203 protein-coding genes, 5 tRNA genes, 2 rRNA genes, 4 pseudogenes and 5 riboswitches (1 of these 219 running past the window's edge) are annotated in these 202,095 nt (G+C 36.3%); of the genes and pseudogenes, 142 read left to right on the top strand and 72 right to left on the bottom strand.

Features of this window, described 5'->3' with window-relative positions:
• The 6 genes from PGC35_RS05860 to PGC35_RS05835 form a co-directional block, all read left to right on the top strand.
• Positions 1-110, top strand: a 23S ribosomal RNA gene (locus tag PGC35_RS05860); the annotation flags it as partial.
• 56 nt (positions 111-166) lie between these two features.
• A 5S ribosomal RNA gene (rrf, locus tag PGC35_RS05855) occupies positions 167-282 on the top strand.
• Between the two features lie 496 nt (positions 283-778).
• Positions 779-1,456: a response regulator transcription factor gene (locus tag PGC35_RS05850; protein WP_375218485.1), complete on the top strand. Its 678-nt coding sequence runs from the start codon at positions 779-781 to the stop codon at positions 1,454-1,456.
• Entirely contained in the window at positions 1,453-2,832 is a 1,380-nt protein-coding gene (locus tag PGC35_RS05845; RefSeq protein WP_375218484.1) for a sensor histidine kinase, read from the top strand. Before PGC35_RS05850 ends, PGC35_RS05845 begins: the two co-directional genes overlap by 4 nt.
• Before the next feature lie 62 nt (positions 2,833-2,894).
• Positions 2,895-4,853 carry an MMPL family transporter gene (locus tag PGC35_RS05840; RefSeq protein ID WP_375218483.1) on the top strand — a complete coding sequence of 653 codons (1,959 nt, stop codon included), beginning with the start codon at positions 2,895-2,897 and terminating at the stop codon, positions 4,851-4,853.
• A gap of 12 nt (positions 4,854-4,865) precedes the next feature.
• The gene (locus PGC35_RS05835) at positions 4,866-5,255 is read left to right on the top strand and encodes a hypothetical protein (RefSeq protein WP_375218482.1); all 390 of its coding nucleotides are present in this window, start codon (positions 4,866-4,868) and stop codon (positions 5,253-5,255) included.
• 47 nt (positions 5,256-5,302) lie between these two features.
• Here PGC35_RS05835 and PGC35_RS05830 read toward each other — a convergent pair whose 3' ends face one another.
• Complete coding sequence (locus tag PGC35_RS05830) at positions 5,303-6,202, bottom strand: EamA family transporter (protein WP_053591055.1); 900 nt, start codon at positions 6,200-6,202, stop codon at positions 5,303-5,305.
• 12 nt (positions 6,203-6,214) lie between these two features.
• Positions 6,215-6,787: a GNAT family N-acetyltransferase gene (locus PGC35_RS05825; RefSeq protein WP_375218481.1), complete on the bottom strand. Its 573-nt coding sequence runs from the start codon at positions 6,785-6,787 to the stop codon at positions 6,215-6,217.
• Positions 6,788-6,945: 158 nt separating this feature from the next.
• Between PGC35_RS05825 and PGC35_RS05820 the strand changes: the two genes are divergently transcribed.
• From PGC35_RS05820 to PGC35_RS05795, 6 genes are all read left to right on the top strand, one after another.
• On the top strand, positions 6,946-7,143 hold the full coding sequence (locus PGC35_RS05820) for a PLDc N-terminal domain-containing protein (protein ID WP_375218480.1): 198 nt from the start codon (positions 6,946-6,948) through the stop codon (positions 7,141-7,143).
• Entirely contained in the window at positions 7,140-8,045 is a 906-nt protein-coding gene (locus PGC35_RS05815; RefSeq protein WP_375218479.1) for an ABC transporter ATP-binding protein, read from the top strand. Before PGC35_RS05820 ends, PGC35_RS05815 begins: the two co-directional genes overlap by 4 nt.
• Positions 8,042-8,824, top strand: a complete 783-nt coding sequence (locus tag PGC35_RS05810; protein WP_375218478.1) for an ABC transporter permease — start codon at positions 8,042-8,044, stop codon at positions 8,822-8,824. The genes PGC35_RS05815 and PGC35_RS05810 overlap by 4 nt, the downstream gene beginning before the upstream one ends.
• A gap of 390 nt (positions 8,825-9,214) precedes the next feature.
• Positions 9,215-9,496 (top strand): hypothetical protein, encoded by a 282-nt coding sequence (locus PGC35_RS05805; RefSeq protein WP_231687479.1) that lies wholly within the window; start codon positions 9,215-9,217, stop codon positions 9,494-9,496.
• A gap of 310 nt (positions 9,497-9,806) precedes the next feature.
• A complete protein-coding gene (locus PGC35_RS05800) occupies positions 9,807-10,430 on the top strand; it encodes an NAD(P)-dependent oxidoreductase (RefSeq protein WP_056829033.1) in 624 nt (207 codons plus the stop codon).
• Positions 10,431-10,454: 24 nt separating this feature from the next.
• The gene (locus PGC35_RS05795) at positions 10,455-11,252 is read left to right on the top strand and encodes a metallophosphoesterase (RefSeq protein ID WP_375218477.1); all 798 of its coding nucleotides are present in this window, start codon (positions 10,455-10,457) and stop codon (positions 11,250-11,252) included.
• Between the two features lie 349 nt (positions 11,253-11,601).
• Here the strand turns inward: PGC35_RS05795 and PGC35_RS05790 are convergent, their stop codons facing one another.
• The 7 genes from PGC35_RS05790 to putP form a co-directional block, all read right to left on the bottom strand.
• On the bottom strand, positions 11,602-11,787 hold the full coding sequence (locus tag PGC35_RS05790; protein ID WP_053591048.1) for a CsbD family protein: 186 nt from the start codon (positions 11,785-11,787) through the stop codon (positions 11,602-11,604).
• A gap of 62 nt (positions 11,788-11,849) precedes the next feature.
• A complete protein-coding gene (locus PGC35_RS05785; protein ID WP_375218476.1) occupies positions 11,850-12,593 on the bottom strand; it encodes a hypothetical protein in 744 nt (247 codons plus the stop codon).
• A complete protein-coding gene (locus PGC35_RS05780) occupies positions 12,594-13,121 on the bottom strand; it encodes an RNA polymerase sigma factor (protein WP_056829027.1) in 528 nt (175 codons plus the stop codon). It abuts the gene before it with no gap.
• A 118-nt stretch (positions 13,122-13,239) separates the two neighbouring features.
• Positions 13,240-13,839, bottom strand: coding sequence for a response regulator transcription factor (locus tag PGC35_RS05775; RefSeq protein ID WP_056829025.1), 600 nt, complete (start codon positions 13,837-13,839; stop codon positions 13,240-13,242).
• Between the two features lie 3 nt (positions 13,840-13,842).
• Positions 13,843-14,973, bottom strand: a complete 1,131-nt coding sequence (locus tag PGC35_RS05770; RefSeq protein ID WP_056829021.1) for a sensor histidine kinase — start codon at positions 14,971-14,973, stop codon at positions 13,843-13,845.
• An 85-nt stretch (positions 14,974-15,058) separates the two neighbouring features.
• Complete coding sequence (desA, locus tag PGC35_RS05765; protein ID WP_056829019.1) at positions 15,059-16,111, bottom strand: Delta(5) desaturase DesA; 1,053 nt, start codon at positions 16,109-16,111, stop codon at positions 15,059-15,061.
• Between the two features lie 172 nt (positions 16,112-16,283).
• On the bottom strand, positions 16,284-17,768 hold the full coding sequence (putP, locus tag PGC35_RS05760; protein ID WP_275790154.1) for a sodium/proline symporter PutP: 1,485 nt from the start codon (positions 17,766-17,768) through the stop codon (positions 16,284-16,286).
• Between the two features lie 122 nt (positions 17,769-17,890).
• On the opposite strand from putP, the gene PGC35_RS05755 reads away from it, so the two are divergent.
• Together PGC35_RS05755 and PGC35_RS05750 are read left to right on the top strand one after the other, a co-directional pair.
• The gene (locus PGC35_RS05755; protein WP_375218475.1) at positions 17,891-19,054 is read left to right on the top strand and encodes an exonuclease SbcCD subunit D; all 1,164 of its coding nucleotides are present in this window, start codon (positions 17,891-17,893) and stop codon (positions 19,052-19,054) included.
• A complete protein-coding gene (locus PGC35_RS05750) occupies positions 19,051-22,131 on the top strand; it encodes an AAA family ATPase (protein WP_375218474.1) in 3,081 nt (1,026 codons plus the stop codon). The genes PGC35_RS05755 and PGC35_RS05750 overlap by 4 nt, the downstream gene beginning before the upstream one ends.
• Before the next feature lie 806 nt (positions 22,132-22,937).
• On the opposite strand, the gene PGC35_RS05745 is transcribed toward PGC35_RS05750, so the two are convergent.
• Positions 22,938-24,239 (bottom strand): M48 family metallopeptidase, encoded by a 1,302-nt coding sequence (locus tag PGC35_RS05745; protein ID WP_375218473.1) that lies wholly within the window; start codon positions 24,237-24,239, stop codon positions 22,938-22,940.
• A 124-nt stretch (positions 24,240-24,363) separates the two neighbouring features.
• Between PGC35_RS05745 and PGC35_RS05740 the strand changes: the two genes are divergently transcribed.
• From PGC35_RS05740 to PGC35_RS05725, 4 genes are all read left to right on the top strand, one after another.
• Positions 24,364-25,185, top strand: coding sequence for an ABC transporter permease (locus PGC35_RS05740; protein ID WP_053591038.1), 822 nt, complete (start codon positions 24,364-24,366; stop codon positions 25,183-25,185).
• 4 nt (positions 25,186-25,189) lie between these two features.
• Complete coding sequence (locus tag PGC35_RS05735; protein WP_375218472.1) at positions 25,190-25,969, top strand: ABC transporter ATP-binding protein; 780 nt, start codon at positions 25,190-25,192, stop codon at positions 25,967-25,969.
• A 12-nt stretch (positions 25,970-25,981) separates the two neighbouring features.
• Positions 25,982-27,067 (top strand): ABC transporter substrate-binding protein, encoded by a 1,086-nt coding sequence (locus tag PGC35_RS05730; protein WP_375218471.1) that lies wholly within the window; start codon positions 25,982-25,984, stop codon positions 27,065-27,067.
• A gap of 80 nt (positions 27,068-27,147) precedes the next feature.
• On the top strand, positions 27,148-27,594 hold the full coding sequence (locus PGC35_RS05725) for a YaiI/YqxD family protein (RefSeq protein ID WP_053591035.1): 447 nt from the start codon (positions 27,148-27,150) through the stop codon (positions 27,592-27,594).
• A gap of 3 nt (positions 27,595-27,597) precedes the next feature.
• On the opposite strand, the gene PGC35_RS05720 is transcribed toward PGC35_RS05725, so the two are convergent.
• A complete protein-coding gene (locus tag PGC35_RS05720) occupies positions 27,598-28,467 on the bottom strand; it encodes a glycerophosphodiester phosphodiesterase family protein (RefSeq protein WP_375218470.1) in 870 nt (289 codons plus the stop codon).
• A gap of 204 nt (positions 28,468-28,671) precedes the next feature.
• Here PGC35_RS05720 and trhO point away from each other — a divergent pair, with 204 nt between their 5' ends.
• From trhO to PGC35_RS05695, 5 genes are all read left to right on the top strand, one after another.
• Complete coding sequence (gene trhO / locus PGC35_RS05715) at positions 28,672-29,628, top strand: oxygen-dependent tRNA uridine(34) hydroxylase TrhO (protein ID WP_056829002.1); 957 nt, start codon at positions 28,672-28,674, stop codon at positions 29,626-29,628.
• A gap of 240 nt (positions 29,629-29,868) precedes the next feature.
• Positions 29,869-30,315, top strand: a complete 447-nt coding sequence (locus PGC35_RS05710) for a GNAT family N-acetyltransferase (RefSeq protein WP_056829000.1) — start codon at positions 29,869-29,871, stop codon at positions 30,313-30,315.
• A 15-nt stretch (positions 30,316-30,330) separates the two neighbouring features.
• On the top strand, positions 30,331-31,635 hold the full coding sequence (locus PGC35_RS05705; protein WP_375218469.1) for a D-serine ammonia-lyase: 1,305 nt from the start codon (positions 30,331-30,333) through the stop codon (positions 31,633-31,635).
• 154 nt (positions 31,636-31,789) lie between these two features.
• The gene (locus PGC35_RS05700) at positions 31,790-32,179 is read left to right on the top strand and encodes a GntR family transcriptional regulator (RefSeq protein ID WP_053591030.1); all 390 of its coding nucleotides are present in this window, start codon (positions 31,790-31,792) and stop codon (positions 32,177-32,179) included.
• A complete protein-coding gene (locus PGC35_RS05695) occupies positions 32,176-33,285 on the top strand; it encodes a DUF1648 domain-containing protein (RefSeq protein WP_056828996.1) in 1,110 nt (369 codons plus the stop codon). The genes PGC35_RS05700 and PGC35_RS05695 overlap by 4 nt, the downstream gene beginning before the upstream one ends.
• 165 nt (positions 33,286-33,450) lie before the next feature.
• On the opposite strand, the gene PGC35_RS05690 is transcribed toward PGC35_RS05695, so the two are convergent.
• Entirely contained in the window at positions 33,451-33,891 is a 441-nt protein-coding gene (locus PGC35_RS05690; RefSeq protein WP_053591028.1) for a peptidylprolyl isomerase, read from the bottom strand.
• Between the two features lie 450 nt (positions 33,892-34,341).
• Between PGC35_RS05690 and PGC35_RS05685 the strand changes: the two genes are divergently transcribed.
• The 4 genes from PGC35_RS05685 (at position 34,342) to nhaC (ending at position 38,383) form a co-directional block, all read left to right on the top strand.
• Positions 34,342-35,346, top strand: coding sequence for an NAD(P)-dependent alcohol dehydrogenase (locus PGC35_RS05685; RefSeq protein WP_375218468.1), 1,005 nt, complete (start codon positions 34,342-34,344; stop codon positions 35,344-35,346).
• Between the two features lie 163 nt (positions 35,347-35,509).
• Positions 35,510-35,704, top strand: a complete 195-nt coding sequence (locus PGC35_RS05680; protein WP_056828989.1) for a YwbE family protein — start codon at positions 35,510-35,512, stop codon at positions 35,702-35,704.
• Between the two features lie 30 nt (positions 35,705-35,734).
• Positions 35,735-36,838 carry a M20 peptidase aminoacylase family protein gene (locus PGC35_RS05675; protein WP_375218467.1) on the top strand — a complete coding sequence of 368 codons (1,104 nt, stop codon included), beginning with the start codon at positions 35,735-35,737 and terminating at the stop codon, positions 36,836-36,838.
• 102 nt (positions 36,839-36,940) lie between these two features.
• Positions 36,941-38,383: a Na+/H+ antiporter NhaC gene (gene nhaC, locus PGC35_RS05670; RefSeq protein WP_375218466.1), complete on the top strand. Its 1,443-nt coding sequence runs from the start codon at positions 36,941-36,943 to the stop codon at positions 38,381-38,383.
• A 59-nt stretch (positions 38,384-38,442) separates the two neighbouring features.
• On the opposite strand, the gene PGC35_RS05665 is transcribed toward nhaC, so the two are convergent.
• Positions 38,443-39,687 (bottom strand): transcriptional regulator, encoded by a 1,245-nt coding sequence (locus PGC35_RS05665; RefSeq protein WP_375218465.1) that lies wholly within the window; start codon positions 39,685-39,687, stop codon positions 38,443-38,445.
• Positions 39,688-39,779: 92 nt separating this feature from the next.
• Here PGC35_RS05665 and PGC35_RS05660 point away from each other — a divergent pair, with 92 nt between their 5' ends.
• From PGC35_RS05660 to PGC35_RS05630, 7 genes are all read left to right on the top strand, one after another.
• Positions 39,780-40,892: a mandelate racemase/muconate lactonizing enzyme family protein gene (locus PGC35_RS05660; RefSeq protein WP_375218464.1), complete on the top strand. Its 1,113-nt coding sequence runs from the start codon at positions 39,780-39,782 to the stop codon at positions 40,890-40,892.
• A gap of 14 nt (positions 40,893-40,906) precedes the next feature.
• A complete protein-coding gene (locus tag PGC35_RS05655) occupies positions 40,907-41,596 on the top strand; it encodes a GNAT family N-acetyltransferase (RefSeq protein ID WP_375218463.1) in 690 nt (229 codons plus the stop codon).
• 552 nt (positions 41,597-42,148) lie between these two features.
• The gene (locus tag PGC35_RS05650; protein ID WP_375218462.1) at positions 42,149-43,405 is read left to right on the top strand and encodes an MFS transporter; all 1,257 of its coding nucleotides are present in this window, start codon (positions 42,149-42,151) and stop codon (positions 43,403-43,405) included.
• Positions 43,406-43,516: 111 nt separating this feature from the next.
• Positions 43,517-45,181, top strand: coding sequence for a hypothetical protein (locus tag PGC35_RS05645; RefSeq protein WP_375218461.1), 1,665 nt, complete (start codon positions 43,517-43,519; stop codon positions 45,179-45,181).
• Positions 45,182-45,422: 241 nt separating this feature from the next.
• Positions 45,423-45,974, top strand: a complete 552-nt coding sequence (locus PGC35_RS05640; RefSeq protein ID WP_375218460.1) for a TetR/AcrR family transcriptional regulator — start codon at positions 45,423-45,425, stop codon at positions 45,972-45,974.
• A 44-nt stretch (positions 45,975-46,018) separates the two neighbouring features.
• Positions 46,019-47,383, top strand: coding sequence for a DHA2 family efflux MFS transporter permease subunit (locus tag PGC35_RS05635; RefSeq protein WP_375218495.1), 1,365 nt, complete (start codon positions 46,019-46,021; stop codon positions 47,381-47,383).
• Between the two features lie 47 nt (positions 47,384-47,430).
• Entirely contained in the window at positions 47,431-47,865 is a 435-nt protein-coding gene (locus PGC35_RS05630) for a universal stress protein (RefSeq protein ID WP_375218459.1), read from the top strand.
• A 445-nt stretch (positions 47,866-48,310) separates the two neighbouring features.
• Here the strand turns inward: PGC35_RS05630 and PGC35_RS05625 are convergent, their stop codons facing one another.
• Positions 48,311-49,195 (bottom strand): LysR family transcriptional regulator, encoded by an 885-nt coding sequence (locus tag PGC35_RS05625; RefSeq protein ID WP_056828977.1) that lies wholly within the window; start codon positions 49,193-49,195, stop codon positions 48,311-48,313.
• A 264-nt stretch (positions 49,196-49,459) separates the two neighbouring features.
• On the opposite strand from PGC35_RS05625, the gene PGC35_RS05620 reads away from it, so the two are divergent.
• The 7 genes and pseudogenes from PGC35_RS05620 to PGC35_RS05590 all read left to right on the top strand — a co-directional run bounded on the left by PGC35_RS05620 (position 49,460) and on the right by PGC35_RS05590 (position 55,505).
• Entirely contained in the window at positions 49,460-50,119 is a 660-nt protein-coding gene (locus PGC35_RS05620; protein ID WP_053591015.1) for a GntR family transcriptional regulator, read from the top strand.
• Positions 50,120-51,321 (top strand): annotated as a pseudogene (locus PGC35_RS05615) (trans-sulfuration enzyme family protein).
• Positions 51,322-51,344: 23 nt separating this feature from the next.
• Positions 51,345-52,115, top strand: a complete 771-nt coding sequence (locus PGC35_RS05610) for an amino acid ABC transporter ATP-binding protein (RefSeq protein WP_053591013.1) — start codon at positions 51,345-51,347, stop codon at positions 52,113-52,115.
• Positions 52,108-52,941, top strand: a complete 834-nt coding sequence (locus PGC35_RS05605; RefSeq protein WP_231687476.1) for a transporter substrate-binding domain-containing protein — start codon at positions 52,108-52,110, stop codon at positions 52,939-52,941. Before PGC35_RS05610 ends, PGC35_RS05605 begins: the two co-directional genes overlap by 8 nt.
• Positions 52,942-52,977: 36 nt before the next feature.
• The gene (locus tag PGC35_RS05600; RefSeq protein ID WP_375218458.1) at positions 52,978-53,715 is read left to right on the top strand and encodes an amino acid ABC transporter permease; all 738 of its coding nucleotides are present in this window, start codon (positions 52,978-52,980) and stop codon (positions 53,713-53,715) included.
• A gap of 45 nt (positions 53,716-53,760) precedes the next feature.
• The gene (locus PGC35_RS05595) at positions 53,761-54,456 is read left to right on the top strand and encodes an amino acid ABC transporter permease (protein ID WP_056828968.1); all 696 of its coding nucleotides are present in this window, start codon (positions 53,761-53,763) and stop codon (positions 54,454-54,456) included.
• A gap of 14 nt (positions 54,457-54,470) precedes the next feature.
• Positions 54,471-55,505 carry a uroporphyrinogen decarboxylase family protein gene (locus tag PGC35_RS05590; protein ID WP_375218457.1) on the top strand — a complete coding sequence of 345 codons (1,035 nt, stop codon included), beginning with the start codon at positions 54,471-54,473 and terminating at the stop codon, positions 55,503-55,505.
• Positions 55,506-55,727: 222 nt separating this feature from the next.
• On the opposite strand, the gene PGC35_RS05585 is transcribed toward PGC35_RS05590, so the two are convergent.
• Both PGC35_RS05585 and PGC35_RS05580 read right to left on the bottom strand, forming a co-directional pair.
• Positions 55,728-56,732 carry a nucleoid-associated protein gene (locus tag PGC35_RS05585; protein WP_053591010.1) on the bottom strand — a complete coding sequence of 335 codons (1,005 nt, stop codon included), beginning with the start codon at positions 56,730-56,732 and terminating at the stop codon, positions 55,728-55,730.
• 232 nt (positions 56,733-56,964) lie between these two features.
• Positions 56,965-57,708: an alpha/beta fold hydrolase gene (locus PGC35_RS05580; RefSeq protein WP_375218456.1), complete on the bottom strand. Its 744-nt coding sequence runs from the start codon at positions 57,706-57,708 to the stop codon at positions 56,965-56,967.
• Positions 57,709-57,908: 200 nt separating this feature from the next.
• Here PGC35_RS05580 and PGC35_RS05575 point away from each other — a divergent pair, with 200 nt between their 5' ends.
• A complete protein-coding gene (locus tag PGC35_RS05575) occupies positions 57,909-58,733 on the top strand; it encodes a squalene/phytoene synthase family protein (RefSeq protein WP_375218455.1) in 825 nt (274 codons plus the stop codon).
• A gap of 81 nt (positions 58,734-58,814) precedes the next feature.
• Here PGC35_RS05575 and PGC35_RS05570 read toward each other — a convergent pair whose 3' ends face one another.
• Both PGC35_RS05570 and PGC35_RS05565 read right to left on the bottom strand, forming a co-directional pair.
• Entirely contained in the window at positions 58,815-59,384 is a 570-nt protein-coding gene (locus tag PGC35_RS05570) for an urease accessory protein UreF (RefSeq protein WP_375218454.1), read from the bottom strand.
• A 452-nt stretch (positions 59,385-59,836) separates the two neighbouring features.
• Positions 59,837-61,027, bottom strand: coding sequence for a class I SAM-dependent rRNA methyltransferase (locus PGC35_RS05565; RefSeq protein ID WP_375218453.1), 1,191 nt, complete (start codon positions 61,025-61,027; stop codon positions 59,837-59,839).
• A 406-nt stretch (positions 61,028-61,433) separates the two neighbouring features.
• On the opposite strand from PGC35_RS05565, the gene PGC35_RS05560 reads away from it, so the two are divergent.
• From PGC35_RS05560 to recQ, 3 genes are all read left to right on the top strand, one after another.
• Positions 61,434-62,006 (top strand): GNAT family N-acetyltransferase, encoded by a 573-nt coding sequence (locus PGC35_RS05560; protein WP_053591006.1) that lies wholly within the window; start codon positions 61,434-61,436, stop codon positions 62,004-62,006.
• 179 nt (positions 62,007-62,185) lie between these two features.
• Positions 62,186-62,422: a hypothetical protein gene (locus PGC35_RS05555; RefSeq protein WP_053591005.1), complete on the top strand. Its 237-nt coding sequence runs from the start codon at positions 62,186-62,188 to the stop codon at positions 62,420-62,422.
• An 82-nt stretch (positions 62,423-62,504) separates the two neighbouring features.
• A complete protein-coding gene (gene recQ, locus PGC35_RS05550) occupies positions 62,505-64,271 on the top strand; it encodes a DNA helicase RecQ (RefSeq protein ID WP_275782692.1) in 1,767 nt (588 codons plus the stop codon).
• Here the strand turns inward: recQ and PGC35_RS05545 are convergent.
• On the bottom strand, positions 64,256-64,477 hold the full coding sequence (locus PGC35_RS05545; RefSeq protein WP_053591003.1) for a DUF2187 family protein: 222 nt from the start codon (positions 64,475-64,477) through the stop codon (positions 64,256-64,258). The genes recQ and PGC35_RS05545 overlap by 16 nt on opposite strands.
• Positions 64,478-64,803: 326 nt before the next feature.
• Between PGC35_RS05545 and PGC35_RS05540 the strand changes: the two genes are divergently transcribed.
• The 3 genes from PGC35_RS05540 to PGC35_RS05530 all read left to right on the top strand — a co-directional run bounded on the left by PGC35_RS05540 (position 64,804) and on the right by PGC35_RS05530 (position 67,850).
• Positions 64,804-66,240: a DEAD/DEAH box helicase gene (locus tag PGC35_RS05540; RefSeq protein WP_375218452.1), complete on the top strand. Its 1,437-nt coding sequence runs from the start codon at positions 64,804-64,806 to the stop codon at positions 66,238-66,240.
• Between the two features lie 154 nt (positions 66,241-66,394).
• On the top strand, positions 66,395-67,264 hold the full coding sequence (locus PGC35_RS05535) for an AraC family transcriptional regulator (RefSeq protein WP_375218451.1): 870 nt from the start codon (positions 66,395-66,397) through the stop codon (positions 67,262-67,264).
• A gap of 16 nt (positions 67,265-67,280) precedes the next feature.
• Positions 67,281-67,850, top strand: a complete 570-nt coding sequence (locus PGC35_RS05530) for a GNAT family N-acetyltransferase (protein WP_375218450.1) — start codon at positions 67,281-67,283, stop codon at positions 67,848-67,850.
• Between the two features lie 38 nt (positions 67,851-67,888).
• Here PGC35_RS05530 and PGC35_RS05525 read toward each other — a convergent pair whose 3' ends face one another.
• Entirely contained in the window at positions 67,889-68,329 is a 441-nt protein-coding gene (locus PGC35_RS05525; protein WP_375218449.1) for an NUDIX hydrolase, read from the bottom strand.
• A 139-nt stretch (positions 68,330-68,468) separates the two neighbouring features.
• Between PGC35_RS05525 and PGC35_RS05520 the strand changes: the two genes are divergently transcribed.
• The 4 genes from PGC35_RS05520 to PGC35_RS05505 all read left to right on the top strand — a co-directional run bounded on the left by PGC35_RS05520 (position 68,469) and on the right by PGC35_RS05505 (position 71,671).
• A complete protein-coding gene (locus tag PGC35_RS05520) occupies positions 68,469-69,557 on the top strand; it encodes an AI-2E family transporter (protein ID WP_053590998.1) in 1,089 nt (362 codons plus the stop codon).
• Between the two features lie 14 nt (positions 69,558-69,571).
• Positions 69,572-70,024 carry a PH domain-containing protein gene (locus PGC35_RS05515; protein ID WP_275782678.1) on the top strand — a complete coding sequence of 151 codons (453 nt, stop codon included), beginning with the start codon at positions 69,572-69,574 and terminating at the stop codon, positions 70,022-70,024.
• Positions 70,025-70,033: 9 nt separating this feature from the next.
• Entirely contained in the window at positions 70,034-70,414 is a 381-nt protein-coding gene (locus PGC35_RS05510) for a DnaJ family domain-containing protein (protein WP_053590996.1), read from the top strand.
• A gap of 717 nt (positions 70,415-71,131) precedes the next feature.
• Positions 71,132-71,671, top strand: a complete 540-nt coding sequence (locus PGC35_RS05505) for a biotin transporter BioY (RefSeq protein WP_053590994.1) — start codon at positions 71,132-71,134, stop codon at positions 71,669-71,671.
• A gap of 36 nt (positions 71,672-71,707) precedes the next feature.
• Here the strand turns inward: PGC35_RS05505 and PGC35_RS05500 are convergent, their stop codons facing one another.
• The 3 genes from PGC35_RS05500 to PGC35_RS05490 form a co-directional block, all read right to left on the bottom strand.
• Positions 71,708-71,923: a hypothetical protein gene (locus PGC35_RS05500; protein ID WP_056828936.1), complete on the bottom strand. Its 216-nt coding sequence runs from the start codon at positions 71,921-71,923 to the stop codon at positions 71,708-71,710.
• Complete coding sequence (locus tag PGC35_RS05495) at positions 71,913-72,227, bottom strand: DUF3243 domain-containing protein (protein WP_053590992.1); 315 nt, start codon at positions 72,225-72,227, stop codon at positions 71,913-71,915. Before PGC35_RS05495 ends, PGC35_RS05500 begins: the two co-directional genes overlap by 11 nt.
• A 145-nt stretch (positions 72,228-72,372) precedes the next feature.
• Positions 72,373-73,059 (bottom strand): hypothetical protein, encoded by a 687-nt coding sequence (locus PGC35_RS05490; RefSeq protein WP_056828934.1) that lies wholly within the window; start codon positions 73,057-73,059, stop codon positions 72,373-72,375.
• A gap of 483 nt (positions 73,060-73,542) precedes the next feature.
• On the opposite strand from PGC35_RS05490, the gene PGC35_RS05485 reads away from it, so the two are divergent.
• Positions 73,543-74,742, top strand: coding sequence for an NAD(P)-dependent malic enzyme (locus PGC35_RS05485; protein ID WP_375218448.1), 1,200 nt, complete (start codon positions 73,543-73,545; stop codon positions 74,740-74,742).
• Between the two features lie 281 nt (positions 74,743-75,023).
• On the opposite strand, the gene PGC35_RS05480 is transcribed toward PGC35_RS05485, so the two are convergent.
• The 5 genes from PGC35_RS05480 to PGC35_RS05460 form a co-directional block, all read right to left on the bottom strand.
• Positions 75,024-75,980, bottom strand: coding sequence for a DMT family transporter (locus tag PGC35_RS05480; RefSeq protein WP_375218447.1), 957 nt, complete (start codon positions 75,978-75,980; stop codon positions 75,024-75,026).
• Between the two features lie 13 nt (positions 75,981-75,993).
• Entirely contained in the window at positions 75,994-77,220 is a 1,227-nt protein-coding gene (gene pepT, locus PGC35_RS05475) for a peptidase T (RefSeq protein WP_375218446.1), read from the bottom strand.
• Between the two features lie 36 nt (positions 77,221-77,256).
• A complete protein-coding gene (locus tag PGC35_RS05470; protein WP_275782662.1) occupies positions 77,257-77,910 on the bottom strand; it encodes a lysoplasmalogenase in 654 nt (217 codons plus the stop codon).
• A 118-nt stretch (positions 77,911-78,028) separates the two neighbouring features.
• Positions 78,029-78,436 carry an RDD family protein gene (locus tag PGC35_RS05465; RefSeq protein WP_375218445.1) on the bottom strand — a complete coding sequence of 136 codons (408 nt, stop codon included), beginning with the start codon at positions 78,434-78,436 and terminating at the stop codon, positions 78,029-78,031.
• A 33-nt stretch (positions 78,437-78,469) separates the two neighbouring features.
• Positions 78,470-80,167, bottom strand: coding sequence for a M3 family oligoendopeptidase (locus PGC35_RS05460; RefSeq protein ID WP_053590983.1), 1,698 nt, complete (start codon positions 80,165-80,167; stop codon positions 78,470-78,472).
• Between the two features lie 161 nt (positions 80,168-80,328).
• Here PGC35_RS05460 and PGC35_RS05455 point away from each other — a divergent pair, with 161 nt between their 5' ends.
• Together PGC35_RS05455 and PGC35_RS05450 are read left to right on the top strand one after the other, a co-directional pair.
• Entirely contained in the window at positions 80,329-81,084 is a 756-nt protein-coding gene (locus PGC35_RS05455) for a DUF2087 domain-containing protein (RefSeq protein WP_053590982.1), read from the top strand.
• Between the two features lie 9 nt (positions 81,085-81,093).
• Complete coding sequence (locus tag PGC35_RS05450; RefSeq protein WP_375218444.1) at positions 81,094-81,456, top strand: GIY-YIG nuclease family protein; 363 nt, start codon at positions 81,094-81,096, stop codon at positions 81,454-81,456.
• A 359-nt stretch (positions 81,457-81,815) separates the two neighbouring features.
• Here PGC35_RS05450 and PGC35_RS05445 read toward each other — a convergent pair whose 3' ends face one another.
• Both PGC35_RS05445 and PGC35_RS05440 read right to left on the bottom strand, forming a co-directional pair.
• Positions 81,816-82,403 carry a YdcF family protein gene (locus PGC35_RS05445; protein ID WP_231687475.1) on the bottom strand — a complete coding sequence of 196 codons (588 nt, stop codon included), beginning with the start codon at positions 82,401-82,403 and terminating at the stop codon, positions 81,816-81,818.
• A gap of 18 nt (positions 82,404-82,421) precedes the next feature.
• Positions 82,422-83,063, bottom strand: a complete 642-nt coding sequence (locus PGC35_RS05440) for a glycerol-3-phosphate acyltransferase (protein WP_375218443.1) — start codon at positions 83,061-83,063, stop codon at positions 82,422-82,424.
• A gap of 137 nt (positions 83,064-83,200) precedes the next feature.
• Positions 83,201-83,313, top strand: a riboswitch (SAM riboswitch).
• A gap of 167 nt (positions 83,314-83,480) precedes the next feature.
• Here PGC35_RS05440 and PGC35_RS05435 point away from each other — a divergent pair.
• Both PGC35_RS05435 and PGC35_RS05430 read left to right on the top strand, forming a co-directional pair.
• Positions 83,481-84,773, top strand: coding sequence for an O-acetylhomoserine aminocarboxypropyltransferase/cysteine synthase family protein (locus tag PGC35_RS05435; protein WP_375218442.1), 1,293 nt, complete (start codon positions 83,481-83,483; stop codon positions 84,771-84,773).
• A gap of 128 nt (positions 84,774-84,901) precedes the next feature.
• Positions 84,902-85,888, top strand: a complete 987-nt coding sequence (locus PGC35_RS05430; RefSeq protein ID WP_056828922.1) for a homoserine dehydrogenase — start codon at positions 84,902-84,904, stop codon at positions 85,886-85,888.
• A 94-nt stretch (positions 85,889-85,982) separates the two neighbouring features.
• On the opposite strand, the gene PGC35_RS05425 is transcribed toward PGC35_RS05430, so the two are convergent.
• Positions 85,983-86,213 carry an excisionase family DNA-binding protein gene (locus tag PGC35_RS05425; protein ID WP_053590977.1) on the bottom strand — a complete coding sequence of 77 codons (231 nt, stop codon included), beginning with the start codon at positions 86,211-86,213 and terminating at the stop codon, positions 85,983-85,985.
• 101 nt (positions 86,214-86,314) lie between these two features.
• Between PGC35_RS05425 and PGC35_RS05420 the strand changes: the two genes are divergently transcribed.
• Positions 86,315-87,181, top strand: coding sequence for an EamA family transporter (locus PGC35_RS05420; RefSeq protein ID WP_275782639.1), 867 nt, complete (start codon positions 86,315-86,317; stop codon positions 87,179-87,181).
• A gap of 206 nt (positions 87,182-87,387) precedes the next feature.
• Here PGC35_RS05420 and PGC35_RS05415 read toward each other — a convergent pair whose 3' ends face one another.
• Complete coding sequence (locus tag PGC35_RS05415; RefSeq protein WP_375218441.1) at positions 87,388-88,035, bottom strand: LytR/AlgR family response regulator transcription factor; 648 nt, start codon at positions 88,033-88,035, stop codon at positions 87,388-87,390.
• 205 nt (positions 88,036-88,240) lie between these two features.
• Here PGC35_RS05415 and aceA point away from each other — a divergent pair, with 205 nt between their 5' ends.
• The 3 genes from aceA to PGC35_RS05400 are packed head-to-tail and all read left to right on the top strand — an operon-like array spanning position 88,241 to position 91,304.
• On the top strand, positions 88,241-89,524 hold the full coding sequence (gene aceA / locus PGC35_RS05410; RefSeq protein ID WP_056828917.1) for an isocitrate lyase: 1,284 nt from the start codon (positions 88,241-88,243) through the stop codon (positions 89,522-89,524).
• A gap of 31 nt (positions 89,525-89,555) precedes the next feature.
• Positions 89,556-91,151 (top strand): malate synthase A, encoded by a 1,596-nt coding sequence (gene aceB, locus PGC35_RS05405; RefSeq protein WP_375218440.1) that lies wholly within the window; start codon positions 89,556-89,558, stop codon positions 91,149-91,151.
• A gap of 30 nt (positions 91,152-91,181) precedes the next feature.
• Positions 91,182-91,304, top strand: coding sequence for a YhfH family protein (locus tag PGC35_RS05400; protein ID WP_375218439.1), 123 nt, complete (start codon positions 91,182-91,184; stop codon positions 91,302-91,304).
• Between the two features lie 80 nt (positions 91,305-91,384).
• Here the strand turns inward: PGC35_RS05400 and PGC35_RS05395 are convergent, their stop codons facing one another.
• Complete coding sequence (locus PGC35_RS05395) at positions 91,385-92,077, bottom strand: BsuPI-related putative proteinase inhibitor (protein WP_375218438.1); 693 nt, start codon at positions 92,075-92,077, stop codon at positions 91,385-91,387.
• 179 nt (positions 92,078-92,256) lie between these two features.
• Between PGC35_RS05395 and PGC35_RS05390 the strand changes: the two genes are divergently transcribed.
• The 4 genes from PGC35_RS05390 to PGC35_RS05375 all read left to right on the top strand — a co-directional run bounded on the left by PGC35_RS05390 (position 92,257) and on the right by PGC35_RS05375 (position 96,243).
• Entirely contained in the window at positions 92,257-92,607 is a 351-nt protein-coding gene (locus PGC35_RS05390) for a VOC family protein (RefSeq protein WP_375218437.1), read from the top strand.
• A gap of 48 nt (positions 92,608-92,655) precedes the next feature.
• The gene (locus tag PGC35_RS05385) at positions 92,656-93,024 is read left to right on the top strand and encodes a VOC family protein (RefSeq protein WP_375218436.1); all 369 of its coding nucleotides are present in this window, start codon (positions 92,656-92,658) and stop codon (positions 93,022-93,024) included.
• Positions 93,025-93,297: 273 nt separating this feature from the next.
• On the top strand, positions 93,298-93,990 hold the full coding sequence (locus tag PGC35_RS05380) for a response regulator transcription factor (protein ID WP_053590968.1): 693 nt from the start codon (positions 93,298-93,300) through the stop codon (positions 93,988-93,990).
• 141 nt (positions 93,991-94,131) lie between these two features.
• The gene (locus PGC35_RS05375; protein WP_375218435.1) at positions 94,132-96,243 is read left to right on the top strand and encodes a sensor histidine kinase; all 2,112 of its coding nucleotides are present in this window, start codon (positions 94,132-94,134) and stop codon (positions 96,241-96,243) included.
• 730 nt (positions 96,244-96,973) lie between these two features.
• On the opposite strand, the gene PGC35_RS05370 is transcribed toward PGC35_RS05375, so the two are convergent.
• A complete protein-coding gene (locus tag PGC35_RS05370; protein WP_253278872.1) occupies positions 96,974-97,255 on the bottom strand; it encodes a nuclease-related domain-containing protein in 282 nt (93 codons plus the stop codon).
• A 152-nt stretch (positions 97,256-97,407) separates the two neighbouring features.
• Between PGC35_RS05370 and PGC35_RS05365 the strand changes: the two genes are divergently transcribed.
• Together PGC35_RS05365 and PGC35_RS05360 are read left to right on the top strand one after the other, a co-directional pair.
• Positions 97,408-97,872 (top strand): DinB family protein, encoded by a 465-nt coding sequence (locus PGC35_RS05365; protein ID WP_375218434.1) that lies wholly within the window; start codon positions 97,408-97,410, stop codon positions 97,870-97,872.
• A gap of 3 nt (positions 97,873-97,875) precedes the next feature.
• Positions 97,876-98,385, top strand: a complete 510-nt coding sequence (locus PGC35_RS05360; protein WP_375218433.1) for a P-loop NTPase family protein — start codon at positions 97,876-97,878, stop codon at positions 98,383-98,385.
• Positions 98,386-98,433: 48 nt separating this feature from the next.
• Here PGC35_RS05360 and PGC35_RS05355 read toward each other — a convergent pair whose 3' ends face one another.
• The 6 genes from PGC35_RS05355 to PGC35_RS05330 form a co-directional block, all read right to left on the bottom strand.
• Positions 98,434-98,709, bottom strand: a complete 276-nt coding sequence (locus PGC35_RS05355; RefSeq protein ID WP_375218432.1) for a hypothetical protein — start codon at positions 98,707-98,709, stop codon at positions 98,434-98,436.
• Positions 98,710-98,764: 55 nt separating this feature from the next.
• Positions 98,765-99,406, bottom strand: a complete 642-nt coding sequence (locus tag PGC35_RS05350) for a response regulator (protein WP_375218431.1) — start codon at positions 99,404-99,406, stop codon at positions 98,765-98,767.
• Entirely contained in the window at positions 99,381-100,469 is a 1,089-nt protein-coding gene (locus PGC35_RS05345) for a sensor histidine kinase (RefSeq protein WP_056828893.1), read from the bottom strand. Before PGC35_RS05345 ends, PGC35_RS05350 begins: the two co-directional genes overlap by 26 nt.
• Entirely contained in the window at positions 100,466-101,167 is a 702-nt protein-coding gene (gene liaF, locus PGC35_RS05340; RefSeq protein ID WP_053590960.1) for a cell wall-active antibiotics response protein LiaF, read from the bottom strand. Before liaF ends, PGC35_RS05345 begins: the two co-directional genes overlap by 4 nt.
• Before the next feature lie 260 nt (positions 101,168-101,427).
• A complete protein-coding gene (locus tag PGC35_RS05335) occupies positions 101,428-102,066 on the bottom strand; it encodes a PspA/IM30 family protein (protein ID WP_275782602.1) in 639 nt (212 codons plus the stop codon).
• A gap of 13 nt (positions 102,067-102,079) precedes the next feature.
• The gene (locus tag PGC35_RS05330; protein ID WP_053590958.1) at positions 102,080-102,433 is read right to left on the bottom strand and encodes a lmo0954 family membrane protein; all 354 of its coding nucleotides are present in this window, start codon (positions 102,431-102,433) and stop codon (positions 102,080-102,082) included.
• Between the two features lie 157 nt (positions 102,434-102,590).
• Here PGC35_RS05330 and PGC35_RS05325 point away from each other — a divergent pair, with 157 nt between their 5' ends.
• From PGC35_RS05325 to PGC35_RS05305, 5 genes and pseudogenes are all read left to right on the top strand, one after another.
• Positions 102,591-103,679 (top strand): metallophosphoesterase, encoded by a 1,089-nt coding sequence (locus PGC35_RS05325; protein WP_053590957.1) that lies wholly within the window; start codon positions 102,591-102,593, stop codon positions 103,677-103,679.
• On the top strand, positions 103,679-104,281 hold the full coding sequence (locus PGC35_RS05320) for a DedA family protein (protein ID WP_053590956.1): 603 nt from the start codon (positions 103,679-103,681) through the stop codon (positions 104,279-104,281). Before PGC35_RS05325 ends, PGC35_RS05320 begins: the two co-directional genes overlap by 1 nt.
• 9 nt (positions 104,282-104,290) lie before the next feature.
• Positions 104,291-105,118, top strand: coding sequence for an undecaprenyl-diphosphate phosphatase (locus PGC35_RS05315; protein WP_053590955.1), 828 nt, complete (start codon positions 104,291-104,293; stop codon positions 105,116-105,118).
• Positions 105,119-105,245: 127 nt separating this feature from the next.
• Positions 105,246-105,424, top strand: a riboswitch (cobalamin riboswitch).
• 172 nt (positions 105,425-105,596) lie between these two features.
• Positions 105,597-107,840, top strand: a pseudogene (locus tag PGC35_RS05310) (ribonucleoside-diphosphate reductase subunit alpha); the annotation flags it as partial.
• 15 nt (positions 107,841-107,855) lie between these two features.
• Positions 107,856-108,893, top strand: a complete 1,038-nt coding sequence (locus tag PGC35_RS05305) for a ribonucleotide-diphosphate reductase subunit beta (protein ID WP_375218430.1) — start codon at positions 107,856-107,858, stop codon at positions 108,891-108,893.
• A 71-nt stretch (positions 108,894-108,964) separates the two neighbouring features.
• Here the strand turns inward: PGC35_RS05305 and PGC35_RS05300 are convergent, their stop codons facing one another.
• The gene (locus PGC35_RS05300) at positions 108,965-110,638 is read right to left on the bottom strand and encodes a sensor histidine kinase (protein WP_375218429.1); all 1,674 of its coding nucleotides are present in this window, start codon (positions 110,636-110,638) and stop codon (positions 108,965-108,967) included.
• 1 nt (position 110,639) lies between these two features.
• Positions 110,640-111,344 carry a response regulator transcription factor gene (locus PGC35_RS05295; RefSeq protein WP_375218428.1) on the bottom strand — a complete coding sequence of 235 codons (705 nt, stop codon included), beginning with the start codon at positions 111,342-111,344 and terminating at the stop codon, positions 110,640-110,642.
• Positions 111,345-111,458: 114 nt separating this feature from the next.
• Between PGC35_RS05295 and PGC35_RS05290 the strand changes: the two genes are divergently transcribed.
• On the top strand, positions 111,459-112,655 hold the full coding sequence (locus PGC35_RS05290) for a DUF418 domain-containing protein (RefSeq protein ID WP_375218427.1): 1,197 nt from the start codon (positions 111,459-111,461) through the stop codon (positions 112,653-112,655).
• 35 nt (positions 112,656-112,690) lie between these two features.
• Here PGC35_RS05290 and PGC35_RS05285 read toward each other — a convergent pair whose 3' ends face one another.
• The 6 genes from PGC35_RS05285 to PGC35_RS05260 all read right to left on the bottom strand — a co-directional run bounded on the left by PGC35_RS05285 (position 112,691) and on the right by PGC35_RS05260 (position 117,141).
• A complete protein-coding gene (locus tag PGC35_RS05285; protein WP_053590949.1) occupies positions 112,691-113,059 on the bottom strand; it encodes a VOC family protein in 369 nt (122 codons plus the stop codon).
• Between the two features lie 237 nt (positions 113,060-113,296).
• Complete coding sequence (locus PGC35_RS05280; protein ID WP_375218426.1) at positions 113,297-113,797, bottom strand: DUF1697 domain-containing protein; 501 nt, start codon at positions 113,795-113,797, stop codon at positions 113,297-113,299.
• 80 nt (positions 113,798-113,877) lie between these two features.
• On the bottom strand, positions 113,878-114,633 hold the full coding sequence (locus tag PGC35_RS05275) for an energy-coupling factor transporter transmembrane component T family protein (protein ID WP_375218425.1): 756 nt from the start codon (positions 114,631-114,633) through the stop codon (positions 113,878-113,880).
• Positions 114,614-115,990 carry an ABC transporter ATP-binding protein gene (locus PGC35_RS05270; protein WP_375218494.1) on the bottom strand — a complete coding sequence of 459 codons (1,377 nt, stop codon included), beginning with the start codon at positions 115,988-115,990 and terminating at the stop codon, positions 114,614-114,616. The genes PGC35_RS05275 and PGC35_RS05270 overlap by 20 nt, the downstream gene beginning before the upstream one ends.
• Positions 115,977-116,558 (bottom strand): ECF transporter S component, encoded by a 582-nt coding sequence (locus tag PGC35_RS05265; protein ID WP_053590945.1) that lies wholly within the window; start codon positions 116,556-116,558, stop codon positions 115,977-115,979. The genes PGC35_RS05270 and PGC35_RS05265 overlap by 14 nt, the downstream gene beginning before the upstream one ends.
• The gene (locus PGC35_RS05260; RefSeq protein ID WP_375218424.1) at positions 116,551-117,141 is read right to left on the bottom strand and encodes a YkoF family thiamine/hydroxymethylpyrimidine-binding protein; all 591 of its coding nucleotides are present in this window, start codon (positions 117,139-117,141) and stop codon (positions 116,551-116,553) included. The genes PGC35_RS05265 and PGC35_RS05260 overlap by 8 nt, the downstream gene beginning before the upstream one ends.
• 79 nt (positions 117,142-117,220) lie before the next feature.
• Positions 117,221-117,327: riboswitch (TPP riboswitch) on the bottom strand.
• A gap of 153 nt (positions 117,328-117,480) precedes the next feature.
• Between PGC35_RS05260 and PGC35_RS05255 the strand changes: the two genes are divergently transcribed.
• Positions 117,481-118,440, top strand: coding sequence for a 2-hydroxyacid dehydrogenase (locus PGC35_RS05255; protein WP_375218423.1), 960 nt, complete (start codon positions 117,481-117,483; stop codon positions 118,438-118,440).
• Positions 118,441-118,489: 49 nt separating this feature from the next.
• Here PGC35_RS05255 and PGC35_RS05250 read toward each other — a convergent pair whose 3' ends face one another.
• The 4 genes from PGC35_RS05250 to PGC35_RS05235 form a co-directional block, all read right to left on the bottom strand.
• Positions 118,490-119,572 (bottom strand): hypothetical protein, encoded by a 1,083-nt coding sequence (locus tag PGC35_RS05250; protein ID WP_375218422.1) that lies wholly within the window; start codon positions 119,570-119,572, stop codon positions 118,490-118,492.
• A 24-nt stretch (positions 119,573-119,596) separates the two neighbouring features.
• Entirely contained in the window at positions 119,597-120,331 is a 735-nt protein-coding gene (locus PGC35_RS05245; protein WP_483880162.1) for an ankyrin repeat domain-containing protein, read from the bottom strand.
• Between the two features lie 168 nt (positions 120,332-120,499).
• Positions 120,500-121,186 (bottom strand): response regulator transcription factor, encoded by a 687-nt coding sequence (locus PGC35_RS05240; RefSeq protein WP_053590941.1) that lies wholly within the window; start codon positions 121,184-121,186, stop codon positions 120,500-120,502.
• A 1-nt stretch (position 121,187) separates the two neighbouring features.
• Positions 121,188-122,633, bottom strand: a complete 1,446-nt coding sequence (locus PGC35_RS05235) for a sensor histidine kinase (RefSeq protein ID WP_275782565.1) — start codon at positions 122,631-122,633, stop codon at positions 121,188-121,190.
• A gap of 477 nt (positions 122,634-123,110) precedes the next feature.
• Here PGC35_RS05235 and PGC35_RS05230 point away from each other — a divergent pair, with 477 nt between their 5' ends.
• From PGC35_RS05230 to PGC35_RS05180, 11 genes are all read left to right on the top strand, one after another.
• Positions 123,111-124,109 (top strand): ABC transporter substrate-binding protein, encoded by a 999-nt coding sequence (locus tag PGC35_RS05230; RefSeq protein ID WP_056828870.1) that lies wholly within the window; start codon positions 123,111-123,113, stop codon positions 124,107-124,109.
• A gap of 65 nt (positions 124,110-124,174) precedes the next feature.
• Complete coding sequence (locus PGC35_RS05225) at positions 124,175-125,035, top strand: ABC transporter permease (RefSeq protein WP_053590938.1); 861 nt, start codon at positions 124,175-124,177, stop codon at positions 125,033-125,035.
• On the top strand, positions 125,032-126,225 hold the full coding sequence (locus PGC35_RS05220) for a quaternary amine ABC transporter ATP-binding protein (RefSeq protein WP_053590937.1): 1,194 nt from the start codon (positions 125,032-125,034) through the stop codon (positions 126,223-126,225). The genes PGC35_RS05225 and PGC35_RS05220 overlap by 4 nt, the downstream gene beginning before the upstream one ends.
• A 109-nt stretch (positions 126,226-126,334) precedes the next feature.
• Positions 126,335-127,243 carry a DUF2971 domain-containing protein gene (locus tag PGC35_RS05215; RefSeq protein WP_053590936.1) on the top strand — a complete coding sequence of 303 codons (909 nt, stop codon included), beginning with the start codon at positions 126,335-126,337 and terminating at the stop codon, positions 127,241-127,243.
• Between the two features lie 205 nt (positions 127,244-127,448).
• Positions 127,449-128,900 (top strand): putative bifunctional diguanylate cyclase/phosphodiesterase, encoded by a 1,452-nt coding sequence (locus PGC35_RS05210; RefSeq protein WP_056828866.1) that lies wholly within the window; start codon positions 127,449-127,451, stop codon positions 128,898-128,900.
• Between the two features lie 346 nt (positions 128,901-129,246).
• Positions 129,247-130,017 (top strand): sporulation protein, encoded by a 771-nt coding sequence (locus tag PGC35_RS05205; RefSeq protein ID WP_053590934.1) that lies wholly within the window; start codon positions 129,247-129,249, stop codon positions 130,015-130,017.
• A 119-nt stretch (positions 130,018-130,136) separates the two neighbouring features.
• Positions 130,137-130,754, top strand: a complete 618-nt coding sequence (locus tag PGC35_RS05200; RefSeq protein WP_375218421.1) for a TetR/AcrR family transcriptional regulator — start codon at positions 130,137-130,139, stop codon at positions 130,752-130,754.
• Positions 130,755-130,763: 9 nt separating this feature from the next.
• Positions 130,764-131,456, top strand: a complete 693-nt coding sequence (locus PGC35_RS05195) for an MBL fold metallo-hydrolase (protein WP_375218420.1) — start codon at positions 130,764-130,766, stop codon at positions 131,454-131,456.
• On the top strand, positions 131,453-131,791 hold the full coding sequence (locus PGC35_RS05190) for a YrdB family protein (protein ID WP_375218419.1): 339 nt from the start codon (positions 131,453-131,455) through the stop codon (positions 131,789-131,791). The genes PGC35_RS05195 and PGC35_RS05190 overlap by 4 nt, the downstream gene beginning before the upstream one ends.
• Before the next feature lies 1 nt (position 131,792).
• A complete protein-coding gene (locus tag PGC35_RS05185; RefSeq protein WP_375218418.1) occupies positions 131,793-132,359 on the top strand; it encodes a permease in 567 nt (188 codons plus the stop codon).
• A 127-nt stretch (positions 132,360-132,486) separates the two neighbouring features.
• Positions 132,487-133,212, top strand: a complete 726-nt coding sequence (locus PGC35_RS05180) for a GntR family transcriptional regulator (RefSeq protein ID WP_375218417.1) — start codon at positions 132,487-132,489, stop codon at positions 133,210-133,212.
• 20 nt (positions 133,213-133,232) lie between these two features.
• Here the strand turns inward: PGC35_RS05180 and PGC35_RS05175 are convergent, their stop codons facing one another.
• Positions 133,233-133,424 carry a hypothetical protein gene (locus tag PGC35_RS05175; RefSeq protein ID WP_375218416.1) on the bottom strand — a complete coding sequence of 64 codons (192 nt, stop codon included), beginning with the start codon at positions 133,422-133,424 and terminating at the stop codon, positions 133,233-133,235.
• A gap of 338 nt (positions 133,425-133,762) precedes the next feature.
• On the opposite strand from PGC35_RS05175, the gene phnG reads away from it, so the two are divergent.
• The 26 genes from phnG (at position 133,763) to gvpU (ending at position 152,208) form a co-directional block, all read left to right on the top strand.
• On the top strand, positions 133,763-134,185 hold the full coding sequence (gene phnG, locus PGC35_RS05170) for a phosphonate C-P lyase system protein PhnG (RefSeq protein ID WP_375218415.1): 423 nt from the start codon (positions 133,763-133,765) through the stop codon (positions 134,183-134,185).
• Positions 134,186-134,206: 21 nt separating this feature from the next.
• Positions 134,207-134,803, top strand: coding sequence for a phosphonate C-P lyase system protein PhnH (gene phnH / locus PGC35_RS05165; protein ID WP_275782538.1), 597 nt, complete (start codon positions 134,207-134,209; stop codon positions 134,801-134,803).
• Positions 134,803-135,918, top strand: a complete 1,116-nt coding sequence (locus PGC35_RS05160; protein ID WP_375218414.1) for a carbon-phosphorus lyase complex subunit PhnI — start codon at positions 134,803-134,805, stop codon at positions 135,916-135,918. Before phnH ends, PGC35_RS05160 begins: the two co-directional genes overlap by 1 nt.
• Entirely contained in the window at positions 135,908-136,774 is an 867-nt protein-coding gene (locus PGC35_RS05155; protein ID WP_375218413.1) for an alpha-D-ribose 1-methylphosphonate 5-phosphate C-P-lyase PhnJ, read from the top strand. Before PGC35_RS05160 ends, PGC35_RS05155 begins: the two co-directional genes overlap by 11 nt.
• The gene (locus PGC35_RS05150; RefSeq protein WP_275782532.1) at positions 136,767-137,606 is read left to right on the top strand and encodes an ATP-binding cassette domain-containing protein; all 840 of its coding nucleotides are present in this window, start codon (positions 136,767-136,769) and stop codon (positions 137,604-137,606) included. Before PGC35_RS05155 ends, PGC35_RS05150 begins: the two co-directional genes overlap by 8 nt.
• Before the next feature lie 14 nt (positions 137,607-137,620).
• Positions 137,621-138,802, top strand: a complete 1,182-nt coding sequence (gene phnM, locus PGC35_RS05145; RefSeq protein ID WP_375218412.1) for a phosphonate metabolism protein PhnM — start codon at positions 137,621-137,623, stop codon at positions 138,800-138,802.
• A gap of 20 nt (positions 138,803-138,822) precedes the next feature.
• Positions 138,823-139,545 carry a phosphonate C-P lyase system protein PhnL gene (phnL, locus tag PGC35_RS05140; protein WP_053590921.1) on the top strand — a complete coding sequence of 241 codons (723 nt, stop codon included), beginning with the start codon at positions 138,823-138,825 and terminating at the stop codon, positions 139,543-139,545.
• A complete protein-coding gene (locus tag PGC35_RS05135) occupies positions 139,535-140,338 on the top strand; it encodes a PHP domain-containing protein (protein WP_375218411.1) in 804 nt (267 codons plus the stop codon). The genes phnL and PGC35_RS05135 overlap by 11 nt, the downstream gene beginning before the upstream one ends.
• A 129-nt stretch (positions 140,339-140,467) precedes the next feature.
• A complete protein-coding gene (locus tag PGC35_RS05130) occupies positions 140,468-141,508 on the top strand; it encodes a PhnD/SsuA/transferrin family substrate-binding protein (RefSeq protein ID WP_375218410.1) in 1,041 nt (346 codons plus the stop codon).
• A 276-nt stretch (positions 141,509-141,784) separates the two neighbouring features.
• Entirely contained in the window at positions 141,785-142,564 is a 780-nt protein-coding gene (gene phnC / locus PGC35_RS05125) for a phosphonate ABC transporter ATP-binding protein (RefSeq protein WP_056828834.1), read from the top strand.
• A 27-nt stretch (positions 142,565-142,591) separates the two neighbouring features.
• Complete coding sequence (phnE, locus tag PGC35_RS05120) at positions 142,592-143,365, top strand: phosphonate ABC transporter, permease protein PhnE (RefSeq protein ID WP_375218492.1); 774 nt, start codon at positions 142,592-142,594, stop codon at positions 143,363-143,365.
• Positions 143,365-144,213: an ABC transporter permease subunit gene (locus PGC35_RS05115; protein ID WP_053590917.1), complete on the top strand. Its 849-nt coding sequence runs from the start codon at positions 143,365-143,367 to the stop codon at positions 144,211-144,213. The genes phnE and PGC35_RS05115 overlap by 1 nt, the downstream gene beginning before the upstream one ends.
• A 468-nt stretch (positions 144,214-144,681) precedes the next feature.
• Positions 144,682-144,936, top strand: a complete 255-nt coding sequence (gvpA, locus tag PGC35_RS05110; protein ID WP_056828831.1) for a gas vesicle structural protein GvpA — start codon at positions 144,682-144,684, stop codon at positions 144,934-144,936.
• A gap of 17 nt (positions 144,937-144,953) precedes the next feature.
• The gene (locus PGC35_RS05105; protein ID WP_375218409.1) at positions 144,954-145,427 is read left to right on the top strand and encodes a gas vesicle protein GvpP; all 474 of its coding nucleotides are present in this window, start codon (positions 144,954-144,956) and stop codon (positions 145,425-145,427) included.
• A gap of 30 nt (positions 145,428-145,457) precedes the next feature.
• On the top strand, positions 145,458-145,907 hold the full coding sequence (gvpQ, locus tag PGC35_RS05100; RefSeq protein ID WP_375218408.1) for a gas vesicle protein GvpQ: 450 nt from the start codon (positions 145,458-145,460) through the stop codon (positions 145,905-145,907).
• 27 nt (positions 145,908-145,934) lie between these two features.
• Positions 145,935-146,195: a gas vesicle structural protein GvpA gene (gene gvpA / locus PGC35_RS05095; RefSeq protein ID WP_375218407.1), complete on the top strand. Its 261-nt coding sequence runs from the start codon at positions 145,935-145,937 to the stop codon at positions 146,193-146,195.
• 63 nt (positions 146,196-146,258) lie between these two features.
• Positions 146,259-146,525, top strand: coding sequence for a gas vesicle protein GvpO (gene gvpO / locus PGC35_RS05090; RefSeq protein ID WP_053590912.1), 267 nt, complete (start codon positions 146,259-146,261; stop codon positions 146,523-146,525).
• A 24-nt stretch (positions 146,526-146,549) separates the two neighbouring features.
• Positions 146,550-147,470, top strand: a complete 921-nt coding sequence (gene gvpN, locus PGC35_RS05085) for a gas vesicle protein GvpN (protein WP_375218406.1) — start codon at positions 146,550-146,552, stop codon at positions 147,468-147,470.
• A gap of 15 nt (positions 147,471-147,485) precedes the next feature.
• Positions 147,486-148,253, top strand: a complete 768-nt coding sequence (locus PGC35_RS05080; protein WP_375218405.1) for a GvpL/GvpF family gas vesicle protein — start codon at positions 147,486-147,488, stop codon at positions 148,251-148,253.
• Positions 148,253-148,507 carry a gas vesicle protein GvpG gene (locus PGC35_RS05075; protein WP_053590909.1) on the top strand — a complete coding sequence of 85 codons (255 nt, stop codon included), beginning with the start codon at positions 148,253-148,255 and terminating at the stop codon, positions 148,505-148,507. The genes PGC35_RS05080 and PGC35_RS05075 overlap by 1 nt, the downstream gene beginning before the upstream one ends.
• Positions 148,508-148,519: 12 nt before the next feature.
• Positions 148,520-149,326, top strand: a complete 807-nt coding sequence (locus tag PGC35_RS05070) for a GvpL/GvpF family gas vesicle protein (protein ID WP_375218404.1) — start codon at positions 148,520-148,522, stop codon at positions 149,324-149,326.
• Positions 149,327-149,345: 19 nt separating this feature from the next.
• Positions 149,346-149,621 (top strand): gas vesicle protein, encoded by a 276-nt coding sequence (locus tag PGC35_RS05065; protein WP_053590907.1) that lies wholly within the window; start codon positions 149,346-149,348, stop codon positions 149,619-149,621.
• Positions 149,587-149,871, top strand: coding sequence for a gas vesicle protein K (locus PGC35_RS05060; RefSeq protein ID WP_053590906.1), 285 nt, complete (start codon positions 149,587-149,589; stop codon positions 149,869-149,871). The genes PGC35_RS05065 and PGC35_RS05060 overlap by 35 nt, the downstream gene beginning before the upstream one ends.
• A gap of 25 nt (positions 149,872-149,896) precedes the next feature.
• A complete protein-coding gene (locus PGC35_RS05055; RefSeq protein WP_056828821.1) occupies positions 149,897-150,223 on the top strand; it encodes a gas vesicle protein in 327 nt (108 codons plus the stop codon).
• 243 nt (positions 150,224-150,466) lie between these two features.
• Positions 150,467-151,798: a hypothetical protein gene (locus PGC35_RS05050; protein WP_375218403.1), complete on the top strand. Its 1,332-nt coding sequence runs from the start codon at positions 150,467-150,469 to the stop codon at positions 151,796-151,798.
• A 5-nt stretch (positions 151,799-151,803) separates the two neighbouring features.
• Positions 151,804-152,208: a gas vesicle accessory protein GvpU gene (gene gvpU / locus PGC35_RS05045; RefSeq protein WP_375218402.1), complete on the top strand. Its 405-nt coding sequence runs from the start codon at positions 151,804-151,806 to the stop codon at positions 152,206-152,208.
• A gap of 189 nt (positions 152,209-152,397) precedes the next feature.
• Here gvpU and PGC35_RS05040 read toward each other — a convergent pair whose 3' ends face one another.
• Positions 152,398-152,955, bottom strand: a complete 558-nt coding sequence (locus tag PGC35_RS05040) for a GbsR/MarR family transcriptional regulator (protein ID WP_375218401.1) — start codon at positions 152,953-152,955, stop codon at positions 152,398-152,400.
• 214 nt (positions 152,956-153,169) lie between these two features.
• Here PGC35_RS05040 and PGC35_RS05035 point away from each other — a divergent pair, with 214 nt between their 5' ends.
• The 3 genes from PGC35_RS05035 to PGC35_RS05025 are packed head-to-tail and all read left to right on the top strand — an operon-like array spanning position 153,170 to position 156,190.
• Entirely contained in the window at positions 153,170-154,423 is a 1,254-nt protein-coding gene (locus PGC35_RS05035) for a quaternary amine ABC transporter ATP-binding protein (protein ID WP_375218400.1), read from the top strand.
• A gap of 1 nt (position 154,424) precedes the next feature.
• A complete protein-coding gene (locus PGC35_RS05030) occupies positions 154,425-155,279 on the top strand; it encodes an ABC transporter permease (RefSeq protein WP_056828813.1) in 855 nt (284 codons plus the stop codon).
• Positions 155,276-156,190, top strand: a complete 915-nt coding sequence (locus tag PGC35_RS05025) for a glycine betaine ABC transporter substrate-binding protein (RefSeq protein ID WP_375218399.1) — start codon at positions 155,276-155,278, stop codon at positions 156,188-156,190. The genes PGC35_RS05030 and PGC35_RS05025 overlap by 4 nt, the downstream gene beginning before the upstream one ends.
• Before the next feature lie 78 nt (positions 156,191-156,268).
• Here the strand turns inward: PGC35_RS05025 and PGC35_RS05020 are convergent, their stop codons facing one another.
• The 6 genes from PGC35_RS05020 to PGC35_RS04995 all read right to left on the bottom strand — a co-directional run bounded on the left by PGC35_RS05020 (position 156,269) and on the right by PGC35_RS04995 (position 161,699).
• Positions 156,269-156,661 (bottom strand): putative periplasmic lipoprotein, encoded by a 393-nt coding sequence (locus tag PGC35_RS05020; protein WP_375218398.1) that lies wholly within the window; start codon positions 156,659-156,661, stop codon positions 156,269-156,271.
• 268 nt (positions 156,662-156,929) lie between these two features.
• Entirely contained in the window at positions 156,930-158,153 is a 1,224-nt protein-coding gene (locus PGC35_RS05015) for a substrate-binding domain-containing protein (protein ID WP_375218397.1), read from the bottom strand.
• Positions 158,154-158,164: 11 nt separating this feature from the next.
• Positions 158,165-159,166 carry a 3-oxoacyl-ACP synthase gene (locus tag PGC35_RS05010; RefSeq protein WP_375218396.1) on the bottom strand — a complete coding sequence of 334 codons (1,002 nt, stop codon included), beginning with the start codon at positions 159,164-159,166 and terminating at the stop codon, positions 158,165-158,167.
• Positions 159,163-159,579, bottom strand: coding sequence for a MaoC family dehydratase (locus PGC35_RS05005; protein ID WP_053590896.1), 417 nt, complete (start codon positions 159,577-159,579; stop codon positions 159,163-159,165). The genes PGC35_RS05010 and PGC35_RS05005 overlap by 4 nt, the downstream gene beginning before the upstream one ends.
• Positions 159,576-161,072 (bottom strand): o-succinylbenzoate--CoA ligase, encoded by a 1,497-nt coding sequence (gene menE, locus PGC35_RS05000; protein WP_375218395.1) that lies wholly within the window; start codon positions 161,070-161,072, stop codon positions 159,576-159,578. Before menE ends, PGC35_RS05005 begins: the two co-directional genes overlap by 4 nt.
• Positions 161,073-161,090: 18 nt before the next feature.
• Positions 161,091-161,699, bottom strand: coding sequence for a TetR/AcrR family transcriptional regulator (locus PGC35_RS04995; protein WP_375218394.1), 609 nt, complete (start codon positions 161,697-161,699; stop codon positions 161,091-161,093).
• Between the two features lie 349 nt (positions 161,700-162,048).
• On the opposite strand from PGC35_RS04995, the gene PGC35_RS04990 reads away from it, so the two are divergent.
• The 11 genes from PGC35_RS04990 to PGC35_RS04940 all read left to right on the top strand — a co-directional run bounded on the left by PGC35_RS04990 (position 162,049) and on the right by PGC35_RS04940 (position 174,411).
• The gene (locus tag PGC35_RS04990) at positions 162,049-163,071 is read left to right on the top strand and encodes a serine hydrolase domain-containing protein (protein ID WP_375218393.1); all 1,023 of its coding nucleotides are present in this window, start codon (positions 162,049-162,051) and stop codon (positions 163,069-163,071) included.
• A 16-nt stretch (positions 163,072-163,087) separates the two neighbouring features.
• Positions 163,088-164,404: an ABC transporter substrate-binding protein gene (locus PGC35_RS04985; protein WP_375218392.1), complete on the top strand. Its 1,317-nt coding sequence runs from the start codon at positions 163,088-163,090 to the stop codon at positions 164,402-164,404.
• A gap of 283 nt (positions 164,405-164,687) precedes the next feature.
• A complete protein-coding gene (locus PGC35_RS04980) occupies positions 164,688-165,632 on the top strand; it encodes a carbohydrate ABC transporter permease (protein WP_053592231.1) in 945 nt (314 codons plus the stop codon).
• Between the two features lie 11 nt (positions 165,633-165,643).
• Positions 165,644-166,471, top strand: a complete 828-nt coding sequence (locus tag PGC35_RS04975; RefSeq protein WP_053590893.1) for a carbohydrate ABC transporter permease — start codon at positions 165,644-165,646, stop codon at positions 166,469-166,471.
• Positions 166,458-167,450 carry an N-acetylglucosamine kinase gene (locus tag PGC35_RS04970; RefSeq protein ID WP_375218391.1) on the top strand — a complete coding sequence of 331 codons (993 nt, stop codon included), beginning with the start codon at positions 166,458-166,460 and terminating at the stop codon, positions 167,448-167,450. The genes PGC35_RS04975 and PGC35_RS04970 overlap by 14 nt, the downstream gene beginning before the upstream one ends.
• A gap of 29 nt (positions 167,451-167,479) precedes the next feature.
• The gene (gene murQ, locus PGC35_RS04965; RefSeq protein ID WP_375218390.1) at positions 167,480-168,385 is read left to right on the top strand and encodes an N-acetylmuramic acid 6-phosphate etherase; all 906 of its coding nucleotides are present in this window, start codon (positions 167,480-167,482) and stop codon (positions 168,383-168,385) included.
• Between the two features lie 67 nt (positions 168,386-168,452).
• On the top strand, positions 168,453-169,352 hold the full coding sequence (locus PGC35_RS04960; protein ID WP_056828798.1) for a MurR/RpiR family transcriptional regulator: 900 nt from the start codon (positions 168,453-168,455) through the stop codon (positions 169,350-169,352).
• A 409-nt stretch (positions 169,353-169,761) separates the two neighbouring features.
• Positions 169,762-171,183 carry a sigma-54 interaction domain-containing protein gene (locus PGC35_RS04955; RefSeq protein ID WP_375218389.1) on the top strand — a complete coding sequence of 474 codons (1,422 nt, stop codon included), beginning with the start codon at positions 169,762-169,764 and terminating at the stop codon, positions 171,181-171,183.
• Between the two features lie 224 nt (positions 171,184-171,407).
• Positions 171,408-172,115 carry an acetoacetate decarboxylase family protein gene (locus PGC35_RS04950; protein WP_375218388.1) on the top strand — a complete coding sequence of 236 codons (708 nt, stop codon included), beginning with the start codon at positions 171,408-171,410 and terminating at the stop codon, positions 172,113-172,115.
• Between the two features lie 132 nt (positions 172,116-172,247).
• Positions 172,248-173,666, top strand: coding sequence for a sodium/proline symporter (locus PGC35_RS04945; protein ID WP_375218387.1), 1,419 nt, complete (start codon positions 172,248-172,250; stop codon positions 173,664-173,666).
• A 13-nt stretch (positions 173,667-173,679) separates the two neighbouring features.
• On the top strand, positions 173,680-174,411 hold the full coding sequence (locus PGC35_RS04940; protein WP_375218386.1) for an acetoacetate decarboxylase family protein: 732 nt from the start codon (positions 173,680-173,682) through the stop codon (positions 174,409-174,411).
• A 111-nt stretch (positions 174,412-174,522) separates the two neighbouring features.
• Here the strand turns inward: PGC35_RS04940 and PGC35_RS04935 are convergent, their stop codons facing one another.
• Entirely contained in the window at positions 174,523-175,419 is an 897-nt protein-coding gene (locus PGC35_RS04935; RefSeq protein WP_375218385.1) for a YsnF/AvaK domain-containing protein, read from the bottom strand.
• A gap of 275 nt (positions 175,420-175,694) precedes the next feature.
• On the opposite strand from PGC35_RS04935, the gene PGC35_RS04930 reads away from it, so the two are divergent.
• The 3 genes from PGC35_RS04930 (at position 175,695) to PGC35_RS04920 (ending at position 179,267) form a co-directional block, all read left to right on the top strand.
• Complete coding sequence (locus tag PGC35_RS04930; protein ID WP_056828788.1) at positions 175,695-176,321, top strand: hypothetical protein; 627 nt, start codon at positions 175,695-175,697, stop codon at positions 176,319-176,321.
• A gap of 17 nt (positions 176,322-176,338) precedes the next feature.
• Positions 176,339-176,971, top strand: a complete 633-nt coding sequence (locus PGC35_RS04925) for a hypothetical protein (protein ID WP_056828786.1) — start codon at positions 176,339-176,341, stop codon at positions 176,969-176,971.
• A 244-nt stretch (positions 176,972-177,215) separates the two neighbouring features.
• A complete protein-coding gene (locus PGC35_RS04920; protein WP_375218384.1) occupies positions 177,216-179,267 on the top strand; it encodes an ATP-binding protein in 2,052 nt (683 codons plus the stop codon).
• 597 nt (positions 179,268-179,864) lie between these two features.
• Here the strand turns inward: PGC35_RS04920 and PGC35_RS04915 are convergent.
• Positions 179,865-180,569 (bottom strand): LuxR C-terminal-related transcriptional regulator, encoded by a 705-nt coding sequence (locus PGC35_RS04915; protein ID WP_056828782.1) that lies wholly within the window; start codon positions 180,567-180,569, stop codon positions 179,865-179,867.
• Positions 180,570-180,750: 181 nt separating this feature from the next.
• Between PGC35_RS04915 and PGC35_RS04910 the strand changes: the two genes are divergently transcribed.
• Positions 180,751-183,912 (top strand): DEAD/DEAH box helicase, encoded by a 3,162-nt coding sequence (locus PGC35_RS04910; RefSeq protein WP_375218383.1) that lies wholly within the window; start codon positions 180,751-180,753, stop codon positions 183,910-183,912.
• A gap of 220 nt (positions 183,913-184,132) precedes the next feature.
• Entirely contained in the window at positions 184,133-187,282 is a 3,150-nt protein-coding gene (locus PGC35_RS04905) for a DEAD/DEAH box helicase (RefSeq protein ID WP_375218382.1), read from the top strand.
• 136 nt (positions 187,283-187,418) lie between these two features.
• Here PGC35_RS04905 and PGC35_RS04900 read toward each other — a convergent pair whose 3' ends face one another.
• Together PGC35_RS04900 and PGC35_RS04895 are read right to left on the bottom strand one after the other, a co-directional pair.
• Positions 187,419-187,739 (bottom strand): hypothetical protein, encoded by a 321-nt coding sequence (locus tag PGC35_RS04900; RefSeq protein ID WP_375218381.1) that lies wholly within the window; start codon positions 187,737-187,739, stop codon positions 187,419-187,421.
• 111 nt (positions 187,740-187,850) lie between these two features.
• Positions 187,851-188,261 carry a MarR family winged helix-turn-helix transcriptional regulator gene (locus PGC35_RS04895; RefSeq protein WP_375218380.1) on the bottom strand — a complete coding sequence of 137 codons (411 nt, stop codon included), beginning with the start codon at positions 188,259-188,261 and terminating at the stop codon, positions 187,851-187,853.
• Positions 188,262-188,379: 118 nt separating this feature from the next.
• On the opposite strand from PGC35_RS04895, the pseudogene PGC35_RS04890 reads away from it, so the two are divergent.
• Positions 188,380-188,941 (top strand): annotated as a pseudogene (locus PGC35_RS04890) (NAD(P)H-dependent oxidoreductase).
• Between the two features lie 156 nt (positions 188,942-189,097).
• Here PGC35_RS04890 and PGC35_RS04885 read toward each other — a convergent pair.
• Complete coding sequence (locus PGC35_RS04885) at positions 189,098-189,973, bottom strand: radical SAM/SPASM domain-containing protein (RefSeq protein WP_056828776.1); 876 nt, start codon at positions 189,971-189,973, stop codon at positions 189,098-189,100.
• Positions 189,974-190,215: 242 nt separating this feature from the next.
• Here PGC35_RS04885 and PGC35_RS04880 point away from each other — a divergent pair, with 242 nt between their 5' ends.
• The gene (locus PGC35_RS04880) at positions 190,216-191,565 is read left to right on the top strand and encodes a trypsin-like peptidase domain-containing protein (protein WP_375218379.1); all 1,350 of its coding nucleotides are present in this window, start codon (positions 190,216-190,218) and stop codon (positions 191,563-191,565) included.
• 351 nt (positions 191,566-191,916) lie between these two features.
• Here the strand turns inward: PGC35_RS04880 and PGC35_RS04875 are convergent, their stop codons facing one another.
• Positions 191,917-192,735 carry a purine-nucleoside phosphorylase gene (locus tag PGC35_RS04875; protein ID WP_056828774.1) on the bottom strand — a complete coding sequence of 273 codons (819 nt, stop codon included), beginning with the start codon at positions 192,733-192,735 and terminating at the stop codon, positions 191,917-191,919.
• 626 nt (positions 192,736-193,361) lie between these two features.
• Positions 193,362-193,408: riboswitch (PreQ1 riboswitch) on the top strand.
• A 114-nt stretch (positions 193,409-193,522) separates the two neighbouring features.
• Between PGC35_RS04875 and queF the strand changes: the two genes are divergently transcribed.
• The 5 genes from queF to PGC35_RS04850 all read left to right on the top strand — a co-directional run bounded on the left by queF (position 193,523) and on the right by PGC35_RS04850 (position 196,592).
• A complete protein-coding gene (gene queF / locus PGC35_RS04870; RefSeq protein WP_375218378.1) occupies positions 193,523-194,023 on the top strand; it encodes a preQ(1) synthase in 501 nt (166 codons plus the stop codon).
• Positions 194,024-194,050: 27 nt separating this feature from the next.
• Positions 194,051-194,094, top strand: a riboswitch (PreQ1 riboswitch).
• Between the two features lie 54 nt (positions 194,095-194,148).
• Positions 194,149-194,808, top strand: coding sequence for a 7-cyano-7-deazaguanine synthase QueC (queC, locus tag PGC35_RS04865; RefSeq protein WP_375218377.1), 660 nt, complete (start codon positions 194,149-194,151; stop codon positions 194,806-194,808).
• A gap of 3 nt (positions 194,809-194,811) precedes the next feature.
• Complete coding sequence (gene queD, locus PGC35_RS04860) at positions 194,812-195,285, top strand: 6-carboxytetrahydropterin synthase QueD (protein WP_056828768.1); 474 nt, start codon at positions 194,812-194,814, stop codon at positions 195,283-195,285.
• On the top strand, positions 195,278-196,006 hold the full coding sequence (gene queE, locus PGC35_RS04855) for a 7-carboxy-7-deazaguanine synthase QueE (protein WP_375218376.1): 729 nt from the start codon (positions 195,278-195,280) through the stop codon (positions 196,004-196,006). Before queD ends, queE begins: the two co-directional genes overlap by 8 nt.
• Before the next feature lie 46 nt (positions 196,007-196,052).
• On the top strand, positions 196,053-196,592 hold the full coding sequence (locus tag PGC35_RS04850; protein ID WP_275788808.1) for a VUT family protein: 540 nt from the start codon (positions 196,053-196,055) through the stop codon (positions 196,590-196,592).
• Between the two features lie 248 nt (positions 196,593-196,840).
• Here the strand turns inward: PGC35_RS04850 and PGC35_RS04845 are convergent.
• The 5 genes from PGC35_RS04845 to PGC35_RS04825 form a co-directional block, all read right to left on the bottom strand.
• Positions 196,841-196,914: transfer RNA gene (locus PGC35_RS04845), tRNA-Gly, on the bottom strand.
• Positions 196,915-196,921: 7 nt separating this feature from the next.
• A tRNA-Phe gene (locus PGC35_RS04840) sits at positions 196,922-196,997 on the bottom strand.
• Positions 196,998-197,331: 334 nt separating this feature from the next.
• Positions 197,332-197,407 (bottom strand) — tRNA-Asp (locus PGC35_RS04835).
• A gap of 3 nt (positions 197,408-197,410) precedes the next feature.
• A tRNA-Met gene (locus PGC35_RS04830) sits at positions 197,411-197,487 on the bottom strand.
• Between the two features lie 176 nt (positions 197,488-197,663).
• Positions 197,664-197,756 (bottom strand) — tRNA-Ser (locus PGC35_RS04825).
• Between the two features lie 116 nt (positions 197,757-197,872).
• Between PGC35_RS04825 and PGC35_RS04820 the strand changes: the two are divergent.
• Positions 197,873-197,996, top strand: a pseudogene (locus PGC35_RS04820) (transposase); the annotation flags it as partial.
• Between the two features lie 311 nt (positions 197,997-198,307).
• Here the strand turns inward: PGC35_RS04820 and PGC35_RS04815 are convergent.
• Complete coding sequence (locus PGC35_RS04815) at positions 198,308-198,961, bottom strand: hypothetical protein (RefSeq protein ID WP_056828760.1); 654 nt, start codon at positions 198,959-198,961, stop codon at positions 198,308-198,310.
• Between the two features lie 174 nt (positions 198,962-199,135).
• On the opposite strand from PGC35_RS04815, the gene tlp reads away from it, so the two are divergent.
• From tlp to PGC35_RS04795, 4 genes are all read left to right on the top strand, one after another.
• Positions 199,136-199,369, top strand: a complete 234-nt coding sequence (gene tlp / locus PGC35_RS04810; protein WP_056828758.1) for a small acid-soluble spore protein Tlp — start codon at positions 199,136-199,138, stop codon at positions 199,367-199,369.
• A 129-nt stretch (positions 199,370-199,498) separates the two neighbouring features.
• Complete coding sequence (locus PGC35_RS04805) at positions 199,499-201,031, top strand: DEAD/DEAH box helicase (protein WP_275788805.1); 1,533 nt, start codon at positions 199,499-199,501, stop codon at positions 201,029-201,031.
• Between the two features lie 35 nt (positions 201,032-201,066).
• Positions 201,067-201,846 carry a YqhG family protein gene (locus tag PGC35_RS04800; protein ID WP_375218375.1) on the top strand — a complete coding sequence of 260 codons (780 nt, stop codon included), beginning with the start codon at positions 201,067-201,069 and terminating at the stop codon, positions 201,844-201,846.
• Positions 201,847-202,020: 174 nt separating this feature from the next.
• Positions 202,021-202,095, top strand: partial view of a histidine phosphatase family protein gene (locus PGC35_RS04795; protein WP_375218374.1) — the start only. 525 nt of this gene lie beyond the right edge of the window; the window shows 75 of its 600 coding nt (coding positions 1-75); it begins with the start codon at positions 202,021-202,023; its stop codon lies beyond the right edge, outside the window.

Below are 202,095 nucleotides of genomic sequence, written 5' to 3'. Positions count from 1 at the left end.
ATTACGCAAGTAAGTAAGATCCCTCAAAGACGATGAGGTAGATAGGTTCGGGGTGGAAGCGTGGCGACACGTGCAGCTGACGAATACTAATCGATCGAGGACTTAACCAAATATGAATTTGCGAGCATCAATGTCTTTTATCCAGTTTTGAGTGAACAACTCAAGGTCTAGTGATGATGGCGAAGAGGTCACACCCGTTCCCATACCGAACACGGAAGTTAAGCTCTTCAGCGCCGATGGTAGTTGGGGGTCTCCCCCTGTGAGAGTAGGACGTCGCTGGGCATTAGAAAAGTCGTTACCGAGCAATCGGTGGCGGCTTTTTTCTTTTGTACTAGAAAAAAAGCCGAAGGCAAAGAATTGAAGGTAAAGAATTGTAGATACTTGCAAAAAAGAGAGTCTCATAACGTAGGACAAAGAAAAAATGTGTCATCTCAGAGAAAGTTAACTCTTTATTTTGAGAAATGGTCGCTTTCACGGGCTAATTGATTGCTTTTGGAGTCTCCTTAGTCGCTTATACAACTCATTTGGTTGCTCTAACAGACAAACTAGTCTCCCTTATCCATATTTTTACTAAAATTCTCAATAAAAAATTGGTCACCGAGTAATCGGTGACCAATTTTTTGTGTATTATGTTGCTTAAGAGTAAGAAATGGTTATGTAATTGGCTGCTATGTTATTCAGCGAGATAATATTTTCCCTCTATTGTGTTCTTAAGTGGGCTTATACTTGCCGAATCGGCTAGAAACAGACACAATAAAAACTAATAGGGGGGTTCAGTTTGGTAGTAATACTAGCAGTAGATGATGATGTGCATACGTTAGATTTAATATCTATTTATTTGTCTCAAACGGGATACCAAGTAATCAAAGCAACTAACGGGAAAGAAGGATTAGCATTAATAGAAAATATAACTCCTGATCTTGCAATTGTAGATGTTATGATGCCCATTATGGATGGATTAACTTTAACGAAGCAAATACGTGATCAATATGATATTCCTGTATTACTTTTAACTGCAAAAGGAAGATTAGAGGATAAAGAAAAAGGATATTTGGCTGGTTCTGATGACTATTTAGTAAAACCTTTTGAACCAAAAGAATTACTATTTCGTATACGAGCAATTTTGAGAAGATACGATAAAACGAGTGATGCCAATATTCAAGTAGGAAATTTATGTATCAATCGAAAGCGATTTGAAGTGCATGTTGGTGAAGATATATTAGTATTGCCGTTAAAGGAGTTTGAGTTGCTTTCTAAGCTTGCTACTAAACCAAACCAAGTGTTTACGCGTGATCAACTAATAGAATCAGTATGGGGAATGGATTTTGAGGGCGACGAACAGACTTTAAGTGTACATATTAAACGAATTCGGGAACGTTTAAGTAAATTGCAAACTGATATTCATATCACTACAGTACGTGGCATCGGATATAAATTAGAGGGCAAGCGTTTATGAGAACCTTATATAGTAAGTTTGTATGGATGACACTTCTCATTATGTTTCTCAGTGGGTCTTTAGGATTTATCATTGTGAATACGTATTACCATCAAAATTTAAAAGTGAAAAATGATTCGAAGAATGTGCTTGTTGCAAAATCTATGGTGAAGCTGATTGAGACAACTGAGCAAAACGATTTAGAGCCTATTCTAAATGCTTTTGGAGATAGTGGGTATCAAATATATATTATAAGTGAAGAAGGCCATATAAAGAGCTTTGGTGGTGATTTCAGAGAAAATGATATAAGTACTACTGTAGTGAAAAGCGTTATAGGGGGAGATATATATCATGGAATGAAGGAGTTTCCTAGAGAAACCTTTATTACGGGGTATTTTTCAAATGAATTAACAAATACAGTTGGAGTTCCATTTACATATGACAATAAAAAATATGCATTATTTCAGAGACCTAATATAAAATTTCTATTTAATGAAATCCATATATTATTAGGTGGTCTTGCAGCAGCAATGATTGTCATCAGTGTAATTGCTATGTTAATAGTAGCGAAAAAAATGATTAATCCTTTATCGAAATTGACCATTGCTACTAGAAAAATTGCGAACGAAGATTTTCAAGTACCGATACCAGTTTATCAAAAAGATGAAATTGGACAACTAGCAGAAAGTTTTCGATATATGGTGAAGCAGTTGGAAGCAAGTGACCGATATAAGAAAGAATTTATATCAAGAGTATCACATGATTTTCAAACACCATTATTAAATATTCAAGGCTATGCTACATTACTTGAGAACGAAAAGCTGAACGAAAAGGATTTATTAACATACACATCCATTATTCAAAAAGAAGCAAAGCGTTTATCAAGCGTAATGAAGCAATTATTGATACTTACTTCATTTGATCAAATGAATCACCGAAGAAAAAAAGAAAGTTTTCGACTTGATAACCAGTTAAAACAAGTCGTACAAAAGTTTAGATGGATGATGGATGAAAAAGATATATTTCTGAAACTACAACTGAAAGAGGTAGAAATATCAGGAGATATAGAAATGTTGGAGTATGTTTGGGAGAATCTTATCTCGAATGCAATAAAATATAATCGCTCACCTGGAGAAATTCACGTTAAAGTTACTGAATCAATAAATCATATACTTGTTACTATACAAGATACTGGAGTTGGCAATAAAGATTCTAATTATGATCAATGGACAGACCGTTTTTACCGCGATGATATAGCAAGATCTACACAAATTGAGGGTAGTGGACTTGGCCTTGCCATTGTAAAAGAAGTGATTCAGTCTCATAATGGACGCTTATTATTTGATAGTGTAGAGCCATTTGGAACGAAGGTAACCGTTCAATTAAATAAGCTGTAATTTTCTGTTCATCTTCCGTTCATTTTCACCATGTATAGTACCCCTTATAAGGGGGAAGCAAAATGAAAAATAAAAGTCACTGGCTTATCATTATAGCTACCTGGCTATCAATAGTAATATTACTTTCTTTTCTTGCTCCATCAGGAAAAGAAGTGGCGAGTTCATCCAAAAATGCTGGACTTCCAGAGACAGCTTTGTCTATACAAGCGGATAAAATGCTAAAAGAGAAGTTCTCTACTAGTGATGGATTACCTTTAATCATCGTTTTTGAAAATAAAAAAGGAGCTTCTGATGAAGAAATTCAAGAAGTTCTACAATTAATGGAAAAAAATTATTCAAATATGCCGAGGTTCTCTCAAATTCCTTTGGAACAACGGGCTTCTTTTGTATCGGAGGATCAGAAGACATTTTTCATTCCATTAATTTTACAAGGAAATTTAGAAAGTAAAGAGGTTCATGAAGAGGTTAAAGAGATTAAAAATAATGTATCTCAAATTGTTCCTTCCGAGTTCAAGATTTACTACACAGGACCAGCGGGAATAGCAAGTGATACAATAGAACTTTTCTCACAGGCTGATTTGATATTACTTTTAGCGACAGTTGGTATTATTTTTATCCTACTTATCCTAATTTACCGTTCATTCTTACTTGCGATTATTCCTCTTATTGGGGCTAGTATTGTGTATGGGGTCGTGGACAGATTGATTGGTCTCACAGGAAAGTTCACATCAATTACGATTGAAAACCAAGCCCTTTCCATTATGACGATTTTATTATTCGCTGTAATAACGGATTATTCCCTTCTGCTGTACGCACGGTATAAAGAAGAACAGGATATGAAAGTGGCACTTGCTCGAACAAGAGAAACCATTCTATTTAGTGGTGGAACTATTTTAGCGGGAGTAGCAACACTTTCGTTTGCCATATATGAACCATATCGTAATTTTGCACCGGTGTTTGTTATTGCGGTAATTACCATGCTAATAGCAGGTCTTACTCTTTTGCCAGCATTGTTTGCTGTTGTAAAAATGCCGAAACAGAAAAACAAGAAATCGAAGCTTTGGATTTTAGCCGGTAACATAAGCACTCAAAAGCCATGGAGAGTTGCACTCCCTATCCTCTTGCTTGTAGGAATAGGGACTTGGCATGCTACAACCACTGTCTATTCCTATGATTTATTGGAATCCTTTCCAAAGGAATTATCTTCGCGAGAAGGTTTTAAAAAACTAGGTGAAGCATTTTCAGAAGGTGAAATTGCACCTACAACAATTTTAATTAAATCAACAGATGATAATACCATTTCGAGTATTATAGAAAAGATAGAAGATAGACCATTAGTCGATCAAGTACGACCTTCTTCAGAGGCTGATGGTCATACACAGTTTTCTGTTATATTAAAAGCCAATCCTTATAGTAAAGAGGCTTTAGATGAAATAGAAAATATAAGAGATCAGTTCAAAGAACAAAATGTTCAGGTTAGTGGAGAAACAGCAAAACAAGTCGATATTCGTAACATTAATGGAAGAGACACCAGTTTGGTAATGATATTAACGACTGTTTTAATAGGTGCAATGCTAGCATTTCAAACAAAATCTATCCGAGTATCTCTATTAATAATAGTTTCTATATTATTATCTTTTGGAGCATCGTTAGGATTCTCCACATGGATCTTTAACCTATTATTTAATTACTCGTCGTTTAGTTATCGTATACCTTTGTATTCTTTCGTTTTTTTAGTAGCTTTAGGAGTAGACTATTCTATTATGTTGATGAGTAGATTAAAAGAAGAGAGAAAACAACTCAGCGAGCAGGAGGCAATTGCAAAATCTGTTGAATTAACAGGAGGCGTTATTTCTGCAGCAGGTTTAATTTTGGCAGCTACGTTTGCAGTATTGATTACACAGCCTGTAATGGAACTGAAAGTATTTGGTTTTGTAGTAGCGTTTGGCGTTCTAATCGATACTTTTATCGTAAGACCGCTATTATTACCTGCATTGTTAACAATTACAAGAAAAAAATAGGAGGAAATTGAGATGCAACAAAAATGGAGTCTACGTTTAATACGAGCTGGTGCATTATTTGGATTACTAGGAGCTTATCTTGGATCTCATATGGCTGGAGCAGGATCCTATGCACTTCGCCCAATCCACGCCCATATTTTATTAGTTGGGTGGCTATCGTTATTTGTTTATGGATTGTTTTACAAGTTATATAAAATTAAATCGCCAAAGCTTGTAGCGGTGCATGGATGGACAGCAATTATAGGAGCAATCGGGTTACCATTAGGTATGTATTTACAGTTCATGCAACCATTTAATATAAACGAGACATTTGCGTTAATTGCATATATTGTAGGTGGAACTTTGCTACTAATAAGTTTTGCAATATTTGTCTTGGTTACATTTAGAATTGAAAAAGAATAGAACTAAAAAAGCTGGAGCCTATAGTAAAATGGGCTTCAGCTTTTATATTAAACAGACTTTCGTTTTTTATTTCTACTAATTCCGGCAAGTGTCGGAATGCACATACCAACTAAAATAATTGCTATGCCGAGAACTTGTATCCAGGATAATGCCTCACTTAATACTATTACTGAAACAGTCACAGCAACCGGCAATTCCATTGCGCTTAAAATAGAAGAAACTGCTCCTCCTACTTTTGGAACCGCAATAACAAATAAATAAATTGGAATAATAATACCGAGCAAACCAAGGGCCAGTCCATAGAAAATAAGTGGTTCTGTAAACAGCTTTCCATTCCATATAATTTCAGGACTTTGGAATAAGGTAATCATGATCATTGCAAAAAAAGAAACGAACAATAGACGAGTAGTTGTATTCATACCTACCACTTGCTTTGTATTGACGTTCATATTAAGGGAAAATGATAGTGCAGCGGCAAATCCAAATACCCAGCCTTTCCAGTCAATACCACTTAAATCGACATCAATTACACCAGCAGCTAAAATGGTTCCGACAAATAATATGATAAGGGAAATAACTTCTGGCCTAGATGGTAACCGTCTTCTTAGAATACAATCAATAAGTGTTCCAATCCAAGTGAATTGAAAAAGCATAACTACTGCAAGAGAAGCTGGTAAATAGATAAGTGCCTGTCCATAAACAATTCCTGTAAGTCCAGTAAAAATACCAGCTAACAAAACGATTTTAAAGCCACCATTGAAACGGGGAAGCTTTCGTTGTGTCACCATATATATAATGAATGCTAAAAGAAAACCAATAATATATTGACTTGATGTTGCTTCAGAGGCAGTGTAACCATCCCCAATTGCCAGTTTGATCATTGTTGATAATGTCCCATAACAGCTTGCTGCAAAAACAACCATTAAGGGGTAAATCCATAATTTCATAAAACTTCTCCTTTAATCGACGTCGACCGTTTTCACCATATGATGAAAAGGTTCGCCAATAATTGTCCAAGGACATACAGTAACAAATCCAAGACGATTATACAAGCGGATTGCAGCTTCTTTTTCCGTTTCTACATTCAAGGAGAGTTTTCCACCACTAGCATTTTTCACTAATTGTTCTGCATGTGTTAAAAGTTTTGTTCCAATTCCATGACCGCGATATGTTGGGTCAACTACAACCGTATCTATATACCACTCACCAGGTAGTGTTTCACGATCTATTTTGATAGAGGTACCTTTCTTATTGGAAAGATATTTCTCTAAATTTGCATCGAGTGTAACTGCTTGCTCTGATGTATAAAAGACAAGTGCGCCAGCAACTTTCCCTTCCATTTCTGCGACATACGTATGCAAATAGGAATGTCGATTGTCTGTCCGAGAAAATAAATGGACAAATTCCTTTGTGATAGCTCTTTCTTCCGTTTCTCCAGTCATTTGCATGGAGATATCACCTATTGCTTCCATAATCAGTGGAACGGTTGCCTGTGCATCTTCTTTCCGTGCTTTTCTAATTTTTAATTCCATTATTAAATTCACCTTCCAACTTTCTATTATAACATAATCATGTAAACACTTTGCCTCTAGAAGAAATGGAAATACATTTAAAAATATTTTTAAATTTATGAAACTTTTCTGTTCTATATGTAGTAGAATAGATGTAATGAGACAAAGGAGGAATAGGAATGGATTTCGAATCAATACCGTGGGTGCTAGTATTACCACTAATAATTCTCCAGTTTATTTTAATGATAGTAGCTATTATTGACTTAATACGAGTAACCCATACGAACGGTCCTAAATGGTTATGGGGAATTATTATTGTTTTTGGAAATATCATTGGATCAATTATCTACTTTATCGTTGGGAGAAGAAATGAATGAATACACTACTTCATATGCAGGGTTTAACAAAAGAATATGGTAAAGAAAAGGCAGTAGACAATGTCACTTTTTCATTGAATAAAAATACGTCAACTGCTCTAATTGGACCGAATGGGGCAGGGAAAACAACTACTTTATCGATGCTTGCTGGTCTGCTTAAACAAACAACTGGATCCATTGAATTGGACGTAGAAATAAAGGGAGATATAAGACGTGAAATAGGATTTCTTCCTCAATATCCCCAGTTTTATTCATGGTTAACAGCACTTGAATTTATAGAGATGGCTGCAAAGTTAAGTGGAGTGGACACAAAGATTGCAAAAGCAGAAGCAGAAAAAACGTTGGAATTCGTCGGTCTAGGTGAGGCTAAAAAGAAAAAGACCGGAACGTTTTCTGGTGGGATGAAACAGCGTCTAGGTCTAGCGCAAGCAATCGTTCACAAACCTGCATTGCTTTTACTAGATGAACCAGTTTCTGCATTAGATCCCATAGGAAGACGAGAAATTATGAATCTATTAAAAGAATTACAAGCAAAAACGACTATTTTATATTCCACTCATATTTTAAATGATGCGGAGGAAATGACCGATCAATTATTATTTTTACGAAAAGGTAAATTAGTGGAGCAAGGTTCTATGGAAGAAGTTCGTCAAAAGTATGCAAATCCTCAGTACAAAATTTATTTCACAAACGCTGAAGAGGCAGCAAAATTTATTGATACTTCACCTTATCCTGTAAGACAGGATGGTCCAACTGCTTTTATTGAAATAGGAGAGGATACTAAACTACAAATGAATGAGATATTACGTGTACTTGGAAATAGTCATTATAGTTTGACGAAGGTTGAACGAGCTACTGCTAGTTTAGAAGAAATCTTTTTACAGGTGGTGAATAAAGGATGAGTAACTTTTCGGTTTTATTCCAAAAAGAGTGGCGTGAAAATGTACGGAACTTTAAAATCCTTTGGATACCGCTAGTGTTTATATTGTTTGGCATATCTGAGCCACTAATGAATTATTATTTACCTCAAATCTTAAATACAGTAGGGAATATGCCAGAAGGAGCAGTTTTTCAGTTACCTCAATTATCTCCAGAGCAAATTGTTATGTCTACTGTAAGCCAGTATCAATTTATTGGAATGCTAGTTTTGACACTTGGTTTTGCAGGTATTATAGCAAGGGAGCGAAAAAATGGGTCTGCAACGCTTTTATATGTTCGTCCGATTACTTACTCTAGTTATGTGTTTAGTAAATTAGTAATGATGAGCATACTTGTTATTAGTAGTGTGATTCTTGGATTGTTAACGAACTTATATTATACGTATGTCCTGTTTGGAGCGGTCGATATGGGTTCATTTTTAGGGTTTCTTGGGACTTATATTGTATGGATTTTGTTCGTAATTAGTATTGTTTTATTTTCAAGTGCAACTTTTTCCACAGGGATTGCTTCTACTGTTTCACTTGTACTTGTATTAATTGTTCAATTAATCGATTCTTTACTTGGAGCTTATTGGACGATTTCACCATGGAAGCTGCCGATGTATGCTGGGATGATATTAAATGGCGATGTGGATAACACCCCATTTATATGGAGTTTAATTGTTACTTTTATAGCTATCATTTTTCTTTTAGCCGGAGCAATCTATTTTGCGAAAAAGAATGCTTCTAAGTCGAAGATATAATTATTTATAGATATAGAGGAGCATTTGTCACTTTTTCGCCTCATCGATTTTGCTATGCAATTATTAGAAGGTATTAACCTGACCTGCGTGAATATATAGTGGAAGTGGTTGGCAATTACAGTAGAATCAGCACCCTTTTCGAGAAAGAATAACATTAGAGGGAAATCTTACGCTTGAAAATAATAATGAAAATTATCAATTTATAGGGTAAGATGCATCTGGTTAAGAGGCTTTAGAAATATTCAAAGCTGATAGGAATTGTTACGTCTATGAGTATGTATTAAAATAAATGTAAAAATTTTTACAAAAAAGAGGACTTTTCTTATGAGTATTCAAGTAAAATAAAGATGTACATGAATGGTACATATTATTTGAAAAGGAGGACTTATTTTGAATCCAGTTGAAACAGAACAAACTGAAGGGTATTCCAATACTGTTACCCCAAAAACAGCGGCTAATATGTCCGTAGGAGAATGGCTGCTTACGATGCTAATTATGATTATTCCTATTGTAAACATCGTCATGCTATTTATATGGGGGTTTGGTAATCCAGATCCACGTCGTAACTACGCACGCGCCTCTCTAATTTGGATGGCTATTAGCATCGGACTTATTATTATTTTTTATGGCGTTATATTTGCATTAATTTTTTCTACCGCTAATTCTTATTAAATTCTATTTCCCGGGAAATAACAATTCTCGACATTTAAAAGTATCCCAACACAAAACGTGGGATACTTTTTTATTTGTTAGACCCTGTTGTTTATTGGTCCTGATGTGGTACAAAAAAGATGAATACATGCCGTATTTTACGTTTGTGCCTTAGGATGAGTCAGCTCAGCTCCAATGTGGGGACATTTTCGCATTCTTGCGATGTGTAAATGGGGCTAGAGTGATTCCTAAAGAATAGTGCAGTTTTCTTTGTATCTTTACATAGTTTAATGATGCTTTTTGTTATAATAAAAAAAAGGAGCTGTTTCTTATGAAAATAGCATTATTCGGAGCTACTGGGCGTGTAGGGGGAGAACTTCTTTCTTTGTTGCTAGAGAATAATCATCACGTGACAGTTCTTGTAAGAAAACCAGAGATGCTCCAGGTTCATGCTAATTTAACTGTAATAAAAGGCGATGCAAGAGTAAAATCAGATATAGAAAAAACTTTAGATAGCGTTGATTCAGTTGTAAGTGCATTAGGTACTGATCAAACAACTGTATTAACAGAAGCAGTAGCACATATCATTTCTATTATGGAGAAACAAAATATAAATCGAATCGTCACTATTGGTACAGGGGGGATATTATCAAGTCGGGTGAACCCTGAATTGTTAAGGTATCAATCTTCAGAATCAAAGAGAAAATCAACTATAGCTGCGAAAGAGCATCATAAAGTGTATGACATGTTAAAAGAAACCTTGTTAGATTGGACGATAGTTTGTCCAACATATTTACCAACTGGTGCAGCTACAAATGCTTATATTATTGAAAGAGATCGATTGCCGGTTGGAGCAGTTCAAACTACAACAGGGGACACAGCTTTATTTACATATAAGGAATTGATGGAAACAAACCATATTGGTCATCGAGTAGGAATTATGAGCCCAGAGTAAGATATATATTTTAGGAGAAGTTAAATGAAAAAGTGGTTAGTTTTGTTACTAGTATTAGTAGCTATATTATATTTTGGAAATAAAAACATAAAAACTACAGAGATAGTAGTAGAATCAGATAAATTACCTACTTCCTTTAATGGATTAAAGATTGTACAGATTTCGGATCTGCACGATGCAACATTTGGTGAAAATCAAACAAAACTTGTAAAAAAGGTGAAGGACGCCAAACCAGATTTAATCTTTATAACCGGTGATTTAATAGATAGTAATCGATATGATTTAGAAAATAGTCTTGATTTAGTAGAGCAAATAGCATCAATTGCACCTATTTATTATGTTACTGGTAATCATGAAATCGCAACGAATGACATGGAGAATATTAAAACCTCTTTGACGGAGCTAGGAGTAAATGTATTAACGAATGAAGAGGAAACAATTGAAAAAGACGGTGAACAGGTTCGAATAATTGGTATTGAAGACCCGTTAAATGGAGTTCTTGTTAAGGAAGCGCTCAGTAAATTTAAAAAATCGGATACCTTTACATTAGTTCTTTCTCATCGACCTGAAACGTTTGAAGATTATGTAGATCATAACATGGATATAGTTTTCTCGGGACATGCGCATGGAGGTCAGTTTCGAATTCCTTGGATAGGTGGTTTAGCAGCACCGGGACAAGGATTGTTCCCACATTTTACAGCCGGAGTATATGAAGAAAATAATACGAGGATGATTGTAAGTAGAGGCCTTGGAAACAGTGTTTTTCCAGTGAGGGTATTTAATACACCAGAGATTATTAGTGTCACATTAATATCGAAATAAGAAAAGCTTAATTTTAAGCATACAATAGTAGACTGAAGTGGAAGGCGGCGACTCCAGCCGGAATAGCGAATGTTTTCTACACCGAAAGCGAAGCGGCAGGTGCATGAGCTGAAGACCCTGGACTGAGCGGAGCGAAATTAATTTTTGCGACGAGCTTGCGCAGGAGCAAGGGAAGCGGCTGAAGCCATGCCAACGGAAAGCGTCCGCCTGGAACGGAAAATCAACGGGGCCCAGACATAAGCGAGCGTTAGGCTTCGGAAAACCTGATTCATCCTATATAAAAATAAATTCGAGTTTTTCTACAGTATAAAAAGCTCTCCGCTAATGCAGAGAGCTTTTCTTATTTAACCTATAAGCGATCTCGATCATAACGATCTTTTGCTTCGCCAACTGTTTTCTGAGCTTCACCTTTCAGTTTATCTAATTTACCATCAGCTTGTAAACTTCTATCATCTGTCGCATTTCCAATTTGATCTTTTGTTTCACCTTTAACTTTGTTCACAGTACCTTTTAATTTGTCAGATAATCCACTCATGTAAATTCCTCCTCAAATTATTAATCTACTCTTTGTTTACCCGAAGGAGGGGGGCATTAAACTTATTCAACGATTTCAAATTGCTGAAGCATGGCATAGAACCTTGCACCATGACCTTCCGCAGCTTCTAAGAAATACTTCTCTCTAATCACAAAGCTACCACCATTTTTATTGTCTACTATATACACATTTGTAATGGGACTGTCCCATTCAGAACCGCTAATTCCATGCAACTTAAAGCCTTCAATTGGTTCTGTAACGCGTTCGGTTTCAGTGACATTCGTATATTCAGCTTTCAATTCCTTTTCTAAAGTTGAGACCATATCCTCGGGTGATTTATCCGTAATTTGCTTGATTTCCATGGAAACTTCCGGATACTTTTCTTCTAAAGGCTCCTTGGTCGTAATAATATCCGAGGTTTCTCCCTGGATAAGTTTATATCGTTCTTCATCGATATAAATAACGTATTCTGAATCTTTACCTTCTTGTAAAACGACTTCTGTTTCTTCATCCATTCCTTCAATACTTTGTGTTATTTGTTTCTCTGGAACGAAAATGTCTTTAATTTGTTTAATGAATGCCATACCTGTGTTGGTTTGTGTACTAAACAATAGAATTACGGCAGCTGCAGCGGCAATTGTAATAGGAACAAACTTAGATTTCTTTTTCAAATGTTTATCCTTTCTATTCTTTTCTGGAAATAGCTCTCTGTCTAGATTATTCCAAATATCTTCTTTTAATTGATCTTGATTATCCTCAGTATGCTTTAGGATTTCTATTTTTGCTCTTTTATCCATTTGATCCATTCAAATTCCCTCCATTTCAGTCAAATGTAATTGTTTCTTTAATAGGTTTCTCCCGTTAAATAATCTTGATTTAACCGTGTTTTGGTTCAACTCTAAAATTTGTGCAATTTCTCTTTCAGAAAAGCCTTTTATATATTTTAATAAAATTGGTATTCGGTATAAGTCCGACATGTTTTGTATGATCTCGTATAAATCCGTTACATTTTCTTTAGAATGTTCCATTAGTTGTGTATAGTGCTCATTTAGAGCCGTGTTAATCGGACTATTTTTCTTTTCTTTATTTAAAAGTCGATTGCATTCATTGACTAAAATGCGGTAGAACCAAGCATTAAAAGAAAGTGCAGTATCGTAAGAAGATATATTACGGTAAACACGAATAAAAGCTTCCTGTACAGCATCTTTTGCATGTTCATCATTTCGTGTAATAGCCTTAGCGGTACGAATAGCATAACTTGCATACTCATCATATAAGCTCCGAAAAGCATCCTTATTTCCTTTTTTTATTTCCCTTATAATATCTTCGTGCATATGAATTGTTCACTCCTTCCGTAAATAATGTCTTCAATATATATACCCTTCAAACGTTTGAAAAGTTGAGAGGAAAATAAAAAAACTGCTTAAAGTTGTCCTTTAAGCAGTTTTATATTTATTTAAACCAACCCTTCTCCTTAAACCGAGAAATAGCTTCTATTCGGTTGCCTACATCTAATTTATCTAATATAACAGATATATAGTTTCGGACAGTTCCCGTAGTGAGGTATAGTTCCCCTGCAATTTCCTTTGTGCTTTTCCCATCTGCAATCAATTCAAGTACTTGGCTTTCGCGCTCGGTTAAAGGATTATCCTCTTCAAACGCAATATCTACTAATTCAGGAGCGTATATACGACGACCATCCATAATCGTACGAATAGAATTAGCAAGTTCTTCACTAGGACTATCTTTAAGCAAATACCCACTAACCCCAGCTTTTCGAGCACGCTCAAAATAACCAGATCTTGCAAAAGTCGTTAAAATAATCACTTTGCAATTTTCCTCTTTTAATTCTTCTGCAGCATCCAATCCACTTTTTACTGGCATTTCAATATCCATAATACAAATATCAGGCTGCAATTGATGGATTAGCTTAAGAGCTTCCTCTCCATTATTCGCTTTTCCCACAACCTCCATATCTTCTTCTAGATCAAGAAGTGAACCAAGGGCACCAAGCACCATTCGTTGATCTTCTGCAATTACAATTCGAATCATTTGTTATTCCTCCTGTCTCGATTGCTGAATCACATTTGGCACACGTATATTAAGAGTTGTTCCATTTTTCGTGTGAATGTCGAAACTACCATTTACAAATTCTAATCGTTCTTTAATGCCTCGTAATCCATGTCCTTTAGACCAATCCTTTTCCAAAACCAAACCAGTGCCATTGTCATGAATTTTGAGCAAGGTTTCTTTTGCAGATTGTTTAATAGATATAGAACAAGAGGTAGCATTACTATGTTTCACAACATTCGTTACGGCTTCTTTTAGACACATACTTAGTACGTTTTCGACAAGGAGGGGAGTTTTCACTAGTTCCGCTGTCCCGCTTACTTTACAATCGATCTGTGCGGCTAGTAAAATTTGCTTCACGCGAAATAGTTCCTCTTCAAGTTTTGTACCACGCATATTTGTCACAAGTTCTCGTACTTCCTTTAAAACTGAGCGGGCAGTTTGGTTAATATCATTAATTTCATTTTTTGCAGCTTCCGGATTTTTTTCGATTAGCCTGCTCGCTAAATCACTTTTCAAACCTATAAGTGATAGTTTTTGTCCTAGTGTATCATGTAAATCCCGAGCGATACGTTCTCTTTCTTCAATAATGATATATCGGGAAATACGTTTTTGTGCGTCCTCCAGCTGACCTTCTAATACTTCGCGTTTGTTTCGATTGTATGTATTGAATGGCAATAAAATCACACCGATTAAACAGATGATGAGGAAGGGCATGTGCGAAAGGAAGAGCTCCATTTGTGTAAAGAAACCAATTATAACTGCTGTGATCATTGCTACTAAATGAATACTGTAAATGACAAAAAAGTTTGCTTTTTGTTGAATATTCCCAATAAAAAAAGATAAAAAGATAGAAAAATAAATATATCCATATAAAAAAGTCATACTGACACTTATGGCGATTTCTACAAATACGCATATATAGAGAAGTATGCCCTTCGATGTGAAAGATGACCGATAAACAATAAAAAATAATAGCGTGAGTATTAAACCAATTATTATTTCAAGTTGACTAGATGACTTAAAAATAAAGAAGAAAGGAAAAATACAAAAAACAATCCAAGCATAAATACTTAACCAAGGATATTTAGGGAATACTTGATACCATTTTGTCAATTGCTACACCTCTATTGGTTCCATATAATTCTTATTATATAGGAAAAACCATTCCTTTTTAACTGGGAATGGTTTTTCCTGTAAATTATTTTCCGTCGAAGCTTGCATTTTTGGAATGTAATTTAACGTTCGCTTTAGGGTTCTTTAGTAAGTGTTTAATTTCTTTAAAGCTGACAAAGTTTTTATTTGCTTCATCGTACAGACGGAAGCGAATAGATTGTAAGCTCGTACGTAGATTAATCGTAGTTGCCTTTTGTAAAGGTGGTGTCGATTCATGCGCAATCTCTAAATTGTAATTAGGAACACGAGGGCTTAGATGATGCACATGATGGAATCCTATATTTCCAGTTACCCATTGTAATACTTTTGGTAATTTGTAATAAGAGCTTCCATCAACCGCAGCTTTTACATAATCCCATTCTGATTCATCTTCAAAATAAGAATCTTCAAATTGATGTTGGACGTAGAATAACCATATTCCAAGTGATCCAGCAACGAAAAGAATCGTACCTTGGATAATTGCAAATGCTTGCCATCCGATTAACCAAATCATTAGGGAGTAAATAACAATGACAGAAATATTGATCAAGTATGTGTTGTTACGTTCTTTAGGACGAGCATCTTTACGGTTAACTCGATTGCTAACTAAGAATAATAATGCTGGCCCTAGACCAAACATTACGATTGGATTACGGTATAGACGATAAGAAAGTCGTTTCATTGGAGTTGCTTCTATATATTCTTCAACTGTCATCATCCATATATCACCGACACCGCGTTTATCTAAATTTCCACTTGTAGCATGGTGTATATTGTGTTCACGTTTCCATTTCTCATAGGCGAATAAAGTGATAATTCCAGTGATGGTACCAGTAATGTTGTTTGCTTTCTTATTCTTGAAGAACGAACCGTGTGTACAGTCATGAAAAATAATGAAAATACGAACAACAAAACCTGCAGCGACAACTGAAATTGCGACAGTCAACCAAATAGATACATCTAGGCTTAGGTAAGCTAAAAACCAAAGGATAAAAAATGGTGGGATTGTATTTATAAGCTGAAAAACACTCTTTTTCAACTCGGAATTTTCAAATGGCTTAACATTTTTGCGTAGCTCAAGCGTTTTTTCTCTGCTCATTGTATTCCTCCTAATAATAATCATTACCATAACTATAAGGAAATTACCCAATTAGGAGTAGGCATAAACGTCAAGTCATAAACATGACAAGTGTCATATAGGCGAATATATATAGAAGGATGAAAAGAAAAAAAACTGACCGAAAAAATTCGGCCAGCTTTTACTAATATTATTAGCGATCACGTTTCAATAAACGTATTGTCTCATCAAATTCTTTATCAATTTCAGCATTTGGTTTGTAAGTCATTAAGCTTACTACCACTGCAACGATTAAGGCTAAAACGAAACCTGGAACGATTTCATATAAAGCACTTGAAAGAGTCTCATTTGTTCCCCAGATTACTACAGTTACTGCACCAACAACCATACTTGCTAACGCACCGGTTGAAGTAATTTTTCTCCAGTAAAGAGTTAATAGGATAACTGGACCAAATGCTGCCCCAAAACCTGCCCATGCAAATGATACAAGTTTCAAGATGGTTGAATTTTGATCCCATCCAATTGCCAATGCAATAACAGATACAACAAGTACTGCCAAACGTCCATATAATACATACGTTTTGTCTGATGCATCCGTTTTAATAACTGCTTTGTATAAATCTTCAATTAATGCAGACGATGTAACGATTAATTGAGAAGAAATAGTACTCATAACTGCTGCTAAGATAGCTGCAAGCATAATACCAGCAATAAATGGATGGAATATAATTTGACCTAGCGCGATGAAAACAGTTTCAGGATTTTCTAAACTTAGTTCTGGATGTTGTTGATAGTAAGCAACTCCAACCAAAGCAGTAGCAATGGCTCCACCTAAGCTTAAAATCATCCATCCAATACCGATACGACGTGCTTGTTTTGTTTCTTTAACAGAGCTAATTGCCATGAATCGAACAATAATATGGGGTTGTCCGAAATAACCAAGACCCCAAGCAACCGCGGAAATTCCACCTACTAAAGTAGTTCCTGCGAAAAGACTTAGATGTGTAGGGTTCACTGCCTTAATAGACTCAATTGTTTCTCCTAATCCGCCTGTTGTAAATACTCCTACAATAGGTACAGAAATTAATGCTAAGAACATTAGAAGACCTTGAAGGAAATCCGTATAACTAACTGCCAGGAAGCCACCGAATAACGTATAGGCAACTGTTACACCTGAAACAATTAGAAGACCAGTGTGGTAATCTAAACCAAATGAGCTTTCAAAGAAAACTCCACCTGATACCATTCCTGATGAAACGTAAAACGTGAAAAATAATAAAATAATTAGACCTGAAGCAATACGTAGTAAACGTGAAGATTGCTTTAAACGGCTTTCTAAATAACTAGGAATTGTAATAGAGTCATTTGATACTTGTGTGTAAACACGTAATCTAGGTGCAACGAATAACCAGTTTAAGTAAGCACCTATCGTTAATCCGATTGCAATCCAAGCTTGACCCATACCTGAAAGATAAATAGCTCCAGGTAATCCCATTAATAACCAACCGGACATATCTGCAGCCCCTGCACTTAATGCAGTTACAGCTGGACCGAGTGAACGACCGCCGAGCATATAATCGGTTAAATTGGTAGTTTTCTTGTAAGAATACCACCCGATAACAAGCATTGCTACCATATAAATAATTATGGCTGTAAGTTGATAAGCTTCTGATGACATAAGCATCCCTCCCAATGTCATCATAACATGCCAAGTAATCGGTTTCATTAGTTTTTAATTATTACCAAACATTTCTTTTATTTATTGATGTTAAAATAGACTTAGAAGAGGAGGTTTTTCTTTTGAAATTTTTTCATACAGCAGATTGGCATTTAGGCAAATTAGTGCAAGGTATATATATGACGGAAGAACAACGATTTGTTATACATCAATTGATAGAAGCTATTGATATAGAGAAACCAGACGCTGTAATAATTTCAGGTGATTTATATGATCGGGCGGTTCCTCCTATGGAGGCAGTAAATTTACTAGATGAACTGCTAGCGGAGATAGTTTTAAAACGAAAAACACCTGTATTAAGTATTGCTGGAAATCATGATAGTCCATCTCGTCTAAACTTTGGCAGTAAGCTAATGAAAGATTCGGGATTATATATAGTAGGCCAATTAACTGAAGAACTAAAATCTGTCATTCTGAATGATGAATATGGAGAAGTACATTTTCATCTAATCCCATATGCTGATCCTTCTCAAGTGCGACATTTATTTGATGATGACACGGTAACTAATCATCAGGAAGCTATGAGGAGAATTGTAGAAGAAATCGATAAAACGCTAGATTTAACGAAAAGGCATGTGTTTGTTGGACATGCATTTGTCACTGCACGTGGGCAGCAAGAAGAGAATACGAGTGATTCAGAACGTCCATTGGCAATTGGAGGAGCTGAATATGTAGATGCTGCGCTTTTTAAAAACTTTTGCTACACGGCACTTGGCCATCTTCATCAAGCCCATTATGTATTAAATGAAACAATACAATATGCAGGCTCTCCATTAAAATATTCGATTTCAGAGGAACTCCATAAAAAAGGGTATTTTATAGTTGAGTTAGACCAACAAGGTAAGGTTACGGTAGAAAAACGTTTGCTAGTTCCAAATCGTGATATGAGAACAATAGAGGGTTATATGCAAGACATTTTGCATCATCCGGTGAGCCAAGACTTTGTATTTGTAAAATTACTCGATGAAACGCCTATTTTATCTCCAATGGAACAGATTAGAACCGTTTATCCAAATGCGATGCATGTTGAAAGAAAAGGTTTTATGTCAAATACCACGAATGAAAAAGAACAAGTAAGTCGTCGAAAAACAGACGATTTTACTCTGTTTCAATCTTTTTATACCGAAGTAAGTGGAAAAGAGCCATCTGATGAAACAGAAAACTTATTCAAGGAAATATTAGAAGGCTTAATGATAGAGGAACGTGAAGGGGGGATCAAAGTATGAAGCCGCTTCAGCTAAAAATGACCGCATTTGGTCCATATAAATCGACCGAAACGATAGATTTTAATGAGCTGCAGAACAATCATCTTTTTGTTATCTCCGGAGCTACAGGAGCAGGAAAAACTACTATATTCGATGGAATATGCTTTGCATTATATGGATTAGGAAGCGGAGAGGATCGTCGTGATACGAAAATCATGCGCAGTGATTTTGCAACAGATGATACACATACTTCCGTGGAATTAACATTTGAAATGCATCAACGTACATATCGGATATTGCGGCAGCTTCCACATGTGAAAAAAGGAAATAAAAGCGCAACTGGTGAACGCTACGAATTTTTTGAAGTGAACGAAACGGGTGAAATTCCTGTTGTTGACCGTCAAATTGTGTCAGAAATCAATAAAAAGGTAGAAGATATTATTGGACTAACACAGGATCAATTCAGTCAAATAGTTATGCTACCTCAAGGGGAGTTTAGGAAGTTACTTACTTCCCAAACAGAAAACAAGGAAGCTATATTACGTAAAATCTTTAAAACAGAGCCATACAAAATGATAAGTGAGAAACTAAAGGAGAAAAAACTACTAGCAGAAGCAGAATTGAAAAAAGAAGAATTAGCTCGAAACAGCTATACGGAACAAATCGTTGCTTCATTCCCAACTCGAGATTCAAGCATTTTTCAACTAATCGATTCGGGTAATTTTAACATTGTTCAGCTAGTGGAAGCTTTAAAAGAAGAAATCAACTATTATGAAAAGAAAGTTCAACTAGACGAGACGATATACAGAGAAGCATGTGAAAAACACGCAAACAAACAGAACGATTACTACGAAGCAAAAGCAGTAAATGATAGATTTGTAGAGCTTGAAGCAAAAGAACAAAGCCTTAAAAACTTACAAAACCAGTCAGAAGAGTATGCAGACAAGCAATATCGATTAGAAGCAGCTGAGAGGGCAAGTTCTATTGAACATATGGAAACTTACTTTAGGGACTCAGAGCAAGAAGTTGATAAGAAATCGAAGCTATTAGAATTAGCTAAACTAGAGATTTTGGAAGCAGAAGAAAACGTAAAACAAGTAGAAATTGAGTATACGTTAGAAGCAAATAAAAAAGAAGAACGTGAAAAAAGTGTGGAAGCACTTATTCGTTTAAATTCTTTTATGCCTTTGTTAGAGGAGCTCGAATCTAAGGGAAACGAGATGCTTGATTACCAAAATCGTATGAATGAACTAAGAGGTCAAGTGACTACTATGACAAATCTATTTCTCGAAGAAAAAGAAGTCTTCGCTTCGCTTAAAAAAGAAATAGAAAAGCTAGAAGCGCTTGTAGAACCACTAGACTATGAAGTGCAACGGCTAACGAAATTGCAAACAAATAATAGTATGTTGCAAGACTTTGTAAAAGGTGAACAACTTTTTCTGAACCTAACAAAAGAGGAAAATATTCAAAAACAACTTTTCTTAGATTTGCAAGAAGCTTATAAGGAAGAAGAAAGTAAGTGGTTAAGCAACCAAGCTAGTATGCTTGCATCGAAGCTCGTGGAAGGAGAAGCCTGCCCAGTTTGTGGAAGTACGGAACATAAAGTGTCACGTACAGAAGTACATGATGAAGCTGTAAATCAAGATGAATTGCAAAAATTAAAAGACCAGTTAGGTAAGCAAGAATCGTTGTTTTGGACGGTTCGTACAAAAAAAGAAACTGCTGAAGAAAATTATTTGAAAATGCAGAAGCAGTTAGAAGAACTTCACCTTACTATTCTTGAAGCGCCAAAACTAGCAAAAGATGTTGAACTACTAGAATTAGAAATTGTAAGTCTCCGACAACAAAAAGAAAAGCTGGCAGTTTTACGAAATCCTTATAAGGCGAGTGTTCAAAAGGTTGAGAAGTTAGAGCAAGATAAAATAAATGCCGAAGTTACCTATCAACAACAAAAAGGCATGTATGAGCAAGCAAAAGCAGTGTATGATTCCAAAAAAGCATCTATTCCATCATACATTTCCAACTTGCAGGAGCTTACAGAGCAAATAAAGGAAGCAACCAAGTATAAGGAACAATTAGAAAATTCCTGGGCTCAAATACAAAATCAGAAACAACTTGCGGTTGAAGCATTCACTAAAGCCCAGCTTGCTGTAGGACATGCTTCCAATTCACTCCATGAAGCAAAAGAAAAAAGAGATAAGGCCAAAGTTCAGTTGATTGAAGGTTTATCTAAGGCTGGCTTTGAGACAATCGAATTGTATACGGCGGCGAAAATGTCTGAATCAGAAAGACAAATCTTAAGGGATCAGTGTAATGCATATACACAAGCACTTCATACATTTACGGAACAAGTAAAAGAAAGTCGGGAGCAGCTTGCAAACAAAATAAAAGTAGAGCTAGCGCCGTTAGAAGAAGAGTTAGTTACACTTAAGATTGCATATGAAGAAGCATTAAATATCCTTAATAGTTCGAAGGAATACGCAAAAGCTGGCCTAGAAATAGAGCAAAAGATTAACACCGCAAGCTCTCGGATTACGAAGCTGGAGCAACAGTTAGGACGTATTGTAGACTTATATGATGTGCTTAGGGGACAAAATCAGTCTAAAGTTTCATTTGAGCGATATGTGCTAATTGAATATTTGGAGCAAATTGTACAGGCTGCTAATGAACGGCTAAAGCATTTATCCGGTGGTCAGTATTACTTGATCAGAAGCGAAAGACAAGAAACACACGGTAAGCAAAGTGGGCTTGGATTAGATGTATATGATGCTTATACAGGACAAACAAGAGATGTAAAGACGCTATCAGGTGGCGAAAAATTCAATGCATCGCTATGCTTGGCTTTAGGCATGGCAGACATTATCCAAAGTTTCCAAGGTAGTATTCGTATTGATACGATGTTTATTGACGAAGGATTTGGCTCCTTAGACGAAGAATCCCTTAACAAAGCAATTGATACATTAATTGATTTACAAAAATCAGGTCGGATGATCGGCGTGATTTCACATGTTGCTGAACTAAAGGCAGCAATACCTGCAATTTTAGAAGTAGAGAAGCTAAAAGAGGGTTATAGTAAAACTAGATTTGTTATTAAATAGTTGTTATAAAAAAGTGAGTCCTACGCGTGGACTCACCTTTTCTATATAGAAGAGGAAAGGTTATCCGAAGCTTACTGCTCGCTTTCCGCGGGCGAGGCCGAGCCGCTTGGGCTTATTTTGGACCCGTTAATTTTCGTTCCAGGCGGACGCTTTCCCGCCGGCATGGCTTCAGCCGCTTCCCTTGCTCCTCCGCAAAGCTCGTCGGAAAAAACAATGCTCCTGCGCAAGCTCGTCGCAAAAATTAATTTCACTACGCTCAGTCCAGGGTCTTCAGCTCATGCACCTGCCGCTTCGCTTTCGGTGCAGAAAACATTTGCTATTCCGACTGGAGTCGCCGCCATCCACTCGCGGAAAGGGAGCTGTTTCAACGATTTTCTTATTTATCGGACGACATGAAAGTGTTCGTAAGGTTAACTGCTATTAATCTGTCATAGGCAAAATTAATAGATATTCCAAAGAAAAGTATTATTACCATCAGCGGAATTTAGTAGAGAAGACGGATAGCGACCGAAATTGCATCTTCGAGAGCTTGCAATATGAATAAGAAAACAACTATTCTTTAGTTATCCAAAACAGTAGTATGTAGTTTCCAAAAGTTGCAAGAGAGCGACGGACAGACGAACGCCACAGAATTACCGAAAAAAGAGGGGAGGGTCGTGACACTAGTCACGACCCTCCCCTCTAAAAATTGACACGGTAATGTTATAGAAAGTCTGTGCAAAACACTCTGGAAAAGTTTGAAAGCAGGTATGCTTTTAAAAATATGGTTGCACTTTTCTTAATTTATATATGTCCTTAAAAAGCAGTTAATAGTTATAAATTATTTCTAAAAATTCTTCTTCATTGTTAACACCTAGCATGTCAAATGCTGAGTATCCTTCAGGGTCTAATTCCGTTGGATTAGCACCATATTCATAAAGAACGGATGCCATATAATAGTTTTCATAATTTATAGAAGCGGTTAATGCATTGGAATACAAATCAGCAGTGTTTGGGTCTGCTCCTGCCTGTAATAATATTTCGGCAATTTCATCATTACCCTCATAGATCGCAAGAAGAAGTGCCGTTGTTTCCTCAGAATCTTGTTCTTCTAAATTCACACCTTCTTCAATGAGCTGATTGACAGTTTCTGTATCAGCATCTATAACTGCTTGCATTAAAGGAGTTTGAGAGTAGTCACTATAGGAAAATGAATCATCTGTAAATGTTTCGCCTAAAGTGCTTCCGGAAAATAAGTTTGCATACGTGAATGTTCCGGCAGTTACAAGAGCGATAACTCCGATATAAACTGCAAAGAAAATGCCAACTAACGCTCCAATACCTAACGCTATTTTGGTTGAATTAGAGTAATACGAAGGTGTTCCATTAACTTGCATAAATTTTCCTACTGCTTGAATTCTTTTTGGAATTAGCGGATGACTAGAAAATACCTCACTTAACCAAACAGCTACATTCGATTCTGTATGGATTTGTTCCAAATAAGCATCTTCGTTTACTTCTTTATATAATTTTTTTCCTACTCCAAGAATCGTAAGTGCTTGCTTAGCTGCCTCACCATTTTGAATATGATAAGCTGCTTCCCGATCACATGTGTACTCACATGAACGACTGTATGCTTGTGAAAGATAGGGAATAAACTGGGCAGGCATGATTAAAATATTTTTCCATACATGTCTACGTTTCACATGAGACAGCTCATGCGCAATGATAAAATCTAATTCCGCTTCTCCTTTTTCTCTAGCAAGCTCAAATACTTCTGAATAAATGACTACCATGTTTCTACCAAGAAATCTCGTTGCAAATGCATTGAATGCACCTTCTGAATGGATGACAAATACATCGGGGACCTTTTTTATATTCATCTTAGAGCTTAATTGTACAACACGCTCATAAACATCAGGGAATTGCTTTTCACTTATTCGTATTCCATTCCCACGGATGGAACCTAGCATAATAGCATTTGCATATAGTAGAATGGCCAAAATTACAAGTAAAATAGCAATTCCAAATAGAGAAGCGATAGCAAATATGTATATAAAAACACTAAAAATGATGCTAAGTATAAAATAAATCAGTTCTCTATTTGATCTTAATTCTTTCGATGCCAATTTTTATTCCTCCTCTTAAAATATTTATAAATCTACCAAATTATGTGATTGTAGTCAATGAGAATTGTTGGCTATCACACATTTACCCGATTTAACATATTATTTTTACAAGAGGTGGTGAAAAATGCGCGATGAAAAAGAGGTCGTCCAATACGATCCTTATGAAACGGAACAACAAGAATGGAAGAAACAACAAGTAAAAGAAAGAGCAAAGCAACTACTCACGATTATCTCTCCTATCCTTATTTTATTTCTATGGGAAGTTTGTTCTCGAACGGGAATACTGGATATTCGGTTTTTCCCTCCTCCGTCTGCAATTATGTCTACATTTTTCGATTTGGCAACGAGTGGACTATTATGGACGCATATATCGGTCTCCCTATATAGAATTGCAGCAGGCTTTTTATTAGGTGTGATTCCAGGAATCGTTATCGGATTGCTTATGGGATTATATGCACCTATTCGTCATTTTATCTCCCCGATTATAATGGCTTTTATGCCAATACCTACGCTAGCACTACTTCCTATTATAATTATTCTCTTTGGGATTGGAGATTTTTCAAAAGTAGTAACGATTGCAGGTAGCGTATTTTTCCCAGTTGTTATCAATACAGTAGCGGGAGTAATCAACATAGAAAAGGTGCATTTAGATGTTGCCAAAAATTACGGAGCAAGTCCGAAAGACTTTTTCTTCAAAATAGCTTTTCCCGGTGCACTTCCTGTCATGCTAGAAGGTATTCAAATGGGGCAGGCAATTGCACTGCTCACAATAGTGGCAGCGGAAATGATGGGAGCTACATCAGGAATTGGGTATTTAATATGGACTTCTTATAAGGCATTCATGCTAAAAGAGATGTTTGTTGGGTTAGTGCTCATTTCATTTTTTGGTTTTCTATTTTCCCTCTTCTTACGTGGGCTACAAAAGAAGATTGTCCCATGGAGGTGAGTTGTTGAGTAATCCTATTAAAATATCGATAGAGAATTTAACAAAAGTTTTTTATAAAAAAGATAACAGTGTAACAGCGGTTAAAAATGTATCGCTTCAAATAGAAGAGGGAGAATTTGTCTGTTTGGTTGGGCCGAGTGGCTGTGGCAAGACAACATTATTAAGAATATTGGCTGGATTAGAATCACCAAGCTCTGGCTCTTTCAAAATTGTGTCTGATTCAGGAGAAAGGCCTCTACAATCAATGGTTTTTCAAGAAAAAGGTGTAATTCCTTGGTTAACAGTGAAAGAGAATGTTGCCTTCGGACTTAACATGAGAAATTTACCGAAGGATTTTGTACAAAAACAAACAAATTATTATTTAGAAAAAGTAGGATTAACTAACTTTTCCAGGCTGTATCCAAAAGAAATTTCTGGGGGAATGAAACAACGGATTAGCATTGCCAGAGCATTTGCGAACGATCCAGAAATTTTACTGATGGATGAACCTTTTGCAGCACTAGATGAGCAAAACAAATTTATTTTACAGGAAGAATTACTATCGATATGGTCTGAAACGAAAAAAACAGTGTTATTTATTACACATAGTATTGACGAAGCTTTGCTATTGAGCGATCGCATCGTATTAATGAGTGCTCATCCAGGTGAAATTATCAATGAAATTAAAGTACCTGTACCACGGCCTAGAACGATGGAACAAGTGCGAGCAAACGCAGAGATGGCAGAGCAGTTTATTACTATTTGGAATCACTTGCAGCAGGAAGTACAAAAATCAAGAAGATAAGGGAGGAAGTTTGTGAAAAAACGTTGGTTGATACTACTCGCATCGATAATTCTTTTGTTGGGTGCGTGTTCTTCTAATGGAAAAAATAGTGGAGATGGAGTGAATGATGATGTAGATAAAAATAATCCATCCGGTGATTTGGCACCATTAGAAGAGAAAGTAAAAGTTATTATTGCCGAGGATGGAGCAGCATCTGGAGCAGGATTTTATATTGCAAAAGAAAAAGGATACTTTGAAGACTATAATATTGAAGTAGAATTTGCACAGTTTGCTAACAGTGATGAAATGTTACCAGCCCTTGCATCTGGTGATGTAGATATTGCAGGAGGAGTATCAACTGCGTCGTTCTTCAATGCTATTGCACAAGGAATAGACGTAAAGATCATTGCAGATAAAGGGCATAATGTACCAGGGAAATCGTACTTTACATTTGTAATTGGTAATCATATGAAAGATGAAATCAAGGAATATAAAGACTTTAAAGGCAAACGAATTGCAATCTCCTCTAAAAATTCGATTGATGAATATATATATTTGGAAATGCTAAAGCATGCAGGACTTACACCAGATGATGTGGAATTTGTATTACTTGCAGACTTTGGAAGTATGTTAGGGGCAATTGAAAATGGTTCGATAGATGCTGCACTTCAAATTGAGCCACTTATTGCACAAGGAATTGAAAATGGATTCCACGAACGTTTTGGAGATGCAACAGATTACGCACCGGAATCTCAAATTGCCATGGTACTTGGATCACCACAGTTCATGAATGAGGAAAAAGATGTATCACTACGATTCATGGCAGCTTATTTAAAAGGAGTTCGAGATTATAATGATGCATTCGTTAAGGGAGAAGGAAAAGCAGAAATAATTGATATTATGACACAGCATACATCCTTAAAAGATCCAGCCCTTTGGGAAAAAGTATTTGTAACTGGTCTTGATCCAGATGGAAAAATGTTTTTAGATGATGTGAAAAAACAGTATGATGCATATAAAGCAAACGGTGCAATAGATGGGGATGTTGACTTCGATAAGGCGGTAGATACATCCGTCACCGAAAAGGCCGTTGAGATTTTAGGGGAATACGATAAATAAAACGCCCAATAAGCATTGGGCGTTTTTTTATAAAATGGTATACAATGAGGAAATATCGAATGGTAAAAGAGGTGCGTAGGATGGTAAGTGTTTTAGTAGACGCAGATGGATGCCCGGTAGTAGATCTAACAATTGATATAGCAAGGAAATTTGATTTAAAGGTAACACTGCTGTGTGATACTGCTCATTATATGCAAAGAGAAGGAGCAGAAACAATCATGGTATCAAAAGGTGCAGATGCGGTCGATTTTGTATTAGTGAATAAAGTGAACAAGGGAGATATCGTTGTTACACAGGATTACGGCCTTGCGGCAATGGTATTAGCAAAACAAGGCTTTGCAATTGATCAAAATGGTCGCTGGTATACACCTGAAAATATTGATCAGCTATTAAACAGCCGCCACATCTCAAAGAAAATTAGACAAGCGGGAGGACGCTTAAAGGGGCCAAAAAAGCGTCAAAAAGAAGATAATGAAAAATTTGAGGCAAGTTTCAACAGACTATGTGCACATGTGTTAAATAAATAATACCTAATCAAATTCATCTTTTATTCTAATTCCTAAATTAGGATTATTGACGAAGATTCCGTTTGGTTTTAGGTTTAGTGCTTGTTTCATTTCTACTTCGTTTACAATCGTATATAGATAAATTTGAAGGCCATTTTGTTGGACTTCTTGAATAAAATCTGTCGTCACAGAGTTAAGATTAGCTCCAATACCACTTGCATAAGAACGTAAGCGATTATACTCTTGGACCGAAAGAGCAGCAGCTTCCTCCTTGAAACTATATAACTTAATAAGAGGAAGCCTCGGTTCAAGCTGATGGACTTTTGTTAAGCTATCCTCATTAAAGGATTCAATAATAACTTTAGGTAAGCCTTCATTTACATGAATCAGCTTATATTGTTTTAGCAATGCAAGCAGTTTTGCTTCCATCCCAACATAAATCCCTGGTGATTTCATTTCTATGTAATAATTCACATCATCTCCAAAATGCAAAAAGATTTCCTCTAATGTAGGCACCTCTAAATTTTCAAATTGTTTATTTGCTAGGTCTGGACAGGTACGATTAAACGATTGTCCTGCATTTAATTGTTTTAATTCTTCTAAAGTGTATTCTTTTACAAACCCATTTCCATCTGTAGTGCGATCTACTTTCTCATCATGCATGGCAACCAATACTCCATCTTTTGTCATTTGCAAGTCTATTTCAATATAAGTAGCCCCTGCCTGTTTTGCTGCTTCATAGGCAAGAATCGTATGTTCAGGAGTATATGCGGATGCTCCTCGATGAGCAATGAGGATGGGTTCCTCTACAGGTAAAGGAGCTTTACTAATTTCACTTATGCCACAAGCGGCTATTAACAAGAAGAGTGTAAGAATCACAGGAAGTCTCTGCATAAAAAACCTTCTTTCAGGAAAAAACAATAGATGTCAATTAAAGAAACGTATATTTATACTATTGTTTATAAAGACAAACAAGAAGTATTTATTGCAAACTTGTTTCTTTTTTGATAATACAAAGAAAACAATTTATTTAACAAATACCCGATTTTTTGATATATTAAAACGAATGGACAAATTTTAGAAAAGGTGGAGTAAAAAATGGACACACATGCATACAGAGTATTACTTTACTATAAATATGTCCCAATTGAAGATCCAGTAACATTTGCACAAGAACACCTTGCTGCTTGTAAGGAAATTGGGTTAAAAGGGCGTATTTTAGTATCAAATGAAGGAATTAACGGAACATGCTCGGGAACAATAGAGCAAACCGATGCTTACATGAACATGATGAAAGCGGATGAACGTTTTGCGGACATGGTGTTTAAAATAGATGAAGCAGAAGGACATGCATTCAAAAAAATGCACGTTCGACCTAAAAAGGAAATTGTACATTTAGGATTAGAAGAAGATATTAACCCGAATAAATTAACAGGTAAATATTTATCTCCTAAAGAATTTTTTGAGCAAATGCAAGCGGAAGATACAGTAGTAATCGATGCTCGTAATGATTATGAATTTGATTTAGGGCATTTCCGTGGAGCAATTCGTCCAGAAATTCGCAATTTCCGCGATTTACCTGAATGGATTCGTGACAATAAGGAAATGTTCGAAGGTAAAAAAGTTCTTACGTATTGCACTGGCGGAATTAGATGTGAAAAATTCTCTGGTTGGTTAGTACGCGAAGGTTTCGAAGACGTAGGTCAACTACACGGTGGTATCGCAACTTACGGGAAAGATCCAGAAGTTCGCGGTCAGCTATGGGATGGACAAATGTACGTATTCGACGAGCGAATTGCTGTTCCAATCAATCAAGTAGAACACGTTGTTGTTGGGAAAGATCATTTCACTGGTGAGCCATGTGAACGCTATGTTAACTGTGCAAACCCAGATTGTAATGACAAAATTTTATGTTCGGAAGAAAACGAACATAAATACCTACGCAGCTGTTCACATGAGTGCCGAGTGCACCCACGTAACCGCTACATCGTAGAACACAATTTATCAGAAGAAGAAGTAGAAGCAAGACTAGCTGCGATTGAAGAAACAGTATAATAACAATCCAAATCCCACGCACCCTCAAAGCGTGGGATTCTTTATTGTAGAAATGCTACTGGATGAGTTACTGGATGATTGTTACAGGGTTGTTACTGGTGCCAGGCACCAGTAACAACCCTGTAATAAAGGATGAGGTTTGGGGTATATACTATTAGAATAGAGGGAATTCGTCTTGTGATAGCGAAAGGTATCTAGAGTTCGTTTTATATTTATAAACAATTGAATGGGGGAGACGTAATGGCAATCGAAGTGAAGAGAATTTCAGATTTGAAAGAAGTCGACGTAACCAAACTAATTCAAGAAAGCGAAAAAGAAGGATATCGATTCGTATCTAGACTAGCAAGTAAATATGAAGATGGTACGAGAAGATTCACCGAACAAGGAGAGGCCATTTATGGGGTATGGGAAGACGGGGAGATAGTAGCAATCGGCGGGCTAAGACAAAGTATAAAAAGCTCTGAAGAGCAATCCGCTCGATTGCTTCGCTTCTACACATTACCAGAACACCGTCGAAAAGGCATCGGAAGTGAGCTATGTAAAGTGATTGCAGAAAATGCAAAAGGACAGTTTAAAGAGATTACTACTAAAACAGAATCCGCAAAGGCAGATGCTTTTTATCGAGCGAATGGGTTTGCATTTGAAGATCGTTCGCCTGATATAACGCATGTACTGAGCTTGGAATAGAGAGGGTTTACAACTATGAATACACAACAATTGATAGAGAAATTTCCTTTGATTAAGGAAATGCAAAATACAGAGGAGGTCATTTGGTTCAATCCGAATCAAACAAAGACGTCTGAAGCACTTCCAAACATAAAAGTAACAAGTGAGATGGTACAGGATGCAAGTGATCGATTAGAGCGATTTGCTCCTTATTTACAAATTGCTTTCCCGGAAACAGCAAAAGCGAATGGGATTATTGAGTCGCCACTTGTTGCTATTCCTGAAATGGCATCCGCTTTAAAGGAATTATTTCAAACTAACTTTACTGGAGAGCTTTTATTAAAATGTGATAATGCCCTGCCCATTTCTGGTTCCATTAAGGCCAGAGGAGGCATTTATGAAGTGCTTAAAATTGCAGAGACACTTGCAATTCGGAAAGGCTTATTAACGCCAAAGGACGATTATGGAGTTCTTGCTAATGATGCATTTAAAAAGTTTTTCTCAGAATACTCAATTGCTGTTGGATCAACAGGAAACTTAGGTCTAAGCATTGGAATAATGAGTGCAAAGCTAGGTTTCCGAGTAACCGTGCATATGTCGAGTGATGCAAAGCAATGGAAAAAGGACCTGCTAAGAGAAAAAGGAGTAGAGGTCATTGAATATGCTGCCGATTATAGTTTGGCTGTAAAAGAAGGAAGAAAGCAAGCAGAACAAGACCCAAATTGCTTTTTTATCGACGATGAAAACTCCATCGACTTATTTGTAGGATATGCAGTCGCGGCAAATAGATTAAAGAAACAATTAGAGCAATTAGGAAAAGTGGTAGATGAAACCAATCCGTTATACGTTTATTTACCATGCGGTGTTGGAGGAGGTCCAGGAGGCGTTGCATTTGGCTTGAAGCTTCTATTTGGAGACCACGTTCATTGTTTTTTCGCCGAACCTACACACTCTCCATGCATGCTACTTGGTTTAATGACAGGATTACATGAAAATATCTCCGTTCATGATATTGGATTGGATAATAAAACTGCTGCGGACGGGCTTGCGGTAGGCCGTCCATCAGGATTTGTTGGAAAGACATTAGAACGACTTATAGAAGGTAGTTATACAATAAGTGATAGAACCATGCATCAGCTTCTTGCATTATTAGTCGATACAGAAAAAATTCAGCTTGAACCATCTGCTCTTGCGGGTATGACCGGTCCTATTCAGCTAGCAACACATGGAGCTAACTTACAGAACGCTATTCATATAGTCTGGGCTACTGGTGGAGGTATGGTACCTGAGAGTGAAAAGGTAACGTACTATGAAACGGGACGACAATTTCTTAATCAATAGGGTAATCTGGAATATAAATAACAAACCTACTCTCTTCGGAAAGTAGGTTTTTTGTATGTATAAATTATTTTGTTTAAAAAACATTTTGCTCTATTATATATAGAACAACTGTGTTATACTAAGAATAGAACAATGGTAAATAGGAGGTAGCATCATGTTTATAGAAATAAAGACAAATTCATCCGTGCCAATCTATTTACAACTAGCACATCAATTAATTGAAGGTATTGTACGAGGAGAGTTAAAGCCTGGTGATTCATTACCATCTGTCCGAGCTTTCGCATCTGATCTGGGTATGAATATGCACACGGTCAATAAAGCATATCATTACTTAGAAGAAAAAGAATTTATACAAATTGTCGCAAAGTCGGGTGTATTTATTCACCCCAATGGAATTTCACAAGCATCTGAAATAGAAAAACAACAACTCAAAGAACAAATGAGACCACTACTTGCAGAAGGATTAGTACTAAAGCTTTCCGAAGAAGAAATGGTAAAGATGTTACATGAGCTCGTTCAAGACATTAAGGAGGGAAAACCATGATTATTTTGTTATTCGCATTTATTCTATTATTTACAACGGTATTACAAGCATTTATGCCAAAGTTTTTAAAGCAAACAGAAGCTTTTGGTGTGTATGTACCAGAGCAATATACGAAAGAAAAAACAGTAATTCGTTTGAAAAATAAGTATACACGTGTTGTTCTACTAATAGGATTGGTTATTTTAGCAGGGTACCTATATTGGTCATTAACACAAAATCCTGCAGAAGATACATTGGCCTTGATCGGTGTAGGCGTTCAATTTGCCATGCTTTTTATAAGTATTGGCTACTATTTTATGATGCATTTACGAGTAAAAAAACTAAAAGAGCAACAAAAGTGGCTATCTGGTAAAAGTGAAGTACGCGTGGTAGATTTAAGATTTCAAGATAAGCTGAAGCTAATACCAAGAGCTGTTTTTATTGTCCCAATGATTGTGACAATTGGACTTATTATTTATACATTTATTAAATATCCTGAAATGCCAGATATGATTCCGACCCATTGGGGACCAAATGGACAGCCAGATGATTTTAGTGAAAAAACATATTTTAGTTCCGTTGCGACGCTTCTTTTACTCCTCATCATGCAAGGTATGTTCCTTATGATGAGCGAAGGAATGAGGTTTTCAGGATCTAAGATTAATCCCGCGAACAAAAAAACGTCACTTGCACAGCAGTTAGAATTCCGAAAATACACAAGTTGGTTTGCACTATTCGTCTCTATAAGCGTGACTTTGATGATGGGATATACGCATTTGCAAACTATCCATCCGGACATATCTTCTGCTTGGGTTATGTTTGCATTACCAATTACTTTTTTAGTCGTAGTATTACTTGGAGTACTCATATATACAGTTAAAGTTGGTCAAAGTGGTTCGCGTATTAAAGTGAAAGAAGATAGCCCTAATTTAGAGCATTCTATTACAGCAGTTGATGAAGACCGATACTGGAAAGGTGGAATTTTGTATTTTAATCCGGAGGACCCAAGCATTTTAGCAGAAAAACGCTTTGGGGTTGGGTGGACACTAAACTTTGGTCGTCCAGCAAGTTGGATCATTTTTTTATTACCGTTTGTTCTTATTCTCGTCATTGTACTTAATTTATAGGTTAAAAGGTCGTCTCCACATTATTGCGGAGCGGCTTTTTTAGTTAGTTGGAAATTTAGTATGCTTAGTTGGAAAAATTAGCTCTTAAGTTGGAAAATCCTGAGCTTTCGTTAGAATAAGCGAAATGTCAAAAAAGAAGCCCCCTTAAAAGGGAGCTCCAGATGATTATTCTGCGTCGAATACTTCTACTTTTTCCATTTTAGCGCCATTTGACATAGCTTTTGCTACTTCAAGACCGCTCGTTACTTTACCGAAAACAGTGTGAACACCATTTAAATGTGGTTGTGGTTCATGCACGATGAAGAATTGGCTAGAGCCAGTATCTTTTCCTGCATGTGCCATAGATAGGCTTCCAGCTTCATGTTTATGAGGGTTGCCAGCTGTTTCACATTTAATCGTTTTGCCACTACCGCCCATGCCTGTCCCAGTTGGGTCTCCACCTTGACTTACAAAGCCAGGAATAACACGGTGGAATACTACTCCGTTATAAAATCCGCTGTTTGCTAACTCTTCAAAGTTTGCTACTGTGTTTGGTGCTTCATTTGGGAATAAATCAAATTCGATTTTTTCGCCTGAATCCATTAAAATATATCCTTTTTTCGCCATTCAAAACACTCCTTTTTCAAATAAATCCTTATAAGTATAGCATGTACTATATGCATTTTCCAAAAACAGAGGACGCACAGAAAGATAAAAATGGTTATGACAACAATAAATATTAAAGCAGCGATAACAGGTTCTATTTATTCTAATTAAATCATCTTTTTATTATAGTGCTTGATATTTTGAAAGGGAATATTCTAACTAAGTCATTAGGAACAATACATTAAAACACTCTAGTCTGTCATATAACCAATTAGATTACCCTCTCGTAGCATTTGTTTACTTTCAAAGATCTCATTAAACACTAATTCTTTTACTGGAGCAACTCTGTCACCCATCTCCAGTGATAAGAGCTCAAGGAAAGCGTTTTTACTGGGCATCAATTGCATAAAGTTAGAGTTCCGCCACCATTTTTCTTATTTATCCGTGTATCAATGAATTGGAGGAGACAAAATGAACGCTATTGTGTACAAGAAGTACGGTTCGCCTGATGTTCTTCAATTGGAAGAAGTAGAAAAACCTATTCCAAAGGAAAATGAAATACTGATAAAAGTAAAAGCGACAACCGTAACAATGGCAGATATTCGGGCACGGAGTTTCAAGGTTCCTCTTTCTTTTTGGCTGTTTGCTCGGATAGCGCTTGGTTTTAAAGGTCCTAAAAAATCTATATTGGGAATGGAATTAGCTGGTGAAGTTGAGTCAGTAGGTAAAGATGTCACACTGTTTAAGGAGGGTGACCATGTTTTTGCAGCATCCCTAGAGGGTTTTGGTGCTTATGCTGAGTATAAGTGTCTCTCAGAAAGTGGACCAGTAAGTCTTAAACCCTCCAATATAACTTTTGAGGAAGCTGCAGCCATTCCAATTGGTGCACGTACAGCCTTGTTTTTTCTTAGAAAAGCTAACATTCAACGCGGACAAAAGGTCCTTGTCTATGGAGCATCAGGAAGTGTAGGAAGTTATGTTGTACAGATTGCCAAGTACCTAGGAGCACATGTTACAGCGGTATGCAGTACAGCAAATTTAGAATGGGTGAAATCTTTGGGAGCTGATCAGGTAATTGATTATACGTCGGAAGATTTTTCGAGTGATAGAGAGGCTTATGATGTTATCTTTGAAGCTGTAAACAAGACTTCTTTCTCAGCATGTATGAAATCTTTAAAGAAGGTTGGCACTTATATAAATATTAATGAACCGTTACCAAGTGCACGAATGTTATGGACTAAATTAACTAGCAACAAGAAAATAATATTAAGCCAAAATTCACCTGAAACTTCCGAAGCTCTAAACTACCTCAAAGAACTCGTGGAGGAAGGGAAATTAAAAGTGGTCATTGACCGAACCTATCCACTTGAAGACATAGTTGAGGCACATAGGTATGTCGAGAAAGGTCACAAGAAGGGAAATGTAATCATAAATTTAGATAAGACAAAGTTAAATAAGAACACTAAACAGAATTAATATATAAAGAAACCATTTAGAACCTATCTTTTAAATGGTTTTTTATATTGTTTCCTAATGTAAGTGGTAATGTCGTTATTGTTAGCCTATCGTCCTATCTTATTTTACAAAATGGTGTAAGACTAGCATGAAAGTGGTACGATACAAAAAGAGGTGAATCCAAATGAATGGACAAAATAGAAAAGATATAAAACCAGGCTTAGAAGTGTACATAATATTAAAAAAAGACCAACGTACAGGGGAAAAAACTCGAGGAGTCGTGAAAGATTTATTAACGAATGCCTCCTTCCATCCACATGGAATTAAAGTACGATTAGAGGATGGACAAATAGGTAGGGTTTGTGAAATTATAGGATAAATCAGAAATAGGAAAGGAAGATTACAAGAAATGGATGTAGAATCACAAATATTATCATGGTTTCATCACTTTCATGAAAATCCGGAAATAAGTTGGAAGGAATATGAAACGACTAACAAGCTTGCAGAAATCCTAGATGAGCTTAATATTCCCTATCGCCGATTTGATGATGTAACTGGATTACTAGCAGAGATCGGTGAAGGCGAAGAAGTGATAGCAGTTCGAGCAGACATTGATGCACTATGGCAGGAAGTAGATGGGGTATTTCGAGCAAATCATTCATGTGGACATGACGCAAATATCTCCATGGTACTTGGTGCTTTATTGTTACTCAAAGATGAAAAATTATATAAGCGTATCCGATTTATCTTTCAGCCAGCAGAGGAAAAAGGCAATGGCGCAAATGCGATGATTGACAGAGGAGCACTAGAGGATGTTACTCATCTATTTGGCGTGCATTTACGACCAATTGAAGAACTTCCGTTTGGAAAAGTTTCTCCTGCAATTCATCACGGAGCGGCTATGTTTTTAGAAGGACAAATTAAAGGGATAGATGCACATGGTGCTAGGCCGCATCAAGGGAAAAATGCAATTGATGTAACAGTTGCTATCCACCAAGTATTAAAAAATATCTACTTCTCACCATTTGAGTCATACTCTGCCAAGTTGACAAAAATACAAGCTGGTGGCGAAAATGCGAATATTATTCCTGGTAATGCTTCGTTTTCGATAGATGTTCGAGCTGCTAAAAATACTATTTTATTTCAAATGAAAGATCAAATTAATAGAGATCTAGAGGCATTACAAAAACTATTTGATATAGAAATTGAGTGGGAATGGCAAGATATAACACCTGGTGCGGAGGTTTCACCTGAAGCTGCTCAAATAGCAAGAGAAGGGATCATTCATGTACTGGGAGAAGACAAACTGGCAGATGAAGTAATTACCTCCGGAAGCGATGATTTCCATTTTTATACGATTAGATATCCTGAATTAAAAGCTGCCATGATAGGTATTGGATCAGATCTTTCTCCGGGATTACATCATCCAAATATGACGTTTAATCATGACTCGCTATTATTAGGTGCAAATGTTCTGGCGGAAACGCTTTCAAGAATATCTAAAAACTATTGACGTGACAATCATTTGGCATTATTATTAGCCTATTAACGACTATTAACGACTATTAAACGTCAATTAAGAATTGTCAAAATAATATGACAAGGGGGAAATGGGATGGAAGAAAAGAAAAATGCTGTAGCAAAAAAAGAAATGTCTTTACTTTGGGCGATCACTCCTTTATTAGTAATGATTGCAGTAATGATAGTAACAATTGTTGTTTTAGAACAAGGGCCACATATTCCATTAATTATTGGAACAGCAGTAGCAGCGCTTGTTGCATGGAAGCATGGATTTAAATGGGATGATATTGAAGAAATGATGTACAAGGGGATTAAACTTGCTTTACCAGCTGTAGTTATTATTATTTTGGTAGGTTTAATCATAGGAGCTTGGATTGGTGGCGGAGTAATTGCTACGATGATTTATTATGGACTTAAAATAATTACACCAGCCTTTTTCTTAGTGACAATTTGCGTTATTTGTATGATTGTTTCTTTAGCAATTGGTAGTTCTTGGTCAACGATGGGAACTGTCGGTGTTGCTGGGATGGGTATTGGATTAAGCATGGGAATTCCTGCTCCAATTATAGCAGGTGCGGTTATTTCAGGTGCTTATTTTGGAGACAAAATGTCACCGCTATCTGATACAACAAATCTAGCAGCAGGTCTTACTGGCACAGGACTATTTGTGCATATTAAACATATGTTTTATACAACTATACCTGGGATAATCATTGCTCTAACTGTCTACGGTTTTCTCGGTACGAAATACAAAGCAAGTAACCTTGATCAAGGCAGTATTCAAGAAACGATATCTATGTTAGAAAAAAGCTTTGTTATTTCTCCCTGGTTGCTATTGATACCGGTTGCGCTAATTGCGCTTGTAGTGATGAAAGTTCCTGCAATTCCAGCACTAGTCGTAGGGTTTATTTTAGGGACTTTAGCGCAAGTATTTGTACAAGGAGGTTCTCTTGCGGAAGCAATTGGAGCTCTTCAAAGTGGATATGTTATTGAGTCTGGAAATGCTATGGTAGATGATTTATTTAATCGTGGTGGATTAGATTCCATGATGTATACGGTTTCCATGACATTGGTTGCAATGACGTTCGGGGGAATACTCGAATATTCGGGAATGCTCCAATCGATTATGAATCAAATTCTTAAACTAGCAAAATCAGCAGGTACACTAGTAGCAGCAACGATTGTAGCTTGTTTCACGACAAATGCGACTTGCTCAGAGCAATATATTTCAATCGTTGTTCCTGCTCGTATGTTTTCAAAAGCTTACACGAAAATGGGCTTACATTCAAAAAATCTATCCCGGGCATTAGAGGATGGAGGGACACTTACTTCTGTCTTTATTCCTTGGAATACATGTGGAGTGTTTATTCTTGGAACTCTAGGTGTAGGTGCATTTGAGTATGCGCCATATGCAATTTTAAACTATGTTGTGCCACTATTATCTATTGGTTATGCGATGACAGGCTTTACGATTCAAAAGTTAACACAAGCAGATATTGCAGAAATCAACAAAAGAGAAGCCTCATTAGAGTCATAAGAAAAAAGGAAAGTTCAGTAAAAGTGAACTTTCCTTTCTTTAGAATTTGTCTGAACTTCTTATAAGTATGTAGGGAAATTCAACTCGTAAATGGCACGTGGTCGACCCTGTTGGTAGGTCATTTCTTCTCCAGTAATACGTGCATAATTATTATCTACGAGCTTTTTTAAGATTCGTTCGGTTGTGCGTCTACTAACTTGTAAATAGACTTCTAAATCATATGCAGTAAATTCAACGGAAGTGCGTGAACGACTGAACTGCATTATTTTGGAGATATTAGCTGGACTTAATGTTGTTTCTTTAGCTAACTTAGCTATTTTAGGTTCATTCGTTTTCAGATGTACCTTCTTTTGATTGTTTGGGAAAGGTCCTAATAATTCTTTCGTATCCGTTATCACATAAGCGGAGTTTTCTGTTGTATAGGAAAGAGCATCCTTTGCATTTTTCGTAGCTTCTACAACTGTCTTACCGAATCCAAAGGCAATCTTAAGTGGAGAGGAAGAAAGCTCAAACCAAGTGTCTATATAGTTGTTTACAAAAGCTTTTTGAACGTCACCCTGAGTTGAATAAAGCATGTATAAATCCTTTTCACTCTTAGTAAAACTTGCTTGAATAGAACTTGATATTTTCTTTAATGTATCATCTGATATTAATTTATCGTCATTTGTTTGAATAAATCCAACAGCAATTTTAGCTGATTGGCTTTTTGCAAGAAGTGCCATCGATTTTGTTTCTTCGAGTCCCTTTATTATAGAACTTTTAGGGTCAATCATACGAATGACCGATAGATTATTTTCGCGCAAGTGCTGATAAACAGCATGAATACTTGTTATCGCAAGGCTCACTTCACCATTTCTTTGCAAATTGGCATGAAAAGCAACAACTTCTTTCAAATCAAATGTAGGATCAATTTTCATCATAAACGGATATTCATCCATTTGGCCAATATCCTCTAGCACATGTTGTACACTTTGTGGCTCGATCAAGTCGATTGAAAGCTTTGATACTGGAATGGAGCTGGAAAAACCAATAGATAAAAGTGTTGTAGCAATAGCAGTTTCGTCTTGACGAAGATAATGAGAAGGAATAGGCAGTTGTTCTCTCGCATCCTTAGTGTAAACATACGGAAGTGATCCGGAAAAAAATATTGCATCACATGGTTTTATCGTTGGTATTATGGCTATTGCATCAATCGGCGTCTTGTAAATATAATAATCAATATGGATAGAAGGTAGCTCAACTTCCAAATGTTTTAAACGTTCGATAAAATTATAAGAACCTAAGACTGCAATTCGGGTAACCATGCTTCCACCTCATTTTTTTATTTTTTTAACGACCATTTAACGACAACTATAAACAACTATTTAATTTTTGTAAAGAAGAAAGGAAGATTTAGATGAAAATAAAAGAAATTGAAATATATGCCATTAGATTACCATTAATAGAACCATTTATCATTAGTTATCATACGTATAAAGATATGCCATCAATTATTGTAAAGTTAACAACCGATGATGGTTTAATGGGATACGGAGAAGCCGTAGCAGATGAGCATGTAACAGGTGAGACTTGGGAAAGTACATATGCCATATTGAAGAATACATTAGCACCATTGTTAATCGGAGAAAACCCAATGGAATTTGAACGTTTACATGAAAAGATGGACAAAGCAGTCTATCAAACACCAGCAGCAAAGGCAGCAATCGACATCGCTTGCTATGATGTAGTAGGTAAAAAACTAGGGGTGCCGGTATATCAGCTACTTGGCGGACGCTATCACGAGAAGTTTCCTATTACACATGTATTAAGCATCGGAACACCAGAATCGATGGCAGAAGAAGCGGAAAAACGTATGAAGGAAGGCTATTCATCGTTTAAAATGAAAGTAGGCACAGAAGTTCAAGCTGATGTAAAACGTATTCAAGCAGTTCGCGCGAAGGTAGGAGACGAGATCGCAATACGTGTAGATGTGAACCAAGGCTGGAAAAATAGTGCGAACACTATTACTGCTATGCGTCAATTAGAGACTACGGGCTTAGATTGGCTAGAGCAACCGGTAGTTGCAGATGACTTCAATGGCATGGTAGAGATTAAAGAAAAAATAAGCACGCCACTAATGATGGATGAAGGTCTAAGGGGCTTTCGAGATATGCGCGAATTAATCGAGAAAAAAGCTGCACATAAAGTTAATATTAAACTAATGAAATGCGGTGGTATTTATCCAGCAATGAAACTTGCGCATATGGCAGAAATGGCCGGTATCGAATGCCAAATAGGCTCAATGGTTGAATCCTCCATTGGATCATCTGCAGGTTTTCATGTAGCATTCTCTAAAAAAACATTTACGAGTGTAGAGTTAACTGGCCCTTTAAAATTTTCTAAAGATGTAGGGAATCTACAATATGATGTTCCATTTATTAAATTAAATGAACGACCAGGATTAGGTATAGAAGTTGATGAAGCAATTTTACAAGAGCTAACAGAGTATTCCACAAAAGTAGCAAAGTAAGAGGAAGTGTTTTTATGAAAGAATGGAATGGAATAATTGGGGACAAAGAATATGTAGTCCGAGTATTAACAAAAGACAGTATAGAAGATATTTTAAGCATTCAAGAAATTGTTTTAGAAATGCTCGAAAACAATGATTTTTTATCGCCAGTAACAAAGGAAGAATTTGAAGATTCTATCTCGAATCACCTAATGGTAGGGGTTTTTGTAGAAAAGGAATTAATCGCATTCCGTGCATTGGCAATTCCAGAAATAGACGAACATCATTTAGGTTATGATATTGGTCTTACTACAGAGCAACTGGACAGTGTCGTCTATCAAGAAATCACAAATGTCCTTCCTAATTACCGAGGCTTTGGTTTGCAAAAAAGACTTGGAGCAATTGTTATGGAGCTTTTAGATGCCTCTCCATATACACATGTGTGCGCAACGGTAGCGCCATTTAATATTGCTAGCTTAAAGGATAAGCTAAGCCAAGGAATGGTAATTGGTGCATTAAAAAATAAGTATGCTGAAATGCTGCGCTATGTGTTTTATAAAAAGTTGCACGAAGACCGTGAAGTAAGTAATGAAGTTTTAGAAATTAATATGGGTGACATAGAAAAACAACAACAGCTACTTACAGAAGGTTGGATTGGAACAAGTATTTTGTATAAAGATGATGACTGGTATGTAACGTACGAGAAAAAAGGAACGTATTTATAAATTCAAACAACTAAATCTATAGGAAAGCACTTAGTGTAAAAATACACTAAGTGCTTTTTTATCTTGAAAAGTATTGATCTAAAGCTATTATTACCTACCATGCTGAATGTATTGTAATTAGCGAATTCCAGAAGAATGGTAAGCACTCACCTAAGAGTGTAGGAGGGTAGCTCCCGAAATTGCATCTTCGGGAGCTTACAAAATGAATAGGATAGCATCTATTCTTTCATTATCCAAAAAGCTATGAATACGTCTCCAAAAGTTGCAGGAGGGCGACGGACAGACGACTGCCACAAGATTATCGAAAAGAGGGGAGGGTCGTGAAGCTAGACACGACCCTCCCCATCAAAAATTCACACGATAACGATGTAGCCCAAGTCTGTCCGAAGCACTCCAGAAACCATTGAAAACTGTTTTTAAAGGCTCGATTAGCACTTTTCTGACCCTCTATTCAGTCAAATGTATGAAGTCCAATCAAGACCTATGACTGAATCCGAAACTGGCAATTTCCATTATAGTGAAAATATAAGGAGAGCTAAGGAGTGAAATACGATGAAAAATTTATATAACGATTCTCGTTTTCGTTTAATTATATGTGCGAATATTGCTTCATCTATTGGATCTGGGATAACGATGATCGCTATTCCATGGATGCTCGTATCAAGCGAAAATGGAAATGCTGTATTTGGATATGTATCCATAGGGATGACTATTATCAGCTTTATCATTACACCATTTGTTGGTAATTTAGTGGATAAAGTATCTAGAAAAAACTTGCTATTAACAAGTGAATTTGTATGTCTTATTCTCCTATTATTTTTTGCGATGATTGGATTTGTTGGTTTATCGTATGAAATATGGCATTTTACTATCATTTATATCATTGGAAGCTTATACTACACAATTTTCTATCCAACTATGTTCGCATTAAATCAAGAAATCTTTAAAAAGGATCAATACAAATCCTTAAATGGAATAATGGAAGTGCAAGGACAGCTCTCAAGCATGATTGCTGGGGGGATAGCTAGTGTTTTATTGTTGAAGTGGGATTTGCACTATATTTTATTATTGGATGTATTATCTTATGGAGCAGCTATTTATTTTTACATGAAACTTCCTTATGTACGGACTAAGGTGAATAAATCCGGTAAAGTGATAAAGTCTAAAGCGAGTGATGGACTTACATATATGTTGAAGCATCCAATAATGTTTGTATTTCTCGTGTTCTCATTTATGCCGTTTATCGGAGTAATGCTTACAAATTACTTATTTCCAGTTTATCTTGTAGATATACTAAAGGCGGATGCAAGTGTGTATGGATTAGAAGGGATGATTTATGCGATGGGAGCAGTTGCCGCTGGAATGTTTGTACCCACACTTGCAAGGAGAGCAGGGAATGGAAAGACCATTATTTTTGGAGTGATTACTTATACAATAGCTATTTCATTGATTGTATTTGTAAACCTTCCTGTATATCTTTCACTGATGTTTTTCCTGGCGTTAGGAAATAGTGGTGCAAGGGTTGCAAGAAACTCTTTCTTAATGGACAATATTCCGAATGACATAATAGGTAGAGTGGATAGTCTGTTCCGATCCATTGGATTATTACTCCGAATTGTGTTGCTTGCTATATTTACAGGAATGGTTTCTTCCGGTTTAATTGTTCTTTGTATGGTTGTTCTTAGTAGTTTATTATTTATTTCTTCTATCTTCGTTATCTTCTCATGGAAAAAAGGGTTTGATACGAATGGAAGGAGTATTAACCTTATGCTAAAATCGGATATTATTTATCCAGAAAACACCAAGTAAATTTATTTACTTGGTGTTTTTCCTTCTACTCAACAACCAAAGTTTACTGAAACCATTTTGCCTTTCATCCGTATAATAACTAGGCAAAAAAGAGGAAGAAGGATGAGGATTATGACGTTTGTATTTATAATTTCGGCAGTGGTGGCAGTGCTAACTGGGTTAATAATCATGCCATGGACAGCTAAGAGGAAGGATACGATGTCTTCCTTTATTGGTCTGGCGGTTTTAACGTTTATTGTGTTAGCGGTAGTATACTATATAACGAATTTGGATCGAAACTGGACAGCTTTATGGCCTTGGCTTGTACTTGTCACTTTAGCAGGGATGTTACTTTCTAAAGGGAAAGAGCAAAAAGCAAAAGGTTTATTATTCTTAGGAAGTTTAGTAGTTGCTATTTTCATGTTGTCCGCTCCAGTTTGGAATGCAGATGAAAAATTTGAAGTAGCGAAAATGGATGAAAAAGTGGAAATCGAAGCTTTTGATGAGACTAAAACACCTGCAAGTGTTCCACCCAAATTTGCACGTAATAAAATGAAAAAAGCGTTTGGGCAAGTACCAAATACTAGCTACTACGAGTTAGGAAATTTACAAATTCAAAAAGTACAAGAGGAATATGTCTATATAGCTCCCGTAGAATTTTCAGGATTTTTTAAATGGATCAATGGAGATGTTACTCCTGGGTATTTCACGATGAGCGCAACAGATTCATCTGACAATCCGAAGTTTGTAAAAGCAGAAATGAGCTATACACCTTCATCCTACTTGCACAAAAACCTAGAAAGACGTATTCGTATGGAACATCCGACAAAGATTTTTTATGGAGACCCACAATTGGAAATCAATGAGGATGGAAAACCTTATTATATCCGTTCTTATGGGCAGTTCGTCTCTGCACGAAACGGCTTTGAAGTAGAAGGGATTGTTGCAGTAGATCCTGCTACAGGTCAAACGGATTCATATAGTTTAAAGGAAGCCCCAGCATTTATTGATGGCGCAGTATCCCCAGAAACCGTTAGTTTGCAAAATGGTTACTACGGGAAGTATGTTCATGGTTTTATTAACAGTATTTTTGGTAAAAAAGATGTGAAATTGCCTTCGGATGAAGGTACAGAAGCAAATGTAAGTCCAATCTTCGGTGAAGACGGTCAAATGTATTACTTTACAGACTTTACAAGTCCAAAAGAAGGCGTCGATTCGATGCTTGGTTATTCCTTAACAGACGGTCGGACTGGCGAAGCAACTTATTATACTGGAAATCTGGAAGAGTCCTACATGGATTCTCAGGGTGCACTTCAAATAATAGAAAAGAAATTTATTGAGAAGAAATGGACTGGTGAAATGCCTGTATTGTACAATTTTTACGGGGAAGCTAGTTGGTTAACACCGGTATTGGATTCGAATGGATTTTTGCAAAATTACTTTATTGTCTCTGCTGCGAATCCGGAAATCTCGGTGTATGGCAATACACCTAACGAAGTTCTGAAATTGTACAAAACAGCTATTCAACGAGGTGGTAGTTCGGTGGATGGAAGCTCAAATGCAGAGGAAAAATCAGTAACTGGTACAGTCGTTCGAGTATTTAAAGAACGAGTAGGTGATTTCACTCAAGTTTCTTTCCTTCTAAATAATAAGGAAAACTATATTGTATCTTCAGAAGTAGCTCCACTTGCAGTTTATTTGCAGGAAGGAGACTCCGTCCAAGTAAAATATTTAAACACTGGAGAACTGTTTCTACCTGTAAAAGAACTGACTATTCAAGGAATTGAAAGTAACTAAGGTGTTCCGTTTAATACTTAACAATTTTTAAGCACTGCAAAACGCAGTGCTTTTCTTTTTGTTATAAATCGGTCAACTTGAACTCATTCAAGAGAATAAATAAAGCAGAAGGAAACCATCAGTTTGTGTCTAAAATGTGTACGACATTATTGTTATGAGATAAAAATGTCTTGAAAAATAGAGTTTTTTTTTGATATAGTTACAAACAGACCGGTTGGTATGGTGGAGGTGTACTACGGAAATGGATACAAAATCGCTGATAATCAACATCGCGACAACGCTTTTCCAACAAAAAGGATATAAAGGTACTGGATTAAACGAAATATTAAAAGCATGTGATATTTCAAAAGGCTCGCTTTATCATCACTTTCCAAATGGAAAAGAAGAATTACTAATCGCTTGCCTTCAATCTTTGAATGAAGAGATTACGAAGGATATCGTGGACATTTTTGATCGATATCCAACAACACAAGAAGCAACAATAGCAATGATTTCAAAATTAATTGAAAGTTTTGAGACGGATGGAACCCTTACTGGATATACATTTAGCAGTATGGTTAGCGAAATGGCTTCGTTAAGTGATCCAGTTAGAAATGCATGTGCTCAGTTGTATCAAGAAATACAAGATATTTATATGGAGAAATTAGTAGCAGATGGATTTTCTAAAGATAAGGCTCAGTCAATTGCACTTATGATGACGGCTTCAATTGAAGGTGGAATGATGCTTTGCTTAACTCAAAAAGCATCTGAGCCACTAAAAGTTATTTCGCAATTATTACCAAAAATGCTTTAGAGGAGTTTTATTAAGTGAATAAAGAATATAAGACAGGCCCTATAATGGCGGCTCTTTTAGTAGCTGGCTTTGTAGGACTTTTTAGTGAAACGGCTTTAAATATTGCCTTAGGTGATTTAGGACAAATATTTGATGTGAAGCCTACAACAGTTCAATGGTTAGCGACAGGTTATTTCTTAACACTAGGTATTTTAATACCAGTAACAGGGATCTTGATGCAAAAGTTTACGACACGCCAGATGTTTATGACATCTATTCTATTAACCATTATTGGTACAATTCTAGCTGCAATATCACCTTCATTTAGTTTTTTATTAGTAGGGCGTATTATTCAAGCGGCAGGGTTAGCAATTAATTTACCTTTAACACAAAATGTTATTTTTACAATTTTCCCTCCAAATAAACGAGGAGCCGCAATGGGTATTATGGGCTTAGTTATGTTAGCAGGTCCAGCATTAGGTCCAACAATAGCAGGACTTATATTAGATACATTATCTTGGGAATGGATTTTCTGGGTTCAAGTACCATTCTTACTCTTCTCTCTAATATTCGGGATTATTTACTTGCCTAACGTAAATGAGGTACGTAAAGTTTCGATTGATATATTATCGGTCGTTCTTTCAACAATAGGCTTCGGTGGTATCGTATACGGATTTAGTGTATCTGGTGAAGCTGGTTGGACTAGTGCAACGGTTCTTGGTGCAATCATCGTAGGTATTATTGCAATCGCTCTATTCTGTGTCCGTCAGATAAAGATGGAGACTCCCGTAATGAATTTAAGAGCATTTAAGTACCCACTGTTCATTCTTGGTGTCTTTATGAGTTTTATTACATTCTTCAACATGTTGTCAATGCTTGTTATTTTACCAATGTATATGCAAATGGCATTATTAATCGCGGCATTTACAACAGGTCTGATACTACTACCCGGTAGTTTACTTAACTGTATATTAGCGCCTATCATTGGTGGTCTATTTGACAAATATGGTCCGAAAGCAGTTATAACTCCTGGTACTATTTTGGTGGCACTTGGTTATTTAATCTATGCACAATTTGGTACAGATACGGCGTTATGGATGGTTGTTGTAACTCATATAGTCATGATGTTAGGTATCGGTGCGGTGCTTGCAGCTACACAAACTAACACATTAAACTCTCTTCCGAAAAAGTACTATCCAGATGGAATAGCTATTACACAAACAATTCAGCAAGTTGCTGGTGCTATTGGTATTGCAGTAATGGTTTCGCTACTAGCGTCCAAACAAGGTAGTTACTTAGCGACAGTTGGTGATTCTTTGTCTGCAGCCGCAGCAACAGGATCGTCATTTGTATTTAAAGTCGGTTTAGCATTTGCAGTGGTTAATATTATTTTGTCTCTATTCATGAAAAAGCCAAAAGAAGTAAAATGATAATTTAATATGAATGTTAACATTATTTTATAAGGAGATTATGACAAATGGCAGATCATTATAAAAGTATTTTAGTAGCTGTAGATGGTTCAAAAGAAGCGGAATATGCATTTCAAAAATCAATAGATGTTGCACATCGTAACAAGGGATCTATATTAAACATAGTAAATATAATTGATACTCGTTCATTCGAAGCATACGAACGATCTATTTTCGATACTGCACAAAAACAGTCAGAGGAACTTTTAAATGGCTACAAGGCAAGAGCAGAGGCTGAAGGTGTTGAAAATGTAAAGATAGTAATCGAATATGGTTCTCCCAAAAGTATAATTACTAATGAGCTTACAAACTTAGTTGAAGCCGATTTAATAATTTGTGGTGCAACTGGGCTAAATGCAGTTGAGCGTTTTTTAATTGGTTCAGTGTCTGAAGCAATCGTACGTTCAGCTAAATGTGATGTTTTAGTAATTCGTACACCCTGAGTGAGTGATTGTTTGTCCTTAATTGGATATTCTCCTTTTACAAAAACTATAATTTTTAATAATAAAACAACATTTAGCTAACTTTCGTAGAAGTATACTTTTACGAAAGTTTTTTATATAAATATGGTCATTGCTGAGAAATGTTGAGTGCAATAAGAAGGAATTAGAAGAGCAACCTTGATTATGCATTTATGTTGTTCAAAATTGAAGGGTTTTTAAAATCTATTAGGTTACGAATTATGTACTAAATTGTTTGTTCTCGTTGTTGCAGAAAAAGAGGATGAACTTCCTCTTAAAAGACAAAAAAGACCATTGGTATGCTAACACCGAACAGTCTTTAAATAAATACTATCGCTCCAGAGGCTATAAACAGTTCGTACCCTGATGGATTGAGAAGCTATATAAAATGAAAAAAGTGATAAAACAGTCCTGTAAGTTTTATCAGTTACACTAATTTTGTGTATATAGATTCTGAAAACAAATCCAAAATATTTTTAAGTGTATTATTGTAGAAGTCTTTACGATAAACCAAATAAATTGGTGAAGTAATATCTAATAAATCTTCGATTTGTAGTTGAATAATATTGTTATTATATAAGTCTTCAATAATACTTTCTCTATAAAAGTAGCTAATTCCGTGACCCTCAAGTACAAGCTTTTTTTGAATTTGTATATCGTTTGTTTGAAATTTAATATTTGCATTATTAGTCTTTAAAAAATTGACTAAAAAGTCGCTCTTTAATGTTTCTTTATTAGGGACAATAAAATTTTCATCTATAATTTCCTCAAAAGAAATTTTGTTATCTCCTTTTAACCCCAATTTTTTTCCCGCAACTAAATAGACAGGTTCCTGAGCTATTAAATGAAATTCTAGATATTCGCTTTCTAATAATTCTCTAGTAAAACCAATTTGAATTTTGTTTTCTAAAATGTTAGAAACTACATCAACATCTCTGAGAGTTTTGAAAAGATAACGGTTTTCATAGTTTACGGAGCTAATCGAATTTATAACTTTATTCATCATAAAATGTGATAGTGAAATCCCATAACCTAAATTAATAATTAATTCATTTTTTAATCCTTCTATTTTTTTTAAACACTCTTCGAATGATTCCAGTATTCCCTTGGCGTAATACAGAAAAAGTTCACCTTCCTTGGTTAAATGTACTTCTTTTTTTCCTCTAACTAACAATGAAATTCCTAATTCTGATTCCATTTTATTAATTCGATGAGTGATAGTAGGTTGGCTTAAAAACAGTTTAGTTGAAGCTTTGTTATAACTACCACTTTCAATTACAGAAACAAAAGTACTGATTTGATCTAAGTGCATTTTAAAAGACCTCCCTAGGAAAATGATTAAATTTTTTTTAAATAACCTCAAAATTTTCTATTATTCAAAATTTTAAAAAAACTATATAGTCATTATAATACAAAACAATTTATACAAGGTGTCTTATTTATTTTTAAATTGTATACAATAATACAACATGATATTTCCAAATACAATAAAAAATGAAAGTATTTGAAAATAAAGGATTTTAATTAATAATAATTGTATACAAGTATATTGTTTTTAAGAAGGGTGGATGAAAAGATGCAAATAAGAAAGCTGGTGAAGGACAACGCCTATATAGGTATTAAAGAAAGAATTATTAACGGTGAATTAGCCCCAGATCAGATTCTTACGGAGGATTATTTAACAAACTTATTACAAATTAGTAGGACACCTCTTAGAGAAGCAATTCAGCGATTAGAATTTGAAGAATTTATTTTGAGACAACCAAATGGAAGGTTTAAAGTTTCTTCTATTTCTAAAGAAAATGCAATTGAAATTTATCAAATGCGCAGTGTAATGGAAGGGTTTATAGTCCGAAATGCTACAGTAAAAGCTACCTCTGAGGACATTAAGAACCTAGAAAAGATTATAGAAAAAACAAGGCTATCTATTTTAAATAGTGATCCTCAAAGTACGGTTCTTTATGGTAATGAGTTTCACGGTCTTCTGTATAAAATTAGTGACATGCATATACCAATAAAATTTTTAAGTATGTTAAACGATCATTCGTTAAGATACAGATTACTAATTTCAAAATCAGGCGTTTGGTATCCAAGTACAGTAGAAGAACATCAAACTGTAGTTGAATACATGAAACAAAGAAATGTTGAAGCTGCTGAGATGACTATAAAACTTCATATTGAAAAGAGTTTAAGCTCTCTTTTAAAGAAATTTAACCAAATAAAAAGGACTGATTAAATGAATAAAGCTAATTGGAAAATAGATACGAAAATTATTCACGAATGTTTAACGCCAGATGAAAAACACGTGCTATTGTACCAAGTATTACTCCAGCTGTTGCGTATTCATTTTCCACTGCTGAAGAAGCCGCTAGTGTAGTAGCTGGAATGGAAGAAGGCATTTATTATGGACGCTATGGTAACCCAACAGTTCGCAAACTAGAAGAAAAAATTGCTTCTTTAGAATATGGTGAAGCTGCCCTTGCATTATCAAGTGGGATGGCTGCAATCTCTACTGCACTTCTCTCTTGTCTAAAAACTGGAGATCATGTATTAGTAACAAAAGATGTATATGGCGGAACATACAGTTTTTTCACTACATTAGCAGAAAGAATAGGTATCCAATTTGATTTTGTTGATTGTACAAATCCCAAGAATATTTTAGAAGCAATGTTGTCGAATACAAAAGCGATATACATCGAGACACCATCAAATCCAAATTTAACAATTTTAGATATTGAGCAAATTGCTAGTGTCTCAAAAAAAATGGGTGTGCCTTTAATTGTTGATAATACATTTATGAGTCCGATTTTACAGAACCCCTTATTGCTAGGTGCTGACATTGTTGTTCATAGTGGGACTAAATATATTAATGGTCATGGGGATGTACTATGCGGTTTTATAGTTTCTGATGCAAATAGAATTGACATGATGCGTAAAAAAATCATGGGGGATTTAGGACAAAATTTAAACGCCTATGAAGCATTTTTAGTAATTCGAGGTTTAAAAACAATTTCCCTTCGTATTGAGAAACATTGTTCAAACGCAAGGAAAGTTGCGGAGTTCTTAGCCTCACATCCCATGATTGAAAAAGTTTATTACCCAGGTCTGAAATGTCATCCAGGACATGAAATAGCAATAAAACAAATGAGGGACATGGGTGGAATTGTAAGCTTTGAAGTTAAGGGTGGGCTAGAACAAGGAAAACTGTTTATTAACTCTCTTGAACTAGCTATGATTTCATTTAGTCTTGGAGATCCAGAAACTTTGATACAACATCCAGCTTCTATGACACATGCTCAAATTCCAAAAGAAGAAAGAGCAAAGTATGGAATTACAGATGGTTTGATGAGATTATCTGTAGGTTTAGAGGATTCACAAGATATTATAAATGATTTGGAACAAGCATTAAAAAAGGTAGATATAAGGATGAGCGTCTAATTACTGGAGGGAGTGGTTTGTAAATGTTATCAATCAAAGACCTACGTTTGTCATTTAAAGACAATGAAATTTTAAAAGGAATTGACTTGGAAGTAAATAAAGGAGATGTAGTGACCTTAATTGGTCCAAGCGGAACAGGTAAAACTACTTTACTTCGTTGTATAAATTATTTAGAAAAGCCGGCAAAAGGAAACATTATTTTAGGTGATCTAAATATTGATTATGAAAAAATTACAAAGAAAGAAATATTAGCCCTAAGACGAAAAACCGCTATGGTTTTTCAACAATATAATTTATTTAAAAATAAAACAGTTATTGAAAATGTCATGGAACCACAAATGATTGTGCAACAAAAAAGTAGAAAGGAGGCCTACGAAAATAGTGTAGAACAACTAGAAAAAGTAGGATTAATAGATAAATTGGAATCATATCCCTCTCAACTTTCAGGAGGTCAGCAACAACGTGTTAGTATAGCTAGGGCGTTAGCGTTGAAACCTGAGGTAGTTTTATTTGACGAACCAACATCAGCACTTGATCCAGAATTAGTTGGAGAGGTTTTAAAGGTAATTGAAAATGTAGTATCTACTGGTATGACAATTGTTCTTGTAACACATGAAATGTCATTTGCACAAAAGATTTCTACAAAAATTGTCTTTATGGATAAAGGAAACATTGTGGAAGAGGGTTCATCTAAATCCATCTTTGAGGACTCTACAAATGCACGAACAAGAGAATTTTTAACTCATTTTAACACAAATAAATTAAATATTATGAAGGAGGAAGTTTATGGTTAAAAAGTACAGGAAAATCCCAATAATTTCTGGTTTGTTTGCTCTAATGCTGCTGGGTGCATGTGGTGGAGAAGAAACTGATAAAAATGCAATGGCAGATGGTGTACGTTCGATTGAAGTGGCGGTTCCACCTGATTCAAAACCATTGAGTTATACAGATGAAAATGGTGAACTCACAGGCTATGAAATTGAAATTTTAAAGGCAGTAGATGAAAAATTAAAGGATTTTTCGTTTGACTTGGTAGGTGTTCATGACAGTGCTGCGGAAATAGGGTTAGATACTGGAAAATATCAAATGATAGCACAGGGCTTATTTAGATCACCAACTCGTGAAGAAAAGTATTTAATACCAGACCAACATAACGGTGCAAGTTTAATGCGCGTATATAGTAATGAGAAGTTTACAGATATTGATTCTTTAGGTGACTTAGTTGGTAAAACAATTTCCCCTCCTACACCAAGTGGTGGAGTTTATAACTTATTAATGGCACATAACAAAGAAAATCCAGATAAAGAATTAAAATTTGATACTTCTGATGCTGGATTAACAGTAGCAGAAAGATTAAAAGATGTAGAAAGTGGTAAATACGATGTTTTAGTTTTACCTTCGAATTTAGGTGCAGCAGACATAATTGAAATGCAAAGTTTAAAGATTAATATATCAGATCCAGTAAAAGTCTTTCCTACATTTTTTATGATTCATAATTCCGAAGAAAATCAAGATTTTGCATCACAGGTAAGCACAGCTTTATCAGAATTAAAAGAAGAAGGCATGCTATCAGAACTATCCATTAAATATTACGGTGAAGATGTATTCCTGTTTGAGTAAAGTTTAGTAATTTCACGTTGACTAGGAGGGGAATGCATGGATTTAGCTTATATGATAGAAGTCTTTCCGGAATTAATTATGACCTTACCTATTACATTATTAATTATTATTGTATCTGCTATTTTTGGTTTGCTGCTTAGCATAGGTGTTACGTACCTAAGATTAAAAAAGTTGAAAATCATTGGTCCAATACTAGAAATCTATGTTTCATTCATGCGCAGCACACCAATTCTGATACAGTTATTTCTAGTTTTTTATGGTTTACCTGTATTAATGAATAGTCTTGGATATAATGCTGGCGACTTTGGTGCTATTACTTCCTCTATTATTGCACTGATTATTTTTAATGGTGCATATTTGTCAGAGATTTTAAGACCCGCTTATCTATCCGTTGAGAGGGGGCAGCATGAAGCGGCAGATAGCCTAGGATATAAACCTTTTGAAAAGTTTCGTAAAATAGTCCTTCCCCAGTTAGCCCCAATTGCATTACCGGGATTGGGAAATGCCATTATCTATTTGGTTCATGATACATCTCTAGTTTTTACAATTGGAGTTGTTGACATAATGGGGCAAGCAAAACTATTGATAGCTAACACCTATGGTGAAAATAAAATTGAAATGTATCTGGCGATCGCTATTATGTATTGGCTAGTTTGCTTAGCTTCGGATCGAATTATTAAATTACTAGAGAATTTCACATATTTAAAGAGGATTAAGAGAAAGTCTAAGGTAAAAAAATCTGAAGTATATAAAGACCCAGTATCGGCGCAATAGACTGAATATTCTTACTATAAATTTATTTTGAAAGGAGGAAGCCATTTGTTTGATATAGGTGTTTTCCTTGATGGAATATTTGAAATTTCAAAAGTTGTACCTAAAACACTATTGTTAGCTATTACTATTTTGTTACTAGCACTAATAATGGGTGCATTTATACACTTGATTGTACATTATAAAGTACCATTTCTATCTCAAGTAATTGTTGTGCTTCAATCATTTCTGAGAGGGACACCAAATGTTGTGTTGTTATTTTTCATGTTCGCAGCATTACCAGAATTTCTTACCTTTATAACGGGAAATTTAGGAATTCCATTTGATGCAAATAAAATTGAACCTGTTTTTATTGTAATACTGACCTTTTCAATTAGTCTGTCTGTTTTCCAATCCGAAATCATTAGAGGAGCAATATTATCTGTTGATCCAGGGCAAAACGAGGCTGCGCATGCTTTAGGATATAGTTTCTGGCAGACATTACGAAAAGTAACATTGCCCCAGGCTTTGATTGCAGCATTCCCAGATATTATGAACTCACTTTTAGTTATTATTAAGGGTCTATCGTTGGCTTACTTGTTTACAGTTATTGATATTTTGGGCCAAGCGAAACTTCTTGGAGGATTTACACAACGATACCTTGAGGCTTTTACAGCTGCAGCTTTAATCTACTGGGGATTATGTATCTTGTTAACAAAACTTGCAAACAAGGTTGAATTTAAAATGAGGGAAGGATTTAATTAATGGGAGTGGATAAAATGAATAAGTTTGAGAGAATAAAGGCAGCATTAAGTTTTGAGGAAGTTGATCAAATGCCAGTTAACCTTTGGATGCATTTGTCAGCAGTTGACCAAAACCCTAAAAGTTTAGCTTTAGCTCAAGTGGAATATGCACGAAAATATGACTTTGATTTTATAAAATTAATGCCTTTTGGTTTATATTGCGTAGAAGACTGGGGAGTTGAAGTTGAATACTATAGCCAAGTTAACAAACCACCGGTTGTAAAAAAATATGCTATTGAAAAAGTAGAGGATTGGGCAAATCTTGAAGTATTGCCACCTATATACGGGACCTATGGTAAACAACTTCAATTAACTAAATATGTCGCTGCAGAAGTTAAAAATGAAATCCCATTTGTTCAAACAATCTTCAGTCCATTAACAGTAGCTCGTAAATTAGGTGGAGATAGACTTATATTAGATATGAAAGAAAATCCTGATCTAGTTAAGGCAGCTTTGGAAATAATCACAGAGACTACCATTAATTTTGTTAAGGCGAATATTGATATAGGTATTGATGGATTCTTCTTTGCGACACAATGTGCGACAACTGATTTTATGACAAAAGAAGAGTACGAAGAATTTGGTGTCCCATATGATCTAAAAGTAATTGAGAGCTATAATGACAAAACATTCTTTAATATTGTGCATATGCATGGTAATAATATCATGTTTGAAACTATTTCAAAATATCCAGTAAATTGTTTAAACTGGCATGATCGATGGAGTTCTCCATCAATTGCAGAAGCTCGGAAACTCACGGATAAATGTATATTAGGTGGAATTAGAGAGGTACCTTACTACGATAAAAATAATAATTTTATTAAAAATAGTTTGTTATTAGATGGTACAATTCCTGAAATTGAAGAACATATTTTAGAGGCAATAAGCGAAGCAGACGGTAAAGGGATAATTCTTGGTCCAGGTTGTGTTGCAAGTCAAAATATACCCGAAAAGAATATATATGCTGTACGTCGTAGTGTTGTTCAATATGTTCCACAAACTCTCGTATAAGAATAATAATATACTTTAATTTCGAAACCCCTTCTATACTAATAAAGCTCGCTTTAGGCGTTGATTCACACAAAGGATTGACGCTTTTTTTGCTGTAGCAATACCACTAACAAATAGAACATTTTAAAATGTCAAAACCCCTTGATGAACTGCCTTGTAAATGTTAGTTTGGTGTCTAACATTTACGGGGCAGTTCAGTTGAGGGATTCTTTTATTTTTGGATTATATTTCTTCTTGGAAATAGATTTTATAAAACTTTCGATTGGTTGCTTCATCATATCCAACCTCAATCAATTCATGTACTTGCTCGATATTACGTACGTTAACCTGAATTTCAATATTGGAGTCAAGTTTAATTTTACGGTTGTAGCCTTTTTCCGCCTTTGCAATTGCACTCTCAGAAATAACAGTTTCGTATGGTTTTACCGTATTTACGATAATATCTTTTTGTACTGAATCCGCCTTTTCAAATACCGTATCGATATAGTCGGTTACTTGGAATTCTTCTTCATTTCTAAAATAATCGAGCGTTTTGTTTAAAAAACCTAATTTCTCGGTATTTGTAAAACTCTCTTCTTTTAAAATATATTTTTTACACTCGGTTAATGCTAAATTTGTTTTATGATAATGTTCATCCGCTACTTTAATTTTTAAAAAGCGTTCTTGCCAATAGACAACATCTTCTTTCTTTTTTGTTTTCATAAAGACTATAGGTGCTTCGTCTGCCCCCATATCTATGATTACGGCCATATTATTTATTTTCTTAACATTAATACCGTCGATTCCATTCACAATCATTTTGTTTTGCTCGTTTTTTACATCTAAAAACATTTCTTTTTCATCTATTTTTACAATAGCGAGTACTCTTTTAACCTCTGTATGCCATATACAATTTTCGAATAATCCAATGAACAATTCTCCACTTTTAATATTAGGATGTTGCGATGAACTATGTAAGTGAGTGGCAATATTCTTTGATTGTTCAAGGAAACTATTCTCTTGATCGAAAATAGACTTAACGTATGTATATACTTCATTTAATCCAATATCTGTTTCATGAAAAAATTCGTAATGCTGCCCCAAATCGATTTTGCTAAATGCTAATTGCGTAAAGGCTGCCTCTAGCATAATCTCTGGATTAGCGAATGCCTCTTCTCCCAAGACAAGTGTATCGCCTACATAATGAGCGACATACTGTGCTAACTTACTTTCATTTACTTCTAGCATTGTCTTCACCTTCTAATCTTTAGTTGTAGATAATTTACCATATCATACTCCGTACAATAATTTCATGTGTTTTTCTAATAGAAATGATTATTTTCATATGTAACATATTCCTTTGAATAAAGAATGAATCTCAAGCGAGCCATTGGCAGACTGGTTGAAGGAGTAAAATAGCGACAAAAAGAGGCATCCAAATGTACAGCTAATTGGATGTCTCTTCGAGGTTTTATTATCGTTAAAAACCCTGTCTATTATTCGTGCGAAAAAAACGATCAAGCAACTTATTATACTCTTCCTTTTTCTCTAAGATTGGTAAATGTCCACAGTTATCAAATATGACGAGTTCTGCTTTTGGCAAAAAGCCTTTGGTTAAATAGATGTTAATTAAGGGGTTTATTTCATCGTATTTACCTCCGATAATTAAAGTTGGAACTTTTACAAAGGGTAATATTGGTAGATAATTAGATTGGATTGCTGACAGAGCTGACACGATATAAGGCTCTTTACGAATAAGAAACATTTTCTTTGCCGCTTCAATGAGCGTGGATTCCTTTTGATAGAGACATTTTTTTGCAGTGTACGTTGTATAGTCGTCACTTGATGTCAGTTGTAGGTTCTTAACTCCTTTCATAACAGTTAATTGTCCTAAAAATGACGGGGCATAAGAAAATGTATTAGACAAAACCATGGATAAGACACATTCTTTTTTTTGTTTGTAAATTTCTTGTACGACTAGACCTCCCATGGAGAGACCGCAAAAGTGTGCTTTTTTTATATTTAATGAATCTAAAAGGGATAAAATATCTTCAGCAAAATTGGTAATGGAAATATTATTGGTTATTTCAGATTCTCCGTGACCACGCAGGTCAGGTATTATTAATCGATAATTGGATGAGAGGTTGAATTGGTTTACCCATGATTCTTTTTTACTCCCTAAGCCATGAATTAGTACTACAGTTTCACCTTGGCCAATGTCCAAGTAGTAGATGATGCAACCCTCCTTTACTACAGATTCTAGTTCAATCGTGAATTCTGATTGTTTCTATTTTATTCAGAGGAAAGAAGAAGGCTACTTTTAAGAATGTGAAGAACACTTTCAGAGGGACGTCGTTTTGTCTTTTTGATGAAATCCGATACAATAGTAAGTAGAGTATTTGATTGTGAAATGGAGGACTAGTTGTGCGTGAAAGAGCGGCTTTACAAAAAGAAGCAATGGACATGCTAAAAAAAACAAGTAGAACATTTTATATCCCAATCACCTTTTTAGATCCGACACTGAAAAAGGCGGTTGCTTCTGCTTACTTGTGTATGCGTGCGATAGATGAAATTGAGGACCATGAATCACTAGGGCATAACGAGAAACAACAATTATTATTAGCTACAAGCAAAATGCTGTTGAATGATTTTAATCCAAAAGAATACGAAGAGCTAGTTGCCCCTTTTAACAACATACTACCTGAGGTATCGATTAGACTAGGGGACTGGCTAGAGATTTGCCCTACAGATTTAGTTGAAACAGTAAAAACCTACACCGGTGAAATGGCAGAAGGAATGGCTAAATGGGTAGGGAAAAACTGGCAAGTAAAAACAAAAGAAGATTTAGACGAGTATACATATTATGTAGCTGGATTAGTTGGGGTAATGTTATCGGACTTATGGAAGTGGAATGCGGATATAGATACAGATCGTGAGCTTGCTATAGCATACGGACGAGGTCTACAGGCAGTAAATATTTTACGTAATAAAGAAGAAGATAGTGAACGAGGAGTTCAATTTTTTCCAGAAGGTTGGACTCGAGCGGATATGTTTGATTATGCTGAAGGAAATTTGGCTATGGCAGATAAGTATATTAAAAGTATAAATCGTCGCAGTATCTTATTATTTTGTAAGCTGCCACTCGCACTTGCACATAAAACGTTAAAAGCATTAAAAAGTGGAAAAGAAAAAATGTCTCGAACAGAAGTCGAAGCTACGGTAGAAGAAGTACAAGCAGAGGTTAATTAAAACACAGAAAATCCCAAGTAGAGTATGAACTCTTCTTGGGATTTGGTTTTTTAAAAACTTATTTTTCTATTGTGTAAGACGTCAATAAGCGTACCGTAAGCTGTTCTTCATCAAGTGTGCATTCTCTAAACAAGGTAAAGATCCTCCAAATTCTTCCTCGGGAAGGTGCAAAATCATTTCAACTTGTTCCTGTATAAACGGTTGAAGTTCATGGAGAATTTTTTTACCATCTACTTGTTTTAATGGGATTCCTCCCAATCCATTTTGAACAAGTGAAGAAATAATAGCAAATAAATAAAAGGATAAAGTTCTTTCTAGTTCAATCTCTAATTCTGTACTTACAATCGCAAAAATAATGGCCGTATGTCCATGTAACTCATTTGCAGTTATTTTGTTTTCATATAATTTTAGGGAATCAAATGGATACAATTGTTTCGTAACTTGTATGAGCAGACGTCCCATTTTCTTGTTGCCTTCACGTATTTCTCTAGAACTTGCAAGGTTGAATAATTCTTGATCAATTTGTTTGATCTTGTTAAATTGCTGATTTTCAATTGCTTCATATGCTAACCGACAAGCTAGCCCCTCCGTGTAGCTAAACTGAGTTTGTAATTGTTGCTTCATTCCAAATAAAAAAGTTTCTTTATTCATTGTTTTTGCCTCTTGTAAAAACGTTTTCAGAGCAAGGGAATGTGTGAAGGCGCCTAAGGGGAAATTAGAATCAAAAATTTGCAGTAAGTGTATCAATTTATTACTCATGAGAGTACCGTGTAAATTTATATTTCTGATTTACTTTCCACCTTGTACAAACAAATGCTAAGCCGTGAAGTAATTTTTCGACTAAAAAACCAATCTTCATCTAGAAATCCTCCTATCCAATTAATACATGAAAGAATGTAAGGGAATATAACATCTATTTATAATTTATTATACATAAATCCTTGTTTTAATCAATTTATTCTGGAAATCTTAGTATTATTATTAAAAAGTGAAAAGAATGCGTTAAGTTTTCTAACAATATCTTTTGTTCCTGTTAGAATAAAGACAAAAAAACACTGCCCTTTTAATTGAACTCTAGGACAGTGCTTTTTTATCTAAATAAATTATTTAGCTCTTATAAATAAAACCTTCAAATAATTACCCTCTTTAAATAAAGGAGAAGTCTTAAAGTCACTTGGAAGGGAAAATTCTTCTTCAATGATGTATTTTCGATTGCTTTCTTTAAAAGCCTTTTCTACAAAGCTTTTGAATTTCTTCATTCCAAAAGTCGCGTTGTTAGTAGAAGCAACGATTACACCACTTTTTTCAGTAATTGCAATCGCATCTTTTAATAAGTTTGTATAATCTTTAGAAGAGCTGAAAGTGTATTTTTTTGATCGAGCAAAGCTTGGAGGATCTAAAATAACAACATCAAAGGATAATTCCTTGCGTTTTGCATATTTAAAATAATCAAATACATCCATTACAATAATATCTTGTTTTTCTACATCGATACCGTTTACTTCAAATTGCTCGGTTGTTTTGCCGAGGCTTCGTTTTGCCAGATCGACACTCGTTGTTTTCGTTGCACCACCTGCTGCGGCGAAAACGGAAAAAGCGCCTGTATAGGAAAATGTATTAAGCACGGTTTTTCCTTTGGAATAAACCTCTCGAATCTTTTTACGAACATCTCGCTGATCGAGGAACACACCAACCATTGCTCCGTCATTAAGGTAAATGGCAAAATTTAGCCCGTTTTCTTTCACTATTAAAGGGAATTCTCCGCGTTCACCCTTCACAAAATCATCGTCTTCTAAATATTGACCCTTTGTATCAAATCGTTTCTTTTCATAAATGCCTTTATATGAAACAGACGCCTCTAATGCCTCTAGAATCATTTCTTTAAAGGAGTAAATTCCTTCGCTATACCAACTGATAACATAAAAACCATCAAAGTAATCAATGATTAAACCGCCAATTCCGTCTCCTTCCCCGTTAAAAACACGGAATGCAGTAGTTTCAGGACTATTGTAAAAATTATCTCGATGTTTGATGGCTACTGCTATTTTCTTTTGAAAAAATGCAGTATCGATTTTCTCGTTTTCATTTTTGGTAAGTAGCCAGCCAATCCCCTTATTTTGTTTTCCTACATAGCCTTTACCTAGAAATTTACCAGAGGGATTCTGTAATTTCAGTATAGAACCTTCTTCTAAATTGTCAGTATCATTGAATGCATCTTTATATAAAATCGGAACACCCTTTTGCAAATCCTGAGCAAGTGTATCATTTATTTTCATATTTATTTCTTTTTGCATTATAGTCATCCTTAAGCTTCGTTTTTGTTTATTATCCCACACGAAGGCATTTTTAAAAAGTAAGGTGATAAATTAGGGTAAGGAAAGCTGTACATTTGTTGATATGTATAAGTGCGAAATATAGACTCTCGATATTTTCTACACGAGACAATCTATTGAAATTTAATTTCATGCTTAAGATGTATCTATCTCATCCTTTTAATGAAATTTAAATTTAAATGTAACTTTTAATCAAATTTTTTTAAACGATTACACTTCTTACAGAAAGTTGTTGAAGTATGATTATGAGATGGAAAATAGGGAATAAATATTATCGAGGATTTTTCTCGGCAACTTTGTTCCTCTTATAAAACCTCTCAAACAAACCCCCGAGCAAAATACAATTTTGGAAGGAGAATGGTTCCAAATGAATTGGTATGAAAAGCTCAATCAATACTTTCCAGTCGACGAAATGAAATCACGGGTGCATATGGAAACACTTTTAGCTGATAAAGGAAATGTGTATATAAAAGATGAAAGTCCAAAGCACGTATTAATGTACGTTGAATTTGAAAACTTTATCTTTGTGGATTATTTATTTGTTTCTAAGGAAGCTCGTGGAGAAGGTCTTGGCAGGAAATTATTGAATCAATTAAAAGAAAAAAATAAAGTCATTTTATTGGAAGTAGAACCCATTAACTATGATGATACAGATTCAGAAAAGCGACTTAGATTTTATGCACGTGAAGAATTTAAACACGCCACACGCATTGGTTACACGCGTCGCTCCCTCGCTACAGGTGAAAATACCGTTTTGGAAATTTTATATTGGTCCCCATCTGATGAAGATGAATCAGTAATTTACGAAGCCATGAAATGGACGTATGAAAACATCCATACGTATAAGGATGAGCATTTTTATGGTGATTCCTATGACCCGTCTCATGAAGTATTAGTGTTTAATGAAGAGGGTAAGAAAAACATGTTGAAGTCATACTGAAAAGAGAGAATTAGTATAAGTAGACATAGATATACTAGGGGTATAAAATGCGCAATTCCCAACACTTGAATGGGGATTGCGCATTTTTGCGGTAAGCGTACATCCGTGTACTAATCATCTCCACCTGAAGTCTTATGGTACAATATACTTTACGTATATACATAGGAAGGAAGTAAACTGTGAAAAAATCAAAAGTAATCGTGCCGATTATGATTGTCGTAGCAGTATTAGCAACAATCATGCTAAACCAGGACGAATATAATGAAGTAACCACTATAAACAAAATACTTATTATTGTTGGCGCTGCCATTGTGTCATCCGTTATAGGATATTTCTTACTTGGAGCGGACGTAGATAAAGTAGACCCAAAATCAAACGACTATGAAGTGAAAAGCAAGAAGGGAAACAGAAAATAATCTGTTTCCTTTTTGTGTTAGTAGGAACGTTTCCAATACTGAGCGGTTCTATGGTAAAGTGAAGGAGATAGGAGTGACCGGAATGCTGGAACATGCACGACAATTATTACAAGAATACTTTGGATATGAATCTTTTCGTGAAGGACAAGAAACGATTATTAATTACGTCCTAAACGATAAATCTAGTTTATGTGTAATGCCGACGGGTGGAGGAAAGTCATTATGCTATCAAATTCCATCCTTGATGCTTGAAGGAACAACAATTGTTATTTCACCATTGATTTCACTTATGAAGGATCAAGTAGATACATTAATACAGGCGGGAATTCCAGCCACTTTTATTAATAGTACATTAACTGCAGAAGAAGTAAGGGAAACAATAGCAGAAGTGCAAAATGGTCAATATCGTTTGCTTTATATAGCACCTGAGCGGTTAGAATCCCAAAGTTTTTTAAATCAATTAAAACGAGTGAAAGTGCCACTTATCGCAGTGGATGAAGCACATTGTATTTCTCAATGGGGACATGATTTTCGTCCAAGCTACAGATCCATTCACCGATTGAAGGAAGTTTTTACTGAGCAACCGAGTGTTTTGGCTTTAACTGCCACTGCTACACCAGATGTAAGAGCAGATATTTGCCGAATTCTTCAAATAAAAGAAGAAAACACGGTTATAACAGGGTTCGCTCGCTCAAATTTATCTTTTTCGGTTGTATTAGGGCAAGACAAAAATAAATTTTTAAAAGATTTTATTAAGAAGAATAACAAGGAAGTCGGGATAATTTATGCCGCGACAAGGAAGACTGTCGATCTTCTATATGAACTATTAACAAAGTCTGGTGTTCAAGCTGCAAAATATCATGCTGGCCTTCCTGAAGCTTTTCGTAACAAAGAGCAGGAGCGTTTTTTGACAGATGAAGCGCAAGTAATGGTAGCAACTAATGCATTTGGAATGGGTATTGATAAATCAAACGTAAGATATGTAATTCATTACCAATTACCAAAGAATATGGAAAGTTATTATCAAGAAGCAGGAAGAGCTGGACGGGACGGACTTCCGAGTGAGTGCCTTGTGCTATATGCGTCACAGGATGTTCAGACGCAACGCTTTTTAATAGACCAAGCATTGGACCGTGAACGAATTCCACAAGAACTTGAAAAACTCCAAGGGATGGTTGATTATTGCCATACTGAGAATTGCTTACAACAATTTATTGTGAACTATTTTGGAGAACCTAATGGGGAACCATGTGGTCAGTGTGGTAATTGCACTGATACGAGAGAGATGAATGATGTTACGAAAGAAGTGCAGATGATATTATCTTGTGTTGTACGCATGGGGCAGAAATTTGGAAAGACAATTACAGCACAGGTTTTAACGGGTTCTCAAAACAAAAAAGTAATGGAATTTGGATTTACTAAACTATCTACTTACGGGATATTAAAGGATAAATCGTTAAAAGAAGTGTCTGGACTAATGGAGTTTATGATATCGGAAGGATTACTTTCGGTTAACCATGGAAGCTTACCGACCATCTATGTATCGGACGCAGGAAAAGATGTATTACTTGGAAAAAGAAATGTTATGCGAAAAGGCATCGCGGTGACAAAACAAATTGCGAAGAATGACCCATTGTTTGAGGGATTAAGAATACTCCGGAAAAAAATTGCGGACGAAGCCGGTGTACCACCGTTTGTTATTTTTTCTGATAAAACACTACAAGATATGTGTGTGAAGCGTCCGCAAACCGAAGAAGAATTGTTAGATGTACACGGAGTCGGTGCTAATAAAAAAGAAAAATATGGAGAAGCTTTTCTCGAAGAAATTCATCGTTATAGCACAGTGTAATTTTTATGGGATACTACTGTTAAATTAGAAGGAACATTAATTTTCTTCGCATCCTCAGTAGATATTTCTACAATAACCGATTGCTCTAAAATTTTAAAAATAGTACCTTGTACTTCGTAATTATTACGTGTAAAAGAGATCTTCTCATCAATTTTCCGTGCTGCTACGAAGTCTGAAACTTCTTTTGGTTGTCGTTGGAAACTCATGTGGTTGCCTCTTTTCTATTTTTATTCGCAAATAAAGCGATATATTAATTATATCATAGTTAGCTTGTTATAAGATGTTAAAGAGATTATTTAAGTGCTCTTTCTCTTTAATTAATATAATTATATGCTTTTAGTAGGAAAAGATGTTTTTCGAATAACAACTTATGATAGGCTTAAGTAACATTTCTTCGGGTTATAATATACTAGGATAGAGTGAATATAGTTGAGACACCAATTTTGATAGATGAAAAAGGTACATGAAGAGCTTTAGAAGATTCAGATATGTTCGGGATTAAAATAGGGAAGTAAAGAGGAGTTTATGCATAGTGCATTTTAAAGAATTGAAGTTAGATGAAAAGATCTTAAAAGCCATTGAACAATTAGGCTATACAGAGCCAACAGAAGTGCAACAAAAGGTAATTCCTGTTGCCCTTGAAAAGCGGGATATACTTGTTAAATCGAAAACAGGTAGCGGAAAGACAGCTGCTTTTGCGACACCATTATGTGAGCTAGTAGATTGGGAAGAAAATAAGCCTCAGGCATTGGTGCTAACGCCAACGAGAGAATTAGCAGTTCAAGTCCAAGAAGATATAACGAATATTGGTCGTTATAAACGAATTAAAGGACTAGCTTTATACGGAAAATCGCCTTTCGCGAAACAAAAATTAGCTTTAAAACAAAAAACACATATCGTAGTAGGGACACCAGGACGAGTGCTGGACCATATGGAAAAAGGTACGCTTGATGTTTCTAAAATTGAATACCTCGTGATTGATGAAGCAGATGAAATGTTGAATATGGGCTTTTTAGAGCAAGTAGAGTCCATTATTAAGCTACTTCCAAAAGAACGTACAACCATGCTTTTCTCAGCTACTCTATCCGACGAAATAAAAAAATTAAGTAATAAATACATGAGAGACGCTGTATCAATAGAAATTGCTGATAGCGAAGATCATGCTCCAGATATTGAGCACTTGAAGTATGTAGTAAAGGAAGAGCAAAAACAAGCATTCCTAGAAAAGCTAACGATACTAGAAAACCCAGATAGTTGTATTATTTTCTGCCGTACGAAAGAGCGAGTGGATCAGCTTGTGGATGCCCTTGATGCGAAAGGTTATACTGCTGACAAAATTCACGGTGGGATGATGCAAGAGGACCGTTTTGAAGTAATGGACGAATTCCGAAAAGGTGAATTCCGTTATTTAATTGCGACAGATGTAGCTGCTCGTGGAATTGATATTGAAGATATTACACATGTTGTGCATTTTGATGTCCCTCTGGAACAAGAAAGCTATGTCCATCGTACTGGTAGAACTGGCCGAGCGGGACGGAGTGGAAAATCAATCATGCTAGCTACTCCACATGAAGATAAATTTGTAAAAGAAATTGAGTCATTTATTGGCTTTGAAATACCCGCAGGACCTGAGGTTTCTGATGAGTCAGTATCAAAAAATCGTGCAGCTTTCGACTTGAAAATGCAAGAGCAACCAGAACTGAAAAAATCCAAAGGTGAGCAGTTAAATGCAAACATTACAAAACTGTATTTCAACGGAGGTAAGAAAAAGAAACTGCGCGCTGTGGACTTTGTAGGCACTATTGCTAAAATAGAGGGTGTTTCTGCTGATGACATTGGAATTATCACGATTCAAGACAATGTTACTTATGTAGAAATACTGAACGGCAAAGGTCCGCTTGTGTTAAAAACAATGCGAAATACTACAGTAAAAGGGAAACAACTAAAAGTTCATATAGCACATAAATAAGAAGAAGGAGTACTTTCCTTCTTCTTTTTTTATCGTTTTCATCCTTTTTATAAAGAGAATCTCTTAGTAAGATACAATAAAGGGAAGAGCACAAATTATCAAAAAAATCATTTCATGGAAATTTATAATAGAGCTTATAGGGGGCGGTAAATAGATGGATTATTTTAATAGAATTCAACATGCAATTGAATTTATAGAAAGCAATCTACAAGAGGAATTGAATATAATAGAAATCTCCTCAAAATCTTATTTCTCGGCTTTTCATTTCCAACGACTATTTCATGCTATTACAGGTTTTTCTGTACAAGAGTATATTAGGAGTAGAAGACTTTCGGAGGCAGCAAGGCTACTAAAGAAGAAAAAGAACATATTAGAAATAGCGATATCTTTCCAATACGGTTCACAAGAAGCGTTTACTCGTGCTTTTGTTAATCGCTTCGGTATAACGCCTGCAAAGTATCGTAAGGAAGAAATGAATATAAGAGAGCAGAACAAAATAAACTTTCTAGATTATAAAAATAAAATAAATGAAAACTTATATTTGAATAAGCCAGAAATTATAATGCTTGAGAAGATCCACATTACTGGCTATGAATACTACACAACTTTAATAAATGAAGACTATTTTGGTGATATTCCAAAATATTATATTGAATTTGGAGAGAAGGAGCGTTATCTTCGAATACCAAATCGAATCTCTCCTAATATGGCCTACGGTATATCTACTGACTTTAATAATAATGGTCAATTTTCGTTTATAGTAGGAGAAGAGGTGCACAAATTTAATAGGGATTTAGAAAAGGGTTTTCTAAATATAGAAATACCTGAGGGTAAGTATGCGTTATTTACAGTTAACGGAACATCTGATTTAATCCAAAATACGAGAAGATACATATACGGGACATGGCTGCCTAACTCTAATTACGAAAGAAAAGAGGGGCCAGATTTTGAGATTACGGATGTTTTAAGATCAACATATCCAAATGATATGAAAATGAAAATATACATTCCAATTGAGATTTAGTATGAGGAGAGAAGAGATGGATATGAATATAATGTTTGATCACTTTCCAGTATTGGAGTCAGAAGAACTAATTCTTGGGAAAATAGAAGAAAAACATTTACAGGATTTGTTTAGACTATACGATAATGACAAAGTTTTTGAATACTGTGGGATCATCCCAAAGCACAATATACAAACGGTAAGCAAAATGATTGGCCATTTTGAGAGAGACTATCAAAAAAGAAGCAGAATCAAATGGGGAATCTTTCAGAAGAAGGATAGTCAAAAATTATTAGGAATAATTGAATGTATGGATTTTAACCAAAAAGTTAACTCGGTAACTATTGGATACTATTTGGCTGAAGAGTGTTGGGGCAATGGAATTGCGACAAAATCAGTACAGCTGATAGTAAAATACTTGTTTGGAGAAGTTAATTTGAATAGAATTCATGCAGAGGTCATGCCTGCCAATGAGGTTTCGAAGAAAGTACTAAATAAGAATGGTTTTATAAGAGAAGGTCTGTTAAGGCAAGCTACCTTGTGGTCAGGCAAAGGGATTGTCGATTTAGAGATTTACAGTTTGCTTAAAGAGGATTACGTAGAATAAAAAAACGTGTGCCTACTTGAAGACGAGTTTATGTAGCATTACAAAAACTCGTCTTCTATAAACTTTCGATAAGATGTCAGTATGCCATCTGGTAAATGTTCTGGTGAAAAAAATTGAAGACTAATTGTTTCGTTTTCATCTGGTGTGATATTTCCAGTATATTCATATGTTTTATAGACAGCTGTCACAGAGTAAAATTTATCCCCATTTGGATTTTCCGAATAATAATCTGGCCCAGAATATACGTTGCATAATGTTAATCTACCAAGTCGGAGTCCTGTCTCCTCTAGAACCTCTCTTCTTGCGGTATCTTCTAAGCTTTCTCCTAACTCCATTAACCCACCAGGCAATCCGAAAACTCCACGCTCTCGTTCCTGCAACAATAATTCCTTTTTATCATTAAAAATAAGTACAACAGCTCCGGGAAGTATCAGTGGGTCATGTCCAACATATTGTCGTAGTTGTTTGTAATATTCCATATATTCTTTGTCCTTTCAAAAGCAAAAGTCTTGCTAACAGTATAGAACAAAAAATGGTAAGATACATTATAAAGTGAAACCTCATGTATTATGAATCGTATTAGATAATAACGAAATTATTCGAGGATGTGAGCACTAGTTGACGAACAAGCGTTGGTTTCAAGTGGGAGTAGCCATTCTCCTTACATTATTAATAATTTTTATGTTCATGAAAGTGAAAACAATTTTTTCACCATTAATAATTGTCGGGCAAACAATATTTATCCCATTATTAATTGGTGGTGTCTTATTTTATTTATCAAGACCCCTTCAGAAATGGTTGGAGTCAATAAAGTTCCCAAGATGGGCAAGTATCATATCGGTGTTTATCGTAATTGGGTTAATCGGTTGGGGATTTTATGCATTAATAGGACCACCACTTACAAAACAAGTGAATGACCTAGTGAAAAATACACCGGCATTTATTAATGAGGTAGAGGACTTAACAAAATTCGCATTTTCTCAAAAAGACAAGCTGCCAGATCTTCCGGAGTCCGTTCAAAAAACGATAGAAGATACGACGGGCAAAATAGACACGATTGCAGTTTCTATTGGTTCTTTGTTAATCCGATTCATTCAAAACTTGTTCCAAGGAATATTCTTACTAGTTCTTGTTCCTTTTTTCCTTGTATATATGTTGAAGGACCATGAAAGGTTTGCACCTTTTATTGCGCAGTTTTTTAAAGGGGAAAAGAAAACTTGGATTCGAAAAACATTAGCCGATATTGATGATACATTACGTTCTTACATTCAAGGGCAATTATTTGTAAGCTTTTTAGTCGGACTTATGTTATTCATCGGTTATTTTGCTATAGGCCTAAAATATGCCTTGCTACTTGCATTATTCGGCATGATGATGAATGTAATCCCGTTTTTAGGCCCTTATATTGCGGTAGTGCCTGCTCTAATTATTGCATTGATTCAAGAGCCGAAGCTTGCAATTTACGTAGCTATTATTATGCTCATATCTCAACAAATCGAAAGTAATTTTATTACACCAAATGTAATGGGTAAATCATTGGATATTCATCCGTTAACTGTAATAACAATTATTTTAGCAGCCGGTAATATTGCAGGCTTATGGGGGATTATTTTAGGTGTCCCTACTTATGCAGTAGTTAAATCAATACTAAAAAATCTGTATGCTCATCGGGAAGGAATAAAGGATGCTGCCACAGAATCAATATAGATAGAGGTGATCTCATGACATTTCAATCAAAAAGAGATCGGTCATTTATTAATCTAATTATTATAGCTGTAATCATCATAGCTATAGCGACACTTTGGCCAGTTGTATTTGAGTTGTATTTTACTGAGTCTCCTGACTTAGTAGCCATTTGGATAATGGTTATCTTATTTGTAGTGATGACAGGGTTTATCCTATGGATTTCTTTTGATATTGAATACACTTTTAAAGAAGATTACTTATTAGTCCGTGGAGGTTTTTTTAGAAGTAAAATTCCATATGAAGACATAACAAAAGCGAATCCGACATCTCAAATTCTTGTTGGATACCGAATTCTTTCCTCTAAGGATGCCTTAGAGATTCATTATAAAAAGGCATTCATGGGAAGTGTTATTATCTCTCCTGAGAATCAGAAAGAATTTTTAAAGGTTTTAAAAGAAAAAGTACCGCAAATTCATATTGTAAAGTGAGGTTTTAACATGGAAAACTTCAATAAACCAAGCAATGATTTAATCGGTGATATCTTAAAAAACTATGAGAAAACAGGCGGAATGGATAATTTGAAAGGGCAAGGAAAACCTCTGTCAGATGAATATTTTTCTGGTGACATATTCCAACACTTTCAAAAAATAGCGAAGGATGCTGGATTCAAGCCACATTGGTTAAAATTGCAGCATGAAATTAGAGATGAATTAAAAGACATTGCTGAAAAGTACGTGAAGGGGCAAAAGACCGACCTACAATTCAGAGTAACAAAAGTGAATGAAAAAATTATTCAGTATAATAAGTCTTGTCCACCTCCTATGCAAAAAGGAGTTGTTCGATTAGAAACAATCGAGTCAGCAAGTCAAAGATGGTAAATAAGCAGAGCCCTACTTATATGGGCTCTGTACAGTAAAGGTATCGAGAAGGCGACTTCTCGATACCTTTTATCTTTTATATGCTTACGCACATGTCCAAGGGATGAGCTTCTTCAAATTCATACCGTAAAAGTAAGCATCGCCGACATGGACAATTTGCTTCTCCTTTGTATTGGCAAAGACATGTTCATTCGTTTCGTTACGTTTACATTTATGTTAAAAGTGGCGAAAAATATCTGCAAAATAGTAATCCCAAATATGACGTTGAACCGTCTTTTAATAATATCTACTTTAGGTACACTTGGAGAGAAAAGGGAAGTCAGCATTAATTCCTGGCAACACTTACAGATCACGTTCATTAAAATCATTTCTAGTAATCATGATCCGCCACCCCGAAAGAATACGTATTTTTTGTAAACGCTTGGATCGATTGGAGCGGAGGGTGGCGACTCTAGCGGGAAAAGCGGGACAGTCGAGACCCTGGACGGAGCGTAGCGAAATTAATTTTTGCGACGAGCTTGCGCAGGAGCAAGGGAAGCTGCTCGGACCCCCCGCGGAAAGCGTCCGCCTGGAGTGAAAATCTACAGTCTGTACAGAGCCCTATTTATAGTGGAGCTCTGTTTTTTATATTGACGAAAATCTTATTTTTTATTATGATACCTTTGTGTTAACTTATTGCTTCATAAAGTTAACTCATTTTACGTAGGGGGAAATTATATGAGAAATAATCGTTTGAAAATGATGATTGTCGCAGCTTTATTTGCTGCAATAATTGCAGTTGCTGCCCAACTTATGATTAATATTCCGCCAGTACCGTTTACATTAATGACAATAGCGGTAATGCTGACAGCAACGATTCTTGGGAAAAAATATGGATCCTTGGCGGTTACTGTATATGTTTTAATGGGGTTAGTAGGAATTCCGGTATTTGCAGGTATGAAGAGTGGACTGGGAATCATTTTAGGTCCAACAGGAGGGTATCTTATTGCCATTATTCCAGCAGCTTTGTTTATAGGATGGTACTTAGAAAAATTTAAACATACGAAAGTCCAAGCGATTATCGCAAATATGATAGCCGTTCTTATTATATTAATTATTGGAACAGTTTGGCTAAAAGTCGTTGCAGATCTTCCATGGAATGGTGCATTTAAAGGTGGAATGCTTCCGTTTATCTTACCAGATCTTGCGAAAGCAGTAGTTGCAGCTCTGTTAGGGGTTATTATTAGAACACGTTTAGTATCAGCAAAACTAATATAACAAAACAAGCTCCGAGGTGGCTCGGAGCTTGTTTTGTTAGTTTGGGGAGTACCGTTCTTCACTTATAGAACGATCTTTTGTGTGGTGGTGGTAGTTTTCGTCTTGTACTTTCATGTTCAGTTCTTCCACTTGAATGGCATCTACTGTTTGCATGTCTTCATGCATATCGAACAAACTTTGTTTCGTTGTTCGGACCCCATCCGGGTTATCAAGAAATGGACCTTCAGCATCTTTACGAACTCTATCCTTCATTTCTTACGAGGTTTAAAAGCATATGGCTTAGTGCGTGTTGCTCTTCTTTACTTCCACTATTCCATAACTGTTGTAGAAGATGTTCTTCACGGTTTCGAGGATCCTCATGCTTTGCTAAGTAGCCAGCCACTTTTTCAGTAGCCTTTGCTAAAGCCTCGTCACTTAAGCCCAATTTTTCTCCAGCAGCAACTTTTTCAGATAAATAAGATTTGAATGCAGAAAAGTTTTTTAGAATTTCTTCTTTTTCTTCTGTACCAATGCTATTGAGCTTATTGTCAATGCGTTCATCTATTTTGTTTCCCAAGCTTTCTCACTCCTTTGATATTAGACTCTTATTAGCTATTCCCAAAGCTAAGTCAAACATGCATGAGAAAAGTTTATTTTATTTTCAAACAAAAAGTTGTATTCGTAGGCATAGTTTCTGTCTAGTCTACAAGGCTTTCCATATTTCAAATGGGGCAGAATCCACATTTTTGAAGTCCGGGAATATCCTTTGAAAAACAGCAAGTAGTTCGTACGGTTGTATTGATTAAATCAGAAGGGCTTTTGCCTTTCAAATAATGAGCTAAAAAAGATTTTGTTGTAAAATTTTTCCAAATGTCTTCATCCTGGAGTAGCAACCAGTCTTCCTTCGCTTGTATCGAAGTTACGGGATTATCCATAAAAACATAGTAATGCCACAGTAAATAGCCAAAAACATTCTCCCATAGAGTCAGAGGAGAAATACTACATTGTGACCGAAGCTGTTGGATAATTGTATAGCATTGCTGATGCCAAACCATTTGAATATCATCGGCGCGATGATCACGTACATCCCGGTAATATTTTGATGGGATATATGTGCTAATGGTTTTATTTCCGTACTCAGTTGTTGCAAAGTATTGAAGTTCTTCCAGTGGTCCATCCCAAATTTCATCATATAAAGTCATCATATAAAATTGCATCGAGACGAACATCCCGACTCTTCTCATGAAGAATGAGGCAGCAATAGGATCATTGGAAGCTCCAGAGATTAACTTAATTACAGGGAGTGCCATATCTACGTTTTTTGCATGGAAAATGGGAGTACCACTTGGTTCAACATACACACTATAATTATTCAATTGTTTGATTTGGTCATTCGTTAATGTTGTCATAACCCTAGTATACAATTTTTTTAATTTTTAGTTGACTTTTTAATTGAAAATGATTATCATTACCATATAGAAACTTACTCTTAATGTGAGAAGGTTCTAACAGCGACTTTTCTCCAATCGTAGCTGATCATCGCACACTTAACCCCCTCAACGTTAAGTCAGTGCATTCATGTTATCGGTAACCAATGTGGTTGCCGATTTTTTTGTGCAAAAAAAGACCAAATGTATTTCATCACGTAATCGAATTAAAGACAAAAAATAAAATTGTTTAATGTGGAATGTATAGCTAATACTAATGGTATAAAATTCGAAACAAAGTCAGTGATCGCCTTGTTTTTTGTAGAAAATTATAGGTCATTGTGCAGCCTTTCACTAAATTGACTTTACTACACTAAATCATTATAATTTTCAGAATATATAGCTATTTAGGAGTTTGAGTTCCTAAAATGCCAATAAAAAATATATAAAGGGAGAAGTGAGGAGATGGATTTAAAAACAAAAGCTTTAAATTTACACCGAACGTATAAAGGGAAGATGGAGATGATTTCAAAGGTACCTATGGAAAGTATGGGGGATTTGAGCTTAGCTTATTCCCCTGGAGTTGCAGAACCTTGTATAGAAATAAAAAATAATCCATCTACTATTTATGATTACACGATGAAGGGAAACTTAGTAGGAGTAGTTACGGACGGTACAGCCGTTTTGGGTTTAGGTGATATCGGACCTGAAGCAGCATTGCCTGTAATGGAAGGAAAGTCAATTTTATTAAAACGTTTTGCCAATGTCGATGCTTTTCCAATTTGTTTAGACACAACAAATGTAGATGAGATTGTGCAAATTGTAAAAGCAATAAGTCCAACCTTTGGAGCGATCAATTTGGAAGATATCTCTGCTCCACGATGCTTTGAAGTGGAAGATCGACTTCGACAAGAATTAGATATACCTGTATTTCATGATGATCAGCATGGAACAGCTATTGTCGTTGGTGCGGGACTACAAAATGCAGTTAAGTTAGTTCAAAAGGATATTCCTTTATTAAAGGTTGTTATAAATGGAGCAGGTGCGGCCGGAATGGCCATTTTAAGAGTTCTTCAACAGCTGGGTTATCAACAGATAATCATGTGCGATTCAACCGGAATTATTTATGAAGGTAGAGAACAGGGTATGAATCCGGTTAAAGAGGCAATTGCAAGCACTACGAATCCATTAGGTTTAAAAGGAACATTAAAAGATGCTATGGATGGTGCAGATGTATTTATTGGAGTTTCTGTAGCAAATATTCTAACGAGAGAATTAATTGATGCAATGAATTCTAATCCAATTGTTTTTGCATTAGCAAATCCTACGCCTGAAATTGCTTATGATTTAGCAAAAGAGTGGGGAGTTAAAGTCATTGCAACGGGGCGTTCGGATAATCCGAACCAAGTAAATAATGTATTAGCTTTTCCAGGAATTTTCAGAGGGGCTCTAGATGTAAGAGCGACTGATATAAACGAAGATATGAAGCTGGCCGCAGTTCAGGCAATTGCTTCTCTTATTGACGAAAGTGAGTTAAGGGAAGATTACATCATTCCAGATGCTTTTGATGAACGTGTAGTAATTGCTGTTGCAGAAGCGGTTAAAGCAGCGGCAATTGAATCAGGCGTGTCTATCCTTTATCAACCAGCATTAAAAGAAGTATAGGTCTATAGAATAGTTTTAAGATGGTGTTTAATGTTGAAAATAGCAATTCTAATCAACTAATAAAGAAGATTAATCGTAACGACCGTCATTAATTATCGGAAAAGAAAACCAGAACATTAGAAAGTAAGGTCTACATCAAATGATGTGGACCTTTTATTATCCAAAGGGGGAGCTGGAGGGAATTTTGTCGGTAGTGTGGAAAAAGTGCTTGGAGAATATAAACTATAAGGGCAAAAAAATTGCAGGGTTATGAAGTAAAATAATTCATCGCCCTGCAAATGTTATTTTGTTTTTGGAACGAGCAGTTTAGAATTTAAAACCTTCGTATAGTAGCTATGTAAAAACATTCCTAAAATAATAATAGCAAGTCCGATTAGGGCAATTGGTGTAGGTAAAGGAATATGAAGTAACCACATTTCACCGATAATAACGAAAATAATTTCCGTCGATTGAGTCGCTTCTACTGCTGCGAGTTTACCTTGATGGTCACGAACACGGTCAGTTGCCATAAAAAATAATATGGTGGCAATCACACCCGAGCTAACCGCTACAATAAGCGATTGAAAAACTTGGTCCATAGAAGGTAGTCCTACCGTGAAAATAGCGTAAATAGATAATATAATCCAAGCAGGCATCGATGCGATTGTCATACCTAAAACGCGCTGAAAGGTATTTAATCTTCCGTTTAAATGATCCATCATTTTTCTATTTCCGAGTGGATAAGCAAATGCAGCCACAATCACAGGTAAAACTCCTAAAAAGAACATGCTCATCTGAACGGATTCTGTATTTGGAATTTGGATTAAGATAATGCCTATTAATATAATGAGAGAAATAAAAAGTGATACCATTGGTATTTTTTGTTTAATTAGCTCACCGTCTATTTTTAAAGCAAATAATGGGGCAAGAAGAACACCGGCGATAATTGTAAATTGCCACATGCCTGATATTAACCAACCTGGTCCATAAGCTGCTGCAAAGGTTAGAGGTGCGTAAAATAATACGAATCCAACAAAGCTCCAAACGAGCCAAGTAGACGGAGAAGCTTTCATTTCCTTAAATGTTGTGGATAACCCTTTTTGATAACCGACAATGATCAATAAGAAAGGCACCATGAAAAAGTATCGGAGGGAGGAGCTCCAAAGCCAGCTCCCACCCGATATTTCCATTGATCGATTAAGTATAAAAGTTACTGCAAAAAATAATGATGCTAAAACTCCTAATAATATTTCACGCACAGGTACACCTTCTTTAAGCTTGTTTTTCGAATGATTGAATGATTCCTTTTAGGACTTCCGTTGATTTTTCCATTACATCTACTGATATATATTCATATTTACCATGGTAGTTTTCTCCACCAGTAAAGACGTTTGGAGTTGGCATTCCCATGTAGGAAAGCTGAGAACCGTCTGTCCCTCCACGAACTGGAATAATTAGAGGGTCGATATTGAGTGAGATCATTACTTCTTTTGCTACATCGACAATTTCCATTACAGGTGAAATTTTTTCACCCATATTGTAGTATTGATCATTTAATTCCACTGAAATAGCGCCAGTACCGTATTCTGCTTTGATTTTCTCGGCAGTGTCTAAGAACAATTGCTTTTTCGCTTCGAATTTTACTCGATCATGATCACGGATGATATAGCTTAACTCTGTTTTTTCAACGTCTCCGTTAAAGTTCATCAAATGTATAAATCCTTCATAGCCTTCTGTTTTTTCAGGTACTTCATCAACTGGCATATGTGATTGGAACTTAGTCGCGATAGTAATAGAGTTCACCATTTTTCCTTTTGCAGAGCCAGGATGAACGCTTGTACCGTTCGTTATAACTTTTGCTCCAGCCGCATTAAAGCTTTCAAATTGCAATTCACCAAGTGGACCTCCGTCCATTGTATATGCAAATTTTGCTGCGAATTTTTCTACATCGAATTTATGTGGTCCGCGACCAATCTCTTCATCGGGAGTAAAGGCAACACGAACTTTTCCGTGTTTCACTTCAGGGTTTTGGATGAAATATTCCATAGCTGTCATGATGATAGCTATCCCAGCTTTATCGTCAGCACCTAAAAGTGTTGTACCATCCGTTGTAAGCAAAGTATGTCCGACATAATTTGAAAGCTCAGGGAAGTCTTTAACAGTCATAACTGTATTTTCGTTCAGTTGAATGTCTGATCCGTCGTAATTATCAATTCGCTGAGGGTTTACATTTTTCCCTGTATAATCTGTAGCTGTATCCACGTGAGCTAAAAATCCGATTGTCGGAATTTCCTTATCTGTATTGGAAGGTAATGAAGCAAATAAATAACCATTTTCATCTAAAGTAATTTCTTCTAACCCAATCTCAGCTAATTCTTTTTCAAGTACATGGAGCAGATCCCATTGACCTTCCGTTGATGGGCAGGTTGTGCTTGATGCATTAGATTGTGTGTCTATTTTTGCATAACGAGTTAAACGCTCGATTAATGTTTCTTTCATGAGAAAAAATCCCCTTTCCAAATTAAAAGCATATATTTATTTTAGCAGATTCTTTCGAGATGCGGAATAATGAGCATATATGCTATAGGCAAATAAAAACTGGGCTCCATAATAGGAAATCATTATAAGAGCATCAGAAAAAGGAATAGATATTATAAATCGATTAATAGCAAGCACCGAGTCCGAAAAAATAAATGAAATAGCACCAATAATTGCGAATTTATTTGCTGTTTGAAGAGCATTCCAACCCATTAATAAAATAACAACAATATAAATTACCACAGCAAAAGCTAAAATATTTTCTCCTTCTGCCCAAAGAGTCCCAGCTATCCATAATACCATTCCAATTCCATAAGCAATTAGAAGAGCTGCTGCCCACTTTGGAATAGTCGATACTTTAATATGGCGGAACGCAAAAATATACCAAATATGTCCAATTAAAAAGGTAATGAGTCCAGCGATAAACCAATAAATTAAACCATCCGCCCACATGCAAATAAATAGACCTATCATGATTAGCGATTTATATCTTTTTGATTCACCGGATGGTTGGATAAATGCAAAAACTAATATCAAAAACATCGGAATTATCTTAAACATCATTTTAATTCCTATAGGTTCATCCGGTATAAGGAAAATATACGTAACTCCCATTATTGCTATTAATAGACCTAAAATTTTACTCCACATAATAATACATGCACCCCTTTACTATACATTCGTTTTTTTCATTAAATATCCTGCCCTATTGTACGGGTCAAAAAATAAAAAAAGAACAAGCATCTCGGTAGATACTTGTTCTTAGATATTAATCAACAGGAGGATTGCTTGTTACATATGTTCCAGCGATAAAATCATGGATTGCACGCTTATCTTCACGTAAGCCTACCATAAAAGCACTAACAATCAGACCTATTCCTAATGTGACTACATATACGAAACCTGCCACAATAACACGCATAAGCATTGTTCCAAAACCTAGTTTGGTGCCATCAAATTTGACGATACGGATGCCTAACATTCTTTTGCCTACTGTGTATCCGGTCCATAATACTGGAACAATAAGAGAGTAAAGAAGATTTCCAAAGCTAGTGATTGGTGATTCCTGCCAATGCCCGAAAAGAAGAAAGCTAATAATAGACAATGGAATACCTATTATTATAAAGTCTAATAAACTTGCCCCTAGTCGTGACCAAAAACCAACTGGATTCAACATGTTGCAACTCCTTTTTTATTCTTTTCTATTTAACTATAAAGCTGCGTCATCAACGCCATCTAAATACTTCTCAATCGAACCAATAACGGACTCGACACAGCCTTCTTCAAATGGAGAGATTAAATTTGCCTCAGCTACTAACTTAGTGAAAGATTTCGAACCACCTAGCTGGCAAAGGTGTAGATAATCTTTCCAAGCTGCTTCGTGATCTTCTCTGGAACGCTTCCAAAATTGGAACGCACAAATTTGAGCCAACGTGTAGTCAATATAATAAAACGGACTTGCATAAATATGACCTTGGCGTTGCCAGAAAGCACCAGCTTCCAAATAGCCATTTCCGTCATAGTCACGATGAGGTAAATAAATTTCCTCAATCTTTTTCCAAGCGGATTTACGCTCTTGAGGTGTCATTTCAGGATTTTCATATACGACATGTTGAAATTCGTCCACTGCAACCCCATACGGCAAGAATAGAAGGCCGCCGCTCAAATGTGCAAATTTATATTTTTCTGTTTGTTCTTTAAAGAATAATTCCATCCAAGGCCAAGTAAAAAATTCCATACTCATCGAGTGGATTTCACAAGACTCAAATGTTGGCCATACATACTCAGGAATACCTATATTACGGCTTGTAAACACTTGGAATGCGTGACCCGCCTCATGTGTCAACACATCGATGTCTCCAGATGTTCCATTAAAGTTTGAGAATATATAAGGAGACTCATAGTTATCGATAAATGTACAATAACCTCCAGATTCCTTCCCTTTTTTCGCTACTAAGTCCATTAAATCTCGGTCAATCATGAATTGGAAAAACTCTGCTGTCTCAGGAGATAACTCATCATACATTTTCTTTCCATTTTCAACAATCCATTCCGGAGAACCTTGTGGTGCTGCATTCCCAGACAAGAAATTCAGAGATTCATCGTAGAACTTTAGCTTTTCAAACCCAATTCTTTTTGCCTGACGCTCATAAAGTTTTGTTGCAAGAGGAACGATGAAATCACGAACTTGATCACGAAATTTTTTCACCATTTCCGCATTATAGTCAATGCGATTCATACGTATATAGCCAAGCTCCACAAAGTTTTTGTATCCAAGCTTTGTAGCAATCTCATGCCGTACTTTTACAAGCTGATCATATATGTCATCAAATTTATCCTCATGTTCTTTGAAAAAGCCGAATCTTGCTTCCGTTGCTTTCTTACGTACTTCTCTATCAGTTGATTCACCGTAAGGTCCAAGCTGGGCAAGTGTTAATGTTTCGCCGTTAAATTCAACTTGAGCAGAAGCAACAAGCTTAGAATAGTCAGAAGCCAATTTATTTTCTTTCTGCATAAGTGAAATTACTTCTGCGGAAAATGCTTTAATTTGAAAATCAGCAAGATCAAATAATTGGCTTCCCCATTTTTCTTCTAATTCTTTACGGAATGGAGAAGCGACTAGTGCTTTATAATATTCTGTAATTAATTCTTCGACCTCTGGGTTTTTTTCATCAAAAAAATCACGCTCTTTTTGGTAAAACTCATCATTCGTATCAATCGATGCACGAATGTACACTAAATTAGCTTGTGTTGAATAATCATTTCGAAGTGCATTTAGTTCTTCAATTGCAACACTTTGTTCTTCAACGGAAGTAGCCTGTTTGAATTTTGTTAATGCATCATTAAATTTTGTTTTTTCTTCTTCTAAATTTGGTCTTTTGTACTCATAGTCCTTGAATGTAACCAATAAAATTCTCCTCCTGTACGTTCTTTCGAAAATCGAAAGGTCTCATTTCCATTGTTCATTATTTTCAGATTTATTGCAACAATAATTTACAATTGATTTTAAACAAACAATATTATATTATGTCTATTATATAATAAATATTTATGGGGTGCGTTTATAAAATGGAGATATCTGAATTATTTTGGGATGCAAATGCAGAACAATTGAAAGTTGGTTATGTGGAAGAGAAGGAAGATTATGTTTGTTTATTATGTGGTGAAAGAGTGGAAAAGGGAATTATTTATCCAGAAGCCACTGTTTTGTATGAAGCGGAACGTTATATGAAACACCATATTGAAAAGGAACATGTATCTGTATTTCATTATTTAATTGGATTAAATAAAAAATTAACAGGATTGACAGATCATCAAAATAGCTTACTTCGATTGTTTTACGAAGGTAAGAGTGATGCAGACATACAGGCAGAATTAAGTATTGGTAGTGCCTCTACGATACGTAACCACCGATTTGTATTGAAGGAAAAAGAACGCCAAGCAAAAATCTTTATAACGATGATGGAGTTGTTAAAGGAAAAAGACAGTCATGCACCAACCTTTTTGCCGCTTCATAAGACTGCAACGATGGTGGACGAACGATATAACATTACGAAAGAAGAGCAAGAAGAGATAGAAAAGAAGTTTTTTTCTAAAGGTATAGATGGTCCTCTCATAAAATTTCCGAAAAAAGAAAAACAAAAACTGGCAACTCTTAGGGTGATCATACAACGATTTGACTTAGAGCGAGTATATAAAGAAAAAGAGATAAATGAGGTACTAAAAAATGTATATGCTGACTATGTCACATTAAGACGTTACTTAATAGAATATGGGTTTTTAGATAGAAAAGATGACGGCAGTGAGTACTGGGTGAAAAAATAAATACGAGGAGTGGGGAAATTGGATCGTAAAATGGAACTGAAACAAGCATATAAAGAAGTAAAGATTGAAGGTGGAATTTATGTCATAACGAATAAACAAAACGGTAAAAAATTCGTTGGATCCACACGAAACTTCAAGACGTTAAATGGCACGAAGTTTACTCTAGAAACAGGGACACATACAAATAGAATACTTCAAGAAGAATGGCACCAATTTGGCAAAGATGCGTTTGAAATTGAACAAGTAGAGACGCTGAAAACATCAGAAAATCAATACGTAGACGAAAAGAAAGAACTAGAAAAACTTTTAAACAAATGGATGGAGCAATTACAACCATTTGGCACTAAAGGGTATCATACGAAGAAAGAGTGACCCAGAAAGGCTTCCTAATAAACGAGGAAGCCTTTTAATTATATTTGGAGAAATTACTTTACATATATAATCTTTGGTTTTGGATGAAAAATTCTTTTATAGAAAATATAATACATTATCTAGCTATGCAAGGTGACTTGATTGCATATAGTACAGCTACATTTAGATTATATAGCTAAAACATAATGTTTGATGTAACAAGTGATTTGACATGGCTATAAAGTAGATACATGGATTCGTAACAAGTGGGGAGACAATGCATTTCTAACCAGGAAGTAGGGCTGTATGCAAGAAAATCGTATTTCAAGATGTATTTGTAATTGTTGCAGATATAAAAAATAACTCCGAGGTATTCGGAGTTATTTCCCAACAATATAAGTCTTTAAAAGTGCGGCGCGCTCACGTAAGCGTACTTTCGCTTCTACCACTTCGGGGGTCTGTGCTGCAACCACGTCCGTTTTCCATTCTAGCTTTTTGGCAAGTATTTTTGCTCGCTGTAGGTGATAGTCACTCGTAATGATCGTTATAGACTTTACGTTATCTGGCAAAAGCTCTTTAGAAAACAACAAGTTTTCATAAGTTGATGTCGACTGATCTTCAATAATTAGCCTCTCTTCTGCTATCCCATTCTCCAAAAGAAAATTTTTCATTACGACCGCTTCCTCAATATCTTCATCGTCTCCTTGTCCTCCAGAAAGTACAAGGGTGACATGAGGATATTCGTTTGCATACGCAAGTGCTGATTCCAATCTGAATTTTAATGCAAGCGAAGGAATATTGCCTTCTTTTACTTTTGCACCGAGGACAATGGCGTAATCGTTGGAACCATCAGCTTTAGGGTTTAATCCTTCATCCATCCATTTGCTAGTAAGCATCCACAATCCAACTCCGCTGGAAGCGAGAACAAATAAAGGGATAAGCACAATCCACCTCATTTTTTTAGACATTCCAATTCACTCATTTCTTTATAAAGAAGGTTTTTTTCTTTTTATAAAAGTAGAAATTCTCATCTCTTCCTTACGAGCTAAACGACGAAAGTTTTCGATATGCAATATGAGTGCCATCACGAATAAAAAGCTTGCAATTGCAATTGGTATATATCCTTCTGAAAACCATATAGCCTCGCCTAAAAAAACAAAATAAAAAACAAATACTCCAATTAATAAATAGTCCGTTAAAAAAGTTGTGCCAATTAATAATAAAAGTCCGATCAATCCTAAAGGCCAATAAATTGCAAAAAGTATGCCGATTACAGAAGCTGTCCCTTTTCCTCCCTTAAATCCGGTGAAAATGGGAAAGTTGTGACCTAAAATGACAGCAGCCCCCGCTAAGTAAAGAAGTGCATCCTGTTCCAATGCTGAAAAGGTACCGTATTGCTGCATAAAAAATCGTGTGCCAATAATAACCAATACACCTTTTATTATATCGATGAAAGCTACAAGTATTCCGTATTTCATTCCAAGCACAATAGCTGCATTAGAAGCACCTGAGTTTTTAAGACCTTCTGCTTTAATATTGATTCCACTAAAAAACTGAGCAATCTTTGAACCATGAATGGAACCAATTAAATAACTAACTACTAAAATACAAATAATCCATATTACCATTACAACACCTCCAAAAGTAACCCCCATACATTAAACGTACAAGCCTAAAAGAAGTTTCAGAATTTTTATAAAAAGTACTTGACGTACAGATTAATAGAGTCTTATACTGTGTAACAAGATGGAATACTAATCTAATACTCTTATCAAGAGTGGCGGAGGGACTAGGCCCTACGATGCCCGGCAACCAACAAGTTTTAAACTTGGAAAGGTGCTAAATCCTACAAATTCACGCGAATTTGGAAGATAAGAGGAGGAATATGCGAAACCGCACCCCTCTTCTTAAAGAAGAGGGGTTTTTGTTGTTTAGTCGATTTACGATACGTTTTCCGGCTAAACATAAGTGCTTTCGTATTTCTCAAAATCCTCTCCCGCCTCCATATGCGTCCATCTAAAACTATTATTTAGGAGGAATTCAAAATGACAAATTTCCAACCAGAAACACTTCTTTTACACGGTGGTCAGCAACCAGATCCAGTTACAGGTTCACGAGCAGTGCCAATTCACAAAACAACTTCTTTTGTATTTCGTGATACAAACCATGCCCAAGATTTATTTGCATTAAAAGAGTCTGGCAATATTTATTCACGTATAACTAATCCTACTGTAGATGTTTTTGAACAACGCGTTGCTCTACTTGAAGGAGGAACGGCTGCTGTTGCACTTTCTTCTGGTATGGCGGCAATTGCATTTTCCATTTTGAATATTGCGGGAGCAGGCGATGAAATCATTGCAGCGGAAAACTTATATGGTGGTACATTTAATTTATTCGCCCATACATTGCCTCGTTATGGAATTCACGTAAAATTTGTAGATTCTACTGATCCAGAGAATTTTCGAGCAGCAGTAACGGATAAAACAAAAGGGATCTTTGCTGAAATTATTGGAAATCCGAGCTTGAATGTGCTAGACGTGGAGAAAGTTTCAGCAATTGCAAATGAAGTCGGTGTTCCATTGTTGGTAGATAATACATTTGCAAGCCCTTATGGTGCTAACCCGATTAAACACGGTGCTCACATAGTTATCCATTCAGCTACTAAATGGATTGGCGGTCATGGAACAACAATTGGGGGAGTAGTTGTAGATGGTGGTAACTTTGACTGGAATTCCGAGAAATTCCCTGGTTTTACTGAACCAGATGTAACCTATCACGGACTACGATACGGTATTGATGTTCCGAACGTAGCGTTTGCCATAAAACTACGTGTTCAATTGCTTCGAGATTTTGGGCCTTCGTTAAGCCCTGAAGCAGCATTTTCTTTTTTACAAGGTTTAGAAACCCTTCATCTTCGTGTGCCAAAGCACAACGAAAATGCACTAAAAATTGCAGATTATTTATCAAACCATGAAGGGGTAGAATGGGTAAATTATTTAGGCCTGGAAAATCATCCTTCCCATGAACTTGCACATAAATATTTACACAATGGCTTCGGCTCTATCTTAACTTTTGGCGTAAAGGGTGGAAAAGAAGCGGGTAGACATATTATAGATAATATTGAAATTTGGTCGCATGTAGCAAACGTAGGAGATGCGAAATCATTAATTATTCATCCTGCTTCTACGACTCATCAACAATTAACTCCTGAAGACTTAGTGAAATCAGGTGTTACCGAGGACTTAATCCGCTTGTCTGTTGGTCTAGAGGCAGTAGAGGATTTACAAAATGCACTTGATAAAGTACTTGTAGGAAAAACAAATGTCCTCTCTAGATAGAATTTTGTTGTTAATTGGGCTAAAATAGTCTACAATATGTAAAATAGTCAATCGTAATTTTACGAAAGAGATTTTATTAAATATGAATGTGGAAGCTCAATTGTGCAAATTCATTTGGAGGAGAAAGTATGGCAAAAATAAAAGCAGCAATTCTAGGTTTCGGAACAGTCGGCCAAGGAATTTATCACATTGTGAATGAAAAAAGAGAAGAATTAAAAAAATCATTAGGCTTAGATATTGAAATTAGTGCGATTTTAATTAATAATTTGGCAAAAGAAAGACCTGAAACGCCTGGTATTCTAGTAACAGACGATTTCGAGGATATTATTAATATTCCAGGTCTTCAAGTAGTGTTTGAAGCGATTGTGAACGAGGAACCAGCTTATAGCTATTTATGTAGAGCGATTGATAAGGGATGTCATGTGATAACGGCGAATAAAGTGATGTTCTCTAAATATAGTATTCAACTTCATGAACGTGCTAAGTCACGAGGCGTATTTATCGGATATGAAGCTACAACAGCTGGTGGCGTTCCAGTAATTAAAACACTTAAAAATTTACTACAAGTGAACTCAGTAAAGAAAATTCAAGGTATTTTAAATGGAACATCTAACTATATTTTGACACAAATGCGTTTAAATGAATGTCAGTTCGATGATGCTCTACAAGAAGCGCAAGCTCTAGGCTATGCTGAAGCAGATCCATATAATGATATTTCTGGTCAAGATGCATTCCGTAAGTTGATGATTCTTAGTGCACTTGCATTTAGAAAACAACCAAACTGGGATGATGTACGTGTAGTTGGTATTAACGAGATTTCATTAGAGGACGTGAAAAAAGCAAAGGCAGAGGGATTTCGTTATCGCCATGTAGCAGAAATTGAGCAAGATGAAAATGGAGAGCTTTTCGCTTCTGTAGGACCACAACTTGTTGGTCCTGACCACCCGTTATATGCTATTGAGGGTGTAAACAACGCTGTTTCCTTAGATACAAACTATATCGGTACACTTACACTAGTTGGTCCTGGAGCAGGTATGTACCCAACTGCAAGTGTCATGGTAGAAGATTATGCAGAGATTATCGGCAAACGTGCAGGCTTTATGATTACCATTTAAAGTAACTCATGATTAGGGATTACTAAGTACTGTTCAACAGATATAAAAAGAGAAAGGGTGGAGTGAAGTGACTTTGTCACCTTCACTCCACCCTTTAATCTTCATCTTTTACGTCCAAATCATCCGGAATTGGAGTATTGCGCCACTCATCTATTTGGCGTCTTAGTTCTTCGATTTGCTGCAAATGCGTATCAAATTGAGCGCTATTAATGTAATAATCTTCTCCATCAAAAATAGCACGAATTTTTTTTTCTGCAATATATCTTTTTACTTGTTCAATAGGCATTGATAAATAATTCGCAGTTTCTTCCACTGTCATATACATAGTGAATGCCTCCTATCATTATTAGTATAAGATACGATTGTCACTATCTCAATATGTGCTATATTGAAAGTTAATATATAGAAGGTGGTGGGAGTAAAGAAATGTCTGTTTTACCATACATATTTGTACTACTTGGAGCTATCTTATGGGGTACGACGGGTACTGCACAAACGTTTTTACCAGACAATGCACATCCATTTATTATAAGTGCGGGAAGGTCTACGGTAGGTGGTTTTTCTCTATTGATCATTATGGTTTTATGGAGAAAAATAAAATTTAAAACTTGGCCTTGGAAGGAAACGTTCTATGCAGCAATTTGTATTGCACTTTTTCAACTATTATTCTTCTCTTCCGTTAAATTGACAGGTGTAGCGATTGCAAGTGTAGTTGCTATAGGAAGTGCTCCTGTATTTTCGGGAATCATTGAATGGCTCTTTTTAAAGTTACGACCATCTCGAATATGGGCAATCTCGACATTATTTGCAATCGTCGGATGTTTGTTTTTATTTTTAAACAAAGGTGAGATTACTATAAATCCAATTGGTATCATGTATTCTTTAATAGCAGGTATGATCTTTGCGTTGTACACGATATCTAGTAAGTCCTTATTAGAAAAGGAAGAAGCGATACCTGCTGTAGCAATGACATTCTCAGTTAGTGCATTGTTGCTCATGCCTTTCTTCTTTATATATGATGTAAGCTGGTTAAAGGAAGCAGGAAATATTGGAATTATTTTTTACTTAGGTCTAGCCACTACTAGTATTGCGTATGTGTTATATGCTAGAGGATTAAACAAAATACCTTCATCGTCCGCACTTACATTGTCTTTAGCAGAACCAACAACAGCTGCTATTTTAGGTGTGTTCATAGTTGGAGAGAATCTTAGTACGATGTCTTGGATAGGAATTTTGTTACTACTTGGAAGTATTGTAGTGTTAACTATTGGTAGTAAATCAACCAAAAAGTAGCTTATGAGATAGAATATGAGATTTGCCTTGCATGGCAGATCTCTTTTTCTATTTAATGGCAAAGCGCAACCAATTGAATGCTGACCGAGACCATATCACGAAGAAGAGAGACCAATTCTCGAGTAACCGTAACCAAATGTAAACTAACCGCGACCATTTCTCCTTATAAAAGGTTAACTTCTTATAGAAACACTCCTACGAAACTCTTAAAATCCCAGTACATTTCTAACTTCAGCATTATAAGACTGGCTGACAGGAAGTTCTGTACCATCTTGAAGAAGCACCAACAGATTAGACGAAAAATCTCGTATGATGCGATCGATAAAAGATATGTTCACGATATATGAGCGGTGAATTCGTAAAAAGGATTCAGGAAGACGCTGCTGTAATTCCTTCAATGGAATATTTGTTTTATATGGTTCTTTGTCGGCATAAAACCATGTTTTTTTTTGTAGACTTTCCATGTATGCAATTTTTTCTATTGGTATTGGACGCCATTCTTCTTCGAGTTTACCTGTCAAAAATCGATAAGGAGGAGCAGTTGGTTTAGGGGGAAGTATAACAACCACTACTGCATTTTCCCCATTTATATTTATCGGATAACCTACTCCGTAATATGGGAGCTGAAAAAGCGTTTCTTCTATTACAGCCTCTGTTCTACAACCGCATTTTAAAACTAAATCTGCAATGCTTCCTGGTTTTATCTTTTGTCCTTCCTTAATACGTAAATCATGTTTTCCTGCCACGTAATAGATGTACTGATCACCCATTGCTATTGCAATAGAGGCCTCTTTGGGAACCCACTCTTCTAGCAAAATACTATACTGTTTTAAGTAATCTTTCGAAATTTCCATTGCTTCTCCTCCATATTCTAAACTTTCTGCATTCATCCGTCTTATTTGTTGTTCATCCTAAAATAATCCTCTCTTATCCTAAAAACGATACAAACAATTCTAATCTGTTATATATTAATGTACAAGAAAAGTAACTGTTATGATACAGTAAGAAAGTCATATTTTTCAGACAGTTATAATTATAAATTTGAGGAGTGTGTTAAATATGTCAACGAGACAACAACAAGTGGAAGAATTACGTAAAGATTGGGAACAAAATGAACGCTGGAAGGGGATTGAACGCCCGTATTCACCAGAAGAGGTAATTAAACTTCGCGGCTCCATTCAAATTGAACATACGTTAGCTCGTAAAGGTGCAGAACGTTTATGGAACACACTTCATACGGAAGACTTTATAAATGCACTTGGAGCTTTAACGGGAAATCAAGCAGTACAACAAGTAAAAGCAGGACTCCAAGCAATTTATTTGAGTGGTTGGCAAGTAGCGGCAGATGCGAACCTTTCTGGTCAAATGTATCCGGATCAAAGCTTATACCCAGCAAACAGTGTACCTGCTGTAGTAAAACGTATTAACCAAGCTTTCCAGCGTGCAGACCAAATTGACCATGCGGAAGGAAGAGAAGATGGTTTTGACTGGTTTGCTCCTATTGTTGCAGATGCAGAAGCTGGATTTGGTGGACCTCTAAACGTGTTTGAATTAATGAAAGGTATGATTGAAGCAGGAGCAGCAGGAGTTCATTTAGAAGATCAACTTGCCTCTGAAAAGAAATGTGGACATTTAGGTGGTAAAGTACTTCTTCCAACACAAAATGCTGTTCGCAATCTAATAGCGGCTCGTTTAGCAGCAGATGTTTCAGGTGTACCAACTGTATTAATCGCTCGTACAGATGCTGACGCAGCAGATATGGTAACAAGTGATATCGACTCTCGCGACCATGATTTTATTACAGGCGAAAGAACCCCTGAAGGATTTTATCGTACTAAACCAGGGATTGAGCAAGCTATCGCTCGCGGTTTAGCGTATGCACCTTATGCAGATCTAATCTGGTGCGAAACATCTCACCCGAGCTTAGAGGAAGCAAAACAATTCGCAGATGCTATTCACGCAGAGTTTCCTGATAAAATGCTAGCATATAACTGTTCACCATCCTTTAACTGGAAAGCGAATTTAGATGAAGAAACAATCGCAAAATACCAAGTTGAACTAGGAAAAATGGGATACAAGTTCCAATTCGTAACGCTTGCTGGATTCCATGCATTAAACCATAGCATGTTCGAATTGGCACATGAGTATAAAACAAAAGGAATGGCTGCATACTCTAAACTTCAACAAGCAGAATTTGCAAATGAAGCAAAAGGTTATACAGCTACAAAACATCAACGCGAAGTTGGAACTGGATACTTCGATGATATTTCCCAAGTAATATCAGGAGGTACTTCATCTACTACTGCAATGAAAGGCTCTACTGAGGTGGCACAATTTTCTTGATAAGTAAAGTTGATTGGAGGCTGAACGTTGGATGGAACAAGCAATAACAAAAAAAGTTGAAATTATAGGAAAAGAAGTAGATGGGATTCAAGAAATTTTAACTCCCGGAGCACTAGACTTTGTAGCATCTCTTCATCAGTTATTTGATGAGAGAAGAAAAGAATTGCTGGAATCACGCCAAGTACGTCAAGAAAAGCTGAATAATGGGGGTACATTAGACTTTTTGCCAGAAACAAAAGAAATTCGTGAGAGAGAGTGGACTATCGCTCCACTTCCTCAGGATTTACAAGACCGTCGTGTTGAGATTACTGGTCCTGTAAATCGTAAAATGGTTATCAATGCGTTAAACTCTGGTGCAAAAACGTTTATGGCTTGTTTTGAAGATGCAACTTCTCCAACTTGGGAGAATATGATCGAAGGCCAATTGAATATGCGAGATGCAGTGCGAAAAACTATTTCTTTTAGTCAGGATAATGGGAAAGTATATAGTTTGAATGAGGAAGTAGCAGTTCTTCTAGTACGCCCTAGAGGGCTTCACCTTTTGGAGAAAAATGTTCTAATAGATGGGAAGCCGATTTCCGGTAGTTTCTTTGACTTTGGACTTTATTTCTTCCACAATGCAAAAGAGCTTATCGCTCGTGGAACTGGTCCTTATTTCTATATCCCCAAGTTAGAAAGCCATTTAGAAGCAAGGCTTTGGAATGAGATCTTTGTTTATGCTCAGCAACAATTGGGAATTCCAAATGGAACGATCAAAGCAACTGTGTTGATAGAAACGATAATGGCCGCATTTGAAATGGATGAAATTTTATATGAGTTACGTGATCATTCGGCAGGTCTAAACTGTGGACGTTGGGATTATATATTTAGTTATATTAAACGACTTCGCAATCAGTCGCATGTAATCTTACCGGATCGTGGTCAAGTAACAATGACATCACCTTTCATGAGAGCGTATACGCAACTGTGCATTAAAACATGTCACCGACGTAATGCCTCGGCAATTGGAGGAATGGCAGCACAAATCCCAATCAAAGGTGATGAAGCTGCTAACGAAGCGGCATTTACAAAAGTAAGTGAAGATAAACGAAGAGAAGCAACTGATGGTCACGATGGAACATGGGTAGCGCATCCAGGTTTAGTACCAGTTGCATGGGAACAATTTGACACGCATATGCCAACACCTAACCAAATCCATCGAAAACGGGAAGATGTTCAAGTAACAGCGGCAGATTTACTCGAAGTGCCTGAAGGGACAATTACAGAAGAAGGTCTTCGATTAAATTGTAGCGTAGGGGTTCAATATATAGCATCATGGTTACGAGGAAATGGAGCAGCACCTATCAACAACTTGATGGAAGATGCGGCGACAGCAGAAATTTCACGCACGCAAGTATGGCAGTGGATTCGCCATCCAGAAGGAAAACTAGAAGATGATCGTAAAATCACTATTCCACTAGTGGAACAAGTTCTAACGGAAGAATTAGGAAAACTAAAAGCTTCCTTTGGCAATGAAGCATATTTAAAAGGCAGATACACAGAAGCTGCTGAACTGTTTCTTTCATTAGTGAATAAAGATGAATTTATCGAATTTCTAACATTGCCAGGCTACGAAAAAATTAGTTAAAAAAACATATTATTATAGGAGGTGATTTGCATGAAAATAAAAAACCAAGCAGCAAATACAAAACATTGTCGCGAATGTGGATGTGTTATTCATGAGCAAGTAGAATCATCCTTATATGAATGTGAACGCTGCATCGGCATGAACGAAGAATAACTTAGACACATAGACAATGGAAACCGCAACACAAATAGCCCTATCCATCTTTTTAAAGAGGGATAGGGCTTTTCATATTTTTACTCTACTAGACGAGTAGATTGAATCACCTTTTGTTCATTTTCTACTACATAATCAACGAGTATTTGCTTACCTTCCTCTAATCCTTCAAAGAAAGGAATGGCAACTTCAGAGAGTCGCATAGCTTCTGTTGCTCCATCAAGATTTTTTACTTCAATAGAATGAAGATCAATTTGTCCGACATAAGTGACTTCTTGTGATTCCACTACTAATTTCCCGGTTGCTCCACTTATAGACTCCCCAGCCCATTCATAATTAGTCTCGACCTTAAGGTTTTCTAATCCATCTGCTGTAGACCAAACAATCAATTTATAAGAACCTGCAGGAACTCCTGCAAGCTCTTCTTGAAGATTTAAGGGTATGGCCCACTTTTCACCCGGCTGTAGCTTCTTCTCCTGGATCTCTTGTACAAACATTTTATTTGCGGAATAAGTGTATATTACTTCCTTTGCTTCATTTAATAGCTGAAATTCAATTTGTTGCCCACTTGACATAGTTAGAACAGCTTCTTTTTCTGCACCATTTATGATGATGAAGGAAGCCTCTCCATCAGCTAACACGTTAAGCTGAGTAGATATTTTGTCCTCTTGGCTACCTGTCGAGGAGTCTACATCACTCGTACCGCAACTTGCTAATGTAAATAGGGTTACAGCTAATAAAAATAACCAAGGGATTCTTTTTAATTTATTCATTTTGACACCTCCTGTTTAAAAATTAGACCATTTTTAAGGCAGAAAGTTACACTAGTTGTAGCTTTTTTGTTTTCGAATAGGAACATCCTAACCATCTAATATGACGAGGCAGGATATTTATGAAATATATAGAATGATTATTTTAATGTACAAAATATATTTGGAAGAAGGGAATAGGGATGGGGAGAGTAATTGGATTCGAACTAAATAGTCAAGATCCTAAAAAAGCAGCAGAATTTTATTCGGAAGTTTTTGGTTGGGAAGTTGCTGAACCACATTGGGATTATTGGGCAGTTACTACTGGAATGGATGTTAACTCAGGAATTAACGGAGGAATCTGTAAAGGACCATATGATTATCCTCATGGCACTCGTATTCAAATTGAAGTGGAGTCAATGGATGAGTACATAGCTAAAGCTAAAAATAATGGTGCTGTAATAGTGAGGGATAAAATGGAATTCGATGAATTTTACCTTGCCTACTTGGTAGATCCTGTCGGTCTGGGGTTTGGTTTAATTCAAAAAAAATAAACCGTGGACAAATTGCTGCCTAAAAAACAGTGGAAAGTGGGATAAGAGATGTCTTCTATATTTAAGAGAATTGATACTGTATTTTTACAAGTAAGTGATTTTGAGCAAGCGATCAAATGGTACGGTGATGTGTTAGGTTTTAAGCTTAGATGGAAAGATGATAAAGGTGGATATGCTGCTTTAGACATTGGTGAAACACTTCTTACGTTAGTTCGAACAAACAACAACGAGAAGCCGGTTAGAAAAAACAATCATATTTCTTTCAACTTTTATACTTCTGACATCGAGCAAGCACATCAATATTTAGTGCAGAACGCTGTAAATGTTGAACCTATAATTGAAGATAAAGACGTTAAATGGTTCAAATTTCAGGATTTAGAAGGAAATGATTTAGAGGTATGTTATTTTAAAGAATAGTTACTTTCAAAGAGGCGTTAAAATCATTTTCAGACCTATGCAGGTAATTCGAATGGGATTATCGATGAAAAAGCTGTCCGTTATTTTGGACAGTTTTTTTGCGTTTAATTTCAGCTAATTTCTTATGGATTTACCTTTTTCTTAATAAAATAGATGCGCACACTAAGAAATATTATAGTTTCTTAAGAATTTCTTCAGATTTATACTAATGGAATGTTAAGAAATCAAGGTTACAATAAGAAACATAAGAAAGAGATGTGAGGAGGCAAGAAGATGACCCAGTTTACTGTTTTAGTAACAGATGATGACCAGGATATTCGAGATGGAATCGAAATTTACCTTAAAAATGAAGGATACAACGTGTTAAAAGCTGCGGATGGATTAGAAGCTCTTCAATTAATAGAAGAAAATGAAGTTCATGTCATTGTGTTAGATATTATGATGCCTAAAATGGACGGAATTGCAGCGACCTTTAAAATAAGAGAACAAAAAAATATCCCAATCATTATGTTAAGTGCGAAAGCAGAGGATTCCGATAAGATCCACGGTTTATCGGTTGGAGCGGATGATTATGTGACAAAGCCTTTCCATCCAATGGAGCTTGTAGCAAGGGTAAAGTCACAGCTAAGACGTTATACAAAGCTAGGAACCTATCAAGGGCAGCAATCTGTGATTGAAATTGATGGGCTTATGTTAAACCAAGAGGCAAAGGAACTTAGTGTAGATGGGGAAACTGTAAAGCTTACGCCAATAGAGTTCAAAATAACAGAGTTGCTCATGACCAATGCAGGTCGCGTTTATTCCATTAATGAAATATATGAAAGAGTCTGGAATGAACCTGCTTACAACGCGGAAAACATTGTAGCGGTACATATTCGTAAAATTCGAGAAAAAATAGAAGCAGATCCTAAAAATCCGAGGTATTTGAAGGTGGTGTGGGGCGTTGGCTATAAAATCGACAAGTAAAGTGAATTTACTTCTATCCATGGTTGCAATTATATGTGGAGTGCTCTGTTTATCTTATTGTATAACCAATCTTGTTCCTATTTTTGAAATTAAGGAAAGCTTTATCGAAATTATCCGATCGATGAAAGGGGGAGTAGCTGAATGAAACATCCTATAATGAAAAATATTATCATTAGTATCTTGGCTGTTATAATGATTTGTGGACTTTTTACAGTAGTAGATGAGGGACAAAATTATATAGGTAAAAATTATTTTGATAGTGATAGCTTTCAAGTGGAATTAGAAAGTTTTCAATCCTCTATTGTTCCGTTAGTTTTAGCGGTTCCGAATAAAGAGGATGTAATGAAAAATATTACTGTGACAAGAGATGAAATAGAAGAATATCGGTATCGGTATGGAGGTCTACAAGAACAATTAGACTCTATTAGATTTCAATATGAAGGAAGAACTGATGAAGAATCAATTGAAGAGCGTAATAAAAAAATGGAAGATATCACGAAAAACTTCGAGGATAATGCTTATGTTGAAAAGAAAATCCTTATAGAAAAAGAAGAAAAGATTGAAGAATACTTTCGAACAATTGAAAGAGAAAAAAATAATTTCTTAAATACAATGGATGACTATATTTATGACTTGAAAAATATAGAAACAGGTGAACGTTTTACTAATGGGGAAGTAAATTCAAAAAATGCCTTTACAAAATTGTACTCAAGTAAAAATGGGTATTTAAAAGAAAATGTAGTATTTGAAAATGGAGAAACATCCTGGGATGTAACTAACTTAATAGGAAATAAATTTGCTCGATTTGAAGGAACAGTCGCTATTTCGGAAGCAAGTATTTTAAGTGGTAGCAGAGAAGATGAATATAAATATTTTATAGTGAATCAACGAATCTTTTATGGAGTTCTTGTAGTAGGAATATTGGCAGCAATTGCATTTGTTTTATTATGGAAAAGAAACCGCGAGAATTTTAGATGTGAGAAAGCAGAGCAAAAGTATAATAAGTATCCAATTGATGTCAGACTAGCACTATTCTTTATAAGTATTTATGTGGCGATTATGTCTGCGAGAGAAATAATACAGTACGTTTTATATTATAAAGGATACGATCTCATTATTCTTACCCCTATTATTGCGATAATTTTTACAGCTTGTACATTGTATCAATGGACATGGCTACGTGCTGGAATTGGTCATGTTGATTGGAAACAAAGTTTAATTTTTAGCTGGGGAAGATCGCTAGAAGGATTTTTCTTAAATCGAACAATTGCGGTTCAAACATTAATCATGCTAATCGTAATATTCTTCTGGGGATTCGGGACAATGATGTTGTTTCCAGTGCCAGAGGCTATTCTTATCTGGGTTCCTGCAACAATATTAATTGGGATACCAGTACTCGTGTTTTTATTATCGAGAATGTCCTATTTAAACCGTGTTATCGTAAAAACAGAGGAAATGGCAAAGGGAGTTCTTCGAGGAGAATTAGAAGTAAAAGGGAAATCACCAGTTGCGCATCATGCAGCTAATCTAAATCAGCTTCGGGATCGAATAAAGTCTTCTCATTCGGAACAAGCAAAAAGTGAAAGACTCAAAACAGAGCTAATTACAAATGTAAGTCATGATTTGAGAACTCCATTAACTTCAATTATAACCTATACAGACTTGTTGAAGAATCCTAGCATAACGGATGAAGAGCGAGCATCCTATATTGCGATTTTGGATAAAAAATCAATGCGTTTGAAGACATTGATTGAGGATTTATTTGAAGTATCAAAAATGGCTACCGGTAATATAGAATTAGTGAAACAAAAAGTCGATTTAACTCAGTTGCTACAACAGGCGATCGCAGAACATCAGGAAGAAATAGATAAGTCAGAGTTAGATTATCGAGTAGCAATCGGTACAAAGCCAATAATGTCGTATGTGGATGGTCAAAAATGGTGGAGAGTACTTGATAACTTAATCATCAATACGTTAAAGTACGCCCTTCCAAATACACGTGTTTATATCAATTTAGACCAGGTAGACGGAGAAGCAGTCTTTGTTATCAAGAATATTGCAAAGTATGAATTAGGTAACGACGTATCTGAATTAACGGAGAGATTCAAGCGAGCAGACACATCACGCCACACAGACGGATCAGGTCTTGGGCTAGCTATTGCCCAATCTATTGTGGATTTACATGGTGGTAGTTTACGAATGGAAGTAGATGGCGACTTATTTAAAGTTACCGTTACTATAGCAGCAATCTAATAGTAAAACGAGAAATCCAGAGATGGGTTTCTCGTTTTTTGTTAGCCACATAGATTTAGTTGGAATTTTGGAGTGTTTAGTTGAAAAAACAGCTTACTTTAGCGGATGTTTGTCTTCCATGACTTCGAGTCTCTGTAAAATATAGTATCTAGATTTAAAATCATTAACCGGGTGAAGATTAAGTTTATTTAATAGATAGTTGGCTGCGAATTTGTCTTTGAGTTCTAGGAAATAGACACATTCACGATTAGTAATTGTATGTTTGACAAGGTAAAACCAGTCTTCTATCACTTGGGTTTGCATAATTATTTTAGAAGTTTACATGTTGGACACGTGCTAGTGTTATAAATTTGATTAAAGCATTTTGGACAAAATAATCCCGTTTTTATTTGCGAGATTTCTAGCGGATAAGTTTGAGCTATAGGTTTAGGGGTGAACTCAGTAGATTTAGAGAGTAGGCTATTTAGAAGTTGATGGAATTTAGTTGTAGAAATGATATCTGAATATTGATTATAATTGTTGATGTATTCAGATATATCACAATCCATTACAATGGTCGTATCTTTTGGAGGGAGTACGACATGTGTTTTAGAGTAAGCGAGAACAATAAGGCTTTTAATAGGTATATCTATCTTTAAAGAATTTAATAGGGTTTGCAAGTTATTCACGTGTCGTTTTATTTGTTGCTCCGGACATTTAAAAGCTGTAGATTCTTCGTCAAGAACACGAATTAACTGGTCGGGATTTTTTGGAACAACAATTTGCCCCGTATATTTTTTATTTCCAAAACAGCGATGTATTTTCTTGTGAGGATAAGCGTGTCTACCTGTAGATAATTATGCGGGCTAATTGGGATATGGAGGTCCTTTAAAATAGCGTAATTTTTGGGGAAGTTTACTTGTTTTAAGAAATTGTCAACGTACGACTCTCCAGCATAACCAGCTTCAATTGCTCTAATTTTATTTTCAATTTCAAGGCAAGTAGGGTGGTGTATAGGGAGTCGCCGAAGCATGCGCTTGTATATAGCGACTGTTTTAGGTAGATTTCGTGGTATATCTATAGAAAACCCTCCTTATGTTTAGTAAGTAATGCATTGAAAGTACCATTTTTCTAGTAATATCACAGTAAAAGATACAATAGTCTGAAAAGGGGTTGAACAGGAGAATGGAAACACTAAATCAATTAAATTTTACAAGAATTTATACATTGGGGAGAATCAAACAGAGTAAAGAGAGTGCTTGGGACATAAAGCCAAGTGGATTTAACAATACGATTCGATGGAATGTCGGCCATATTTATGTGAATGGGGAAGTGCTCACGCAAAAAGCAATTCCATCTTACGAAATCTTACATCCAGAATGGTTACCTCTCTTTGTTCCAGGAACTAACCCAGATGAATGGGATACCGAGCCTCCAACGATGGAAGAACTAATAAATGCATTAAAGCTACAATCCGATCGAATAAAGGCAGCGATTGAACCTAATTTACATAACCAATTAGTAGAACCCATGTCTATTGGCAATCTACATCAAATGGATACGGTGGATGCACTTATGCAATTTATGATTTGGCATGAAGGAGTGCATGCTGGAATTATTCACGCTTTGAACCGTGCAACGACGGAGTGAGGGATGAAAATATATATTATAGGATCCGTTGGTAGTGGTAAAACAACACTAGCCCGAAAAGTAGCCAGCAAGCTTCAAATAATACATTTTGAAACGGATAATTTTGTGTGGACACGACAACTAACCGGTGATATACGAAATGAACCGGAAGTTCGGGATCATTTGCTGCAAGAGGCGATTCATCGAGACGCTTGGGTGATAGAGGGGGTCCATATCGATTGGACCGATGAAGGCTTACAAGCAGCAAATCAAATCGTTTTTTTAGATATTCCATTTAGGATAAGAACAAGGCGCATAGTACTTCGATTTATACGTCAATTACTTAAAATAGAAAAAGCAAACTACCACCCGACATTTACCATTTTTCGTCGGATGTTCAAGTGGAATAAATACTTTGAAAATGAAATGAAACCCGCGTTTCTAGTAAAACTTAATAGATATGAGAAGAAAGTGCATCGGCTTCAAACATATAAAGAAGTAGAAGGCTGGTTGAACCAATTAGAAAGAGGGTGATGGATTAGCATCATCCTCTTTCCATGTAAAAAAGGAGATACCTATTGGTTATCCCTTTTTCTTTAACATTTCTATTTCATTCACTAGATAGTCTAACTTACTCTGTATGTCGGAAAGCTGTTCCTTTTGTTCTTGGCTAGATTGATTTACTAATTTAGCTTCTTGTTCTTCTTTCTCTTTAGCTTGAGCCAGTTCTGATAAAGCAATACCTTCTGCAATAGCTACGATCACATACCCTAGTGTGAGAACGACAGTCCCAATAAATTCAACAGTGGCGCTAGTTGGGATTTCATTTTCGTTATTTGGATCTTCAGGAATATACACACAAACATCCTTTACTCCGTCTTTCCATTAGCATATGATAAAAAACTCGCATACGTTATTTTTTGGACTTCACGAGTTGATGCTCGAATGCATAAATGACCGCTTGTGTTCGATCACTTACTTCTAGCTTCGATAAAATATTGCTCACATGTGTTTTTGCTGTTTTCAATGCAATATAGAGAGAGTCCGCTATGTCTTGATTTGTTTTGCCTTCTGCCATAAGCAGTAAAACTTCGAGCTCTCGATCGGTCAAGTCTTCGTGCAGTGCTTGTTCGGAACCTTGGCGCATTCGCTTCATCATTTTGTTTGTCACTTCTGGCTCTAATACTGCATCACCGTTTAACGTTTTGCGAATAGATTCAGCTATGTGAGATGCTTTGGAAGTCTTTAACAAATAGCTGATGGCTCCTGCTTCAAGTGCTGGATACACTTTATCATCATCGATAAAACTCGTAACAATCATTACTTTTGCTTCTGGCCATTGTCGCACAATCTCACGTGTAGCTTCGGCACCATTCAAGATAGGCATAACCATATCCATTAATATAATATCCGGTTTATGCGCAAGTGCCATATCAACAGCTTCTTGACCGTTCGTAGCTTCTGCTACCACTTCCATATCGGGCTGAGCCTGTAAATAAGCAGACACACCAATACGAACCATTTCATGGTCATCCGCTAACAATATTCGAATCATCTTTATGCTCCTCTCTCTTCACTGTTCCAACTAGCTCTAAGTTTTTCTCGATTGGAAGCTTCACTTCGACAATTGTTCCTTGCGACGGAACGGAAACAACTTTGCACGTAGCACCAATTTCAACAGCTCTTTCTTTGACATTCTCTAAGCCATATGAGCCTGTTTTAGCATCCGCCATCTCAAAGCCAACCCCATTATCTTGCACTCGAAAAATTGCTAGATTGTCACGTTCTACGAATAAAATATCGACTTCCGTAGCCTTTGCATGTCGTAACGTATTGGATAAGGTTTCCTGTGCAATTCGAAATAAATGGTCCTCTGCGCCTTTTGGTAATGAGACCTCTTCTAAGCGATATCGAATGGTAAAAAAAACTTTCTGTTGGAGCTCTAGTAATAGTTCTTCCATTCCTTGCTTAAGCGTTTTATCGTGTAGTGCTGCTGGACGAAGGTGGAGCAGTAAGGCTCGCATTTCTAACTGAGCTTGTTGAACTATTTTTTCTGTTTGCAATAAATTTTTAGGAGCTTCCCCATTCTGCGACTCCTCTATTTCCACCATCGTTGAAAGAAGCATAGACGCTGCAAATAATTGTTGTGAAACCGAATCATGCAGCTCCCTAGCCAAGCGTTGTCTTTCTTGTACGATTCGTTCCTGAATAAGCTTATCTTGTGCTTCTGCTTTTTCATTTGTAATACGCTGCAAGGTTTTCCGCTGGGTCAAAATGAGCTGCTCTAATTGATTGGTTGTGACATGTAATCTTTTCGAATATGAGAACTTTTTATTGTTTGGTAGGGACGTTTCTGCTTCTAATAAAGGTCTCAAGCTAGATTCTATTTTCTTCTCCTGGTCACGAACCTTTTGAAGAGTATTCAAAGAAAAACTAAAACTCATAAACGCTAGTATGATGATAATCCAAGCGCCTAATGGTACTTCTGCGTAAGTAGTCTCTAGCAATGACCACCATGCGTTATCGTTTGGCCAGCCCCACAGTGCATAGAGTAATAATGCTGCTAAAGCCATTAATATAATAAAGAGGGAAAAGCCTTGACCCAAAAGTATTTTCATTTACGGATCACCTCAATATCCCCAATCCATGTCGATACAGTAACGACAAGTTCAGAAGCATAGCTAACATCCTCTTGATAACCGTCTTTTAATACGACCGATTGATTCCACAAACGTTGAAGCCCTCGACCAAATATATTCGCCTCTCCGATAATAGTTGCGTAATGGAGTCTCACTGGAACTTCATAAGGTACATAAATGGTAACTTTTCCAAGCGACTGGCGTATGGAAATAAAGGAAGTACCCTTTGGTAGAACTGTTTGTGTCACATCAATAACATGCTCTCCGTAAAAGCCTTGTACATGTACATCTTGCCATTCATAGGCATTAAAAGGAGTTGTTTGCGAAGAAAAAAGCTTATTTTGTATTACACTGTTTGGTGTTTCTTTATACACAGTATCGAATGGTCGAATCACTTGTTGAATCGGTTCATTTTTCCAGAGCTTATACAGTATATATGCCATAATAGCCATGAGTAATAGCCTTAAACTCCACATAGAAAAAATAGAAATTAATATTAGGATAAACCCCGTCCAAAATAAAAAACGAGTTCGTTTGCGTAAGCTAAAATAAATCATCCCAATGCCAAGAAGGACTAATACAATGCTGCCATTTCCAAAAATTGTTGCTTCAATAAACATTAGAAAAACAAAGCAAATGAGGATAAAAGCAAGCTTGTTTGTTTGATTTTCTTTCATTTGAGTATTCCTCCTTCTTCGCATAGTGAGATAAGAGGAGAAGATTTCTTCCCCTCTTATATATTAAACAAGAAAGTAAAACTATTCTACAAAGTAATTGTCTAATCTCCAGGCACCAGCCGCTTGAGGTCAAATGACAATTTCCTTTAGTGGCTGAAGAACTGCCTCCTCGGAAATTGTCATTTGCTTGCTCCTGCGCGAAGCTCGTCACAGAGATACTCTGTCGCCACTAAATAGGCGCCTTATGCTTTTCTTATAGTTTACACAATTTCAGTCTTTGGTTGTGCATTTTTTTCTAACATTTCAAGACGTTGTTCCATAGAAGTTATTTCATGTTCCTTTTCTATCTTTTGACCAAGTCGTTCAATGTATTGTTCCATTTCTTGGAACGTGCCAAAGTTTTTTTCTTTTTGTTCTGGTTGTAGAATGCGATCCATTTGATGATGAGCGCGGGTTACGTTTTCTTTGCCCATCAATTGTAATTGACGAACCTTCATATCTTTAATTTTATGTTTCATTTCTTCGTATTTACGTTCTAAACCGAAAAGCTCTTCAGTTGTTTGTTGAATGCTATTTTGTAAAACGGAAGTTCTTTCGCTATATGCATTTAATTCGGCTTGAGCAAAAGCAGCTAAGTCTTCCTCGCCGCTTGCTGTAGCTAGCTCTACTTGATGCTTACGTTTTTCAACCATTTGCAATGTTTCTTCAAGTTCTTTTTCAAGTTCTTGTTTTAATTTTCCTTGGCGTTCTAACCATTTACCTGTTTGCTCTGTTTGTTTTTCCGCTTCGCGAATATATTGATTCAACATTGCAATTGGATTTTTTTCCTCTTTTTTATCAAACAACTTGTGTAAGTCAGCCTCTACCGAGTATTTCAATCTTTTTAATAATGATGTCATGTTATTTTCCTCCTTATTTTGAAAGTTCGTTCCATTGTTTTTCGAAATTTACAAATGGGTCATCAGATTTTACAGCTGGTGCTGAAAAGCTAACGGGTTCGTTATTCCATTTTTTAATAACGTACCAAACACCTACGATTGCTAAAATTCCGAAGAAACCAGGCACGTTTGCAACTGCCGAAAGTAATCCTACGATTCCTACACTTGCCCAAAAGATTTTCAAAAACGTAGAATCGCTTTTAAGGTAAAAATGTATCCCTGCGTAGACGATCAAAGCAGAAACTGCTAAACCTAATAAACTCCCTAAGTTTGCAACTGCTACAACCCCTGCGATAATACCAAGTACTAATAAACCAAATTTTTTCATGTGATTGTTCCTCCTCTCGTTTGTATTTATAGCTTATCAATTCCGCTAACTTATCCAAACGGGCTAGAACATGATTTTCATATCGGTCTGGAGACTTAGTAATACTAAGACATAATCTGCTATACTAATGGAAAATACATAAATTGGAGAACTGAATATGAAAAGAATTACTGGTGCTGTAATAGCTATTCTCCTGTATTCTGCTATAGTGTTTTATTTTGGATGGGTAGTTTCTAGCTGGTTAGAAACATTCTTTCCTATAAATAAGTGGTATTTCGGTATAGTCTGGGTACTTATTGCTTATGGGTTTCTTATTGGTAGAATCAATCATAGCTTGCGGCTATTTAGTATTGCGGGATCCTACTGGATGATAATTATGGAGTATGGGCTAATTCTATTTCCGATTGGAACAATTTTAACTTGGGTATATCCAGAGCAGGTAAAATTAATTGGTTGGATAATCTTATTCTTATTTGTTTTCATTTTTGCGTTTGGTACATTCAATGCATTTACACCAGTTGTTCGTGAGCTATCTATTAAATTACCCAAAAAGGATTCCAAGTTGGACAAGCTTAAAGTAGTAGTTGCTTCAGATTTCCATCTTGGTTTATTATCCAATAAGGCGCATTTAAAAAGGTTTGTGAAAAAAGCAAACGAAGAGCAGCCTGATTTAATCTTACTAGTTGGTGATTTAGTTGATGACGATCCTATTTGGTTTGTAAAAAAAGGTATGTCAGAAGTGATGAAGCAGCTAACTTCTACGTATGGTGTATATGGGGTACTCGGCAATCATGAATACTATGGTAAGAAAATTCCTCTATTAGTAGAAGAAATGGAAGCGTCTAATGTACATATGTTGTTAGATGAAACTATTGTGTTGGCAGAATCGTTCTATTTAACTGGTAGAGAAGATTTGACGAATAGAGAAAGAAAGCAGCTTTCTGAATTACGTCCCGAAAAAGATAATCTTCCTTGGTTTGTTATGGATCATACACCTTCGAATTTATTGATACCTGAAACGGAAGGGGTAGATTTTCATGTTTCAGGTCATACGCATAGAGGACAAATGTGGCCAAATCATCTTATTACGAGAAAGGTATTTGAGCTAGATTATGGGTATAAACAAAAAGGAAGCTTGCATGCGATTGTATCATCCGGTTTTGGATTTTGGGGTCCGCCTATTCGCTTAGGTAGTCAATCGGAATTATGGGCAGTAAACATTAAGCTAGAGGACGTGAACAAATAATGGAAGCATGGATTTCGGACTGGCTTAGTCAGTACGGTTATTTTGGTGTATTTTTCTTAATATTAATTGAAAATATCTTCCCTCCAATCCCATCAGAGGTGATTTTAACGCTCGGTGGGTTTATGACTACAACAACAACAATGACAAAGCTTGGAATTATTATTGCATCTACTTCAGGGTCCGTTGTTGGAGCAGCTCTTTTATATTGGATTGGCTCACTTTTAGACGTAGAACGTTTAGAGAAGATTGTACAGAAGTACGGAAAAATTTTAAGACTGACTATTAAAGACATTCATAAAGCAGATGCATGGTTTGATAAATATGGTGTTTGGGCAGTCTTTTTCGGTAGACTCGTGCCACTTGTTAGAAGTTTAATATCCATTCCAGCAGGGATGTCTAATATGAAGTTTGGCTTATTCCTCTGGTTTACGACATTAGGAACTTTGATATGGAACACAGTGTTAGTATCAATAGGAGCAGCAGTCGGAGAGAATTGGGATGAAATAGTAGGGTATATGGATATCTACTCGAACATAGTGTATATTATCTTAGCGATAGTAGGTATTGCATTTCTTGTTTGGTATTTTAAAAAACGTGACTAAGGAGATCTTATGGAATTTCTAGAATTATTAAAAGCGATTATATTAGGGTTTGTTGAGGGTATGACAGAGTTTGCTCCTGTTTCTTCTACAGGGCATATGATTATTGTTGATGATATGTGGTTGAAAACGGAAGAATTTTTAGGTCAGTATTCTGCGAATACATTTAAAATTGTCGTTCAGCTTGGTTCTATTTTAGCTGTAGTGGTTGTTATGTGGAAACGATTATTTAGTTTAGTAGGATTATATAAGATAGAAAGCGAAAATTCGAGCAAGCGTTTTAATTTACTACATGTAATCGTTGGTATAATTCCTGCAGGAGTATTAGGAGTATTATTAGAAGATTTTATTGATGAAAATTTATTTGGCGTAGAAACAGTTATATACAGTCTAGTTGCAGGTTCTATTTTTATGATTATTGCGGATAAATTTGGTCCGAAAAAACCGTCTATCAATAGCTTGGATCAAATTACGTATGCTAAGGCATTTAAAGTGGGATTAGTACAATGTCTGTCTTTATGGCCAGGATTCTCTCGCTCAGGTGCAACTATTTCCGGTGGGGTATTGTTTGGGATGGATCATAAAACAGCAGCAGATTTTACATTCATCATGGCTGTTCCAATTATGGCAGGGGCTAGTCTAGTGTCTGTGGTAAAAAACTGGGAAGAGATTAATATGGGGGATATGGGCTTTTATGCAGCAGGCTTTATCAGTGCATTTGTATTTGCGCTAATTTCCATCAAATTTTTCTTAAAACTAATTTCTCGTATCAAATTAATGCCATTTGCAATCTATCGTTTAGTGATAGCAGCAATTTTAGCAGTTATCGTATTTATGTAATAAAAGGGCAGACATTTTGAATTGTCTGCCCTTTTATTATGACTAAAGAAAGACACGTACTTTATTCCTATGTACAAGTTTAAACACAATATGATAGGGTATATAAGTGAATATAACACAACATATAGTATTTGAACGATAATTAGGTACCTTTATGGTTTAAAAGGGAATTCGGTGAAATGCCGAAGCTGTCCCCGCAACTGTAAGTGTGGACGACTGTTGAAATAGCCACTGCGAGAAATCGTGGGAAGGTCGACAGGAGGGTGAAGCATGAGCCAGTAGACCTGCCTTTTCATCGGTGAAGCAACACTTTCTTCGGGGGTTGAGAGGTGGGGGCGAAGGACTCTATCTCAATTAATTTTTAGATGTCTTGTTGTTTCCTACTTTTTTAATGTGAGCGATGACTCAGCCGAAGAGGCTTGGGACATCGCTTTTTTGTGTCCTTAAGCAACTATCACTCCAGCAGAACCCATAATCAAAACAAGGAGGAAATAAAATGACATCAATTACCTTTACAGAAAAACAGGAGGTACTCCACCATTTAGTAAAAGAATTCGGAGAAGACAATATGGCACCACTCATTAAATCACATGAAAGATGGATGAAGAAGAATCCGGAGGGTAACACCTCTGCTTGGTCTAAGTCGATGTCTTTGGAAGCATTAAGTTTTTTAGATGAGCAAGAAACGTATTGGACTTTTGTTGCGGCGCGCATTCATTTGGCACATGTATATGAACAAGTCGCTAGTCAAAGAAAAACAACATCTAATAATGTTTACAGTAAATTTGCTAGCAATGTACAACTTCAAGCTGCTAATGGAATTTACGACATTAGTTTGACGGAAGCCTATTCGTTTGATGAATTACAACAGTTAGCAGAAATAATTGTTCCAGAGAGAGATTTTTTATTTACATATATTGGTGTTAAAACTTTACTTGATCGTTATGTCGCAAGGGACTTTGATAAATCAATTGTTGAACTTCCACAAGAACGTTGGCTAATCATTGCAATGACGCTAATGAAAGAAGAAAAAGAAAATAGAATTGGCAAAATAAAAGAAGCATATTGGGCAATGAGTAACCTTTATATGACTGTAGCAACACCAACACTTTCAAATGCTGGAAAGCCACATGGACAGTTATCTAGCTGTTTTATTGATACGGTTGATGACAGTCTTCAAGGGATATACGACAGTAACACAGACGTAGCGACCCTTTCTAAATTCGGTGGCGGAATCGGAGTATATATGGGGAAAGTGCGAAGTCGAGGATCGTCTATTCGAGGTTTTATAGGCGCATCTAGTGGTGTACTTCCATGGATCAAGCAATTAAACAATACGGCAGTTAGTGTGGATCAGCTTGGTCAGCGTCAAGGTGCGATTGCTGTTTACTTAGATGTTTGGCATAAAGACATTTTTACATTTTTAGATTTACGCTTGAACAATGGAGATGAGCGTCTTCGTGCACACGATATCTTTACAGGGGTATGCTTACCGGATTTATTTATGGAGAAAGTAGACGCACGAGAAGAGTGGCACCTATTTGACCCGCATGAAGTACGACAATTAAAAGGCTATTCCCTAGAGGATTTCTACGATGAGAAACGTGGCGAAGGTTCTTTCCGAGAAAAATACGAGGAATGTGTGAATGATTATCGATTATCACGCGAAACTGTTCCAGCAATAGACTTGATAAAACGTATTATGCGTTCCCAGTTGGAAACAGGAGTACCATTTATGTTTTACCGAGATGAAGTAAATCGTAGTAACCCAAACAAGCATGAAGGAATGGTTTATAGTAGTAATCTATGTACAGAAATTTTTCAAAATCAAAGTGCTACCTCTTTTGAATCCATTCAATTAGAAGACGATGTGATTGTGACAAAACGTAAAGCGGGGGATTTTGTAGTTTGTAATTTATCTTCTATTAATCTAGGACGAGCGGTTCCAGAAAATGTATTGGAGCGTTTGATAAAGATCCAAGTGCGTATGCTCGATAATGTAATTGATTTAAATATGATTCCGGTACCTCAAGCGCAACGTACAAATGCTCGTTATCGAGGAATTGGCCTTGGTACATTTGGGTGGCATCATTTGCTTGCTCTAAATAGTATCCGCTGGGAGTCAGATGAAGCAGTTGAATTTGCTGATAAACTTTATGAAAAGGTTGCTTTCTTAACGATTCAAGCTTCTGCCGAATTGGCGAAAGAGAAAGGCGCTTATCCTTTATTCGAAGGGTCAGATTGGCAAACTGGAGCCTATTTTGAAAAACGACAATACGAGGGACAAGAATGGAATGAACTGCGTAAGGAAGTCGCTGAAAATGGAATCCGAAACGGCTATTTAATGGCGGTTGCACCTAACTCGTCTACTTCCATTTTAGCAGGAAGCACGGCGAGCATAGATCCTATCTTTCAAAAGTTTTACTCCGAAGAGAAGAAAGATTACAAAATTCCAGTTACTGTACCAGATTTAAATTCAGAGACTACGTGGTTTTATAAATCAGCTTACTTTATTGATCAACACTGGACTTTAAAACAAAATGCTGCACGTCAACGCCATATTGACCAAGGTGTTTCGTTAAATTTATATGTTCAAAACACAATAAAAGCAAAAGAATTACTTGATTTACACTTAGATGCGTGGAATAGCGGGCTGAAAACAACTTATTACGTTCGATCAACTTCTGTAGAACTAGTCGATTGTGATTCTTGTTCAAGCTAAGGAGGAAAAGCTAATATGCAGTTAGAAAAAAGAAAATTAATGGATAAAGAAGCGCCAAACCGTTCTACTAGTATCGTGAACGGCCAAAGTTCCAATATATTAAATTGGGACGATGTACGATTTAATTGGGCATATCCAAAATATAAAAAAATGCTCGGTAATTTTTGGACCCCTTTTGAAATTAATATGAGCAATGATATTAAGCAATTTTCGGGGCTAACAGATAATGAGCGAGAAGCATTCTTGAAAATAATTGGTTTGCTTGCCCTTTTAGACAGTGTGCAAACAGACTTTGCAGGAAAAGTAGCAGACTTTTTGACTGATTCTAGCTTGAATGCATTAATGATTATTCTAGCACAGCAGGAAGTGATTCATAATCATTCGTATTCATATGTGCTTTCTAGCTTAGTTTCCAAAGATGAGCAAAACCGTGTATTTGATTTCTGGCGCACAGAGCCTGTTTTGCAAAAGCGAAATAACTTCGTTTTAAAAGGGTATGAAGAATTCGCAGAGCAGCCGGATGTGGATAACTTACTACGCTCTGTTGTATATGATGTCATATTAGAGGGGTTGTTTTTCTATTCAGGCTTCTCATTTTTCTATCATCTTGCCAGACATCAAAAGATGGTCGCTACGAGCACAATGATTAACTATATAAATAGGGATGAACAGTTGCATGTTGACTTATTCGTAAAGATTTATAAAGAGTTATTAACAGAGTATCCACAATTTGATACTCCTGAGCGTGCGAGTGAAGTGGAGGAGATTTTCCGAGAAGCAGCACAGCTCGAGGTCGACTGGGCACGTGAGGTAATCGGTGATAAAATAGACGGTTTAGATATAGAGGACGTGGAAGAATATATTTATTTTTACGCAAATGTACGATGCAATCAGTTAGGCTATGACCGTCCATTCCCCGAATATCGCAAAAATCCTTTAAAGTGGATCAAAGCTTATGAAGAAGTTGATTTAGGAAAAACCGACTTTTTTGAACAAAAATCTCGCCAATATGTGAAGGTAAATGTGCAAGATAACGGATTTGATGACTTATAAGAACGGTTTTAGTTTTATCAAAAAAGCATCTATCAATCATTTTTGATTGATAGATGTTTTTAGTTTTCTAACTAACTTACAGAAGAGGGCAGTATGATTGTTACAATTGTTCCTTTGTCACTTGACTCTACATGTATGTGTCCATCGTGTGCCTCCACAAGCTGTTTCGTTATAGCTAGTCCTAACCCGGTTCCTGATATTTCCGAAGTGGTATTTGTTCCACGATAGTAGCGGTCGAACAGGCTTTCAAGCTCTTCCTTTGGAATTCCGTTTCCTTCATCCCAAATAGTTAATTGGACAGTGTCTTTCATTTGGTCTACTTTTAAATATACTTTTGTTCCTTTAGGGGTATGCTTTACTGCATTTCCGGCTAAATTATCGAGAACTCTTTCAAATAATTTTGGATCAATTAAAACATGTGCATGTTTGTCTCCTTGGGGGTCTTGTATATCTCTCCAAACAGAATTTTTAACATACATCTTAAGAAAAATTAAAAGATTCACATCGACTTTATTGATAGCAATTGCATTATTTTTTAATTGATACGTGTATGTTAAATCTTCTATTAAAGCATCCATATAGTTCGACTTCTCTTGCATAGTCTTTGCAAAATTTTTAACTTCTAGATTTGACCAGTCATAATCATCGGAAGCAAGCATAGTGGAATATCCATAAATAGAACTAAGTGGTGTTTTTAAATCATGTGACAAACCAGTAATCCAATCTTCGCGTAACTTTTCAGTCTGCTTTATTTTTCGCTCGTTAGCTTCTAACGTATTTGCTAATCTGGAAAGTGATCGATCAATGTCTTCGTATACACGATATTTTCGTTTAAAACGTCCGGTCTTTTTAGTTCTTAATCTACGATCATCTAAAGGTTTATAGTCTTGCTCGGCTAACTTTTCAATACGTTTAAGAAAAAATAAAACAGGTCGGCCAAAGCGATTCCCAATCCAAAAAGAGAATAAAATAGTAAAGAAAAAAAGAATGAGGTGAAATAAAAGAAGTCCTATTCCAAACTTTTTCATCCCATCTAAAAATGCGGGTTCAAAGGGATAATAATTTGAATTATTCATTCGGACGACAGCGATGGTACCATCTTCAAGTATTTCAGAAGCAACAACTTCTTTTCTTTCAGAATAGTTATGGGAACTAGCGAGTATTTCAATCCCACTGAGTGCTTGTTTTTTTTCACCATAAACAACTTGTTTTCGTCTACCTTCTGTCGTATAGATTTCTAGGCTTGCGTCTGCATCCTCTAGTTGCTTTTTGGTTTCATGCGATAAACTTCCGATATTTTCTTGAACTATCATAGATAATAACTGTGTGGCAGGATGTTTTTCGATAAATACTATATATAAGCCATCGCCTTGTTCCCAAACAAAAGCCTCTTTAGTTTTTGTCATTGCTACAAATTGTGATAAAGTGTAGCTTTCACAGCAATTACTGTTATTTTCTGAACTAGCAAGGACTTTGCCATTCTTGTTGATTAATTGAACAAGTCCTGTATTTTCATGCGCTGAATCTATTAACTTTTGAGATAAATGATAGACCCCATTTGAATCCTTGGTAAAATCGGACTCAAGTTCAAATGCATCTAATTCACGAATATCAGAGTAACTATTGCTCTCCATAAGATCATAAACAAAATATACTATCAGTCCGATAGACACAATAAGTAATACACTATAAAAGATAACAAAATATGCTAAAAATCGTGTAGTCATTTTCCCTGATAAACTCATACTAATTCTCCTTACTAATGAGTTTGTATCCGACTCCACGGATAGTTAAAATAAGTTGAGGATTACCTGGGTTAACTTCAATTTTTTCTCGTAGCTTTCGGACATGAACCATTATCGTGTTATCATCAATAAAATGCTCTTCTCCCCATACTTGAGAATAAATTTGTTCTTTTGAAAGGACCTGCCCAGGATGTTCGCAAAAGAATTGGAGTAAATGAAAAAGTTTTCCGCTTAAAACAGAAGTATCTTCTGCTACAGTCAATTCAGCTGCTGCTACGTTCAATTGGAACCTACCAAAGTCAAACACTTTCTTCGATAAAGGCTTGAAGAAGGAGGAGGTATACCGTTTCATCTGCACTTTTACGCGAGCTGCGAGTTCCATTGGATTAAATGGTTTGGTAATATAATCATCTGCTCCGTACATGAAACCACGAAGCTTATCTGCATCATTTGCTTTTGCTGTTAAAAAAAAGATTGGTGCATCTGATTTTGTGCGGACCTTTTTCGCTAAATCTAGTCCAGTTCCATCGGGGAGCATAATATCTAATATCAATAGATCATAATTATTATGTGAAATGAGTAAGTCTGCATCTTTGTAATTTGTACATACATCAACATGGGTAAATCCTTCTTTTTTTAGAATTATATCAACCATATCTCCGATAGCCTGTTCATCATCCACTACTAATATTTTCGCATCTAACACCAATAACCACTCCAAAATTTAAGAATATTTTAAGGTACGTTTCATTCTGTCATAAGCTTTCTATTTTATACTAACAAAGGAGTGATACGAAATTCTAGGGGGATTTGTTTTAAAATGGAAAGAGTAAAATTGATTGATAGTTTAAGAGGGCTTAGTCTATTCGGTATATTACTAGCTAATATGCTTATATTTCAGTATGGAATATGGGGAAAAGATGAAATTTCTTATTTTTCTCTCTCGGGTATGGATACATGGGCATATAAGTTTATAAAAATAGCAGTAGAGGGTAGCTTCATGCCAATTTTTACTTTCCTTTTTGGTTATTCACTTATTAAGATGGTTGAATCTTTAAGAAATAAGGAAGTAAAAGTGAGATGGCATTTAATTAGACGATTCATATTGCTAATAACACTTGGGATTTTGCACGGGACTTTTTTGTGGGAAGGAGATATTTTAGCATTTTACGGATTTATGGGTTTCTTTTTATTGATGTTTATAAACAGGAAGAAAAAAACACTTATTATATGGGGAGTTATTTTGTTCCTTTTAACAAGTGCTATGGGCTATGGAATTTTAGAAGAAACAAAAGAAGAAGTAGAAAAATTATCTTCCTATATTGTTAAAACAAATGATATTTATAAAAACGGAACCTATGAAGAGATTAAGCATCATCGAAATACCGAAAATCCGCTAGTATTCGAAGATAAGTACTTTATTTTTTTCATAGTAATTCTAGCCCCATTTATGACAGCACCACTATTTTTGTTTGGGATGGCTGCAGCAAAAGGGAACCTGTTTACCAGACCGCGAATGGAACAAAAATGGTATAAAGTCGGAGCGATACTTTTACCAATTGGTCTTGCGTTAAAAAGTGGTAGTATACTTCTTCAAGAAAATGCTTGGTCTGCTATCTTATTAAATCTTGGTGCCCAGCTTCTTTCTGTAGGATATATTTCTCTATTTGCAATACTATTTACTTCATTTTCTAATTCTATCGTATTTCGCAGTTTTGAAAGTGTCGGAAAGCTTTCTCTAACAAATTATATTTCACAGAGTCTTATATGTACAACCATATTTTATGGATACGGTTTAGGAGTTTTCGGAGACATCGGAATGTTAAATAGTATAATTCTAGGACTTGTAATCTTTGCTGTGCAATGTCTAAGTAGTACATTGTATTTGAAAAAATTCCGTCGCGGACCGCTAGAAATAATAATGAGAATCTGGACCAATTTTTCATGGAATGGGTCAGTTAGAAAAAGTAGGAAATTATTGAAAAAGCGAGTAGAACTTGAAAACACCCCGGTTTAATAAAAACCAGGGTGTTTTGTTTCTTATTCTTTAAGTTAAATCCACTCTAGAATCTCCATTCTGTTTCCAAATGGATCGTGTATATAAATTCTATTTGCACCTGGCAGATCATAATCAACAATATAGTTAATTTCTTTATTTGTTAAATGCTCTTTTAATGATTCAAGATTTTCAATCTGGAACGCAGGATGTGCTTTTTTAGCTGGTGCGAATGGTTCCTCAATGCCTATATGAATTTGATAATTACCAAATTCAAACCAAACACCGCCTTTTTTCTTTAAAGCTTCTGGCTTTTCTATTTCTTTGAATCCTAGAACCTCACCAAAAAACTGTCTAGCAATTGGTTCTGAACCTTTTGGAGCAGCTAATTGAACATGATCGATAGATTTAAAGATGAATGACATGACAAGTCCTCCTTGTTTCGTTCTACTTTCATCATATGCTCCAAACATGCATTTGAAAATTTTATAGTAATTATTATTTGGTATAAGAAAAACTTATGTCATAAGCGTCATGTGGACATAAATTTTTGTAGTATCCGGTCAGAAATTGTCCTATACGGTTATAAAAATTTTTATGCGGACGGAAATTTGTTTATACGGTCAGAAATCCATCTTATCCGGACACAAACGCCACAATTCCTACATTTTCAACAAAATTTTATTTACTGTATTTTGATTACGTGCTGTAGATACCATACCAAGCTTCTTCTCAAAAAAGGTGTTCGTAAATTTCGTTTGATGATAATTCTTCGAAAGACTAATAATAATATTTTTTCGATTCCATACGACAAATTCATCATCTATTAAGCTGTCGAGTAATGCTTGCTGTTCATCTGATATTTCATTAGCTAAAAACATGACATATACTTGTTCTTTTAAGAAAATGGGGTGCCGTTGTATCTCTTTCAACTCTGCTTTGTTCCTTATTACAACAGGTATGTCAAAGCCGTAAGTTTCAAACAACTCTCTTTCCATTTCAAGAATATCATAAGCTGTATTATCAAAAATGACATTTCCGGTCTGTATATAAGTCCGCACGTTTTCATAACCCATTTCTTCAAAAAGAACCTTCAATGATTTCATATCCACTTTATTTTTTGCACCCAAATTAATACCACGTAGTAAAGCGACAAATGTCATTCTTAGCACTCCCATCCTCAAATAAAAAACTCCTACTTTTATCTTATCTAAATAAAAGTAGGAGTAAATAATAAAAATGATTAACCTAACCAAAATTTGTTTGTGCAGCTTAAAACTAATACCAATAAAAACAAAGTAACTATTATAGCGTCTACTTTCCCAACGGTAATTACGTGAAAATAACTACTTCTGCGTTCACCAGTAAAACCTCTAGCTTCCATTGCAAAAGCGGCTCGTTCCGCTTTCCGAACAGCACCAGCAAGCATTGGAATCAAAACTCTCCGAATGCCAAGCAAACGTTGAATGGCATTTTTCTCGCGCCCGACCCCTCTTAACCTATGTGCTTGCCCGATCTGTGTAAATTCGTCTTTCAAAACCGGTAAAAACTGATAACCTACCATAATGCCATAAGCAATTTTAGGAGAGAGTCTTAATTGTTGCATCAAACTCAACACAAACGTCACAGGATTTGTCGTCAACGCAAACATTAAGGACAAGCTAGAAAATGCTAATACACGAAAGCTTAAGGACATTGCCTGATTCAATTGTGTTTCTGTAAATTCAATACTCCACAATGACCAAATAACTATTCCCGATTGATCTTCGGAAAAAACAAGTGTAGTCCAGAAATAACCGATTGCAGTTATAAAAAATGGAAGCATGAATAACGACCACTTCTTCCAATTAATCCGGCTAAACAATATTTGCAGCACAAGCACTCCACCCCAAAATACAAGGGGAGTCCAAGGGTCAAAATAAAATGCCATCGTTAACATACAGACGGTTATTAATAAAAACTTCACGGAAGGATTCATTTTATGCAAAGCATTTCTCATAACTTAACAATCCTTTCGGAGGAAGCAAATGGTGCTCCAATAATAAACGTTCATTTTTCCAAACATCACTCGCTGGAAACTTCCCCGTTAAACGTCCATCGTTCATAAGTAAAATCGAATCGGCTAGACAGTAAGCAAATTCCATATCATGTGTAACGATGACAAAAGTTGCCCCTGAACGAGCACGCTCATCAATTAATTGAAATAACTCAGATAATGCTGCAGCATCCTGACCAGATGTAGGTTCATCCATTAAAATAACCTCTCGTCCGTCACATAGCATCGCGGCAATAGCCACTCTACGCTTTTGGCCGTGACTTACTGCAAAGGGATGTGCCTCTGATACTGACTGGAGCTGCAATCGAGTAAGTATTTCTTCTGCATTACTGCCTCCGCCATAAGCTACTTCATCACGTACACTTTTCGTAATAAATAAAAACTCGGGAGATTGCGGAACATACCCTAAAAAACTTGGTTCCACCTTTCCGCTAGTGGGAATTAACTGACACAGTGCCTTCAACAAAGTGGACTTACCGCTACCATTTGGACCTGCTAAAACAGCAATTTCCCCTTGCTTTAATGAAAAAGAGGTTTCTTTTAAGAAGGGCTGAGCTTTTATTTTACTGACAACTATTGATACATCTTCTTTCAAGCTGTTTTTTCTTCTTTCTAAGGGGGAACTCGACTTTCCTTGAATTAATGGAATACTTCTATCAAAAAATTCTCCCCATAAATCCAAACGATGCTCTATAGCAACTATTGTCATTTTTCTTTTCATTTGTAAACAATCCAACCACTCAACATATTTTTTCGCAGCATATGGATCTAAATGAGAGATTGGTTCGTCTAGCAACAAAACTTCAGGCTCCATGATGAGTGCACAAGCAGTTGCAATGCGTTGTTTTTGACCGCCAGAAAGCTTTTGAATAGTAGCATGTCGAAATTCACTCAAGTTAGTTAGCGTAAGTACTTCACAAATTCTTTTGTCCATCTCTTCCTTGGGAACATGCAAGTTTTCAAGGGTGAATGCTAGTTCTTCCTCTACAGTTTGCATGCAAAATTGTGCATCAGGATCTTGAAAAACAGTCGCAATACGATGATTTATTTCCCCGGGAATATATGAAGTACTTTCTTTTTCAAATAATTTAACAGAGCCAGTTAAAATTCCATCGCAATTATCAGGAAACAAGCGATTACATAAATAAAGTAATGTCGTCTTTCCACAACCACTTGGACCTGTAATTACTACACGTTCACCAGCTTGAATAGTAAATGTAAGCTTGTTCAATATCCATTTGTCCTCATCGGGATAACGAAAACTCACATCTGTAAACTGAATTATGTCATGCACGAACATCACCTTTATTCGAGCGAGAAATTGCATAGCCTCTAAGCGAACCAGTAGCAAGTAGTCCGTCCGACAAAGCTTTACCACCAACACCAGCTATAAGTGCACCGCTTAATATTCGAATACCGAACATCAAAGCCACATATCCAGTGCTAAATACAGTAAACCCTCCTAAAAAGTAACCATATACAAAACTGAAAACGGATGATCCGATACCTGCAAGCATCAGTACCCAAAGGTCGAAACGTTTATAGCGTGTTGCGGCAAACACTGCTTCGGCACCTAGTCCCTGAATAACCCCTGAAAGTATTAATCGAGGTCCTACAGCATTTCCTAGTAACACTTCAATCGCCGCTGCAATCGTTTCTGAAATGACAGCTGCACCAGGTTTACGAATGATATACATACAAATGATTGATACGATAAACCAAATACCAAAAATCCACTCATATGCTATCGGACCAATAAATCCTGACCAAATATTACCGATATGAACAAATAATAAATATACAATCCCAAACACAACAGCAAATAAAGACATAAGGACAATCTCTTTTAACTTCCATGACTTAAGCATTCAAAATACCTCCATGCGAAGGACTATTTATACTCATCGAAACAGTCATTACCAAATGCTTATATTCTTCTGAGCGAGCATGTGTGAATGTTTCTTCGTAAAATGCAAACACATCATGAATATCCCCGTGAATACCACTTGCATAATGCATGGATTCATTGAAAACACCTCGTTCTTTTGCACGCTCAACCTCTCTATAAATCACATCCATATAATTTGGGTTATTCATCGGATAAAGTGCAAATTGAGATGACACATATTGCTTTGTCGTGTCTTTATTTGCAACTTCATCTCCTTTATCTAAATAGACATCCCCAGCAGTATCTCCAGGGCAGCCAGCAGAAAAGGTACCCGATAAAGCAATGTGAACACCTGTCTTAGCTGCATGCAGTGTAATTGACTTTGCGACATTGAACACATGCACCTGTTTTCCGCGAATGACAGTTGACACATCGTCTGTATGCATCCACACATTCGATGTATCCGTTTCCCGAAGCGCTCCTTTAATAACTGAAATAAAATCATTGGTCATCGGATGTAAAGAAAAACGAAATCCGACGATAGGGCTTAAACCACATTGCATATAAAAAACCTCCTAAAATTTTTCATAAAAAAAGACTACATCCGTGAAGATGCAGCCACTTATCCAATATGAAAAAAGTCGGAAAGTCACCGCACTTCCTCACGCAGGTATTATCCTGATCGAGTTATAAGGGATCGGAGCAAAAAGCTCGCATCTCAGCCATAGTGGGCACCCCCAGTGCAGAAAACGGTATGTAGTTATACAGATTTTTGTTCAAAACAATCTGTTTTTTTTATGTGCCCCCAGTATACCCTATGAAACTATCAATGTAAATGTAGTTGCAAAATTTCCTTCTTTCGTCCATGCTTGAACCATCAGAAATAGTTGGAGGGTGCTAATTTGGATAAAATATTTATAACACGAAAACTACCAGACGAAGTAGTAAACCCATTAAGAGAAAAATTTGACGTGACGATGTGGCATAGTGATGAGATTTCGATGACCTATGATGAAATAAAATCACAAGCGAAAGATACACATGCGATTTGGACAGTACTTTCCGATAAGGTAGATCGTGCATTAATTGAAAGTTTGCCAAACCTAAAAGTAATCAGTAATTTAGCGGTAGGATATAACAATATTGACGTTGAGGCAGCGAAAGAGCGTGGAATAATTGTGACCAATACACCAGGTGTATTAACTGAAACTACAGCAGATCTTGCGTTTTCTTTACTTCTAGCTACTGCACGACGCGTGACAGAAGCAGAACGGGATCTTCGAGCAGGTAAGTGGATATCATGGTCACCAATGCAGTTAACAGGAATGGATGTATTTGGTGCAACACTTGGAATTATTGGAATGGGACGTATTGGGGAGGCAGTAGCGAGACGAGCGAAAGGGTTTGATATGAAAGTTCTCTATCACAATCGCTCTCGTAAAATCGAAGCGGAAGAACAATTCGGGTTCACTTATGTAGAGCTCGATGCATTATTACAAGAATCGGATTTTATCGTTTTATTAACGCCATTAACTGCTGAAACAAAAGGGTTGATTGGTGAACGTGAACTAAATCTTATGAAGGAAACTGCAGCAATTATTAATGTGGCTCGCGGAGGCATTATCGATGAAAAAGCATTGTATGAAGCTTTAACAACTAATAAAATTTGGGCAGCTGGCCTTGATGTATTTGAAGTAGAGCCGGTGCCACTAGATCATCCTTTACTAACGTTGCCGAACGTGACAGTATTACCGCATATTGGAAGTGCGAGTATTCGAACAAGAATGGCGATGATGCAAATGAATGCAGATGATATTGCAGCTGTTTTGGAGAATAAAGAGCCAAAGAATAAAGTAATATAAAAAATACCAGATCAGAGCGATGTAATTGCTTTTGATCTGGTATTTCGTTTTACTTGGCTATTAAAGTTATATCATTGGCTGTAGCCCAGTTGTTCAACGGTGCAACTGTGTACTTTACTCCTGACTTTAATGTGTTATCAGTAATATCGAAGATTCCGACTGCCCCTTGACGAGAAGAGAAGCGATATTGTGCTTGTACAATGCTGCCATCCTCCCCTTGTAATTGGACGCTGCGACCTGCAAATAGCTCGATACTTGGGTCTTTATCTAATGTTAGTTCGAATGATTTTTCATCGATTGCTTCTGCTGATTGGATCGTGAGTGGTGCAAATTCTTCTCCTATAAAGGTTGGATTTTTGATTTCTCCCCAATCAGATGTAACCGTATATTCTGTACCTGGCGTTAACGATTGCCCTTCTGGCAGACGGAATTTGGGTGCTTGTCTACCATCAGCTGCTTGCGTGAAAGGAATATATTTCGCTGTTATTTTTTCTCCATTATCTGATGTTATTGTCACTGTACGATCTCTTAAGGAAGAAATCACTTCATACTGATTTCCATTTTCATCTTTGTTTTCATCATCTACTTGAAAAGAAAGATTCCCTCTACCAGCTCGATATGCTTCAATAATATTAGCATAATCTGTTACACCATCTTCTTTAAAAGACTCTATTTCAATGGTGTCATTTGACACTTGCATGGTTTTACTTATATTAATTTTCTCTTCACTTGCCTCAAAGGATTGTTTTTCACCGCCTTTAAAGCTTAATGTATATGTTGTACCTGGTTTGTGAATGGTAACAGGAACGATATATGTACTTTCCGCCCCGATTTTTAGCCTAGGAACATTCACGATACTCATATCATGATCAAATTTAAAATTTTGTTTAATTGTATCCAAGTTTTCTGGATTAACATCATCCTCTGACAGTGGCTGAGAGAAGGTAATTTGTAATGTCATTGCATTTAATGGTTGTAATTCTGTAATCTGTGCTTGTGTGACGTTTTGTGTTTCCTTTTGAGGTTGCTCTTGCTTTTGATTGCTTTGCTTAGTTTGTGCTTCATTATTACACCCAGTTATTGCAAGCGTTAATCCAAGAAGTATAGGTGTTAATATTTTTGTTGATTTCATCTTGTCATCTCCTAAGTAACTAATTTATAATGCTCCTGCTTTTAACAAAATTTGTTCCAATTCTTTAAACTCTTTTTCACGAGCATGCTGTAATGGTGTTACCTGATTATTATCTGGGATGTTCACGTCAGCTCCATGATCTATGAGCAATTGAATTGTTTTCTGTTGGGTTTCATTTCCGTTATTCAAAATGATTGCTTCTAATAAAGCAGTCCAACCTAGATTATTAATATGATTCACATCAATATTAGTACGTGTTAAAAGTTCTTCGATTACATCTACGTATCCATGTTCGGAAGCTGGAATCAAAGCAGTGCCTCCATATCGATTAGTAATGCTTGGATCAGCTCCAGAATCAATCGTCAGCTTCAGAATTTCAAGATATCCTTCTGCGCCAGCGTATAGGAAAGGATTGTTTTTCATGTCATCTTGAATGTTGACATCTGCACCCGCGTCAATTAGAAACTTCGCAGTCTTCACATCGTTGTTATAAGTTGCAATCATAATACTAGTTCGTCCGTTTGCATCCTGGACATTAATATTAACGCCATCCTTCAAAATACTTCTAATTTTATCAATCTCTCCACGGTCAGCTGCTTGAAATAATTCTTTCTCCATTTCTTCTCCCACGATTTCACTTCCCCTATCTTGTTTGATGGATCTTTCCCCTATATTTGATACACATCCTTGAAGTGTGAGAACCAACCCTGTTATTACCGCCAACCATATCTTACTTTTCCTCTTGGTTGGACTTCTCATTTAGTTTTCCTCCTTAAAAATATTTTATAGACTTCTGCCTAAAATCATCCTAACCTACGATTTTAAAATCCATCTAAATAATTTCTTAAAAAAAGATAAACTTATTCATAACATTTCTTAATACAATTAAAAAAACCGTTACTAAAACCTAAGTAACGGTAGTAACGCTTAAACGTTAAAGCGATATCCTGCCCCCCAAACGGTTTCCAATAATTTTGGGTGTGCAGGATCTCTTTCGATTTTGCTACGAAGTTTACCTATATGGACAGTCACAGTAGAAACATCTGCTGCTGAATCAAAACCCCATATATTCTCATATAGTTGCTCTTTGTTCAATACTTGGTTCGGGTGCATCATAAGAAACACTAAAAGATCAAATTCTTTTGTAGTAAACGGTAAATCTTCTCCATTAATATTAACTTTTCGTGAGGATTTATCGATAGAGATACCATGTATGAATATCGTATTTGATTTGGTTGGGCTCCCGGATAAGCGTTCATAACGTGCTAAATGCGCTTTAACTCTAGCGACCAATTCACTAGGGCTAAAGGGTTTTGTTATATAATCGTCAGCTCCTAAACCGAGTCCTCGAATTTTATCGATATCTTCCTTTTTAGCGGAAACAAGCAATATCGGGATATTCTTGACTGCACGTATTTGCTTGCAAATATCAAAACCATTTATCCCTGGAAGCATGATATCTAGAATTATCAAATCATAGTTACCTTTAAGGGCGCGTTGAAGACCTACATTCCCAGTATGTTCAATGTCTACATTGAAATCATTTATTTCTAAATAGTCTCTTTGTAATTCGGCAATACTCACTTCATCTTCAATAAGTAAAATATTTTTCATATTATCTCCCTTTCTTTAAGGAAAAGAAAACATTCGTACCTTTTCCGAATTCACTAGTTGCCCAGATATTTCCTCCATGCTCTTCAATAATTTGTTTTGAAATCGCTAGACCTAAACCACTACCGCCTAAACGTGTATTTCTAGATTGCTCTGCTCGGTAAAAACGATTAAATACATAGGGAAGAGCAGACGGTTCTATACCTTGGCCATTATCAGCTATTTTTACAGTAATGTCATTTTCTCCTTCATAAAGGGAAATGGTTATATTCTTTTGATCTTTATCCATATACTTCACACTATTGTTGATTAAGTTGACCAACACTCTTTTTAACTTCTCCCTATCTGCAGTAACATACATTGGCTTGTGCATTAGCTCAACGTAAATCTGAATTCCTTCTTGGATTAATTCCAGTTGAAGTTCATCAACATAATCTCTCATATATTCCGTTAGTTCGATTGTTTCATAAGAAAATGGTTCCTTTTTCAAATCTAACTTGGAGAATAAGAATAGCTCATCTATCAAAGAATCCATGTCTCTAGCTTTTAAGTGGATAATGGATAAATATTTATCCATTTTCTCTGGAGAATTAGCTACACCATCTTTTATTCCTTCTACATATCCAATTATAGAAGTAATAGGTGTCTTTAAATCATGAGAAATATTTGAAAGAAGCTCTTTGCGGTTCTCTTCATATTGCAGCTGGAGATTAACCGATTCTTTTAATTTTATTCTCATTTCTTCAAACGATTTATTTAATTGACCAATTTCATCATTGGAAGTCGTTTGGATTTCAAAGTTTAAATCTCCTGATTTTATTCGGTTGGCTCCATTTTTAAGATTAGAAAGAGGGTGAATGATACTTCGTGAAACAAAATAGTTTAAAATCCCAATAATCATAATAAATAGAAAAAGTAGTAGACCAAATAGGATTGGAAACAACTCTCGAGCCAATTCAGCATAGGAACTGGCCTGTCTTAAGACAAAAATGCTTCCTTTGCTATTATCAGGAAAATAAAAGTCAAACTTCACATAAGTGTAAAATGAGTGATCGATTTTTATCGAATCACGACTATTTATATTCGTTTCCTCAAATCCAGGAAGAGATTTAATCAATATATTCTCATCATCAAGTGTGGGGGAAGCATACTCAATACTGTTACCTTTTCTAACGACAAGTTCGATATCCTCTTGTTCGATTTTCTTCAACTGTTCTTCGTAAAGTAGCAGGGTAGGATTATTTTTAGCTAGTAGCTTTAAATCTAGAAACGCACTTTCTTCGACCGTCGTCAAAGGTTTTTGAACATATGTTTTTTTATAAAAATGCTCGATAGATCTAATATCCCCAGTAATCGTAAAAATAATTAGAAATCCAGCTACTAACAGTAAGGTGATAGAAATAAGTATCACTCCAACATAAGATAACAAAAATCTCATTTTAATAGACATATTTTTCACCCCTTAACTTAATTGAAGCCTATCACACAAATCTTAAAATTATATAAAATTTATATGAAAACTACATAAATATCTATATGAAATTCTGTAGCATATTTTTTCAGTATTAATGAAAAATGCTCAAACAAAACTATATTCTTTAAAAAAGGTTCGATTAATTCGAATTACCTAACTAAATACTAATTGATAAACTAATAAATTACTTTTATATATATCTATTTTCACTCAAATATGTAACTGATTATTCTAAATTGAATAATTTTGGAATGCTTTTTTTCTTGTTTTATTTGCGAAGGGTATATAAGTTTAGTAGTATTAACACTTATAAATTAGGCGTACCAATTTTTTGGAAATTATGGATGCATAATTATTTTGGTATAAAGATGATTAAAAATTACCTAAACGGGTATTAGAAGGAGGCAAGGACCGTGCGTCTAGTTAAAATATAGAGAAAAGGGGAAATTTTATATGAGAAAAATGTTGGTGTTTTTTTCGTTGTGTACAATTTTAATTCTTGGTGCATGTAGTAGTGAGACAAGTAAAGATAGTATTGATGTTATTAAATTTGCAGATGCAGGTTGGGATAGTATCCGCGTTCACAATAGCATTGCACAGTTAATAATTGAAGAAGGTTACGGCTATGAAACCGAGGTTACAAGTGGTACAACTGCAGCTACTATGCAGTCACTTGAAAAAGGTGATATAAATGTCAATATGGAAGTATGGACGGATAATATTAAAGAAATCTATGATAAAGCAATTGATAGTGGAAACATTAAAAAAGTAGCAACGAACTTCAATGATAATTCACAAGGATTATATGTTCCAACTTACGTTATTGAAGGAGATCCTGAAAGAGGTATAGAACCAGTGGCTCCGGATTTAAAAACTGTTGAAGACTTAGCGAAGTATCCAGAGCTTTTCCAAGATCCTGAAGATAGTAGCAAAGGCCGTATTGTCGGTGCACCATCTAGTTGGGTTGTAAGTGAACACTTGGAGACGAAACTTGAAACATATGGACTTGACGAGCAATATAACTACTTAGCACCTGGATCTGATTCAGCTATTGTTGCGAGCTTAGCTGGTGCATACAAAAAAGGCGAACCTTGGGTAGGTTATTATTGGTCACCAACATGGGTTACAGCAAGTTACGATTTAACGCTACTTGAAGATAATGCATATGACGAAGCAGTATGGGATGAATCGAAAGGAACTGAATTTCCACCAAATGATGTTGTAATTGCAGTTCATGAAGATTTACCTACACAAGCAAAAGATGTGGTTGATTTCTTAAGTAAATACTCAACTAGTAATGCATTAACGGAAGAAGCTCTCAAATATATGAATGAAAATGAGGCAGAGCCTGAAGAAGCCGCACATTGGTGGATGAAAGAACATGAAGACGTTTGGACTGCTTGGGTGTCAGAAGAAGTGGCAGAAAAAGTGAAAGCAGCTTTAGCAGAATGATTCATGTTGTAAAAAATCTAACGAGTGAGGTGAAAGAGGCTGTCTCATAAAACAGCCTCCTTAGTATGACTGAATTTCCCGATATACGTATACCTATAGGAGATGGTGTAGAGAAATTTATCGATTTTTTAGCGAATAATTTCGAAGCGTTTTTTGATTTTATATTTGTAATTTCCTCGTCCATGATTAAGGGACTTGAGGGAGGACTTCTTGCCATACCTTGGTGGATCTTTATATTAATTGTTTTCTTCTTAGGTTGGTATTTTACTTCTTTGTACGGTGGAATCCTATTTTCGATTTTTATTTTTTTAATTGGAACCTTTGATTTGTGGCCAGAAACTATGACTACGGTTGCAATTGTGTTAATTTCCGTAATACTTTCACTGGTCATCGGTATACCACTTGGAATTGGAATGGCATTTAGCAAGGCGATGTCAACCATCATGCGTCCGATATTAGATGCCATGCAAACAATGCCGAGTTTTGTTTATTTGATTCCTGTCATTTTCTTCTTTCCACTAGGAAATGTACCTGCAGTAATTGCAACGATTATCTACGCATTACCCCCTGTCATCCGTTTAACGGAACTAGGACTTCGAAATGTTGACCAAGAAGTAGTGGAATCTGCACAATCTTTTGGATCATCTAGAATGCAAATGTTAATGAAAGTAGAATTACCACAGGCTTTGCCAACTATAATGGCTGGAGTTAACCAAACTACCATGATGGCGCTTGCTATGGCTGTTGTAGGGTCTATGGTTGGTGCACAGGGACTTGGAGAAAGAGTTTTATATGCGATTAACCGAATTGATATTGCGTTAGGTTTTGAAGCTGGGATCAGTATAGTTTTCTTAGCTATTATTATTGACCGTATCACAGGTGGAATTGCTAAGCGCCTTCAGAAACATAGGAGGGAAGCAGCATGACAATAAAATTAAAAATTGAGAACGTATCAAAAATCTTCGGTCCTCGACCTAAAAAGGCAATACAAATGGTTAAAAATGGTGTTTCTAAAGAAGAAATTCTTGCAAAGACAGGACATACAGTTGGTGTTTACAATGCTTCCATGGAAATTATGGAAGGAGAAACATTTGTTATTATGGGGCTGTCAGGAAGTGGAAAATCTACTTTAATCAGATGTCTAAACCTATTGAATCGTCCAACTTCAGGAGCGATATATGTTGATGGAGAAAATGTTGTGGAATACAACAAAAACCAATTAAGATATTATCGTCAGAAAAAAATAGCGATGGTATTTCAGCACTTTGGCTTGTTTAGCCATCGAACAGTGTTGGAAAATATCGAATATGGTCTTGAAATAAGAGGGATGTCAAAAACAGAAAGACTACAAATTGCTCAAAAACATTTAGAAACAGTTGGGTTAAAAGGATATGAAAATAAATACCCAGACGAACTATCTGGAGGTATGAGACAACGGGTAGGTATAGCCCGTGCACTTGCTAACGATCCAGACATTCTACTGATGGATGAGCCTTTCAGTGCACTTGACCCACTGATTCGACGAGAAATGCAGCTTGAGTTACTAGATATTCAAAATAGACTTCAAAAAACGATCATTTTCATCACACATGATGTAAATGAAGCATTTAAAATTGGTGATCGAGTTGCTGTAATGAAAGATGGAAAAGTAGAACAAATAGGAACTCCGGAAGAAATATTAGACAAGCCTGCTAGCAACTATATTTCTGAGTTTATTCGAGACATTGACCGCTCGAAAATATTACAGGCCGAGAATATCATGATGAAACCATTTGGACTAGTGTCATTAAAAGATGGTTTACAAGTAGCGGCGAAAGTTATGAATGAAAATGGTATTTCTAGTGCGTTTGTTGCCGATCGTAAACGTCAATTGCAGGGTATTGTTACAATTGATCAAGCGATAGATGGGATAAAACAGAAGAAGACATTGCAAGAAGTAATGTCAACAGATGTCAAAACGGTACGACCTGATGAATACGTACAAGATATTATTCCGCTAGTGCTCGAGTCTAAATATCCGCTTGTAGTAACAGATGAGGACAAGACAATTAAAGGAATCATTTTACGAGTACACGTATTGGCAAGCTTGATCAGTGATAATGTAGAAGAAGAGTAGAATATAATGAAGGCATAGGAACAGTTTGTTTCTGTGCCTTTTTTTAGTAATCAAGGATGATTACCTTTAAAATAAGGTTATCCCATTAGACAGGAGCTTAGATAATCGCATGAATAAGCTAAGTATGGAAAAAATGGATTTCAAGTCACTTGTCCCTTTTATAAGTAACGAGTTTAAAAAATATTTCACTAAAAATATTAAGGCTTTATATCATTATACGAATCTTGATGGAGCACTTGGAATTATTAGTAACAAAATTTTTTGGGCATCCCATATTAAGTTTATGAATGATTCAAAAGAGTATAGTCATGGATTAGAGGTTTGTGAAAGTATAGTAAAAAAACTGATCAATGAACTCCCGTTGGACAATCCTAGAAGAAGTTATTTAGAAGAGGTTTTTGCAATTTTAGAGGAACAGGATACTGATATTTTTGTTGTTTCTTTTAGCGAGAGTGGCGACTTACTAAGTCAATGGAGAGGTTATAGTAGAAGCCAATACGGGATATCTATTGGTTTTGACTTCACCTCTTTATTCGATGACTCTTTTCAATTAAGTGAACAAAGTTTCTTTCCCCGCAAAGTAATTTATGATCAAAAAGTACAAGAACGAATTATTAGACGTATTATAGATGTAGCCTTAATAAGTGTGGAGCTGAGTGGTATGCAACCGGACTATGCACCTAAAGAGGTAGCGAGAACGATCGGGTACTTTTTGCCACTATTTAAGCATTCCACTTTTTCTGAGGAAAAGGAATGGCGTATTATTGTGACAAACTCCAAAAGTATGCATTATCAACATGATTTAAACTTCCGTGCAAGAGATAATATTATATTGCCTTATATAGAAATGAAGATGCACAATAAAGCAAAAGAGAACAATAATAAACTACCTATAAACCAACTAATAATCGGACCATCTGGAACAAATGAATTTACTGCAAGAAGCGTTAAATATTTTTTGAAAAACAGTGGCTATTCTTCTGTTCCGATTAAAGTATCAAAAATTCCTTATAGATAACGATTGGATTAAAAAATTCGAGTATAGTCATTTAATAAAAATATTAATAAAATGGTAAAAATAAAGTGCTTTTTTATCAAAAGTACTGGAAATTGATTGAGAGAGCTTTCATAAATGATATGAAAGTCCTTTTAATTTTGGATTATTTTGCCTTGCTGATATGTTATACTTTTAGTACATTTCACCTCTAAAGGTAGGGACTAAAGTGCTTTATTATGATAATTTTTTAGAACTATTTTACTTCTCTAATCAATATCCAGCATTCATAACAATAAAATGGAATATAACAGTTATAGGTCTAATAATAACAATGCTTATTGTTCCTATTCTAATCTATAACTTGTTTAACAGTGCTGTTAGACATCGTTCTAACTATTTTGATGCATTAACTAAGTTGCCTAATAGACGCTTTTTCGAGAAAAAGATTAAAAAAACCGATGTCCCGCAGTGCTTAGCTATTTGGCATATGCATAATTTTGAACATGTAAATAGAGAACGGGATTATCAATTTGGTGACAAGGTAATTAATCAATTGTCAATACTACTAAAAACGTTTGAAACACCTGGGATAGTACTTTACCGACTTGATGGTCATCGCTTTGCATTTCATTCCAATCATTTAGATGGGGTAAACCACCTACATAGAATAATGGAAAAGGTAGCAGAAAGTTTACAAAAACCATTTGTAATAGAAGGATATGAAATTTATCTTCCAGCAGTATGTGCTATTTCTAAAGCATATGACCTAGATGAAACGATTAATATGTACACAAATGCTCTTGCTGTCTTAAATTTTCCATCTATTGAATTTAACTATGAGATCATTCATTATGATTCAGCTATACATACCTATGTGTTTGAATTAGAAATTGAGGAAGATGTAATACAGGCGATAAAAAATGAAGAGTTATTTATTGTATACCAGCCAAAGGTTAATGGAATTACCAATGCTGTTGTTGGGGTGGAAACCTTACTTCGTTGGAACCATCCGACTCATGGTTTTTTATCCCCAGCGATTTTTATTCCCATTTTAGAAAGAAATAATCGAATTGTTCATGTGACAGATTGGATAATTGAACGAGTTTGTCAGCAAATAGCAGATTGGAAAAGAGATGGAATTACATTTAAGCAAGTAGCAATCAATATTCCTGGGCAATATGTGACTTCCCCACTATTATTGGATGTACTAAAAAGCACTTTACGTAAATATAGGGTAGAGCCACATGAAATAGAATTGGAAATTACTGAAACTAGCTTTGTGGAAAATATAGAGAACGCTATACAAGCAGTAAGCACTTTCCGCAAGGAAGGATTCTCTGTAGCATTAGACGATTTCGGTACTGGTGTATCTTCCTTGTCTTATTTAAAAAAAATGCCTATTTCCACATTGAAAATCGATAAATCCTTTATAGATGGTATACCAGAATCGAAAAAAGACTCGTCCATAATGCAAGCAATAATCGATTTAGGGCATTCGTTAAATCTGGCAATCATATTCGAAGGAGTCGAAACAGAGGAACAAGTAAAATTCTTAACTACTACATGTGAAAAACCGATTATACAAGGCTATTATTTCGCCAGGCCCATGAAAGCCGATGAGCTTGTACAATGGCATAAAGAATTTTGTCCTTCTTTCAAAAAGAGTGTCAGGTATTAAACCTGGCACTCTTTTTATTATTTTGCCTGGAGGAGTGGTTACCTGAATTTCCTAAGACCTATGCAAGTTGCTTTTTATAATCTCTATTAATTGATTATTTTTCAAGTTGATGGCCTCTTTTTATTAGTTAATAATTATACAGCTGAAATATGAATAAAAATAAGAGAAGCATTTACTGAATTAATATAGTATTAGCCTGTGAAATATGTATATACACATAAAAAATGTTAATAGATCGGTGTAAGGTAACTTGTGGATTAATTTTTTATGTTTGCCATAAAATTATGAAACTAAAAATATTTTCTTACGTATAGATAGTGATAAAAAAATTCTAGGAGGGTCTCTAATGTCATTTTTTAATAAAGTCCTTGCAAGTGTTGGAATTGGTGGAGCCAAAGTAGATACAAAACTGGAAAAGTCAGAGTATGTTGCTGGCGAAACAATGAGAGGCGTTGTTGAAATTTATGGGGGAAATATAGAACAACAAATAGACTCCATTTATTTGACAGTGTATACAACGTATATCCGTGAATCGGACGATAGAAAATACACAGATGTTGCTTCGGTGATTAACTATAAAGTAAACGAGCCTTTAACAATAGGAGTTAATGAAACGAAAGTAGTTCCATTTTCATTTGCCCTTCCAGTGGATACGCCAATCACTATAGGAAATACGAGAGTATGGGTTGGCACAGGACTAGATATTAAAAATGGTGCAGATCCTAAAGACAAAGATTTCATAGGAGTGAGACCAACAAGTCTTGCTGCTCAGATTTTAGACGAAATAGAACGACTAGGATTTAGATTGAGAAAAGCGGAATGTGAGCAAGCTTCTAGAAGATACCACAATAAGTTTCCGTTCGTTCAGGAATTTGAATTCATTCCTACTAGCGCAGTATATAGAGGAAGATTAGATGAATTAGAGATTTTGTTCCTTTCCCAAACGGAACAATCAGCAGATGTACTTATCCAAGTAGACCGAAGAGCACGAGGATTTGGAGGTTTTCTTTCAGAGGCATTAGAAATGGATGAAAGTCACATTAGACTAACGATCACTACAAGAGACTTACCAACTTTACAGGAAAAATTAAAACAAGTCATTACTAAATACGCTTGATAAAGTAATTCTTTTATTTAAAACCCTAGAGATGAAATTCGTTTCTAGGGTATATTTGACAACATAACTAACCATTGGTTACATTGTAACCAATGGTTAGTTATGAGGAGTGTAATTAGTTGAAAAGTAAACAAGAGCAACGTTCAGAAGAAACAAAACAAGAAATTTTAAAATCTGCTGGGAATTTATTCGCCGAAAAGGGTTTTGATGCAGTAACGATAAGAGAAATAGCAAAGAATGCAGGTTGTTCACATACGACGATTTATCTTTATTTTAAAGATAAGGAAGCATTGCTTCATCAGCTCTCTATGCCATCTTTACAAGAATTACAAGAACAATTCAACGAAATTTTGAAAATAAATACATTATCTTCAGAAGGTAAACTAAAAGAAATTAGTCGTGAGTATATTACCTTTTGCCTACAAAATCGAAGTATGTATGATGTTTTTTTCAATGCTAAATCTTCCAGAGTAGACGAAGAACCTGAATTAGAGATCAATAAACTTCGAATAGAAATTTTTGACATAATGAAAGGGCTCATTCAGAAAATCCTTTCTCTACCGAACAATGAACAACTGCTAGCTTTTACTCGTATTTATTATTACAGCCTAAATGGGATTTTGAGTACGTACTCGTATCAACATGAACCGCTTGGAGTGTTAATGAAAAGACTCACACCGACGTTTGACCTTGCAGTGGATATTCTTATTTTAGGTTTTAAAGAAAAATTAAAGTAAGGGGAATAGATGATGAAAGCAAAAAAGATATCGGACCATATTTGGAGTTTAAAAACATGGATGATTATTCCGATTCACGTATGGGTTGTTGTTGAAGAGGACGGGGTTACATTGGTGGATGCTGGAATGCCAGTCATGGCAAAAGGAATTATGAAATTTATTAACCAATTGAATGCTGGTCCTTTGCGAAGAATTCTATTAACGCATGGGCATTCTGATCATGTTGGAGCTGTGAAATCGATTTTAAAAAACAACGATGTGCCTGTATACGCACATCAAATAGAAATTCCTTATATGGAAGGGGAAATTGTCTATCCTAAAAGAAAGAAACTAGAGTCAAACTTACCGAAAAAATTAAGTCAACCACTCCTAGAGGATAAGACTGGCAACATGCAACCGATTGGTGGACTTACCCCTATTTTTACGCCAGGGCATTCACCAGGTCATGTCGTTTATTACCACGAAAAGGATCAAATATTGTTGGGAGGGGATCTTTTCACTTCAAAGAAAGGTAAGCTTCAACCGCCAATGCCGATGTTCACAGCTGATATGGATCAAGCAGTAAAAAGCGCATCCGTTATAAGTAAGTTAAAACCAAAGCTGTTAGAGGTGTGCCATGGCAATGCGGTGGAACGTCCGGCAGATCAGTTAGAGAACTATATTAGAAGTATGGAGATAAAACTTGGCGGTGGGTTATCATGATAATCGCTCAATATACAGTGTATGGTCTGTTTTTTCTAATGGAATTATGTGCGCTTGCTGCATTTTCGTATTGGGGTTTTCATCTGAACCACGGCTGGTTTTTAAAGTTATTATTTGGAATTGGTACCCCTCTTCTTGTTGCTATTTTTTGGGGGGCATTCATTGCCCCTAAAGCCAATTTTCCTGTAATTATTCCAGTTCGAATTATTTTACAGCTAATTGTATTTGCTTTAGCAACTGCCTCCCTATATTTTTCTGGAAATAGTAGGCTTGCGGTTATATATGGAGTAGTAGTTATGATAGGAATGACTTTGATGTATACAGGAGGTCGTTAGCTTGTTTGCAGGACATTTCGGAATATCCGCTACTGTGAAAAGTAAAACCCCTGAAACGCCACTATGGTCACTAATCGTCAGCACACAATTGCTTGATATTGTGTTTATTCCATTTATTTTGGTAGGTTTAGAGAACATAGAATCCATAGGAGATGGTGGATATGGCAATGATATGATTTATGCATTCTACACGCATTCTTTAGTAGGTTCACTTATCCTTTCCATTTTAGCAGCATTGCTAGCTAAAAGATTATGGGGTAGGAAATCGGGTATTATCATAGGAGCCGTCGTATTTAGCCACTGGATTCTTGATTTTATAGTTCACCGCCCTGACATGCCAATTCTGCCAGGTAATATCGGTAATCTCCCTCTCTTAGGATTAGGTCTATGGGAAACGGTTCCCGGAAGTGTTCTGCTTGAGGCATTATTACTTGCAATCGGTTGTTTCTTTTACTTTAGCTATGCCTTGAAAAAAGAAGTATTTGCACACAAGGGAAAAGGAATTATGGCCGGTTGCGCGATGACTGCATTTCTTTTACTTTCATTTTATTTTGGCATCTCCCTATAATTATTTGAATTTTTTTATATAAGTTATTTAATAAGACCAGAACGGATTCTAGTTCTTGGTTTTTTTCTGTTTAGCCATTTCCAATTGATATAGTACAATTAATAAAAACAGTAAAATTCATAGGGAGATGATTTTTATTTCAACAGATATAGAAACTCAAATTATTGATGACATTATGCATCAAATTGTTTCAAAGTCAATGGAACATGGGAAGAAACTCCCTTCTGAAAATGAACTTGCTACAAAATATAAAGTACCAAGAATGACAGTGAGAAATGCTCTAACGAAACTAGAAGAACGAGGATATATATATTCTAAACAAGGAAAAGGAAGATACTTAAAAGAAGAGTCTATACAAATTCAATTGCATCTGACTGGGAAAACAAGTTTTACAGATAAAATGAGGCAATCAGGTTATGAATTAAAGACGGAAAATGTTGTTTGCGAAAAGATTTCTTATAATGAACAAATATATCAAAGCCTTAATTTAAACAAAGAAAATAGTGTCTTTAAAGTGGCAAGAATACGCTATATCAATGAGGAGCCAATTGCTATTCACTCTTCCTTTGTGAGTGAAACAACGTTTCCGAGAATTGCGCAGGATGGTCCTAAGATTGAGTCGATGTTTGCATATTATCGAAACCTAGGTTATAAGGAATTTACAAGTAAAAAAAGTCTGTTAAGTATTACATTTCCGACTTCAAGTGAACAACAGTTACTATCCTGTAAAAGCATGGTGCCGCTCATTGTTGTAGAGAGTGATTGTATAGATGTTGACTCCAATAAAGTATTAGAACATACAAAAATACTTTATCGAAGCGATAAATTTAAATACGATATAACGATGGAATGAAAAGGTGAATAACAATTCGGTTATTTGTTTTTTTTGCTTTTATCACTAGAGAATGCCCAAGTAAAAAATATATAGAAGGCAGTAATAAACAATGCTTGTAAGGCATTATCTACCCAATTAAATGTTTGGTTCTTAGAATAATCCGATAGAAGATAAATCATATATAATCCTATAAAAAGAGGTAGATAATAATACTCTCTGAAAAATTTCATCTATTATCCTCCGCACATTAATGACCTAATCCTATCATAAATGGATAAATAATCCTAATTGAGACCAAATCATTGATGAAAGCAACCAAATGCAACATAAAGCAACTAAATTCAAAGTAAAGCAACCAATGGTCAAATTTTATAAATTCTTATCCGGACAGGTCTAGCACCTGTCCTTTTTTATATCCAGAATTCAGCTACTTACCCTCTAGGAAACAAAGGAATTTTCGCTTTTTCCCAACCAATTGTTAAGGACATTTACAAAAGCTTTACGGAGCCTTAAAACACAACTACTTGGCGACAAGTTAAGATGAATTTGCAAAGGAGGATTTATCCATATGAAAAGAAGACGACGAACTGAGATTCTCATTCAGGGCGATCCCCAATTGGCTCAAAAGTTTGCAGAATCTATTATAGACACATATGAATGCCGAGAGATTTTAGTACCGCAATATGGGTTGACTATGATCAAGATGAGAGAAACGGCGAAAAGCTCCCTGTTTTATATAGGAGAGGTCCTAATTACGGAAGCAAAAGTAGAGATTAATAAACGCATTGGAATAGGAATCGTTGTAGGCATGAAAGACGAACTAGCACGCCATCTAGCGATTATTGATGCTGCATATAAAGCACAATTACATGAAACGATAGCGTGGGAAGCAGTACTCATAGAAGCAGAAAAACAAATTAATATAGAGCGTGCAAAAAGACAAGCGGAACTATTCGAAACGAGAGTTAGCTTTGAGACGATGGAAGTTTAATAAACCAATAGGAGAGATAATATGGCAATTGATCAAGTACATGATTTACAGCAAGTTTACAGAAAAATATTGCACAGTATGTCGAGGCCCGGTACCATTTCGTCACTTTCTGAAATCGCAGAAAGAGTGGATTTTAATCTTCCTTGTTACAATGCAACTATTTTAAGTGCAATGACATTTTTAGACGCAGAGTCCACTTTTCATATCCTTTCCGAGGAGCAAAAGGATCTAATCGAAAAAATTTCAGAATATACATCCTCGAGATATGCACCTATTAACGAAGCAGATTTTGTCATCGTACTACGAGACGATACAGATACGGTAATTCAAAAAGCTATGCAACAATGTAAAAACGGTACCCTTATTGATCCGCAGCTGTCTTCGATTTGGATTATAGAAAGCACTCCTCTTTCTGACGAGGGGCAGTGGATGTTAACAGGTCCAGGGATTCAACATAAGTGTCAGGTACAAACACGATTTGATCAATCTATGTGGAAAGCAAGAAATGAAAAAACAAAGGAATATCCGCTTGGAATTGATTTGATTTTCACAGATGAACATGAGCAAGTAGTCTGTATCCCTCGAACAACTACAATCAATAACATGGAGGTGAGCTAATGGGTTACGTTCCAGTTAAAGGTGGCACACAGGCGATAGAAGCATCTATTAACCGATTAAAATATGAACGGATTAAAGACCGAGAAATTATAGAAATTAACACAATTATGTCAACGATGCGTGGAATGGTAGACCAAGTAATGTCGGAAAGTAGTTTGTATTCACCATACTTGGCTGCACTTGCGATAAAGCAAGCGGAAGGAAGTATGGAGGAAGCAGTTTTTCTCATGCGTGCTCACCGATCCACTTTACCTCGTCCATATTATAGTCAAACCGTTGAACCGGAAACGATGCTAGTGGAGCGCCGAATTTCGGCAAGTTTTAAAGATATTCCTGGTGGACAATTATTAGGGGCAACTTATGACTACACACATCGTTTGCTCGATTTAAGTTTAATAGAAGAAAGTCAGGAAGAAAACCTAAGGTGGCTACAACACTACCACAATCAATTAAAACAAATAGAAGCCTTTGATGAAGTAAAGTACTTTCCAAAAGTAGTAGATTACTTGAGGGAGGAAGGACTTTTTGAAACACATGAGGTAGATAATACCCCTCCTATTGATATTACAAAGCAAAGTATACAATTCCCAACTACGCGTAGCGAAAGACTACAAGTGCTCACACGTGGACAAACAGGAGCTGTCACATCTCTTGGCTATGCTTCATTGAGAGGATATGGCCAGGTACATCCGACAGTCGGTGAAGTACGTGTAGGCTTACTTCCTATTTATGTGCAACATCCAAATGAAATGGAGCACAGTGCGGAAGATGAGTTTTATATAGGAGAAATTAGAGTGACTGAGGTAGAGTCATTTGTGCCAACAAATGTGAAAAATGAGAACAACGAATATGAACTAGAGTTAGAGATTGGTTATGGCATTTGTTATGGACAAAACGAAACAAAGGCAATAGCTATGAGCATTTTAGATCAATGTTTGGAGCATCCCGAATCCAATTTTCCGACGCATGATGAAGAATTTGTGTTATTGCATATAGATTCTGTCGAGTCTACAGGATTTATTTCTCACTTGAAACTACCTCATTATGTTACGTTCCAATCCAAACTGGATAGTATCCGCCAAGTGAAGAAAGGGGTGCAGAAAGTTGAAAGCTAATACACATTTTGCATTTTTCGATGAAGGATCTAAGAAAGAAATTCGACGTGCAATTATAAAGGCAGTAGCAATTCCGGGGTATCAAGTGCCTTTCGCTTCAAGAGAAATGCCAATTGCACGAGGTTGGGGAACAGGTGGATTACAAATTACCCTATCAATTATTGGTCAGTTAGATGTGCTTAAAGTAATTGACCAAGGAGCAGACGAGTCTGTAAATGCTGTAAGTATAAAAAAACTCGTTCATGAAACGACTGGTGTTGAAATAACGGAGAAAACTGCAGACGCGACTCTTATTCAATCACGGCACCGAATACCAGAAGTTCCTTTAACAAATGACCAAATTCTCGTCTTGCAAGTACCGACGCCAGAACCCCTCCGGCCTGTGGAGGCAAAAGAACTTTTGACGAAAAGAATGCATGCGGAAGATGACTATAGTGGTGCATGGTTATTGCTTTTCGAACAAATTATGAAATACGGCAAAACGGCTACTGCGGCAGACCACCCGGTATACGTAAACGATCGCTATGTGATGGCACCAAGTCCAATCCCTAGATTTGATAACCCAAAAATGCATCATTCTGAAGCTTTAATCCTTCTAGGGGCTGGACGTGAAAAGAAAATATATGCAGTTCCTCCTTATACAGATGTAAAATCCCTTGCTTTTGAGGACTACCCATTTGCAGTCGAATCGTTTGAAGGTCAGCAATGTCACTTATGTGGTTCTACACAAATCTTCTTAGATGAATTAATTGATCAACAAACAGGAAAAACCGTTTATCAATGTAACGACACAAACTACTGTATGGACCAGTTAAATAAGAAAGAGGAAGCTGAGGTGCAAACCAGCTATGCATGAGGAACCAATATTAGAAGTAAAAAACTTACGAAAACAATTTGGTACAGGGTGCTACAAGTGTAGAGAAATTGAAAATAGGGAGTTAGAGAAAAATTTCTGTAAGCATTGTGGGACTGTGTATGCTTGCCAAGATATTTCATTTGATTTGTTCCCTGGAGAAATACTAGGGATAGTCGGCGAGAGTGGAAGTGGTAAATCGACGATGATGCAATGCCTATACTTCGATTCAGATGTTACTTCAGGTGAAGCGTATATTAATGATTCTTTTTTAGCTGGGAAAAACGTTTTTGAACTATCCTCCCAGCAAAAACGCTCGATTCGAAATCATGTATACGGCATGGTTTATCAAAATCCTGTTCATGGATTAAAAATGAACTTTTCTTCTGTCGGTAATATAGCGGAGAAACTAATCGCGGCAGGCAATCGCAATGTAGCGGTTATGGAAGCAACGAGTAAACAACTGCTGGAAAGCGTGCATATCCCATTGCATCGAATGAAAGAAGAGCCTCGAAACTTTTCGGGTGGGATGCAACAAAGAGTTCAAATAGCAAAAGCATTGTCAAACAACCCACCAATACTTTTTTTAGACGAAGTAACGACTGGTCTAGATTTATCTGTACAAGCAAATGTGCTTGATTTGATCAAAAAAATTCAAAGAGATTTAGGAATTAGTATGATTGTCGTGTCACATGATTTAGCAGTTATACGGATGCTTGCAGACCGCACGATTGTACTGTTGAACGGAAAAATTATTGAAGAAGGCTTGACCGATCAAGTTCTTGAAGACCCACAACATGAGTACACCCAGCAATTAGTTTACTCATTATTATAAGAGGAGCGGTGACTTTGTACATTATTCATAATGGGAAAATCATAACAGAGGAAGCAATAGTAGATGGATATGCGGTAGTAGTGAAGGGAGAAGTCATTCAAGCGATTATCCCTCAAGAATCGGTGGCGAATTATTCGGATGCTGAACTCATTGATGCTAGAGGAGGATACATATCTCCTGGATTTATCGATATTCATTCCGATTATATTGAAACAATAGCATCGCCAAGACCTACTAGTATGATGGATTTTAATATTAGCCTAAGAGAAGCAGAGAAAATATTAATTAGCCACGGAATTACTACTATGTTTCATTCGCTTTCCTTTTACCGTGAGGATGTTTTTACCCATAAACCAATGCGAAATCCGAACAATATTCAACGAATGGTAGATGCAATAGACGCTACGCATCACGAGCTACATTTAATCCGTCACCGGTTACATGCTCGATTCGAAATAGATAATGTCGATGAGATTGACAGCCTTGTTCAAAATATCGAAAATGGCAAAGTGCATTTACTGTCATTTATGGATCACACCCCAGGGCAAGGACAATACCGCAATCTAGAAGTGTATCGCGAAACGTTAAAGGGATATCGGAATATTTCTGATGACGATGTAAATGTATTAATTGCGGAACGACAAAGCACTGAGTTTTTAACGATTGGGAAAATAAAAGAAGTGGCAGAGCTTGCTATATCAAGAGGGATTGCTGTTGCTTCACATGATGATGACGAAATTCAAAAGCTAGAGCTCGTAAAATCCTTTGGAACAACAATTAGTGAATTTCCTATTACGCTCGAAGTAGCAAAAAAAGCTAAGGAAATGGGCTTACATACGATAGCAGGGGCACCCAACGTATTGTTAGGTGGTTCCCACTCTGGGAATTTGTCGGCAACAGAAGCCATTGCAAATGACTGTGTAGACATCTTGTGTAGTGACTATTATCCAGCAGCATTACTCCACGCTATTTTTGATTTGCATGAAAAGCACGGCAATGACTTACACAAAATGTTTATGATGGTCTCTTTAAATCCTGCTAAAGCGGTGAAAATGGATGATGAATTAGGATCTATTAAGGTTGGGAAGAAAGCCGACATTCTTGTAATTGAAAGAATGGAAGACGGTTATCCGATGCTGACTGCAACAATGGTAAACGGTGCTTTAATAACAACTACGCATTATCGGATCAAATAGTGAAACGAGGAGGTAGTAACATGACGATGTTAGATGTCAAAGAGTTTGGTAAACGATTCACTATTCATCACTTAGGCAAAACGATTCCTGCAATTGAGCACATTAATTTCTCATTGGACGCGGGAGAATTCATTGGAATTATTGGGAAAAGTGGTAGTGGTAAGTCGACGATATTAAAGAGCATCTACCGTTCTTATTTACCTGACGCCGGCAATATTTTTTATAACTCAGAACGCTTTGGACTAGTTGATTTGGCTAATATATCAGAAAGAGAAATGTTGTATTTACGTAAGTATGAGATTGGCTATGTATCTCAGTTTTTGAATGTCATGCCGAGAACGACCTGTCGCCAGCTCGTTATTAATGCATTACTTGAAATGGGCGAAACAGAGGAAGTAGCCCTTGTAGAGGCAGAAAAAGCATTAACACATTTTGAAATGGATCCAAAATTATGGGATAGCTATCCTAATACATTTTCCGGTGGAGAAAAATTGCGATTAAACATAGCGATGGCAACCGTGAAAAAACCAAGATTGTTATTACTAGACGAGCCAACTGCAAGTTTAGACCAACAATCAAAAGTAAAGGTTCGTGAAATGATTGAGAAATTGAAAAACAGAGGAACCACTTTAGTGGGCATCTTTCATGACATTGAATTTATGGAAGGGCTTTGTGACAAGGTTTATGATATGCAAACAAGACAAATGACAGTTGCGAAAGAGTCGGTTGGCTATGAAAGCTGATTTACATGTCCATAGTCGCTACTCCGACGGTTCGGAGCATGCGGAAACAGTAATGAAGCAAGCTAGTCAGCGTGGTGTTACACATATTAGTTTTGTCGATCATGATACCGTTAAAGGGCTTTCGGAAGTTCTCGAACTAGGGAGAAAATACGGAATAAAAGTTATACCTGGTATTGAAATCTCAGCCTTCGACTATAAAAGGAACCGTAAAGTCCATGTTCTTGGATATAACTATCATCCTAGTGCACCACATATTCAAGCTATTTGTGATCCATTGTTAAAAAGGCGGCAGGAACATTCCCTCTGGCAAATGGAACAAATAAAATTAGCGGGCTACGAGCTAGATAAAGAGGCTATTGAGGAATCTGCCAAACCATCCAAGACCATTTATAAACAACATATTATGCACAATTTAACAGATGCTGCCTATACATCTCCAGCGTACAAGCAGCTATATAAAAGTCTATTTAAAGGGAGTGGAGTTGCCTCAGGGGATATTCAATACATTGATGTGTTTGAGGCAGTAGAAGCTATTGTGGCAGATGGGGGCATGGCGGTCATTGCTCATCCTGGCCAGTTGGATTCGTATGAGTTGATACCAGAACTACTAGAGGTTGGATTAGGCGGAATTGAAAGAAACCACCTAGACCACACGGCAGAGGACCATCTAAAGATAGAAGTCTTGGCAAAAAAATATGGCTTGGTTATGACAGGTGGTACAGACTATCACGGTGCTTATGGAGAAATAGTTGAAATCGGAGATATTGTCAGCCCTTCCTTTGAGAGGATGTAAATAAGGTTAATAGTGTTTAAAGATACTGTAAATTTACACAATTGGTAAATAATTTATGTTTCAATATAAACGTACGACTGGGTTAAAACATTGTAACGCCATTTTATTTAGCGAAAAGGAGAATTATTGATGAAGAAAAATTGGTTTATCATCAGTCTGGTTTTAGTAGTTGCTCTATTCTTATCAGCTTGCTCAGAAGGAACTGCTGGCGCGAAGGATGCAAAAGTAGATGACGTCATAAAAATCGCTTGGTATCCAAATGAATCTGGTACAGATATGAAATCTTCACGTGATGAAATTGGTCGAGTAATCGAAGAGGCTACTGGTAAAAAAGTAGAACACCAATTAACTACTGACTATGCAATCGCTATTGAAACATTAATAAATAACAACGCAGATCTTGCTTTCATGGGAGCACAGGGTTATATCGAAGCTAAAAATGGAAACGATGCTATTCAACCACTAGTTGTACCAACTGGTAAATCCGGAACTTTAGACGATGCATTGTATCACAGCTGGTTAGCTGTAAATGTTGATGACCAAGATAAATTCAAAGTAGACGGTGAATTTTCATTAGATACATTAGAACAAAAAAGTATGTCATTTGTTTCAAATAGTTCAACATCAGGATTCGTTGTTCCATCATCTTCTATTATCGCTCACTATGCAGAAAAATCTGGCTTTGAAGATTTGGTGCCAGAGGATTTAATGGAAGGCGGACCACTATTTTCTCAAGTATTATTCGGGAACTCACACCAAGGATCAGCTGTAAATCTATTAAGTGGTAATTCAGAAGTTGCAGCATTCTGTGATACTTGTGTTGGAAACTATGTGGATGTAGTGGAAGGAGAACCGAACAAAGTAGGTTCAGTTTATAAAGTAAAAGGCGATGCTGCAGAGCCTTTTAACACAGTACCTGGTAAAGAATTTACTTTGATGTCAGTTACTCCAGTATTAAATGCACCATTTGCAGCTAACTTAGAAGCTTTAGGTCAAGAGGATTATGATAAATTGAAAGAATTATTCACTTCAGATGATATTGCAAACAATGAAAAAATCTTCGTTCCAAAAGATTCAGGAGAACCAGGATTATTCTTTAAAACTGAAAATGAAAGATTTGCAGATGTAGAAGATGAGTGGTTCAATCCGATCCGCGAACTTTCAAAATAATAGTGTGAATGAAATAAAAATAAGAGTATGCATACAAAATCGTGCATGCTCTTATTATTTAAGCTAAGTTAAAAAAGCTTGTTGATTTCCGTTACAGGCGGACGCTTTCCGCGGGCGGTCCGTGAGCCTCCTCGTCGCAGGCTCCTGTGGGGTCTCAACGTGGACGCGCTATTCCCGCTGGAGTCGCCGCCTTTCACTACAATCATCAAAAAAGGTTAAATATCAATTGTATTTAACAACGCTATTAATAAAATAATTTAAAAAGGAGTCATATAAATGCCCTTACTTAAAGTAGAGAATTTAGGGAAATCGTATAATGCGCAAACGAAAGTGTTAAAGGATGTTAGCTTTGAAGTAGGGTCTGGAGAATTTGTTTCCATCATCGGACCTTCTGGAGCAGGAAAATCCACTCTATTACGTTGTATCAACCGTTTGGTAAATATCGACGAAGGTAAAGTTATTTTTGATGGCAATGATGTAGGAAGTTTGAACAAAAAAGAACTACGTAAGATGCGTACAAACATAGGTATGATCTTCCAACATTATAATTTGGTGCCGCGATTATCTGTTATTGAAAACGTTCTACACGGTAGATTCGGATATAAATCAACGTTTCAAGGAGTGTTTGGAAAGTTTTCGGAATCAGAGAAGGAGCATGCCTTTTTCCTTTTGGAAAAGTTAGGTATAGCAGAACATGCCTATAAACGATGTGATCAGTTGAGCGGCGGTCAGCAGCAACGAGTAGGAATTGCACGCTCCCTTATCCAAGAACCAAAAATCGTTCTTTGTGATGAACCGATTGCTTCGCTTGATCCAAACGCTTCTAAAGTGATTATGGATTACTTAAAAACAATTACGATGGAGCTTAATATTACATGCATCGTGAATTTGCACCAGGTGCAAGTTGCCCGTGATTACTCAGATCGAATCATTGGATTAAGTAAAGGAAGCATTGTATTCGATGGACCAAGTTATAGACTTTCAACGGACAGTACCGACTTAATATATGGAACAACTACAACAACTGTAGAGAAAAGACAGTTAGTTACTGTGTAAGGGGAAATCAAAGTGAATGTAAAAGGTATGAAAAACCAGAGAAAATGGCAGACGATAACTTTTGTAGCGCTAATTATCATCTTGACGTATCTATCATCTGACATAACGAACTTTAACATCATTCATGGAATAGCAACTTTACCAGATGCTGTTACTTGGATTTTCTCTAACTTGTTTATTACGCAAGAAACACTGGAAAGATTACCGAAAATATTGGAAAAATTATTGGAGACAATCCTAATGTCTATTGCTGCTACAACGACAGCAACAGTTGTTTCCTTATTTTTAGGATTAATGGGTTCTAAAACTACTGGAACAAATTCTGTGCTCGGGGTATTCGCTCGATTCGTAGCATCAGTCGCGCGTAATATTCCAGTTGTAGCGTGGGCTTTAATCTTATTACTTTCTTTTGGCCAAAACTCCGTAACAGGATACTTAGCGCTATTTGTTGGGTCAGTTGGGTTTTTGACGAGGGCCTTTATCGAGTCGATTGATGAAGCAAGCCATAGCGCAGTAGAAGCTTTACAGGCAACTGGTGCTACCTACTTTCAAATCGTCTATAAAGCAGTTATCCCCCAGTGCTTGCCGCAGATGATCAGCTGGATTTTGTTTATGATCGAGACGAACATCCGAAGTGCCACACTTGTTGGTATCTTAACGGGTACAGGTATTGGATATACATTTGACCTCTATTATAAAACCCTTAACTATAATGCGGTTGCACTAGTTACGCTTAGTATCGTCTTATCCGTTATAGCAATTGAGTTAATTTCAAATCATATACGGAAGGTGATTCTATAATGGAGGCAACAACAACCCTCATAAAAAGAAAAGCAGATGGCAAAATATCGATTAAGTCAGGTAACAAAGTAGAGCGAGTAATGAAAGGCACCATCATTATTTTATTGGCTCTGACAATCCTAGCGTTTATGTTTTTTAACTATGCAGGGTTGGATTTAACGAAAGCTATTCCGGAAACATTGTATAACCTAAAAGCGATGTTTTTAGAACCTGCTCTTACTCATTTCACCTGGGGGGAAGCTTTTTACCAAGTAGGAATTACACTTGGCTTGGCATTCCTTTCCACTATATTAGGAGCGGTTATTGCATTCTTTTTAGCATTAATGGCAGCAACCAATCTTTCAAACAAATGGTTATCCAATACCATCCGAGTGATGGTAGCAATCGTACGTGCAGTCCCGACTGTATTATGGGTATTAATCTTTGCCATTGCTGCAGGATTAGGAAGTGAAGCAGCCGTTCTTGGAATGCTCTTTCACTCTATTGCTTATTTAGTGAAGGCATTCTCAGAGGCTTTTGAAGAAGTAGACAAAGGAATACTGGAGGCGTTGACCGCAACAGGTTCGAACTGGTGGCATATCGTTAGCCATGCAATTTTACCTACCACGTTCACTTATTTATTGTCCTGGACATTTTTACGCTTTGAAATCAACTTCTCAGTAGCTGTGGCAATGGGAGCAGCGGCTGGTGCTGGTGGTATTGGCTTTGAACTCTTCATGGCATCTGGATTCTACTTTGATATGCGTGAAGTTGGCATGATTACCTATATGATTTTAGTGTTGGCAATTATTTTAGAGCTAACTTCTACTAGATTAAAAAGTCGATATTTCCCTGCCACATCTAAATAAGCCAAACCCCAGAACATAGTGTTTCTGGGGTTTCTTAATTACTAACAGAGTTCATCTGAATTTCAATGTATAGATGGGAACTCAATAAATGGCTAACATATTTTTACCATGGCTATTTTTTCTCTTTACGTAATTAGAACATTTGCTCCTTTTAGGAAATATCAATAGAGTTATTTAACAAAGCTCTTCAATTAAAATTCAATGCGTTTTTATTATTTCCTAATTTTTTTAGTGATTTTTTATATACAAAAATGAGAAAACATGGATATCCATGTTTTCTCATTTTTGTTTTAACCCTGTCCTCATCACCTTTAAATATTTCATAGGACAAGGATTGAGCCAATTGGGTTTATTGGTTACATTTCCCTCGTTTATTTGAGTTTAACGCAGGTATATACAAAGCATAGCCGGTTACAGAATTGAAAACGCAGCTCCAGCCACGTCAAAAAATAGAGGGGAGGGAGCCACGTGAGTGTTCAAAAAAGTACAGATAGCTCAAGCCTTGCTGAGGTGATTGACAGAATACTGGACAAGGGAATTGTGATTGATGCCTTTGTGAGGGTCTCTCTCGTTGGAATTGAAATTCTTACAGTGGAGGCCCGGGTGGTCATCGCCAGTGTGGATACATGGCTTCGATATGCAGAGGCTGTTGGCCTATTGCGGGATGAAGTCCAGGATCAAGGTCTTATCAGAAGAAATCAAAATGAGCAATTAAGTTATTAAGAAAGGATGGACAGAAAATGAATAGCCAAAAATCCAATGGAAATTATGAAGCGGTGGAACAGGAAGAAAAAAAGCAAACGGAAAATAATCAGCCAGCACAAGAGAAGAAAAGCACAAATTATTCTATGAACTTTGCCTTGATTGGCGGTGTGGTTGGAGCAGGGATCGGCTTGCTTGCCAATCCGGATAAGAGCAAGAAGGCCATGAAAAAATTAGGTGAATCTGAATTGATGAAAGTGGTAAGCGAGGAATTCAGAAAAACGGCCCAAGAGCTTCTGGCAGGGCAAGCGCAAAGCAGCATTAAGCATCTTGCTTCAGGCTATATAAGTAAAATCGAACAAGGGCTACTGTCTCCGAAGAAAGGTGATGACAGTGTTCCAAATACGGAAAACAAGCAAAGCTATAACGAAATAAAAGAAGAAAACAAACAGCTAAACGAGCGCCTTGAAAAAATTGAAGATATGCTGAATAATCTCGTGGCAACCAAGTAATGGCAAGTCTTTAACTAAGGGGGTTAGTGTATGGAAAAGCAACTGGCAAAAACAGCAGGGAAAGTCGCCAAGACTGTGATTGAACACACACCAGAACCGATTAAAGACAAAGTTAAAGAAGTTGTAGCTGACAAAGCCAAAGAGAAAATTGTCGAGAATGTCCAAGACAAGGCACATCATTTAACTGAAAACCTGGAGAGTGCCAAAGAAAAGTTTGCAAATAAAGTTGAAGGCAATGCTGAAAAAGCGAAAGAAAAAACACAGGATGTACTGCTTTCCGCCCGGGATAAGCTTGGGAAGGTAGTCGAGGCAGGGGAAGAACTTCAGAAGAAAGTCTCCTCGACAAATAAAAGTAATGATAAACGAAAAGTGAAGAATGTCTCAGACATTAAAGGAATCGGTTCGATTAAGACATCCAAGGACATTAAGGGAGCAACCAAGATTAAAACTATTAAAGACATCCGGACCATTGGTTCTTAAAAGGATTAACGAAAGGAGAATGCAATAATGGCACTTCAAAAAAGTACAGACAGTTCAAGTTTAGCGGAGGTTATTGACCGAATTCTGGACAAAGGGATTGTAATTGATGCATTTGTCAGAGTATCAGTTGTCGGGATTGAAATTTTGACAGTTGAAGCGAGGGTAGTCATTGCCAGTGTGGATACATGGCTACGATATGCAGAGGCGGTCGGATTGCTACGAGACGGTGCTGAAGAAGACGGTCTTGCCCTCCGGTCGAATGAAGGAAATGCTCGATTTAGTATTTAGAAATCAGCTGGTGCGGCTAGGGTTCAGGTAACCTCGGTTTGCCAGTTTTAGCAGGAGGCTACCATGGAAATCAAACAGATTATCGGAAATGTGACGGAGTTTTTCAATGAATTTGTAGCCCCGGTCCATAAAATCACTTCCGTAGAAGCAAGTGATGATAGTGGCTGGAAGCTTACAGTGGAAGTCATTGAGGAAAAGGAATATATGAAGAAGTATGCAAAGGATGAAATGCTTGGCATTTACGACGTCCATCTAAATTCGGAGCAGGAAGTCACATCCTATAAAAGACAGGATATCCGCTATAGAAGCTCCATCAAAATGGAAGTGTAGGTCGTGGGAGTAGGAGGTAACAGAGTGACGGTCTTAAAAGATAAAATCGACAAGAATTCACGGACAATCATTCGCGACGAAAAGACGGAAGAACTGCTTTCTCGTTCGTTGCAGTATATGAAAGCCGGATATCCCATCCATTTTACTGGCCCATCCGGAGCCGGAAAGACATCTCTTGCACTGGCACTTGCTAAAAAAAGAAAAAAACCTGTCATGCTCATACACGGCAACCATGAGCTGAATAACAAAGACCTGATAGGCGACTTTACAGGTTATACGAGCAAAAAGGTAGTCGACAATTATATACGGTCGGTCTATAAGCGGGATGAAAACGTGACGGAGACGTGGAGGGATGGACGATTATTAGAGGCGGTGAAGAATGGATACACGCTAGTTTACGATGAATTTACACGTTCATTACCCACTACCAATAACATCTTTCTTTCCATTTTAGAGGAAGGTATCCTTCCGTTGTATGGTACCAAATTGACTGAGCCGTTTGTCCGAGTCCATCCTGACTTTGCGGTGATCTTCACTAGCAATCCAGATGAATATGCTGGGGTCTACCAAACGCAGGATGCACTTCTTGACCGGCTTATCACCATTTATATCGATCATAAGGATTATGACCGTGAGGCGGCCATCGTAGCCGACAAAGCCAATATTGATAAGAAAGACGCTGCAGCCATTACAGAGCTGGTTGCCAAGCTGCGCAATGAATGTATAGAAGAAACCGGTCCGAGTCTACGGGCATCTATCATGATCGCTAGGTTGGCAGCGGAACAAAAACTCAAGATTGATGGGTCCAATCCTGACTTTGTACGACTGTGCTTGGACATTCTAGGTCACCAAGTGAGCAGGTGTATCGAATCCGATGAACCGATCAAAACAGCAGAGAAATTAATCAAAAGGGTTTGCAGCAACATAGAGGCAATCAAGGAATAAAGGAGAGAATTACAAATGAGCCAAGAAGAGCAAAATGGTATCTATATTTTTTGCGGAATCCAGACAGAAACGGACGAAGATTTGGGCACTTTTGAAATAGAAGGCGAAAACAAAGAGCTGTTTACTATCCGCTATAAGGATGCGGCTATTGTAGCAGCAGAGGTTCCGATGAAAATCTATCATCCGAACAAAGACAATCTACTGATGCATCAAAATGTCGTTTCCCAAGTGATGAAAAAGAACGACACTGTGATCCCTGTCAGCTTCGGCAATGTGTTCCAGTCAAAGGAGGACGTTGGTGTGTTGCTTGAAAACCTCTATCCGCAGTTTGAAAAACTGTTCCCAGCAATAAAAGGGAAGGTGGAGCTCGGTCTAAAAGTAATCGGCAAAAAAGACTGGCTGGAATCACTTGTTGGTGATAATTCGAAAATCGATAAAATGGCAAAAGCTGTGCAAGGGAAATCAGAAGCGGCCAGCTATTATGAAAGAATTCAGATTGGCGGAGCTGCACAAAAACTGATCACTTCACTGCAGCAGGATGTAAAGCAGGAAGTCTTCAGCCCATTGACGGAGCTGGCTGAAGCATCCAAGACCAACGATCTGATTGGGGAGAAAATGCTTCTTAATGCAGCATTCTTAGTTGACCGAGGTAAAGAAGCAGATTTTGATGAAAAAATTAATGAGACGTACGAAAAATGGAAAGACAAAGTTGAGTTCAGTTACAGTGGACCCTGGCCGGCGTATAACTTCATTAATATCCGTTTAAAAGTTGAGGATGCCTGATGATCCATAAACTGGTTTCCGCTCCAATTAACCTAGTAATAAAAATCGGTGAAAAGGTGAAAGAGGAAGCTGATAAAGAGCTGTACGACCTTCCTACAATCCAGCGAAAGCTGGTCCAGCTTCAAATGATGTATGAGCTTGGGGAAATACCTGAAGAGGTTTATAAAGCAAAGGAAGAAGACTTGATCCTTCGATATGAAATGGCAAAACGGATGGAAATGCAGCAATGGGAAGAGATGACAAAGAAGAAATGAGGAAAGGAAAAGATGGACAGTCTAATTTACTTATACGGATTGATACCGACAGAGGAAGCAGGCAAACAGCAGATTCCTGCTATTAATGGCTTTGATGGCAAAGGCGGCATCTACACCCTGCCTATAGGCAAGGCAACAGCCATTATCTGTGACCTGGATGCTGAACAGTACTCTGAAGAGAACATTAAGGAACAAATTAACAGTGACATGGAATGGCTCCAGGAAAAGGCTTTTCACCATCACGAAACCGTCATGATGCTTTCAAAGATGTACACGGTCATCCCCTTGAAGTTTTGCACGCTGTTCAAAAACCAGGGAAGTTTGGCAAACGCTGTACAAACCAAAGAAGCACACTTGGTCGATACATTTTCCTCTATTCACGGTAACGAAGAGTGGAATTTGAAAATATACTGCGATGATCAGTTGCTAAAAAAACAGGTGAGCCAGAGCAATCAGACCATTGAAGCAAAAAGAGAGGAAATAAGCCACCTTTCTAAAGGAAAGCAATTTTTCGAGAAGAAAAAGCTGGACAAGCTGATTGAATCTGAGCTAGAAGAAGAAAAAAACAGAATTAGTGAAAATATACATGTGCATCTAAGCGAAATTGCGCTAAAAGGAAATGTCAAAAGAACGTGGAGTAATGATGTGACGGGAAGAAAGGATGAGATGACCTGGAATAGCGTCTATCTGATCCCCGCAGCAAATGTAGAAAACTTTTTAGAACAGATCCAGCAATATGAGAAGGGCATGAAGGGAATGGGATGGCAGTTTGAAGCAACAGGGCCTTGGCCGGCCTACCACTTTTCTAACTTTTCATAAGTGAGGATGAGATGAAATTATGGCATTCAGAGAAACGATGGAAAACAAGGATATAGCGCTCATTGATATTTTGGATGTCATCCTAGATAAAGGTGTTGCGATCAAGGCTGATTTAGTGATTTCCATCGCTGGCGTAGATCTGGTGTATTTAGATTTGAGAGTATTGATTGCTTCAGTGGAATCTCTCGTACAGGCACAAGCGGGAAACAATAAAACCGTATCTTCAGAACAATTTGATAGACAGAGGGAGGCATTGACTGATGCAACCGGCCAACCAAGCAAGTGGAAAGATTAATCTAGACCCTGATAATGCGGAGCATGGTTTGGCGCAATTGGTGCTTACCGTCATTGAGTTGCTGAGGCAAATCGTGGAAAGGCATGCCATTCGGCGGGTTGAAGGCGGAACACTGACAGATCAGCAAATTGAGGACTTAGGCGAAGCATTGATGAATTTGGAAGAGAAAATGGAAGAGCTAAAAGAAATATTCGGCTTGGATGCCGAAGACTTGAATATTGACCTGGGTCCTTTAGGAAGCTTGCTTTAATACAAACACCCAAGGAGGACTTTAAATGGAACATTCCATGCAATCCAACACGATTGTAGACGTACTTGAGAAGATACTGGATAAAGGAGTGGTGATTGCAGGAGACATCACAGTCGGGATTGCGGATGTAGAACTGCTCACCATCAAAATTCGGCTGATTGTTGCTTCGGTCGACAAGGCTAAAGAGATTGGAATGGACTGGTGGGAAACCGATCCCTACCTATCTTCCAAAGCGGCAGACAGCAATACGAAAGCTCTGGAGGAAGAGAACCGGAAGCTTCACGAAAGGCTCGAAACACTCGAAAAGAGTATGTCAGCCAACCGGATGAAATCCAGTGAGTTCAACTACTAAACTATAGCTAGATTTTTATTATTAAAACAAGAAAGTGACTTGCTACTGCATCGCTCGCTAGCTGCGTCACAAAGATTATGGCGTAGCCATACCCTTTGAGCCTAGCAATCCACAGGAGCGTGAAGTATGAGATCCGCAAGAATGCGGTATTCATATTGTTGGCTCAACGGAAGTTGCCAGCGCAATGAACGATAAATAAAAGCAATAATTGATATAAGCTAATCTATAATAGGAGGAAACAATATGACTGAGACAATCTTGAAGGAAAATAAATCTGAAGTAAAAAAACAAGGCAATTTTAAACGAACACTAGCAGGAGGTCTGATTGGTGCGACCGTCGGATACCTGGCTACCCCTGAAAATGGCCAAAAGCTAAGCAGTAAGGGACTGGAATTAGGACATGCAGTGCAAGATAGCTCGAAGAAAGCAATCGATTCTATTAAGAATTCTACATCCAAGTTGTTTTCAAAAGAAAGAGGAAATACTTCCGACGATCATGAACATTCTAGCAATGCTTCTAAATTAAACAATACACAGGAATCCTCTCAAGAAGATGAAAGTATGGCAAATCGTCTGGAACGTCTGGAAGGGATGCTTGCAAAAATAGTCGAAGGAAAGAATGGAAAAAATAATGGGACTGCAGAGGTAAATAATGCTTCAAATGAATCGGAAACCTTGTCCAACCAAGAGGATTCACAAGATCCTGGCTTGGACAATCATGAAGAAGAACAAGGCCGCTCTAACGGCAAAGAGTCCGGCACTGTTTTACAAACTCCCTTAAAGGACGATTCAACAGATACAGAACAGCTGGAAAACGGTGAAGAGGACCAATCCAAGACAGATGATCGATCATCCAACGAGGAATATGAGGACCTAAAAGTAGAAAATGAACAACTACAAGCTCGCTTGGGCAAAATAGAAGAGCTTCTAGTAAAACTAGCAGAAGATAAAAATGACCAAAGTAAGGATTCCGCAAATGTAGAAGATGATAAGGAAGAAGATAGCTCTGATGATGGCCAAGAACTAGACAGCAGCAAAGGAAATGATGAAACAGCAAGCCTAGATGATAGTGATGAGGAGCAAGATAAGTCTGATGAAGTTTTCGCTAACTTGGCTGAAGGAAAAAATAAAACGGAAGCTTCAGGAAACGCCCAAGAAGATGAAGTTGAATCAGAGGAACTTGAAGAAAATGAAGAGACCGAAGATGACGGTAGTCAGGAGGCTCCTGATAAGAAAGAACTTGAAGGAAAACAAAAAACTCAACATTCTGGGCTAGAAACAGAAGATGAACAGGAAGACGATGAAGAAAATGAAGCAGACAAGCAGAATCAGGACGAGGATTCAAGCGAAGAAAATGTGGAAGATGACGAGTTAGAAGAAGGATCGCCGAATAAAGATCAAAAACCAAACAGCAGCAATCGTTCGGATGCAAAATCCGGCAAAGCTGCCAAGCAGAATTCAGAAAAAAAAAACGAATCCAAGAAAACAGATAAGAAGGATAAGGGAAAAACGTACAAAGTGAACTCCAAAGATGAGGAAACCTATCTCCTTTTGGATGGATTAAGAAGGGAGTAGTAAATATGAGCAATGGTTCTAGACCGGCTAAAGATAATATTCTCGAGTTTTTAGTGCAAGCAGCGAATAAGCATGACTTCAACCTGGATATCACATTGAATGTTAAAGGAGCCGTCATTACCGGAACGATGATATCGGCAAGGGAATACTTCCGCTCCTTAAGCGGGACTTTCGAAGATGGGAATGACATTGCCCAGATGTTGAGTGAACAGCTAGATCAGGCTGGGGAGGTTGCTCAGAACAGCGATGACACCGGGGCAAATTTTCTCCATATGAAAGACACCAAGGTTTATTGTGGCGACAGCAAGCCAACTCCATCGAAGGGGCAAATTCTTTGGCGCGGCAAATTAAGCGAGATTGATGGTTTCTTTTTAGGGCGAATTTTGGATGGCAGCGGTCAGGAGGAATAAAAAAAAGAAAAGCCTCATTGACTAAGTTCATTAATTCTGTTCAAGACAGACCCAGGTTTTAACAAATCGAACGCTTTTCCGAAAGTTTAGTTATTCATGTTTGTTTCTTACGTAGAATATAAGACCAAAAACCCCAAATAGTATGCACTTTAAAAAGTGCTGCTAGTTGGGGTTTTGTTATGAATCATATTAGTTTTTAGCATTTTCGTTAGAATCCTCAAATTTAGGAACCAAATCGAAAATTCGTTGGTCCTCAAATGCATCTATGACGCGTTCAAGCCAGTTGTAGTAGTCTTTCATATACTTCAGCTTATCGATATCTATTTGAACCGCTTCACGTAATTCCTCACTAAGGTCTGGGTCTTGCAACAGTTCCTCGAGTTCAGCAAGTGATTTTTTAATTGCTACTAAATGTAGTGTGACTGATCTCTGCCATTTAATAGAAAACAAATCGATGAAGCTTTGGTGCCAATCATCCGTCACTTTATATAAATCTTTTCGAACTCCTTTTTTCCATGCACGCTCAACCAATTTTAGTTCGGACAGTGCTCGGACAGAAGTGCTCATGCTTGTTTTACTCATGCCTAATTTTTCTGTCATATCATCTAATGTTAATGGTTCATTTTGAAAAAACATAGTTCCGAATTGTCTACCTGCAGAAGGTACCAAGCCGTATAAATGTATGTTTTGGGCAATTGTTTCTATAATTCGTTCCCGTGCTTTATCTATTTTTTCATGGTCATCCATTTACGTTCCCTCCACTGAAATTAGCTTTGCTCACATAATCCAGCTAATTAAATTTAAATGTATTATATCCTTACCCAAAAAGCAATTTTTTTAAATAATTTTCGTACAGTTTTTACCGTACAAACAATTAATAAGGTTTAAACTGTTGAAATTTTATGGAGTTGCATCTATAATGAATTGGGTTCGGGTGTTTCGGACGGTAAGGAGAAAAGATATGAGTGAGAAAAACATAAATAAAAAAATAGTAGTAAAAGACGCTACTAAGATTTTTGGTAAAAGTAGTGGTCGTGCTATACAGTTGCTGAAAGATGGTAAAACAAAAAGTGAAATTTTGAAAGCAACTGGTGCAACGGTAGGTGTGAAACAAGTATCCTTTGAGGTCAATGAAGGTGAAATTTTCGTCATTATGGGTCTATCCGGAAGTGGTAAGTCTACATTAGTTAGGTTGCTTAATAGATTAATAGATCCAACGATGGGACAAATATTACTGGATGGTAAGGATATTGTTCAGATGAATAAAGAACAGCTTCGTGAAGTAAGACGAAAGAAAATTGGGATGGTATTTCAAAACTTTGCCCTCTTCCCACATAAAACAATCGTTGAAAATACAGAATATGGCTTAGAAATCCAAGGGGTTTCTAAAAAAGAACGAAATGAAAAAGCAATAGAATCATTAAGACTTGTTGGTCTTGCGGGATATGAAGACCAGTACCCGAAACAACTAAGTGGGGGCATGCAGCAGCGTGTTGGACTTGCTAGAGCACTGGCAAATAATCCAGATATATTGCTTATGGATGAAGCGTTTAGTGCATTAGATCCCCTTATTCGAAAAGATATGCAAAATGAGTTACTTCAGCTTCATCACGATATGCAAAAAACAATTATTTTTATCACACATGATTTGGATGAAGCGCTTCGTATTGGTGACCGTATAGCACTGATGAAAGACGGAGAAATTGTTCAAATTGGATCCCCTGAAGAAATTCTGATGAGCCCTTCTAACGAATATGTCGAACGATTCGTGGAAGACGTCGACTTATCCAAAGTACTGACTGCTGGTCATATTATGAAAAAAGCAGACACGGTAAAAGTTGATCGAGGTCCTCGTGTAGCACTTCGACTGATGAAACATTTAGGTATTTCTTCTATATATGTAGTAGATAATGCAAATCGCTTATTAGGAGCTGTAACAGCACAGGATACTGTAGAAGCAATTGAATCAGAGAAGTCACTGAATGATGTAATTATTTCTGATCTTCCGATGATCTCACCAGATACGGTTCTCACAGAATTATTTGATGTAGTATCAACAGCAAGCATTCCTGTTGCAGTTATTAATGAAGAACAAAAGCTTCAAGGGATTATTATACGTGGAGCCCTCATAGGTGCATTATCTGGTGATAATGAGTTTATAAACAAAGATGGAACAATGGATTCCACAGAGCAGCATATTACGGAGGTGATTTAAGATGGATGAACTATTACCTCGCCTACCTTTTGCCGATTGGGTTGACACTGGAGTTGATTGGTTAGTAGATACGTTTGGGACAGGTCTAGACGGATTTGCTGATGTACTTGAAGGAGTGGTAGAAGGCACCGTAGATATATTGGATTTGGTTCCTTCTATATTACTTGCTTTTATCTTCGCTTTAATAGCTGGAATTATTTCTACGAGAAAGATTGCCTTCTTTTCATTGATTGGTCTATTATTCATCGATTATTTAGGGTATTGGTACCCGATGCTTCAAATGTTAACGCTAGTATTGACTTCAGTCATCTTTGCGCTAGTGATTGGTATTCCTATTGGGATTCTTAGTTCACAAAAAGCGGGTGTTCGAAAGGTTGTAAATCCAATCTTGGATTTAATGCAAACAATGCCTGCGTTTGTATACTTAATACCGGCAATTTTCTTTTTCAACATTGGAGTCGTACCGGGAGTTGTGGCATCCGTAATTTTCGCAATGCCTCCTACAATTCGTTTAACGATGTTAGGCATTCAGCAAGTACCAAAAGATCTAATAGAAGCTACAGAAGCATTTGGTTCTACGACGTGGCAGCGTTTGTTTAAAATACAAATTCCACTGGCGAAACCTACTATTATGGCTGGGGTGAACCAAAGTATTATGCTATCTCTATCAATGGTAGTAATCGCTTCGATGGTAGGTGCACCAGGACTTGGTGAAGAGGTTTATCGGTCCGTTACGCAATTGAAAACGGGAGTTGGCGTAGAAACTGGACTTTCTATAGTAATCGTAGCGATTATTTTAGATAGAATCACGCAGTACGCTGGAAATAGAAAGAAAAAACTAGGGGGAAATACATGATGAAATTAGCCAAAAAAATAACAAGTCTTGGAGCAGTTGCATTACTTTCACTTGGGTTAGCAGCATGTGGTGATACAGAAGAAGCAAATGATTCAACATCTACAGACTCAAATGCAGGTTCAGTAGGGGAGTCAGTTAATTACAAAATTACTGGCATCGATCCTGGAGCTGGAATTATGGAAGCAACAGAACGAGCTATTACAGATTATGAATTAGATGAGTGGGACCTTGTAAGTGGTTCAAGTGCTGCAATGACAGCATCTCTAAAGAAAGCGTATGATGCAGAAGAGCCAATCATCATAACTGGATGGACTCCTCACTGGAAATTTGCTGAATATGATTTGAAATATCTTGAAGATCCAAAAGGCTCATATGGTGGGGAAGAGGAAATTCACACAATTGGTCGTACTGGATTACAAGAAGACATGCCAGAAGCTCACCAAGCCCTTTCTAATTTCAACTGGACAGAGGATGATATGGGTGAAGTAATGATCGCTATCAAAAACGGTGAAAAACCAGAAGTAGCTGCGCAAGCTTGGGTAGATGCAAATCCAGAGAAAATTGCAACATGGACAGACGGTATTGAAAAAGTCGACGGTGACAAAATCAAACTTGCATACGTTGCATGGGATAGTGAAATTGCCAGTACGAACGTTATGAGCATCGTATTAACAAGCCTTGGCTATGATGTAACTATGGTTCAAGTTGAAGCTGGCCCAATGTGGACAGCTATTGCCGATGGTAGTGCAGATGCATCTCTTGCTGGATGGTTACCATTAACACATGCTACCTATGCTGAAAAATTCGAAGGTAAATTTGAAGATCTTGGCACAAGCATGACAGGCGTGAAAATTGGCTTAGTTGTTCCAGCATATATGGACATCACATCTATTGAAGATTTAAAAAAATAACGAGAAACGAAACCCTCAGAGCAAGTGACACTTGATCTGAGGGTTTTTTGTTTTAAAACTCTGGATTCGCTCTTTTCATTACTTGATTATTTCATTGAAAATTAAACCATCATCGTCTAATTTAATAATTTTAAGGCGGTTTTCATTTTTAACAAAGGTGCTTTTGTATTCTTTATGGCCTTCGCTATTTTCAAAGAATATGATACGAGTTCCTTCGTTATCTGTTTCAACATTAGCTGTATACTTAGTTAAATCAATATGTTTAGCCAACATTACGAATTCTGGAAAACTTTTCAAATCACTTTGGGCCGTAGTGTCTTCAGTAGAATTAGTACTTTTCTCAGCGTTCTCTTCAATTGTTACATTTTCTTCTACGTCCACATTTTCAGTTTTGGCATTCGTATCTACCGTTTCTTCAGAACATCCTGCAAGTAGAGCTAATCCTAGAAAAGCTACTAATAATTTCTTCAAATCATAAACACTCCTTCGATAAATACTGCTTTCATAAAGAAAGCCCTAAAACATTATCCTAGAAGAGAGCGTGAATGAAGTCAAATATTTTCTAAAGATGGCTCGGTGCTCGCTTACGGAAAGCTTAAGGGAAATTTAAGGGAAGTAATTGTTTTCTTCCATAAAAAAGACACTTTCCAACTAAGCACTCTCAATTTCCAACTAAATCATTTAGGCAAAGCAATAAGCCGTAATCCTAAAAAATATGACTATTTAAGTATGCTATTATTTAGTTATTTCGAATCGGAGGAGCAGTTTCTTCAGGAGTTAGCTCTCTTACTAATACAGGGACAGGATAGTCCAATCCTTCTCTGTTTTCAAGTTTCACTGCATAAAGTGATTGGAGCGCTTGATGGTCTTCTGGACGGAAGGTCATGGTACCTTTTGGTGATTCAAAGCTCATTCCTTCCATTGTCTCTATAAGTGTATTCGTATCGGTATTACCTTCTGTTTTCTTCACTGCTTCAACTATCGCTAATGCTGCACTCATTCCACCAGGTGTGAAAAGATCTGGAACCTCCCCATTAAATTTCTTTTTGTGTTCCTCTACAAGCCATGTGTTTACTTTGTTATCTGGTAACTCATGATAATAGACCGTAAAACCTTCCATTCCCACAAGAGGTTTCATTGTAGGTAAAGTGGCTATATCTGCAACACCAGTAGAGATTTTGATTCCTTTTTCTTGTACTTTCATATCCATGATTTGGTTCCATGGTGTGTTGGAGCCTGCCCATATAACATATAAATAGTCAGGTTTTTGATCGATAATCTTTTGGATATTGGAAGTAAAATCTGTAGCAGCGGGATCCACATATTCTTCATGAATAATGTTACCACCTAGCTTGATAGCTGCTTCTTTAAATGCAGCAACACCATCTTGACCAAATGAGTAATCAGGAGCAAGGGTAGCAATTTTAACGCCTTTTTTAACAATAGCAGCTGCACCTGCGACCGCATCCTGAGATGAATTTCGAGCTGTGCGGAAAATATACTTATTGAACTCCGCGCCGGTAATACTATCTGCAGCGGCTGGCTCTACAACCATAATTTTTTCATATTCCTCTGCAAGAGGTAAAACTGCTAATGTGTCACCAGAGCTAGAAGACCCTACAAGAAAATCAACCTTATCTTCTTCTAATAGTTTGGTAGCTTTTTGTACTGCGACCTCTGCTTTTGTTTCTGTATCCTCTACAATAAATTCTATTTTACGACCTTCGACTTCCATCGTTCCATCTGTTGCATAGTCAAGACCAAGCTCAAAGCCTTGAACAGATTGTTTTCCATAGGATTCTAAACCACCAGTTAAAGATGCAAGTACACCAATTTTAATAGGTGCAGCATCATTTGCTTCAACCTCTACAGCATCGCCCTCATCGGAGCTACACCCAAAGATAAACAACAGAAGTGATAAAAATAGACCTAAGCAAACCGTTTTGTTTTTAAAAGTTTTCATTTTCTTCCTCCTTAGTCTCTTATTTTTATTAAAGTTGTCGCTGCCCATGTGTAACCTGTTCCAGCACTAACTGTGACAACAATGTTCCCTTTTTTAAGTTTTTGATCAGCTTCAGCAAAATCGAGTCCTACAAGTGGGTCAAGGGAAGACATATGACCATGATGGTCGAGATAAATGGCTTTGTCTTCAGAAAGCTCTAATCCGTTTAATATCTGATTAAACATCGACTTTTTTGTATGCAGTGGTAGGAGCATATCGATATCGTGCAATGTATATCCGCTTTTTTCTACTGATTCTTTTACTACCTTTACAAAATTAGCTACAGATACAGGGTCAAGCCGTTCTTTCATATCTGCAGGATCTTTTACATCGATGAAATGGAGATTCTCTTCCACTGTTTCGTGTGAAGCTGGAAGAACAGATCCTCCAGCGGGAACACGTATATCGTCGTGGAAGGAACCATCTGTGTAAATGGATGACTCTAAAATTTCAAATTTACCATTATCTCTTGATAGAAGCGCTGCTGCACCCCCATCAGCAAAATTGAACATAAATCTTGATCTAGGATTTTGATAGTCGATAATTTGTGATTCTTTACAACCTCCAACAAGTAAGATATGGTTTATTGTCCTATCGGAAGTTAACATATCTTTTGCTACCTTAAGGGCGATAGGAAAACAAGAGCTGACATTCATTATTTCAAAAGCATAGGCATTTTTTGTGCCGAGCTCATATTGGATTTTTGGAGCGCTTGACCAAACTCCATAATCTTTAAACGGACTTCCAAAGTAAATGACAACGTCTATGTTTAGTGGATCAACCACCTCTAATAGCGGCAACGCAGCGCTAATGGCCATATCAGAAGCATGCATTGATGAATCAGCAACATGTTTTTCGTAGAGACCGAATTTTTCTTTTATCACATTTTCTGGAATGCCTGTTTTTTCTTCTAGTAAACGAGCTGTTTCAACTTCGGGTGGAAAATAAGTGCTTGTTTTTACAATTTGTATCATATCTTTGCTCCTTCCTTGGGCATCATCATTTTGGCCTCTCCTTTTAACACAATCGTGTTATCCTGTTTTCTACAAATCGTCTCTAGCCGAAGAATTCCACGATCCTGGTCAATCTCTAAAATTTCAGCACTAGCAGTAATGGTATCTCCTATGAAAACTGGCGCTAAAAATTTTAAGGATTGCTCTAAATAAACCGATCCCTTTCCAGGAAGCTCCATGCCAAGTAGCCTAGAGAGAAAAGAGGTAGTTAATAAACCATGTGCAATTCGCAATCCAAATCTTGTTTCGACAGCATATTCCTGATCTACATGAACAGGATTATAGTCACCACTTAAACCAGCGAACATGACAATATCAGTCTCGGTAACTGTTCTGCTAAAGGCTGCTGTCTGTCCAACAAAAAAGTTCATCATAAGCTCATCACTTCTTCTACATAATATTTTTTGAGAGTTGCTTTATCGATTTTTCCCGTCGCATTTTTCGGTAAAGCGCTTACAATTCTAAAAAGACTCGGAACTTTATAACGTGCTAACTTTTTAGTGCAATACTCTTTCAACTTCTCGTCTGTAAAGTTTGTCTCTTTTTTAAGTACAATAAAGGCGATAGGCGTTTCACCCCATTTATCATGGGGAACTCCGATTACAGCTGCTTCATCAACATCTGCAATCTCGTAAATGACTTTTTCAACCTCAAGAGGATATATATTTTCACCTCCAGAAATAATCATTTCTTTTTTTCTGCCGGCAATGTAAACAAAGCCTTCCTCGTCTTGTCTTACAATATCGCCAGTTGCAAACCAACCTTCTTGAATCGCTTTAGCTGTTTCCTCGGGGAGGTTATAGTATTCCTTCATGACAGTCGGTCCCTTTACAAGTAATTCGCCATATTCTCCAGATGAAACTTCATTTGCTTCATCATCAACAACTCGTATCTCAGTAAACATAACGGGTTTTCCAATGGAGCCAACCTTACGGTGATAGTCTTCTTCCGATAGTAAAAATACAGTAGGGGAAGTCTCTGTCAATCCATAGCCTTGCCCAAAGCTAATCCCTTTTTGTAAGTACCAACGTATTAACTCTTCAGGGCATGGCGCGCCTCCGTTATAAAAGAATCGAACAGAGGTTACATTAGTCGTTTCGAAGCTTGGGCTTTTTCGTAAAGCATCATGAATAGTTGGAACTCCCATAACGATGGTAATTTCATGCTTCTCTATATATTCCAACGCTTGCTCAGGGTTAAATCGCTCTGGAACTACAACTGTACCGCCACATAACAGTACAGGTAATGTGAATAAACCGATTCCTCCAATATGGAAAAGCGGTAATAACGTAATAATTTTATCTTTAGAAGTAATATCAAGTCCTACAGTATTATTAATTGCATTCCAAAACATATTTTCTTGGGTTAAGACGGCTCCTTTAGGCCTTCCGGTTGTTCCAGATGTATAGCAAATAATGTATGGAGCTGCTGAGTCAATTTCGGTAGGTATTAGTGGTTCTGTTTTTGCGAGATTAATCGTTTCGAATGTTAATAACTGAAACCGTGTTCGATTTAATAACTCTTTTCCTTTCATATGGTTGTCGTTGTCAACAATGAGTGTTTGAAGTCCGCTGTCCTTTAGCTGATACTCTAACTCGGCGACAGTTAAGCGAATATTGAGTGGAACAGCCACAGCATTTAATTTTGCCAATGAAAATAAAACAATAATGAAATCAATACTATTCAGAGACAGAACGCCAACTCGATCTCCTTTTTTTATAGAATAAGTGGACTGTAATATTCCGGAAAATCGGTTGACTATTTTGCTCATTTCTAAATAAGTAAGTTTTCTCTGATCATCGATTAAAGCTAGTCTATTTGGTGTTATGATAGAACGCTGATCAATCCAATGTGATATACCCTTCAATCTGCATCACTCCTGCTTTTATTTTCGTAAACCTTGGAAAATAAGGGCTATAGCGTCTTCTAATAAATCCTCTGGTACATCTCGATCCTCCCAGTAAATCCATCTCATCCCTAAAAACTGGCTTATGCCCATTAAACAATAAGCAATTGTTTCCGTATCATAATTTTTTATTTCCTCTTTACCAATAGCTTCCTCTAGACCTTTAATGTATCCAGATGCTAGACGCTCGTAATACCAACGATAAAGCTCTTCGTCCACTAGTACAGTTTGCTGAACAATACTATACAAATTCCGATGATTTTTTACCCAAGAAAAGAAAGTACGAAAGCCGATTCTTTGTGACTCTTCGAAACTATCTGCTGTCTTAATAGCGTTTCGAATTTCACTTCGAAACGTGTGGCTCATGTTACGCACAAGTTCTTCGAAAATGGACTGCTTCGAAGGGAAATAATTATAAAAAGTTCCCTGAGCTACATTTGCTTTTTGGGTAATATCAACAATCGAAGCATTAAAATAACCTTTTTCACCAAAAACTTCTTCTGCAATATTAAGTAAGTGCTGACGTGTTTTTTCTCCCTTCTTTGTAAGTGGTAGGGAATTAGAAGACAAATTTATTATTTCTGACATATGAATCACCTCTCAGTTTTTATAATATGTAAAATATTCAGAAATTACAATAGACTTTTAAAAATTATTACAAAAATATTTAGCGAAGAGAAAAAAGATGGTGCAGAAGTGGGCGGGGGCGAATTATAGATAAACTAAATTTGAAAGAAGAATGTACATTTTCTAGAAACGGATGAATATACTGTTTTGAGAGGCTGGGCTCAAAAACTATAAAATGTAACTCAACTTGCAGTAATACTAGCTTTCGGAGTTTTTTGAAAAAATATTTCAATATTTTTGTTGTTTTATAGTACAAAATTTTATAATATTGAATTATCGGAATTTTGAGTATTTTTTATGGGGGTGAAAAATGCTTCAACAGTATATTAAAGGGTTTATTGAAGAACAAAAAATTCCAGGTGCAGTCATTCATGTGCAACGAGATATGGATGTTCTTTTGAAGCAAAGTTACGGCAATTTTACAGCAAAAGATGGCAGTACTCAGCCAATTACGCAACAAACAATTTTCGATATAGCATCTTTAACGAAAGTAATAGCGACCTTACCATCAGCATTATTATTACTAGCAAGAGGAGAAATTGCATTAGATGATTCTGTGCAAAAGTTTTTACCTAAATTTCTTCATGAAACAGTAACGATTAAGAACCTACTACAGCACAATAGCGGTCTGCAAGCAGATTTATCACCACCAGTGCAAAGGGATGAAGTAAGAAATATATTGGAAGAAATATATCAATTGAAATTAAGTTATAAGACAGGCGAAACCATTGTTTATAGCGATCTAGGAATGATTTTACTAGGCAAAATCATTGAAGAGGTGTCAGGTAAATCTTTAAATAGTTTTGCTGATAATGAAATTTTTATACCATGGGAGATGCGTCATACTACGTTCAATCCTTCAAAGAACCTTTTACATAATATTGCATCTACTGAATTGGTTAAGGGTCAATATGTGCAAGGTGAGGTACACGATGAAAAGGCATTTTTGTTAAAAGGTGTTTCAGGGAGTGCAGGTCTGTTTTCATGTGTAGAGGACTTAGTAAAGTATGCGCAATACTGGTTAGGCATCTCAAAACAATCGATCATACCATCGGAATGGATGGATTTATGTCATTCTCATTTATGTCAGCATAGAGGCCTGGGCTTCGAAGTTTGGACTGGGAAGGATACGGTACCACCCTGCGGAAGGAGGTGGACGGTCGGCTCTTTTGGTCATACAGGTTTTACAGGGACAAGTATTTGGTTGGATCCAAAGAGGAAGTTATTTGTAGTACTACTAACAAATGCAGTGCATTATGGAAGACACTTTCACGTGAAAGAGTTTAGACAAGGGGTTCACGAGTTGGTTTATGATATATACATTTCAAATTAAAAGGGGCGTATTAAAAATGAAAAAATCAAATAAGTACCTGTTTCTGTTTATGTTTGTCATGTTATTTACGTTGATTTTAGCTGCTTGTTCTGACGATAGTGAAGATACTTCAACAAATAGTAATGCTAGTGATAGTAAAGATAATGGCGAAGTAAGTGAAGCTACAGAAAAAGTAAAGTTAACAATAGGTAGCTGGCGTACAGAAGATGTAGCGAAATACGAAAAAGTTATCGCTTTGTTCAACGAAACAAATCCTGATATCCAAGTTGAATTTAGCCCAACTAAAAATACGGAATACAACACAGTTTTAAATACAGCATTGCAAGCGGGAGAAGGTCCTGATATTTTCCATCTACGTCCGTATGCAGCAGGATTAAAGCTAGCTGCAGCTGGGTTTGTTGAGCCGATTACAGACCTAAAGGGATTAGATCAATTTTCAGATGACTATTTAGCAGCTTCTCGAGGAGAAGATGGGAAGCAATACGGTGTTCCATTAAACATTAGTTCAACACAATTTTTCTATAATAAAAAAATATTTGCTGACCAAGGTCTTGAAGTGCCAACAACTTGGGATGAATTTATCGAAGTAAATGAAAAATTATTAGCAGCGGGTATTACTCCAATTGCGATGGGAACTAAAGAGAGCTGGTTACTATCTTTAACACATGGCATTGTAGGACCAGGTGTAGTGGATGGAAATGCTTTCGCAGATAAACTTGTTACTGGTGAAAGAGACTTTACAGATCCAGCATTTGTTGAATCAATTGAAGTAATGAATGATTTGAAAAAATATTTCCCTGCTAACTCAGAAGGATTAGGTATGGAAGATATTCGTACATTATTTGCTATGGAGCAGGCAGCAATGTTCCCACTTGGAAGCTGGGAAATCCCAGTTGTTAATGAACTGAATGCAGATTTAGATTACGGCTTTTTCCCAATGCCTTCAAAAACTGGCAATCAAACAGTGACAACTTGGGTTGATGGATCATTTGCGATAAATGCGAACTCTAAAAACAAGGAAGCTGCAAAAACATTTTTAGAATTTTTAACAACAAAAGAGTTTGGAGAATTATTTGTAGAAGAGTTCAAAATGATTAGTGCGCTTCCTGGTATAACTTCAAATGACGAACTTCTTAGTGAGTTAAGTAAAGCAGTGGAAACAAATTCAACGCCATATTATTGGGTAATTAACTTTGTAAGTGGAGATCCGACAACGAAAACAGTATTAGAAACGGAATTACAAGGAATGTATTTAGGAGAAGTAACGCCAGCGGAAGTAGCTCAAAAAGTGCAGGAAAATGCAGAAATTTCATTTGAGCCTTTTAAAAAATAAGAAAAGCGCAAGGCGCCTGTCAGTGGAATACAGTCTAAATTAGCGACATCGTGGTGTTCCTGCGCAGAGCTCGTCGCAAAATAAGAGAACATTTCGCAATGACTGCATGACCCACTTCGTGTGGGCCTCCGACAAGCGAATGGGAAGGTTCGTAGTCCAACTAGTTGGATTCAGAAGATTCCCCATTCGACCTTGAGGGGTTGGTGCCTAGAGTCTGGACAAAAAATGAGTAGAAAAGTTTATCATTTCTTATTCTCAAAAAAGGAGGCTGTGGATGATGACTATGACTGTACAAACAGCTTCAACAAAGAAGGAAAGAAAAAAGGGAAAACGGTGGACTATCCACCTTTTCCCAATACCTGCACTAATTATTTATGGTTTATTCGTGCTCTATCCTATATTAGCTGCATTATCTTATAGCTTTTATTCTTTCAATGGTTTTTCACGAGAGTCATTTGTTGGTTTTAACAATTTCGTTACATTATTTACGACAGAGCCCTATGGTTCTATGTTTTTGAATGCGTTTAAGAATAATATACTGTATTTTGTCCTACAAATGATTGTTATGAATGGCTTAGCGTTTTTACTTGCATTTATTATTTATAAAAAAGTAAAAGGTGCTGAGTTTTTCAAGATTGCCTTTTTTTTACCGCGTTTATTATCCGTAATTGTTGTAGGTTTTTTATGGAAGCTTATTTTAAATCCAAACTTCGGCACATTGAACATGTTGCTAGGTAAGCTAGGATTAGAGGAATTACAACGAGCGTGGCTTGGAGACCCAAACACAGCGCTAGTCTCTATTATTCTAGTAAATTGCTGGTTTGGATTAGGGTTCGGGGTATTAATCTTTTTAGCAGGTTTTCAAAGTATTCCGGGTGAACTAGTGGAGGCTGCTAAATTAGATGGAGCAAAAGGAATGACGATGCTTCGGAAAATTTATTTACCGTTAATGGTACCTTCCATTTTGATCATGACAGTATTAACATTTATTCAATCTTTTGAGGCATTTGAGCTCGTATATGCAATGCAAGGGTCAATGGGAGAACCGTATTTTTCTACGGACACGCTAGCTGTATTCTTTTATCGCTTAGCATTTGGTAGTTCCACATCTGGAAGCTCGGATGCGATAGGGCTAGGTTCTGCTTTAGCAACTGTGTTATTTTTCTTCATATTAGTATGTACAATGGTATTCTTGAAATTTATGAATAAAAAAGAAGTACAAATGTAAGGGTGAGTAGTATGAAGAACAGTTCGATATGGTCGAAGCCATTTTATTATGTTGTTGTGTTTGCTGTCGCAACAATTAGTTTGTACCCGATTTTTTTAATGTTTTTATCTTCGTTTAAAACGAGTGCTGAAATTTTCAAGAATCCATTAGGATTGCCAACGAGTTTTAGCTTAGATACATATAGAACATTATTGAGTAAAATACCGTTTGATCAATACTTTATCAATAGTGTAATTGTTAGTGTAACTTCTGTTGTACTCGTTGTTCTCTTTTGCTCGCTAGCAGCATTTTATATTGCACGCTTTAAGTTTAGCTGGAATAATGCTATTTTCTTTTTATTTTTATTAGGAATGATGATTCCAATAAAATTAGGCATTGTGCCACTCTTCATTTTAATGCGAGATTTAGGTCTGATTAATTCACTTTGGTCCCTTATTTTTATGAATATCGCTACAGGTACACCCCTAACAATGCTTATTCTAACTGGCTTCTTTAAAACAATGCCTATGGAGCTAGAGGAAGCCGCAAGAATGGACGGGGCAGGAAACTTACGCGTGCTTTGGAATGTGCTTCTTCCATTAATGCGTCCAGCATTGGGTACAGTGATAATTGTAAACTTTATTTCCGCATGGAATGATTTTTTCTTCCCCTTAATTTTTATTACTGAAAAGGCGAAGATGACAATTCCAGTTGGAATGTTATCCCTGTTTGGTGAGCACTCAGCAGATTGGGGTTCCCTATTCGCAGGCTTAACATTAGCTTCACTACCGATGATGATTCTATTCTTAGTTGCATCGAAACAATTTATGGAAGGGCTGACAGCCGGTGCACTTAAGTGAGGAATACTTTATCGGTGTAGATGGAGGGGGAACTAAGACAGTCTGTGTTATTGGAGATAACTCTGGTCGAATAATTAGCAAGATTGTAGGTAAGGGTTCCAATATTAAATCTACGAAGCCTGAAAAGGTACGTATTCAAATTTTGGAGCTTCTAAATATTTTATTAAAGCAGTCAGGTATACAAAAGGAACAGGTTTCTGCAATATATATTGGAACTGCAGGTGGGGACAGAGAAGAAGATAAACGAACATGGATTGACTGGATGAGCATATATTTTCAATCACATCCGTGTCGTATTCAAATTACGAATGATGCTGTGCCTGCCCTTGTAAGTGGCTCATTTAGTTTGAATGGGCTTGTAGTTATTGCGGGCACAGGATCGATTGCTTATTTAGTACAAGATGATGGAGCGCGTACTACACGTTCGGGGGGCTGGGGCTATTTATTTGGTGATGAAGGAAGCGGTTATCATATTGGTAATGAAGCACTTCGCTATGTAACAAGGTATATTGATAAACATGGCAATTTTTCGCAAGATGAACTGTTAACGCAGGCTGTTTTGCGACATTTTAAGCTACAAAATTCATCTGAAATTATTACCGCCGTGTATGATCATGATAACCCACGTACAGCTATTGCATCATTAGCAAAGCCTGTAATAGAACTAGCAGAGCAAAAGTATGGACCAGCTAATGATATTGTTCAACATGCGATTACGTCGTTAGTTGAGCTTCTTTCTACCATACTAGAGCGGGAGCAGGAAGCTAAAGGATTGCCGATTGTACTAAGTGGTGGCTTATTTTTAAATGATATGTTTTGTGGTTCATTTGTAGAGGCTATGCGAAAGTTTGATAATGAATTATATGTACCTTCATTACCACCAGTGATTGGCTCGTATATCAATGCATTGCTTAGCGTAGGCATCCCACTCACGCCTAAACTGAAAAGAGAAGTTATTGAGTCATGGAAACAGCTATGATGAACATAACCATGAAAGGTATGACGTAAATGAATGGATTGGAAAAACTAGCAACGGAAAGATCCAACCCGAAAACGAGTAAATTAGATAGCATGTCCGTGAAGGAAATTATTAAAACGATGAATGAAGAAGATCAAACAGTTGCAATTGCAGTTGCAAAGGTTTTGCCACAAATTGAGGATGCTATTCACATTGTGTATGATAAACTCTCAAAAGGTGGTAGATTGTTTTATGTAGGAGCAGGAACGAGCGGTCGAATTGGGCTCCTAGATGCTGTAGAGTGCCCACCTACATTTAGTACTTCTCCACAAATGGTACAGGCAGTATTGGCCGGTGGTTTAAGTGCTGTCATGGTTGCTGTTGAAGGAGCAGAGGACGATAAGGAGCTTGGAGAAAATGATTTAATACAAAAAAAAATTACTTCAAGTGATGTTGTTATTGGAATTGCTGCTAGTGGTAGAACACCTTATGTAGCGGGTGCACTATCTTATGCTCAATCAATCGGGGCTAAAACAATCAGTTTAACAAGCAATGTGCAAGCAGCTATCAGTCGATTTGCGAATGTAGCGATAGAGGTAGAGACTGGTCCAGAGATATTAACCGGCTCTACACGTTTAAAGGCTGCAACAGCACATAAAATGATTTTAAACATGATTTCTACAGCTACAATGATTCAACTTGGCAAGGTGTACCAAAATTTAATGGTCGATGTGAACGCTAGTAATTTTAAGTTGAAAGAACGTGCAAAAAGAATTGTTTGTGAAGCAACAAATGTAACGAATGAAGAGGCAGAGAAAGCGTTAGCTGAAACGCAATTTAATGTAAAGCAAGCGATTGTAATGCTTTTAACTGAATTCACAGCCGATGAAGTAGCTGTATTATTGGATAAGACAGATGGAAAAGTTCGGGCTGCAATCGGAGAAATAAAGCATTAATATGGGGTGAATAGTTATTAACTATTCACTTTTTTCAATAAATCAAGTAATAAATGAGGGTGTGAATATGACACAAAAGGTAAATGCAGGATTAGCTATACTAGAAGAAATGCTGAATCGACTACCACGCTCAGAGCGAAAAATTGCCGAATATATTTTAAAATATCCGAAAGAGTCTATTAATTTTACAGCAGTAGAGTTAGGTAAAAAAAGTGGCACGAGCAGTGCAGCTGTTATACGGCTTTGCAAATCAATCCAAGTTAATAGCTTTCAGGATTTAAAGCTTAGAATTGCTGGCGATTTACAGCACGAGCGCAAAGATGTGCGTGATATTGAGCCGAATGAATCGTTTGAAACGATGGTTGAAAAAATCACAGTTCAAAGTATAAGGTCGTTGAGAGAAACTACAAATATGCTAGATATGGAACAGCTATCGAACGCTGTAAAAGCTATTTTACAGGCAAATCATATCTATTTTTTTGGAGTAGGAGCATCGGGCATTGCTGCAATGGATGCACAGCAAAAATTTATGCGTATTCATAAACAATGTTCTTTTTATCCAGATGTACATTTAGCTGCAACTGCAGTTGCAAATGCATCGGAGAATGATTTAATATTTGGTATTTCATTTTCAGGTGAAACACATGAAGTATCAAAGATTTTAGAAATCGGAATAGAAGCAGGCGCTAAAACAATTAGTCTAACACGGTATGGCAATTGTCTTGTGGCAGATTTAGCCGAAATTAATTTATATACAGCCAGCTCATTAGAACCTGCTTTTCGAAGTGGGGCAACATCTTCAAGACTTGCACAGCTACATGTAATCGATATTCTGTTTATGTGTGTTGCCACGAGTACTTTTGAACAAACAATAGGTTACTTAGATGCAACAAGAATGGCGATAGACACGTTGCATCAAAAAGTGCCGAAAAGAAAAACTGCTAATGAGCAGGAACTAAATGAATAAATACTTATTATGGTAGAGAAATCCATATGAGCAGCTTAAGCCGAAAAATTCGATGCTGAAATTGAGTGTCTTGGTATTGTTGCCCCAACTTACAGGGAAATCAAAGCTATTGAAGATTTGAGAGAATGATTAATAAACGAAACCGCTTAGAGCAAGTAGAACTTGTTTTAAGGGGTTCTTTGGAGTTATAACGTTGATTTCATGCCATTTACCCTTCGAGAACAAATGCTTAGATTTCAAAAGATATGAGATATGTTGGAATGTAGTCCGTAACCAAAGTGGAGCGGACTTTTTTATGTTCAAAAAATCATAGATATAGTCGTAAAGTTTGCACTTTTAATAGGTGGATGAAAACTTTTTTGATGTATTATATTACTATCTGAAATTTCAATCAAGGGGGAAGGTTGCAATGAGCTGGGAGCAAGATATGATTAATAATTTAAATGAAGGCATCATGATGGTGGATACCACTTTAATGATAACCTTTGCAAATAAAGCTGTAGATTCGATTGGGCTAAATCATCAAAAAATAATAGGTAAAAATGTACTTGAAGTGTTTCCAAATTTAAATGAGCGTAAAAGTACTTTTTTTAGAGTAATTAAGACAGGTAAGGAAATTGTTAATAACCAACAATCCTTTGTAACGTATAGAGGAGAAAGAAAAACAACGTTGACTTCAACATTTCCAATAATAAAAGAAGGAAATGTCGTAGGTGCATATGAGATTTTTCAAGATTTTTCAGCAGTGCAAAATCTAAATGAACAAATAATGAAACTACAAACAGAAAACATTGATCAAAAAGAAAAAGTAAATCATAGACTAAATAACTTTGACGAGAAGTTTCCAGACTTTATAGGAGAAGATGAATCAATCTTAAAATTAAAAAACCAAATAGATTTACTAGCAAGTTCACCTTCTCCTATCTTAATCTATGGAGAAACTGGAACAGGAAAAGAGGTAGTTGTTCAAAACATACACCGTGCAAGTGCTAAGAATATTCCTTTAATCACGCAAAACTGTGCTGCTATTCCGGATAACTTACTAGAATCTTATTTATTTGGTACAGTCAGAGGCGCTTATACGGGTGCAGTAGATAATAAAGGTCTTTTTGAAGTGGCAAATGGAGGGATATTATTTTTAGATGAGATCAATTCTTTATCTAAAAATCTACAAGCAAAATTACTTCGTGTCATTCAGGACCAAAAGGTGAGAAGAGTCGGTGGTACTGAGGAAGTCTCTGTTAATGTAAGAATTATTTCAGCAACTAATGTACATCCAAGAGAATTACTCAGTAATAAGGAATTTAGGGAAGATCTCTATTATCGTTTATGTGTTTTAAATATAGAGTTACCACCTCTCCGAAAGAGAAAAAAAGATATCCCGATTCTAATCCAACATTTTATCGATTACTACAATGAAAAGTTTGAGAAAAATATTAATAAAATATCAGATGATGCTATTGAGTACTTAACAAACTATTCATGGCCTGGGAATATTAGAGAATTAAAAAATATGATTGAAAGGCTTATGAATGTTGTTCAATCACATTGCATTGAAAAGTCGGATATACAATTGACGGATTTTCTTCAGGTATTCCCTCTTCCAGAAGAAATTAAAGTGGTGGAATGGCAACAACAAAAATTAAACTTTAAAGAAGAAATCGAGAAAAAAGAAAAGGAAATTATAAAAGAAGCTCTCAAAAACGCAGGGGGGAACATTTCTAAAACAGCTAGAGATTTAGATATTCCACAACAAACATTAAGTAATAAAGTGAAGAAATATAAGCTAGAAACATATATTTATAAATTAAAATTACTCAAATATGAGTAATTACTCAAATCAATAGAATAGGATTGAGTAATATATATTTTTAAAAGCTGAAAAAAAAATAATTTCAGCTTTTTTTTGTAGAAACAAAATTTAAAATCCTAGTTAGTGATTCTAACGACTATTTAATAAAACTTTCAATTACATATTAACTTTTTTGTAATTGTTTTATTTTTGGCATGTATCTTGCATTAATAAAATCAAACACAGAAAAGGGAGCGATTTAATTGTCAAAATATGAATACTCAATCTTACCTGAATATGCACCATTGTATCCTAAATTACCATACCGCTATGAGGAATATGAAAAAGTAAGTGTATATTGTCGTGGAGACAAAGAGAAAATGCAAAAACTTTTGCCAAAAGAGTTCACTGTTACAGATGATGTATTTGAAGTATTTATACTTAAAAACAACAAAATTGATGGATTGGAAAACTACAATGAAGGCGGATTAATTATTCCTTGTTCGTACAAAGACCTTAGTGGAGCATGTATGTCCTTCGAATATGTAGATTCAGATGATGCACTTTGTGCAGGAAGAGAGATTTGGGGTTACCCGAAAAAAATTGGAGAAATCGAGTTTAATGTAGAAGGGAATAAGGTTTCAGGAAGTGTTAGTAGAAAAGGGAAAAAGATTATCGATATAGCTTTTGAGGAAACAGGAGAAGAGTTTAATCAACCAGATTTATTTCCAAGACTTCAAGTGAAAAGAATGCCGCATGTTGAACATGATGGTACACACTTAAATACAATTTTGAAAAATGAATTTTATGATGCTGTAACTAAAAATAAGGTAACTGGAAAAGCGACACTTAACTGGGAATATTCATCAGATGATCCACTTGCAACATTAGGGGATGTGGAAGTAGTAGGAGCAATCTATTTTGTTGGTGGTTATACACTTTCTTATGGAACAGTAATTGACGAACTTTAAGAATAAATTAGATGGGGTGAAAAAAGTGGAGAATGCAGGGTTAGTTTGGTTTTTGTATGTTATCGTTCCTGCCTTAGGGTTTGTTGCAACGTATATTCTAGCAGAGCGCGCTGAGAAAAAAGGTGATGCAAAATGATGCTAGCCGTTTTTGGAATTTATTTATTAGCGGTTTTTGTAATAGGTATATTGGCTGAAAGACGTATGAGTAAGAGTGAAGAAGGATATTTCCTAGGAGATAGAAATTTCGGACCTTGGGCAACTGCTATTAGTGCAGGTGCTACCGATACAAGTGGGTGGATCTTTATAGGAGCTGCTGGATATGCTTACACAGCAGGTATTTCGACAATGTGGATGCTTCCAGGTTTTATTGTTGGTTATTTAATTAACTGGTTTGCTGTCGCTCCACGACTTAGAAAAGAAGGAGAAGAGCTTGGTGCGTTAAGTTTAGTTGATTACTTTAGCTTAAAGTTGAAGGATCGTACGAATATGATCAAAATTGTCGCAAGTGTTATCGTCATCATTTTCTTTACAGCATATTTAGCGTCCCAATTGACAGCTGCGGGGAAAGCATTGCATTCTATTATTGATTTCGACTATAGTTTGGGATTAATTTTGTCTGCGGTTTTTGTATTAGGTTACTCAGTTTTTGGAGGATACAATTCTGCAGTATTAACGGATCTCTTTCAAGGATTATTAATGCTCGGCGTTCTATTATTATTTCCAGCGTATATGATATTTTTTGAATTTGGAGGACCAGTTGAGTTCTTTAAGATTCTCTATGCACTTGATCCAGTTTTACTTTCATATGCGGGTGGAGCAACAGGAGCGACTGCTTTCGGGCTTATTGTAGGTTTAATAGGATTTGGTTTAGGAGAGCCAGGACAACCACATATTGTTCAACGGTTTTTATCAGCAAAAGACGATAAAACGGTTAGACAAGCTTCTTTAATCGCAATGTTTTGGGTAGTTGTTGTAATGATGGGCTCAAACTTACTTGGACTAATTGGTAGAATTTTATTACCTGGTTTAGCAGATCCAGAATATGTTTTTCCAACATTAGTGGGAGACACTATACATCCAATTATTGCTGGTATTATTATAGGTGCTATTTTCGCTGCTATTCAATCAACGTTTTCTTCCCAATTAATGACTGTAACCCAATCGTTTGCAAGTGATTTACTAAAAGCAATCACAAAGAAAACTTACTCCAATGAACAGATGATTAAAATTAGTAGAATCACCATGCTTGTATTCGGTGTAATTGCGACGGGAATTGCTTTAATGGAAATACAAGCAGTATTTAATCTTGTGCTTTATGCGTGGGCAGGATTAGCTGCAAGTTTTGGAACAGTTTTACTATTAGTGTTATACACGGATGTTGTAACTAAATGGGGAGCTATCTGGGGAATGATTACAGGTACTGTTGTTACAATTATATGGATCAATACTGCATGGGTCACTTATATATATGAGCTTATTCCTGCAGCATTAGCATCATTTATAGTTATTTTAGTTGTGAGTAAATTTACGAAAGAAAAAGAAATAGCATAAGGGGGCGAACAATATGTCAACAAAATCATATAATACACCAGCTCATGCACCAATGTTTCCGGACCCATTCGTCCCTTATGAAAGCAAGGATTATGTATCTTTATATGCAGTAGTAGAAGTTAATGAAGAAGAGTTACGTCGTATAATTTCTTTTACTCCATATGAATACGTGAGTAATAAAGCAATTATTTCTATTACAGATTTTAGCAAATGTAATAAAGTATCATATATGGATACTGCTATAGTGATTCCTGTTAAGTATGAAGGGAGAGAAGGTGGTTATTACATCTATGAATATGAAAATAATGACGCAGCAATTGCAGCTGGAAGAGAACTTTGGGGATATCCAAAAAAATATGCAAGTATAACATTAACAGAAGATAATGGAATGTTTATTGGGAAAGTAATGAAAAATGGTCAAATGTTCATAGAGTTAACAGGACAGAAAACTGAAGATCTTCTACCAGTTGATGAGCCTAAAACTTCACCACATTTGCTAATAAAAACAATTGCACATCCAAGTGGAGAGACATCCATTCGTCAAATAATAGAGAGAGATACAAATCCAGATTTTGTATTAAAAGAAAAACTACAAGTAGATGTGAAGGTTCATATTCAATCTACAGAAAGAGAACCATTGGATTTATTAAAACCAGTAAAAATTCTTGGAGGGGGATTAATAAAAGGCGACTTCTATGCGACAGAGGAAAATGGTTGGGGAAAAATAATCGCTGAATTTAAATAAGTCAGGAGGGTTTCCGGGTGACAAACGGTAACCTCCTAAAGGATTGTTATTATAAAAATAACCCCAACCATTAACTATGGTTGGGGTTAAAAGCTTATATGAATCTAATAATTAGAATCTATCACGTTTATTCAAGGGGTCGTTGTCCAATCGGTTTTCTTCCATTGGATCATTGTCTAGTGCTTTACTCTCAGTATAGCTTACTAAGGTAGGGTCAGATGTGTCGACAACATCATCTGTACGCTGGATATCTGCTTCTTCACGGCGAATGGACTCAGTTACAAGTTCCGTATCCTTTACTTTTTTCTTGCCTACGACTATTTCTTCACTTACTACAGGTCGTTTTGTCACTTCTACTCGTTCTTCCATGACAGGAATATGAATTTTTTCGCCATCATCCACTATATCCCCAGCTGCAGTCTCGTTAACAACCGCGCGTCTTTCGATATACACTTCTTCACGCTCTACTGGGACTTCAACCGTCTCTTGATCTTCCACAACATGTTTCTCGACGTTCACTTCACCTGCTTGTTGGCGTTCTTTCTCTACAGATAATCGTTCTTCATGAAGACGCATACGTTCTTCGCTAGTTTCGTTATCATTCAATGTGTTGGCTCCAGTGAAATTAGTGCCTGTATAAGTCGTTCCTAAATCAATATCCTTTTCATCATAAATAGTTCCATACTCTTTATCTACATAGAGAAGGATTCCGCCACTTTTCACTTCGCTGTAGTACCGCTCTGCCTCTTCATCTGTAAATCCCATATTGAGAAACGCTGCACGTACCGGCTCATCACCGCTTATGAAGGCCATGAATTTGTCTAGCCAGTTCCCATCCGCTGAAGTCAAATCGACGTCCGTTTGTCCGCGAACGATTGAAAGAGAATCTTTATCGTTTGTTACTACATAAATATCGTCTTCTACATAACCTTCTAGCTTCAATTCATTAATCTTATCCAGTACTGCCTGCTCTGTTCTAAAAGATCCAACATATTTTTTGTCTGCCATTATTAATCTCCTCCTAAAATGTGAAAAATTAATATCGTGCATGTTTAATAGATACCCACTCGTTTCTTAGCTAAACAAAAGTATCGTATTTTGTGCTGTTTTCTTATACAAATTATAAAAGAACAGAAATGCTTACCTGCCCATTAGAATGCGGGTTTGATATACGTTGAACATAATAATTTTATTCCATAAATTGGATGATAATTAATTTGATTATTTTGCTAAAATAATACAGGTGTACTATCAAAAATGTACAACAAAAGGAGGGTATTTTATTGAAAAACGCATTACTTTATGTTTCCTTATTACTAGTTATGCTACTAGTTGCATGTGGGGAAGAGGAAGCAACAGAAAAATCTTCAGCTCCTACAAATGCATCAGAAGAAGTTTCAAAAGACGTTGAAACATCAGAAGAAGCGGATAAAACTGAATCACCAGAATTCGGCAAACGTTCAAATCCAGTGCCAGTAGGAACAACCCAATCGGTTGATATCGCTATCTACGACAATGAATCCAATTCATTTGCAGGAAAAGCAGATATAACGATTACGGAAGTGAAACGTGGCCAGGAAGTACTTGATCTTGTATTAGCTCAAAACGAATACAATGAAACTCCTCCTGAAGGATACGAATATATTCTCTTAAATGTAAAAGCAACTTTAACAGAAGCAGAGACCGAAGATTATGCATGGTTAGCTGATGGATGGGATTTTAACTTTATTGGAGAGGATGGTTCTCCATACGAAATGGCTTCAGTAGTATATGAACCAGAATATCACGGAGAAGTTTATGTAGGCGGAACAGTAGAAGGGTTTGTTGTCAATCAAGTAAAAGTAAACGATCCTATTAAAGTAGTCTACGAGGATGGAAACTGGGATAATGTATTTTTCTCAACAAAATAATATAGGTAGGAGATAGAATGTTGAAAAAACTAATAGCATTTTTAATTGTACTAGTATTTATCGTATCTGCTTGTGGTACAAATGAAACAAGCAATGAAAAAGAAACAGAGAAAGAAACTGAAAATGGTAAAGTGGAGAAAGCAGAAAGCCAATCCGTTAATGTTGATAAAGGATTAATCAATGTGGAAGTTACATTACCAGCTACTTTTTTTGAAGATCAAGACATCAACGAAGTTATTGCAAGTGCTAAAGAAGAAGGTTTTGACGAAGCGACAGCCAATGAAGATGGGTCTGTAACGTATAAAATGTCTAAAGCTAAACATAAAGAAATGATGGAAGACATCAAAACGAGTATATTGGAAACTGTAGAAGAAACAAAAAACAGTGAAGACTATGTTTCTATTAAAGATATTACTCACAATGATACTTTCTCAGAATTCACTTTAGTTGTGGACAAAGCTGCTTACGAAAATAGTTTTGACGGATTTGCTGCTTTTGGTTTAGGAATGTCAGGAGCATACTATCAAATATTTAATGGAGTGAGTACGGAAGATTATAAAGTGCAAATCTCTATTAAAGATGAAGCTTCTGGTGAAGTATTCGATACAATTGTTTATCCTGATGCGTTGGAAGAGTTAGAAGCAGAATAAAAAACAATATTATAAAGAGAATGACAAAGAACCCCAATCATTATTTATTGATTGAGGTTCTTTGTTATATTGGAGGGAATTTAGGTTAAAAATAGTCTACTTTACAATATCTACTATTAAAATTACTCCTAACTATGTAAAATAAAAGAAAAAGAAGTCGAAAAAAATGGAACATAGCATGTAGATTTTAATTTATAAAATTTATCGTAAAAAGTTTATGTGCCTACGATTGGAGACTGGGTGAATGGATAGGGAACAGATGAGATATTCTAGACTTGCGAATATAACTAAAATATTAAATACAAAGCTAGAACTGTGTGAAGTATTACAGCGTGTAACAGCAGCGATATCTGAGGAGATTGTTCAATGTAGTTCTGTTGGTGTTTTTTTACCCCAAGAAGATGGAACATTCAAAGGATACGCTGGAAAACCAGATAACATGAATGGAGAAACGTTGGATACGCAGATAATTGACCCTGAAATCGACCTACTTGCCAAAGAAGTTATTGATACCAAAAAAACTATTTACATCCCTGACACCTCTAAAGATAAAAGGCCGTATCCTAGAGCAGTCGAAGCATTTAAAATTAAATCCATATTAGCTCTTCCTATCTTATTTGAGCAGGATTTATTTGGTCTTGTTTTTTTGTTTAATTATGGGACTCCAATGAACTTAACAGATTCAGAAATTCAAAGTGTGGAAGCATATGTTACTATGGCAGCGGTTGCAATGCGAAACGCAAATAATCTAACGCAAAAGGAAAACCTGATTGACCAAAAACAGTTGTTACTGAATGTTACACGTGATTTATCCATGTGTTCCTCCTTAGAGGAAAGTCTTGAAAAATGTTTTTTTTACATAGAAAAGATTTTACATAGCAAAAATATTGCTGCCCACTTCCTAGATCCGTTTGAAAAAACAACGATTAGATTAACAAAGTTAAGTATGAACTGTGATTGGACAGAAGTAGAATGGATGAAAAACCTTAATAATACAAGTAAGGACAAAAACTATACGGATATGATTCAAGAGGTTACTAAAACAAAAAAAATCATTCACTTACCTAGTTTTGATCTAAAAGGGCTTCTGATAATTCCTTTGGTTTCGATGGGTAAAGTATTAGGCGTAATAGCAGTTGTGCATTTGGGAGGGGAAGCTCCAAATTACGAGGATTCTCAAATTCAACTTGTACAATCTATAGTTGATGCTACAGCCCCTACATTTTCAAACCTATTGTATATGGACCAACTTGAAAGCATGGTAAAAGAGCGGACAAGAGAACTAGCTTCGGCAAATGAAATGGTTACGAGTGTCATTGAAAGTATTACGGATGGCTTCTTTACTTTAAATAAAGACTGGGAATTTACGTACATAAATGAACATCAATATTTACCACAAGGGAAAAAAGCTAATGACGTATTGGGTATTAATATGTGGGAAATTTTCATGGAAAATGTGGGAATGGATATTTACAGGGAGCTTCATCGTTCAATGTCACAGCGTATTACAGTAAATTTCGAGATGCTTTCACCGTATAACAATAATTGGTATGAAGTAGTTGCGTATCCATTTGACGACGGTATTTGCTGTCTATTAAAAGACATAACGGAAAAAAAGGAATATGAGAAGGAATTAAAAAGATTGTCCAATCTAGACTTAATTGGACAAATGGCAGCAGGTATTAGCCATGAGATTAGAAACCCAATGACGACGGTAAAAGGGTTCTTGCAATTAATAAAAAAAGAAGAAGATTTTGAGAAGCATAAAGATTATTTAAACATTATGATTGAAGAATTGGACCGTGCAAATTCAATCATTACTGAGTTTCTTTCAATGGGCAATACAAGAACATCCGATTTAAAGATGTTAGATTTAAATGAAGTTATCCATGATATTATCCCTTTAATAGAGGTTGATGCATCAAATCAAAATAAATTTGTTGAATTCCATACACAAGACATCCCAAAATTATTTTTAAATCGAAATGAGATACGGCAGTTACTAATAAACTTATATCGTAACGGCTTAGAAGCAATGTGTGCAGGGAAAGCTCTCTCTATTAGTACGTACAAGGAAGATGAAAACACAGTGGTACTTGCAGTGCAGGATCAAGGAGTAGGGATCCAGCCTGAAGTATTAGAGAAACTAGGCACGCCATTCTATACTACGAAAGATAATGGTACAGGCTTAGGACTAGGTATATGTTATGCCATTGCTGCTCGTCATAATGCAAATATTGAGATACAAACTGGATCTAAAGGTACTACTTTTATTGTTAAATTTAAAATACGATAAAAAAATAGTAAAGCTAGATTAATGAGACTGTAGACAACTTCGAATTTATTTTTATATAGGATAGATCAGGTTTTCCGAAGCTTACCGCTCGCTTTCCGTAGCGAGTGCAGAGCTTCTTACTCCAACACGATGTTGTTCACTTATTTCGGACCCGTTAATTTCCGTTCCAGGCGGACGCGTTCCGCCGGCATGGCTTCAGCCGCTTCCTTCGCGACGCTCAGTCCAGGGTCTTCAGCTCATGCGATTCCGGCTGGAGTCGCCGCCTTCCACTCCAATCAACTATTATCCGCTTATCAATTAGAAAATGATCATGCCATTAATAGAGCATGTTTTATCACTTAGTTTTATGGAAAATCGTTGAATAAAGGCGATACTCCTGCGGGAATACCGTTAGCCGAATACCCCGCAGTTGAGGGGAAGGCAATCAAGTTCGCCGCATCCTGCTCCTGCGCAAAGCTCGTCGCAAAAGGAACTTTTGAGGCAACGATTGCATGACCAACATCGTGTTGGCCTAGGAGGCTAAGGCAACGCTAGCTGAAAGAGACCTGTTGTCTACATCTGGATTAATATGTTTTACCTTTAAATTGAGTTCAGTAGTCAAACTAGAACCCAGTTATTCTTAATTGCGAGAACTACTGCTTGGGTACGATGTTCTGCTCCTAGTTTATTTAGAATATTTGATACATAGTTTTTTATAGAATTAACAGATAAAAACATATTTTTGCTTATAGTTTCGTTATTATGGCCGAATGCTAACTGCTGAAGTATTTCCCATTCTCTAGGTGTTAATAATTCAGGTGGTTGAAAAATAGGTTTAGGTGAAGATGCTTCCTCTAAATCACTCAACCTTCTCACATCGAGCATGATTTCGTGTATGATTTTTCCATCGATATAACTATGACCATTCTTTACGTTCGCTATTGCTTCTTTAATTTCATTTCTTCCATTCGTCTTAAACAAGTAACCTTTTACGCCTAGTCGAATCATTTCTTTTGCAAATTCTTTGTCCTCATCACTTGTCAGGATGATAATTGAAGCTTGTGGTCGCTTGGTTAATAGTTTTTTTACCGAATGGATTGTATCTTTTTTATTGTTATCTACTTCGGATATGATTACATCTGTTATATGTTCCTCGTAGATATTGAGCATCTCATCAGAAGATGTACCCTCAGAGACTATTTTTATATTTTCCGACTGCAATCGTTCTTTAATTTTGGTTCTGACCACCTCTCGATTATCAATAATCGCAACATTTATCATTTGAATTTCTCCTTTCACAAGAGTTTCAAAGGCATGTATCAATTGAATACCCCCTACTCCAACTCCCTAGACATAAAATAATAAATACTAGTATTGTTTATTCAAATCAAAACCCAAAAAAGAACATACGTTATCCATTATGATAAAATTGAATTAGATATTATAATGTAGACCGATATTGAGTTTAACCAAAAACGTAGACGATCGAGAAAGGATTAGAAAAATGAATTTTTCGATGAATGAAAAGAAAATCAAAAGATTATGTGGAGAAACTGCTTTTAAAAAGGGTAAAGCATACTTTCAGGCGGGAAAAGTAAAGCTTCAACCCTTTCAAGCGGATAGTTCAGAAATCAAAGCCACTGTAAAAGCGGGTGAAGATTTCAATATCACGGTGAAAGCAGATGCAGATGGGGATATAGTAGCGAATTGTACATGCCCGCCAATAGGCTTTTTAAAAACATATTGTCAACATATCGCAGCGACATTAATAGCAATCGAAGAAAAGAAACAATCGAATGATTATTTGGGTAAGAAGATGTTGAATTTATTTGGAAATAAATCTTTGCCCCCGACTGGCAAGCAACTCCATTTTGATAATAGAGAGACACTTCACGTTGAGTTTATATGCCGACCGATCTTTCTGGGAGACGGAGAGTATGTGTTTGGGATACAAATGAAAATTGGTTCAGAATCGTTATATTATAGCGTAAATGTAACGGAATTTCTTGAAAAAATGGGAAGAAGAGAACCATTTGAATATGCCTCAGGCTTGATTTATGATTACCAATTCTTCAGCTTCCCAAAAGAAACCGATGAAGTCCTTCAATTTTTAATAAAAAGCCAGCGCTTGAATAGTAATGCTAGCTTACAAGAAGACCTGTTAGTTATTTCTCCAACAGACTGGGAGCAGCTTTTACCTTTATTCATAAATGCACCTAATGTAAGGTTTTTGCAAGATGGAGTCTTTTATGAAGGGGTTCAGTTTGGGCGAGAGCTACCTTTAAGTTTTAAATTTGATGAAGGAAATATGACTGACTATCAACTGAATGTGATAGGACTTGAGCGAGTAACTGTGTTAAGGGACTATGGATACGCTTTTTCAGAAGGTAAATTATACAAGCTTGCATCAGAAGAGTGTAATCGTCTTGCAGAGTTAAAAGAAATGTTGGAACAATCCGCTAAGAACCAACTCCTTATCGCAAAGAACCAAATTGATACTTTTATGGAGACAGTCATACCGGGGTTGATGAAGCTTGGACAAGTGCAAATAAGTGAATCAGTTTCGAAAAGAATGGGGGAAACTCCACTTAAGGTTAAGTTGTTTCTGGACCGAGTAAAGCACAGACTACTCGCTGGATTGGAATTCCATTATGGTGATTTCTTTATTAATCCATGTGAAGAAACGGAAGAAACATTTACCCATTTCCCTGGAATCAGACGTCAACGTAATAATGAGCAGCAAATTATCCAACTACTCCTAGAAAATTCATTTACACAAACGTCAGGTGGATTCTACTTGTACGATGAGGAAGCAGAGTATCACTTTTTGTATCATGTTCTTGCTCGTATGGAAAAATGGGTTCAAATTTATGCTTCGACAGCTGTAAAATTGCGAGTGCAAAAAGCATATACAGGACCAAAGATAAAGGTGGAAGTAAAGGAACGAACGGATTGGTTGGAGTTCAAGTTTGACCTCAAGGAAATTTCAGAAAAAGAAATCCAGCATTTGATGGCTTCTATAGAAGAAAAAAGTAAATATTACAGAATTCCAAACGGTAACTTGGTATCGTTAGAAACACCTGAATTTCTGGCGCTATCCAGTTTCATCCATGATATGGAGATATCTATTGATAATATTCAAGATGAAATTCGTGTTCCATTAATTCAAGGGATGCAATTGGTCGATTCTTTGGAACAAGGCGATCTAGTAGATCCTGGTGAAAAATTTGCCAAACTAATGAAAAATTTAAACAATCCCGAAGACTTAGATGCAATAATACCTATAGCATTAACATCCATACTTCGAGATTATCAAAAAGTAGGTTTCAAATGGCTCAAGCTGTTAGCTAAATATAAATTCGGTGGAATTTTAGCAGATGATATGGGGCTTGGAAAAACATTACAAAGTATAACTTATATTGAATCAGTTCTCCCAGAAGTGCGCTCGCGAAAATTATCAGTATTAGTAATTTCTCCTGCTTCGCTCGTTTATAATTGGAAGAATGAATTAGAAAAATTTACTCCTCATATAAATGCGCAAATTATTGATGGAAACAGAGAAGAAAGAAGTACATTATGGAAAGAATCTCTAGAAGCAGATGTAATAATCACTTCTTATCCTCTATTACGAATGGATACAGAACTCTATAAAAACCGAACTTTTCATACTCTCTTTTTGGACGAAGCTCAAGCATTTAAAAATCCGGTGACCAAGACAGCTAAAGCGGTGAAAATGATACAAGCTGATTACCGATTTGCACTGACTGGAACCCCAATAGAGAACTCATTAGAAGAGCTTTGGTCTATATTCAACGTTGTTTTTCCAGGTCTGTTGCCAAGCAGAAGAGTCTATAGTGAATTAAGCAGAGAAGATATAGCGAAACGGGTACGTCCATTTATTCTACGTCGTATGAAAAAGGATGTTTTGAAAGAACTACCGAAAAAAGTAGAGACCATTCTATACTCGGAGTTGCAAATAGAGCAAAAAAAATTATATGCCACTTATTTAGCAGAACTAAAACACGATGCTTTGAAACATTTGAAAAAAGGGACTTTCCAGAAGAACCGTGTTAAATTTTTAGCTGGATTAACGAGACTTCGACAGCTATGCTGTCATCCAGGTTTGTTTGTGGAGGGCTATAACGGAAGCTCAGCAAAATTTGAGCAGCTGATGGAAATCTTGGAAGAATGCCGAATGTCAGGTAGACGAGTACTCGTCTTTTCACAGTTCACCCAAATGCTAGGCATTGTCAGAAGACAACTGATTCGACAAGGCACGCCTTATTTTTACTTAGATGGCCAAACCCCACCTGCTGATCGTGTGGAATTAGCCAATCGATTTAATGAAGGCGAAGGCAATCTATTCCTTATCTCATTAAAAGCGGGCGGCACCGGCTTGAACTTAACTGGAGCCGACACAGTCATCTTGTACGATCTCTGGTGGAATCCAGCAGTCGAGCAACAAGCAGCCGACCGCGCCCACCGAATGGGACAAAAAAACGAAGTAAACATCATCCGCCTTGTAGCAAAAGGCACTATTGAAGAGAAAATTAATCAACTCCAACAGAAAAAGATGAGTCTTATTGATGAAGTTATACATTCAGGGCAGGATGTACTGGGTAGTATGAGTGATGAGGATATTCGGGAGATATTGATGATCGAGTGATAGTAAGAAACTAGAAAAATTTCATGATTATAACCATAAAATGAGAAAAAGAAGCATTTACATTAATGTGAATAGCTTCTTTTATTATTGGAAAAATTTGCATTTATTTGATTCGAGAACTAAGATATTATTAAAATACTGGAAATGTATGGTGGTCAAATAGAGAATATTTTTTGGACAATAGAACTTTTATTTTCTATTTATATAAGGAGTGATTGTTTTGAAAGAAGGAATATATGATCAATTAATTAATAAAAATATTAACTCAGAATTAAAGAAAATTACTTCTGATTTATATGCAGTAGAAACGGAAAAGTTAGATGTAGAAGAAGCAAAAACATATCTTGCTTCATATATTTCAGAAGTAACAAAGAAGGCACTTTCATTTATTAGAGAAGAAGCAAATGTGGAAGACGATGAGGCACTTTTACTTCAAATTCGTACATGTAATGAAATTATCCAAATGCTTAGTGTTAAACTTCAAGATCAAGAGATTGCTTCGTTAAAACTTGAAGAACAGGGAGAAGTGCTTACTTCTGTCTATAAAAAGCTTAATACTGTTCGAGCTCTTCGCATTGAAAAGCCTATTAGACCTATTACTTCGATTTCACAAAGTTCTCTTTTTACGGGTTCCCATTATGAGCCTAATATGTTAGAAGAGTTAAAAAAAGAAATTGCATCAGCAGATGAAATCGAGTGGCTAGTTTCTTTTATTAAATGGTCAGGTCTTCGAATTATATTAAATGAACTTCGTGAATTTACAGAAGAACGAGGTGGCAAACTTCGTATCATCACAACCTCATATATGGAAGCAACTGATTATAAAGCACTTGAAGAATTGAGTAAATTACCAAACACAGAAATAAGAGTGTCTTTAGATAAAAAGCGAACCCGACTCCATGCTAAAGCATATTTATTTAAGCGAAATACGGGATTTAGTACTGCTTATATTGGTTCTTCAAATTTATCTAACCCAGCTTTAACTTCTGGTTTAGAATGGAACCTAAAAGTGACTGAAAAAGATTCTTTCGATATTCTTCGGAAATTTAAAGCTACTTTTGAAAGTTATTGGAATGATGAGGAATTTAAATCGCTCTTAGCTGAAGAACGTGAGAATTGGGGGATGTTACTTCATTCATTAACTAAGGAAGCTGTAGCTGAAGAAAATGAATCTTATTTCTTCGACATTCAACCATACCATTATCAAAGAGAGATTTTAGATGAGCTAGAAGTTGAGCGAGTCGCACATGGTCATATGAAAAATCTTGTAGTGGCTGCAACAGGGGTAGGGAAAACTGTTATCTCCGCCTTTGATTTTAAGAGGTTTTTACGTAATAAACCAAACTCAAAATTATTATTTATTGCTCATCGAGAAGAAATTTTACGTCAAAGTATGATGACGTTTCGAACAATTTTGAAAGATACTAACTTTGGTGAGATGTTTGTCGGAAAATATGAACCTAAATCATTTGATCAATTGTTTATGAGTATTCAAAGTTGGAATAGCAAAAAAATGATAGAGAATACAACGAGCGATTTTTATGATTTTATTATTGTGGATGAATTTCATCATGCTACTGCTCCTTCTTATCGTGCTTTATTAGAGTTCTATAACCCAACTATATTACTCGGCTTAACAGCTACACCTGAACGAATGGACAATGAGAACGTGTTGGGCTATTTTGACGATCGTATTGCCTCTGAAATGAGATTGACGGAGGCAATAGATAGAAAACTACTGAGCCCATTCCATTATTTCTGCGTAACGGACAATGTGGATCTAACAGGTATTAAATGGTCTAGAAAAGGCTATGACATTGGAGAGTTAACAAACGTCTATACAGCAAATCATCTACGTAGTAATCTCGTTATTCAAAGTATAAAAAGATATGTTACTTCTCTTAATGATGTAAAAGGATTAGGTTTCTGCGTATCGGTTGAGCATGCACTTTATATGGCATCTTATTTTAATCAAAAAAATATTTCTTCGATTGCACTACATGGGAAGTCATCCCCAGAAGATAGACAAACTGCTCAAAGAAAATTAGTAAATGGAGAAGTGAAGTTTATTTTCGTTGTAGATTTATACAATGAAGGAATCGATATTCCTGAAGTTAATACTGTTTTATTCCTTAGACCAACAGAAAGCTTAACAGTCTTTTTACAACAACTCGGACGTGGGTTACGTCTTGCAGATGGAAAAGAGTGTTTAACCGTATTAGATTTTATTGGACAATCTCATAAAGATTACCCATTCGAAGAAAAATTTCGCGCTCTTGTCGGAAGATCTAAACATTCAATTCAACATTTCGTAGAGAATGGTTTTTTCCACTTACCTAAAGGCTCTGTTATTCAGATGGAGAAACAGGCAAAGGAATATATATTGAGAAATATTAAAGCAGCGAAGATTAATAAGCAAAATATCATAGCTAAAATGAAACACTTTGAAGCAGACTCTGGACAGCCACTAACGTTACACAACTTTTTACATTTTCATCATTTAGCATTAGCAGATGTATACGGTACAAGTCGGAATCGCACATTTGAGAGAATGAAAGTGGAAGCAGGGCTAATGGAAGATTTCACTGCGGAGTATGAAGATCTTGTCACGAAAAGAATACAAACATTGTTTTATCTAGATTCCTTAGAATTATTGGAATTTTACCGTGATTACTTAGAAAGTGGAATGATAGAAACAGAAGAGCGACAACGAATGGTCGCAATGCTTTATTATTCATTCTTTAGTGGACCACCGAAGAATTTTGGATTTGGGACTATGCACGAAGGAATACAGGCGATTATTGCGAGTGATCAACTCAAGAATGAAATTCAACATGTCTTAGAAGTGTGTTTTGAAAACTTACGATTACTTGAGAAAAAATCACCATTTAATTATGTTTCACCCCTTAGAGTGCATGCACACTATACAACGGATCAAGTTCTTGCTGCATTCGGTTATTTTAACGAGGAACGAAATCCGGCATTTCGCGAGGGTGTGAAATATTTTGCAGAGGAGAAAACTGATATCTTTTTTATTACATTAAACAAGTCTGATAAGGATTTTTCGCCTTCTACTCTTTATGAGGACTATGCTATCAATGATCAATTATTCCATTGGCAATCGCAAAGTAGAACTTCTGTTACAAGTCCAACTGCAACTCGCTATATTGGCCATCGAGATATTGGTAATAAAATTGCTCTTTTTGTTCGAGAGTATAAAGTGGAGTCAGGCTATACTTCACCATTCATCTTCTTGGGAACAGCAGATTATGTAAGTCATTCAGGAAGTAATCCAGTAAGTTTTATTTGGAAGCTTCATGAACCAATGCCAGCGTATCTAGTATCACGTGCCAATAAGAATGTTTTATAGGCTAAGTATGAAAATCTTTAACTAAATCTCTATCATAGAAAAGTTTAGAAATCAACTAGTAAAGAGAATACAAATTTAATATCGACCCTTCCATACCAAATGGAGGGGTTATTTGTGCATGCAAGTTAATTATCGTTCATTGTAAGCTCTGTTTTTGTAAACTTAGAGCCTTCATTTTAATTTCATTAGTAATTGCCTTATGAGAGGAATTAATAACTTCTTGAAGAGCTTCCTTTTCCCAACCATTTTGAAAAATTTGAGTTGCAGCTGAGATTCGAGCAAGTTGACCTGATACTTTGGTAGCTTTAGGATTAGTTTTAAGTAACTTATTTGCTAACCGCATTTTTTCATCGGTATTTATATTTTTATTATTTTGAACCAAGTTTTGATAATCTTCATAATACTCAACAAAGTTGGTTTTTCCAATTGTTCTAAGTAGTCTATCTAAGTTACTCATATTCTGCCTCCTTAACATGATAAGATTGGTCTATTATTTAGATTAAACATTTTTTTCTACTCAAGAATTACTTCAAATTTTATATAGATAACTTTAATAGTATAATTTTTCTTATAGTAAATCAATTGCGCATTCGATATCCTCTAAATCTTTTTTCGAGGCATTTTGTATTCGATTTTGGAATCTAGATTCTATAGTTACAAAGGCTTCTTTCATCATTTTTTCCCCATTATTGGAAAGACGAATATATTGTTTTCTTCGGTCCTCGGTATCAATAATCTTTTCTATTAAATTTTTTTCACTTAATTTTCTAAGTTCACGGCTTGTGTTTGGCATAGACATATACTGACAATCGCTAATCTCACTAGGAGTTACAGGCTGACTAACAGCTATATATTCAAGAATATTGTATTGAACAGGAGTAATCGAATCTGATTTGGAGTCTTTTGATAATTCATGTGTCACACGATGCACGGAAGTGGTAAATGACATGAGTTTATAAAAAAGAGAATTTATGTCCATAACTCTCACCTCTTACTGACAAGATATCAAAAATGTTGTCATAAAACAATTATCATTTGATAACTAAAAAGAAAGTGGTATTATTTACTTATCAAATGATAAGTAAAAGGGGTGCGTTATGAGAACGCTAGTTGTTTACACATATCCTAATCATGAAAGTTTGAATTATGCTTTTTTACAAAAAGTTGTCAAAGGAATTAATGAAAATCCTCTTATACAGGAATTGCAGGTATTGGATTTATATGAAGAAGGCTTTAATCCACTCCTAGTGTTTAATAAGCAAAAACGAAGACGTGATATGCATACTGATTCTCGCCTAGAACAATATAGAAATCAATTAACGTGGGCTGATAAAATAGTTTTTATCTATCCTATATGGTGGGGAAGACCTCCAGCAATGCTTTTAGGATACATTGATCAATTATTTGCCTCAAATTTTTGCTTATAAGGATAAGAAAGGACTTTTCCCAGATGGACTTTTAAAAGGAAAGTCTGTTGTTTGTGTTTCCACTATGATGGGACCTACACATTATCCATTCCTCTGGTTGAATAATGCACACAAAATTCTGATGAAGAGAGCCTTATTTAATTATGGGAATCAAGAAAGTGAAGTTTTTTGAGTTTGGAAATATGGATAGTCCAAAGAGGAACCAAACAAAAAGTTAGAAAAAATTTATTAGTATTTCAAAAGAATAGATCATTAACCGGTTTACTTTGTAGATTCGTAATTATATGGGTTACACAAATCAAAAGATGTTGTTTAAATGAATATAGCCCTGCAATCGATTTATTTCGACTGTAGGGCTACTTTTTTTTGAATGTTATTTAAGAAACCATTAAACCCCAAATCTCTGTCTATATCCACACTTCCTGCACATTTCTTCAACAGCTTCTCTTCTCGTAAATCCATCATAGAGGGCATTTGCTCGATCACTTTCGATAATTTCTGAGAAGGGAGTTTTATTGATATTGCCTAGATTGATGACACCTTCTCCGTCCAGGCAGCAAGGGACAACGGTTCCATCAACAAGAATGGCTGCTTGACTGCGGAGAGCATGGCAGAATCCTTTTCCATCATCTTCTGGTGCTTGTAAGCTAGGCCATTGAAATTCATGGTCTTGGTTTAGATAAACGTTCTGAGAAATTTTAATACCTTTTCCTGGCTGTACTTTTTCTTCGATTTTGTAATCTAGGTTGTACTCATTTTCTAAGATTTCTAATGTTTCTCGGTTTCTTCGTTGTGCCAAATCCGAAGTTGCTTCTTTTTGTAAATTCCATAATCGATAGGAAATGATTGTATTATGCTCCTTGGCATCACGCACGAATTCCAGAATATCTCCTAAGTATTTTTCTCGATTTTCTGATCCTTCATGGCCATCAAAGCTATGTAGGGAGAAGTTGATTTGGCGTAATGCAGGTTTGCCTAGTAGTTTTTCACGATTCTTTTTAATAAGCGTCCCGTTTGTCGTAATGTTTACTTTAAATCCTTTTGCATGTGCAGCATCGAGCAATTGGTCGATTCTCGCATGCAGTAGGGGTTCCCCTTTGACATGAAGATAAATATATTTCGTATGGTCTTTAATCTGATCTAGTATGTTGTTAAATGCATCAAGTTTAATAATATTTGCCTTTCGACTTGTTGGAGGACAGAAGCTACAAGCCAGATTACATACGCTTGTAATTTCAATATACATTTTCTTAAATGTTTTCAATGTTTGTTCACCATTCCAGTTCTAATATATTCACATAACTACATTCATTCTAACAGAAAATATATATTCCTTAAGTAGTTTTTGAAAGCACGTAGGGAATCTATAAAACACAAGATATTAAGAATTATAAATTTAACAGAGAATGGATATTTCCCTCTTTATCTAGTATAATTTATTCAGTAAATATAGAGTATATTTAGATGCTTTTTAATAGGTATAAGGATTTATATGGGGGTAAAATCGTGTATTGTTCAAAGTGTGGTGTAAAAAATGAAGAGGGTGCAAAATTTTGTACCGGTTGTGGAACTAGTCTAACTCCACAAAAGAATGGGTCAAAAGGTTTTCTAATTTTAGGGATTATACTTTGTTTTATTATATTAGGTGGGGTTGGGTATGGTTTTAAAGAGCTACTCTTTTCAAAGAATGAAGCTCAAACTGTTTTAGATGAAGTCAAATCGACTGTAGAAGAAACTCGCTCAACACTTACAGAAAAAGCAAAAGTAGTAGCGGAAGGTAAAGTACCTAAAGTTGAAGCGAAAGACAAGACGCAAGTCATACAAGAAACGATGCCGAAAGTATTTACAATCCTGACCCAGGAAGGTCAAGGTTCCGGATTCCTGTATGGGCAAGGCGGATACATTGTCACAAATGCACATGTGGTAGCGGGATATACAGACGTTATTGTTCGAAACTCGGTTGGGAAAGAATCAAATGCGAAAGTAATCGGCATATCAGATCGTTCAGACGTTGCTCTTCTTCTTTCGGAAGATTATGTACAAGTAAAACCGCTCCTTACGGAAAATGAGGACTCGATTATTGGTACAGAGGTAATTGCTCTTGGAAGCCCTCAAGGTTTTGAAAACTCTGCATCTATCGGCTACTTGACTGGCATTAATCGAGATATGGAACTAGGGTTTATTTATGAACATTTATACCAGATTGATGCACAGATTGATCAAGGTAGTAGTGGTGGTCCATTAATTGATGCGAAGACTGGAAAAGTGATCGGTATCAATTCACTTATTTATACGGAAAATAATTTATTTGGTTTTTCAATTCCTATGAATAGTGTAACGAATTTAGTAGATAACTGGATTGCAAATCCTATGAGCGCCAAGCAAGTTGCTTCTCTATTTGATGTTTACGAAGATTATACATATAGTGATGAAGGTTCTGCAGAAGATAATACTGTTGAAGAAGATTACACAGAAGAAAACTGGAACAATTATTCATTTGAAGAAGAATCACTATCTAATTTTATTATTACGTATAGAGAGTATTATGAGATGGCGTTGGACGCTGAGGATTTTTATTGGATTCAAGACTTGATCCAGCCTGGCAGCACTGCTTACACAGATCTAGAGGAGTATATAAAAGAAATCGCTGGGCAAGGCATGACTTTTGACTTTACATCAAATATTGTCACTGGAGTGGAAATTTTCGAAGACTATGCACTAGTTTCAACAAACGAAGAATTTGATTTTATAAACGCTGCAGGTGAATACAAGTATTATAATCGTGATAAAGTATACACGGTGATAATCGATAGTGAAGGTTATTATCAGATCACGGATATTGAAATATTTGACTAAAGCAGTTAGAAAGATGTATTTCCAATCCATTCTATTGTTTTTACGTGTAAGTAACCTGAAAATAGCGAAAGAGTAGCCGAAATTGCATCTTCGGCTACTTTCTCAATTCATAGAAAGTGATTTATTCTTTCATTCCCCTAATCTAAAACATCAAGTACGATAAGGTTGTAGGAGAGCGACGGACAAACATCAGCCACAGGATTACCGAAAAGAAAAGAGCCGATGGAAGTAACAAAGTCACTTCCATCGGCTTTCGTTCTCTCGGCAAAGGTGTAGTAAATGTGTAGTCCAAAGCAACCCGGAAACCAAAACGGACTTAGGGTCCCCAAACTCCGTGGATAACCATCTCCATTAAATCTCTTCTAAAACACCTTTAACTAATTCAACAAATTTAACTTTTACCTTACCTGCGACCTCAATTACCTCATCGTGGTTTAATGGCTGATCTAATATCCCACATGCCATATTCGTTAGGCAAGAAATGCCGAGTACCTTCATACCTCCGTGTGTTGCTACAATAGCTTCAGGTACAGTAGACATACCAGCAGCATCGGCCCCTAATGTGCGGAACATACGGATTTCTGCAGGAGTTTCATAAGTAGGACCGCTCCACCAAGCATAAACTCCTTCTTGTAACGTAATGTCTAACTTGTTCGCTACATTAGTTGCAATAGTACGTAGCTCCATGTTATAAACTTTCGATAAATCAGGGAAACGAGTTCCCAATTCATCATTATTTGGTCCGATTAATGGATTTGTTCCAACTAAATTAAGGTGGTCGGTAATTAACATCAAATCTCCAGGGTTAAAGTTTGTATTAACAGCACCGCAAGCGTTTGTAATAATGATATTCTCTATACCTAACGCCTTCATTACACGTACTGGGAATGTTACTTCATCCAAAGTGTAGCCTTCATAATAATGAAAACGACCTTTCATTGCTGCTACTATTTTTCCGTTTAGTTCTCCAATAACAAGTTCGTTCGCATGCCCAATTGCTTCCGATTTTGCGAAGTGTGGAATCGTACTATAAGGGATTACGACTGAGTTTTTAATCTCATCGGCTAGCGTCCCTAAACCAGAGCCGAGTATCAATCCGATTACAGGCCGATTGTCCGTCTTACTTATAATAAAATCTCTAGCTTCTAAAATATCTTGAATGTTGTGCATAATAATTCCTCCTTGAAACGATACGCTAAGTATACACCTGCTATAAAAATTAAAGCATGTTGTCGATAAAAGTCTAATGGACTTAAGGAGCGTTGTAAAGAAAGCTTAACAAATATACCGATTCCAAACAGATTATGTTCAATTATTTAATAATGTGGAAAAAATATGTAGGAAATTAAATTCGCAATTGCCGCAACAAGAGTTTAGTAGAAAAGAAAATAAGTAGAAACTTCTACCTGATAGAAGTAGAAATCTCTACTTTTCTATGTTTCCAAGTTTCAATCTTAATATAAAATCTCTCCTAAGCGATAATCGTTTGTAATAACAAAGTCAATAACTCATCTAAAGTTTCTGGTAATTGTTCTGGTAAACCTATTGGACTCTTCATTTCTATTCCTCCTTTGAATCTTGTAATCTATTAACAATATAGTCAGTCTAATCGGAATTTATACATACATTTAGAAGATAATTTTAAATAAATTGATAATCTCTTAAAAAAGAGATAATTGGTTGAAACTCAAATCTTATACCTACATGTCTTCTATAGATTCTCATCTTGTAATCTTTAAATATCTATTTGACGATTACGAAAGCATTCTATATTATAGATAGGTACCCGAACTTGATCGGGAGAGGTTCATAGCTGATACCCTCTATAAAAAACTATGGATACATGACTTTTCGCCATGTCCATATTTGGGCATGGCTTTTTTGTTTTTTTATCCTATATGTTTGCAATAGAATGTTAGAGATCCTCTATAAAAAGTTGTATTAGGAGGTTTTTATTATGTCTGGCAGAAGCCAAGAAGAAGGTTTAAAAGATTTAACATTGTTAGGTAATCAAGGCACACAATATTCATTCCAATATGCACCGGAAGTATTGGAATCCGTTGATAGTTTACATTCCAATCGTGATTATTTTGTAAAATTTAATTGCCCAGAGTTCACTAGTTTATGCCCTATTACAAATCAGCCGGATTTTGCGACAATGTATATTTCATACGTACCGGATAAAAAGATTGTGGAAAGTAAGTCACTAAAATTATATTTATTTAGTTTTAGAAACCATGGTGATTTTCATGAAGATTGCGTCAACATCATTATGAACGATTTAATTAAATTACTTGATCCTAGGTATATTGAAGTTTGGGGAAAATTCACACCTCGTGGGGGAATCTCGATTGATCCATGGTGCAACTATGGGAAACCGGGTACCAAATACGAAGAGATGGCAAATTATCGTTTGATGAACCATGATTTGTACCCAGAAAAAATAGATAATCGATAAACGAGGAATTGTATAGTCCTCCATATGAAGGAAGAGGTTTTTAGCTACCCTCTTTAAAAAACTAAGAAGAAAACAGCATTCTTTTTAGGGTGCTGTTTTTTCGTTAAAAGGGAGTTTTACAGAAGATGATGCATGAAAAAGCAATCATTGTGTTTAGTGGAGGTCAGGACAGTACCACTTGTCTGTTCTGGGCAAAAGAACGTTTTAAAGACATTGAAGCAGTGACTTTTGATTATGGACAGAGGCATAGTTTGGAAATAGAATGTGCAAAGGAGATAGCAAAGGATCTTGGTATCAAGCACCACATTCTTGATATGTCGCTCTTAAATCAGCTTGCTCCAAATGCTTTGACTCGAGATGACATTAAGGTAGAAGACGGAGATAAAGGGGAGCTGCCATCCACTTTTGTGCCCGGTCGAAATCTACTCTTCCTTTCATTTGCCGGAGTATTAGCAAGCCAAGTAGGAGCGAAGCATATCGTGACTGGGGTTTGTGAAACAGATTTTAGCGGATATCCTGATTGCCGAGATATTTTTATTAAATCCTTGAACGTATCGTTGAATTTATCGATGGATGCATCTTTTGTAATTGATACACCTTTGATGTGGTTGAACAAGGCACAGACATGGGAGCTTGCGGATCAGCTGGGGGCACTTGAGTTTGTTAGGGAAAGAACGCTAACATGCTATAACGGTATAAAAGCAGATGGCTGTGGTGAATGCCCGGCGTGTAAGCTGCGAAAAAAAGGGCTTGATGAGTATTTAAGCTTAAAAAAGGAGTCCTAAGGCATGTCTAATTTTAGAATTGTCGATAGGCTCCAAAAAATAAATGAAGATATCCAAATGAGCCAATTAAAGTATCATTCAAAGCGTGTTCTCGTAAGTAAAGAATTTACCTTCGATGCTGCCCATCATTTACATAACTATGAGGGGAAATGTAAAAATCTACATGGCCATACATATCGAGCTGTTTTAGGGGTAAGTGGATACACGGATGATCGCGGCTTGATGATTGATTTTGGCGATATAAAAGAAATATGGAAGCAAAAAATAGAGATTGATTTGGATCATCGTTATTTGAATGAGACTCTTCCTTCGATGAATACGACAGCAGAGAACATCGTTGTTTGGATTTACGAAAAGCTGGCTGAAGCACTGTTTGATGTAGAGCGATACAATGGTGCGCGTGTAGAATTTATCAGATTGTATGAAACTCCGACAAGCTATGCTGAAGTGAGACGGGAGTGGATGGAAGTTGAGTAAGGTACCTGTTATGGAGATTTTTGGACCAACTATTCAAGGTGAAGGAATGGTAGTGGGACAGAAGTCCATGTTTGTACGGACTGCCGGATGTGACTATTCCTGTTCCTGGTGTGATTCATCTTTTACGTGGGATGGAAGCGGCAAACATCTTATTGTCCAAATGACAGCAGATGAGATTTGGTCAGAATTGAAACGTCTTGGGAGTAGTGGTTTTTCATTTGTCACGATTTCGGGAGGAAACCCAGCACTCCTTCGTAACTTGGATGCACTCATTGCTCTATTAAAAGAAAACGACATAAAAATTGGAGTAGAGACACAGGGAAGCAGATGGCAGGAATGGTTATACGAAATCGATGAACTGACGATTTCACCAAAACCGCCAAGCTCTGGAATGACTACGGACTTTTCGGTGCTCTCGGATATCATTGGAAAACTTAAAATTCGAAATAGCGAGCAGCATATATCGCTTAAAATAGTCGTTTTCAATCAAGAGGATTATGAATATGCCAAGCAAGTTCACCGTCGATACCCGACGATTCCTTTTTACCTACAAGTAGGAAATGACGATATCACAACGACTGATAACCCTCGACTAATCAGCCATTTATTAGAGAAGTACCAAGCTCTGATTGATAGGGTGATAGCAGATGCGGAATTAAAAGACGTCAAAGTTCTGCCACAGTTACATGCTCTTGTATGGGGAAATAAAAGAGGGGTATAGTGGGCGGCAAAAAAACTGTATTAAAATTAACTTGAGGAGTAACATCATGAGAATATTATTCTATTTATTATCTATTGTCACAGCTAACGTGGTAACGGCAGCTTTTGCACCATTACAATTTGGGATGTTTATCGTTCCTATGGGAACTCTATTAATTGGAGCAACCTTCATTTTCCGAGATCTTGTGCAAAATAAATATGGTAGAGCAAAGACGTATTTATTTATTTTTATAGCTTTAGCATTATCCGCAATAGTTTCATTCATACTTGGTGATACACTATTGATTGTGGTAGCATCGGCACTTTCATTTGTTGTCGCTGAAACAGCTGATACAGAGATTTACTCTCGGTTGAAACTACCAATGGCTTGGCGTGTGTTCTATAGCGGAATCGTTGGTGGGTTTCTAGATTCTGTCATTTTCGTTATTATTGGCCTGAGTCCACTAGGGGCTAATATACTTCCTTGGGAAGCCGTACCAGCCGCTATTTTGGGCCAAATTATCGTGAAGACTATTATTCAAATGTTAGGTGCACTAATTTTGAATCAAGTTTATGTAAGCAAGGAAAAAAGTATCCCTTCAAAATAATTATTTTAAATAAAGTCCTCCATTAGAAGGGAGTATACAATAGTTGATTTTCGTTTCATACCGGCGGAAAGCGTCCGCCTTGAACGGAAATCAACGGGGCACATACTTGCTAAGAGATAACTTGGAGAGTGTGTGCCCTCCCATTAGAAGGACTATTTTATAACTATAAAAAATAACCCATCCTTGATTAATTCTCGGATGGGTTATTATATGTATTTTTTATTCACTATTTTCAAAGATAATAATATTGGAGCGGGTGAAGAGAATCGAACTCTCATCATCAGCTTGGAAGGCTGAGGTTTTACCACTAAACTACACCCGCGTAATTATGGTGGCTCAGGACGGAATCGAACCGCCGACACAAGGATTTTCAGTCCTTTGCTCTACCGACTGAGCTACTGAGCCTCTTCGATTTGCACTAAGCTACGTATCTCTTCGTCAGCTTCATTCGTTCAGTCAGTTACGTACTTTAGTACGCGCCTTTCTTCACTCAATTGCTTCCTCGAGCTACTTGCTTATTCCAAATCTCTAATCGATTTACGCTAAGCTGCGCAACTCTTTGTCAGCTTCACTCACTCATTCAGTCACATACTTTAGTACGCTCCTTCTTTCGTTCGATTGCTTCCTCGATTTGCTTGCTTATCCTAAATCTCTATTAAGTTTGTACTAAGCTTCAATTTAATATGTACAAAGCTACAGATATCTCTGTTTGCTTCTATGAATCTTATAATAAATTAAATGGCGGTCCCGACCGGGATCGAACCGGCGATCTCCTGCGTGACAGGCAGGCATGTTAACCGCTACACCACGGGACCATTTGGTTGCGGGGACAGGATTTGAACCTGTGACCTTCGGGTTATGAGCCCGACGAGCTACCGAACTGCTCCACCCCGCGATAATAATATACTTGCTATCCTTACTAATACTACGCCTGAAGAAAGTAGGACACCTGCTTCGACTTCGTCTGCATCGGTGTTAATCGACATCTTCGTGTGACGATTTGCTCCACCCCGCGACAATAGTATGCTTACTTATTAAAGTATACCACAAATACTAATAATAAGTTAAAAATGGAGGAGGAAGAGGGATTCGAACCCCCGCGCGGTTTGACCCGCCTGTCGGTTTTCAAGACCGATCCCTTCAGCCAGACTTGGGTATTCCTCCGTATTAATGTCGGTAAGTATTACTATCAATTATTAGCGACATATTATATTATAATTTATTTTTCCTAATAAAAGCAATGTTTTTTTAAAATAAATACAAAAGAGAAAACTAATTGCTTTATTCCATATACATTTGGCATCCATTCGATGCGCCAAACAATAAAAGAGAATCGAAACGAATATGGCGTATCGCTGGTTTTTAGGATTTGGTTTTCATACTGAAATACCGCAATTTACCTCTTAGAAGATTTAGAAACTCAACACTTTTTAAATTAGCCAACACTAGTCGATTGGAGTGGAAGGCGCGAAGACTCTTACGGGAACAGCGCGAGCCGAAGCACCCGGACTGAGCGTAGCGAAATTAATTTTTGCGACGAGCTTGCGCAGGAGCAAGGGAGAAGGCTGAGGCCGTGCCCGTGGAAAGCGTAGCGCCTGAAACGGAAATCGACGATTTCTTACTATGTATTGTAAATAAAAAAACTATAGACAGTTTCAAATTTCTTTGAGTTTGTCTACAGTCTGAGGCAACTCTATAAAGAGATGCCCTTAAGTTTATTCGTTAATAATTTCTTCATATCCAACCATTTTATCCAAGTGGCTGGCAATCATAGCAATAATCGTGCTGCCCTCTTCTTTTTTAAATGTAAAGTTACTTTCGTCTTCAAAGAACTCAGAGTCTTCAGTCCAGATTCGGTTAACTCTTCGCAAAACACCATCACCGTTAGCGCTGTCTATACCAAATTGATAAGTAACTTCAATCTTATCCTCAATTTGGAAAGCAGTAACTTCTGGAGTTTCCCATTCAACGTCAATTTCTTCAAGAGTAATTTCACCATCAAGCACTTCGTATTCCTCTTCCAAATCAAAATCCTCATCGTCATCGTCATAGTCATCATCGTCTATAAATTCATGAAAGCTTTCATGAACGGCTTCAATTATATCCGTAATGTCATCTAAAATAATTCTTGTTGGTTGTTGGATTGTTGTATCAAAACTTTCTTCGTAAAATTCTTCATTATGAGGGTCGAAAAGCAGAGTATAGAAATATTCTCTTTCATCCTTATCTGTTTCGACAAAAAATTCAATTCGTGGATGTTTGGAAGCCTGATTTACACTCATATGTCCATTTTTGTCATATTCCTCACAAATGGATTCCAATTGTTCCTGAAGCTCACTAGTTACTCTGTTAAACCATTCCATCGACATGTCGTCTTCGCCTCTTTTTCTAGTATTTTTCCTCTTCTATCTTCTCCCAAATTGTTAATTTAATTCATTTTATTTATAACCAATTTTTTGTATTAATTATGTTACTGAATAGTTTTAGTAGGATTGGGGACGATAATTTTTGTATGACCTTATTAAAAAGAAGGAGGAACTAAAATGAGTAAAAACATTCCAAAGCCAGATGATCGTTCAGATAATGTAGAAAAGCTTCAAGATATGGTGAAAAATACAAAAGATAATATGGAAGCAGCTGAAGAATTAATGCCATATCTTGATGGCAATGAACGAGAGGCAATTAAACAGAAGAATGCACGACGTGAAGAGAGTCTTGAAGGTTTTCGAAAAGAAATTTTAGATGAAGCTCAAGCACGAAAAAACGGTTATTCATAATATTAGTAAAAAGATGGGGAGAAATTCTCCATCTTTTTTAATTCTCGAAGTTATTTCACTTTAAAAAACATAGGTACTTCTTTTTTGGACAATCTAACAGAAAGAAGAAAGTTACATGAGGTGATATTCATGATAATAGAAAGGTCGTCTGAGTGGAAAGAAGGCTTTATAGATAGATTGGAAAATCGTGAAGCTTGGGATAATTGGACATTATACAATATGAGTTACGAAGTGATGAAGGCTAATCTGATTACAGATTTTTTAGGTCTTCAATCTCCTAAGTACTTACCTAATTTAACACCCCTTAATCATCAATTAGATGTTGCGGAAACGGTCATCGAAAGGATGAATGGAAAAGCGATTCTTGCAGACGAGGTGGGACTTGGTAAAACCATTGAAGCGGGTTTGATATTAAAAGAGTATCTTATACGGGGACTTGTAAAAAAAGCGTTGATCTTAGCTCCAGCGTCACTTATTAATCAATGGATTGAAGAGTTAAATTATAAATTTTACATCCCCGCTATTGCTTATAAAAAAAATTATTCATTAGATCATTATGAAGTAGTGGTAATGAGTATGGATACCGCCAAGAAAAGCCCACATAAAGAACTTATCTATGAGCAGGATTATGACATGATTATTATTGATGAGGCGCACAAATTAAAAAACCATAAAACAAAAATTTACGAATTTGTCCAAGGTTTAAAGAAAAAATTCTGCTTATTGTTAACTGCTACACCAATTCAAAATGATATCTTTGAACTTTTTTATCTTATTTCTTTACTGAAACCAGGACATCTTGGTAATTATGAGACCTTTCAATCGGAGTTCTCTGCGAGCAAACATAACTTAGAGCACGATGAATATTTAAGAGAATTGGTCAATCAAGTTATGGTGCGAAATAGAAGACATGATACGGGAATTGAATGGACAAATCGAAAAGTTGAAATTATTCCTATTCAGTTTTCCAAAGAAGAAAAAGAAGTGTACGACATGATTTTAGAGCTTAAAAATATTTCGCCAATTTTTTCAGGTGCTTTTTCTATGATCACGCTGCAAAAGGAAATGTGTAGCAGTAAGGAAGCAACCTATTTGACGTTAAATAAAATGCTTCAAAAATGTACGGAACCAGAAGAGATTAGTTATATAGAAGAAATCATTCAAAAACTTAGTGCATTGGAAATAAATTCGAAAGCAGAAAAGGTGTATGAAATCATTTCAAAGGCAAATGATAAGGTCATCGTCTTTACAGAATATAGAGCGAGCCAGGTTTATCTACAATGGTACTTACAATCTAAAGGCATTACAAGCGTTCCCTTTAACGGAAAGTTTAACAAATCGAAGCGAGATTGGATGAAGCATTTATTTAAAGAAAAAGCACAAGTATTGATTGCGACGGAATCTGGAGGAGAAGGTATTAACCTACAGTTCTGTCACCATGTCATCAATTATGATCTTCCCTGGAACCCGATGAAGTTAGAGCAGCGAATTGGGCGTGTCCATCGTTTAGGGCAGGAACACGACGTCCATATATATAACTTAGCCATCGATAACACGATTGAGAAGAATATATTAGATTTGTTGTATGTAAAAATTGATGTATTTGAAAAAGCCGTAGGTGAGTTAGATGACATTTTATCTACTTTTAAAAAAACCATATAAGCTGATTCTTGATAAGGAAGGAGGGGAGGATGTGTATGTACCCACAAGAAGTTCACCGTTATTTACAGAAATTTTTTACGGAAAATAACTGTCAAATCATCCAAAACCATGATTATTACATGACGGTCCAATTAACGGTAGATATGGATAAAAAAATTATGAATCGCCCCTATTATTGGCAATACCTAGAAAGTACAAACGGGGTGCCATGTCCAGCTCAACTAACCTTAATTACAGATCAAAATAAGCTTGTTGAAAAGATTAAAGGGGAGGTTGTCCACTTTGGTTCTCCCAGACTAAATCAAATTTTTCAAACAACCAGACGGATGGGTTCATTTGTGCATATGTATGAGAAAATAGATAACACAGAGGCAAGAACGATATTAACTCCTTGGTTAGGAGTAAATTATAAAATATCGTATTACTGTGATCAAACGAAGGAAATGCTTCATTCTTTAGGCATAAACTTGATGACCGGTAGTATTATCGATCATTTTCAGGAATCGCTAACAGGACTTGAATTAGAAACAACTTCGTCTCAAAATACATTTAACCTACCTTATATTATCAAACCACTCCGTGCACTTGAACGATTAGAAGAGATTATTGATCATCTCATACAACAGGATGATCACACTTGGGCGGAAGAAGCGAAACAAAGATGGCAAAAGGACTTGGAAGTACTAGAATATTTCTATGAAGGGGTTAACGTTAAACCAGAATGTTATGAGATGGAGAAAAAAGCACTACAAGAACAATACGAGCCTAGGATAAAAATAGAAATTATTAATGGCGGATTATTTTACGTTAAATAAATTTCATACAACATATTAAGGCCGTTTGATAATCATATCAAACGGTCATTTATATGAGAAACTAGATTATTTTTTAACAAGTATTGGAATTAAATTAGGGCTAGCGTATAATTTTATTATATATTATTTAGAAGAGTCGCTAGTGAAGTTGGCACTTACTCAGGAGTGGAATACTTGGAATTACTAATAATAAGGCACGGCCAATCAGAAGCAGACTTGTTAGGTGTGCATGAGGGAAGAGCGGATTTT

Origin of the sequence: Psychrobacillus sp. PGGUH221, from assembly GCF_042055255.1 — a bacterium.
Taxonomy (GTDB): domain Bacteria; phylum Bacillota; class Bacilli; order Bacillales_A; family Planococcaceae; genus Psychrobacillus.
Note: the sequence above shows the minus strand (reverse complement) of the source record. Positions and strands in the feature narration are given on the sequence as shown.

Coding starts and splice junctions, on each gene's coding strand:
- PGC35_RS05285 (WP_053590949.1), bottom strand. CDS start 113,059: ATGTCATTCATCTTTAAATCTATCGATCATGTTCAATTAGCTGCTCCA.
- queC (WP_375218377.1), top strand. CDS start 194,149: ATGATGCATGAAAAAGCAATCATTGTGTTTAGTGGAGGTCAGGACAGT.
- PGC35_RS04895 (WP_375218380.1), bottom strand. CDS start 188,261: ATGGACATAAATTCTCTTTTTTATAAACTCATGTCATTTACCACTTCC.
- PGC35_RS04985 (WP_375218392.1), top strand. CDS start 163,088: ATGAAAAAATCAAATAAGTACCTGTTTCTGTTTATGTTTGTCATGTTA.
- PGC35_RS05065 (WP_053590907.1), top strand. CDS start 149,346: ATGGCATTCAGAGAAACGATGGAAAACAAGGATATAGCGCTCATTGAT.
- PGC35_RS05035 (WP_375218400.1), top strand. CDS start 153,170: ATGAGTGAGAAAAACATAAATAAAAAAATAGTAGTAAAAGACGCTACT.
- PGC35_RS05645 (WP_375218461.1), top strand. CDS start 43,517: ATGACGTTTGTATTTATAATTTCGGCAGTGGTGGCAGTGCTAACTGGG.
- PGC35_RS05370 (WP_253278872.1), bottom strand. CDS start 97,255: ATGCTTCGGCGACTCCCTATACACCACCCTACTTGCCTTGAAATTGAA.
- PGC35_RS05665 (WP_375218465.1), bottom strand. CDS start 39,687: ATGGTTACCCGAATTGCAGTCTTAGGTTCTTATAATTTTATCGAACGT.
- PGC35_RS05420 (WP_275782639.1), top strand. CDS start 86,315: ATGTCTGTTTTACCATACATATTTGTACTACTTGGAGCTATCTTATGG.
- gvpU (WP_375218402.1), top strand. CDS start 151,804: ATGAGCAATGGTTCTAGACCGGCTAAAGATAATATTCTCGAGTTTTTA.
- PGC35_RS05080 (WP_375218405.1), top strand. CDS start 147,486: ATGAGCCAAGAAGAGCAAAATGGTATCTATATTTTTTGCGGAATCCAG.
- murQ (WP_375218390.1), top strand. CDS start 167,480: ATGAATGGATTGGAAAAACTAGCAACGGAAAGATCCAACCCGAAAACG.
- PGC35_RS05650 (WP_375218462.1), top strand. CDS start 42,149: ATGAAAAATTTATATAACGATTCTCGTTTTCGTTTAATTATATGTGCG.
- PGC35_RS04815 (WP_056828760.1), bottom strand. CDS start 198,961: ATGTCGATGGAATGGTTTAACAGAGTAACTAGTGAGCTTCAGGAACAA.
- PGC35_RS05600 (WP_375218458.1), top strand. CDS start 52,978: ATGGATTTAGCTTATATGATAGAAGTCTTTCCGGAATTAATTATGACC.
- PGC35_RS05250 (WP_375218422.1), bottom strand. CDS start 119,572: ATGAAATCAACAAAAATATTAACACCTATACTTCTTGGATTAACGCTT.
- PGC35_RS05330 (WP_053590958.1), bottom strand. CDS start 102,433: ATGAAAAAATTTGGTTTATTAGTACTTGGTATTATCGCAGGGGTTGTA.
- PGC35_RS05515 (WP_275782678.1), top strand. CDS start 69,572: ATGACATTTCAATCAAAAAGAGATCGGTCATTTATTAATCTAATTATT.
- trhO (WP_056829002.1), top strand. CDS start 28,672: ATGGACACACATGCATACAGAGTATTACTTTACTATAAATATGTCCCA.
- PGC35_RS05350 (WP_375218431.1), bottom strand. CDS start 99,406: ATGATTCGAATATTGTTAGCGGATGACCATGAAATGGTTCGTATTGGT.
- PGC35_RS04995 (WP_375218394.1), bottom strand. CDS start 161,699: ATGTCAGAAATAATAAATTTGTCTTCTAATTCCCTACCACTTACAAAG.
- PGC35_RS05025 (WP_375218399.1), top strand. CDS start 155,276: ATGATGAAATTAGCCAAAAAAATAACAAGTCTTGGAGCAGTTGCATTA.
- PGC35_RS04945 (WP_375218387.1), top strand. CDS start 172,248: ATGATGCTAGCCGTTTTTGGAATTTATTTATTAGCGGTTTTTGTAATA.
- PGC35_RS05345 (WP_056828893.1), bottom strand. CDS start 100,469: ATGAAAATACTTTTGGGTCAAGGCTTTTCCCTCTTTATTATATTAATG.
- PGC35_RS05060 (WP_053590906.1), top strand. CDS start 149,587: ATGCAACCGGCCAACCAAGCAAGTGGAAAGATTAATCTAGACCCTGAT.
- PGC35_RS05705 (WP_375218469.1), top strand. CDS start 30,331: ATGAATACACAACAATTGATAGAGAAATTTCCTTTGATTAAGGAAATG.
- nhaC (WP_375218466.1), top strand. CDS start 36,941: ATGGAAGAAAAGAAAAATGCTGTAGCAAAAAAAGAAATGTCTTTACTT.
- PGC35_RS05830 (WP_053591055.1), bottom strand. CDS start 6,202: ATGAAATTATGGATTTACCCCTTAATGGTTGTTTTTGCAGCAAGCTGT.
- PGC35_RS05335 (WP_275782602.1), bottom strand. CDS start 102,066: ATGACATCATTATTAAAAAGATTGAAATACTCGGTAGAGGCTGACTTA.
- PGC35_RS05195 (WP_375218420.1), top strand. CDS start 130,764: ATGATGAAAGCAAAAAAGATATCGGACCATATTTGGAGTTTAAAAACA.
- PGC35_RS04850 (WP_275788808.1), top strand. CDS start 196,053: ATGAGAATATTATTCTATTTATTATCTATTGTCACAGCTAACGTGGTA.
- PGC35_RS05260 (WP_375218424.1), bottom strand. CDS start 117,141: ATGCAATGTGGTTTAAGCCCTATCGTCGGATTTCGTTTTTCTTTACAT.
- PGC35_RS05840 (WP_375218483.1), top strand. CDS start 2,895: ATGAAAAATAAAAGTCACTGGCTTATCATTATAGCTACCTGGCTATCA.
- PGC35_RS05160 (WP_375218414.1), top strand. CDS start 134,803: ATGGGTTACGTTCCAGTTAAAGGTGGCACACAGGCGATAGAAGCATCT.
- PGC35_RS05685 (WP_375218468.1), top strand. CDS start 34,342: ATGAACGCTATTGTGTACAAGAAGTACGGTTCGCCTGATGTTCTTCAA.
- PGC35_RS05565 (WP_375218453.1), bottom strand. CDS start 61,027: ATGCAAAAAGAAATAAATATGAAAATAAATGATACACTTGCTCAGGAT.
- PGC35_RS05585 (WP_053591010.1), bottom strand. CDS start 56,732: ATGCTAGAAGTAAATGAAAGTAAGTTAGCACAGTATGTCGCTCATTAT.
- PGC35_RS05845 (WP_375218484.1), top strand. CDS start 1,453: ATGAGAACCTTATATAGTAAGTTTGTATGGATGACACTTCTCATTATG.
- PGC35_RS05570 (WP_375218454.1), bottom strand. CDS start 59,384: ATGAATAAAGAAACTTTTTTATTTGGAATGAAGCAACAATTACAAACT.
- PGC35_RS04990 (WP_375218393.1), top strand. CDS start 162,049: ATGCTTCAACAGTATATTAAAGGGTTTATTGAAGAACAAAAAATTCCA.
- PGC35_RS04940 (WP_375218386.1), top strand. CDS start 173,680: ATGTCAACAAAATCATATAATACACCAGCTCATGCACCAATGTTTCCG.
- PGC35_RS04935 (WP_375218385.1), bottom strand. CDS start 175,419: ATGGCAGACAAAAAATATGTTGGATCTTTTAGAACAGAGCAGGCAGTA.
- phnH (WP_275782538.1), top strand. CDS start 134,207: ATGGCAATTGATCAAGTACATGATTTACAGCAAGTTTACAGAAAAATA.
- PGC35_RS05545 (WP_053591003.1), bottom strand. CDS start 64,477: ATGAGTTTCCAACGACAACCAAAAGAAGTTTCAGACTTCGTAGCAGCA.
- recQ (WP_275782692.1), top strand. CDS start 62,505: ATGCTGGAACATGCACGACAATTATTACAAGAATACTTTGGATATGAA.
- PGC35_RS05275 (WP_375218425.1), bottom strand. CDS start 114,633: ATGAGAAATGCTTTGCATAAAATGAATCCTTCCGTGAAGTTTTTATTA.
- tlp (WP_056828758.1), top strand. CDS start 199,136: ATGAGTAAAAACATTCCAAAGCCAGATGATCGTTCAGATAATGTAGAA.
- PGC35_RS05825 (WP_375218481.1), bottom strand. CDS start 6,787: ATGGAATTAAAAATTAGAAAAGCACGGAAAGAAGATGCACAGGCAACC.
- PGC35_RS05030 (WP_056828813.1), top strand. CDS start 154,425: ATGGATGAACTATTACCTCGCCTACCTTTTGCCGATTGGGTTGACACT.
- PGC35_RS05505 (WP_053590994.1), top strand. CDS start 71,132: ATGAGAAATAATCGTTTGAAAATGATGATTGTCGCAGCTTTATTTGCT.
- PGC35_RS05075 (WP_053590909.1), top strand. CDS start 148,253: ATGATCCATAAACTGGTTTCCGCTCCAATTAACCTAGTAATAAAAATC.
- PGC35_RS05300 (WP_375218429.1), bottom strand. CDS start 110,638: ATGAGTTTATCAGGGAAAATGACTACACGATTTTTAGCATATTTTGTT.
- PGC35_RS05590 (WP_375218457.1), top strand. CDS start 54,471: ATGAATAAGTTTGAGAGAATAAAGGCAGCATTAAGTTTTGAGGAAGTT.
- PGC35_RS05280 (WP_375218426.1), bottom strand. CDS start 113,797: ATGACATTTGTCGCTTTACTACGTGGTATTAATTTGGGTGCAAAAAAT.
- queD (WP_056828768.1), top strand. CDS start 194,812: ATGTCTAATTTTAGAATTGTCGATAGGCTCCAAAAAATAAATGAAGAT.
- PGC35_RS04955 (WP_375218389.1), top strand. CDS start 169,762: ATGAGCTGGGAGCAAGATATGATTAATAATTTAAATGAAGGCATCATG.
- PGC35_RS04800 (WP_375218375.1), top strand. CDS start 201,067: ATGTACCCACAAGAAGTTCACCGTTATTTACAGAAATTTTTTACGGAA.
- phnE (WP_375218492.1), top strand. CDS start 142,592: ATGAAAAACCAGAGAAAATGGCAGACGATAACTTTTGTAGCGCTAATT.
- PGC35_RS05315 (WP_053590955.1), top strand. CDS start 104,291: ATGGAATTTCTAGAATTATTAAAAGCGATTATATTAGGGTTTGTTGAG.
- PGC35_RS05320 (WP_053590956.1), top strand. CDS start 103,679: ATGGAAGCATGGATTTCGGACTGGCTTAGTCAGTACGGTTATTTTGGT.
- PGC35_RS05655 (WP_375218463.1), top strand. CDS start 40,907: ATGAAAGAATGGAATGGAATAATTGGGGACAAAGAATATGTAGTCCGA.
- PGC35_RS05305 (WP_375218430.1), top strand. CDS start 107,856: ATGCAGTTAGAAAAAAGAAAATTAATGGATAAAGAAGCGCCAAACCGT.
- PGC35_RS04980 (WP_053592231.1), top strand. CDS start 164,688: ATGACTGTACAAACAGCTTCAACAAAGAAGGAAAGAAAAAAGGGAAAA.
- aceA (WP_056828917.1), top strand. CDS start 88,241: ATGTCAACGAGACAACAACAAGTGGAAGAATTACGTAAAGATTGGGAA.
- PGC35_RS05270 (WP_375218494.1), bottom strand. CDS start 115,990: ATGTTCGTGCATGACATAATTCAGTTTACAGATGTGAGTTTTCGTTAT.
- PGC35_RS05400 (WP_375218439.1), top strand. CDS start 91,182: ATGAAAATAAAAAACCAAGCAGCAAATACAAAACATTGTCGCGAATGT.
- PGC35_RS05055 (WP_056828821.1), top strand. CDS start 149,897: ATGGAACATTCCATGCAATCCAACACGATTGTAGACGTACTTGAGAAG.
- PGC35_RS05220 (WP_053590937.1), top strand. CDS start 125,032: ATGACAATAAAATTAAAAATTGAGAACGTATCAAAAATCTTCGGTCCT.
- PGC35_RS05720 (WP_375218470.1), bottom strand. CDS start 28,467: ATGCAGAGACTTCCTGTGATTCTTACACTCTTCTTGTTAATAGCCGCT.
- PGC35_RS05795 (WP_375218477.1), top strand. CDS start 10,455: ATGAAAAAGTGGTTAGTTTTGTTACTAGTATTAGTAGCTATATTATAT.
- PGC35_RS05455 (WP_053590982.1), top strand. CDS start 80,329: ATGGAGATATCTGAATTATTTTGGGATGCAAATGCAGAACAATTGAAA.
- PGC35_RS05435 (WP_375218442.1), top strand. CDS start 83,481: ATGACAAATTTCCAACCAGAAACACTTCTTTTACACGGTGGTCAGCAA.
- gvpO (WP_053590912.1), top strand. CDS start 146,259: ATGGAAATCAAACAGATTATCGGAAATGTGACGGAGTTTTTCAATGAA.
- phnL (WP_053590921.1), top strand. CDS start 138,823: ATGACGATGTTAGATGTCAAAGAGTTTGGTAAACGATTCACTATTCAT.
- PGC35_RS05560 (WP_053591006.1), top strand. CDS start 61,434: ATGAATTGGTATGAAAAGCTCAATCAATACTTTCCAGTCGACGAAATG.
- PGC35_RS05525 (WP_375218449.1), bottom strand. CDS start 68,329: ATGGAATATTACAAACAACTACGACAATATGTTGGACATGACCCACTG.
- PGC35_RS05695 (WP_056828996.1), top strand. CDS start 32,176: ATGATTATTTTGTTATTCGCATTTATTCTATTATTTACAACGGTATTA.
- PGC35_RS05390 (WP_375218437.1), top strand. CDS start 92,257: ATGGGGAGAGTAATTGGATTCGAACTAAATAGTCAAGATCCTAAAAAA.
- PGC35_RS05610 (WP_053591013.1), top strand. CDS start 51,345: ATGTTATCAATCAAAGACCTACGTTTGTCATTTAAAGACAATGAAATT.
- PGC35_RS05175 (WP_375218416.1), bottom strand. CDS start 133,424: ATGAAATTTTTCAGAGAGTATTATTATCTACCTCTTTTTATAGGATTA.
- PGC35_RS05245 (WP_483880162.1), bottom strand. CDS start 120,331: ATGAGAAGTCCAACCAAGAGGAAAAGTAAGATATGGTTGGCGGTAATA.
- PGC35_RS05700 (WP_053591030.1), top strand. CDS start 31,790: ATGTTTATAGAAATAAAGACAAATTCATCCGTGCCAATCTATTTACAA.
- PGC35_RS05710 (WP_056829000.1), top strand. CDS start 29,869: ATGGCAATCGAAGTGAAGAGAATTTCAGATTTGAAAGAAGTCGACGTA.
- PGC35_RS05225 (WP_053590938.1), top strand. CDS start 124,175: ATGACTGAATTTCCCGATATACGTATACCTATAGGAGATGGTGTAGAG.
- PGC35_RS05790 (WP_053591048.1), bottom strand. CDS start 11,787: ATGAGTGGATTATCTGACAAATTAAAAGGTACTGTGAACAAAGTTAAA.
- PGC35_RS05040 (WP_375218401.1), bottom strand. CDS start 152,955: ATGGATGACCATGAAAAAATAGATAAAGCACGGGAACGAATTATAGAA.
- putP (WP_275790154.1), bottom strand. CDS start 17,768: ATGTCATCAGAAGCTTATCAACTTACAGCCATAATTATTTATATGGTA.
- aceB (WP_375218440.1), top strand. CDS start 89,556: ATGGAACAAGCAATAACAAAAAAAGTTGAAATTATAGGAAAAGAAGTA.
- PGC35_RS04875 (WP_056828774.1), bottom strand. CDS start 192,735: ATGCACAACATTCAAGATATTTTAGAAGCTAGAGATTTTATTATAAGT.
- PGC35_RS05010 (WP_375218396.1), bottom strand. CDS start 159,166: ATGATACAAATTGTAAAAACAAGCACTTATTTTCCACCCGAAGTTGAA.
- PGC35_RS05800 (WP_056829033.1), top strand. CDS start 9,807: ATGAAAATAGCATTATTCGGAGCTACTGGGCGTGTAGGGGGAGAACTT.
- PGC35_RS05150 (WP_275782532.1), top strand. CDS start 136,767: ATGCATGAGGAACCAATATTAGAAGTAAAAAACTTACGAAAACAATTT.
- PGC35_RS05265 (WP_053590945.1), bottom strand. CDS start 116,558: ATGCTTAAGTCATGGAAGTTAAAAGAGATTGTCCTTATGTCTTTATTT.
- pepT (WP_375218446.1), bottom strand. CDS start 77,220: ATGAAAGAAACATTAATCGAGCGTTTAACTCGTTATGCAAAAATAGAC.
- PGC35_RS05775 (WP_056829025.1), bottom strand. CDS start 13,839: ATGATTCGAATTGTAATTGCAGAAGATCAACGAATGGTGCTTGGTGCC.
- PGC35_RS04805 (WP_275788805.1), top strand. CDS start 199,499: ATGATAATAGAAAGGTCGTCTGAGTGGAAAGAAGGCTTTATAGATAGA.
- PGC35_RS05785 (WP_375218476.1), bottom strand. CDS start 12,593: ATGGATCAAATGGATAAAAGAGCAAAAATAGAAATCCTAAAGCATACT.
- PGC35_RS05385 (WP_375218436.1), top strand. CDS start 92,656: ATGTCTTCTATATTTAAGAGAATTGATACTGTATTTTTACAAGTAAGT.
- PGC35_RS05365 (WP_375218434.1), top strand. CDS start 97,408: ATGGAAACACTAAATCAATTAAATTTTACAAGAATTTATACATTGGGG.
- PGC35_RS05680 (WP_056828989.1), top strand. CDS start 35,510: ATGAATGGACAAAATAGAAAAGATATAAAACCAGGCTTAGAAGTGTAC.
- desA (WP_056829019.1), bottom strand. CDS start 16,111: ATGAGCAGAGAAAAAACGCTTGAGCTACGCAAAAATGTTAAGCCATTT.
- PGC35_RS05015 (WP_375218397.1), bottom strand. CDS start 158,153: ATGAAAACTTTTAAAAACAAAACGGTTTGCTTAGGTCTATTTTTATCA.
- queF (WP_375218378.1), top strand. CDS start 193,523: ATGTCTGGCAGAAGCCAAGAAGAAGGTTTAAAAGATTTAACATTGTTA.
- PGC35_RS05820 (WP_375218480.1), top strand. CDS start 6,946: ATGGATTTCGAATCAATACCGTGGGTGCTAGTATTACCACTAATAATT.
- phnC (WP_056828834.1), top strand. CDS start 141,785: ATGCCCTTACTTAAAGTAGAGAATTTAGGGAAATCGTATAATGCGCAA.
- PGC35_RS05205 (WP_053590934.1), top strand. CDS start 129,247: ATGTCATTTTTTAATAAAGTCCTTGCAAGTGTTGGAATTGGTGGAGCC.
- PGC35_RS05630 (WP_375218459.1), top strand. CDS start 47,431: ATGGCAGATCATTATAAAAGTATTTTAGTAGCTGTAGATGGTTCAAAA.
- PGC35_RS05380 (WP_053590968.1), top strand. CDS start 93,298: ATGACCCAGTTTACTGTTTTAGTAACAGATGATGACCAGGATATTCGA.
- PGC35_RS05690 (WP_053591028.1), bottom strand. CDS start 33,891: ATGGCGAAAAAAGGATATATTTTAATGGATTCAGGCGAAAAAATCGAA.
- PGC35_RS05510 (WP_053590996.1), top strand. CDS start 70,034: ATGGAAAACTTCAATAAACCAAGCAATGATTTAATCGGTGATATCTTA.
- PGC35_RS05130 (WP_375218410.1), top strand. CDS start 140,468: ATGAAGAAAAATTGGTTTATCATCAGTCTGGTTTTAGTAGTTGCTCTA.
- PGC35_RS05375 (WP_375218435.1), top strand. CDS start 94,132: ATGAAACATCCTATAATGAAAAATATTATCATTAGTATCTTGGCTGTT.
- PGC35_RS05635 (WP_375218495.1), top strand. CDS start 46,019: ATGGCGGCTCTTTTAGTAGCTGGCTTTGTAGGACTTTTTAGTGAAACG.
- PGC35_RS04900 (WP_375218381.1), bottom strand. CDS start 187,739: ATGAGTAACTTAGATAGACTACTTAGAACAATTGGAAAAACCAACTTT.
- PGC35_RS05485 (WP_375218448.1), top strand. CDS start 73,543: ATGGATTTAAAAACAAAAGCTTTAAATTTACACCGAACGTATAAAGGG.
- PGC35_RS04910 (WP_375218383.1), top strand. CDS start 180,751: ATGAATTTTTCGATGAATGAAAAGAAAATCAAAAGATTATGTGGAGAA.
- PGC35_RS05835 (WP_375218482.1), top strand. CDS start 4,866: ATGCAACAAAAATGGAGTCTACGTTTAATACGAGCTGGTGCATTATTT.
- PGC35_RS05190 (WP_375218419.1), top strand. CDS start 131,453: ATGATAATCGCTCAATATACAGTGTATGGTCTGTTTTTTCTAATGGAA.
- PGC35_RS05425 (WP_053590977.1), bottom strand. CDS start 86,213: ATGTATATGACAGTGGAAGAAACTGCGAATTATTTATCAATGCCTATT.
- PGC35_RS05050 (WP_375218403.1), top strand. CDS start 150,467: ATGACTGAGACAATCTTGAAGGAAAATAAATCTGAAGTAAAAAAACAA.
- PGC35_RS05490 (WP_056828934.1), bottom strand. CDS start 73,059: ATGACAACATTAACGAATGACCAAATCAAACAATTGAATAATTATAGT.
- PGC35_RS05625 (WP_056828977.1), bottom strand. CDS start 49,195: ATGCACTTAGATCAAATCAGTACTTTTGTTTCTGTAATTGAAAGTGGT.
- PGC35_RS05605 (WP_231687476.1), top strand. CDS start 52,108: ATGGTTAAAAAGTACAGGAAAATCCCAATAATTTCTGGTTTGTTTGCT.
- PGC35_RS04960 (WP_056828798.1), top strand. CDS start 168,453: ATGACACAAAAGGTAAATGCAGGATTAGCTATACTAGAAGAAATGCTG.
- PGC35_RS05115 (WP_053590917.1), top strand. CDS start 143,365: ATGGAGGCAACAACAACCCTCATAAAAAGAAAAGCAGATGGCAAAATA.
- PGC35_RS05810 (WP_375218478.1), top strand. CDS start 8,042: ATGAGTAACTTTTCGGTTTTATTCCAAAAAGAGTGGCGTGAAAATGTA.
- PGC35_RS05235 (WP_275782565.1), bottom strand. CDS start 122,633: ATGTCTATTAAAATGAGATTTTTGTTATCTTATGTTGGAGTGATACTT.
- PGC35_RS05215 (WP_053590936.1), top strand. CDS start 126,335: ATGAATAAGCTAAGTATGGAAAAAATGGATTTCAAGTCACTTGTCCCT.
- PGC35_RS05725 (WP_053591035.1), top strand. CDS start 27,148: ATGGTAAGTGTTTTAGTAGACGCAGATGGATGCCCGGTAGTAGATCTA.
- PGC35_RS05620 (WP_053591015.1), top strand. CDS start 49,460: ATGCAAATAAGAAAGCTGGTGAAGGACAACGCCTATATAGGTATTAAA.
- PGC35_RS05325 (WP_053590957.1), top strand. CDS start 102,591: ATGAAAAGAATTACTGGTGCTGTAATAGCTATTCTCCTGTATTCTGCT.
- PGC35_RS05415 (WP_375218441.1), bottom strand. CDS start 88,035: ATGGAAATTTCGAAAGATTACTTAAAACAGTATAGTATTTTGCTAGAA.
- PGC35_RS05470 (WP_275782662.1), bottom strand. CDS start 77,910: ATGTGGAGTAAAATTTTAGGTCTATTAATAGCAATAATGGGAGTTACG.
- PGC35_RS04920 (WP_375218384.1), top strand. CDS start 177,216: ATGGATAGGGAACAGATGAGATATTCTAGACTTGCGAATATAACTAAA.
- PGC35_RS05005 (WP_053590896.1), bottom strand. CDS start 159,579: ATGATGAACTTTTTTGTTGGACAGACAGCAGCCTTTAGCAGAACAGTT.
- PGC35_RS05440 (WP_375218443.1), bottom strand. CDS start 83,063: ATGGTAATATGGATTATTTGTATTTTAGTAGTTAGTTATTTAATTGGT.
- PGC35_RS05430 (WP_056828922.1), top strand. CDS start 84,902: ATGGCAAAAATAAAAGCAGCAATTCTAGGTTTCGGAACAGTCGGCCAA.
- PGC35_RS05105 (WP_375218409.1), top strand. CDS start 144,954: ATGAATAGCCAAAAATCCAATGGAAATTATGAAGCGGTGGAACAGGAA.
- PGC35_RS05660 (WP_375218464.1), top strand. CDS start 39,780: ATGAAAATAAAAGAAATTGAAATATATGCCATTAGATTACCATTAATA.
- PGC35_RS05465 (WP_375218445.1), bottom strand. CDS start 78,436: ATGTTGAATCCAGTTGGTTTTTGGTCACGACTAGGGGCAAGTTTATTA.
- gvpQ (WP_375218408.1), top strand. CDS start 145,458: ATGGAAAAGCAACTGGCAAAAACAGCAGGGAAAGTCGCCAAGACTGTG.
- PGC35_RS05740 (WP_053591038.1), top strand. CDS start 24,364: ATGCGCGATGAAAAAGAGGTCGTCCAATACGATCCTTATGAAACGGAA.
- PGC35_RS05230 (WP_056828870.1), top strand. CDS start 123,111: ATGAGAAAAATGTTGGTGTTTTTTTCGTTGTGTACAATTTTAATTCTT.
- PGC35_RS05135 (WP_375218411.1), top strand. CDS start 139,535: ATGAAAGCTGATTTACATGTCCATAGTCGCTACTCCGACGGTTCGGAG.
- liaF (WP_053590960.1), bottom strand. CDS start 101,167: ATGAAAGAAAATCAAACAAACAAGCTTGCTTTTATCCTCATTTGCTTT.
- PGC35_RS04925 (WP_056828786.1), top strand. CDS start 176,339: ATGTTGAAAAAACTAATAGCATTTTTAATTGTACTAGTATTTATCGTA.
- PGC35_RS05535 (WP_375218451.1), top strand. CDS start 66,395: ATGGATTATTTTAATAGAATTCAACATGCAATTGAATTTATAGAAAGC.
- PGC35_RS05240 (WP_053590941.1), bottom strand. CDS start 121,186: ATGAAAAATATTTTACTTATTGAAGATGAAGTGAGTATTGCCGAATTA.
- phnG (WP_375218415.1), top strand. CDS start 133,763: ATGAAAAGAAGACGACGAACTGAGATTCTCATTCAGGGCGATCCCCAA.
- PGC35_RS05070 (WP_375218404.1), top strand. CDS start 148,520: ATGGACAGTCTAATTTACTTATACGGATTGATACCGACAGAGGAAGCA.
- PGC35_RS05445 (WP_231687475.1), bottom strand. CDS start 82,403: ATGTCTAAAAAAATGAGGTGGATTGTGCTTATCCCTTTATTTGTTCTC.
- PGC35_RS05500 (WP_056828936.1), bottom strand. CDS start 71,923: ATGAAGGATAGAGTTCGTAAAGATGCTGAAGGTCCATTTCTTGATAAC.
- PGC35_RS05780 (WP_056829027.1), bottom strand. CDS start 13,121: ATGCACGAAGATATTATAAGGGAAATAAAAAAAGGAAATAAGGATGCT.
- PGC35_RS05640 (WP_375218460.1), top strand. CDS start 45,423: ATGGATACAAAATCGCTGATAATCAACATCGCGACAACGCTTTTCCAA.
- PGC35_RS05815 (WP_375218479.1), top strand. CDS start 7,140: ATGAATACACTACTTCATATGCAGGGTTTAACAAAAGAATATGGTAAA.
- gvpA (WP_375218407.1), top strand. CDS start 145,935: ATGGCACTTCAAAAAAGTACAGACAGTTCAAGTTTAGCGGAGGTTATT.
- PGC35_RS05530 (WP_375218450.1), top strand. CDS start 67,281: ATGGATATGAATATAATGTTTGATCACTTTCCAGTATTGGAGTCAGAA.
- PGC35_RS05750 (WP_375218474.1), top strand. CDS start 19,051: ATGAAGCCGCTTCAGCTAAAAATGACCGCATTTGGTCCATATAAATCG.
- PGC35_RS04975 (WP_053590893.1), top strand. CDS start 165,644: ATGAAGAACAGTTCGATATGGTCGAAGCCATTTTATTATGTTGTTGTG.
- PGC35_RS05180 (WP_375218417.1), top strand. CDS start 132,487: ATGATTTTTATTTCAACAGATATAGAAACTCAAATTATTGATGACATT.
- PGC35_RS05675 (WP_375218467.1), top strand. CDS start 35,735: ATGGATGTAGAATCACAAATATTATCATGGTTTCATCACTTTCATGAA.
- PGC35_RS05395 (WP_375218438.1), bottom strand. CDS start 92,077: ATGAATAAATTAAAAAGAATCCCTTGGTTATTTTTATTAGCTGTAACC.
- PGC35_RS05360 (WP_375218433.1), top strand. CDS start 97,876: ATGAAAATATATATTATAGGATCCGTTGGTAGTGGTAAAACAACACTA.
- PGC35_RS05290 (WP_375218427.1), top strand. CDS start 111,459: ATGGAAAGAGTAAAATTGATTGATAGTTTAAGAGGGCTTAGTCTATTC.